Origin of the sequence: Bradyrhizobium sp. B117, assembly GCF_038969555.1 — a bacterium.
Classification (GTDB): Bacteria; Pseudomonadota; Alphaproteobacteria; order Rhizobiales; family Xanthobacteraceae; genus Bradyrhizobium.
Genome location: NZ_CP152414.1, coordinates 3505315 through 3736000 on the forward strand (window position 1 = coordinate 3505315; position 230686 = coordinate 3736000).

The window sequence follows — 230686 nt, forward strand, 5'->3', positions numbered from 1 at the left end:
TAAGGGCAGCGCCTTTAGGGACACCGCCACCGAAGATACACAAAGTCGGCCGCCGACGCCCGATGCACCCGAACCACGCGAAGAGTGAACCCGAGACGCCGGTGACAAACTTCGCCAATTTTCGAATCATGCAGCCGGAGACGAAGGACCTTGTCTTCGAGCTCATGCAAAATGCCGACCGCCAGCGGTCCGCGTTCATGTCATTCGTCAATATTTGGATGGCCTTCAACGGGTGGATGGCAGCGGTCACCGAGCGGGAGACCGATGCCGATATGATCCGCGACCTCTCGGCTAACAGTCGCTTGACTCATGCCTATGCTGGACTGATGGAGAACTCTCGCGCGTTCCATCGTCTTGTCTCTGATTTCGCAGCGATGTGGCCAATTCTAAATGTTCGCGACGTGCGCAAAAAGCTGGGCCGCGATGCGTTCTGGCGGCTTCAGCGCGATGAGCTCACCGCAGCTTGCGATGCAGCCAACGTCAAGCGTCAGCCCTTGGCATGGAGTGCCGACGATACGCCGTCCTGGGAACAGTTGTTGCGCACGATCTACCAAGTGCGGTGCAATCTGTTTCACGGCGAAAAGTCGCCGCAGAACCAGCGCGACCGCCAGCTAGTTCTCAAATCCGATCGCATCTTGCGGACCTTCATAGCCGAGACGGGCTGCTTCGAGTGGCACGCATGACCGCCGCTACTCTCGCCGTCTGGAGCGCCCAAAAAATCGTTCCGCTCACTGGTCATCGTCATCATAAGCATGCTCCCAATCCAGTCGCGCCGGACTTCCAAGCGCCGGCGCCCGCTGCTTCCATCTCATTCGGCCCGACGGCCCTTGCTGCGGCCATGGCGCGGACCGCAACCCTTCTGAATGCCCCGCCGGTACTTCTTTCCCGCCTGAAAGACAGCGCGCTCAACGACGCCGAGATCTTGATAGCTGACGGCCCTGTATTCGGACTCACTTCCTACATCGCATCGCTCGCAGATACCGAACGAACCCACTTCGCAGCGCGCGTAGGCGCTGGGATTACTGATCTCTATATGAACGGACTGGGTTACGTTTGGCGTGACAACGCAGTCTGTCTTGCATCAACGCTGAACCCCCACGCCGATTTCCTCTATGCTGGTGGCAACGCGTCCGGCTACGGCGTGGTGCTGGCGGAGGCTCATGGATCCTTCGCGGGCAGCGTCACTGACTCGAAGCTCGCTGCCCAGGCGCGAAACAAGTATCTGCGGCAGGTCCGCCCCTTCATCGCAAAGCCGTCACCCTATGGCGAGGTTATCCACGGCTATTCAGTCGCATTCGGATCGAGACCTGGGACCGTCGGCGCTTTCCTTCGTCTGTCGGAAACGCTGCGCCGGAAACCGCGACGGTCGCCACCGCCGCCCTCCCAGCGTCTTATGGGCGCTGGCGGCAGGCCCCCCACTCAGATTGCGCTTGCCTCGTACCGATCCAACTTCGTCCTCATGGACGCGCTCCCGGTCGCTGACTGGATCGACTGGACACGAGGCCTGCGCGAGCTGCCAGCTGATATCGAACCGCTCGCATTCTTCAGGTTGGAATATGCAGGAAGAGCCTTTCTCGCCTATGCACATTCGCTCTCGCTATTCCGGCCACCGTTCGTCTTGATGGATAATGTCGTTGATCACCCGCTCTGGCGACATCGGTGGCGGCGCCTCGCTGACCAGCCTCTATCGATACGGTGGTTTGTCATCGAAGAGAAAATTGGAGAGCGGTTCTTAAATGCGCTAAGCGCCTTGATTCGTCTGGAGGATCGGATTCTCCCCGAAACCCTTGACCTTCCGAGCGGTGACTTTGTCGGATCGTCCGCCGACGGAGCCGCCTCGATCACAAGGCGAGACGGTGTGCCCTACGAGTACGCGCTGTTCCGCGATGGACTGGCGCTGCTGGGCGGCCCATCGCCGCGTCACATCACAGGCCACCGCATCTGGCATCCAAAGCATGGCCTCGAGTAAGCGGAAATGCGTCGATCCTGGCATCCTGAATTCTAGCGTTACGCTTTTGAGGGGAAAGCCTTCCCCTACGCCCGAGCCTGAGGTCTCGGCCGACCCCTTCTGCGGGGAGAACCCCGCAACGCCCCCATCAGAGTGAGAGGGCGGACTGGCTTCGCCATGACGGGTTGAAGAACGGAGGAGAGGCCTCCGGCGCCTGTCGTGGAGATGAACCATGACCCAAGTCGAAGTTCTGAGTGCTGGCCGCGACCGCGTCGGCGGCTACAAGGTGGACGTGACCCGCGGCGAGCGCGTCGGCCGAGTATCGTCGGAGTGGTTCTCGAGGCCAGCGGACGAGCGCTATCTATCCCTGTCGGACCTCTATGCCGCGGTGCGTAGCCGGACCGAGCGAAGCCGGACCCGAACGGTCGAGAGCGCTGCGATCCGGGTTGAGGCCAGCCGCGACGATGCCGAGCGGCTGGCTCTGCTGCTGCCCGGTTCCGACGCGCCGATCACGCCGACTCACTGGAGCTTCGGTCAACTTGCCAGCTTGGTCGGAGCGCCGGCGGCTTACCTCCGTCAACTTCCGGCGCCGCTCGCTGGCATCAACCTACAGTTCGGCCTCAACTCTCATCGAGCCGAGCAGGTCAAGACGCTCGAGATAGAGGATGGTCGCGTCGAGCTTCGCGCCGCTACGGGTCCCGAATACGGGCGCATATTTGACCACGAACTTGTGGCGGCCGTTCAGCGCATTGCTGGCAATGGTACGGGCGACACGCGCTGGAAGATCCCGGGCGTGCTCGACTGGTCGACCGGCGTCTATAATCCGTATATCGACATCAGCCAGGATACGACGACGCTCTACGCGTCCGACCGCGACGTGTTCCTGTTCCTGGTCGACGACCTCAACCCGATCGAGGCCGGCAGGCTGCGCGATGGCTCGCCGGACCTCTACTTTCGCGGCTTCTACTGCTGGAATTCCGAGGTGGGCGCGAAGACGCTCGGGATGGCGAGCTTCTATCTTCGCGCCGTCTGCCAGAACCGCAATCTTTGGGGCGTCGAGGATTTCGAGGAGATCACCATCCGCCACTCCAAATACGCCGCCTCACGGTTTGCCCACGAGGCGGCCCCGGCGCTGGCCAGCTTTGCCAATTCCTCACCGATGCCCTTCGTCAACGGCATCAAGGCCGCACGGCAAAAGATCGTCGCCCGCACCGACGACGACCGCAACGAATTCCTGCGCAAGCGCGGGTTCTCGAAGACCGAGACAGCGAAGATCATCGAAAAGGTGCTATCCGAGGAAGGGCGCAAGCCTGAGAGCGTGTTTGATTTCGTGCAGGGCATCACAGCGGTTGCGCGCGGCAAGACCCATCAGGACGCACGACTCGATCTGGAGGCGCGCGCGAAGAAGCTGTTCGATCGCGCAGCCTGATACCGGAAACCCGGAGATGCGGAACGGCGTGTCTCCGGCTTCGTGCCTTTCCGTTTCTCCTGATCGTCGGTTTGCGGCGCGGCCCTTGAGAGGAAGAGGGCGGCGCTGCGCTTCGTGACGGGTTGGAGGACCAAAGAGAGTCTTTGGGCCGCCCGTCGCGGAGTATCACCCATGGCTACTGCCGTTCAGAAGATCACCCTGTCGTCCTCGCGCGACATTCCCTACAACAAGCTGGTGCTCAGCCAGTCGAACGTCCGACGCGTGAAGGCCGGCGTCTCCATCGAGGAGCTGGCTGAGGACATCGCCCGGCGTACTTTACTTCAAAGCCTCAACGTCCGCCCGGTCCTCGACGCGGAAGGCGCGGAGACCGGGATGTTCGAGATCCCGGCCGGCGGGCGTCGCTATCGTGCGCTGGAGCTGTTGGTGAAGCAGAAGCGCCTGGCCAAGACCGCGCCGGTGCCCTGCGTCGTACGCGATGCGGCAACCACCATTCTCGCCGAGGACGACTCGCTTGCGGAGAATATTCAGCGTGCGCCGCTGCATCCGCTCGACCAGTTCCGGGCATTCCTGGCTTTGCGGGAGAAGGGGCAGTCCGAGGAGGACATCGCCGCTGCCTTCTTCACGTCGGTTAATGTCGTGAAGCAGCGGCTGCGCCTCACCGCGGTGTCGCCAGCGCTGCTCGACATCTATGCCGACGATGGCATGTCGCTCGAGCAGTTGATGGCTTTCACCGTCAGCGCAGATCATGGACGCCAGGAGCAGGTCTGGCAGGCCATCTCCGGCTCTTGGCAGAAGGAGCCCTATCAGATCCGCCGCATGCTGACGGAGAAGACCGTGCGCGCCTCCGACCGGCGCGCCGTGTTCATCGGCCTCGACGCCTACGAGGCGGCCGGTGGCGTGGTGCTGCGCGACCTGTTCCAGTCCGACGACGGCGGTTGGCTCGAGGACGTTGCTCTGCTCGACCGTCTGGTCGCCGAGAAGCTGAAGGCGGAGGCGGATACGATCGCTGCTGAAGGCTGGAAGTGGATCGAGGTCGCGATCGACTTCCCTTACGGCCATACTCGTGACTTGCGCGAGCTGGACGGCGTATCCGCCGATCTCACCGCCGAAGAGCAAGCAACCATCGAGGCGCTCGAGGCCGAATATGCCAAGCTCGAAGCCGAGCACGATGGCGCGGATGAGCTTCCCGATGAGGTTGACCAGCGCCTTGGCGAAATTGAGACGGCTCTCGGCGCCTTCAACGATCGACCCGTCATCTATCAGCCGGCCGACATCGCCCGCGCGGGCGTGCTCGTCGGCATCGACGCCGAGGGCAAGCTCTTGGTCGATCGCGGCTACGTCCGGCCCGAGGACGAAGTGCCCGTGACCGAGCCAGAGCAGGGCAGGGGCGGCGAACCCGATGCCGCGGCCCTGGACGGCGCCGAACCATCAGCGCCGATTATCCAGCGCGCCGTCATCACCATCGGCGGCCAGGTTGCTGAGTCCGAGGACGAGGATGACGATGCGGTGAAGCCGCTGCCGGACCGTCTTCTGACCGAGCTCACGGCGGAGCGGACGCTGGCGCTGCGCGACAAGCTGGCGATCTCGCCTTCGGTCGCTTTCCAATCGGTGCTGCACAAATTCTGCCTCGACGTCTTCTGCCGCTATTTCTCCTACGGGACGGCGATGGAGATCTCCTTGCGCAGCGCCAGCTTCCCGGTGCAGGCGCAGGGGCTGAAGGACACGCCAGCGGCCAAGGCGATCGACGCGCGCCACAAGACGTGGGAGGAGCGCCTGCCCAAGGACAAAGCCGATCTATGGGACTGGCTCACCGGGCTGACCGGCGACGAGCAGGCGATGCTCTTTGCGCATTGCGCCTCATTCGGCATCAACGCGCTTTATGAGAAAGGCGACCGCTACGGCGGCGGTACCACGGCGCACGCCGTCGAGCAGCGGATCGCGGACGCCGATCGCATCGCCCAGGCCGTGGATCTCGATATGGTGGTGTCCGGTTGGCGACCGACCGTCGAAAACTATCTCGGCCGGGTGCCGAAACGCCGCATCCTCGAGGCGGTGCGCGAGGGCGCCGGCGAGCGGGCCGCCCAGCTCATCGACCATCTGAAGAAGGGCGACATGGCCAAGGAGGCTGAACGGCTGCTGGCCGAGAGCGGCTGGCTGCCCGAGCCCCTGCGAATGGCCGATGCCGACCAGGCGGCGCCTGTCGACGCCGCTGAGTCCGTGGGCGATGACGAAGCGCTGCCGGAATTCCTCGCCGGCGACGACGAGGAAACTCCAGCCGATCAAGCGGACGAGCCGCACATGATCGCTGCCGAATAGAGTCACTGGCTGGGGCGACGATCTTCGCCCCAGCCTATTTTTATGCGCTGCGAGCCACCCTTGGCTGCACCCGCAGGCCGTCGATCCAGATCGCGATCCTGCCGGCGGCGACGAGGCGGGACGTTTCCGCCACGAACCGCCGTACCGCCCGCGTGTTGCTGACTTCGAAGCGATGTCGATAGCCTTGGGCTACGGCGCGATCGGTAAAGCCTTTTAAAGCAGAAAACCCTGCCGCTTCCTGGATCTCGAACTGAACCCTCCACCGCGTGCGTCGCGGCCGAACATCATCGAGCACTTCGACGCTGATACGGTGCTTGCTCCCGCTGCGAACGGTTACCGGTTCGATCTTCTTGGTGGGAAACTTCAGAATTTGAGCCATCAAATCCTCCTTCATTGTGTGAAGCGGTTCGATGGTCTTGTCGGGGCTCGTGAACCGCATGCCGAGACCCGCCCCGCGTAAAAGCGGGGGCAGGTCAGCGGCAGCCTGTTGACCAGGCCGTTCAGCTCTTGAGGCTAGCACTACTTTGGCAGATTGAGTTGCAGCTTTTCACGGATTCGTTTTCGGCAGTATGGGCATCGCAGAGCTGGCGGTCGCAGGATGAGATCGACGATGGCGTGGCGTACCGCCGGCAAACTTGGCTGCGGCGGCGGTCCGTTGATTCTTTTTTTTCCGCCCCGCTTGTGCGAGGCGACGGTGTTGCAGGAAGGCGTAGGCGATCATTGTCATCAGCGCGTGACGATGAAGGCCTTGCCAGGATCGCCCCTCAAAGTGATCAAGCCCGAGCTCCTCTTTCAACTGCTGATGCGCCTGTTCACAAATCCATCGTGCCTTAATGGTGGCGGCTAGTGTGCGCAGATCCGTCGCGGCGGGCAGGTTGGCGAGATAGTACTTCTTTTCCCCTGACGTCCTGTGCTCGCCGATCAGCCAAGCCTCCTCGCCGGGAAGATGCTGCTGGCCCTTATCCTTGATCCGCTGGGGAGGTCCATCGGCGATCCGCACCCGAACCGCGGCAAACCGGGCTTTCAATCGGCCTTTGGTCCCGCTGCGCCAGCTCACATTTTGCCACTTGGAATCGGCGAGCATGTCTTCGGCAGGGCGCGACAGGATGTCCGGAATGGACCGCTTGCGGGGACGCCCGCGCATCGCAACCGGCCAGATCAGTTTGACGCCGACCGGGTAGACCTTGAGGTGACGCGGGATGCCAACGGCCCAGGCCAATCCGCGTGCTGTGAGCCCTTGTCGAAACGGCGCACTGAGGCCGTAGCCTGCATCCGCCAGCACACAACCGAAGCGCACGCCGGCTGCCATCGCGAGATCAATCTCCGCCAACGCGATCTCTGGCTTGGATCGTGGCGTTCGGTAGTCGACCGGTACGCCGGCGCGCTTCAACCGTGCGGCATCGCTGGTCCAGCTCTCGGGTAGGAAGAGACGCAATGCGATCATCACCGGCACTTCACCGCGCGCGAGCGTCAGCGACACCAATGTTTGGCAATTTGCCGTTTTGCCAAGCGCCGAGGCATATTGAGCCGCGACACCGACCGAGTGTTCGCCCTTCTTCGGCACCGCGGTGTCGTCGATAACCAGCACCGCATCATCGCCGCCAACGAGCCGGTCGGCCTCCTTGAGCAGCTCTGTCTCCAGCGGCGTCGCATCCCAGACGCCATCGGCGATGAAATGGTGCAGCTGATCGTAGTCGCCCGCTGCAAAGCGCTCCGCCATCGGTTGAATGCTCTTGCGCTCACCAGGGCCGATCAGCCCCGCAATGTAACGCGGACACATCCGCCGCCGGGCCTTGTGACCCAAGCGATCCAGGAATGGCTTCAGCCAACGCTCGAGCTGGTGTTCCCAATCCGACGCCGCGTTCCCCATGGTCGGCCCTCCAAAAGCCGACCCCCTATGAATCATCGAAAAATCGATTCGGGAATCCTGACGGGCTCACTAAACCGACAAATCTGCCAAAGTAGTGCTAGCGCCCTAAGCGGTTCTTGCTGCGCAACGCGCAGCGACCCTGACGCAGCGAAGATAATGTCCAGCCCGCAACGTTTCAAGGCATCGGGCAGAGAGTGAGAGCCGGGCCGGGAGGGGTTTGAGCCGGTCCGGTCCGAGAGAGCACCGGCCGGCTCGCTTCTTCCCGCTCTCCTTAAGGCTCCCCTCATGAACCAACTTTTCTCGACCGCGGCCGACGAGGCCGCCCCGACCTCGCCTGCGCGCGCCGCCGAGGGCGCCAGCGCCGTCATCGCTGCTGCGGGGGAGCTTCTCCCTCATCTTGAGCATGGTCGACGTATCGACGCTGCAATCCTCCGCGCCGCCATGGAAGTGGCCTTCAGCGCATCGGATGCGACGGGCGCCTGGGATTGGAAGATGGCCTATGACGCTTGCGAGGTCGCCACCGTCCTGTTGCTACGCAAATACGGAAAGACGCTTTTCCGCAAGGCCGATTCTGCGGCTTCACGACTGTCCGTCTTGGACAAGATCGCCAGGCTTCTGCCGACCCATACGCGCCGCTCTGCCGAGAGCGAGGCTTTCCAGCAATTCTCGACGCCGATCCCGCTCGGCCTGGCTGCGCTGACCGCGGCCGCCATTACTGCGGCGGATCGCGTGCTCGAGCCGTCCGCAGGCACCGGGCTGCTCGCCATCCTCGCCGAGATTGCCGGCAGCGGGCTTGTGCTGAACGAACTGGCCGAGACCCGGACCGTGTTACTTTCTTCTCTCTTTCCGACCGTTTCCGTCGCGCGCTTCGACGCGGCCCAAATCGACGACCACCTCGATCCCACGGTGGTCCCGAGTGTCGTACTGATGAACCCGCCGTTCTCGGCGATGGCGAACGTTTCGGGCCGGATGGCCGACACCGCGTACCGTCACATCGCCTCGGCCCTGGCGCGTCTCGCCGATGGCGGCCGGCTGGTCACGATCACCGGCGCAAACGTCTCACCTGAAGCCTTAGCCTGGCGTGACGCCTTCGCCCGATTGCAGGAACGCGGCCGCGTGGTGTTCACCGCGGCGATCGCCGGCGCGGTCTATGCCAAGCACGGCACCACGATCGAGACGCGCCTCACCGTCATCGACAAGGTGCCTGCCGAAGACCGGAACGCGTTCCTGGCGTCGCCGGGAATGGCGCCCGACGTCGCGACGCTGCTCCGGTGGATCGGCGAACACGTTCCACCTCGCCTGAGCGTCGCATCAACCGGCGCGCTTCCCATGTCAGCCTCGCCGGCGCCTCGCACCGTGCGCGGCTATCTCGCGCGGGCCGCCACACAGTCGGTCAATGCCTCGGTCACCGACCCTGAAGCGATTGACCTCGTCTATGAGACGACCGATTGGACGCCGCCCGAGGGCGCGCGCCTCAGCGACGCCATCTACGAGGAATACCGGCTGCAATCGATCCGGATCCCCGGCGCGCAGGCGCACCCGACCAGGCTGGTGCAGTCGGCCGCGATGGCCTCGGTCGCGCCGCCGAAGCCGAGCTACAGGCCCAGGCTGCCGGCCAACCTCGTCAGTGGCGGCGTCCTCTCAGACGCCCAGCTTGAGACGGTCATCTATGCCGGTGAGGCGCATGGTAACTATCTCGCCGGCTCCTGGACGGTTGACGAGACGTTCGACCTCGTCACGGCCGCCCGCGACGATGCACCGAAGGCCGTCCGTTTCCGTCGAGGCTTCATGCTCGGCGACGGGACCGGCGCCGGCAAGGGCCGCCAGTCCGCCGGCATCATTCTCGACAACTGGCTGCAGGGCCGGCGCAAGGCGGTCTGGATCTCGAAGTCCGACAAACTGCTCGAGGACGCGCAGCGCGACTGGTCGGCGCTCGGCATGGAGCGTCTGCTGGTCACGCCGATCTCGCGCTTCCCTCAGGGGCGTGAGATCCGGTTGACCGAAGGCGTCCTATTTTTAACCTACGCTACGCTGCGGTCCGACGACCGCGGCGAAAAGCTTTCGCGCGTCCGGCAGATTGTTCAATGGTTGGGCTCCGACTTCGACGGCGTTATCATTTTCGACGAGAGCCATGCCATGCAGAATGCCGGTGGCGGCAAGGGCGAGCGCGGCGATGTTGCGCCTTCGCAGCAAGGCCGTGCCGGTTTGCGCCTGCAGCATGCGCTGCCCAATGCCCGCGTCGTCTATCTCTCGGCGACCGGCGCCACCACGGTCCACAATCTCGCCTACGCCCAGCGCCTCGGGCTCTGGGGCGGCGAGGACTTCCCGTTCGCAACCCGCGCAGAATTCGTGGAGGCGATCGAGGAGGGCGGGGTCGCGGCGATGGAGGTGCTCTCTCGCGATCTTCGTTCGCTCGGTCTCTACACCGCCCGCTCGCTTTCCTACGACGGCGTCGAGTACGAGCTCGTCGAGCACCAGCTCACCAATGAGCAGCGGCGCATCTACGCCGCCTACGCCGGTGCTTTCAGCGTCATCCACAATCACCTCGACGCGGCAATGCAGGCCGCCAACATTACCGGCGAGACCGGCACGCTCAACCGCCAGGCGAAGTCGGCCGCGCGCTCGGCCTTCGAATCGGCCAAGCAGCGATTCTTCGGTCATCTGCTCACCAGCATGAAGACGCCGACCCTGGTCCGCTCCATCGAGCGGGATCTGGCCGAGGGCCATGCTTCGGTGATCCAGATCGTATCGACCGGCGAGGCGCTGATGGAGCGCCGGCTCGCCGAGATTCCACCTGAGGAATGGAACGACGTGCGCGTGGACATCACGCCGCGCGAATACGTGCTCGATTACCTCGCCCATTCCTTCCCGGTGCAGCTCTATGAGCCCTTCACCGATGCCGAAGGCAATCTCTCGTCGAGGCCGGTCTTCCGCGACGGTCAGCCGGTTGAGAGCCGCGAGGCGGTCGCCCGCCGCAATGAGCTGATCGAGCGGCTCGCTTCGCTTCCGCCCGTTCCCGGCGCGCTCGACCAGATCGTGCAGCGGTTCGGCACGGACCTCGTGGCGGAAGTAACGGGACGTTCGCGGCGCGTGGTGCGCAGGGGTGAACGCCTTGCCGTCGAGAACCGTGCCGCCTCGGCCAACCTCGCAGAGACCGCCGCCTTCATGGACGACCTGAAGCGCGTGCTTGTCTTCTCGGAGGCTGGCGGCACTGGCCGCAGCTACCACGCCGAACTCTCGGCGCGAAATCGCCGGCTTCGCGTCCATTATTTGCTCGAGCCGGGTTGGAAGGCCGATGCCGCGATCCAGGGTCTCGGTCGAACGAACCGCACCAACCAGGCGCAGCCGCCTCTGTTCCGTCCCATTGCGACCGACGTGAAGGCGGAGAAGCGCTTTCTCTCGACCATCGCGCGCCGGCTCGACACGCTGGGTGCCATCACCCGCGGCCAACGCCAGACTGGCGGCCAGGGCCTGTTCCGGCCCGAGGACAATCTTGAGAGCCACTACGCTCGCGATGAGCTGCGCCAGCTCTATCTGCTGCTCGTGCGCGGCAAGGTCGAAGGCTGCTCGCTCCAGATCTTCGAGGACGCCACGGGCCTGAAGCTCATGGACGCGAATGGCATCAAGGACGAACTGCCGCCAATCACGACGTTCCTGAACCGCTTGCTCGCGCTCACCATTGACCTGCAAGGTGTGCTGTTCACAGCCTTCGAGCAGTTGCTGAACGCCAAGGTTGAGGGCGCCATCGCCAGCGGTGTCTACGATGTCGGCCTGGAGACCCTGCAGGCTGAGAGCTTCATCGTCACCGATCGGCGCCCGATCTACACGCACCCTACCACCGGCGCGGAAACCCGGCTGCTCACGATCACCGAGCGCCGGCGCAATCGCCCCGTGACGCCGGATCAAGCGCTCGATTATCTTGCCGATCCTCTAGCGGTGCTGATGGTCAACGAGCGCTCGGGGCGTGCGGCGGTGCAGATTCCGGCACCGAGCCTCATGCTCGATGACGGCGAGATCGAACGCCGCGTGCGGCTGATCCGCCCCATGGAGCACCATCATGCTTCGATGAAGATGATGGACGAGAGCCACTGGCAGCCGGCGGATCGCGAGACGTTCGCCGCAGCATGGAACGGCGAAGTCGTCGACGTCCCCGAGTTCGCCGAGAGCACCCTCCACATCGTTGCAGGCTTGCTGTTGCCGATCTGGAAGCGACTTCCAAACGAGTCGACCCGGGTCTATCGGCTCCAGACCGACGAGGGCGAGCGCGTCATCGGTCGCAGGGTCTCGCCAGCCTGGGCGGCGAACGCTTGCGCGACCGTGACCTGCAGCTTGACCCCACACGAAGCTTTCTCGGTGCTGATGGAGGGGCGCGCCGTGCTCGACCTCGCCGAGGACCTGCAGCTCCGTCGTGTCCGCGTGATGGGCGCCCAACGCATCGAGCTGTCCGGCTTCACCGATGCGATGCGTGACCGGCTCCGCGCCTACGGCCTCTTCAGCGAGATCATCTCGTGGACGCTGCGCATGTTCGTGCCATCAGATGCGACCGGCGCCGGGGTATTGGCAAAGGTGCTCAACCACTATCCGCTCGCGCGCATCAGTGAGCGGGAGGCCGCCTGATGGCCCGCGACAACGCCTCCGAACTGGCCCGCCGTCTCGCGCGCGACGCCGAGGCGGTGTGCCGCCATTACCTGTCCAACGGGCGGCGCCAGGGCCGCTACTGGACAGTGGGCGACGTCCGCAATGCGCCCGGCCGCTCGATGTTCGTCCGCCTCAGCGGACCGGAATCCGGCCCTGGCGCCGTCGGGCATTGGCGAGATGCCGCCTCGGCCGAACATGGCGATCTCCTCGACGTGATCCGCGAGAGCTGCGGATTCGCTAACTTTCGAGATGTCGCCAATGAGGCACGTCGCTTTCTGAGTCTGCCGCGTCCAGAATTGGAGCATGAGCCAAATCGCCTCCGGTCGAGAACATCGCCCGTGCCCCTCGGATCGCCGGAGGCGGCGCGGCGGCTCTTCGGCATGTCGCGGTCGATCGTGGGCACACTCGTAGAAGCGTATCTCCGCAATCGCGGCATTACGGCTTTGCGCGAAACCGGAAGTCTGCGCTTTCACCCACGGTGCTACTACCGGCCCGACGAGCACAGCCCGACCGAGACCTGGCCGGCGATGATCGCAGCCGTCACCGATCTCTCCGGCCACCTGACCGGCGCGCATCGCACCTGGCTTGACCCCGAAGGCTTCAGCGAGACGACGCTTGGCAAGGCGCTGATCGATACGCCGAAACGGGCGATGGGTGACCTGCTTGGTCACGCCGTTCGATTCGGCGTAGCTGGCGAAGTCATGGCGGCCGGCGAGGGCATCGAGACGATGCTGTCGCTCCGCTGCGCCCTGCCGATGATGCCGATGGTCGCAGCCCTCTCGGCGGCGCATCTCTCTGCCATCCTTCTCCCGGACACGCTCCGCCGGCTCTACATCGCCCGCGACGACGATCCTGCCGGTGACGGCGCGATGGCGACCTTGATCGATCGGGCGCAGGAGGCCGGGATCGAGGCGATCGTGATCTCGCCACGGCTTGGCGACTTTAACGAGGATCTTCGCCTGCTCGGATTTGATGCCCTTCGGGCCGCGATCCGCGTGCAGATCGCGGCGCAGGACGTCGCGCGCTTTATGGAGCTGGCGGCATAACCGGAACGGGGATGACGGGCGACGTCGCTTCGTTACCGCGAGCCTGGTGATCGTGCTTTCCTCTCAGCGCCGGTGAGGACCGTACCCTCGGCCTTCTGAGAGGGCGATCGGGCGGCAAGCGGCCCGGACCGGCAACCTCGTGGGCCGACTATTTTCCGTCGGCGGCGGAGCCGCCTTTACATCGCGAGGCAAAATAGTCGGCCCCCTTCGGTCCTCCGCTAACGCTCCGGCCCTCCGCTGCGCTGCGGGTGCAAGTCCGTTCCGCCTGCCGCTTTCGTCGCCATGAAGGCCGCGATGGGCGCGGTCGATCCGACGAGGCAAAGCCGCAATGACCACCGACCACAACGACGATTTCGAGCCGCACGACAGCTCGTCCCCGACCGATCAGGTCCTCCAGGAACTCCAGCTCTACGGCTACCGTCCCTTCCACGATGAGCCCGATCCCCGGCAGCTCCCCGAAGCGCGAGTCCTAGCCGCCAGCATCGCCGACATCTTCGATGCCCTGGTAGTGGCGCTGTCCGATACCCGTCTTGAGCCCGACCTCGAAGACCTGCTCTGGTCGACAGTGAACGTCTTCCATCGTGCCATCGACAGGATCGAGCGCGAGCTCGACGACAACGAGCTGGCCCAGCGGCGCTCGCAGCGGGAGCAGGACGGCAGCGAGATCAAATCTGTCGAGCTGGAGCGACTGACGGCGGAAGGGCAGACGCTGATCGAGCGACGCAATGCCTTCGAGCTGATGCGCGACCAGGCAGCCGACGAGTTCGAACGCCACACCCAATCAATCTGGCGGCCGCGCAACGGGTCGAAGGTCAACCACCGCAATCTCAGCTCAGCGATGATCGACAGCCGCGACTTCCTCGACGCGAAGAAGCGCGCCGACAACCAGGTGCTCCTGCCGGCGGGACCGAAGGTGGCGCTCACAGGCGGACTCGACTTCAACGATCACCGGTTGGTCTGGGCAAAGCTCGACCAGGTGCACGCCAAGCATGCGGACATGGTGCTGCTGCACGGCGGATCGCCCAAGGGCGCCGAGTTGATCGCCGCCAAGTGGGCCGACAACCGCAAGGTCCCGCAGATCGCCTTCAAGCCCGACTGGACGAAGCATGCCAAGGCCGCTCCGTTCAAACGCAACGATGTGATGCTGGAGACGCTACCCATCGGCGTGATGCACTTCCCCGGCACCGGCATCCAGGACAACCTCGCCGACAAGGCTAAGAAGCTCGGGATTCCGGTCTGGAGGTTCGGCGGCGCGTGAGCGCCGCAAATTTCGACTACCCGATTTGAGCGGCGCGATCGTGCAACTTTCGCTCCGCTTCCTCCGCCGCCTTTTCTACGGCACGAAAGATCGTGGTCCACACTTCAGCCAACTCCGGAAACTCCATCCGTGCCTCGGCCGGGTTTGAACAATTCGCCAAGGCGCGGAGGAACGCAGCCTCTACCTCTTCCTTCCCCTCGATCTCGCCTTGATAGGCATCGGCGGCGGCATTGTAGCCGCTCCAGCGCACCCGCCGCAGCGCGCCCTCCTTCGTCAAAGCCGCTTGGCCGAGGTAAAGCTCGATGCTTGCGGCTTTGCCGTTGATGTCGACGACATGCTCCCCTTGAGGGCCGAAAGTCGGATACTGACACGCAAGCTCCGTGTCCGGGAGCACGACCACGATCATATTGTCCGGCAGCCCCAAGGCGCTGGCCTGCCGATACGCCTGACGTCCAGTCGTGTCATTGTCGAACACGGCGACGAGGCGCAACGGTGCCCGCGCTGCCGCAAATGCCTTCAGAAATTTCACAAGATACGCGGCGCCGCCGTCCACGCTCAGCTCAGCATGGTTGAAGAACGAGAAGTAATCTTTCCGCTCTGGAAACAGCGCCGTGAGCGAGCGCTGTAATATCCGGATGTCCGTACTACCCTCGGCAAGAATGACCGTCGTTGCCAGCGGACGGGGGGCAAGGGGAGCAGAAGCCCTCTTGTCGTCGCAAATGCTGGCATCCGACTCGATCCAACCACCGCCGATCAGCGCCGTGATGTCGAGAGAGACGTACCGCACGTCAACGCAGGCATCCAACAAAGCCCGGAGGCTCATCAGGGATCCATAGCCATCGAACCAAAGCCAGCCCTCGCCGTCGCGATCACGCATCCGGCGATCGATCTCGTCCGTCGCCTCCTCGCGCGTGTACATGGTCGCGAGCACATCGGGCGCCCGCCGATACCAATCCTCGACAGAGAATGAGCGCAGTGCGGCGGCCGTTTCCTCTGCCCAACCGCCATCGGCGCAGTATTCCTCCCACGTCTCGCGCGTTGTTGCGAGCCAAGCCTCCAGCCGTTCACGCGCCGTAGCGGCTGTGCAGCCCAAGAGATCCAGGCGGGACAAGACGACCGCTCGGGGCGCCTCGTAGACCACGTCAGAACTTTCCTCTTCATCAACCGACGGCCTGACGGCTCGGTCGCTTTCCTGGAATAGCGCGCAAAATTGATCGGGAACGACGGACTTTGCGCCACAGATCTCGGTCCTATCGAAATAGATTCCGCAGTAACTTCCCATCCATCGCTCCTACAGGCCAATCTCCAGCATGGTGGTGTGATCCAGCGAGCGGTTGGCGCGCCCTTTGAACTCCGCCAGGTCGGCCTCCCCAACCGCACATCGACTCACAATCCATTCTAGCCGATCACCTCCCGCACGGTGACGGCAACGATGTTCCAGCTGAGAGCCACGCAGCCCTGACAACCAGGCCCCTATCTGGCGGACACCGCCCCGCTGCCTCGGCGCTGATCCTTGATCCGGGCGCAGGCCTGACGCCATCAACCCGCAAGGGGTCGGCTTACGCTGAAGCGTGCCGCCGCTTCGTCTTCGCCTGCGCGGTGATCGCGGCCTACTGCCGGATTCATCGGGCGCCTGTCGCGCGGGGATGGTCCCCGCCTCAGAACAGGAGCCGGACCGATGTCTCAAAGCCTTGCCTTCGCCAACGCATGGAACCTCGCCACCACCCTCATGGTCTGCGTCGTTATCTTCCGCACCGGTATGGGTGGATACGGCGTCATGCCGACCGCCGAATACGACGGCGATCCGGCCGCCGTGATTTACGAATTCGATCCCTTCCAATGACGAAGGCGCGCTGCAGATCGCTGGCCGGTGAGCGGAGGTCCTTTCGGATTTCCGCTCCCCGTCTCCGCCGTTTTTGGCTATGCTGTCGATTGCGCCGTGGTGGTGGTGGAAGGCGCGACCGTCAGACCTTTATCTCACGGAGACCACCACCATGATCATCTTTGGACCACTGCTTGTCCTCGTTGGCATCGGCTTCTTCTGCTGGTTGCTGTTCACGCTCGCTGTTTTCGCACTGCCTTTCTTCGTTGGCCTGACGATCGGCACCTGGGCCTTCCACACCGGCGCCGGAGTGCTCGGTGGCGCAGCAGCAGGGCTCATGGCGGGCGGTGTGACCATTGGCATTGGCCAACTCGCGCTCGCCTTCGTGCCATGGACCTGGCTTAGACTCTTGATCATCCTCCTCTACGTCGCGCCCGCTACCGTCGCCGGTTACGGCGCGACGCATGGAATTGCCCAGATGACGATGTCTTCACCCGCCTGGCAGACGGTTTTCGCGGTCGTCGGGTCCGTTGCGGTCAGCATTACCGCCCTGGTTCGCTTCACCGGAATGGCCGCAGACGGACTAGCAAGACAGCGCTTGGCGCGGGGCTAACGTCAGTACTGGGCCACCCGGCAGGACCTAAGCAGGCCGGATATCACGACAGCTTCGAAGCTTTACCGGCGATCGATGTGGACGCAGATACAATCAGCATCATGGGGCGTTCGAGTTCTTCGGCCAATTGCGGCATCTGCTGGATCTGCTCGCGTGTTGGGGCAAACTCCTCGACCCGCCGAATTTGAAAACCCGCGCCGATCAGCGTGTTCAGGGTAGTGCCAAGCGTCCTGTGGTATTTCTGAACGCCCTTGGCGAACCAGTCCGTCCGACGTTCACCCTCGACGGAATATCGATTGACTGGCCAGGTTTTCCTCCTCATCGGAAATCCAGTGCGGATGTGCCGCGGCCATGAAGATCGGATGCTCAATCGTAAAGACGAAATGCCCGTCAGGAACCAGTGCCTTGCGGATCACCTGCACGAGGCGGCCAAAATCCTGAACATAGTGAAAGGTCAGTGCGCTGTAGGCGAGGTCGAAAGCCGCCTCAGGGAGGTCCAGTGTGTCGAGATCGGCGATGCGATACTCGATGGCGGTGTCCGCTGTGTCCGCCCTGGCACGCTCGATCATGTTCTGCGACAGATCCAGACCCAGAACCGAGGCCGCGCCCTGCTCGCGCATCCAGCGCGAGGCCCAGCCGAAGCCACATCCCAGATCGACGACACGTTTCCCACCCAAATCGGGCAGCATGGTCCGGATCGCGGGCCATTCAGGAGCGCCGTCCAGCCCTTGCACCTGCCGGGGCAACTGGCTGTAGCCAGCGAAGAAATCGGGATTGTCGTAGATATTCTGCGCCATGTTTGCCTGCTGTTCGGCTTTTCGCTCTGCCCGGACGGTTCTTCCTGATCCAACCAGAATTGTCGCGGTGGGCTGCGACGCGTCATGATCCTACTCAAATCAAGCTGCACAAAAGACATCTTGAATCGGGCGGACTTCTCGCGCCGAAAACGAAAAACCCCGGCATGAAGGCCGGGGCTCCCGTGATGCCACGGCGTACATCCGGCCGCGACAACCAGGCGACAGTTAGCACGCGGTTTTCGAAGAAAATGTGACCTTCGCGTCGTCGTTCTTGAATGTCGACCTTTCAAGGTGCTTGTACTTCGCACGACCATCACGTGGGGCCTTCTGTCCAAGACCTACTACCGAGCGAGATAACGGATCCCTCGCCACGTCGCGCAGAGACTTGCCGCCGGGTCGTTGATTGATTTAGATGAGAAGGTGGTTTTTCTTTTTGGAGCAAATGACGTGGCGTTAGGGACTGTTAAGTGGTTCAACCCGACGAAAGGCTATGGATTCATTGCGCCGGATGATGGTGGCAAAGATGTTTTCGTGCACATCTCTGCGGTAGAGAAGGCCGGCTATACCTCGCTCGTTGAAGGCGCGAAGGTCAGCTACGAGGTGGTGACGAACCGCAGCGGCAAACAAGCCGCAGAAAATCTCCGCCTAGGATAAGGCGCAGCTCGACGTCCCGGCATTCTTTGAGCTAGTCCGAATCTCACGCTTTCAAGACACGTGGGATATATCCCAGTTGGCGCTCAAGGGCGGCCAAAGTCAGGCGCGCTGACTCCAATCGTGCAGCCGCCTCGGTTAGGTTGGCCCACGCTTGGTCCTGCCGCGAGACAGCTGCCAAGCCAATCTCAATGCTATCCTTGAGAGACCGCGGGTCTTCGCTGCGTAAGGCGAGCCCCAATTCAGGCAGTATCCTGGTCAGCGCTCGATGCGCGGAACGTTCTTTTCGCTCCAGGCGGTCCACCACGGCGAGGGCCTCGCGATAATGCCGTATCGCTTCGATGGTTCTGTTTTCGAGGTTGCTATTGTCGCTCATCCGATTCTCTCTCTCCCCCGATCTCTTAACGGGCATCGTCCTGCACGAGATCCTGCTTTCGGGCTGCGCGGCTAGTCGTAATCGCTGCGGGACCGGAAGGCCTGGCGAGAGCTGACAGCGATTACATTGTAACTGACCGGATCAGGCATCCAGCGTGCTCGCGATTCTTGTCTTTGAGCTACACTCAGCAAAGCCTGAGCGTCGAGGCTCGACCGATCATCGCAGAGTGGCAGTTTCGTGGCAGTCGTTGTGCGGCATCGACCAAACGGCGACGGATCACACGGCCGGCGGCTCTCGTGAACGGGGCGTGTGCTGCCGACGCGCGATCGCGGAAGCGGAGATCCGTCCGTCTCCACTACAGAGAGCGAAGCAGCATTGGATTCACTGGGCCAGCTCTCTCGGTGGGCTCGCAAATCGCCACGTTCTCCTTGATGCCAGCTCTGTTCGGATCGAGCGCACCAAACGGCCTCTTCGATGGATGGATCTGGCCGAAGGACGGCTGAAGCCTCGACCGCCTATGGCGCAACAGCGGCGTCACAACTTTCTTCCCCTGCCGGCTGCGCCGTCATTCCTCGCGAAACAAGAAAGTTCCTCCTTTGCTGTCCAGCCCCTTCGGGGTGCGCCGTCGATCGCCTCCGGCCTGTCGATCACCATCGAGGCCGCAAGGTGCGGGCTCGGAGAACAGAGATCAAGGAGAACTACCATGGCGACCATCGGCACCTTCAAGAAGACCGGCAACAACGAATTCAACGGCGAAATCGTCACTCTCTCGCTCCAGGCGAGGAACGTCCGGATCGTCCCCGAAACCAACCGCTCGGGCGACAACGCCCCCAGCCACCGGGTCTACATCGGCCGTGTGCAGGTTGGAGCCGCCTGGTCCAAGCGCTCCAACGAGGGCCGCGACTATCTCGGCCTCAAGCTCGACGATCCGAGCTTCACCGCTCCGATCTTCGCCAACCTCTTCGACGACGAAGACGGTGAGGGCTTCAGCCTGATCTGGTCCCGCCCCAGCCGCCGCAACCGGGACTGATCCGAGCCACAATGCCTCGCCCGGCTGGCCCCGGGCGAGGCATAGCCTTGCTCAAGAGCCGGCCGTACAGAGCTTCGCGAGCCGGCGCGGACTGCGGACCGGTCTCCATCAGCGACCGCGGACCTGTCCCGCCTTGATCGGCCGTCTTTGATTGGCTTCCCACACGGTCTCGACGATGTCTTCCCAGTCGGGGCAAATTGCGACCAAACGATCCAGCGCCGTGGGATCCCGTTCGATCTGGCCGAGTGCCTGAGCGCGCCATTCGTCGTTGAAGCTGATGCTCATCAACCCCAAGCATTCGACAACGGAGCTGTCAGGCGGCAAATGTTCCAAGATCGCCGTCACTATGCCAGTCCATTGTTGAAGCAGGCGCCACTGCTCGGCGGCGGCCCCGGTCTCCAACTTCTCTTGAAGGAGATCAATCAACAACAGGAAGCGAATTCGCCAAGGTTGGGGCCTGAGGTCCGCGACGTAAGCGTCCACGACTTCGCGGATGTCGGATGGCAAGTGCTCGTACAGGGTCATAAAGCCCACTCCATCTCACTCAGTATGCCCTTCCGTCCCTGAAAGGTATGCGTCTCTGGAGACAAACCAGATTTACGTAAAGTCGCCTATCAACTTATGCGTGACGCAATGCCGAGTTGATTCATAATGTGCCAAAGGTGCAATGGAGCACGAATTCGTCGCGTCATCGAGACCGATGAGGATGAACCGCCGTTCGTTTGATCAGATCGGTTGCCTCGACCCCTAGCGCCTCGGCAATTCGGCCGAGCACGGTTACGCTGGCCGACACATCGGCGCGTTCAATTGCGCCGACGTAACGGACACTTAGTCCAGCGCCATCGGCCAACTCTTCCTGCGTCATCTCCTTCTTATGGCGTATCCGACGCAAATTGATCGCCATGACCTCCTTGAGATCCATGGCGACAAGGGAACTCACATCGGAACGATCGTTCCAGGAACGATCGTTCCGATTCGTACGGAGCCGTGCTACTCATATCGTCTGGCTGGGGCCTGGTGTGCCGCTTCCGGGGAGCGCCGCGATGCGATCTGCGCATCACGGCACAAATCGCGTGCGACGATTTCCCAGCTTGCAAAGTTCCGTACCTTAGATGAATTCTAATCGCTGCATCGATGCCGAGGGGCAATTGCAATGAACGAAGCGCCATTCCAGGACAGGCCGCCAATAACGGAGCGCGTCAACGCCTACGACGAGAAACATCTTACAATCTACGTTCGGTTGTTGATGGCCGAAGAGGAGGGCGCTGACTGGCGTGAGGTGGTCAGCGTGATCTTCGGCCTCGACCCTGCGCGCGAACCGGATCGTGCCAAAATCGTCCACGACAGCCATCTCACTCGCGCGCGATGGATGGTGGAAGCCGGATATCAGGACCTTTTGGAACCGCGGATGCAGTGAGTTTGCGCCCAATCACGCAAATTGCGATGTCGCGTGATGCAACCTCCGGGTCTAGTCTCTTGTAGCGTCTTTATGGAACGTGGTGCGGGGCACAGAACAAAAAGACGAGAAGACAGACCATGCCGACCCAGTACTGGCGCTCGCCGGAGACCGTCGAACGCCTGAATCGCCTTGAGCGTCCGGGCTTCGCCCTTGAGTTCCTGCGCCGCAATGCCGACTACCGCCGCGACTTCGCCCGCACTGAGCGCGAGATCGCGCGCCCCGGCGCTGATCCCGAAACCATCCGAACTAGTTTCGCACGTCGATGGAGGTTGCGGTGTCGCCCATGATCCCGCCTCTCCGGTTGGGCCCGAACCAGCCATTTGGCTGCCCGAGGCATCACCTGGAACTCTGATCCTGGAGTCCGCGCCGCCGGACTTCCAGACCGTTCATTCGATCGATCGCAATGCTTTCGGACTGCCGCTCATCGAACGGACAGACGCTGACGGTCGCGAGTTGGTTGTCGCCGACGGCTCAGGTGAGCTCCATGTCCGTTTGCGCGACGAGCAGGCCGCGCGCCGCCCCGCCGTGCTTGTGCCGCTCGACAGCATGGGCGAACTGCGGGCCGACATGGCGCTACACTTCGTGCGTCGCATTAGTGGCCAGCGCATCGGTCTTCTACCGGCGGCGCTGCGGCTGACGTCGTTCCAGAAGCGGCGACTGATTCAGCTCCTTCACGCCTTCGACGTCCATGACCTCGGCGGCGGCCCGCGAGAAGTGGCAGCGAAGGTGTTGGCCTCCGACCATGCGCAGCGTCGTTCGGTCGAGTGGAAGGATTCGCATGCCCGCCGCAAGGCGAACCGGCTCATTCATGATTCAATCGCTTTGGTCGAGCGCGGCTATCTGAAGCTTCTACGCGGCCTCTGATCGACTCCCTGATCCCTCCAAGCCATCCGCCGCCCTGATGAGTTAACCCGCGCCCCCGCGTAGCGCTCGGCTTCGCCTGGTTGCGACGATGGGGGGACACAAACCTACGTAGTTTTTCGTCCACCCCCAACGCCTGAACTCTCCGCCACTCTGGCCCGGACAAGCCGCGACTTGGCCGCGGCGCTTCGAGGCAAGACGGAGATCTCCCATGCTCGATAGGCCCGCGCAACTCGCCACCCGCTACGTGCGCACCCCCGAGGCCGCGCGCCTCCTCGGTATCTCCCCGCGGACGCTCGAAAAATATCGCTGCCATGGCAATGGCCCGACCTTCCGCAAGCTCGGTGGGCGTGTCGTTTACGCCATCGGCGATCTCGAGGCGTGGGCCGATCAGGCCGCCTGCAGCTCGACATCGGATCCTCGCTACGTCGAGGCCCGGGCCGCCGGCCACGCGCATCGCTAAGGCAACGCTCGCCCATGTCGTCGCGCCGTCTCATCACGCCCAGCGAGCGTAGCAAGCTCGATCCGTTCGTTGTCGCCACGGGCGATGCCAGCCCGCGCGATCAGCGCGACCTGATGGAGCGGCCGTTCTTTTCGCTCGCCAAGGCCAAGCGGACGACGCCGATCCTTTATGAGGCCGGCGAGATCCGCGTCGAGGTTTATGCGGTTCCCGAGCACGGCATGGCGACCATTTGGGACGCCGACGTGCTGATTTGGGCAGCCAGCCAGATTGTCGAGGCCGAGAACCTCGGTCTGAAGACCTCGCGCTTCCTGCGCTTCACACCCTATCAGCTTTTGACCGCAGTCGGCCGACAGACCGGGGCCCGGGACTACAAGCTCCTAAAGGGAGCATTGGCCCGCCTGCAGGCGACCGTAATCCGCACCAGCATCCGGCAGGGTGAGCATTGGCGACGCCACCAGTTCTCCTGGATCAACGAATGGGAGGAATGCGCGCGGCGCGACGGCCGCGTGGAAGGCATGGAATTCGTCCTTCCTGACTGGTTCTATCGCGGCGTCATCGATCGCTCGCTCGTTCTCACGATTGATCCGGCCTATTTCAGCCTGACCGGCGGGATCGAGCGCTGGCTCTACCGTGTCGCGCGCAAGCATGCCGGCCGCCAGCCAAAGGGTTGGCTGTTCGAGGTCGCACACCTCCATGAGAAGTCCGGCAGTCTCGCCAAGCCTGCAGACTTCGCCTTTGATCTCCGCCGGATCGCGGCACGTCAACCGCTGCCAGGCTACCGCCTGAGCATCGAACGCACGGAACGCCGAGAGCTACTGCGCATCCTGCCATCGAAGTCATTCACAGCTCCTGTGGACGGCGCTGTGAATCATCTCGGGACTTCGGGCGTTCACACTATCGGGACTCCGGGCGTGCCGGTATCGGGATTCCGGGAGTGCAAACCACAGCTAACGCTTTGGCCAGGAAAGACGATCGCTCGCCCTAACTTAGAGTCTAACTTAGAATCTAACTGTTGTAGTGGGGCCGCGCGTCCTGCGGATAACACCGACACCCGCGCTCAGCCGCCAACCGAGCACCCAAGCCTACCATCTCTGCCGCTTCCAGGTCGCAAGACGGGAGGCAAGCGATGATCGTCGCCGTGCTCAACCAGAAAGGCGGTGTCGGCAAGACGACGCTCGCCCTGCACCTCGCCGGTGAATGGGCGCTGCGCGGGAAGCGCGTGACGCTAATCGATGCTGATCCGCAGGGCTCGGCATTGGACTGGTCCCAACAGCGCGCGCGAGAGAACGTCCCGCGGCTGTTCGGGGTCGTTGGCCTCGCGCGCGATACACTCCACCGCGAGGCGCCGGAGATCGCACGCACCGCCGATCATGTCGTCATTAACGGGCCGCCGCGCGTCTCCGGATTGATGCGTTCGGCACTGCTGGCGGCTGATCTGGTCCTGATCCCGGTGCAGCCGTCGCCATTCGACGGCTGGGCCTCGGCCGAGATGCTCGCTCTGCTGCGAGAGGCCCGCATCTACCGGCCGCAGCTCGCCGCTCGCTTTGTGCTCAACCGCTGCGGCGCGCGCACGATCATCGCCCGCGAGACGGCTGAAACGCTCGCCGATCACGATCCGCCGGTGCTTGCCAGCACGATCGGCCAACGCGTCGTCTTCGCTGACGCCGCGCAGTCCGGCCGGCTTGTCTTCGAGTTCGTCGAGCAGAGCGCCGCAGCCCGCGAGATCGCTGCGCTTGCTGCTGAAGTCGCGAGGTTCGCGCCATGAGCGAGCGCCCCACCAAACGCGGTTTCGCCTCGCGCCCCGGCGATGCCGAGAGCTGGATCAAGGCGAGCGATGCGCCGCCACGCAGCGTCAATGACGCAGCCGCATTCATCGCGCGCCTGACCATCGACGTCACGCCGGCGCTGCGCGGCCGCATCAAGGTCGCCGCGTTCCAGCGCGGCGTCACCGTCGCAGACATGTTGCGCGAGCTGCTGGCGCGAGAGTTCCCCACTGACGCCGGAGAGCCGTCATGAATGACAACGAGGCCTTGCCGCCACGCGCTGTGCCGACTGCGCATCGACGTGCTGTTGCGCTCACCCATGTCGAGCTGACCTGGATCGAGAAGCGGATCGAGCACTGGCTGCGCTTCGGTCGCCGGGCCGAGGAGAAGATCCTCGACCGCCGCCGCAGCATATCGAGCTTTACACCCGGCAGCATCTTCGGCTTCGTTCGCTGGGCATCGAATGACTACGGCACTGTGGTATCGCGCATGGACATCGTGCGCGCCGTGGAGTCCGGCCAGCGCTATCAGACACTGCCATTCGTCCGTCCCGGCGGCGAAATCCTGCTGCGCGTCGATAGCTGGCCGAAGGTCGAGCGTGTGTTGCAGGCCGTCGACGCAATCGAAGCGCTCGCGATCGATCCAGCCGACGCCGCGCCCGAATACTGGCGACATCTCCACAACCGTCTTGCCGCCGACCACGTGCCGCGCGCCTACACGCGCGATCAGCATGTTGCCTGGCTCAAGCGCCGGAGCGTCACGCCATGACCCGCTTCGGCTATGTCATGTTGACCGACCTTGCGGCGCTGCTTGCTGGCGCCCTGGCGCTCGTTCATCCCGCGCCGCGGCTGATCTGGAACGCCACCGCGAGCACGCCAATAGGGCTCTACGCGCTACAGCCGCTTGGAGGGTTGCGCGACTTGGAACTGGTCGCGGTACGGCTACCAGAGCCGATCGCGAGCTTTCTCGCCGATGGCGGCTTTCTTCCGAACGGTGTGCCGCTGCTGAAGCACGTGATGGCGCTGCCCGGGCAGACTGTTTGCCGGTCAGGCGACACCGTTTCCGTCGATCATGTCGATGTCGGCGCCGCACACGACCGCGACCATCTCGGCCGTCCGCTGCCCCGTTGGAGCGGTTGCCACACCCTCGAGCCGGGCGAGGTCTTCCTCATGAACCCAACCGTTCCGGACAGCCTGGACGGTCGCTATTTCGGCGCGCTTCCCGTCACTTCGATCGTCGCGCGCGCAGTCCCGCTTTGGACCGACGAGGCCGGCGACGGCCGTTTCGTCTGGCGCGCCGCCACCCATTGACTCGCTTCCCAACCCGCCAACCCAGGAGCTTTCCCATGGTGCAAATCGGCCAGTTCACCCGCGACAAGTCCGGCTTCACCGGACGCGTTGAAACGCTGTTCTTCGAGCGGATTCTCACCCTCGTCCCGGCCGAATCCTCGGATGCCGAGAACGCGCCGGACTACCGTATCCGCCTCGGCGATGCCGACGGCCCGGAGATCGGAGCAGGCTGGAAGCGGACGGGCGAGAAGGCCGGCGATTACGTTTCGCTCATCATCGACGATCCAACGTTGCCGCGGCCGATCCGCGCCAATCTCTTCCAGTCGGGCGACGACAAATCGGCCTGGACCCTGAACTGGAATCGTCTGCCCCAGCGCGCCGAGCGGGACTGATCGCATGCAGGGCCCTGTCTCGCATGCCCGCAACCGCGCGCGTCAACGGTGCACCTCTTTGTTCGGGGGAAAGCCGTCTCATCCGTTGATCCCGCACGAACGTCCGTCGGCCACCGCGCGGACCAGAGATCAAGGGCAGGGCAGCCCGCCGCGCTTACTTCTGACGCACGTGAGCACGGCGGTTTGTTCGCGCGATGGCGGAGACACGGTGCGCTTCGCCATTCTCCTGCTCGCTGGTCTGCTGGTGATTGGTGGTCCAATGCCGGCGGTGTCGGCAGAGAAGGCGCCGACGCGAAGTCAAACGGCAGGCGACCACTATGTCACTTATGTAGCGCAAGCCGCGCAGCGCTTCGGCATTCCGGCGGCATGGATACGCGCCGTCATGCGAGTCGAGAGCAACGGTGACAGGCGCGCGGTCTCACCAAAAGGCGCGCTCGGTCTGATGCAACTCATGCCCAAGACCTGGGCGGACATGCGAGTTCGCTACGGTCTCGGACGCGATCCTTTCAATCCCCGTGACAACATCCTCGCGGGCGCCGCATTCCTTCGCGAACTGCACGACCGCTACGGCTCGCCGGGCTTTCTCGCGGCCTATAATGCGGGTCCCGGCCGCTACGAGGATTTTCGCGACAGGCATCGTCCACTCCCCGCCGAGACGACAGCCTATGTCGCAGCCATCGTCCCTTTTGTCGATGCGGAGAGGGCACCAGGACCTCTTCTCCTCGCGGCCTCTTCCCGTTCATCCTGGACGCGGGCGCCACTGTTTTTCGGCCACACTGATCGGCCGCCCACTGTCACGCCAGCAACACCCGATCGACGGGGGTTCGACAGACCCGCCGCAGTTCCCGTGCACGATCTCTCTGCAATCGCGCCGCAATCGGAAGGCTTGTTCGTCGCGCTCTCGACAACGGGACGATCGCAATGACTGCACGGCATCTTCAACATCAATGCGCGGATCGCGGTACGTCCGCACGCACTCTTGTTGCGGAGATCTGCGTATCCGCCACGCGACGGTGGCTTGCCAACGCCATCGATTGTAAATTCGCGCTGACGCTAAGACTTTCGGGTTTGCTACTAAAGGACCTTCGCTCACGCGGGCAAGAGTTCGCGGAGCAGTGCGATAATAACGTGCTGATGGTGTACGGGCGATGCCTTCGGCCCGCGCTCTACTCGTCGCTTCGCTCCTCACCGAGCCACCCTACGGGTGTCTCGGCCCTTCGGGTAACGATCGCTATCGCAAACGGTCGCAAACAGTGGGGGCTTCGCAAGTCGATTGCAAAGTCGCGGCGGCTCTTTCGTAATGAATCGGCCACCAGCCAACGTGTTCGGGCAGGCGCTATTGAAGGATCCACCGCAATCATCCGAACTTGTCGCAAATCGCCGCAAGTAGCAACCGCACGATGGCGAGATAAAAGGCCGCAATGTGCGGCTCGGTCGGTTCGTTGTTGTTGCTTCGTTTTTTTACTGATCCGGCAATGTGTGGCTTCGGCGCGCAACGTGCGCCTCACCAGCAACTCATTGCGGGGATTCTGCTTTTCACACATTGCCGGGGTGGGCAATGGCTGAGGAGAACGACTTTCAGCCTCGGCCAGGCCGCATCCGCTCCTCACGGAGCCAACGCGCCAAGCCCTTCATCGCCCAGGCGCTTGCGGCGGCTCAGCGCGCCGGCGGTGGCATCTCGCGCGCCGGCCATCTCGTGGGCTCCCGGCATTCGCGCTTCGGCCGAGGTCGGATTGCCAGCGTGCGGGCAAACCGTCTGCTCACCGGCCGCTCGCGCCTGGTGACGATCAAGACGCGCGTTGTCCGGCATAGAGCGAGATCGGCGCCGCTCGCCGCGCATCTTGGCTATCTCCGGCGGGAGGGCGTCACTCAGGACGGGGAGAAGGCCCTCCTGTTCGGCCCGGATACGGAGGATGCCGATCCCAAGACATTCGCCGAGCGCTGTCAGAATGACCGCCACCATTTCCGCTTCATCGTGTCGCCAGAAGACGCGGCCGATATGGCCGACCTCAAGGGCTTTGCCCGCGAGCTGGTCGGTCAGATGGAGGTGGACCTTGGCACCAAGCTCGACTGGGTGGGCGTCGACCACTGGAACACCCAGCACCCACACGTCCACATCATCGTGCGCGGCGTCGCCGAGGATGGCCAGGACCTCGTCATCTCCCGCGACTACATCAAGGAGGGGATGCGGGCTCGCGCGCAGGACCTGGTCACGCAGGAACTTGGACTCCGCTCCGATCTCGACATCCGCCGCTCGCTCGAGCATCAAGTCGATGCCGAGCGCTGGACCCAGCTCGACCGCCAGCTTGTTCGGGATGCAGACCGGCACGGTGTCATCGACCTTGCGCCCAATCCGGCGCAGCAGTCCGATCAGTTCCATGCATTGAAGGTGGGCCGGCTGCGGCGACTGGAGAGCCTTGGCCTGGCTCATCAACTCGGGTCCGGCCAATGGTCCATGGACGACGCCGCCGAGACGACCTTGCGCGAGCTCGGCGAACGTGGCGATATCATCAAGCGCATCCACCGCAGCCTGACCGAGCGCGGCATCGAGCGCGGCAGCTCCAGCTACGTGCTGGCAGGTGAAAGCCTCGATGTCCCCGTCATCGGACGCCTCGTCGATCGCGGTCTCGACGACGAACTGAAGGGGACAGCTTACGCCGTGGTCGACGGCGTCGATGGCCGCACCCACCACATCAGGCTGCCCGATCTCGACGCCGCCGGCGACAGCGCACCGGGGTCGATCGTCGAGCTCCGCAAATTCGATGACGCACAAGGCCGGCGTCGGGTGGCGCTCGCCATTCGCTCCGATCTGTCGATCGAAGCGCAGGTGACGGCAAGTGGTGCGACATGGCTCGACCGCCAAGCAGTCGCGCGCGATCCAGTGGCGCTCGGCCAAGCCGGCTTCGGCGCCGAGGTCCGCGACGCCATGGAGCGGCGGGCCGAGCAGCTCATCGGGCAAGGGCTCGCCGAGCGCCAGTCGCGCGGGCTGGTGTTCGCGAAGAATCTCATCGGCACGCTACGGCGCCGAGAATTGGAGGATCTCGGCAAGCAGCTCGCCGCCGAGACCGGTCAGCCGTTTAACCCGTCGGCTGCCGGCGAGTATGTGGCCGGCACCTATCGCCAGCGCTTTGCGCTCGCTTCCGGTCGCTTCGCCATGCTCGACGACGGTCTGGGCTTCCAGCTCGTGCCCTGGACGCCCTCTCTCGAAAAGCAGCTCGGCCGGCATGTTTCCGGCGTCACGCGCGCGGATGGCGGCATCGATTGGGGTTTTGGGCGCAACCGGGGGCTCGGCTTGTGAGCGATCCTTCCAATCACCGACATCAGGAGAGGGCGACCGCCATGTCCGCGACCAAGATTCTCTGGGGGCAGGTCATCACGGTCTTTGCGATCGTCGTGCTGACGATCTGGGCCGCGACTGAGTGGACAGCCTGGCGGCTCGGTTTCCAGCCGCAGCTGGGGCAGCCCTGGTTCGAGCTGCTCCATTTTCCCTTCTATCTCCCGCCGGCCTTTTTTTGGTGGTGGTACGCCTACGATGCTTATGCGCCCTCAATTTTCATTGAGGGTGGCTATATCGCCGCATCCGGCGGCATCATCGCCGCGACCGTTGCGATCGGCATGTCGGTCTGGCGCGCCCGCGAGGCAGAGAATGCGGAGACCTATGGCTCCGCGCGATGGGCGGAGGCAAAGGAGATCGAGCAGGCAGGCCTGCTCGGGCCTGATGGCGTCGTGCTCGGCCGGTTCGAGGGCTCCTATCTTCGCCATGATGGGCCGGAGCATGTCCTGTGCTTCGCGCCGACCCGGAGCGGAAAGGGCGTCGGCCTTGTCATCCCTTCGCTCCTGACGTGGCCGGGCTCGGCGATCGTTCACGACATCAAGGGCGAGAACTGGCAGCTCACCGCCGGCTTCCGCAGCCACCACGGCCGCGTCCTTCTGTTCGATCCGACCAACGCGAAGTCGTCGGCCTATAATCCGTTGCTGGAGGTCCGCCGTGGCGAGTGGGAGGTGCGCGACGTCCAGAACATCGCCGACATCCTCGTCGACCCCGAAGGCAGCCTCGAGAAGCGGAACCATTGGGAGAAAACCAGCCACGCACTGCTCGTCGGGGCGATTCTCCACGTCCTCTACGCCGAGGAGGACAAGACGCTCGCCGGCGTCGCAGCCTTCCTGTCCGATCCGAAACGGCCGATCGAGTCGACGCTCGCCGCGATGATGCGGACGGCGCATCTCGGCGAGGCCGGCGTCCATCCGGTCGTCGCATCCGCCGCCCGCGAGCTGCTGAACAAGTCCGGCAACGAACGCTCCGGCGTCCTGAGCACCGCGATGTCGTTCCTCGGCCTTTACCGAGACCCCATCGTGGCGGAGGTGACACGGCGCTGCGACTGGCGGATCACCGACATCGTCGGCTGGGACCGGCCCACCACGCTCTACCTTGTGGTGCCGCCCTCGGATATCAACCGCACCAAGCCGCTGATCCGTCTGATCCTCAACCAGATCGGCCGCCGTTTGACCGAGGATCTTCAGGCCAAGGCCGTCCGGCGCCGGCTCCTCCTGATGCTCGATGAGTTTCCGGCGCTCGGCCGGCTCGACTTCTTCGAATCGGCGCTAGCCTTCATGGCAGGTTACGGCATCAAGAGCTTCCTGATCGCCCAGTCGCTGAACCAGATCGAGAAGGCCTATGGGCCGAACAACTCGATCCTCGACAACTGTCACCTCCGCGTCAGTTTCGCGACTAACGACGAGCGGACCGCCAAACGGGTGAGCGACGCGCTCGGCACCGCGACCGAGATGAAGGCGATGAAGAACTATGCTGGCAGCCGGTTGGCCCCTTGGCTCGGTCACCTCATGGTGTCGCGGTCGGAGACCGCGCGTCCGCTGCTCACCCCCGGCGAGATGATGCAGCTGCCGCCATCAGATGAGATCGTGATGATGTCGGGTCTCCATCCGATCCGGGCGAAGAAAGCGCGCTATTATGAGGACGGCCGCTTCCAGGAGCGCATCATAGCGCCGCCAACGTTGACCAAGGCCGATAACAGGCGATCGGATGACTGGAGTTCGCAACCACTACCGCCGCGCCCAACGGCATTATCGGTGCCGGCTGACGATCAGACGGATGATCAAGATCCTAAGACCGCCGATCGGCGGCGGAATCCGGAACTAGATCAAGACACGGTGGATAAGAAGGAGCCGATCGACAACGAGTTCGCAACTGACGTCGCTGACGAGTTCGATGACGATGCCCCGCGGATCAGGCGCATGAACGACGTGATGCAGGGCGTCGCACGCCAAGCCTCGCTCGATCCTGGCGATGATCTCGGATTGTGAGGTAAACATGATCGCAACGAAGAAGAAGGCCCAAATCTCGGTCTATCTCGATCCTGATGTCATGAAGGCGCTGTCGGCCTATGCCGCCCGGCGCGAGCAATCGCTCTCGCTCATCGCCGAAGCCGCGATCGCGTCCTTTCTGTCGCCGGACGCTGACGAGAGGCGGGAGGCCGCTACCGCCAAGAGACTCGATCAGATCGACCGCCGGATCGCGCGGCTTGAGCGGGATGTCGGGATTTCAGTCGAAACGATCGCCCTCTTCATCCGCTTCTGGCTCACGACGACACCGCCACTCCCCGAACCGGCTGCCAAGGCCGCGAAAGCACAGGCCGGAGCGCGTTATGATAATTTCGTTGCGGCGCTCGGCCGACGGCTCAGTCAAGGGCCAAAGCTGCGACAGGAGATCCCGGAAGATATGCCGATGGACGGGTAACCGCTTAATCGTCCGATGATCTCTCGCCGCGTGGGCAAAGGCCGCGGTGGCGATTTATGAATGGAGGGCCGGTTCCGTCCTTTTACCGACGCCTTTGGCTTAGTCCGGGACAGCCGCTTCGGCCAAGCCGTCGCAGAGGGCTTGAGCTATGTAGTTGTAGCTCCAATCATTCTGGGTAGCCAATTTCCGTCGAAATTACTGATCATCTGGTCGATCTTATATCGCGTTTGACATGCCAGTAGCGCATGATTTCGAAACGGCGGAAAAGCGCGACATTCATGCTCGGCCGCGATGGTTTCAATGATGCGAAGCATTTCTTGCGTGGCGGCCGTCGGCGTCTCGTCTTTTTGAAGCAACGCCGGTGCATATTGAAGGTTCATCAAGACGACGTCGGCGTTGGTCTTTGACAGATGATCAATGCCACGGATAACGGCCGCTCAGTCATTGTCTAGAGAATAGTCCTTCCAAGCGGCATTGGTGCCGACCTGCCAAATCACCAAAGCTGGATTAAACGAGATAACCTCCTTCTTGAACCGTGCGGCTTCATTTGGCGCTTCATCGCCGTTTACGCCGGCGTTGTGCATATCGATCTTGCGCGTGGGAAAACGGCTAGCGAGTGCTGTTGCGAGCTTGTCTACGTACCCGTTGCCGGGCCTGCTCCCTCGCCGAAGGTCGAGGATGAACTGATGGCGAAGATACTGATGTCGCCTATTCCCTCCAAAGCTTCCGCGAGCCGGGGCAGCCGCTGTCCCAACGAAGTCTCAGGTCCGGTGGCGTATCGCAGTTAGCGGTTTCCGACATGCTGATGCCCGAAGCCAATTGCCCGCGGCGTCACTGGCGTAGCGTATAAGGGCATTGCGAAGAGCTGCAAGCCGTATGCCGGCGAAGCCGAGTTGTTGGCCAATAAGCGGAGTGACTCGATCATAGTAGGCCTGATCGAGAGTCGCACCAGCATCTACCCAGACGTTGAAGGCGATCGCCGCATTGTGGGCGCTGGCAAATTGCCCGACGCCGGAAACCCTCACAGGCTCTATGATATTGGCGATCTGTTGGTAGAGTATGATCCTAGCGACAAATTTGGCCTTCGTCAAGTCTTGGGATTTCGGTGCCTATCGCCGTTATGTTTCTGACGGTATTGCGACGCCCCGAACGCTCGACATCAGGCTCGCTGAAGCCGAACATGACGCACCTATCGCGGAGGCTTTAAAGACATTGTTGGCTCGCATGATGGAGCCTACGCTCGTTAGCGTGATGGGCGGGCATAGTCTTTCGCGACTGCACCCGGCCTATAAAGCCGTCCCTGAACTGGGGCGTTACCTCACGAAACGCGGCTTTCTGCTTGTCACGGGGGCGGGCCTGGCGCGATGGAAGCCACTCACGTTGGCCATTTTGGGCCGGGAGCCGTTGACCACTACCACAGCGCCGCGATCAAGCTGCTCGCTGATCGCACTCGGAATCCCGTAGAAAAGCCGTTCGCGTGCCAATGCAAAGCGAACATCCCGCCGCTCGCTCGGCGAATCGACAGATTCGTGATCCTCGCCGACAGAAGGAGGCCTGGTGATTACCGGGCGGACGAAACGGAACTAAGGATCGGACCTCAATTGCGCGCGGGCATAATCGATCAGGGTATCCTTACCTGCCTCGCTGGGCCCAACTAGGAGAACCAAGTGGCCGCCCCCAAAGGTCATCAGTTTAAACCGCTTCTTTGAGGAGGATAGGGGGCCTCAAGGCGAACTGTGATCGCACAACAAAATCAGCGCCCAAATGCTCCTGAACGAACAGGGAAAGCGCATCGACACTGTAATCTTCGAGGAGCAAGGGAGCGAAGACCGTATCCAACTCCTGCCGTACCTCGTCCAGACTACCAGCGGGAAGGCGATCGGTTAGGGTCATGTGGAAGCGGAAGCGATCGAAAACGTACGGGTAGCCCCATCGCACAAGATGAGTGGTCTCGATCTCGTCAAGCGGACCGCACAAACGTCGTTGAAACTCGTTTTGGCTCAGCGGTGCTCGAAAACTGTCGAACTCTTCGACGATGCACGAGGCAAAGCCTCGCAAGGTGAGAATCGGATTCGCGGGGACGAGCGCAAAGAAGCTGCCCAGCAGATCGATTTTCAGAGGGCCGATCGGGCACCAAGGCCAAGCTTTCACGAACTTCCGGAGCGCTCGCTCCAAATCCTCGACGGAATAACCCTCCTTTAGCCGGAATGGCGCCTTGAGCGTCGCGTGGAAGCCGTATCGGCGGGCAGTATTGGTGACAGAGTCCCGAACTTGGTTTTTAGTAGCGGCGGCGAGGCCGACCGGTACCGCGGCCAAGCCTCCAGCGAAAGCGTCGCGGCCAAGCCAAGTTCTCGCCGCCACCGTCAGCGGGTGCTCCGGAGCCGGCGTGTAGTAGATCGCGTAGCGGGGCGCGGAAGTCGCGGTCATCAGGCGACTACCTCCTCTGCAGCACCGATCTTGCTCTGGCGGATGGGCAGCTTGCCCATCTCGAACAGGCGGTCGGCAACAGCCTCGCGCGCCTCCTCATCAGCGCGAGCTGTTTCCGCAGCAACGTCGTTCGCAATCGCAGGCTCAGCGACGATGTACGCGGTCGATACTCGTGGAATGACGCGCAAGAACTGGCCGGCATAGCCGATGGCGTGACGTCGGATATCGAAGATCACCTGCCATGGCTCGAGGCGAGTAAGTCCACCATGACACGTCGGGCCAGTGAGTTGTAATTGATCGCGCAATTTGGTTCCTGGGACCTCTGATGAGGGCCTCGCCCCAGACACGGTTTTCATTAAAGCGATTCTATCAGCTCTTAAGGGTGCGTGAGAGACGATGCCGTGACAAATCGTGTCACTTTGTCGAACTTGTACTGATTCGGTATGCCGAATGCGAAGATCGACCTACGATAGGAGCTGCGCACGTTGCTGTGGCGAGTGCAGGCATTCGAATCAAGAACGCAAGCGTCCACCTGCCGACAAATGTGCAGCGGACACTCTTCTCGACGCCCAGCCCCGACGCACTGCCATCAGCCGGGTGACGGCGCGCCTGTTCAGCTAGCATCGAGTTCCAGTCAAAACTCTCCAGCCTGGTGCGGAACAAATCGCCTTCGTGGTCCTAGGCCGCTTCGCTCGCGCTGCTCTCCGCTGCTGGCGCGCCGAACAGGCGCTGGACGTCTCGATTGAAAGCCATTGGTACAAGTCGGCCAAAGTGACACGATTTGTCACGGCATCGTCTCTCACGCGCTGTTGATTGCTGCTAGAACCGAGGCGGGTTCAATGGCAGGAAAGAGGCGCGCTCCGATGGGGCAATCGGCAAGTTCTCAAATTCAAAGACGACCAGATATCGCTCAATCCAGCGAAATTGTCTTGACTAACGCGAGCATCGTGGCCCGGTCGGCGTGTTTCACCGGAACGGTTCAGATTGTCGACGGGATGATTGCGGACGTTTCGAGGGGTAAGACGACTGCGTCGGCGGCTCTCGACTTCGATGGCGATCACCTGCTGCCTGGGTTGATCGACGTCCATACCGACCATCTGGAAAAGCACATTTACCCTCGCGCTGGCATGACCTGGGATCCCCTCGGCGCCGCGATCGCGCACGATGTGCAGGTCTGCGCGGCAGGCACCACTACGGTGTTCGATTCCCTTGTTGTTGGTGCGGCGGGAGAGTCTGAACGCCGGCGGTTGCTGCCGTTGATGTTGGAGGGGCTTGACCAGGCACGTCGGCATGGGCTGCTCCGGGCTGATCACCTACTCCACTTGCGCTGCGATGCCCGGGAGCGTGATCTCCTCGATCTCTTCGTTCCTCATGCCGACCGATCCGAACTTCGGTTCGTGACGATCATGGATGACGGGCCGCGGCGGGACCCTGAGCGCTTCCGCCGTCTTGAGCGGCGCAGGAAAACGTCCGAGGAAAAGATCGAGGCAGCGATCCTCGCCGTCGCTACCACGGAGGACTGCACCGAAGATAACCGGCGTCGCCTCATTGCGCACTGTCTCGCACGCCGACTGCGCTTCGCCAGCCACGACGATACCACTGCAGCGCATATCGCAGAAGCAGTCGGGTTCGGACTCACCATTTCCGAATTCCCGATCACCTTGGAGGCGGCAAAGGCCGCCCGGACCGCCGGGATGACGATCATCGTCGGCGGACCCAACCTCGTCGCCGGGCGCTCCCACATCGGCAACGTCTCGGCGCGGGAGCTGGCCCGGGAGGGCCTCATCGATATCATCAGCTCGGACTACATCCCGGCAAGCATTCTACGCTCTATCTGGAGCCTGGCGAGTCAGTCCGATGGGCCAACGCTCGCCGAGGCGGTGGCATTCGGAACATTCCGTCCGGCGGAGACATTCGGGCTTGCAGATCGCGGCGAAGTCGCGGTGGGCAAGCGCGCTGATCTCATCCGCGTGGCCGACCGGTCCGGTCCGATAGTCCGCGCGGTCTGGACCGCCGGCCAGCGGGTGCTCTGAGACCAGAAAAGAGAATTGAATATGTCCGCAACGCAAATCGTTCCCGGCGATCAAACGACCCGTCGAGATTGGATGACCGTGCTTGCCAAGGCGCCTCTTGCCGAGCTGGAACGGCAATGGGCGGCTATAGCCCGTCCAAAATTCCAATGGATCCGCCGGCCTGAATATGGCGCCACCATGTTGAGGGGCGCGGTGGGGCGCACCGGCACGGTATTCAATCTCGGCGAGGCGACTGTGACGCGCTGCACCGTCCAGATCGAGACCGGCGAGATCGGGATTGCCTATGTGCTAGGCCGCAACAAACGTCACGCTGCGCTCGCCGCTCTGTTCGACGGCCTTTTGCAGCGGGATCAGTTGGCAGGAGCCGCGATCTTTGCCCCAATTATCGCGGCGCTCGATCGTTGCGTGAGAGAGGGCGAACAAGCTGTCCGCCATGAGACACAACAGAGCAAGGTCGATTTTTTTATGCTTGGACGGGAGGCCAATGGCGAATGACAGTTGATCTTATCCGGCCCGCATTCCGCGATCCCGTTCACGATGCGCAATCGTCATTCCGCCGTCTCCTAAAGGCCTTGTCGCGCCCCGGCACACCGGTCGTGCTTCCCGGTCCAGGCCAGCCCCCACCCCCCATGGGCGGCCCGCTCGCTGCGATCGCTCTAACGCTCGCTGACGTGGATTGCCCGATATGGCTTGATCCGGCACTTTCTACGGAGTCGGTCAGGCGCTACCTTCATTTCCACACCAACGCGCCGCAGGTCCCCAATCCGAAGGTCGCGACTATCGCGCTGATCAGCGATGCCGGCCAACTGCCGCCAATCGGCGGCTTTCATCCGGGCGAAGCCGCTTATCCAGATCGATCGACGACGCTCGTCATTCAGGTGCCCGCGTTAGTCGGCGGATCCGCCGTCCGGCTGTCGGGGCCAGGCATCGAGACTGCAACAATCCTCTCGGCCCGGGGGCTACCCGACTGGTTCTGGTCGGCTTGGCGTGAAAATGCCGCTCGATATCCTCTCGGCGTCGACGTCTTCCTCGTCGACGACCGCGCCGTCGTCGGCCTCCCGCGCTCAACGAAGGCCGACTAACCATGATTACCTCCATTAAAGGCGGTGAAGCCGCCATTGCCGCTTCACACCGTCTGCTGGCGAAGCGCCGGCGCGGCAATCCGATGTTTGCCGATCTTAGCGTTGACCAAATCCGCGAGCAATTGTCGCTCGCCGTCGATCGAGTAATGAGCGAGGGGTCGCTTTATGATCCTGCGCTCGCGGCGCTGGCGATCAAGCAGGCTGAGGGCGACCTCTCCGAGGCTATCTACCTCTTGCGCGCCGCGCGCACTACGCTCACTCGCTTCGGCTATACCGACCCGGTCGACACGGCAGCGATGGTGGTGCGCCGCCGGATCGTAACGACTCACAAAGACGTGCCGGGCGGTCAGCTCCTCGGGCCCACCTACGACTATACGCATCGCATACTTGACGAAGCTCTGATGGGCGAGGCGGGTAGCGATAACCTCTCCGATCTCGCCGGCCTTGGCGAGGCCGAAGAGGGGAGCCGGGACAACGGCACCGCGCACTTCAACGCGGACGCGGCGGCGCACTCCTTTGCGAAAGACTCCGGCGTGTTGGCGCGGGCTGATATCGTCGAGGACGTCCAGCCTGACGGAGGGGAGAGGGTCGGCGATATCACTCGGGACCCAGTGGTGTTTCCATCAAGACGGGACGAGCGTCTACAGACTCTAGCGCGCGGCGATGAGGGCTTCTTGATGGGGCTCTGCTATTCGACAATGCGCGGCTACGGCCAAAATCATCCATTCCTTGCGGAACTGCGCTACGGCGACGCGACTGTCACCCTGGCCATCCCCGAACTCGATATAGCGGTCGGCATTGGTATGGTCCGCCTGACCGAATGCCAAACGGTGCATCTGACCACTGGCGATGGGTCGCTGCCGCCACGCTACACGCGCGGCTACGGCCTTGTCTTCGGTCATGGCGAGCGCAAGTCGCTCTCCATGGCGATGCTCGACCGCGCGCTGCGGTCGACTGAACTGGGGGAGACGGTCGCCTACCCGGCCCAAGACGACGAATTTGTCCTGTCCCATTGCGACAGCGTGGCGGCGTCCGGCTTGGTGCAGCACTTGAAGCTGCCGCACTACGTTGACTTCCAAGCCCAGATACAGCTGCTCAACCAGATGCGGGCAGACTACGCGAAACGGCATCGGCAGTCCGGCCTCGAGGCTGCCCCCGGACCGGTTCCGCTCACGGAGGCCCTCCATGGACAATGACTTCTCCCTCGACGACGATGGTATCTACAGCTTCGCCTTTCTGGACGAGCTGACCAAACGGATGATCCGGCGGGCGATCCTGAAAGCGGTCGCGGTGCCCGGCTACCAAGTACCGTTTGGCAGCCGGGAGATGCCGCTTCTTCCTGGGTGGGGCACCGGCGGTCTTCAAGTGACCGCGAGCCTTCTCGGTCGCCAGGACGTGCTGAAGGTGATCGACCAGGGGGCAGATGACACCACGAATGCCGTCTCGATCCGGCATTTCTTCACTAAGGTTGCCGGCGTAACCACGACCGAGCGTACGGGTGAGGCTACGGTTATCCAGACCCGCCACCGCATCCCCGAGCGGGCACTCACTGACGATCAGATCCTCGTAGTCCAGGTGCCGACGCCCGAACCTTTGCGCCGGCTTATTCCTCAGGAGGCGGTCGCGCGGAAGATGCACGCCTTCGCGCGGTACGGCCTGATGTATGTACGTCTTTACGAGGATATTTCACGGCTTGGCCACGTGGCCCTGTCCTGCGACTATCCAGTCATCGTCAACGGCCGTTATCTCGCCTCGCCCTCGCCGATCCCGAAATTCGATAATCCAAAGCTTCACCGCAGCCGGGCACTCGCAATCTTCGGTGCGGGACGGGAACGGCGGATCCACGCCATCCCGCCCTTTACCGACGTCAAGAGTCTCGATTTTGCCGACCATCCCTTCACCGTGCAACGGTTCGAGGCATGTTGCTCGGTTTGCGGCGCGCAGAATAGCTATCTCGACGAAATCCTGCTCGACGATTGTGGTACACGAGCCTTTCTCTGCTCGGATACCGCCTATTGCGCTGAGCAGCGCGATGAAAGGGCCGACGCATGAAACCGAGAGCAAGAGAAATCCTTCGGGTGGAGCATCTATCCAAAAGATTCGGACGAGTTCTGGCTTGTGATGAAGTGTCGTTCTCGCTACGTCAGGGCGAGGTCCTCGGCATCGTGGGAGAGAGCGGCTCGGGTAAGTCCACTCTCCTCCGCTGCCTTGCCGGCCGTATCCAGCCGGATGATGGCAGGGTCCGGATTGCTTCCGATGACCACATCGTCGATCTCTGGGCGATGGATGAAGTTTCGCGCGAGCAATTCCTGCCGCCGACCGTCTCGCTCATCCACCAGAACCCGCGCGATGGATTGCGTCTCGATATCAGCGCCGGCGGAAATATCGCAGAGCCACTTATGGCTGCCGGCGGCCGCCACTACGGTTCCTTGCGCGCGACGGCGCTCCAATGGCTCGAGAAGGTCGATATAGAGGGGCAGCGCATAGACGACCTGCCCGAAGTCTTCTCCGGCGGCATGCAACAGCGGCTGCAGATCGCTCGCGGACTTGCCACCCACCCCCGCCTCGTGCTGATGGACGAGCCGACCGGCGGTCTCGATGTCTCGGTCCAGGCAAAGCTCCTCGACCTGCTGCGCGGGCTCGTCCGCCAACTCGGCATCGCCGTTGTTGTTGTCACCCACGATATCGGCGTGGCACGTCTACTCGCCGACCGGCTGATGGTGATGCAGCAGGGGCGGGTGATCGAGGAGGGGCTTACCGATCAAGTGCTCGATGATCCTCATCATCCCTATACGCAGCTCCTCGTTGCGTCCGTGCTGCAGGTTTAAGGAAAGGTACTCATCATGAGCATACTCGTCAGTGTCTGCGGTCTTTCCAAAGTCTTCACACTTCATACGCAAGGCGGCGCACAAATCGACGTCTTCAATGACATCTCTCTCGAGATCCGGGCAGGGGAGTGCGTCTGCCTGCACGGCCCCTCCGGCACGGGCAAGTCGACCTTGCTGCGCTCGCTTTATGCTAACTACAAGCCGGACGCCGGGCGCATCATCGTACAGCACGGCGGCGACTCCATCGACCTGGTCAGCGCCGAGCCCTGGGAAGTAGTCGAGGTGCGGCGTCGTACGATCGGCTATGTAAGTCAGTTCCTACGCGTCATCCCGCGCGTTGCTACCATTGACATTGTAACTGAACCGGCGATCGCCATCGGTGTCCCGGCAGAGGAAGCAAACGCGAAGGCAAAGGCACTGCTCGCTCGCCTCAACATCCCCAAGCGGCTCTGGTCGCTTGCACCTGCGACCTTTTCGGGCGGCGAGCAGCAGCGCGTCAACATCGCTCGCGGCTTCATGGTCGACTACCCCATCCTCTTGCTCGACGAGCCTACGGCCTCGCTTGACGCGTCAAACCGCAACGTCGTCACTGCTCTCATCAATGAGGCCAAGGCACGGGGCACAGCAATCGTCGGTATCTTCCATGACGAGGAGGTGAGAAGCAGTGTTACTGACAGGCTGTTCGAGGTTGGGAAAACGATCACGATGAGACGGTCTTTCGCGGCAGCCGCGTCTGAGGCTGTCGCTTGATGTTCAACGAGCAGCGTTACGAGGATCTACTACAGCACGCAGAGGCCCCAGCGCCGACCATTTTGATGGGACGAGACGGAACCCTGATCTTGTTATCGACCGGGTCGTCCTATCATGCGAGTGAGCGTCGAGTTTAGCATTGGGCGCGGACAACGATCGGCCTCATGCCAGCTTCGGAGAATTCGCACACGCCAGGCCGTGTCGTCTCTACAGCCGATAGTCTGGGTCGCGGCGCCGGCGTGAAAACTCCGACCCGGCGTAAGGACCGTATCGTCACGGTCTGCGGTCCAAGATCCAATCGCTCTAGGTATGACTGGCGAGATCGTACTAGTTCTGTCAGCACCACTTCATCAAGCCCCAGTAGAGAGGCCAAGTTCCCTCAGCAAGACGCCCATCGCGATGAAGGGCCGGCTCGGCCCTGGAAAGACGTTGGCATATGAGCGACATCCATCTTCATGACATCACTAAATCCTTCGGCCCAACATCCGTGCTTCGGGGCGTTTCGCTTGCGATCGAGGCTGGGGAGTTCGTGACGCTCTTGGGACCATCGGGATGCGGTAAGTCGACGCTTCTCAGGATCTTGGCGGGTTTAGAAGTGCAGGACAGCGGGTCGGTGACGATCGGAAAACGCTTAGTCGATGGCGTGCGACCAAAACTCCGCGACGTCGCCATGGTTTTTCAGTCCTACGCGCTATATCCACATATGACGGTCGCCGCCAATATGGCCCTGCCGCTTCGCATGCGACAATTGAAGGCATGGCAAAGGCTGCCAATTCTAGGTCGGATCACGCCGAGCACAAAACGAATCTCGGCGGAGATCGAGGCAGAAGTCACCCGCACGGCTAAGGCGCTCGGTATTGGTCATCTACTTTTCCGCAAGCCCGGCCAGCTATCCGGCGGTCAGCGCCAGCGCGTCGCGGTCGGCCGCGCTATGGTTCGCCATCCGGCTGTCTTCCTAATGGACGAGCCGCTGAGTAACCTTGATGCCAAGCTCCGCGTCCAGATGCGTGCCGAGATCAAGGACCTTCATCGCCGGCTCGGCGTCACGTTCGTCTATGTCACCCATGACCAGGCCGAGGCGATGACCCTCTCCGATAGGGTCGCGGTGATGCTCGATGGCGAATTAATCCAGGTTGCCCCACCCCAAGCGATCTACGCCGACCCCGACGACCGCCGCGTAGCGGAATTCGTTGGAAGTCCCAAGATCAACTTTCTCGATGCCGTGGTGCGCGAGCGAGGATCGGTCGAGGCCGTTGGTACCAGTTTCCAGTGTCTCTCCGATATGCAGCCTGGCGCGGCGGTCACGCTCGGCATTCGCCCGGAAGCCTTCCACCCGGCGGATTGCGGTGGCGCCAACACTCTGACCGGAACGGTCCGGCTTGTTGAGCACATGGGCTCCGACCTTTTCGTCCATCTCGACCTTGCCGGCCTCGATCATCCCCTCGTCGCCCGCCTCGCGGCTGAGCGGGCGCCGCAGGTGGCGCTCGGTCAAACACTGCATTTGTCTGTCGACCCCAACCGCATCCTGGTCTTCGACCAGCACGGAAAAAGGCTCAGGGTTACCGGGGCGGACATATACAACGTCACACCGATTCGTCAGTTTGCGCTATGAGCACGGTCAGCTTCCCCCAGGCGACGGAAGCACCGTCACAGCTTACGCGCAATCATTTGCGCCGACAGCGTCTCGCCGAAGGCATGGTCGCCTGCGCGTTGGCGGGGCCGGCCGTTTTGCTGCTTTTTTTGCTGTTTTTCGTGCCGACGATCGCGGTTTTCGTTATCGCGCTAACCGATTGGCAGTTCGGCGCGCGCACGCTCGCCTTCGTCGGAATAGCGAACTTCCGCGAGGTGCTTGGAGATGAGGGATTTCGCGCATCGCTATTCAACACTGTACTATACGTCCTCATCGTCGTGCCCGTAACCGTGGTCCTCGGCCTTGCTGTCGCGCTCCTGATCGAGGCGGGCCAAAGCTTCCGCGCCTTCTACCGCGCTGTTCACTTCCTGCCGTTCATGGCAACACTCGCCGCCATGGCGATCGCCTGGGAAGCGCTACTTCATCCCACAATCGGCCTCGTCAACCAGATATTCTCGACGGTGGGACTACCCACGGCCAACTGGTTACGAGACGAGACGACTGCTTTGCCAGTGCTTGCTGTCATCGGCATCTGGCAAAACCTTGGCTTTGCCATGGTGCTGTTCCTTGCCGGTCTAAAGTCCATCCCCCGGGACCTTTATGATGCTGCAGCGGTCGACGGCGCTGACCTCTGGCTCGACCGCTTAAGAACCGTCACGTTACCCATGATCAGCCCCGTAGCGATGTTCGTCGTCGTGGTCGTCGCGCTTCGTGCCTTCGAGGCTTTCGACACCATCAAGGTCCTCACGCAGGGCGGCCCAGGACACGCCTCGGAGGTATTGCTCTACACCCTCTATCGCGAAAGCTTCGAATATCTGCGCACCGGCTACGGCGCCGCCATCGCAGTGATCTTCCTCATCATCATCGTGGCATTGACGCTCATTCAAGCCCGCGTCATGGACAAGAGGGTGCACTACCAATGAGCGTCCACCTCTCGCCTCCTGCCGCTATCCTGCGCCACGCTGCGTTGCTAATGACGGCCGCCATCATCCTCGTGCCATTCGTCTGGATGGTTAGCCTGTCACTGAAGCCGCCGGGCGAAATCTTTCGCGAACACTTCTCGTTTCTGCCCGAGCAATGGTACGCGATCCAGAACTACGGGAAGGCGCTGACATCCGCGCCGTTACCGCGCTATATGGCGAACGGTGTACTGGTCTGTGCTGCGATCCTGGCGCTGCAGATCCTGATCTGCGCCCCTTGCGCCTATGCTCTCGCCAAGCTGCGCTTTCCTGGCCGCGACCTTATCTTTGGTCTCGTGCTAATCGGCCTCCTCTTGCCGCACCAGGTATTGTCACTGCCGCTGTTCATTCTCGGTTATGCGCTTGGTATCCTCAACACCTACGCAGCACTCATCTTTCCTTACGTGGTTTCGCCATTTGGCATCTTCCTCCTTCGCCAAGTGTTCAAAACGATCCCTGATGACGTAGTCTACGCCGCCCGGCTAGATGGGCTGTCGGAATTGGCCATCGTTTGGAAGGTCATGGTGCCGATGGCACTCCCGGCGGTGATCGCGTTTTCGATCTTCTCCATCGTCGGCCATTGGAATGACCTGTTCTGGCCTCTGATTGCGGTCCGCTCCGAGACTCTGATGCCTCCTCCGCTCGGAATTATTGCGTTCGCAAATGAGGAGGCCGGCAACGACTACGGTCCCCTTATGGCCGCCGCCACAATCGTTGTTTCGCCTCTCGTCATCGCCTTCCTTGTCGCCCAGAAATGGTTCGTCGAGGGAATGACGGGGGGAGCGGTCAAGTGAAAGCATCCCGTTTTGGAAAGGACAGTGAATGAACGGTGCGCAATCTAAGATGAATAGTACGCCTGCTGCTAGTTTTTGGACGGTGCCATCTCAATCGAGAACGTTGCGGGTTATCGGACATAGGGGCGCGCCGGAATACGCTCTGGAGAACACCGCCGCCTCCTTCCGCCACGCCTTGGCATCGGGCGCCGATGCCGTTGAGACCGATGTGCGCTTAACGGCCGACGGGACCATCGTCTGCCTTCATGATGAGGATCTGCTGCGCGTTGCCGGCTTTCCCGATGCAATTCGCGACCTTGATATCCAGGCAGCGCGCCGGCTCTTTCCGGCGCTGCTCGCCTTCGACGACTTTCTTGAGATAACCCGTGACAAGCCGGTCATCGTCGATCTAAAAGAGGCCACGACTGCTGAGGTGGACATCCACGTCGGACGCTGCCAGGCCCTCGGCGCCGTCGAGCGCATTCTCTTCAGTGCCCATACGCCCGAGATGGCAGAAGCGGTCCGGCGCCGGTCGGCTTCGGCGACGATCAGCACCCACTTTCTCGAGGGGGCCGCCAGCCTCGACGTCGCGCTTTCAGTCGGCGCCCGTTGGATTCGTGTTGTGCCCGCGGATTATGACCGCTCAATAATTGATCGCATCCGTCGGGCCGGTCTTGGGAGCATTGCGGTCGCCTCGCCGCGATCGATCCTCCCGACTGGGATGAACATCGAGGCACTTGTCGAGATCGCCCGTCTTGGGATAGATGCGGTCATAGCCGACCGGCCGGATCTTGCCGGCGAACCGCGTCTCACATCCGTCAGCGTGCCGGCTTGAAGAGCCAAGCGGCTGGATCTTCCCGGGCTGCTGGCGCAGACTTCCCTGCGACTGCAGGCCCGGGATCAAACGATGACCGTCCGGAATCGACCATCGACCCTTTACACTAGGCGTGGCGCGACCTCGCTATGGCGGATCGTGGTGGATTCGATCCGGAAGGATATCACCCGAGGGACATACAAGCCCGGCGAACGCTTGCCCACCGAGACTGAGCTGGCGGCGATCTTCGGCGTCCATCGCAATACCGTGCGCCGCGCCTTCGCAGTGCTCAAGGAACGCGACTATGTACGCATAGAGCAGGGTCGGGGCACCTTCGTCAAAGAACGGATCGTTCACTCCCGGTTGGGCCCTCGGACCCGTCTGACCGCAACCCTGCGCGACCTGCATCGGGTCGGTGAGCGCCGCTTCATTGGTTCTGCGAGGGTCCGCGCCGACAAGGACTTGGCGCGCGACCTCCATCTGTCCCAGGGCCATTTCGCACGCAGGGTCGATACGCTGATGGCTGTCGATGGCATTGCCGTCTTGGTCGCATCGAGCTATTTCCCGCTGCCTCGCTTTGAGGGAATCGAAACGTTTATCCAAGAGACCGGAAGTTTCAGCGAAGCTTGGAAAACCTTCGGCGTCCTCGACTATCGCCGGTTCGAAACGCGGATTTCCGCCGGTTTACTTTCGCAGGCCGATTCCTCTTTGCTTGACCTTCCGCGTCGCCAACCCGTGATCATCCTTACCAACATCAATGTGGACGCCGAGGGAATTCCAATCATGGTGTCAAGGAACCGACTTGCCCCACAGTATCAGGAACTGGTCATTCGCTATACTGAATGAACCACTGCCCGCCAAGGGCGAATACACGCTTCACTCGAAATGTACGTTTGTCGAATTCGTCTGGAAATTGTTAATCCCGCTTCAACGAGCTGACATAACCGGCATTGAATACCCGGTTCATCTTCGCTCCCTCAGGCATGCCGCTCCTTCCAAAATATAAAGGATCGGCAACTCGTTCGCCCTGGAGATGTTCTATGAAAAACGCTATCTGCATCGGCGCTATTGCCCTGATCCTGATGGGTCAGACCGCTGTTTATGCCGAGACAGTACTCGAGATTTCCTACGCACTGCCGAGCAACTACAAAACCACTCAGGAAGAGATCGCTAGGCGCTTCGAGGAAGCGCATCCCGGAGTCCGCGTGGAGCTGCGCGCGCCGCTTGCAACCTACGACGACGTCGTCAATGGGCTTCTGAAAGCTCGAATCGCCGGCGGCACACCCGACGTCGCCTTCGTCGGCATGAACCATATTGGACTGCTCGCCGAACGTGGACTCGCGGTGCCTCTAGACCGCTACGTTCAGAAACAAGGTGGATGGCAGGCGCTCGGCTATTACGATAAAATCTTGTCTCTCGGTGACGTTGACGGCAAGCAATATGGTGTGCCATTCGCGATCGCTCTCCCGGTGCTGCATGTCAATGTCGACCTGGTGCGCCGCGCTGGTGGATCCATGGAGACTTTTCCTTCCAGTTGGGAGGAGATCACTGAGCTCGGACGGAAGATCTCGGCGCTGGACCCAAAGCTAACCGGCTTCACTTTTCAGTACGACGCCTGGGCAAACTGGGGGCTCCAGACCCTCATTCGAGCTGCGGGAGGACGAATGGACGCACCCAACGGGTGCGGCATCGGCTTTGAAACTGCGGCGGGGCGCAGCGCGCTCGAAACACTCCAACTGTTTCATGATAAGGGCATGCCCGCGATGTCATGGCAGCAGGTGGTGCAAGCGTTTTCCTCCGGAACCATCGGCATTGCGGCCGCCTCCTCCTCCTCGACTGCGCGCAACCAAGCTCAAATCAAGACGGCATTTGAATACCGGACTTTGCCGTTTCCGATTACGTCAGCTAACGGCAAGCTGCCGTCCGGCGGGACCATGCTAGTTGTCACCACGCCCGATCCGCAGAAGCAGGAGCTGGCTTGGGAATACGCAAAGTTTGCCACCAGCCCGGCGGCCCAGACCATAATGGCACAGAATACGGGATATGCTCCAGTAAGCCAGCGCGCGGTCGATGATCCGGCATTGCTAGCGTCTTTCTACAAATCCCACCCCAATCAGGCGACAGCCCTCGCCCAAATGAGCAAGGTAACAAATTGGTATATGTGGCCCGGCCCAAACGGGCTGAAGATCCCTTCGGTCATTCAGGACTATGTCGACGCAATCATTGTCGGCAAGTCCAGTGCTGGAGAGACCATGCCGAGGCTTGCTCCCGCCGTCACCGCGCTATTGCCGCCCTGTTAGCCGAAGGACTGAGCGGCTGCTCGTCGCCGCAAAGCTCATCGAGCACCTGAGATGAGCGGATAATGTTCGGATTAACGTTATCTCTACATTTGCGCGCTTGTTCCTTAACGAAAACGTCACGGTCTCGCAGTTGACTCAACCTAACGACTGTAGACCGCTGTGACGGACGTGTCTTGAGATTGCTCTTTTCGTCTGCAAGATTGGCTTGCGGAGGGCTCCGCAACTGCGCTTGCGCCAGATTGCAATGGTCTCTGCTCCGCAAAGGCGTTAACATGGGCGTTGGGCACCGGCCGGTACCTTCTTAGGACAAGCATCGTCCTCGAACAATTGGGCGTCGGCTCACGTCCTCGACCGTTAAGCAGCCGGATTGAGCTGAGATGGACAGTTGAGCGTGCGGGGCCTTCGAGGTAGCACCAGCCGAGGTGCCCTTTTTTGAGGTATCCGACGATAGGCTCAAATGGCGGGCACCTCGCGGTTGATGGCGCAGAAGACGCCGCGCTTCCTGCCGGTGATGAGGACGCGGCGGAGATTTTGCGCGTCGCAGCCGCGGTAGCCCTCGCCGACATAAGCCCGCTCGATCGCACAGCCGGTGAGTGCCTCGGTGCGGTCAAGGACGTCGCGCAACGTGTGACCGTCATATGGATTGTCGGGCAGCGACCTGGCGTGCAGCACGAACGAGCCACCAGGAGGCCGGCGATTGTCGGTGACGACGGAGGCCTTCACCCCGAATTCGCAAGGTGCGGCGGCCTTGCCCCTCCCAATGCACTCCACCTCCGGGACAAGGAAGGAATAAAGCTCGAAGCGGCGCTGCCGCTGCGACCGGATCTGCGTGGCCCGGCCGAGCGGGAGAGCGAATGCCTCCTCCAGTGCGGCCTAGCCCTCGGTCTTTCGGCGGATGTCGCGGATGATCCGGCCCAGCTGACTGCCCAGGATGCGCAGCTGCCGCAGATGGCGGTTGAACTTGTGTGGATGCCAGCCGTTTTGCAAGGAAAACTTCGAACTTCAGGCGCGTGATCGAGTGCGGACTTGTGTCCGGCTTTTAGGGTGCGGCCATTCACATGCCGCGGTATGGTGATGCGCGGATCAGGTCCTAATCTGTTTGACGAGCTCCCGGGCTGTCGTCTGGGCAATGTGTTCCAGCAGACCACGGCAGATCTCGCGAACCAGATCCGGCAGCTCCGTGTTCTCGTTCTCGACGACCTCGGTCAGACTGCGCGGGTGGCCAATGCCTTGCGGAGCAATGTAGCCGAATTCGTACAAGTATGCGCACAATGCGTCGACCACTTCGGTGCGATGATCAACCATGAGCGTCATGCAGGGACCACGTACTGAGGGCTGATCTGGTCGGCTAGGAAGATCTCGCGGAATGGTTTGTCGCGAGGTCACAATGTCGAAGGATAGTCGTAAGGATACGCATACGCCTATCCTCGAACACGGCGCCGACACGCTGCAGCGTGTCGAGATCATCACCGGGACGGGCCGGCATCGGCGCTGGTCGACCGATGCGAAGGCGGCGATTGTCGCGGAGAGTTTTGCGCCGGGTGCAAGCGTGTCCGCGGTGGCGCGGCGACGCGACATCAGTCCAAGCCTGTTGTTTCTCTGGCGTCGCCAGGCCACGCGGGCGCTGGTCGCGGAGCGCGGGGACAGAGGCATGCCACCTGGCTTTGTGCCGGTCGCGATCACCGGCTGCGGGGGGCCATTGCCGAGTGAGGAGCAGGCGGCGATCGAGATCGAAGTCGGCGCGGTTCGCATCCGTGTCAGGGGGACAGTCGACCGGCGGGCACTGTGCGAGGTGCTGGCGGCAGTCGGGACGGTTGGTCGATGATCGGGCTTCGACCTGGGTTGTCGATCTGGATTGCGACGCAGCCGGTCGATTTCCGCCGCGGCATGGACTCGCTGGCGATGCTGGTGAGCGAGGCCTTTGGAGCCGATCCGTTCTTATGTGTCGGACGAGATTATGTGGCGGAGGCGCCCTAACGCCAGCCAGGGCCGGCCACCCAGGGTTTCTCCGCCACATAATAATCAGATGCTGGCCAGCAGCTGCAGGATGGTGTCGTTCGGCCGGAAGCGCGCGCTGCGGTCGCCTGAGACGCCCGCCTTCTCGAGTCCCCGGCGCATCATCTCGACATCCGCAGCGGCGTATCGGTGGGTTGTGGCGACCTGAGCATGGCCAAGCCAAGCCTGGATCGTCAGGAGGTCCACGCCTGACCGGAGAAGCTTCATGGCGAGGGAATGCCGGAAGATGTGCGGCGATATCGGCTTGCCCTCCAAGCTTGGCCTCGTGGACCCGGCCTGGGAGGCGGCACGCCGCACGATGTGCGTCGCGCCGAAACGCGTCAGGCGCTCGTTGTGGACCCCGACGAAGATCGGCCGCGGTTCATGATTGGCGAGGCCGCGTTCGCTCAATAGGTCCGTCAGCGATCGCACCAGATCCTTAGGAATAGGAATGACGCGATCTCGGCGTCCCTTGCCGTGAAGCAGCACCTGCGGGCGTCCTCGCTCCAACTGAAGGTCGTTCGCGTTGACGCCGGTCGCTTCGGACACGCGAGCGCCGGTTCTCGCCAAGAAGAGCAGAAAGGCCCGGTCGCGCCGGCCGCGGGGCGTCGTCTGATCAGGGGCTGCGATGATGGCCTCCACCTCGGCGTTGGTGAGATGATGCGTCACCTCGATGTGGGCCCGTTTGGTGGGGATCGTCAGAACCCGTTGGGCGACGCCGAACGAGGCGGGATCGGCGGCAGCGACGTGATGGAAGAAGGATCGGATCGCGGCTAGTCGGGCGTTGCGCGTTGCGACGGAGTTGTTCCGCTTCTCCTCAAGCTCGTCAAGAAAGGCGAGAACAAGGTCCCGATCGAGATCCTCAAGGGCCAGCGCCGCCGGCTTCTTCCCCAAATGGGCGGCGGCAAAGAGGATCAGCATGCGCAAGGCATCGCGATAGCTGGCTAAGGCGCGGAGGTCGCGTTGCGCTGCTTGGTCAACCGGCGACGAAAGTACGACTCCAGGAGCGGCGCCAGCAGGAGGTGTTCGTTCATGCCGCGCCTCCGTCGAGGAAGGCGCGCTCAGCCGCGATGGCGAGGAGATCCGACGAGCCGGCGAGGTAGTAGGCTGTGTCGCTATAGTTGGCGTGGCCGAGGTAGGTGGCGAGTAAGGGCAGCAGCGCTTGGACGTCTGCGCGCTGTTGGTGCCACAGCCTGAGCCTGGTCACCGCGAACCGGTGCCGGAGATCGTGCGGTCGCAGAGGCTTGCCATTGTCAAGTCCCGCGAGCTTGCGGGCCTTAGCGAAGTTGCTTTGCAGGCCGGTCGCCGACAGACGGCAGCCTCGCGAGCTGAGGAAGAAGGCCTCGCCTTTGGGCCTGGGAAACACGGTGTCGCGCTCACGGGCGTATCGACGAAGGGCTGCCTGGGTCGTTGGGTGAACAGGAATCAGGCGGTCTTTACGGAACTTGGTTTTACGGACGAGGACGACCCCGTTGGTCAGATCGACGTCGCCGCGATCAAGGCTGACCACTTCGCCCGATCGTAATCCCGTGCTGGCCAACAATCCGATTAGCGTCGCCATCGTGCGGCCCCTGAGAGGGTTCCCTGGCGAAATGAAGCTGCATGCGTCGATAAGCGACGTCAGCTCAGCCTCACTTAGGATGCGCGGCGGCGGAATCGCCCTGGACCGCGGGAAAGCTTTGTGCTCCAAGACCTCGGTCTGGGGGTCGTAGACGACCAGGTACTCATAGAATCGGCGGAGCACGCCGTGACGGACCGCGCGGCTGTCGGCGGCGCCACCGAACGACAGGACGAACTCCAGCGCCATCGTCCGGGTGGCGGGCGCACCCAGCTGAGATCGCTCGACGTAGCGAACGAAAGCCCGCAGCGTGCCGGCTTGCTTGTTGAAGGCGTAGCCGAGGGAGCGGCGCAGCTCGATGTAGCGCTCGACCTTGTCGCCGAGGAATGCGGCGAAGGCGGTCATGCGGCGCCTCCCGGAAAGGGGAGCGCGACCTCAGCGAGCTGCGAGGCCGCGACCTTCACGTACAGCGCCGTTGTGTTGATGCTTCGGTGCCCTAGAAGATCGGCGACCTCGTTGATCGGCCTTCGTCGCCCCACGAGCTGGGTGGCTAGACTGTGGCGCAGGAGATGTGCGCCTCCGACGCGACCGAGCTCGATCCCACCATGCTGCAATCGCTTCCGCACGATCCTCGAAACAGACGACGCGTACTTGAATGGTCCCACGGGCGGCGTGAAGGACAGGAACAGATGCTGACTATCGACCTTCGGTCGAGCCCGCAGGATGTAGTCGGCGAGCGCGGCGCCGGTCTCCTCGATGAGCGGGGCCACTCGGTCACGCTTGCCCTTGGTGCGCCGGACAAAAACCTCGCCAGCTCGCCAGTCGATATCCCGGAGCTGAAGAGCGCGTAGCTCGCCGTTGCGAATGCCTGTGGTGGCGAGCAACAACAGGACAGCTCGATCGCGAAGGTCGATCGGCGTCGCCTTGCCGATCGCATCGATGGCGCGGCGAACATCATCCCACGAAAGCCGGGGCGGTAAATGGGCCAGTCGCCAATATGGCGTTCTTGGAACGACGGGAGCCAGATCCTGCTCGTGGTGGCCACCCCAATGCAGAAAGCGGAGAAACGTTCGCATGTGAGAGATCGCCGCCGTGCGAGTGCCGGAGGTCGCCGAGAGCGACAGCCGATACTCGACAGCGGCAAGGACATGCTCTGCCGTCAACGCCTCGAGGTCTTGGCCAGGATGGCGATGGCGGAGCCAATCCAGAAAGCGCCGTGCGCCCAAGAGAACGCCATCGCGGGACCTTGGCTCAAGGCCTCGTACCCTGCTCAGATAGTCAGAAAAGGCGCGCAAAAGCGGGGCGTCCGGATCATCGACTACAATGGGCGTCGAAGCAATGAATCGTTCGGGCGCCACCCGTCGCGCGTGTTGGAGCGCAGACACTGCCGCAATCCGCGGTGACTCCGTGGTGAATGTGCATAGATAGCTATCGACGATAGCTTCGCCGATCGGCCGTGAACCGCAATGTGCTGCAGCAAAACGGCCGAACCGCGCGATCCGGCTCAGATAAAGCTTAGCGGATGCTTGCTTGTAACCGAGCGAGAAAAAGTGCCCCGCGATGCGATCCATCTCGGCGCCGAGCGCCCCGTCACGAAGGCGTTTAAGCACCCCGCGGTACGAAAAATAGAACTCGAGCATTGTGCCCCTCCGGCGTTACGGCGCAGGGGGATCCCGCGTCCGCACGAGGGGCACGAAATATTATGTGGCGGAAGAATCCAGCCGTGGCCGGCCCTGGCTGGCGTTAGCGCGCCTCCGCCACATAATCTCGTCCGACACATAAGAACGGTTATGTTGCACGCAACATAACCGTTCGACGGCGGACTTTATGTCTTCCGCTCCAAGCGCCGAGATCGCGTGAAGATCCTGACCTGGGATGGAAGCGGCCTTATCCTTTACTACAAAAGAATCGAGGGGCAGTTCACCTGGCCGCCGATCAAGGGCGGCGTCATGCCGCTATCTCATGCTCAGCTCTCGGTGCTGCTCGATGGCTCGGACTGGAAGCGTGTGCCGATGCGAGTTGTGGATCAGCCAGTACGAGCTGGTTGATCATTATCAAGAGCCGTTCGTCACTCATGCGGAGTTGTTGTAGAATTACTCTGCATGAGTGATTTGCCTTCCGATCCAGCATTGCTCCATCAAACCGTGATAGCGCTATCGTCACGGCTTGCGACGTTGTCGGCGGAATGCAGCACGCTTTCGGCCGAGCGTGATGCGGTGATCGCCCACGCTGCGATCCAGGAGAACGACAAACTCCTGGTGATCCTGTCTCAGTACAAGCGTGCGATCTTCGGTCCCCGCTCCGAGACACAGACGCCAGGACAGCTGTCTCTCTTTGTGCAGGCGGTTCGTGCCGCCGCCAACGACGACATGATCGAAGGCAGGCTGCCTGACGGAGCGGAAGGCCGTGGAAAGCGACCGGCGCGACGCAACCGGGGAAGCTTCCGGAGCATTCGCCGCGCATCGATGTCGTGATCGATATCCAGAGCCGCATCTGCCCCTGCTGCGGCGAGCAGCTGCACAAGATCGGAGACCGTTAAGGAAGCCTTCGACGTCATTCCGATGCAGTACCGTGTAAGCGCATTGTGCGTCCACGGTACGGCTGCCGAGGATGCCGCCAGGGTGTGCTGCAGGCACCCGCGCCGGTCCAGGCGATCGACGGTGGAATGGTGACAGAAGCCTTGCTGGCCCACATCGCGGTGATGAAATACGGGTACCAGCTGCCGCTGTATCGCCAGGGACAGATGTTTGCCGCCCAAGGCATCACGCTCGACCGGCAAACGCTGGCCTCGTGGATGGGCCGCGTCGCCTGGTGGCTGAAGCCGCTTCACGCGCTGTTGCGCCGCGCAGTGATGTCCTACCCGCGGCTGTTTGCCGACGAGACGCCGCTGCCAGTTCTCGATCCCGGCCGTGGCAGAACCAAAGTCTGCCAGTTCTGGGCGGTCGCCACCGACGACCGCCCGTGGGGCGGCCCGGCGCCGCCGGCAGTGGTCTACGTGTTCGCTGAGGATCGCAAGGCAATCCGCGCCAGGGAGCTGTTTGGAGATTACGACGGCATCCTGCAGGTCGACGGCTATGCCGCCTACAAGGGGCTGATCAAGAACGGCGGTCGTCTGGTACAACTGGCGTTCTGCTTCGCGCATGCGCGGCGGAAGTTCTGGGACGTCCACGTTGCGACGAAATCGCCGATTGCCGCGGAAGCGCTGCAGCGGATCGCGATGTTCTACGCCGTTGAGGATCGCATTCGCGGTTTGCCGGCGACGCAGCGAGCGGCGGCGCGACAATCCGACACCAGACCGCTGATCGAGGACTTCAAGCCCTGGCTCGAGGCGCGACTGCTGGAAGTCTCGAAGAAATCCGGCCTTGGCAAGGCGATCCGCCGTGATCCTCTCGTGACGCTCACGATCAACCAATTGTTCCCGGGTGCGAAAGACGATAGCGCGGGACTGCTGTCCCTCGGTCTTCGGCGCGACAAAGCGCATGGCGGGACGTAGCGCCGCTTCGACGATCGCCTCTGCACGAACGCCCTGACATAGCCAGGCGCAATCAATTTCGGCTGGTGGCCGAGCCGAAGCATCTCGCGAGCCCAGTAAATAGGAGCTGCCGCAAGCCTCCATCGCCATGACACAGGTGGAATGACCCGCCATGAAGTTGCGAAACTGCAGACGAGTCAGCTTTCTCCGAAACACGACAGATCCATCGGCCGCCGCCCCATGCAGTTGAAAAACGTTCTTTGCCAGATCGACTCCGGCGATGGTAACTTCTTTCATGGATGCTGCCTTTCCTTGCCGGGCTGTCTCACCACAAGCTTGGCACATTGCGATGCCGTCGGGGAAGGCCGGCATCCACCCCATCTGTTTGGCTGAGCGTAACAGCCTGCCATCATCGCGGCGGCCTTCGCCACACGAGAATAGGACTGCCGCAGCAAGAGCCCGTGCTTCGTCGCCAGGCGGTTCACCCCCGATCGCTGCATGCAGCAGTTCGGCGTCGGTCGGGAAGCTGATGGCGTTCAGCTGCACTGTGGTGTCAACCTGACCCGCTTAAGCTCTTGGCTGCGCTACGCACCGGCCTCGTGCGTCACCCGAAGGCTCTCGGCTAACAATCGCTCCAGCATGTCGCCGAGCCGCTTGCGCCAATGGCTCAGGTCCGAGCGCTCGTGCGGGAAAACGTGGTGCAAAGCTCTTCGCCGGTGAAGAACTGGAGTGCGGGTCGTGGACCCCACCGCTCGCACACCTCCCATCGGACAGCCCGCAATGTACTTGACCAACAACAGCCCGATCATGAAACGGGTCTCGATCCCCGGCCTGCCGTTCTCGTTGTAAGCGCGATCTTCCCGTCGATCCAGTCCCAATCGATCTTGCCGGCAAGCAGAACCAGCTCGTGGTTCATGTTGATGATCTGGTCCAGCCCAATTACATCCGTCATTGCGGGTGCAATCCGCTTTGATCACAACTCGCTGTAACGGCTTGCAACTCGGGCGCGCGCCATGCGTCAGCCGTGATCGAGGAGTTCGCAAATTGATTGCTTCGAAGCATGTTTCTCATCCCGACAGACAAAAGCAAGACATTCGATGTGCGCCGGCGCAGTCTTACTTCTTTCTCCTTGCTCTGCCGCGTCGACAACCGACAATAGAAAACAAGTCATGAAGGTGCATGTCGAGGGCGGTCTCTAGCGTCCAATTGGCTGCCTGCACACGGAGCTCATCCCTCGCTTGAGCGACCGCTCTGCCGAGCGGCTGCAGCCGAAGTTCGCGCCAGGAAGGTGCCTTTGTCAGATTCGTCCGTAAACTGTCAGAGCCATTTAAGCGAACTGACATTGATGCATCAGATGTTCGGTTCATCTTCCCACCCCGAGGCGGGCCCTTTGTATCCGGAATGAAACATCGGTCCTCATTCATGCCACGGCATTCACTGTTGGGGCTGAGGGTGGTTGGTATCTTTGCGAACTGAGCTGCCACTACTGAGTGAAACAATTTGGAGAGCTGTTATGACGATCGTGAAGAGTATTTTGCTTGGTTCGGTGGCCGGTTTCACGGTCGTGTCTGGAGGCCAGGCAGCCGATCTCCCGCTTAAGGCTAAGGCAGTCGAATATGTAAAGGTCTGCTCCCTATATGGTGCGGGATTCTACTATGTCCCAGGCAGTGATACCTGTATCAAGCTAGGTGGCTACCTGCGCATGGACGTAGCAGCGAACACGAACTCGAACAGTGGTAACACATCCGGTGCCGGAGGAGCACAAAACCGCTTCTCAAACGGCTACAATTGGAGGGCTCGTCAAGACCTGAGCATCGACACCCGCACCGCAACCGCGTACGGCGTGCTTCGCACTTACGGTGAGGTCGGATTCACGTGGACGGATGATACCTACGCAGGGAACGGGACAGGAGCTACGGTTTACTCTCCGATCGGACCTTCTCCGTACAGTTCTGCGCCAGCCAACGCAAGCACCGGTGCTCAGGGTTACGGTACGCTTGGTGTGTATAGCGTGTTCATTCAGTTCGCTGGTTTCACGATTGGCAAAGCCGTCTCGCAGTTCAGCACCCCTTGGACGGTCTATCCCGGTAACATCTTTGACGGCCTTGTCGGCGGCGGTGGAGCGGTCAATGGCGTAAACCAACTCACGTACACCGCGGAGTTCGGTAACGGCGTCTCGGCCGCGATTTCGGCGCAGGATCCAACTCAGTATACTCAGGCGGGAGTCAATAACGTCAGCGCTGGCGGAGCTTTTGGTACGGGCGACTACGCTGGAACGCTTGCTCCCGACATCATCGGTTCGGTCTCTGTCGATCAGCCTTGGGGGTTCTTCAAAGCTTCGGTGGCGGCGCATGACAACCATGCCGCCTATTACGGTGCGACTGAAATTACTGGCCATCCCGATGACAAATGGGGTTGGGCGGGGCAGTTGGCTTTGTCGATCAAGAACCTCCCAACCGGACCTGGCGATTCCATCAACGTGCAAGCTGTGTACACCGATGGTGCGACCCGGTTTAACATCCAGGAGCAGAGCCAAGCGACCGCGATGACGATCTATGGTGGCACAAGTCTGCCTGGAGCTTACCAGAGCGTTGGCTTCGGATTTGCTCCTGACACGGTGTTCGCCGCCGGCACCCAGCAACAGTTGACCAAGACGTGGGGTGGACGCGGTGCGTACAATCACAATTGGGATCCTTTCTGGTCAACGAGCATCTACGGCGCCTACGCCACAGTTAGTTACAACAGTACAGCAAAAGGTTTGATCTGCCATAATGCCACCTGGGTCGTTCCCACCGTGACCAGCTGCAATCCTGATTATAATATTGCACAGGCTGGTATCGTAACTCGGTGGACCCCGGTTAAGAACCTGACCTTCTCGGCCGATCTTACGTACACCCATCTGGATCAGAACATGGTCGGCACCATCAGTGCGGCGAGCGCGGCGATCGGTAAGCCGGCGGCGGTCTATCAGCTCAAGAATCAGGACACGGTAATGGTTCTGTTCCGAGCTCAGCGCAACTTCTAGGTATTGAATTGAAAGGGAGGAACCAACAGCAGCTCTCTTAACCTCCAAGAAAGGCCTTCGATATGCCCATCGGAGGCCTTTTCTATCCAAGCGAAGCCAAACTGAATAGAATAGCGATGGCAAGGTGCACCACAACGGGCTTCGACGTGCTGCGCGCTGCCTTCCAGCCATGCCGCCGGTGATCACAGACCGCGCGCGAAGTGGCGCTTAGTTTTGGCAATGTGCAAATCGATGCACTCTGTGAGATTGAAGTAATATCGGTAATTGCACCTCTCTGCTTTGACGCTGACCTGCAAGCGCTCGCGGAGCGCGAGCGAGCCCGCTGGGAGCGGAAGCAGCAACACTGAGCTGGGCGCTGGAGCGGGCGCTGTGACGTGGCATGCGGTTGATCCAGAAAGCGGTCTAATCGCTGGAGATGCTGAAACGGTAAAATGAACGGCTTGCGGAGGTGGCGCCGCTCGATGATCATCTTCACGCGACAAACAGCTGCGCGCCCGAACCGACGCAGAGCGCGCAGAGAGCGCAGAGAGCCATCCAGCAGACTCGGTCACAACACGAAAGTGGATATACAGAGCGGTTCTCGAAAGAAAGCACCGCCACTGCGGAGCCAAGAGTATTACGCGTCAAATTTCACTGGAGGGCGCGTGGTGCGCTTGAGTGGTGGCGAACCGGGCCGGACAGTCTTCGGTGGGAAGACCAATGTTTCAACCGAGCTCACCACGCACGTCGGATTGCGCGGTCCCAAAGTGACTGGCCCGATCGGGGCGACGTCGCGGCGAATGCGCTCGATTGTCCAGCCGGCACAGCGTAGATGACTGGAGGCCATATGCTCGGGAACCGTGGTGTGCTTGTGATTGTTGTTCATGCGATGGTGAGCGGCAACCGTTCGCTCTTGTGGAAGATCTCGAGTGCGGGCCATGAGCCGTACTCCACTTCTGCACGGGCAAACCGATCCGGGGCGTAGTAGTGAACCTTAGACTCGACTTGGTCGTCGGTGCTCACGCAACGGGGCGCGATCATTCCGGAATAACACCGACCGGATCCGCACGAAGGGGGTCCATCAAACGAATTTTGCACGATTTACGGCGCTCAGAGCTTCAAATCTCTGCAATCTCAAACGCGCCCAAATTCTAAGTACTAATCGACGCTTTTTTCGAGTAACGGCGTGGTGCGGATTGCGTTGCTCGCTCCCCCTTTCCATATAGTAGAGGGAAGTTACGACGAAGTTTGGATCCAGTATGAGTATTGATCTTGCGGAGATATCAAGTTTTCATATAGGTGGACACGTGGCGACTGTTTCGGGCCGTGCAACGCGAAGTGTCTTCCTCCCCCAGCAGCCGGTTCCCTATCTTATCGATCCGAACGGCGAATTCGATGTCGGTCAGATCTATGTCCAGACTCTTAAGCTGGCGCGGCCCAAGCACTCTCTGCCTTTGCTACTTTGGCATGGCGGTGGGCTGACCGGGGCCATATGGGAGGCGCAAGCTGACGGTGGACCGGGTTGGGTGAGCCACTTTCTGAGGGCCGGCTTCAATGTCTATGTTAGCGACGCCGTAGGAATGGGCCGCGCCTCGTGGGCTCACCAGCCTGAACTTTTCCCCAGCGAGCCGTTATTTCGTTCGAAACGTGAGGTTTGGGAACATTTCCGGATCGGGCCAGCTGGCTCCTACGACACGATCCCCGAAAAACGGCTCTCGTTCGAAGGCACCCAATTTCCTTGCTTTCGGTTTGACCAATTCACCAAAAAGATCACGCCACGCTGGCCCGGCATGGAGAAGGTCTCCATGGAGGCCTACTGCGCCTTCGTCGTGAGCGTCGGGCCTTGCATTATAGTCGCTCATAGCTCTGCCGCCGATTTTGCGTACGAAGCGGCCCGACGCTGGCCAAAGTACGTCCGAGGGCTGTGCCTGGTTGAACCAGGCGTTCCTCCTCCTTGGCAAATTTCGACAAGCATCAAGGTCTTCCGGGAACGACGTTTGCTTCTGGTCTTTGGAGATTTCTTTGAACAGAGTCACTATTGGAGCACCCTCCGAAAGCAGCTGCATGATTGGGCTCAACAGGTTGGTGAACCGCCACTTGTCGAATGGATCAATTTGCCGCAACGCGGGATCGTCGGCAACAGCCACTGCCCAATGGCAGACAGCAACAGCGAAGCCGTCGCAAATCTTGTCATAGACTGGGCCGCCCAATCGTGCGGGAAACCTTAATGCTCGCTCTACGGGAGCGGTCATCTTCTTATGGTAGCTTGCAGGCTTACGTGAATAGCTCGGCCCATTCACAGACTAGTCGTTTGACCAGGAAAAAGCTACGGAGGACCCACGATATTCCGGACGAACGGCTGACTTGAGCTGGTTGTTCATGGTCGAGACGATCCGGAGCGGCCTTCGGCTTTCATCAGACAATGCTACAACCACGTACGCGAGCCCCTGCTCTGTCGACCGCTGCGGCCCAGTGCCCACGAGCAAACAAGGGCGCGATTGACTGTTGGAGGAGCTAAACCAGACGCACGCCGACAGTTTTCCTTCGTGTATTAGCTAGCGCACTTAATTTATCGCCGGCTGCCGAAAATGGCGATGTCGGATTTCTGACGTATGTCGCAATTGCCTCCATCGCCGCGCCGCACTCGTTAGCGCGGATCCTCTCAAGAGCATCCGGTGACGGTATCCTCGCGAGCGCCGCAACTGGTACGATACTTGCTCTGCTCATTTCAGGTCACCAGAAGTCCTGGAGTGGTGCATGAGCGCCAAGACGAGCAAATCGGAGTTGCTACGTCATGTTCGGAAGTTCGACAAACCGGCGATGCGTACGCAAATCGAGACCGCGGATTGAGTACGGGACAGGACGCCGAGCCACGATCGGTCTTAGCCGGGCCGGCGTTCAACTCCGGCCGTCAAGGCCTGCGGATTCCATGTATCTGGTCGACGCGGCTGACGGGCCGCTGCTTACGAGCAGTTGGGTGTTTGATTTCCCGGCCGACTGTCTGCCGGACAACTTCCATTATCTCAAACCACTGCTTGGCATACCGATAGCGCCAGACGTGATAGGGGCCATTGTCTGTGCAGTAGATCATTTCTCCAACCAAGATCGCCTGCCGCACGGACGCGCAAGGTCTGCATGGATTGGTATTAACGCGCAATAGGTACGGCCGTAATGGCCAAGACCGATGCAGTATGCACGACAATTTTTCGCGGCGATGCGGTGGTAAGTGCGATGGCATCGGTATTGATTGACGGCATCCGCAAGAATTACGGGCTGACGTCGGTGTTGCGCGGTGTTTCGCTGTTGGTAGCCGATGGTGAATTCTTGACGCTGTTGGGGCCATCGGGGTGTGGGAAGTCGACGCTGTTACGGATCCTGGCGGGGCTTGAAGCGCAGGACGCAGGCTCGATTTCGATCGGCGGACGAGTAGTGGATGGGTTGCGACCGAAACGGCGTGACGTCGCCATGGTGTTTCAGTCCTACGCGCTCTATCCGCATATGACGGTCGCATCCAACATGGCGCTGCCGCTGAGGATGCGCCAGCTCTCAAGCTTTCAAAGGCTTCCACTTCTCGGCCGCCTCCTGCCGGGAACGGCGCAGACTGGTGCCGAAATCGACGCCGAAGTCAGCCGCACGGCCGACTCCCTCGGAATCCGCCACTTGCTGGCTCGCAAACCGGGACAGCTCTCCGGCGGCCAGCGTCAGCGCGTGGCTGTTGGCCGTGCAATGGTGCGCCAACCGGCCGCTTTCCTAATGGACGAGCCGCTGTCCAACCTTGATGCGACGCTACGTTTGCAGATGCGCGCCGAGATCAAGGAACTGCACCAGCGCTTGGGAGTCACCTTCGTCTATGTAACTCATGACCAAGCGGAGGCTATGACGCTATCCGATCGGGTGGCGATTATGCTTGACGGTGAGCTGCTGCAGATTGCCCCGCCGCGGGACATCTACGCTGATCCCGTTGATCGGCGCGTCGCTGAATTCATCGGCTTGCCCAAGATCAACATTCTTGACGGCATGGTGCGAGAAGGCGGCCTGATCGATGTGGGCGGATCGACGCTCAAGATCGCGGCCGGTGCGCCTGCAGGCGCGTCTCTCACTCTCGGCATTCGCCCCGAGGCTTTTTATCTCAGCGACCATGGAAGTCAGGGGGCCCTGACAGGTTCGGTGCGCATGATCGAACATATGGGTTCCGACCTGTTCGTCTACCTCGATCTACCAGCGGCCGATGACCTGGTGATCGCAAGGCTGCCCGCCGAACTAGCTCTTCATATCGCGCCTGGCCAGCCCCTGCATCTCGGCGTCAAACTGGATCACGTGCTTCTCTTTACCCGTGATGGGCGGCGCTTGTGCCGGGAAGTGGAATCCGGCGGGGCATCGATTACGCGGATCGGGGAGATCGACCATGGGTGAGCCTCTTGGTCTTTACAGCGCCTTCGACGAGCCGCCCGTGACCGGCCGCCCTGGGACTTTCCAATTGCCCGCCGCCTCATCGGCTCGCAGGTGCGCCTTTACGGAAGCGGTGGCGGCCTGGATGCTTGCCGGACCGGCACTTTTCTTACTACTCGCCCTGTTCTTTCTACCGGTGATTTCGGTCTTCGTCATAGCGCTCACTGACTGGCATTTTGGCGCGCGGACACTCTCGTTCGTCGGTTCCGCGAACTTCCGCGAAGTCGTTGCCGACCAGGTTTTCAGAACGTCGCTCCTCAACACCGTCGTCTACGTCATGATCGTCGTGCCGAGCACTGTTGTCCTCGGCCTTATCATCGCGCTTCTGATAGAGAGTCGAAGGTCCTGTCGTGCTTTCTACCGTGCCATCCACTTCCTGCCCTTCATGGCGACGCTCGGCGCCATGGCAATCGCTTGGGAAGCACTGCTCCATCCTACGATCGGTCTCGTCAACCAGACGCTCGCCGCGATCGGACTGCCGACCGTCAACTGGCTGCGCGATGAAAATACAGCTCTGCCAGTGCTCGCGATGATCGGCATCTGGCAGAACCTCGGCTACACCATGGTGTTGTTTATCGCCGGTCTTAAGGGTATCCCGCAGGATCTCTACGATGCTGCCGATGTCGACGGTGCTGACCTTTGGTTCGACCGGCTGCCCACCGTCACACTGCCTATGCTCGGGCCGGTCTCTATGTTCGTTGTCATCATCATGGCGCTGAGGGCATTCGAATCATTCGATACCGTGAAAGTCCTAACCCAAGGCGGGCCGGGACACGCCTCCGAGGTCCTACTCTACACGCTTTATCGCGAGAGCTTCGAGTATCTGCACACTGGATATGGCGCTGCCATTGCCGTCGTCTTCCTCGCCATCGTGGTAACGCTTACCCTCCTCCAGGTGCGCATAATGGACAGAAAGGTGCATTACCAATGACCGGCACCATCTACGCCAGACGTTTGTCGGTGCCCGCCGGGATTCTTCGCCATGCCGTGCTGCTCGTCACCGGCGCGCTGGTTCTCGTCCCCTTCGCTTGGATGATCTCGCTCTCGATCAAGCCGCCGGGAGAGATCTTTCGCGCCTCCTTCTCCTTCTGGCCCGCGCAATTCTATGGCGTCGAAAACTATACCAAGGCACTGACCGAAGCGCCGCTGCCTCGGTACATGGGCAACGGTCTGATCATATGCACTCTGATTCTCGCCCTTCAAACCCTCGTCTGCGCCCCTTGTGCCTATGCCCTCGCCAAGCTCACATTTCCCGGACGTGACCTGCTCTTCCGGCTCGTCTTGATCGGTCTGCTCCTGCCGCATCAGGTCCTCTCGCTCCCGCTCTTCGTCTTCGGCTACGAGCTTGGTATCCTCGACACCTACGCGGCGCTCATCTTTCCTTATGTCGTCTCGCCCTTCGGCATCTTCTTGTTCCGTCAGTTCTTCAAGACCATTCCTGATGACGTGGTCCACGCGGCGCGGCTCGACGGATTATCGGAAATCGCTATTGTTTGGAAGATCGTGATGCCCATGGCGCTGCCGGCCGTGATCGCATTCTCGATCTTCTCGGTCGTCTCGCACTGGAACGATCTGTTCTGGCCGCTGATTGCAGTTCGGGATCAATCCCTGATGCCGCCCTCGATCGGCATCATGGCATTCAAAAACGAGGAGGCTGGCAACGACTACGGTCCCCTTATGGCCGCATCCACACTCGTTGTACTACCTCTCGTTATCGCCTTCCTTTCCGCTCATAAATGGTTTGTCGAAGGAACCATTTGGGGAGCTGCCAAATGATTTGGAACGCTGTTCCTGATTCTGGATCTGAATGTTGTTGGTTACTTTGGTTGAAGCTCGGCTAACGTTGTGAGCTTCGTCGCCGCCACGAGGTGCAGATAACGCGTCGCTGTTTACGCAGGCTAGCGATAGTGGCCCGTGGCGCCAGCAGACGATCCTGGCCGCGTGCAGCGGAATGCCGCCGCGCTGCGTGGCATTGTACGTGCGCAGGACGATGAGCATGCGTCTGGTCATCGATGAGATCGGCTTTTTGAACAGCGCATGGCCTCGTGCGGGGTCGCTCGTCAGCACATCGGCTCGGCCAACCGGATCACAACTGCGAGGTCGAAGTGTTCGCCTCCTATGTAGATGACGTGATGATGATTGCGTCAATGACGGTGCACAGTATGGCTTCGCTGATTTTGAATGTCGCGGAGCGTTAATCAAGCGTAAGCGTCGTTCTCAGGCCACGGCTTTGAGGGCTTGAGCTCGGCAGGCCCAGGGCAGTAGCTGGTCGATGTCTCGGTTTGGATGCCCGTTGACGATCCTGGTCAGGACGTCAGTGAGATAGGCGAGCGGATCGACGTCGTTGATCTTGCAAGTCTCGACCAAGGTTGCGACGACGGCCCAATGTTCGGCGCCCCCGTCGGATCCGGCAAACAGCGCGTTCTTGCGACTGAGCTTGATGCCACGGATTGATCGTTCGACCGTATTGTTGTCGAGTTCGATGCGGCCGTCATCGATGAAGCGCGTTAAGCCTTGCCAGCGCGAGAGGGCGTAGCGGATGGCCTCGGCGAGCTTGATCTTCTGGCTGATGAGAGCCAGCTTGGCGCGCAGCCATACCTCGAAGGCATCGGCCAGTGGTCGGCTCTTCTGCTGCCGCACGAGGCGACGCTCCTCCGCGCTGCGGCCGCGGATCTCCTTCTCGATCGCGTAGAATGCGGCGATGTGCTTCAGCGCCTCGCTCGCGATCGGCGCGGGGCCGGCGGTGGCGAGTTCGTAGAAGTTGCGCCGCATGTGCACCCAGCAGAAGGCGAGCTCGACCTCTCCGCGATCGGCAAGCTTTGGGTAGGCGTTGTAGCCATCGACCTGCAGGACGCCCTTGAAGCCGGCAAGATGGCTGAACAGCCGCTCGGCTTTGCGGTCGGGTGCATAGACATAGGCGATGCCGGGCGGATCGAGGCCGCCCCAGGGCCTGTCGTCGGCGGCATAGGCCCAGAGCTGGCCGGTCTTGGTGCGCCCGCGACCGGGATCGAGCACCGGCACCGTCGTCTCGTCGGCGAACAGCTTGGACCTCGCGCGAAGCACCGTGAGAAGGCGCTGATGCAGCGGACGCAGATGGAAGGCGGCATGCCCAACCCAGTCTGCCAGCGTCGATCGATCGAGAGCGATGCCCTGGCGGCCATAGATCTGGGCTTGCCGATAGAGCGGCAGGTGATCGGCATATTTGGACACCAGAACCTGCGCGACGGTTGCCTCCGTCGGCAGTCCGCCCTCGATCAGCCGGGCCGGAGCCTCGGCCTGCATGACGCCATCCTCACAGGCTCGGCAGGCGTATTTGGGACGTCGGGTGACCACAACGCGGAACTGGGCCGGCACCATGTCCAGCCGCTCGCTCTTGTCTTCGCCGATCTGGTGTAGGTCGCCATTGCAGCAGGGGCAGGTCTTGTCATCGAGGTCGACCACGACCTCGATCCGCGGCAGATGCGCCGGTAGTGCTCCGCGATTGTTGCGGCGCTTGCGTGCGCGCTCCGCCCGGCCTTCCGGAGCTGTCTCGTCCTGGCTCGCTTCCGTACAGGCCGCAACCTGTTGGACGTCCTCGAGACCGAGCAGCATCTGCTCTTCGGGAAGCGACTCTGCCTTCCGGCCAAAGCGATGACGCTGCAGCTCTTTGATGATCTGGCGCAGCCGCTCGCTCTCGTGCCGCTCGGCCAGCAGCATCGCCTTCAGCGTCTCGGGATCATCAGGAAGGTTATCGCTCACACGCAAATCAGAGCATATTCGCGCCCGCCTGACGACGTGCTCGATGCCCCTGATTCACTTCGCCGCAGCGCGGCCCCACAATTATCCGGCCTGCGTCGGGACGACCGTCTCCCGTGCCGCGTGGACACGCCGCCAATCAAGCCCTTCGAGCAGCGCCGACAATTCTGCCGCTGACAAACGCATCACGCCATCCTCGATCTTCGGCCAGCGGAAGACGCCTTCCTCGAGCCGCTTGGCGAACAGGCACAAACCCGTACCATCCCAGAAGATCAGCTTGATCCGGTCCGCCCGCTTGGCACGGAACACATAAACAGCGCCTGAGAACGGTTATGTTGCGTGCAACATAACCGTTCTTATGTGTCGGACGAGATTATGTGGCGGAGGCGCCCTAACGCCAGCCAGGGCCGGCCACCCAGGGTTTCTCCGCCACATAATAATCAGATGCTGGCCAGCAGCTGCAGGATGGTGTCGTTCGGCCGGAAGCGCGCGCTGCGGTCGCCTGAGACGCCCGCCTTCTCGAGTCCCCGGCGCATCATCTCGACATCCGCAGCGGCGTATCGGTGGGTTGTGGCGACCTGAGCATGGCCAAGCCAAGCCTGGATCGTCAGGAGGTCCACGCCTGACCGGAGAAGCTTCATGGCGAGGGAATGCCGGAAGATGTGCGGCGATATCGGCTTGCCCTCCAAGCTTGGCCTCGTGGACCCGGCCTGGGAGGCGGCACGCCGCACGATGTGCGTCGCGCCGAAACGCGTCAGGCGCTCGTTGTGGACCCCGACGAAGATCGGCCGCGGTTCATGATTGGCGAGGCCGCGTTCGCTCAATAGGTCCGTCAGCGATCGCACCAGATCCTTAGGAATAGGAATGACGCGATCTCGGCGTCCCTTGCCGTGAAGCAGCACCTGCGGGCGTCCTCGCTCCAACTGAAGGTCGTTCGCGTTGACGCCGGTCGCTTCGGACACGCGAGCGCCGGTTCTCGCCAAGAAGAGCAGAAAGGCCCGGTCGCGCCGGCCGCGGGGCGTCGTCTGATCAGGGGCTGCGATGATGGCCTCCACCTCGGCGTTGGTGAGATGATGCGTCACCTCGATGTGGGCCCGTTTGGTGGGGATCGTCAGAACCCGTTGGGCGACGCCGAACGAGGCGGGATCGGCGGCAGCGACGTGATGGAAGAAGGATCGGATCGCGGCTAGTCGGGCGTTGCGCGTTGCGACGGAGTTGTTCCGCTTCTCCTCAAGCTCGTCAAGAAAGGCGAGAACAAGGTCCCGATCGAGATCCTCAAGGGCCAGCGCCGCCGGCTTCTTCCCCAAATGGGCGGCGGCAAAGAGGATCAGCATGCGCAAGGCATCGCGATAGCTGGCTAAGGTCGCGGAGGTCGCGTTGCGCTGCTTGGTCAACCGGCGACGAAAGTACGACTCCAGGAGCGGCGCCAGCAGGAGGTGTTCGTTCATGCCGCGCCTCCGTCGAGGAAGGCGCGCTCAGCCGCGATGGCGAGGAGATCCGACGAGCCGGCGAGGTAGTAGGCTGTGTCGCTATAGTTGGCGTGGCCGAGGTAGGTGGCGAGTAAGGGCAGCAGCGCTTGGACGTCTGCGCGCTGTTGGTGCCACAGCCTGAGCCTGGTCACCGCGAACCGGTGCCGGAGATCGTGCGGTCGCAGAGGCTTGCCATTGTCAAGTCCCGCGAGCTTGCGGGCCTTAGCGAAGTTGCTTTGCAGGCCGGTCGCCGACAGACGGCAGCCTCGCGAGCTGAGGAAGAAGGCCTCGCCTTTGGGCCTGGGAAACACGGTGTCGCGCTCACGGGCGTATCGACGAAGGGCTGCCTGGGTCGTTGGGTGAACAGGAATCAGGCGGTCTTTACGGAACTTGGTTTTACGGACGAGGACGACCCCGTTGGTCAGATCGACGTCGCCGCGATCAAGGCTGACCACTTCGCCCGATCGTAATCCCGTGCTGGCCAACAATCCGATTAGCGTCGCCATCGTGCGGCCCCTGAGAGGGTTCCCTGGCGAAATGAAGCTGCATGCGTCGATAAGCGACGTCAGCTCAGCCTCACTTAGGATGCGCGGCGGCGGAATCGCCCTGGACCGCGGGAAAGCTTTGTGCTCCAAGACCTCGGTCTGGGGGTCGTAGACGACCAGGTACTCATAGAATCGGCGGAGCACGCCGTGACGGACCGCGCGGCTGTCGGCGGCGCCACCGAACGACAGGACGAACTCCAGCGCCATCGTCCGGGTGGCGGGCGCACCCAGCTGAGATCGCTCGACGTAGCGAACGAAAGCCCGCAGCGTGCCGGCTTGCTTGTTGAAGGCGTAGCCGAGGGAGCGGCGCAGCTCGATGTAGCGCTCGACCTTGTCGCCGAGGAATGCGGCGAAGGCGGTCATGCGGCGCCTCCCGGAAAGGGGAGCGCGACCTCAGCGAGCTGCGAGGCCGCGACCTTCACGTACAGCGCCGTTGTGTTGATGCTTCGGTGCCCTAGAAGATCGGCGACCTCGTTGATCGGCCTTCGTCGCCCCACGAGCTGGGTGGCTAGACTGTGGCGCAGGAGATGTGCGCCTCCGACGCGACCGAGCTCGATCCCACCATGCTGCAATCGCTTCCGCACGATCCTCGAAACAGACGACGCGTACTTGAATGGTCCCACGGGCGGCGTGAAGGACAGGAACAGATGCTGACTATCGACCTTCGGTCGAGCCCGCAGGATGTAGTCGGCGAGCGCGGCGCCGGTCTCCTCGATGAGCGGGGCCACTCGGTCACGCTTGCCCTTGGTGCGCCGGACAAAAACCTCGCCAGCTCGCCAGTCGATATCCCGGAGCTGAAGAGCGCGTAGCTCGCCGTTGCGAATGCCTGTGGTGGCGAGCAACAACAGGACAGCTCGATCGCGAAGGTCGATCGGCGTCGCCTTGCCGATCGCATCGATGGCGCGGCGAACATCATCCCACGAAAGCCGGGGCGGTAAATGGGCCAGTCGCCAATATGGCGTTCTTGGAACGACGGGAGCCAGATCCTGCTCGTGGTGGCCACCCCAATGCAGAAAGCGGAGAAACGTTCGCATGTGAGAGATCGCCGCCGTGCGAGTGCCGGAGGTCGCCGAGAGCGACAGCCGATACTCGACAGCGGCAAGGACATGCTCTGCCGTCAACGCCTCGAGGTCTTGGCCAGGATGGCGATGGCGGAGCCAATCCAGAAAGCGCCGTGCGCCCAAGAGAACGCCATCGCGGGACCTTGGCTCAAGGCCTCGTACCCTGCTCAGATAGTCAGAAAAGGCGCGCAAAAGCGGGGCGTCCGGATCATCGACTACAATGGGCGTCGAAGCAATGAATCGTTCGGGCGCCACCCGTCGCGCGTGTTGGAGCGCAGACACTGCCGCAATCCGCGGTGACTCCGTGGTGAATGTGCATAGATAGCTATCGACGATAGCTTCGCCGATCGGCCGTGAACCGCAATGTGCTGCAGCAAAACGGCCGAACCGCGCGATCCGGCTCAGATAAAGCTTAGCGGATGCTTGCTTGTAACCGAGCGAGAAAAAGTGCCCCGCGATGCGATCCATCTCGGCGCCGAGCGCCCCGTCACGAAGGCGTTTAAGCACCCCGCGGTACGAAAAATAGAACTCGAGCATTGTGCCCCTCCGGCGTTACGGCGCAGGGGGATCCCGCGTCCGCACGAGGGGCACGAAATATTATGTGGCGGAAGAATCCAGCCGTGGCCGGCCCTGGCTGGCGTTAGCGCGCCTCCGCCACATAATCTCGTCCGACACATAAGAACGGATCGGCCTTCATGTGCTCGCGTGCCAACATAGCAAGCCCCTCCATTCCCTTGCGGAAGTCGACCGGCTTGGTTGCCACCATCACCCGGACATTTCCGGACGGGCCGATCACCGGCTTGCCTTCAGCGCATGGACGATGGCCGCAATCATCGTCACGTCCGCGCCTCGGCCGACCCGGATAGTGACGCCTTCGGCTTCGATCTCGATGCCCCCGACATCCGGCTTGGCCTTGCGTCGCGCTGTCTTGCGCTCATGGCCAACAGCCACGGCCGGTACCATGGCGTCTACCACCGCAGGCACAAACTGCGGATCGTCAGCCATCGGCGTCGGCGGCCGGCGTGCTTGCCGGCGCCAGGTGAACACTTGTTGGGGGGTCAGCCCGTGTCGCCGGGCAATCTCGGAAACGACCGCGCCTGGTACCAGCGTCTCCTCGACGATCCGGGCCTTGTCGTCCTTGGAGAACCAACGACGTCGTCCCGTCTCCGTGATCACTTCCAGCCGACGCGGCGTTACGTCCGACTTAAGCGTATGGTCAAGCATAGACACAAGCCGATCCCTTCAAAGAGATCGTGAAACTCGCCTATCCCATGCGCCGCGAGAAGGTGGGAGCAGAACGACGCTTACAATCAAGCGTTGTTTGGGGCGCGTGAATCGCTTGTTCCGGGAGCCGACGTATTCCCGCACGCCCACACCCCAGCGAAGCGCGGCAACAACGATGATGGAACCACGTGTGGACATGCGCATTGGATCGCCGTCAAAGACGTATCAGGCTGCCCTTTGGGCCCTTGCCAGAGGAGCGCAGCGCCCATGAAATGCGCATACACTTTCAAGTTTCAGCGTTAGGTTCGGGCTGGCGTAACAAGCATGACTAGCGCGTGCCCCTGAGCATTCTCGCCGAGAGCTACGCACTTCTGGATCCCGATCGTCCGACGACCCCCGAGGGTTCAGAAGCGTGCGCGTGCCACGTGCGTCTGTCGTAGCTGCGACAACACAGCATGACAATTTGCAACACTCGCTACGCTACCGGCAATTTCCGTCGGCGATGAAGGCTTGACCTCCAGTGTTCGCGATTGGCACGGTGCTTGCTCGCGATCAACCAGCAACACGAGGCCCGATATGAACGTCAGCGCCATCACCCACCATCCATCCGCCAGCACTCAGGCGCTTCGCACCATCGCAACCAAGATTGCCTTCACTATTATCGCGACGAGGCTTATCGAGGCAACGTACAGTCTTGCGCCGAGCTGCAACGATTGATCCAAGCGGACGCGACGTTTGGAGGGCGTGGAGCAGGGGTCAGGTCCCAGTAGGCCCGGAATTGGTCTGGCATCGCGACGCTGAAACGAGCGGATCGGACGAACGTAGCTTATGACCGAATGGAGCGTTCCCATGAAGCCCGTCGAGGTTGACGCCTGTCAGATCATCCGGCCTTATTCAATGCAGATATAGCAAGGCGCACCGGCAGGGTGCTTGATCGTTCTCACCCGTCGCCGGTTTATTGTTTGATTTGCCGAGGCTCCGCAAGCTTGGAGAATATCCCTATGACTGAAACGGCCATGATCGATAATATCATCCCGTGTGCGGACATCGTTAAACGCACGGCTCGCATTGGCGCTGAAGTCAGGAATATCAAGCTGTCGGGCGACTTGCCGGACCAGATGATCACTGCGATCAACAAGGTACTCCTCGAGCACAAGGTCATCTTCTTCCGTGACCAGAAACATTTAGATGACTCCGAACAGGAGCGGTTTGCTCTTCGCTTCGGAAAGCTCACCCCGCATCCGACGCGCGATGTTGCTAAGGGAACCGCATCCATCCTCGAGATTGATTCCGCCCGTCCAGCTAACCGGCCCGACATTTGGCACGTCGATGTGTCCTTCGTTGATGCCTACCCCAAGGCTTCGGTGCTGCGGGGCGTCGTAATTCCACCATTCGGCGGCGATACGGTCTGGTCAAATACCGCAGCAGCCTATCTCGACCTGCCGCCGCCGTTACAACGGCTCGCCGAAAACCTCTGGGCTGTTCACAGCAACGCTTACGACTACTACGCCATGAGGTCTCACGCCACGGAAGCCGACAAGAAGCATTTTGACGAGATTGACACCAGAACGATCTATGAGACGGAGCATCCCGTCGTGCGCGTGCACCCCGAGACTGGCGAGCGCAGCTTAGTCCTCGGCGATTTGGTGCAGCGTTTTATCGGTATCCCGAAATATGACGGGCAGAGGTTGTTGGATCTATTCCAATCTCATATCACGGCACCAGAGAATACAGTGCGCTGGAGCTGGAAGGAAGGCGATGTCGTAATGTGGGACAACCGGGCCACACAACATTATGCGGTGAACGATTACGGCGACCAACGTCGCGTCGTTCGTCGCGCCACCATCGATGGTGAGGTGCCTATTAGCATCGATGGCCGGTGCAGCGTAACGCGCGTCAAGGCCACCAAACATCCACCCGCGAAGCTCGCCTAGCGAGCTTGCACAATCATCCACGCATGTAGCCGGTCAACGGCCCATGCGGCGTGACGATTGTTAAGGGGCCTTCGCGGCGGCCAGTCTCGTCATCGTAGCCCGCCCTCGGAGAAGAGCCAATCGCGGCTATATTCGAGCGGCCACGAGGCGAGCTTATCCCAGCCGACGGGGAAATTTCATAATAAATTCAATCAACCGTTGACGATCATCGATTAAGTCGGCACTAGGAGATCGCTCGATGCGCACTGCACGTAGAACGTTCCTTCTTAAAGGGGGGGCGGCCATTGGGGCATTCGCGATCCCAGCAATTAGCCACGCTGTCAATAAAAGCAGATTGACAATCAGCTATGGCGCTCCGCGCTTTGCGAAGATGCTGGCCGATCTGGGCCAGAAGTTCGTCGGCAAGCATCCGGAGACGGAGGTTCAGTTCATCGCAAGCGGCGACAACTGGGACCTTCTCTTGCAGGACACGTTTCGTGGAGCGCTTGTCGGCGATTTGCCGGACGGTACCTGGCAGTCACTTACCTATGCCCAGATACTTGCCAAACGCGGAATCTCGCAACCAATCGACACGTTTTCCGGAGGGGCCGAAAAGCTTGCAATGACGGGGCTATCCCGCCCGTTGATCGATGCGACAATGGTAAATGGCAGGAGCTACTCGCTGCCGTTCGGAACAACGATTCCGGTCGCTTACTACAATATGGACGTTTTGAAGCGGGCGGGGTTGTTAGTCGCCGAGCTGCCGAAAACGTGGGAGGAGATCATTAAGATCAGCAAGAACGTGACTTACCTCGGTGGATCCCTCAACGGCGGATATATTGAGTATACGTCCACAAACGCTTGGATATTTCAGAACATTCTTGCGACGCTTGGCGGACGCATGATGAATCCCGCACAGACCGATATTGCCTTCAACGGACCTGAAGGACTGCAAACCCTCGAGATCCTAGCCAAGTTCGGTCAGGCCAACAAGTTCGATATGACGCTGGAGCAAGCCAGACAGGCATTCAACTCCGGAATCACCGGCGTGCATATCGGAACGGCCAGTTCCATCAACTCAGTTGCGAAAGCGGCCTCAGCCCATTTTGAATTGCAGGTCGGTCAATTGCCTGTTCCGAATTCCAGCGGATGGCTGGTCGGAGCGGGACACGGCTTCTTTATTTTAGCCAAAGATCCGGAGCGGCAGAAGCGTGTCTGGGACTTCATTAGTTTCGCGGCCACTGCTGATGGTCAGGCAATCTTAGCCAAGCACACTGGATACCTTCCGACCAACATGATCGTTCTGAATGAGCCACAATTCCTTCAGCAGTACCTCACTGCAAATCCATATCATCGCTCCATTGTAGATCGGCTGTCCATCACTGGCGATCAGTTTTCTTTCCCTACAGACAATGCAGTGAAGATAACAGACATGATGGCCGAAAATATGCGCAAGGTGCTGACCCAACAGTCGGAGCCCAAACGAGCATTGGCGGAAATGGCCGACCAGAGTCGAAAGCTGCTATAGCTGGTTGGCCGGGTCATCGGGGCAGCGATCAAATGACCCGTGACGAACCCTTCGCGCGGGTGCGCTTTAAACGTGAAAACGGCGCTGCATAGGCGACGCGGAGACTCGGACACGTCCGCAGTACACAGCAGCCCGACCAGGGACGGTCGCTTCTGTCATCGCCAAAAGCCTGTAACGCTGAAGCTGAACGAAGGAGTGCCCATGAATACTCACCTGACATGGCGGGTCTACGATGGCTGTGCGGTTGACTACGATGAGTATAGACCTCGGTATCCTGGGGATGTCTTTATCATCTTGTCACGCTATCATGTGATGCTCGCTCCGCTTCGGTCAGCCGCAGATGTAGGGGCTGGGACCGGCATTTTCAGTCGACAACTCATAGAGTCGCTACCGAGCATTGAGGTGTTGACCTGCATCGAAGCGAACTCGGAAATGGCGGCGATTGCGAAAAAACGTTCGGCGAACATTCGTGGACTCGACGTGGTGGTCGGGTTTGCAGAGAACCTTCCGCTGCCGGATCGTTCATGCGATCTCGTGACGGCAGCGACGTCGGCCAACTGGTTCGATAGGCCGCGATTTTATGAGGAGGCCGCGCGGGTGTTGAAGCCTTTCGGAACACTGCTGCTACTACAGAACAATCACCGGTACTGGGAGAGCGCATTCCTCGATGACTTCTACAGCTTTCAAGAGCGTCACATCCCTGGATATTCTCGGGGCCACTACTCGAATTTTACCGGCGGTTATGGAAAAGCTGACTTTGAGGCGGAACTCCGTTCGCGGCCCGACCTAGCGGCTGTCGAGCGTCATAAAGTAGAATGGAGTCAAACGGTCACCGCAAATCAATTTCGCGGCTATTGTTACTCCATGGCCCACATGAAAACGGCGATCGACCGGTCTGGCGCTGCCGCAATCTCTAAGGAGGTCGATGCGCTCCTGGGGCGGCACCAGGATGCTTCAGGCCATATCGCGATTGAATGGCTCACTGACATCGTCTTGAGCAGAGTCACGTCTTAGGCGCCAGCGCTGCAAGGCCGTCTAGTAGATGATCGATGCGTACCGAGCACACCGTCCGACCATCTGGACGTACGCATGTGCAACAGTAGGCCACTAAACTGTTGCCGCCTTAACTCCCTTCACGATAGTTTGGTAGTAGCCCGTTTTGTTCGGCGGCAGAATTTCGATGTTTTTGAAACCCGACTGGTCGAGCAAGGCGACGAGCTCCCCGGTTCGGAGAGCTCGGTAGTGCCCAACGAAATGATGGGCTCGCCACTCACCATCGTTTTGCAAGGTCAGATAGACGTGAAACCTGTAGGATCGATCATCAATCCAGTCCCAGACATGGTGAACTATCCGCCGGTTTGCACCATCGGAAAAGAATGATGGCTTGGTCGATGTCTGTCGTTCGTCGAGCACCATATCATAGTCACGGATGCTGAACATAACCAAACCGCCGTCAACCAATTTCTTGTTCATGTTCTCAATCGCTTGGCGAACCTCAACGTCACTCTCCAAATGTGGAATAGAATTTCCCATGCAAAGCACCACGCCGAAATGCTTGCACGGCACCGCGGACAAGTCCCGCATGTCGTCAACGCGAAATTCAATGTCGTATCCACGCGCCAGCGCTTCGGAGCGAGCGCGGCGGACTGCGAGCGGTGAAAGATCGCTCCCCGAGATGTCGTAATTGAGTCCAGCCAAACCCAATGCTTGCGTTCCGATACCACAAGAGCAATCAAGTATCCGACCTGCTTGGCTTGGAGGAGGCAAGAGCTGGCCAAGGCATTCGGCCTGTTTCTTTATCGTTTTGTCCCAACTTTCAAATAACAAGTGGTACACTGAGGCGAGATCATCATAGAAGCCCGAAAGCATCGACTGCTCCGCTTGTATGCGTTGGTCCACTGCAGATCCAATCGAAGCATCAGGTTCTGCATTCGCGTCGAAATGAGCTGCCCGGTCTGAGACCACGCTTCCTTCACGTCCCTGATTGTCTAGATGTGAAGACGACACTTCATGATCCGCTGAACGGAGAGCGGAGAGCCGTCTCTTAAGGCGTATTAGAAAGCTAGAGCACAGGGAATCAAGGGCCTGGTCGCACCCTTCGAATGGAACGACCCAGACCTGCCGATCCGGAACGGTGGTTTGGGCGGAACGGGAGGGATCAAGTTCTCCGATGGCGGCTAATCTGGCGTTTGCGCCCCCATTGCAGACCTGCCTGATCGTCTTCCAATCAGGGTTTTCAGTGCTGAACGATCTTTTGTCTGCCTCTTCCGGAGACCTCCCCTCGTTTTCACGATGAAAGTAGTCAAAGGCATGCGCTGTGGCCAGACTTGCGTTGAAGAGATCGTCAATGCCTTGACTTGAAGAAAATCGGCCCACGGCTCGTTCGGCGAGTTCAATGTATTCACGCGCAGTTTCCGGAAACTTCTGCATCCTGGACCTCCACAATCGCACTCCTGGGGGATTCGCACGGGCAACAACCTTTGCGTACTCAACGCTTTGCACTCCATTCGGCGTTGCCAAATTGCCTACAAAGCGACGGGCTGCGTAGCTCCGGCGGCGCAGCTCCTAACCAAGCAATCCCTTCAATGCCGCCCTCGCGGAGGCGGCCTTCAAAGCAATAATAGATCTCCATGTTATCGGATTGGTGCTTTGCAACGAGGTGAAGCTCATTGCCTAAGGCGACTCCAGTAATCGAGCCGTCAAATACATCGCCTCGGTAGACGCCTGAAATAGCGGACCCCTGCTGCCTTAACTCCATGGCATGTTCCTCCATTCGACCGGCGAAACTTACGATACTAGTCCAGAGTCCCGGGAAGTCTTCGCTAGCTTTCGGACGCATCAGCTCAGAGTCGCTCGCATGCGCAGATTGCACAGTGCGAAATGCACTATTAAGAGATCTGGCAACCAGGCGAGCCTGCTCATCATCGATGATGTTGAACGGATCAATCGTCACGGCATTCTCGACCGAGTAGAAGTCCGGAAGCTGAATCCGAAAATCACGAAGCATCCTGGCGACGATTTCGTCGGCGGGTATCCTCTCATCGGCCCAATACACCTTCAGGCGTGGCGTGAGCACCGCCGAACTTGAGGGCTCAATTGAAACACGGAAAAGATCGGGCGAAATGTTTGAGGCGACCGTCCTTAGTAGCCTCGACCATTTTTCTTCATCTTTCGCACGTAAAGACGGGGTAAGCCAAGCCTGCAGGGCAACAACGGCGCCTACGATCTCCTCTTTCCCAACTTTCATCGCCCGGCCAAACGAAAGGTGTGGTGGCCCGTTTGCCCAGGCTGCCCGCGCCAGTTGTTCTGATCCGATCAATAGGCCGGTTGACTGTGGGCCGCGCATATACTTTCCACCGGAGTAGATAGACAATGTTGCGCCCCGGGATAGCCACGGGTCGGGCTTGCCGGGGGACAGTCCGGCTGCATCCACTACAATTGGCACGTGCCCAAGGCGCTCACGAATGGCCTCCACGGACATCTTTCCAGTCTCTTCCGCCCTTCCGAGGAAACAGACCATGCAAGCAGACTCAGCTAAGCCGGCGAGCGCTTCGACACTATCGAATGGAAACAGTTCAGCTCCGACAGCGCCTATGACCGAGTCATAGGGAAAACGGTGCGCACGCGGAATGAGGACTCTATTTTTCAACTCACCGGTTTTGGGCAACCGGGTCATTGCAATCGGTTCGTTGCGGGCGATGCATGCGGCGGTTGCCAGCGCAAGGGCAGCGACGCTGCCGGCCGTCACTACACCCCATTCCGCCCCAGTGAGTTGAGCGATGTATCTACCGACTCCTTCAGCGAGTTCATCCATGTCGACGAATGCTTCGCTGGCAACTTTCATGGCCTGCTCCACCATTGGACTCGGGTTACTGCCGCCAAAGCTCGACCTGGTCCCAGCGCAATTGATGATCGGCTGAACACCCAAAGCGTCATAGATCCAGCCACGATGGCGCTTCTCGTTCGACCTAAGCTGATCGCCTAACGAACGCAATTGAGGGCGTGAAGTCATGAATTTGCTGTCCTGGGACTCAATCGTGCTATTCGGGGCTCCATGTTCTCCCGACATTAAACAGACAATCACCGAGGGTTGCCCGCGCCAGAAAACGCCGGCACAAAACAATGCCACCCACCCCAAAGTGAACTGAAGCAGGTTTCCGCCAAGGCTCTTCAGTAAAGTGAATGCGCCCCGCCTCCTGGCCATCGCTGACCGTGTCGCCAAGATTTACAAACGGCTCGAATAGGCCGCTTGCCGGGGAATAGACGAAGTCATTTGGTCGAACACGATAGAGGAGTTGGATGGAGCAAGAAATGGGCTCCTTCGGAGCTTGGTTCAGGACACCGATATGATGCAGCACGCGCGCAAGACCATCCTCTGCAGCGCGTAGCAGATTGCGTGAGGCGGTGCCGCCACCGCCTAATTCGGTCGAAAGACAAGGGATGCTACCAAGGCGATCGCAAGCACCGGTCAAGCTGCGATCTCCGCCTGTCGATGCGTCTGTCGCGAACCCGACGGGTAAGCCGAACACTCGAAGAAGATCCACGCTTTTGCGCAGTTGTGAAGCGGACTTCTGAGCAATAATCACGGTAGAAGGCAAATACTCAAGGGAGCTACCTCCCGAATGAAAATCGCAAACCAGATCACAGCCCGGTAACAGGGTTGTTTCAATGAAATGCGCGATCATCATCGTTGGGGGGCCATTCGGATCTCCCGGAAAGCTTCGATTCAGGTTTCCGTTATCCAAGGGAGAGACCCTTTGGCCAGCCTCAACCGCAGGCGCATTCGCCCCGGGGAGGATTATTAAATGTCCCCGAATGTCCTTTATCTGTAACGACTGGATCAGCTTTATCAGCATGATCTGGCCCTCCCACTCGTCGCCGTGGTTACCTGCTATCAACAAGACCCGAGGCCCAAATCCATTCTTGAGGCTCGCAATCGGAACTGGGATCCATCCATATGCTGACGCATTGGTAGACGTCGGAACGCGAAGATAACCGGTGATCTTGCCTTCCTTCTGAAAATCGACTTCCGACCAGATTCTTGACGGCTGCATAGTGTTTCCGCCTCACGTAGGGGCTAATTTCCAACGATCGGCACAGTCGTTGTGAGTTCGGTTCTGTAGGTCACACTAATATTGCCAACAGCGTCGCAGTGGTCAGACATGATTGACCGTAGCTCTTTCATAATGATGTCGTGGCCGTGCGCTGTGCGAGCCATTTTGAGTTGGATCGTCGACAGCGCGAACGCCTCAAAACTGTCGAGACTAAACGTTCTTGGCCAGTCCCACTTTTGGACCATGATGTTCGAAAATCGATCGTCTGAGGCAAGCTCAGTCTTGAAGTTGGCGACCGAATGTCCGCCTTGCGCATTCGCGTATGTGCCTGTTCGATAGCCGGGAACGAACTTCTCGAGGAATCGCTCAAAGGACTGGAAGAAGCCAGTTTCATGACAGCGCTTGTTCTGCAATATCGCGAGGACACCGTTATCCACCAGGAGGCGGTGCGCTTCCGCGTAGAAACGCACACGGTTGAACAGTTGTGCGGCACCAGCGGCCGTTATTGCCACAACCGTTCGATCGCTAAACGGCAGTTGCTCTGCTGGCGATTGGACGAACCGAATTTGCCAGCTCGTCTCTGTTGCTTCAATCGCCCGCCGGATCATCATCTCACTTGGGTCCACACCCCGGACTTCAAATGACGCGCCGAGAGCATCGGACAACATTCGCGTGAAAATACCCGTACCGCAGCCTACGTCGACTATTTGGCGGGAGGAGCGAGCCAAAGACCGCGCCCGCTTCGCAATCTCATGCACTGGTCCGATCGGATATCCCGGTCGTTCCTTGTCGTAGTGCTCACCAAGGGTCTGATAATGTTCCCATCCTAACGATTTCACGGAACTTTGTGTCGACACGACATTCTCCGAAGAAAACTTCGATGCGTTGAGCCTTATGAAGACCAGAACGGACATTGGGTATTGGAGCTACGCTTGAAAGCGAGCAGGCTTCGAAGCAGGCGGGCGAAAGGGTTGCTCGCGTTCAGGCCTAAGAACAATGCGACTGTCCTATAGCTCTCGTGAAGCGGTAATGAGATGGAAGGCCAGGCACGTGCCGTTCATTGCCAATCTGTTCGAATCCGTGATGTCGGTAAAACGAGCTGGCCGTTGTTCGCCCGTTGCACCAAATTAGAAGCCCTCCACGCCTACGGATCTCGCGTAAACCATGATCAAGCACGGCGCTGGCAAAGCCAAGGCGACGGAATTCTTGGGCCGTTGCCATTCCATGAATTCTCCAACTGCGCCCTAACGACTGACATTCTTGATCCGCTTCCATGTCTTCGAGAACAAAACTGCCGACGGACGCCAGCGCCGATCCACAGTAAGCGCCGACGTGAAATAGGACCTCGGCGCAAGGGTAGGCTGGCACTGGTTTCGGAGGTGCGGGTGCTAATGCCAGGGTCCGAAGCTCGACGCCCGCTTCTTCGGAAATGAGGCGAACATGCAGATCAGTATCGCAGGTCTGGAACTGATCTCTTCCTGCAGCCTCCGGTGACTGGCCGTTCATCGTGTGACCCCAGATCTGCCGCCTGAATCAAGAATGGATGCAACTGCTTTTAACCCCCGCACAAGTTCATCTTGATCCGACGGCACGCCCAAGCCTATCCGAAACTTCCGAGCGCCCTGCTGAGTATTAACGGCAAAGGAATTGCCTGGTCCAACAACCACTCCAGCATCAAGGGCCGCCTTGACAAAGGCGTCAAGCTGCCATGCCTCCGGCAAGTCGATCCAAAGATGATAGTTGAATTCGCTTGGGAATCGCTTCATGCGGGGGAGGATCGACGAAGCAAGGGCCCGGCGCCTCAAGGTTTCGGCTCGCACCGATTGCAGTATTTCTGAGCCGATCCCATTTGTGAGCCAATGTGATGCGACCTCTGCCACTAAGGGTGCGACCATCCAATTCGTGGTCCGCACTCCAGGCCAAAACACATTCTGCGAGATGTCGGAATTCGGACCCACGACATACGCGAGCCGAAGCTGCGCGGCGAGGGATTTGCTAAGTCCCAAAATGTACCAGCTGCGCTCGGGCGCATAGAGAGAAAGTGGGGGAGGCGCCTTTTCCGGCAGCACGCCGTATATATCGTCTTCAAAGAGCCAAAGATCGTGTCGACGAGCCACCGTCGCGATGTCTGCGCGTCTTGCCTCAGACATCGTTGCAGACGTTGGGTTATGCAGTGTGGGCATGCAATAGAGGGCCCGAGCATTGTCGCCCAGCTCGACGCACACTTCCTCAAGACTTACCGGATCAACCCCCTCAGCATCCATCGATACAGCGCGGAGCTCGATGCCGAATAAAGAAGAAAGCGGCTTGATTGCTGGATAAGTCAGCTCTTCCGTTAGAAGGACACCGCCCGGTTTGACGAACCGAGCCATTAACATCGCCAGGACGCTCTGCGAGCCGTTTGCGAGCAGGACACGTTCCAAGCTCGGTTTCTGTCCCAGGCGTCGACTCAGCCACATTGCGCCCGCCTCTCGATCGCTCAGAGTTCCCATGAAGCGAGGAAAGCGAATGGCATCGGCGATATTTGCAGCTCCAAAGTCGGCGAATGTCTCCGTTAGAGCACGTTGAACCACAGGGCTGGGAGGCGGAAAATTCCGGCCAAAATCGATGGGGTTCGCGTTGTGAGATACAGGCAGTATTGGCCGCCCAGTCTTGCTCAAGTCATTCATTTCTCGCTCCCTAGCCTCAAGCTCTTGTATTGATCGCTGATCCTATCGCTGGAGCTGGATTGGGGGATCATCACCAAAGCAACGGATCCTGCGATCGCGAAGCCGGTCGCGATCGGCACTCCGATCCCCCGAATAGCCGGAACCCGGATCGCAGTCGTTATATGAAGCAGTGCAAGGACAATAAAGGCGATCGCCATGACCGTGGGAAAGACATCGTCGGGAAATTGTGATCGTGCAAGCAGCAGGATCGCAAGAAGTGGCGTATCATACGAGACGGGGATCCCCGTGAATCGTGCATTGTCTGTAAGACCCACATTCTCGAAATAGCTAAGTCTTATGGCACCCGCCAAAGTGAGAAGTGCACTAGCGAGGAGCGACAGGGTTGTGCCTCGGCCAACAAGAATAATGATTGCAGCCGGGAACACGACACCATGAATGAGGTCGACAAAGCCATCGAAGCTTTTTCCGAAGTTGGCAACGCCCGGACGGCGAAGATGGATAGTCTTGCGGGCAACATGCCCGTCCCAATGATCCAGAGACCAGGTAGAGAGCATTGCCGCAACGCCGAGCTCAATCTTGCCGTTGAGAGCCAGGAACAAGGCGATGACGGCGATCAAGCAGGCGAGGGCGGTTATGGCATTTGCATAGTCGCGTAGATATCCTATCATCGTCTACTCATGGCTGCATCGTCAGTCAGTTCGACTGCCGAAGGGTTCGTTGGCGCGTAGACCGCCGCAACGGGTGTCAGGCGCAGCTCGATCGGCAAATGGTTGAATTCTCTGTTCGGGGACTTCCCCCTTCCTGGAAGACATCCCGCGGGAACGGCGGTGTTGGTCGCTATTTCTGCATGAAGTGGTGAATACCTTCGATATCGGTTGCCGCAGATCTGCTCGGTGCCGCTTGCGGTGCACCGCCACGATGCTTGCGCCGTGTATTCGGAGCGCGAGCCGTTCAGCGCCTTGCGCTGCATTAGCCTTGCGTTCACGCCCTTCAAGGGGGCAGGGCCAAATGCCGTGTAGGGGGGCAATCTTGTTCCTGCGGCGAGAAGCACCGCCCGGGGCGCATTGAGCATCTCAAAATGTCCTTCGTGGGAGGTTCATGCGGCTACTTGCCTGTTCTTCAGGCTATTCAGAGTCTCGACCATTCGCTTCAGTCCGAGCTCCAGCAGGTCCGGGGGAGCTCCGAAGGAAAGACGCAGGCCGTTCACATCTCCAAACGTACGGCCAGCAACAGATGCGAGACCGGCTTCATCGAGGAGCAAGCGCGCAATGTCGTCGGTGGATCGAACGGGACTTTCTGCAGGCAGAAGGGAGATAAGCCTAGTCAGATCGAGATAGAAGAAGAAAGAGCCTCCTGCGCCGGGCGTGGCCACATCGTGCAGACCGGACAGAATTAGGAGACCAGTGTTGCGAGCCTGGCATAGGCGCTCATGCATCTCCCGTTCAAAACTGCCGTCACCCACTTGAAGGTGGTGCAAGATCGCGTGCTGCGCGATAACATTGGCATTCGAAGTCGTATGGCTCTGCAGCTTTTTTGCCGCGGCAATGATCTCCCGAGGAGCGGCGAAATAGCCTAATCGCCATCCGGTGATCGCCAGCTCCTTGGAGAAGGCGTTGATGAGGATTGTCCGAGAACGTACGCCGGGATGCGCCATGACGATCGACTCATGGCGGGTGCCGGTGAATACCAAGCTGGAGTAGCATTCATCGGAAATGATCCACATCTCGTAATTGATTGCGAGATCACCGATAGCTCGAAGGGTCGCTCGATCATAGACGGCGCCGGTAGGATTGTTTGGCGAGTTAACGATAATGGCTTTGGTATGCGACCCGACAACCGCGCGGATCGCATCGATGTCGGGAATATATGTCGGCGGCTGGGCATCAACGAATACGGGCTTTGCCCCTGCAAGAAGAACCTGGGATGGGAATGTTGGCCAGCATGGGCGAATGATGATGACCTCGTCGCCGGGATCGAGCACAGCCAACGCAGCGTCGAGCAGCCCTTGCTTTGCACCGGCGGTGACTACGATGTCCTCCGTATTCCAGGCGATGCCTGTTTCAGCGGACAGTTTTTCGGCTATTGCTTTGCGAAGCGGCGTGAGGCCGATGGAATCGGTATAGCGGTTCGTCCCAGCTTTGATCGCGGCAATTGCCCCTTCGCGCACGGATGATGGTGGTTCGATGACAACTTCGCCGGCTGCCAAATCGATGATCTGACGTCCGGTGGCGGCTGCTGCTCTGGCTGCCTCACGGGCGGCGGCAGTACCCGGACTTGACAGCAGAGATATCCGTTGCGCCAACATGAGGGTTCCTCCTGAGCTGATTGTTGCTTTTGCTAAGGCGACCCCAACCGCATGACCACCGGCGAGTGAATACTTCAAACGAGATCGGCTCTTCCGTTCGCCGAACGCCGTGCTAGGCAATGGACCTAAGGGTTATCGAGGTTAGCGACTTCTAAATCGCGTAAGGCAGGCCCCAGCACTTGCATGAGCAAGGAGATGGAGAGCAGATCTGGGCGCGGAGCATTGTGGAGCCGAATAGTCCGCGCGTCGATCACGGTTATCGACCAGAACAGACACTGAGTGAGTCTGCATGCTGAACTCCGTGCAGCTGATTTTTGCCCAACCCGATGCTCATCCGTAGAATATTGATGTGCTTCCGTCACACGATCAATCACCAAGGCTGGTAGTTGACCAGGACGCATACGTTGGTAAGTAAGTAGCGGATTAAAGCGGATTTGCCGCTCTTGCGGCGCCAAGTATGGACATGTCCATACTTGCTTCTGGCGACGACTTCCATCATCTGCAAGCCCGTCCATGAGCAAGCCGGATTTGAGACATGCTGCAGTCCGATTGCGATCTTGCTGCCTGCGCCCGTGACAAGCACTATTGGGACGCCGTTCGCGCGCTCTATGCCGTGACGCGGGATCTGGTCAACCTGGAGAACGGTTACTGGGGCATCTTGGCGGAGCCGGTGCGGCGTGAGTTCATCCGTCAAATCGATAAGGTCAACTACGAGAATACCTACTATGTGCGGCAGCGCTCGGGAGCTGATTTCGAGGATGTGCGCACTAAGGTGGCGGAGGCCGTAGGCGCGGCGGTCGAGGAGATCGCATTCACGCGTGGTGCAACGGAGGCGCTGCAGCTTCTCATTGGCGGCTACAACAGGTTGAAGCGCGGCGAGGCCGTGCTCTACGCAGATCTCGACTACGATGCGGCACAGTATGCGATGAACTCGCTCAAGGCGCGCCGCGGCGTCGAGGTCGTCAAGTTCAACGTGCCGGAGCCCGCGACCCGCCAGGCCGTGCTAGACGCCTACGCCCGCGCACTCGAGGCAAACCCGAAGACGCGGGTCCTGTTGCTCACCCATGTCAGCAACCGGACGGGCCTCGTCATGCCGGTCGCCGAGATTGTCCGCATGGCAAAGGCCAGGAACATCGACACCATCGTCGACGCGGCCCATTCGTGGGGGCAGCTTGATTTCAAGGTAGGTGAGCTTGGGGCCGATTTCGTCGGCTTCAACCTGCATAAGTGGATCGGCGCGCCGCTCGGGGTCGGCTTCCTCTACATCAGGAAGCACCGCCTCGCCGACATCGATCGCTACATGGGCGATGAGGACTTCCCCGAGATCGACATCCGCTCGCGGGTGCACACCGGCACGGTCAATTTCGCGACGGTGCTGACGGTGCCTGCGGCGCTTGCGCTCCACCAGGAGATTGGTGCGTCCAAAAAGCAGGCCCGCCTGCGCTATCTGCGTGACTACTGGGTGAGCCGTGTCCGAGCGTTCAAGGATATCGAAATCCTAACTCCGGATGAGACTGACCTCTACGGTGCCATTACGTCCTTCCGCCTTGCCGGCAAGACGGGCACGGCCGACAATGATGCCATCGTGGCGCAGCTCAGGGACGGCTACAAGGTGCTCACTGTGCGCCGGGCGGGCGTCGCCAAGGGGCAATGCATCCGTGTCACCCCTGGGCTCCATACCCAGGAACAGGATCTCGACCGCTTAGTGGAAGCGCTCGCCCTCGTCACAGGGACGAGAGCTGGCTGAGGCGCTCGTGCATGTGGCCCACGCGAAACACTCTGGCGTTCGGAAGCATCCGTCTGACCACTGGCGCGCTTGCCGATCAGCTCGGGCGCAAGCGCATTTTTCGGGGCGGTATCAGGCTTTTCGTCGCAAGGCCACCGCGGACCAGTAGGAGCCCGCAGGAAAGGCGACAACGCCGCAGCCTTTGTTCAATCCCGCTTCTACGAGGTCGCACTCACGGCAGAGCGTGCGGCTCCCGCACCGACCGTAACACGCCTAAGAGTACCGCTCAAATGCCTCCAACGATTGTGAGCGGGGACTACTGGAGTCTTGGCGCTCTATTTCGATCTTTCGGCTGATTGAAGCGCTCTGGTCGAAAGGCGCCAAGCACCTCACATGATCCGTCCTTTGCAATTTCCGTGGTGAGCAGTAACGCGACATATGGGGCAAGCGTGATACCTGCGTGCGTAACGGCAATGAATATCCGTTCTTGACCAGGTAGTCGCCCGACGATCGGGTAGCCGTCTTTGGGAGCGGGGCGGCTCCCTCTTCGCGCGGTAATGGACTCCCCAAAAGACGGTTCTTTGAGCTCGTCCCTTACTAGCGAGACATTCTCTCTGGCAGACCTAATCTCCAGACCCGTGTCGCAGAAAGCCGTGGGATCGTCGGCGTTGCCGACGATGAGAGAAGGCCCATTCGTCCGGAAATGTATATGATTGGCGAAGACAACGTGCTCGATCGGAGGACCAAAATATGGTATTTGTATAACCTCGTCGGGCAACTCATGAACCAATGGCGCACACCCGAGATCTTCGAGCAGGGTGTTAATTCCGATGCCGTTGGCCAGCACGACCATATCGACGAGATAGCAAGTACGATTAGTCCAGACCACAGCGCCTTGTTTGAGCGGCTCGATCCTTGTACATTTTTCAGAGACGCAGTGGGCAAGCCCGGTAGCGACGGCTACGTCGATCATACGTTTCGTGAAATGAACGGAATCGAGCCATCCCTCTTCAGGAATCCTCACGATAACTTCGGGAGCCCCCGGGATGCTTAGATTGGGCTCGAGGTTCAACGCATTATTTCGTGAAAGGTACTCAACGATCCTTCCTAGTCCCTCGGCCATACTCGCTGCCTGGAGCAATTTCTTATTTTGTGCGGGGTCGGTTGACCAATGCAATGTTCCTGTTGTTCTAATGGAGTCTGCCAGACCTATCGGACGTGCGACGTCCATGTGGTAGTTGAGCGCTTCGGAGCTGAATTGCATCAAGTTAGGCGTCGCCGCAGCGAAGAAGCTTAAGGACGCGAAACTCAATCCGGTCGCGCCAGAGCCAGGGGTTGCTCCATCAAACAACAGTACCGTCATTTCATTTGCGGCGAAGTGAAGCGCGAGTGACGCGCCCATGATCCCGGCTCCGACAACAGCGACCAACATTGAGTCCTCCGTCAACCAGTGGGGTGGTGCGCTTGTTGAGCAGAAGCTACTGGCAAAGAGGGGCTCCGCCACGACTGTACTTTTCGCTTTTTGTGTCCCGAGCCATTGCACGGCCAATGTAGTCGGACCGCTTCTCGCGCTTCCTCGGTTGAGACAGAGAGACTGGCACTCCGGAAAGTTATAACGGCTCTGGCCGAACTAGTTGTGGTTCCATGCCGAACATCTGAAGCCAAGGCTTGATCAGCGCGACGTTCATCGTCCAGTCAGTGACCTGCGTCTTTGATCGAATCAACTACTAACGTTGGTAGTGAACGCAAATTGTTGAATTTGGCAGTTACGTGCGGCAGGCCGAACAGGCGAGTTCCAGCGCCACGTGTACGGCGGGTTGTCGATACCAGCGGCGTTGTCGACTTAGCAGCGTACGACCGCTGTGGCCTGGCGGGCACAAGCCCCAACCGTGACGAGGTCGCCCCTTTGCCGGTAGCCGCGACGCCGACCGCGGCCACCACTGCGGTGGCGTTCAACGGTCCGATGCCGGGAATGCCGGTCTAGAGCCGTGTCATCGTGTACATCGAAGAGTTCGATCATGGCCGCGTGCCTCTCCCGCTTGCTAATCGCCGCTTCCACCTCACGGCGTCGGGGAGTTGCGGCATTTGCGAGATTTCAAGGTAGGCGCTTTAAAGTTTGGTTCTCCGCTCATTCGGAACGTCGGCGCGATCGAAGGCGGGCGCCCTGGTGAAAATGCGCTCGGCGATGAGCAGATCTTCGGTGCTGTCGATTTCGTACCACTTAAGATCATCGCAGCGTGCCGCCGCAAGCCGTAGGCCACGCCTCTCCACCAGATCAGCAAGAAGCTCCTCGGTGTAGGCCTGCCAAGCTCCGGATCCGATGATATCGTCCAATGTTGGAACGATCATTGTCCTGAGGGTCGCCGCTGAAAATCGTAGCAGGTTCATCGTTTTGAAGAGCCTCGGCCCATTTGCGACAAGGTTTGCCGCGGTCTGCTTCATCCGGAAACTCGTGATGAGGCCGCCATCAGATAACAAGACAGCCGAGCCCTCCATCGTTTCAGTAAAGGGAGCAACTGCAGCTACGTCGGTTGCCTGGCTGAGCATCAGGTGGTGCAACACATCCTCTTCAAAGAAGACGTCGCCTTCAAGAAGGAAGCAGTCTCCCGAAAGAAGCGCGTCGCGTGCCAGCCAAAGGGAGTAGGCGCTACCGGTGCGGTCGAAGACGGACGATTCGACATACTCGATCTCGAGCCCGCCGAAGTCCTTGCCGCAGGCATACTGAATAGCGTCCTTGCGGTAGCCGACAACAATTGTAACGTTTTCCACGCCGACCGCTTCCAAATTCCACAAGGCATTGTGGAGTATCGGCCTTCCATTGACCTCGACCAGCGGCTTGGGCCGCAGATCGGTCAACGGTCGCAAACGGGAGCCGAAGCCGGCCGCAAGAATGACAGCTTTCCTAGGCGCTTTGGTGGTCATTTTATTCCCTCGTCATTCTTCAATATCGTGTCCGCGCCCCCAAGCGTTAAGGACTGAGACGAGCTTGCTCCAACCGATGCAGGAACTCAGTTCCACCTGTACAGAGCCGGTCAGACTCCGCGGCACTCGGTTCGTGAGACTTGGCGGACCGAGCAAGTCGTCGAGCTCTGAACGGATCGAAAGCGCGAGCGCTCGCGCGTCGGCGACGTGAACGCTAGGCGACAATTTACTCCTGGGTACGAACCAGGCAGCATTGACCGGCGCCTGATTGGCGCCGAGTGACGTTCATCGGTGCAAGGTGACATGTTTCTGTCATCTCGGTAAATGACGAGAATTGGTAGTTGACCAAGCTTCACATTTGTCGCGTCTCGCTATGGATGAACTTACGGCCGTTGGTGGTGCAAGCTGGAAGAATGGCGGCCAATGCGTAGCTTGAGTGGCCCGCTGCATCGGTGACGATGCAACCCGGCGTGAGACGCAAAAACGTTAGCCGCCGTGAATTCCTTAGCTCGACGGCGCCTTTTGCGGTGTTTGCTGTGGCTGACTAGATTTTCGGCCTGGCGCCAGCCCTGGTCGGATCTGACCCCATGTCCGCCCTTGAGCTAGACTGTATGTCCCCTCCACAAATGAGGCGACTCACCCTCGATGTTGCCACGAGGGTTACCCGGCTGGACCGGGCAGAGCCTCAAACAAGGAGGGCGAGTCGTGGGTCATCATACCGAGGCCTTTGTCGGAATCGATACGTCAAAATTGCGTAATGCAGTAGCAATTGCCGATAGCGGCCGTGGCGGCGAGGTAAGATATCTCGGGGAGTTTCCTGCCACGGAGGCGGCGATCCAAAAGCTCGTAGCAAAGCTTGCGGCGAAATACCATTATCTGACGTTTTGCTATGAAGCAGGGCCGACAGGATACGGTCTCCATAGACTACTCAAGAGCCTCAGCCACGAGTGCCTGGTGGTAGCTCCCTCGCTGGTTCCGAAGAAGGCCGGTGATCGCGTGAAGACGAACCGCCGCGATGCAGTAAGTCTCGCCAAGCTGTTGCGCGCGGGCGAGCTCACCGCGGTTTGGGTGCCGGACGAGCGGCACGAAGCCATGCGCGATCTCTCACGCGCCCGTCAGGCCGTGAAGAAGGATCACCAGGGCAAGCGCCAACAGATCTCGTCATTGATGCTGCGGCTAGGACGCATTTATCCGGGCAAGACGACGTGGGGACCAGCCCATATGAGATGGCTGACATCGCAGAAACTCGAGCATCGCAAGCAGCGCATCGTATTTCGAAGAGTTACTGGAGGGGATACGCCAGGAAAGTGAACGAATGGAGCGTTTGGAAGATGCCATCCGCGAGGTAGTACCCGAGTGGTCGCTCGCCGAGGTTGTCGCGGCTCTGCAGGCGATGCGGGGGATTGATCTTATTGCAGCTGTGGGGGTGCTGGCTGAGATCGGTGATCTCTCCCGCTTTCAAAATCCGCGCGAGCTGATGGGCTATCTGGGTCTGGTGCCCACAGAAAGCTCGACTGGTGACAGGGTCAAACGAGGCAGCATCACCAAGGCCGGTAATGGGCGGGCGCGACGTATTGTTGTGGAGGCGGCCTGGAGTTATCGATATCCGCCGCGCGTGAGCCGAGATAAGCGGCCAAAGGTGGAGGCCGCACCGAGACGCGCGCGTGAGATTGCGTGGAAAGCGCAAACCAGACTATGCGCGCGCTTCCGCTCACTCGAGCGGAAGGGCAAGCGGCGAACTGTAATTGTCACGGCGATTGCCCGAGAGCTATCCGCCTTCATTTGGGCGACCAATCGCGAGCTCACACCACCTCAACAAGCGTAACGTCGTTGGGGGGCTGTCGACCGCTCCAGTCGTGAGGTGCGCTCGACCGGCCCACAGCCCCATTGCTGCAATCACAATCAGGAGGGCAGTTGCGGACATCAATCTTGCAGAGGTGAAGGTGGGACCACGGCAGGGGAAATCCTGAAACCCATTATGTGGCCGATCATCTGATCGACGCCCGACGCTAGACCACGGACGGCCCCAGAGAAAAAACGGAAATGCGGTATCCAACCCGCGCATCAGAGCCTGTTCACCGACGTCTTTGGGTCCCGCCTTCTCCTCTGCACGATACATCGGCGCAAGAACCTCACGATGAGTTCTCGTGGAGATGGGAAACCGTGTGCTGTGTGCTTGACTCGGGACATCAGAGTGGGTTGGCCCGCTTGGCGGCGTGCTCCTACGAGGGAGAGCCGGCGCGGAGCCTCAGGCATCGGAAGCGGGCCTGACGAACGTATCGCCTGCCTTGAGCAGCAAGCTTTCGATGCAGCAAGTATTTTTTCGCTGCTCTATGCCGGATCCCTACGCCGGCTGAATACTTGTTGAACTAACGCATTTCCTGCCTTTTCTATCCATCCCCGTTGCTGATCGCTTGCCGCGATTGGCTTTCGGGGGAAGATCGTGGCGGGCATTTCACTCCATTCGGAAGCGTTCTCGCGTGGTGCGCGCATGCTGCGCACCGCGCTTGGTCCCGCGATTGCGACCTTCCTTGAAGATACGTCGATCGTCGAGGTGATGCTCAACCCCGACGGCCGGCTCTGGATCGACCGGCTATCCGGCGGGCTGGAGGATAGCGGCCGGACGATGTCCGCAGCCGACGGCGAGCGGATCGTGCGCCTGGTCGCGCACCATGTCGGCGCTGAGGTGCATGCCGAGAAGCCGCGCGTCTCGGCTGAGCTTCCCGAGACAGGGGAGAGGTTCGAGGGGCTTCTTCCGCCCGTCGTTGTGGCGCCGGCCTTTGCGATCCGCAAGCCTGCGGTTGCTGTCTTCACCCTGGATGACTACGCAGCGGCGGGCATCATGACGGCCGGCCAGGCGGGCGTGCTCCGCAAAGCCGTGGCCGCCCGCAAGAACATCCTGGTCGCCGGCGGCACCTCGACCGGCAAGACCACGCTGACCAACGCACTGCTGGCCGAGATCGCCGGCACCACCGATCGCGTGGTCCTGATCGAGGATACCCGTGAGCTGCAGTGTCGCGCTCCGAATCTGGTCGCGCTGCGCACCAAGGACGGCGTCGCGTCTCTGTCTGACCTGGTTCGATCCTCGCTCCGCCTACGCCCCGACCGGATTCCGATCGGCGAGGTACGCGGTAGCGAAGCTTTGGAGCTCCTCAAAGCCTGGGGCACGGGCCATCCCGGTGGGATCGGCACGATTCACTCCGGCACGGCGCTCGGCGCGCTCCGCCGCCTCGAGCAGCTCATCCAGGAAGCCGTCCTGACCGTCCCCAAGGCGCTGATTGCTGAGACCATCGATCTCATCGCGGTATTGCGCGGCCGCGGCAGCGAACGCCGCCTCGCTGAACTCGCTCTCGTCGCCGGCCTCGATCCCGCCACCGGCGATTACCGCGTCCAGTCTGCCGAGGCGGGCGGCCAATCCTCGCTTTCCGGAGACCGATCATGATCCAATTGCCTGCCGCGATCCGTCGCGTTCGTCGCCGCTTCACCGACCTCGCGACGATTGCCGTCATCTCCATCGCCCTTGCCCCCGCTGCCTATGCTTCCGGCTCCTCGATGCCGTGGGAGACGCCGCTCAATCAGATCCTGGAGTCGGTCCAAGGGCCCGTCGCCAAGATCATGTCGGTCATCATCATCACCGTGACCGGCTTGACGTTAGCGTTCGGCGATACGTCCGGCGGCTTCCGCCGGCTGATCCAGATCGTATTTGGCCTGTCGATCGCCTTTGCCGCCTCGAGCTTCTTCCTGACCTTCTTCAGTTTTTCCGGCGGAGCGTTGGTGTGATGGCCGGCATCGTCGATCCAGAAGTGCCGGGCTTCTTCGCGCCGGTCCATCGCGCGCTCACAGATCCGATCCTGATGGGCGGCGCGCCCCGCACGGTTGCGATCGCCAACGGCACGTTAGCGGCAGCCATCGCGCTCGGCCTCCAGCTCTGGATTCCCGGAGCGCTGATTTGGGCTGTAGGCCACGCCGCGGCGGTCTGGGCCGCCAAGCGCGATCCGCTATTCGTGGACGTCGTCCGGCGTCACCTCCGCTATCCATCCTATCTCGGCGAGTGAGGCTTCCATGCTGAACCTCGCCGAATATCGCAGCCGGCCCCACAGCCTCGCCGACTTCCTGCCCTGGGCCGCTTTGGTCGAGAAGGGCGTCGTCCTCAACAAGGACGGCGCGTTCCAGCGCACGGCGCGCTTCCGTGGTCCGGATCTCGACAGCGCGACGCCTGCCGAACTCGTGGGCGTGACGGCCCGACTCAACAACGCACTCCGCCGTCTCGGCTCAGGCTGGGCGGTCTTCGTCGAAGCCCAGCGCATCGCCGCCCAGACTTATCCGCACAACACCTTTCCGGACGCCGCATCCGCGCTGGTCGATCTGGAGCGACGGGACGCTTTCGAGGAGGCCGGTGCGCATTTCGAGAGCCGTTATTTTCTGACCTTCGTCTGGATCCCGCCGGCCGAAGACGCTTCGCGTATCGAGGGCTTGCTCTATGAGGGCCGCGCACAGGGCGGCGTCGATCCTCACGAGCTGCTGCGCGGTTTCGGCGACCGGACCAACCGCGTCCTGCAGCTGGTCGAAGGGTTCATGCCCGAGGTGGCGTGGCTCGACGATGGCGAGACGCTGACCTACCTGCATTCGACCATCTCGACCCGGCAACAGCGCGTCCGCGTCCCCGAGACGCCGATGCATCTCGACGCGTTGCTCACGGACGAGCGGCTCGCCGGCGGCCTCGAGCCGCGGCTCGGCAACAACCATCTTCGCACGCTCACCGTGGTCGGCTTTCCGACCGCCACCCATCCCGGAATTCTCGACGAGTTGAACCGGCTTGCGTTCCCGTACCGTTGGTCAACGCGCGCGATCCTCCTCGACAAGACCGAGGCGGTGAAGCTGCTGACCAAGATTCGCCGACAGTGGTTCGCCAAGCGAAAGTCGATCGCTGCCATCGTCAAGGAGGTGATGACCAACGAGGCCTCGACACTGGTCGACAGCGATGCGGCGAACAAGGCCGTCGACGCCGACCTCGCTTTGCAGGAACTGGGCACTGACGACGTCGGCCAAGCCTACGTCACCGCGACCGTCACCGTCTGGGACGAGGATCCCGGCCTTGCCGCTGAGAAGCTTCGCCTCATCGAGAAGGTCATCCAGGGTCGCGACTTCACCTGCATGCCGGAAGGCGTCAACGCGCTCGAAGCCTGGCTCGGCTCTCTGCCGGGGCACGCCTACGCCAATGTCCGTCAGCCGCCGCTCTCCACATTGAACCTGGCCCACATGATTCCGCTTTCGGCGGTCTGGGCCGGGCCGGACCGGGATGAGCATTTCCGCAGCGCCCCGCTGTTCTTCGGCAAGACTGAGGGCTCGACGCCGTTCCGCTTCTCGCTGCATGTCGGCGACGTCGGTCACACCCTGATCGTCGGCCCGACCGGCGCCGGCAAATCCGTGCTGCTGGCGCTAATGGCGATCCAGTTCCGCCGCTACCGGAAGAGCCAGATCTTCGCCTTCGATTTCGGCGGCTCGATCCGCACAGCGGCGCTTGCCATGGGCGGCGACTGGCACGACCTCGGCGGCAGTCTGTCGAACAGCGCGGAGGACTCCGTCTCTCTTCAACCGCTGGCGCGTGTCGGCGATGCAGCGGAGCAAGCCTGGGCGGCCGAATGGGTGACCGCGATCCTCGCCAAGGAAGGCGTCACCATCGATCCGACCGTGAAGGAGCACGTCTGGTCGGCGTTGACGTCATTGGCATCCTCGCCGGTCGAGGAGCGCACGATCACCGGCCTGACCGTTCTCTTGCAATCGACCGCGCTCAAGCAAGCGCTGCAACCTTACTGCGTCGGCGGCTCCTCCGGCCGCCTGCTCGATGCGGAAGCCGAGCAGCTCGGCTTTGCGTCGGTGCAGGCGTTCGAGACCGAGGGCTTGATCGGCGCTGGAGCTGCGCCTGCCGTCCTCACCTATCTCTTCCATCGCATCGAGGGACGGCTCGACGGCCGGCCGACCCTCCTCATCATCGACGAGGGGTGGCTTGTCCTGGACGATCCGGCCTTTGCCCAACAGCTCAGGGAATGGCTGAAGACGCTACGGAAGAAGAATGCGTCCGTCGTCTTTGCCACCCAGTCGCTCTCCGACATCGACGGCAGCAATATCGCACCCGCAATCATCGAGAGCTGCCCGACGCGCATCTTTCTGCCGAACGAGCGCGCCATCGAACCGCAGATCACCGCCATCTATCAGCGGTTCGGCCTGAACGATCGCCAGATCGAGAGCATCGCGCGGGCGACGCCGAAGCGGGACTACTACTGCCAGTCCCGCCGCGGCAATCGGCTCTTTGAACTCGGCCTCGGGCCGGTCGCGCTCGCCTTCTGCGCTGCGTCCTCCAAGGCTGACCATGCCGCCATCGAACGGCTGCTCGCCGAGCACGGCCGCGACGACTTCACGGCCGCCTGGCTCACCGATCACGAGCTGCTCTGGGCCGCCGATCTCATCCCTGACCTGACAAACCTGGAGGTGCAATCATGACTCTTGACGTGCGGCGCGCTGGCTTGGCCGCTGCGACCGCTCTCTCGCTCACCTTGTCGATCTCGCCGCTTGTGACGGCGCCGGCCTCCGCGCAGTGGATCGTCTACGACCCCTCCAACTTCAGCCAGAACGTGCTGACCGCGGCGCGCGAGCTGCAGCAGATCAACAATCAGATCCAGATGCTGAACAACCAGGCCCAAAGCCTGGTGAACCAGGGAAAGAATCTCGCCAACCTACCGTTGTCGACGCTGACCCAGCTCCAGGCACAGGTCGCACGGACCCAGTCGCTGCTGAGTCAGGCCCAGAATATCGCCTTCAACGTTGAACGGATCCAGACCGCGTACTCCAGCACCTACGGCACGGCGGCGGCCACGGGCTCCAATGCGACAATGTTTGCCGCGGCTCAAAGTCGCTGGCAGAACTCGGTAGGCGCTTTCGAAGACTCGCTCAAGGTGCAGGCCGGCGTCGTCGGCAATATCTCGACCAACTCCAGCGCAATGAGCTCGCTGGTCACTGCCAGCCAATCGGCGAGTGGCGCCCTGCAGGCCGCTCAAGCCGGCAACCAGCTTCTCGCCCTGCAATCCCAGCAGCTTTCCGACCTTGTCGCCGTCCTCGCCGCAAAGGGGAGGGCAGACGCGCTCGAGCAGGCGCGCGTCACGGCGAGCGAATCGCAAGGCCAGCAACAATACAAGATCTTCTCGACGCGTAGCGGCTATCAGCCCGGCAACGTCACCATGTTCAGCGGCAAGTGAGGCTTGGGTCATGGAGCGCTCGGATATCCTTCGCGCAGGCGCGATGATCGTCGTGTTCGTGATTTTCCTCGCAGCGCTGCATGTCATCCATCGGCGTCAGGCCGAGCGGCCGGTATCCGACGTCCCCTCTGTCTCCGCTCCCGATGACCTTTCGGCCGAGCTGCTCCGCTGCGCTGAGCTTGGACCCCAGGATGCCGAAGATCCGCACTGCCAGGCGGTTTGGAAGGAGAACCGCGCGCGCTTCTTCGGCAGGCCGGCGCGGCCACTTCTGCCGCAGGCCGCGCCGGCCACACCGCCAACGACGGGCGCTCCGCAGGGAGGGAGGCCATGAACAACGTCGGCGTTATCGACACTTTCCTCAATACGTTCACGACCTACATTGATTCAGGTTTCGGCCTGATCAAGGGCGAGGTCACGTATTTGTCATCGACATTGATCGTCATCGACATCACGCTCGCCGGCCTGTTCTGGGCCTGGGACGCAGATGAGGACATCCTCCAAAGGCTGGTGAAGAAGACCCTCTACATCGGCTTCTTCGCCTTCATCATCACCAACTTCACCAAGCTCTCATCCATCATCTTCAATAGCTTCGCAGGCCTCGGCCTGAAGGCCGGCGGCTCGTCGATCTCGACCGCGGACTTCCTGCGGCCCGGCAGGCTTGCGCAGGTTGGGCTCGACGCCGGGCAGCCGCTGCTCGACGCAGCCAGCCAGATGATGGGCTTCACCAGCTTCTTTGCGAACTTCGTCCAGATCGCGGTGCTGATGGTGTCCTGGCTCTTGGTGCTGATCGCCTTCTTCATTCTGGCGGTGCAGCTCTTCGTCACGTTGATCGAGTTCAAGCTGACGACGCTTGCCGGTTTCATCCTCATTCCCTTCGCGCTTTTCAACAAGACCGCCTTCCTCGCGGAAAAGGTGCTGGGCAATGTCGTGGCCTCCGGCGTGAAGGTGATGGTGCTCGCTGTCATCGTCGGCATCGGCACCGGGCTCTTCTCCCAGTTCACAACTGCCTATGCCGGCGGGCAGCCGACCATCGAACAAGCGCTCTCTGTCGTACTGGCGGCACTCGCCATGCTCGGCCTCGGCATCTTCGGTCCCGGAATAGCGACGGGGCTTGTCTCCGGGGCGCCGCAGCTTGGTGCGGGTGCTGCCGTCGGCACGGGTCTGGCTGTTGCCGGTACGGCGATGGTCGGGGGCGCGGCGTTCGGTTCGGCCGGAAGGGGAGCGATGGCAGCAAGCTCCGGTGCTGCGGCCGCCGCACGTGGTGGTGCCGCGATGGCGGGCGGCATGTCCTCCGCCTACAGCCTCGCATCAGCTGGCCGGTCCGGCACTGGCGGTGTCGTGTCCGGTGTCGGTGGTGCGGGCCGCGCTGTTGCCGGTGCGGCGGCAGCTCCCGTCAGACGCGCCACTTCGCAAGCAGCGGGGGCAATGAGGGAGAGCTTCACCTCCGGTGCCCGTGCCGGCATCGCCAACACAGGCGGCTCCTCGACCATGGGGACCATTGGGAGTGGCGAGGCCGCAAGCGATGGAGCCGCCTCGCAAGCAGCGAGTGAAGGCGGCCCGCCCGCCTGGGCCCAGCGCGTCAAGCGCAATCAGGCCGTCATTCACGGCGCGCAGACCGCCGCGCAAGCCCTCAAATCCGGCGACAGCCACGGCGGCGGTCACTCCGTCGAGCTATCAGGGGGAGAATAAAAAATGTCAGTCTTTCGGCGGTCGTCGGTACGCTACGGCCGCACACCCGAACCCGAAACCCCGTACCAGCGCGCAGCGCAAGCTTGGGACGAACGCATTGGCTCCGCCCGCGTGCAGGCCAAGAACTGGCGGCTGATGGCCTTCGGTTCGCTGATCCTATCGTGCGGCCTCGCCGGCGGGCTCGTCTGGCAATCCACCCATGGCACCGTCGTTCCCTGGGTGGTGCAGGTCGACAAGGTCGGCGAGGCGCAAGCCGTGGCGCCCGCTACCGCCGACTACAGGCCGAACGACCCGCAGATTGCCTGGTATCTCGCCCACTTCATCCAGATGGTTCGCTCGCTTCCGGCCGACCCGATCATCGTGCGGCACAATTGGCTGCAAGCCTATGATTTCACCACCACGGCGGGCGCGGCGGCGCTGAACGACTACGCCCGCGCGAACGACCCCTTCGCCAATCTCGGCAAGCAGCAGGTCGCTATCGAAGTCTCCAGCGTCATCCGTGCCTCGCCCGACAGTTTTCGCGTGGCGTGGGTCGAGCACCGCTATCAGGACGGGGCGCTCGCCGGCACCACACGTTGGACAGCGATCCTCACTATCGCAATTCAGCCGCCCACTGATGCCGATCGGCTGCGCAAGAATCCACTCGGCATCTACGTCAACGCCATCAACTGGTCAAAGGAGCTGGGACAATGACCCCGCCGATTTTCTCGAAAGCCGGCGGTCCGGCTTCGCTTTTCTTCATCGTTCAGCAAAACCGGAAAGTCGGCGATACGTCTCTCCGTAAACCCGCCTTCGCGGCTTTGCTGATATTTGTCTCGGTGCTTGGTGGCTGCGCGCACAATTTCATCCCGCCCGACATCAACTACGATAGCGCCGAGCCGGCAGCGCTCACCACTGATCCGCCGCCGCCCGTCAAGATCGTGGAACTGCCAAAACCCCTGCCGCTGCCCGGACAGTTGAAGCCGCTCGCCGCTGGCAAGCGCGTCCCGGAAGCCGCTGATCCGAAGGTTCGCGTCAAGCAGGCCAACGCCGCGGCACGGGTGCAGCCGGTCCGCAACGGTTTTATCAACGCAGTACAGGTTTATCCCTTCTCCGGCGGAGCCCTGTACCAGGTCTATACGGCGCCCGGCCAGATTACCGATGTCGCCCTGCAGGAGGGCGAGCAACTCGTTGGCTCCGGACCGGTCGCTGCCGGCGACACTGTGCGCTGGATTATCGGCGATACCGAGAGCGGCGCGAGCGCGACCAGAAAGATCCACATCCTGGTCAAGCCGACGCGGCCGGAACTCGTCACCAATCTCGTGATCAACACCGACCGGCGGACCTACCTCCTCGAGCTGCGCTCGACGGAGAAGACCTACATGGCCTCGGTCTCCTGGCAGTATCCCGAGGACCAGCTGATTGCACTTCGCCGGGAGAATGCGGCGGCTGAAACCGCAGCCCCCATTGCGTCCGGCGTCGATCTTGCCGCGATCAACTTCCGCTATGCGATCGAGGGCGATGATCCAGCCTGGCGTCCGCTGCGCGCCTTCGACGACGGGAATAAGGTCTACATCGAATTCCCCAGCGGGATCGCACAAGGTGAAATGCCGCCGCTGTTCGTCATCGGTCCAGCCGGTGGCTCCGAGCTGGTGAACTACCGCGCGAACCGCAATTACTACATCGTCGACCGCCTGTTCGCCGCTGCCGAATTGCGTCTTGGCGACAAGGACAGCGAGCGGCACGTGCGCATTGTTCGCACCGACGGAAGGCCCCGGTTATGGCGATAGGCAGCGAAGACGAACGTCAGAGCGACATCCCGCCCGTGGCGCCGCCGGACCTTCGGCTCCGGGGCGAGCGGCCCCGTGTCACGCGGCTCTCGCGCAAGGTCCTTATCGGCCTCGGCGCGCTGTCCGCCCTCGCGGTCGCGGGCGCGCTCGGCTATGCGCTGCAGACCGGCAACAAGTCGCAGACCGGCCAAGAGCTGCTCAGCACCCAGAACAGGCCTTCGGCCGAAGGCCTCGCCGGGTTGCCGAAGGACTATACCGGCCTGCCACGTCAAGCGCCGCCGCTCGGGCCGCCGCTGCCCGGCGATCTCGGCAAGCCGATCCTCAACGCCGGAGCTGCGCCGAATACCATGGCCACGACGTCTGATCCGGAGATGCAGCACAGATCCCAAGAAATCGAGGCGGCACGGGTCAGTCGTCTCTTCGCCCAGACTGCTCAGCAACCGCAGAGCGCCGGCCAGCTCATCCCGACCGCCGCCACCGGCGCCGTGACGACCCCGGCCGCGACACCGCCTGTCGATGCCGGCTCCGCCCAGAACATGCAAGACCGCAAGACGGCCTTCCTCAATACGGCGACGGACAAGCGCACGGTCAGTCCGGATCGGCTCGAGGCCAAAGTCTCTCCTTATGTCGTGCAGGCCGGCACTGTGATCCCGGCTGCGCTCATCACGGGCATTCGGTCCGATCTGCCTGGCCAAGTCACGGCTCAAATCACGGAGGCGGTCTGGGATAGCCCGTCCGGAAAATATCTTCTCATCCCTCAGGGCGCGAAACTGATAGGTCAGTACGATAGTTCCGTCGCGTTCGGCCAGTCCCGCATACTCCTGGTCTGGACTCGCATCATCATGCCGGACGGCAACTCGATCGTGCTGGAGCGCCAGCCCGGCGCCGACACCGCTGGTTATGCCGGTCTCGAGGACGAGGTCGACAACCACTGGGGCATGCTGTTCAAGGCCGCCGTTCTCTCGACCATGCTCAGCGTCGGAGCCGAGGCGGGCACGAGCCAGAATGAGAACAACCTCGTTCAAGCAATCCGTAGCGGCGCGTCCAACAGCATCAGTCAGACCGGACAACAGATCGTGCAACGTCAGCTCAACATCCAGCCGACGCTGACTATTAGGCCGGGTTTCCCGGTCCGGGTCATCGTTACGCGGGATTTGGTGTTGGCTCCCTACCGCAAGGAGGCAAGCCGATGAGCAAGCTGAAGCTTGGAACCATCCTCGACGACAGGCCGGTGAAGATCGCCGTCGAGTTGCCGGCTGCCGTCCATCGCAATCTCCTCGCCTATGCCGAGGCGATCGCGCGCGAGAGCGGACAGCCGGCACCCGATCCCGCCAAGCTCATCGCGCCGATGATCCAAAGATTCATGGCGACAGACAAAGGGTTCTCAAAGGTGAAACGCGCGGCAACAAATCGATAGCGGGACGATCGTTCAGCGTTGCCTTGCAGAAACGGCCGGGACCAAAGCCCGTCAAGTTAAATCCGGTCATAGGCCAGAATTGTTGCTCACGTAGACGCGTTCAGGTGAAGAGAAAGTCAGATGCCATATATCGATGCCACGGGCGTGAAGCTTTATTTTGAGGAGGCCGGGGTAGGTCATCCGATCATTTTCCTGCACGAGCTCGGCTCAGATAGCCGTGGATGGGAAACCCAGGTTCGCTACTTTTCTCGTGGTTATCGCTGCATCACCTTCAACGCCCGCGGATATGCCCCCAGCGACATTCCTGACGATCCGACCCTATATGGCTGGGAGCTCGCTGTGAACGACATCGCCGCCGTCATGCGTGGCCTCGTCGTCGAACACGCACACCTCGTCGGATTGAGCATGGGCGGATATGCCGCCTTGCAGTTCGGATTACGCCATCCGGAGAGAGTCAGCGCGATTGTCGCGGCCGGTGTGGGATCCGGATCGGCTCCTTCCCAGCAGGACGCCTGGTCGAGAGAAACCTCCATTCTCGCGCGAGCTTTCATCGAGCGCGGGATGGACGCGATGGCCCAGAGAATGGCGAATGCTCAGACTCGTATCCAACTCAAATACAAGGACTTACGTAGCTGGGAAGAGTTCCAGGAACGCCTGCGTCACCACTCACCGCTAGGTATGTCGAATACGATGGCGCGCTGTCAGAGGTTACGACCGTCATTGCATGATTTGGCCGATCAGTTCTCAACGATGCGAACACCGGTATTGCTGGCCCTGGGCGATGAGGACGCGCCCTGCCTCGAGACCAACCTGATGCTGAAAACAGTGCTTCCCAACGCCGGTCTTTGGATCTGCCCCAACACCGGCCACACCATCAATCTGGAAGAGCCGACAGCATTCAATGCTCAGCTTGACAGCTTTCTAGCCGCCGTCGAGCGTGGGAGCTGGCGCCGCGGACATCCGGAGACTGAGGCTGAATCCAATCTGGAACTTGAGATGACGCGCGATACACGCACGAAGGCAGTGGCCCGTTGACTGCAACACTCCAGGCACTTCACAGTGAGTGGTCTCATGAAATCCCGGACTGGCGTTCATCTCAGCGAATCCATGTCAACGCGGTTGACCGCCGCGGCTATACGCACGGGAGTGACAAAGTCCGAACTTGTTGAGGCCGCGCTCGATCGCTTTCTCGAATCCGATAGCGCTGCTGAACATTTCGCGATTGTGGCAGAACGCCTCACTGAGCTGAACGATCAGATCGGGCGACTCGGTGCCGATCTCAAGATGGTGAATGAGGTCGTCGCCCTTCACGCGCGCTTTCACTTGGCTATTACGCCCTCGTTATCGGCTGCAGAGCAGCATATCGCGTCTGTGGTCGGCGCCAAACGCTTCGAGGAATTCGCCTCGCAGGTAGTACGAGGTGTTGGGCTGGGGACGTCTCTCATTCGGGAGACCATGAACCGGCGCGTCAGGAGAAATGAGAATCGCTACGAGAGGGATTTCGCGGCCGGCGAGGCGCACGGCTCAACTTCCAAGGCCTCTGAATCATCTTTTAACGCATCCGCCATGGTTGATGGCGCATCAGAGCCGAACGCTGCCGTGCGGGAGGACGGCAGCATTCGGAGCTTTCCAAAGCAGGCTCAAGGCTCACTTCAGCGAGGGGACCAGCGGCGATAAGACGACGTTTCCCGCACGGCGGCCTATGTCAACGGCATCTTCTGTGCCGCGCCGCGAGTTACGAAATGCGAATGGCCCCGCTCTTATTATGCGGGTGTTTCTACCTTTCGCTGTTGGTTATTATCTCTCGTACCTCTTCAGGACAATCAACGCCTTGATCGCCGCTCCCATGACGTTGGAGTTGGGGCTCAACGCCGGTGATCTTGGCTTGCTGACTTCGGTCTATTTTCTCACCTTCGCGGCAGTGCAGATACCGGTCGGCATTCTTCTGGACCGGTATGGTCCGCGGCTGATCCAGAGCGCGCTGCTGGGTGTTGCCGCGGTCGGCGCCGCCTTGTTTGCGACATCAGACAATTTGCTCATGCTGCTTCTAGGTCGGGCGCTACTCGGTCTCGGCGTCGCCGCGAGCCTAACAGCCGGATTGAAAGCCCTCGTTCTCTGGTTTCCGAAGGACCGTCTTCCGTTTCTCAACGGCCTGATGATCATGCTCGGTGCATTGGGAGCGGTCACCGCGACCTCGCCGGCGCAGTTGTTGCTGGGTTGGGTTGGGTGGAGGACGCTCTTCGCATTGTTAGCCGTCGTCACGGCCGGGTGTTCGGCGGTGATCTATCTCTTGGTGCCCGAGAGTGCATTGGTGATCCCGCTCATGCAGCGAACAGCCATGGCCAGCTTGAAGACGATATATACCGATCCGCGTTTCTGGCGTCTGGCGCCGCTTTCAGCAACTTCGGTCGGCACCGCCTGGGCGCTGCAGGGGCTTTGGGCAGCGCAGTGGTTCACTGATGTCGAGGGAATTGATCGCGCTGCCTTGGTGCAACATTTATTTGTCATGGCCGTCGCGCTCAGCCTAGGTGCGCTGCTGCTGGGCGTTCTGGCTGATCGGCTGCGTCGCTACGGCATTAGAACAGACTCGCTCCTCGCGGTCGTCGGCCTTCTGTTCATTGCGGTGCAACTCGCGATTATCCTGCGATGGCCGTTGCCATCATACGTCCTGTGGGCCGCTGTGGCTGCCGTCGGCGCAGCTACAGTCCTTAGCTATGCAATCCTGGCTAGTTATTTCCCGAAAGAATTTGCCGGGCAGGCTAATGCTGCGCTGAACGTGTTTCATATTGGTGGAGCGTTTGTCCTTCAATATGCCACCGGCTTAGTCCTTGAACATTGGACGCCTCAGGCGGGGCATTATCCGGAGATCGCGTACCAGATAGCCTTTACCCTCAATCTTGTCCCTCAGATCATCGCATGGGTCTGGTTCGCTTTCCCGTGGACGCTTCGGCCGTCGATCAGCGCTAGTTCCAGCGATTAGGAGCGCCAGCGTCGGAGGCGGCGGAGGTTCAGCCTTCCGGTACTGTGGGGCGATCACAGCAAGCACCGGCGCCATCCTATGCGACACCGCGGCTATGTCGGTCCGTCAGCCGATAATGCTGGACGCAACGTCTTCGTTCGCCGTTCCTGCCTAGTCGCGACCGTGAGAAAGTCGCAAAATATCGCACTCCTGTTGAAAGGTGAAGGGAGGAACACCGGGATGAAGCTCAAGCTTCGACCACTTCAAGACGACAGGGCCCGTCAAGCTCACGATCGGGCTGCCGGCGGCGGTCTTCATGGATCTCAAAAGCTACGCGGATTTTGATGCGTAGCGGAGCCACGACGACGCCGGCTGAGCCTGCCAAATTCATCGCGACGATGATCGAGCGTTTCATGGCAACCGGCCGCGCCTTCGCGAAGGCACGGCGAAATGCTGTTCACCTCGGTCCTGGATCGGCCGAGAGGTCCGGATATCCGAAATGCCATCGCCGTTGAAATCTTTTCGTCGGTCGGCACTTCACGGGAGATCCGGGTGATGGGATCGACGAGACGGATAAGTCCAGATGGAGTTCGTCCGCATCTGCAACCGGGGCGTGGTTCTTTCGCAGGGGTGCAAGGTCTTTGAAGGACGCGGCAAGGAAGCGGTCGAGTACTTTTCCATCACGAGTTCGGAACGCCCACTGGCCGTCGGGCGGCGCGGTCGATCGAGGGGCAAGAGCGGAGCCCCGGCTGACGACGGCACGACCGACTTCTCTGTTCTTCAGAATGAACTCAAAGGCCGTTCGACGAAGATCGTGATGGTGGCTTTTGACCTTCTATACCTGAACGGTCGCGATCTGCGCAGTGTGACGTTGTTCGAGCGCAAGACGCTGCTGCGTAAGATCATTTCTGGCACGGCGATCCAATTCAGCGAAAGCTTCGAGATCGACGGCCAGGATATGTTCAAGCATGCCCGCAAGACGGGCTGGAAGGCGTGGTCTCTATTCGCGTTGGTGCCGGTTTGATTGGGCGTGCGACAGGTATACCAGCTAACCCAGCCGAGCACGTCTCCGGTTAGCCACTGAGACTGATGGCAAACGACCGTCCTGAGCGCCTATTTTTCTGCCAGAGTCCCTTGCTCCCGCAAAAATCCTATCCTATCTCAGCTCGGCCCGTGACTAGCACTCACGGGCATCGATTGCTAGAATTCAAAAATCTCTAGCTCGTGCAAATGCTTAGGAGGGCTGCATGAAATTCCGTCCGCTTCACGACCGCGTCGTGGTCAAGCGTATCGACGCAGAAGAGAAGACCGCCGGCGGCATCATCATTCCGGATAGTGCCAAGGAAAAGCCCTCGCAGGGCGAAGTCGTCGCCGTCGGCCCCGGTGGCCGCGACGAGAGCGGCAAACTGACCCCGATCGACGTCCAGGTCGGCGACCGTGTCCTGTTCGGCAAGTGGTCGGGCACCGAGGTCAAGATCGACGGCCAGGACCTGTTGATCATGAAGGAAAGCGACATCATGGGCGTGCTCGAAGCTCCCGCTTCGAAGAAGAAGGCCGCCTAACCAACCGCTCGCACCGCTCACCCCTGAGGAGCGCCTGCCGGGCGTCTCGCCAAGGGTGAGATGAGACCAAGACAACTCAGGGAAACCAATATGTCAGCCAAAGAAGTGAAATTCGGCGTCGACGCCCGCGACCGCATGCTGCGCGGCGTCGATATCCTCGCTAACGCCGTGAAGGTCACGCTCGGCCCGAAGGGCCGCAACGTGGTGCTCGAGAAGTCGTTCGGCGCGCCGCGCATCACCAAGGACGGCGTCACCGTGGCCAAGGAGATCGAGCTCGACGACAAGTTCGAGAACATGGGCGCGCAGATGGTGCGCGAAGTCGCTTCGAAGTCCGCTGACGCGGCCGGCGACGGCACCACCACCGCGACCGTGCTCGCCGCAGCCATTGTGCGCGAAGGCGCCAAGGCGGTCGCCGCCGGCATGAACCCGATGGACCTGAAGCGCGGTATCGACCTCGCGGTCGAAGCCGTCGTCGCGGATCTCCAGAAGAACTCGAAGAAGGTCACCTCCAACGAGGAGATCGCCCAGGTCGGCACCATCTCGGCGAACGGCGACCAGGAGATCGGCAAGTTCCTCTCCGACGCCATGAAGAAGGTCGGCAACGAGGGTGTCATCACCGTCGAGGAAGCCAAGTCGCTCGAGACCGAGCTCGACGTCGTCGAGGGCATGCAGTTCGACCGCGGCTACATCTCGCCCTACTTCGTCACAAACGCCGACAAGATGCGCGTTGAGATGGACGACGCCTACATCCTGATCAACGAGAAGAAGCTCTCCTCGCTGAACGAGCTGCTCCCGCTGCTCGAGGCCGTGGTGCAGAGTGGCAAGGCGCTGGTCATCGTCGCTGAAGACGTCGAAGGCGAAGCCCTCGCCACGCTGGTCGTGAACCGTCTGCGCGGCGGCCTGAAGGTTGCGGCCGTCAAGGCTCCGGGCTTCGGCGATCGCCGCAAGGCCATGCTGCAGGACATCGCGATCCTGACCGGCGGCCAGGCGATCTCGGAAGACCTCGGCATCAAGCTCGAGAACGTCACGCTCAACATGCTCGGTCGCGCCAAGAAGGTGATGATCGACAAGGAGAACACCACGATCGTCAACGGCGCCGGCAAGAAGGCCGACATCGAGGCGCGCGTGGCCCAGATCAAGGCGCAGATCGAGGAGACCACCTCGGACTACGATCGTGAGAAGCTCCAGGAGCGTCTCGCCAAGCTCGCGGGCGGCGTGGCGGTGATCCGCGTCGGCGGCGCGACCGAGGTCGAGGTGAAGGAGCGCAAGGATCGCGTTGATGACGCGATGCATGCGACCCGTGCGGCTGTCGAGGAAGGCATCGTCCCGGGCGGCGGCGTCGCTCTTCTCCGTGCCTCCGAACAGCTCAAGGGTCTGCGCACCAAGAACGACGACCAGAAGACTGGCGTCGAGATCGTGCGCAAGGCACTATCCTGGCCGGCCCGCCAGATCGCGATCAACGCCGGCGAAGACGGTTCGGTCATCGTCGGCAAGATCCTCGAGAAGGATCAGTACGCCTACGGCTTCGACTCGCAGACCGGCGAGTACGGCAACCTCGTCTCCAAGGGCATCATCGACCCGACCAAGGTAGTGCGCACCGCTATCCAGAATGCCTCCTCCGTGGCGGCGCTGCTGATCACGACGGAAGCGATGGTCGCCGAGCTGCCGAAGAAGGCCGCAGCCGGCCCGGCCACGCCTCCGGGCGGCGGCATGGGAGGCATGGACTTCTGATCCAGCCGCGAAGAAAACGAGAATTACAGAACCCCGGCAACCAATGCCGGGGTTTTTCTTTGACGCCGTATTATGTCCCCTTGTTTTCGGGTGCGCTTAGCCCAAGCCCCAACTTCATAGGAAGTTGAAAAAGCCGGTGTAGAAGCTGCGCCATGGCCCGCGCCGATGGATCACTCCTCGGCCTTGTAGAGGCCGTTGATGGTCTCGGCGAGAGCGTTGTCATAGGAATCTCCGACACTGCCGACAGATGGCTCGACGCCAGCTTCAGCCAGGCGCTCGGTGTACTTGATGGATACGTATGGGCAGCCCCTGTCGCTGTAGTGCACGAGCCCGCCGCGATGGACCGGCCGTCGATCATGCAGTGCCTGCTCCAACGCATCGAGCACGAAGCCCGCATGCGCCGTGCGCGAGGCCCGCCAGCCGACGATCCTGCGGGCATAGGCATCGATGACGAAGGCGACGTAGACGAAGCCGGTCCAGGTCGCGACATAGGTGAAGTTGGAAAGCCAAAGGGCATTCGGTCGTGGCGCCTTGAACTGGCGGTTGACGTGATCCAGCGGGCATGGCTCCGCCTTGTCGCTGATCGTGGTCCTGACGGATTTGCCGCGGATGACCCCTCGCAAACCCATGTCCCGCATCAATCGCGACACCGTGCAACGGGCAACGTCAAAGCCTTCGCGCTTGAGCTGGCGCCAGACCTTGCGGACGCCGTAGACGGAGAAGTTCTGATCGAAGACGCGACGAGCCTCGATCGTCAGGCGGCGTCCTGCCTAGCGCGTGCCGACAGCTTGGCGGGATCGTGCCGCTTGGCCACATGGGCGTGGTAGGTCGAGGGGGCGATCGGCAAGACCTTGCAGATCGGCTCGACCCCATGCGCACCACGATGATCATCGATGAAGGCGATCATGGCTTGGACCGGCGGTCGAGCTCCGCCATCGCAAAATAGGCGCTTGCCTTGCGCTGGATCTCGTTGGCCTGCCGGAGCTCACGGTTCTCCCATTCCAGGGCCTTGCTTCTCGGCCATCTCGGTGGGAACGCCCGCCCGCTGCCCGCTGTCGATCTCGGCCTTCTTGACCCAGTCATGCACGTCTGCGGGGTGCAGCCGATCTTGGCCGCGGTTCAAATGGAACATAGTCTGGTGTGCTCTGGAACTACCTGACTTGGTAGCTGCCCAAGCCACGTAGCCGGTGTTAAGTAGCTTTGAGCGAGGGGGCCGATCGAGCTCCGTGGAGCCCTACAGAGCCTCCAGTTCGGTCCGAGGTCGACCGCCTTGTTTTTCACGCTCCCTAAAGCGGTCGGGGCGCAGCTTGGCAGGTGGAATGGATATGCAACAGCGGAGCCCGCCCCCGAATGGTGATCGACCGGCCGGCCATTTTCGGAACACCGCTTACTCACGCGGCCGGCCTCACGGTCGAGCGACGTTCCACGACAGACGGACCTTTGTTCTGGGTGCCGGTCCACTGTTCGACTTCGAAGGCAACTCCGAATCGTTAAGGAGAACGTCCTCGGCGTGCCCGCACGGTAGGATGAATATTCCTGGAGAGCGCACTGATGCCCGACTGGGATATGCACTCATTGTCGGTATCCAGAAAAATGCTTCAACGTCGTCGGTACATTGGTGCGACGGCTTGGCAACTTCGTCCACCAAGATGGTATTGCCGCCCGAACGGGCGAGCTTCATCAGGCGTCGGCCCGGATCGCCGCGCAGCGTCGAAGTGCTGGTCCCCTCCTGAGCAGCTACCCGTCTTGAAATCCAAAACCGATCAAACAAAATCTCAGTATCGAGGTACTAGGACAAAACTGAGGGGGAATAATGTCTGACGCTGCGTTAGATCGCACACCGAATGTCACGGGCGCCAAGACCTTTAGCATAAACTACGGATTGTTCGCGTTCGCGATCGTTGCGCTGACGATCCTCTACATCTGCGCGCGGCTGTATCAGCAGGCTTTTGGTTTCTCCATGGGACTGGATGCGAGTTCACCTGAATTTGGCGAATACTGGATGACGCTCTTCAAGATCGAATTGCCGGTCTTGTATGGCGCGGGCGCGCTCTGCTGGACCTATCTCTTCCTGACGCGTGACAAGAACATTGAGGCCATCACGCCCGAGGTCGAGTTGCGCCGTTACTTTTATCTGACCATGTGGCTCGTCGTGTACAGCTTCTGCATCTTCTGGACAGGCAGCTTCTTCGCCGATGGAGATGGAGTCTGGCATCAGACGACCCTCAGAGACACGCCGTTTACTCCCAGTCACATAATTCTGTTCTATGCGACCATTCCAATCTATCTCTTCTTTGGCGTAGGCAGCTTTGTTTACGCAATGACCAGCATTCCGGCCTTCTGCCGGGGGATCTCGCTCATGCATGTCTTCGCCGTAGTGGGGCCTTTCCTCATTTTGCCGAATCTCGGTTTCAACGAATGGGGACATGCTTACTGGCTCACTGAGGAAATCTTCTCGCATCCGCTGCATTGGGGTTTCGTGGTTCTCGGATGGTGCGCGCTCGCGCTGGCGGGCGTCCTGATGCAGATCGTCGGACGATTTAGAGAACTCGTTCCGATTGTATTCAAGCAGGATGCAGCGAGCGCGTGACGAACGCACGTCTGCTACACGTCGGAAAATCGCGGGGCGGGACGCCGCGCGACAACAATACAAGCCAACAGCCTTTGCCGGACAGCGATCCCAGTCCGGGGGAGCAGGTAAACCCTAGGGAGAGGAGTCACCTCAAATTACCGACATAGATGCAGTGGCGATTCCGAAAAGGAAAGCTGGCCCCAAGGGTGAGACGGTCATTTTTGTCTCCGGTCTAACCCCCAAGGCAGCAAGATACTCGCGCATATTCGACTTCTTGGTCGTGGCGGCGGTGGTGCCCCTCTTTGCGGGAGCATTCCATCTGCACGTGATGCTCACGGTCGGTGATTGGGACATGTATGTCGACTGGAAAGACCGGCAATATTGGCCCCTTGTCGCGCCCATCTCCATGATCATGTTTCCTGCTGCTCTGCAGGCGATCTTCTGGGTCAACTTCCGTTTACCCATCGGCGCGACGGTGGGCGCGACAGTGTTGCTGATCACCACGTGGCTCGGACGTTACGCGAATTGGTGGATATGGACAGGCTTCCCGTTCACGGAAGGTGTGCCGTCACAGGTGATTGCGGGCGCATTGTTGATGGATATGGCCTTAATCGTCTTTCGCAATAGCCTGTTCACATCCATCTTCGCGGGCTTTGCGTTCGGATTCGTATTCTGGCCATCGAATTATTCCGCTTTGGCTCCGTTCTATCTCCCAGTCGAGCACCAAGGAATGGTCGCATCGTTGGCCGACATGATCGGTTACACATTTCCGCGTTCGAACATGCCTGAGTATCTGCGTATCATCGAGCGCGGTACGCTCCGGACTTTTGGTAGCTCGGTTAGTTGGGTGTCGGCGGCGTTCGCGGGCTTCATCTGCATATTCATGCACCAACTTTGGTGGCAGCTGGGGCGTTTTGCGTCCCAGACGACGTTCCTCAAGAACGGTGATGTCGTCAAATCCTTCATGGGTATGAAAAGCAGGCCAGCGTCCTAAGCGAATAAGCACAGGGAAGACGGGTATGTTGGCGAAACTTATAAAACTCGCTGCCGGTTGGGTTGTTGCCTTCACTGCCGGAGTGTCTAGCGCAGCCGCTCATGGCGAACGTGCTCAGGAGCCATACTTGAGGACCCGGACGGTACAGTTCTACGATGTCCACTTCTCCAAAACTGACGTGAAGGTGAACGAGCGGTTCGAGCTAACGGGAAAATTCAGGCTGATGGAGGACTGGCCGGACGCAGTTACTCCGCCGGATATTGTTTTCGTATCGAGCGTATCGCCGGGGCCAACAATTGCCAGGGTGGAAACATACCTCAACGATGAGCCAGCGAGGCAGTCTTTCGCAAAGCTGGAACTTGGCCGCGACTACGATTTTCGAATGGTTCTTGAGGGGCGCACACCGGGCAGCAGCCACATCCATCCTTCGATCTCGATCAAGGGATCTGGCCCTCTGGTGGGACCGGGTCAGTGGATAAACATCTCGGGTGATGCGCATTCGTTCGTGTTTCCGATGAAGACTATGACTGGTCTGCAGATCGACGACTTGCAGACGTTCGGGCTGACTAACGCGGTCGGATGGCATGTGGCCTGGCTGGCCGTGGCTGCGGCTTGGTTGTTGTTCTGGTTGGTTCGTCCGCTGTTTTTGCCTCGATGGCTCGTTCTGCAGAAGGGCAGGGAGGATTTGTTGGTCTCGTTGAGGGACACCGGAGTCGGGATCATTGTGGCGGCGGTCGTTCTCGTCATGGTCTTCGGCGGCTACGTCCGAGCCAATCAGGAATATCCATATAATGTACCCCTCCAGAGCGGGTTGAATAGGGTCGCGCCGCGCCCGGCAAGCCCTGCTGACGCAGAGGTCAAGGTCATATTGGCCACCTATGACGTGCCGGGCCGTTCAATGAGGTTAGCGACCAGGATAACGAACAAAGGGTCAGAACCTCTTTCAATCGGCGAGCTTACGACCGCAAACATCCGCTTCCTCAATCAGGGGCTCCCAGCGGCAGTAGCCAATGTAGATCCAACCTACCCAAGGGATCTCGTCGCACGCACAGGGCTTGAGCTCAGTAGTGATACGCCGATAAATCCCGGTGAGACGAGAGAAGTGCTCGTCGAGGCAACGGACGCCGTGTGGGAATTGGAGCGCCTTGTCAGCTTCCTCACCGACGTCGACTCCAAGTTCGGTGGGTTGTTGCTCCTCTACACTCCGAATGGGAAACGCGTCATAGCGGAGATGGGGGGACCAATCGTGCCCGTATTCACCGAACTTAATTAAGCTTGAGTGGGCGAATGTTGCGGCGAGGTCAGTGGTGGACGACCGCGAGCGGAAGAGGGGCGTTCGCGGCCGTCCTTGTGATGGCGCTCGGCGCTCTCTTTGTTCTTGCCGCGGTCCGCGAAGGTCATGCGCACGGAGCTGTGTCCATGGAGGCTGACCAATGCAAGCTGAAAGTGGAGAGCTACTTCATGCATTTTACTGGCTATCAGCCGCAGAGCTCGAGAGCCGAATTTTGTGAGGACATACCGGAGGTCGGGCGAACGATCATTGTTCTCGATTTCGTCGACGAGTCCCTTCGAGACATCCCGATAAGCGTGAACCTGGCTAGAGATGACGGCGTACAAAGGATGGAAATGACCAACACACCATCCAGCATACTGTACATTCCACCAAGGAAGTATCCGAACGGAACGATCAAGATCGACGTCAATTTCGACAAAGCTGGCAGATACGTCGGCATGGTGGCGATCGAGGCTCGCGGGCAAAGCGTGGCAAACTTTCCATTCGACGTGGGGCGAGGCTGGAGTCTGATACGTCTTCTGGCGTGGTGCCTGGTCGTAGTGTCAGGCGCCGTGGGAACGTTTCTGTGGGCACGTCGACGATACTCGATCGGGCGGGAGCTATCCTCGGCGAACCACAGATAAAGGAGAGTTGTTTCGATGAAAAGGTTTGTGCTGTTCATGATGGTCGTGCTGATCGGAATTCCAGGCGCGGTACTCGCTCATGCGCATCTCATTCGATCGACGCCGCAAGATGGCAGCGAAATTTCAGTTCCGATCGACCCGATGGTCCTGTACTTCACTGAAGCGCTCGAACCGCGGCTCATCAATGTCGCCCTTTCTCGCGATGATAAAGCCGTATCAGGGCTTTCGCAGCCCGTGCTAAGCGGCAATGGGCGAATCGTGAATGTTTCGTTACCTCATTTATCTGCTGGCCTCTATACCGTCAGTTGGAGCGTTGTCTCGATTGATGGGCATCGCACGGAAGGCAAGTTTAATTTTCTCTACCGAGGGCCTTGATGGAAACGGTCCTCTCACTTGCGCGAGGGACTGCTTTCGCCTCCACGGCAGCTTTCGGCGGATTCTGCTGGGGTTTGGCACTGTGGCGCGAAGGTCTTGAAAGCGGCACTCGGTCGCGCTTCACGACGATAGCTTCCATGGCTGCGTCCGTAGGACTCGTCCTCGGTCTCTTGTATTTGACGGTTCGGATCGGCGCCGTCCTAGGCAAGCCGGTCTTAGCTGTCCGCACCAGCGACGTGCTCTTCATTATTTTGGAGACGCGGTTCGGGAGCGCTCAGGTCGCGGCGCTTGGGTTCTTGCTAGTCGGCTTTGCGAGCTTGCGACCTCTTCATAAGCCAAGTCTTGCCGCGAGTTCCGGCGGGCTGTCGCTGCTGGTGGGATTGTTCTCGAGTCACTCGGCGGCTGGCGGCACTATAGCCGACCTCGCGATCAATATGATCCATGTTGCTGTGGCGGCGCTCTGGTTCGGAGGACTGTCAACCCTCGTTGTCGCGATGGCTCGCCAGGCAGCGGAGAGGCCCGAAAGTAAATCTAGGCTCCTGAGCGGCTTTTCGACGGTCGCGCTGCCGCTCATGTTGCTCGTGGTCGCAACCGGAGTAGCTCTAGCAATCGAAAACGTGGGGACTTGGCCGGGCTTGGTGGCGACCGAATATGGCTGGCTCCTGACAGGAAAGTTCGCCTGCATCGGCACGGTCCTGATCTGCGCGGCGTTTATCAGACAGAGGCTATTGCCGTTGCTAAAGACCGAAGGGGCAACTCAGCCACTCGCGATGGTCTTGAAGATCGAGCTAGCCTTCGCATTTCTGGTCACGCTACTTGCAGGCTGCCTGTCTCAGGCCATTCCATCGAGGCACGTCGAGATAGTCTGGCCGCTTTCGTTCCGCCTGGATCCAGTCGTCGCTTTGGGGACCGTACCGGGAAGTAACGTTCTGGCTATTGGCGGCTGCATTGCTCTGTTAGTTGGGAGTATTGCCGCATTTGAGCTCGGCCGTATGGGAAGATGGCGGTGGGCGACTCTCGCGGCTGTTGCTGGACTTGGCATCGCAGGGGCTGTCGCACTGCCCGGGTTGTCAGTTCCCGCGTATCCTTCGACCTACTCAAAGGTTCCGGTGCCGTATGACGCGCAAGCGATTGCCCTGGGGCAGGACGTGTTCGCTGCTAATTGCGTAGCTTGCCATGGCCTGAGGGGTAGGGGAGACGGCCCGTTGGCAAAAGATTTGAAGCCGCCGCCCGCCGATCTCACTGCTCCGCACACGAGAGACCATACGATGGGAGACATGTACTGGTGGGTGAGCCATGGCTTCCCATCCTCGGCGATGCCGGGCTTTGCCGAAAGTCTGTCGGAGTTGGACAGGTGGCGAGTGGTCGAGTACGTGATGGCTCTATCGCTTGGCTATGAAGCAAGAGTTCTTGGTCCCGAAATATCGGCGGGGCAGCCGTGGCTTCACGCGATCGACGTTCCGACGTGCCGCGGCGTTGACCCGAGAGAGAAGTTGAAAGATAGGAGCGATGGGCGCTCAAAACTTGTGTTGATCTTCCGAGATGGCATCCGAACGCAGCGCCTGGATCAGTTGACGCAACACGCGCGCGCCATCGAGCAAGCAGGCGGAATGATCGTCGCGGTGATGCCGTCTCCCTCCGAGGAGTTCCCATCTCCAAGGGAGTCAGGAAATCTCTGCATCGTGTTCGACATCGACCATCGCATCGCCGCTGCGTGGAATCTCTATCGGCGCACAATGGCGAACCCCGGGTTCGATGACAACGATTCGCCTCCAGCAATAATCGAGTTTCTTATCGACAGATTCGGATTCGTGCGCGCACGCTGGCGTTCGGACGAGACGGAGGGATTGGCTTCGCCTTCGCGACTGATCGACGCAATTAGGCAGCTCCAAGCCGAACCGGAGATCAACAAGAGAGGCGTTCATGACCATTAGCGTCCGGGCCGCTCTTGCCTTCACTGCTGTCTGGCTCCCGCTGATCGCACTCGCGATCAATGCTCTCGCCGAGCGCAGTGCCTCCCGCGAGTTTCAATCGATCATTTGTCGCGGCGACAGGTCTAGTGCCAGCAAGATCGCAGGCCGGAACGAGCCATGATCATAGTAGCGAGCAGATTCTGCGTCGACAAGCAGGCGGTAGCTCTTTTGCGGCACTGGGATGGGGGATCGGTGGCAGGAGAAGCGGATCTCATCTCGCCATCCCGTATCAGCCTCCGAGTGATCGTGGCCAGCGCTGCCGGCATTCAGCGGAATGATTTTGATACAGCCCAGTTGAGCCCACCTCCAAAAGGGGCAGTTGCGGGAAACGTTCGCTGACCACCTTTCCAGCGAACATAACGTGGTAAGCACTAAAGCGCGGATTACAGAGGAGGCCATGATGCCTTGGAAACTCACGATGTTGATGGCGAGTGCAAGGGCATTGCTTTCGCCGATTGCCGGTGTTGCCGTCCTGGCTTTTTTTAACAGTACCGCCGTCAGCCACGAGTTTGAGGTCGGAACACTACTGATCCAGCATCCCTGGGTGGCTGCAAAGGATACGACCAATACCACGACGACTGCTTATGTGATCGAAATTCGGAACAGGGGCACAGGGCCAGATCGGTTGCTCGGGGCGTCGCTTTCGGGGGAGAAGGGAATCTTGCAGGAAGCCGATGCAGGCGCACGGCCAGCTAAGTTCGCCATCCATGAGCATGGCTTCCAAATAGAACCTGGTGGTTTCGTTCGTCTTCAACCCGGTGGCGCGCGGATCCTGTTTGAAGGACTTCACGGCGCGCTAAAGGAAGGAGAGATGGTCAAAGGGACGTTGGAATTCGAAAAAGCCGGCACGATAGCAATCGAATTCACGATCGAGCGGGCGGGCTTGGCTGAAGAGGATGATACGCCAATCCATCATCACACTCACCACTAAAGTGCCATGAGGGTGAAGCATGGACGCCATCTGAGGCAGGGGTGTGGGAGATCGAACCCTCTGCGCGACAGGCATTTGGGAACGCCCCAGATCTGGAAACATCGCGATCAAGCAGCCATGCTGAAGGGATGGTGGGATGGGATCATCCTATACCCAGCTTGAGGCAGGGCAATTCGAAGCTGAAGTTCAGTCAGCTCAACTTGCTCCCGATTGCTGGATTTTCCGGAAAACCACCAACAAGAAACTCTATAGACATTTGCTCCTCCAACGGACGGCTTTGCACATGGTGTCCCGGTCCGATCTGCCTGGCCAGATCACCGCCCAGATCACGGAGGCTGTCTATGACAGTCCGACCGGAAAATATCTTCTCATCCCCCAGGGTGCGAAGCTGATCGCGCAATATGATAGCTCCGTCGCGTTCGGCAGTCCTGCATCCTCCTGGTCTGGACCCGCATCATCATGCCGGACGGCAACTCGATCGTGCTGGAGCGCCAGCCTGGTGCCGACACCGGTGGTTATGCCGGCCCGAGGATGAAGTCGACAACCGTTGGGGCATGCTGTTCAAGGCTGCGTCCTCTCGACCATGCTCAGCGTCGGAGCGGAGGCGGGCACGAGCCAGAATGAGAACAATCTCGTTCAAGCGATCCGCAGCGGCGCGTCCAACAGCATCAGCCAGACCGGCCAGCAGATCGTGCAACGCCAGCTCAACATTCAGACGACGCTGACCATCCGGCCAGGATTCCCGGTCCGCGTCATTGTCACGCGCGATTTGGTACTGGCGCCCCTACGGCAAGGGAGGAAGACCGTGACGAAGCTCAAGCTTGGGCCACTTGAAGACGACAAGCCGGTCAAGCTCACCGTCGAGCTGCCGCCGGCGGTCTCCAGGGATCTCAAAAGCTACGCCGAGAGTCTGACGCGCAGCGGAGGTACGACGACGCCGGCCGAGCCTGCCAAATTGATCGCGCCGATGATGGAGCGTTTCATGGCGACCGACCGCGCCTTTGCGAAGGCCCGGCGAAGTGCTGCTCAACTCTCGCCCGTGTCGGCGGAAAGATCTGGATAGCGTTCACGAATCAAGTCGAGAAACGAGCGTACTAATGGATTGCCGTTGGACTGCCGCCAAAAGACGCGGAAGCTCAGCCGCGTCGGCCCCTCGGCATCATGCACCTCCCGGAAGGTGACACCGGGATAAGTCGCGCCAGTCGCACTTTCCAGGGCGAGGAGAATACCGAAGTCCATGCCCACCAGGGAGAGAAGCCGGTCGAGCCCCACGTCATGGCGAAGCAGCTTGCAAGGATCGGAAGATCCTAATTTGCTGATGAGAAGCTTGAGGAGTTCCGGTCCGGGGCCACGCTGTGACATCAAAAGCGGTTCGCGCCGCAGTTCGCCCCAGTGAACTACGTCATGACTTGCCAGAGGATGTTTCGCAGGGAGGGCTGCAATAACACGTTCGCTCCAGAGCACCAATGACTTGCCGCTCCAATTCGGATTGGGATCTGCCACGACAGCGACAGCGACATCGATGGCTGAGCTGGCGAGGTCCGAAATCAGATGCTCGCTCGCGCCGTCGACAAACTGTCTATCGGCATCGGGAAAGCGGTGCCGGTGCTCGAGGAGGGTGGCTCGGAGATTGCCGGCTGACAGGGAGGTGTGGATCCCGATGGTCAACCGACCACTCTCGCGACGCGAGCGGGTCTTGAGGCGAGCGGCCATTGCTTCGGCTTCGCCTACGATGCGCCGGGCATCCTCGAGAAATTCTCGACCTTCCATCGTTGGTCGCGTACCTCCGTTGGTGCGCTCGAATAGTTTGCTGCCCAACGTGTATTCGAGACTTTGCAGGCAGCGACTGAGCGTCGACTGCTTGATTCTAAGCGTCTCTGCCGCTTGACGGATGCTTCGATGCTGGGACGCAGCGATCGCCCAGCGTAGGTCTCGAAATTCCACAGCCACGCTCGAAGCCCTATGGTGAGTTGTGGGACCAAATGTTTTCTTGCCCCTCCATAAATTGTGTTGCGTCAGCTCCTCCGACTTCGGCCGGCATACGTATTTTTCACCGAGGTTATTTCAAACGTTAGGGTGCGTGATGGAAAAAGACAACTACAGGCTACTCACCGTCTGATGAATTCCGTTCTCTCTCTTCCGCTTTTGCGTCCGCTGGGTCAGAGGACAATCAAAGAGCACAGTGCGCAGGTGGCTGAAGGACGCGATCCGCGGCTTTCATTCGTACGCTCGGCAGATCTTGGGCCGATCAGCAAGGGCCCGTTTATCGCCCGGCCGATCGTTCCGGCAACGTTAGGCATGGGGACTGGGTTGGTAAGCGATACTAACAGGAGGGGTCCCCGATTCTGAACGCAAGGCATCTGCGACCTGGAAGGCAAAGGGTTGTCGCTGTGTTGCCCGGCTGCGCGAATTTTGCGATCGCTGACTGCGCATGCCTTCCCTCCCTAGAGCTTGCGCGAAGCCGCTTTGTTGGTCTGTTTGGCTTCTGTCTCCTGAAGGTGCCGAACCAGAAGCTCGCCTGAGGTCTTGTTGTGCTCGCGTGCGTAACGTTCGGAGGCGGCCGCATCGCCCCTGAGCAGCGCGTTGACCATTTTCTCGTGGTTCGCGATGACCATGTCGGGTCGTTCAAGGATTGCGTTTGAAGAGGCCATGTACATGCGAACCTGATGCTCGACCAGGCCGTAATGATCGGCGAGGCGGTTATGTCCCGAAAGGATGACAATCGCCTTGTGAAGCGCGAGATCACTATCGTTGATCCGCTTCTGGTTCCGGCTTTTTGCGGCGGCCTTCATATCATCGTAAGCCGCCTCAATTGGTTGCCTCCGATTCGGGTTGGCGGCAGCGAGCTGCGCGGCGAGACCCTCCAGGCTGGATCGAAGCGTGTACAGCTCCCACGCATCCTTGGATGTCAAACTCGCAACTTCCCAGCCTGAGTAAGGCTTCTGCTTCACGAGGCCCTCGCTCATCAGCCGCTGCAGCGCCGCCCTTATCGTGCCGCGCGACACGTTGAGCCCCGTGGACAGTTCGGTCTCTGTCAGGCGCTTTCCCGGCGCTAGGCCGCCACTGGTGATCGCCTGGCGGATAACATCGGCAGCCGCACGGTCCAAACTCCGCTTCTCGACCAATCCCGAGATGATCTTAGCAGCCATTTTTCCTCCAACCGCGTTTTGCGCGGAATGTTCGTTCTGAGGTCCCGGCAGATATTGGCGAACATTCGCCATTGACACCAGAGAAATCGTGCTGTTTGTTAATTGTCGACAATCAGCAGTTGAGCGGGGCCGTGCTTGCGCATTTCCGAAACCAAGGGCGTTAGCCTCACCGGTCTGCAGCGCCTCTCCTCGTCCGCCCCATCTCACAAGATCGTAAAGGCGGATGCGATCCTGTTATCGATTCCGTTCGAATCCGGCGGAGTGCCGCCTTGGAGCTTCGGCGGAGCGCCGAAACTGCAGTTCGACACGCTGTTGGTGAGACTGGAAACCGAACAGGGCGTCGTAGGGTGGGGCGAAGCCTTCTCGCGGTGCGAGGACAAGTCGCTGAAGGCGATGATCGAGACGCGCGTGTTACCGCTCGTGATCGGCAGGAGCGCCCTGGAAATCGGCAAGATCAAGTATGATTTGGAATTCCAGCTCCAGAATTTCGGCCGCGTGGGCCCTATCGTCTATGGCGTCTCGGCGGTCGACATCGCCCTGTGGGACATCCTCGGCAAGATTTCCGGACTGCCGCTCACCGCATTGCTAGGCGGTGCATTCGCCAGCGAAGTCGAGGTCTATGCCAGTCTGATGCGCTACGGCAATTGCGCCGATGTCGTCAGGGCCACTCGGCAGGCAATTGAGCGAGGATATCGTTACATCAAGTTGCACGAGGTCACCGAGGACGAAATCCGCGCCGCCGTCGAAGCCGCGGGGGCACAGGCCGCCGTCATGCTGGATACCAATTGCCCATGGCCGGTGGCGGAGGCGCTCAAATACGATCGGCTTCTCGAGCCTCTCAATCTGTACTGGCTGGAGGAGCCTGTCTGGCCTCCGGAAAACTATGCTGGGCTGGCCCGCATTCGTTCAACCGGCCGGCACCACATCGCCGCCGGTGAAAATGCCGGCAGCCTGCATGATTTTGTCGCGATGATCGCCGCAGGGGCCATCGACATTGCGCAGCCTGATGTCGCCAAAGCTGGCGGCATTTCCGAGCTCTTGAAGATCGCCGCGCTTTGTCAGGCTGAATCAATCGAATTTGTGCCGCATTGTGCAATCTTCGGCCCCGGCCAGGTCGCGACCATACACCTCAATGCGGCGCAGCGATCAGTCCCGATGCTCGAGCGGCTCTATTGCAATTTCGAGGCCGAGATCTACGGCGGCGCTACGCTTCCGGTCAATGGAAAGATCGCCGTGCCGACAGGGCCGGGGCTTGGCCTCGACCCTGATCCAGGCGTGATTGATCGCTACCGCGTTGCCTGAGAACGGAGGCGTTGTGACATGGACCGTAGCTACATTCGTCTCAAAGGCCTCATCGGCGGACCATTACCGAGCCGCGCCGCCGCGCGCAATTTTGCTCGTCGTTTACGCACGAACGTTGGCGCAAGCCTGCCTGATCAGCTCGCCGGCATCGCGCTGGAAAGCGTGGTCGTGGACTAATTTATTTGACGAGAGCGCTCATCAAGCGCGCTGTTTGCGCGTCTAACGCAAGAAGAGGGGACTCGAAATGGTAACGCGGAGAGAGTTGCTTGCAGGAGCCGGAGCAGTTGCCGTGGCTGGCGGAGCGGGTCTCAAATCGCTCCCGGCGAAGGCGGCGCAAAGTAAAACCGTCGTGCTGGCGTCGATGGGCCCGGTCACCGGCAACTGGGATCCAACCTCTCACACGACCCTGGGGCAGTTGAAGTTCGAGAAGTTCGTATTCAATCATCTGACACGTTGCGAAATGCGGGAGGGCAAGTCTGAAGAGCTGACCCCGGACCTCGCCACCAGTTGGAAGCTGATTGATGCGCACACCCTGGAGTTCAAGCTTCGGGACGGCGTCAAATTCCACGATGGCAAGGAGTTCGGTGCTGAAGATGTTAAGGCGACCATGGAGTATGCCTCCAATCCGGCGCGCCCGGCATCCGCCCTCTATCCGGGCCGCGTTGATGTCGAGGTCGTCGACAAACTGACGGTCCGGTTGAAGACCGAAAAACACGGCTACCCCGCGTCTGCCTTCTGGTTCATTTCGAGCTTCCTTCCAATCCTGTCGGCAAAGGATATTGCCGATCCCGCGCTCCTCCAAAAGCGCCCGAACGGCACGAACGCGTTCAAATATGCGGGCACGCAGGGAGACAAGAACAGCCTCGAAGCGAATGATGAATTCTACGGCGGACGTCCCAAGATCGATCGGATCGTCTATGCCTACGTTCCGGAAGCCAACACGCGCGTGCTGGGCCTGTTGAACGGCGAATATCACATTGCCGAACGGCTGGAGCCCGAGCAATACGCCTCGTTGTCAAGCAACCCGAAAGTCACCACCCACAGGGCGCTGACGACCGAAAACAAATATTTGCACTTCCGGTGCAACAAGCCTCCTTTCAACGACGCTCGCATCCGCCGCGCAGTTTGCCACGCCATCGACCGCGATCAAATCCTGTCCCTGATGGGCGAGGCGGCCACACCGTCTAACTGCTATATTTCGCCGACGAAGTTCGGCTTCACGGATATTCCCGATTATCCCAAGTTCGATCCGGATGCCTGCCAGAAGCTTCTCGCCGAGGCAGGGTTTCCAAAGGGAAGGGGGCTGCCGCAACTCGAATATATCACCTCGATCGGGTTCTATCCGAAGACGAAAGAGTATGGCGAGCTGATCACAGCGATGCTCGCCGAACAGGGGCTTGATGTTCGCCTGACCGTTCTTGAACCGGCCGCGTGGGAGCAGGCGATCTATCGACGCGCTGACGGCCAGGGTCAGGGCCACATGTGCGACGTCGGCTGGATGACGGGATCGCCGGAGCCGGACCTCGTGCTACGACCGAACTGGCATTCAAGCGCCGCGCTGATCACCGGGATCAACGACCGGGAAATTGACGCGGTGCTAGACAAGGAACGCGCCGCTACAAACCCGGAAGAGCGCCGCAGGATCTTCAAGAATGAGACGTTTCCCACTCTCGCAAACAAGGTTCCGAGCTTGTCCCTCTTTTCCGCCGTGACCTTCCATGGCGCGGCCAAAAATCTGACCGCCGCATACTATTTTCCTAACGGGCCGATTGACCTAAGCAAGGCGGACCTAAGCTAAAGGGGCCGCCGCAAAAGTCGTTGGCAGAAGACAGGAGCCGACATGTTGTTTGCGATCGACTTCTTCATTCGGCGCATTGCGCAAGGGTTGGTATTGGTCGTCCTCGTGGCCATGCTCATCTTTACGCTGCTGCGCGTCGTTCCCGGCGACCCGGTGCGTATGATGCTGGGGCCGATGGTGTCAGCATCTGTTGCAGAGCAGACCGCAAAAGATATGGGCCTGAGGGATCCAATCCCGGTTCAATTCGGCCGCTATGTCGCGCAAATCTTGACGGGGGATTTCGGGAGCTCTTTCGTCAGAAGCGCACAAGGCGGTAGCACTGGCGGCTCGCGAGGCGGCTCGACTTTCGATGCCGCCAACCGTGCATCGGTTTTGGGCCTCATCACAACCGCTCTGCCCTACAGTCTGCTCCTTGCTGGCCTTGCGTTGCTCTTTGCCTTGGGAATCGCGCTCCCGATCGGCATAGCCGCGGGCTTGAGATCGGGACGCTGGCCGGATCGGCTCGCACTGCATGTGGCTTCCGTCCTGGTCTCACTCCCCAATGTATGGTTAGCTCTTGTTCTCATCTTTCTCGTCTCTGCCAAGGCCGGATGGCTGCCGGCGATCGGCTATCAGGGGCCGAGCTACGCAATCTTGCCCGCCGTTGTTCTCGCGATCGAGCTTGCTCCGACCCTCATCCGGTCCATCTCGGTCGCCGTGAGCGGAAATCTGATCGAGCCATACGTGTCGCAGGGTGAGATTCGCGGTCTGTCGCGTAGCCGAATGATTGTGGCGCACGTGCTGCGCAATTCCAGCATCCCTGTCCTCAATGTGCTCGGCATACAGGCGATCGGGCTTTTGCTGGGCGGCCTATTCGTTGTCGAATACGTCTTCAACTATCCCGGCGTCGGCCTCTTGATGATCAACGCTGTCTTTCAACGGGATTTTCCTGTCATCCAGGCCATCGCGATCCTCGCTTGTGCTGCCTTGGTGATGGTCAATATTCTCGTCGACTTTGCAGCAATGGCGATCGACAGGAGGCTCCAATACTAGCGTCGACGGAAATTGCGGCCAAGACCGAGAGCCCGGCGGTAACACGAGGTCGGGGCATCGCGGCCAGCATCTTTGCCCAGGCATGGCGGACAACTGAATTCAAGATTGGATTTGCCCTGTTTTGCCTGCTGATCATCCTTTCTGTCTTGGGGCCCTACATTCTCGATCTGTCGCCCACCCAATTCAATGTCAGCAAGAAGTTCCTGCCGCCGGCACTGCTGGATCATTCGAGCTGGCCATATTTGTTTGGCACCGATCAACTCGGTCGTGATCTATTTACGCGCTCCCTCATCGGTCTTCGGAATGCCCTGCTGATCGGAATCACGAGCGTTGCAGGAATGTTCATCCTTGGCTCAGCCATTGGCATGATCTCAGGTTATTTCGGCGGATGGGTTGGCTTGCTCTTGATGCGGATCACAGACGCGCAGATGTCGGTTCCCGCGATTATTCTGGCGATCACAATTCTCGGCGTTTCGCGCCCCACTCCGCTAACCATCGTTCTTGTTCTGATTCTTGCCGGCTGGCCGGCGTATTCTCGCGTAGCGCGCAGCGTGACACTATCCGAGCGCCGCAAAGAGTATGTTCGAGCGATAAAGATTATCGGCGCCTCAGACGCGCGGATCCTACTCGTTCATATCGCACCCAATATCTTGCCTCCGATCGCCTTCGTGGCAATCCTGGACATTGCCCGCATGATGATTTTCGAGGCTGTGCTGGGCTTTATCGGGATCGGCATTCAGCCGCCCACCCCGACATTCGGCACCATCATCGCCGATGGCACGAAATACATTTTGAACGCCTGGTGGATCACCACGGTGCCAGGCCTCCTGCTCGCGATCACACTCTGTTGCATCAATATCATGGGAGGAGCTCTCGAGCGATCTCGCAACAAGATCTTGCTGGGATTCGGATGATATCGCCGGTCAACATTCTTGACGTCCGTAATCTGACCGTCACCCTTGATCTCGGGTCGCGCGGAATGCGCGCCGTGCTCACCGATGTCGATCTGAGCATCGATGAAAGCGAAGTGCTTGGCATAATCGGCGAGAGCGGCTCGGGAAAGACGGTATTGTCGCGGACGCTTGTCAGGTGGGTCACCAGCCCACTTAAAATCGAATCGGGCGCTATCAGCTATCGCGGCAATGATCTTCTGAGACTACCCCGGGCAAAAATGCAGGCGCTCCGCGGGCGCAAGATCGCCTACATAGGCTCCGATCCCGCCAGTGCTCTCGATCCAACCCTTCCGGTTGGCCGGCAAATCGTTGAAAAACTCAAATCCATAGAGCCAGGTATCTCCGATGGCGAAGCAAAGCGACGTGTCATACGCCTGCTCGACGCCGTAAAGATGCCGGGCGCAAAACAGCGGTTTGAGGAGTTTCCGTTCCAGTTCAGCGGTGGAATGATGCAGCGCGCTCTGATCGTTGATGCTCTCGTGACGAACCCGGACCTTCTGGTCGCTGACAACATAACGCAACCTCTTGACGTGACTGTCGCCGCTCAAATCCTTCGGCTACTGCGCGAGTTGCAGCGGGATTTCAAAACGGCGATCCTGTTCGTCTCGTCTTCTTTCGGAATCATCAACGAAATCGCACACCGCGTTCTTGTTCTCGCAGGCGGCCGCGTCGTTGAGACTCAAAGCGTTCAGCAGCTGCTCGCGGCTCCGCAACATGCCTATACAAAGCAGCTAATAGCGGACATCCCCCGCATATGGCAGAGCTCGACTGAGGCCGTTGCAGATGAGGTGTCACCTGCCGCCAAGGACGTCATCCTGTCGGTGCGAAACGTCAGCCGGATCTATCCCACGAGGGATAAAAACAAGATCTTTGCAAGCCAGTTCGTGCATGCGGTGCGGGATGCTTCGTTTGATGTCCGACGGGGTGACAATTTGGCGATCGTCGGCGAATCCGGATGCGGGAAGTCAACGCTTTCGCGTCTCCTGAGCCGCCTGGAGGTCCCGGATTCAGGGCAGATCTTGTTCATGGGCGAAGATATCGCGTCTATGAAGGCCAAGCGCCTATTGGCGCTCCGCAGGAAATTCCAGCTTCTCCTGCAAGATCCGTTTAGCTCCATTCCGCCTCATCTTTCGATCGGGCGAACCATCGCCGAACCTCTCTTCGTCCATGGAGGGATGTCGCGTTTCGAGATCCGCGATCACGTCGCGGCGACCATGCAGGAAGTTGGACTGTCTCTCGACCTGTTCGGCAAACTTCCGGTTGGACTCAGCGCCGGGCAGCGTCAACGTGTGAATATTGCCCGGGCCCTCGTTCTCGATCCCGAGTTGCTCATTCTTGATGAGACGCTATCGGCGCTCGACCAGGTCGAGCAGCGCAAGCTGCTCGCCCTTTTTCAGCGGCTTCAGGACCAACGCGGAATTACCTACATCTACATCTCACACGATCTTGGGATGGTGCGGCGAGCCTGCAATCGCATCGCCGTGATGTATCTGGGGCGCGTCGTGGAACTGGCTGACAATCGGACCACCTTCATCGAGCCGAGACACCCCTATACCCGTGCGCTCTTGAGCGCGGTACCGGCGGTTGAGGAACGTCCTTTCAAGGCTGAGACCTACCTCCTGGAAGGTGAGCCGCCCAACCCAATCCACATCCCAGCAGGCTGCAGTTTTAGACCACGCTGCCCGTTCGCGCTCGATAAGTGCGCCATTGATGATCCGCCGCTCGCGGCACGCGGACGCGATGAATTGGCTGCTTGCCATCTGACAGAAATAGACCCGCACCATCAATGACTTTGCAGGATTGCGCGGCCATCCAGTGGCGCTCCTATTCGAAGAGTGAACAGCATGGAGTTTGACTACATTGTCGTAGGATCCGGAAGTGCGGGATGTCCTCTGGCGGCGCGATTGGTTGAGCGAAACCAATCGGTCCTGTTGCTGGAAGCCGGGAAGAAGGAGCGTCTCAATCTGTCTCATATTCCGGGTGCCCTCGTCTATACGATCGGGAATAGACGGTACGATTGGGCTTACAAGACAGAGCCTGATCCGAGCAGAGGTGGTGTAGTCGAGGACTGGCCGCGTGGTAAGGTGCCGGGAGGGTCATCTGCGATAAATGGGATGATCTTCATCCGCGGCGCTGCGCGGGACTATGACGCTTGGGAAACGCTGGGCAATAGAGGATGGGGATGGAAGGATGTGTTGCCGTACTTCCGAAAAATGGAGACTGCCGATCAGGACAGAGACAGTCAATTTCGCGGAGGGCTCGGACCCCAACGGGTCTCGGCTTTACGTTGGCGTCACCCCATTTCACAGAAGTTTATCGACAGCTTTCAAGCCGTTGGCATTCCCTTCAATGAGGATTTGAATGGTGCCTCGCACGAGGGAGTTGCCTGGAACCAAGGATCGACGCGCGACGGGTGCAGGCTTTCGGCCTTCGAGGCTTTCATAAGGCCAAAGCTGTCAGCAACTAATCTGAAGTTCTTGGATGACACAATCGTTCGCCACATTCTGTTTGACAAGGCGCGCGCCACGGGCGTTGCCGCCACGCATCGCGGACAACACCTCGACGTCATCGCAAGAAAAGGTGTTATTCTTTCCGCGGGCTCGATCAATTCGCCCCACTTGTTGATGCTTTCCGGTGTCGGTGATCCCCGTCATCTCATAAGACATGGCATTATTCCCCGCGTGGAAAATCCTGAGGTTGGACGAAATTTGATGGAGCACCCGGGCCTGTATGTCCTTGCCGAACTCGATGTAGAGACCGCGAATGCACTGTCGCATCCCGTAAGGGGTACACTCGCCTTGGCGAATTGGGTCTTCAAACGGTCGGGGTTCATGAGCGTGCCTACGGCGCAAGTCCTCGCCTTTCTCAGATCGTCTCCTGAGCTTGCTGAACCGGATCTGCAATTTCACCTCTTCCCGTTCGGCCTCACCAAGGAGAATGGAAGGCTGAAAACCCCGAGAGCCAACCTAGTGACTATCCTGGTGAACGTGAATTATCCGAAAAGCACGGGGCATCTCGAGTTAAGATCGAACGATCCTCTCGCTCCAATCGCCATCTTTCCGCGCTTGATCGAACATCCTGATGACTTCGAGGGAGTTATGCGGGGACTGGAATGGGTCCGGAAGATCTGCTCTATGCCCCCGTTTGGCTCTCATGTCGTCAAGTTCAGGGACGCACCCGCACCGGGGGCCGGGCGGCAGGCAGACGAAGCCTATGTTCGGAAAGCGACTGTCCCCTTCTTCCATCCCGTCGGAACTTGCCGCATGGGAACAGACGATCGTGCGGTTCTCACGCCTTCTCTCAGAGTGAGAGGTGCTGAGAATTTGTGGGTTGCGGACGCCTCCATCTTTCCTCGTCATATCGCTGGGAATACCAACGCGACGTCTATTATGATCGGAGAGAGGGCAGCAGATCTCATCCATCCGTAAGTCGTGATTCCGTAGATCCAAATTGGAGGAAGTCCGTGGCGCGCTTCTATGTGCCAGATAGGAAGGATGGCCGCCCAGCTCATCGACCATCTGAAGAAGGGCGACATGGCCAAGGAGGCCGAACGCCTCCTGGCCGAAACCGGCTGGCTGCCCGAGCCTCTGCGGATGGCCAACATCGACCAGGCAGCGACCGTCGACGCCGTGGAGCCCGAGGGTGATGGCGAGGCGCTGCCGGAATTCCTCACCGGCGACGAGGAAGCCCCGGCGGATGAAGCGGACGATCCGCACATGATCGCGGCCGAATAGCGCGAGCTCGGGCCGGCTTCGGCCGTCCCGCGTCCCTTCACCGCCAATCCAACCCAAAGCCCGGCTCCTTCCGGGCTCTTTGCATTATTATGGAGGCTCTCGTGCCCCTCTTCACCACCGAGACGACCTACCGCCTGCCAATCTATCGACAGCGGACTTACGAAGCCGAAACGCTCGACCGAGCCTGCGATCTCGCGATCGCCGATGAGGGCTGGGACGACAAGAAGTCGGACGTTGAAGCATCCGGCGATACCTATGTCACTGGTGCCTGGGAAGGCCGCGACGCCGCCTATATCGGCCGGCTCCTGACGTTTCCCTCACGTTTTGACGAGCAGGTCCAGCGCAAGACCCACCATTTCGAGGTGCTGCTCGGTTTGCTCAAGATACTCACCCACGCTGCGGAGTGAGGCTCAGCGGATGTCGAGCTTTGGCGCCGGCGGCCGGACGCCGCCATCGCGAAGGCCGAGACGATTCTCGCGCGCGAAAACGATTCGATCGAGGGAGCTGCGTCATGAGCCAATACATCGTCGCCGTCGTCGAGCACGACGCGTGCTAGCTGTGAACTTTCAGGAGGTTGTCCATTCGGCCCAGGCCGTGAACGCTGATGTTGCCAAACAAGCAGTGATTCGCAGGGGGACCGAATGGACACTCATAAGAATGCGCCTCTGACGCCGAAAGGTCGAGAGGCGATGGTGCGCAGTGTTGTTGAAGGCGGGCTGAGCCAAGCCGCTGCCGCCCGCCGGTTCAACACCACGCCGAAGACTGTGGCCAAGTGGGTTAAGCGCTTCCGCACAGAAGGTGTGGATGGTTTGCGGGATCGGTCCTCACGGCCCCATTCATTGCCGGGCCAAACCCCAGCGGCCGCATGTGCCGCTGTCGAGGCTTTGCGCCGACAGCGTTACACCGGGAAGCAGATCGCCGCCGAAGTCGGGATAGCGCCCGCAACCGTCAGCCGGATCTTGCAGCGCTTGGGCCTCAACAAGCTCTCGGCCTTAGAGCCGGCCGAACCGGTGCGTCGCTATGAGCGGGAATGTCCTGGCGAACTGATCCACATCGACATCAAAAAGCTCGGACGCATTGGTTCCGTGGAACATCGCATCACCGGACGCTATCCGGGCGCAGTCAATCGCCATCATGGCATCGGTTGGGAGTTCGTCCACGTCTGCATTGATGACGCCTCGCGCGTTGCTTTCGTGCAGGTCATGGCGAACCTCCGCAAGAAAGGCGCCGTTGCTTTTCTGGAGACCGCTGTCGCTTACTATGCCAGGCTCGGTGTTCGCATCGAACGCGTGATGACCGACAACGGCTCTTGCTATCGGTCGAGGCTTTCCGGGCCGCCTGCAAGCGCCTCGGCCTGCGCCAAATCTTCACCAGTCCCCACCCACCAAGACCACTGATGTGATCGACAAGCCCTTTCTTCGTGGATTTGGGTTATTCTCTCCCGGCGGGCGACGGGGTGGCGAAGAGCAGGGCGAGAGGTGAGAGCTTGCCGCGCAGCCAACATCATCGTTCGTCAGTTGCGGCGCCCGCACGTACTCTCTTCGGTCCGCGCGGATTCCAGCCTGTCACAAAGGCGCATAAGCCGTTTCGGCCTGCTCGACCCAGCGGCGCTCCTCCTCACGCAAACTTTTGATGTTGTAAGCATGCGCCGGCCCCCTCTGGCCGTGTGGCCTTGTGGCCGGCCTTGAGTTCGAGATCGCGAAGCTTTTTTGCGTGGAGCAAGGGACGCGCCCACGCATAGCTCTCGCCCTTGGCCAGCAGGTGCCAGATCACGACAGCAAGTTTGCGGGCCGTCGCGACGGCTGCGACATGCTGACCGCGACGGGCCCTGACCCGGAGAAAGAAAGCCCGCAGCGGACCCGGTGTCCGTGCTGCGACCCAAGCCGCCTCGACCAGCATGCCACGGGCATGGCCGCGGCCCTGCTTGGTGATCTGTCCATGGTAGGCCGGACCTGGCCCGGATTGCCGAACGCTCGGGTTCAGGCCGAGGTAGCTGACGAGTTTCTGCGAATCGCTGAAACGGGCCACGTCGCCGATTGGCGCCATCATCGCAAGCGCGACGATCATGTCGACACCTGGGATCGTCATCAGCCGCTTGGCGCCGTCGTCCGCGAGTACCGAACGGGCGAGGTCGCGCTCGATCACGGTGAGATCTTCGTCAAGCCGATCGAACTCGCGCAAATGTCGTTCGATGGCGAGCCGTTCGTCCTCTGGCACGATCTGCTCGGCAAGCCATGCACGGCCCTTGCCGCCGCACAGGTCGGCATGTGGGCAAGACGGAATCAGATGCGCGTGCAGGATCGACTGGATGATGTTCTTCAGACCGCTGTCGCACGACCTGGTTGCGCCGTGTCACCTGCCGGCGCAGCGCCTGTGTCGGTTCGTCCGGAACCCAGACTTCCGGCAGAAACCCGCTGGCGTAAAGTTGGGCAGGAACGCCGGCGTTGAATCGTGTCGGTCTTGATCTTCGCATGCGCGATGATACGCACTTGCATTGGGTTTGCGATCACCACCTTCTTCACCTGCGGCCCGATGACCGCCGCGACCGCTGCGGCATTCCCGGTCGCCTCGACGACGACGACATCGTCCTTCGAAAGCCGTTTGGCGAACGTGGTCAACAGCGCACGTCGCATGTCCACGCGGCCGAGACGTCTGAGTTTGCCATCCTCCCAAGCCACCGCTTCCGCAAAGGCGCGGTGGATATCAAGTCCGATAATGCGCATGTCTGCTCCCTTTCCGGTCTGACGAAACGGGAGCTGGCGGGCAACACGACATCTACTGATCCGCGCTCGCTGCGCATCCGGGAAAGTCGCAAGGGGCGGCCATGTAACGAGCTCGGGCTCTCAGCCCACTGTCTATGTGGCCTGCCCGCACCTTCGTGCTCCCGGTGCCCCGCGTTCTCCCGGCCCAGCCGGCGGATCATGTGTCGCGACCGCCGGCTGCCGCCTGGTCGATCGCATCGGCGCCGCAGCGATCCGACGTCGAGTGCCGCTCAGTCTTCATTGCTGCCAATCGATTCCATGAAGGACACCAGCTGACGTAGCGCGGTCTGGTTCTTGATCTTGCTATAGGCGCGCAGCAACCGGAGGCTGGAGACGCTGTCGAGGAGCAGCAGGCTCTCGATCTCGCGCGCCTTGTTGTCGCCGTCGTAGAAGAAGGTAACCGGCACGTCGAGCGCGTTTGCGATCTGCTGAAGACGGGCAGCGCCGACGCGGTTGATGCCTTTCTCGTACTTCTGGACCTGCTGGAAGCTGACGCCGAGCTTGTCGCCCAGTTCGGTCTGAGAGATCCTCTGTTCCACACGCCGCAGGCGAATCCGCTTACCCAACTCGATGTCGGGTTTGCCAGCACTGCGCTGTTTCATCTGCTTTGTTGCTGATCGACTCATTCCGGTGACACGTCCTTCAAATCGCGAATCCCGGACCGCCGAGGTCAGGGAATTCGTGTACGATGTACCGCGTTACAGTTCGTTTGGATCGTCAGTTAGTCGTGTGAACCACGGTAACCTAAGAAGATCGCACGATGATCCAGACGCATTTGCGCGCTGGAAGCACCCTTGATGCCGACTACCTAAAGTCGCCCCGCCAAGGGCGTCTCTGACATCCTGCCTCCCACATTTGGCAAAATTGTAGACCTCACCACAACTACCACGGGCTTGGATCGTCACAGAGTTCTCGCCATGCTTGGATGCTGCGCGTCGATCCCCAGGCGTGGTCGCGCAAATGCCTAAAATCATCATTCGTTATTCCGCGCCGGCTGGATCGCGGGCCGGCACCTGACGTGGGCCTAACCGTTCGGACGGATCGCGACCAAGCTTCGGTTTCAACAGGGCTAGATCGATAAATTCGTCCGCCTGTCGCCGAAGTTCGTCGGCGATCATCGGCGGTTGGCTGGCGATGGTCGAGACCACGGTCACCCGGACGCCGCGCCGCCGCACCATCTCGACGAGCGAGCGGAAATCGCCGTCGCCGGAGAACAGCACCATCTGGTCGATATGCTGGGCGAGTTCCATCGCATCGACCGCGAGCTCGATGTCCATATTGCCCTTCACCTTGCGACGGCCGGTAGCGTCGATGAACTCTTTCGTGGCTTTGGTGACGACGGTGTAGCCGTTATAGTCGAGCCAGTCGACCAGCGGCCGGATCGACGAATACTCCTGATCTTCGATGATCGCCGTGTAGTAGAACGCGCGGAGCAGCGTGCCGCGGCTCTGAAACTCCCCGAGCAAGCGCCTGTAGTCGATGTCGAAGCCAAGCGCCTTGGCGGTTGCGTGGAGGTTGGGGCCATCGATAAAGAGCGCGAACTTGTCGAAGGGTGACATTGCTGCTCCATCTTTCAATATCGAGGCGCGGGGCCGCGCAGGTTAGAGGCTTCCGTTTTACCGCACCCGCCGCCGCCTGATGGGTCGAACCAGAGAACCAAGTCGTCTAAAAAGATTAACCTAAGACGCGAATCGGAACGCCTGGATTGCTAGCCCGCCTACTCTTTTGCTGCTTTCACGAATTCCGGCGAGACATAAGCGCCTGAAATGAGCTTGTAACAACAGCATGCCTTTTGGTGGAGGCACTCGTGTTGATCGATCTGCAAGACGCCGCACATCTTGCGGATTCGTCAGAATCGCATTTTTGACAGAGGGCCGCTTCTTAGAACGCACCGTAAGGGGACGGTAATGCATTGGCGGTGTGCCGGACACCCCCATGGGGGCTGCATCTCTGGAGCAGTCAAGCGCTTCGAGGACGGCGGGCACGCGCTTGGTCATTGTCCCTCTCCTGGCGGTGGCTTTTTGGTAAGCCTTTGAACCGATTCTACTCGCTCTCAAAAAGCCGAACCAATCGGATGATCGAGTTTTTTGAACGATATGATCGAATGTTGCGATATCTTAATGGGGCGCGTCGGATAAAACCTCTTTGGCGACGCGTGACCTAGCCGCAGAAGGAAAGGCGGAAGCATGGCGGCTAGGATCGACAGCATAGGCGCGGTGCTGCATCCGTGTGATTGGCAGCGGGTGAGGGCCCTGGGAGCAGGCCGCAGCCGAAGGCAAATTCGGAAGAAAGTCGATGTCATCACATGCATTACCCAGCAACTTTGTTCGGTACGCGGTGCCACTATCAAGTCGCAGCTGCCAGCGAAGCCATGTGTGGTTAGCTTCCCGCCGCGCTTTAAATGGTCGACGCATTTCTTGGAGCAAAGGGCTGTCCGCCAGCAGTAGTTAGGGGATCAGTCCGAACTGTCCTCCGCAGATCGCGCAGCACCTGATTGAGCCGTCGGGGGAATTATGAAAGCTACTGCGCATTCTCGCCTCCTGTCGGCGTTCCGTGGATTCTGGCAGCGCTGTTATGTGCACTTCCTGCGCAACATCAAATCTAATAGTGGAATTATAGCCAGTGATTTGACGCCCGAGCTCATGACATGCTTTGTACATGAAAACTCGTGCACTTCTGGCTTGGAATGCGCGTCGGATCCGGGTGAGCCGCGGTATTTCGCAAGAGAAATTGGCTCATGAGGCCCGCATTGACCGCTCCTACTTGTCGGGTCTTGAGCGGCAATCGAAAAACCCGACGATTGATCTGCTCGAGCGCATCGCTGAGGCCTTGGGCGTTCAGCTGTTTGAATTCTTCGTTCGGCCTCCAGACGCGTGAGTGCCAACACCTTTCTCAAAGTCGCAAGCTGGCGCTTTTGCGTCGTAGGAACGGATAGCTGTTTAAAAAATCTGGTTTTGAGCCTCAACTTTGCGCGATAATTTGGACTTCAGTCGATATCGGAAACCACTCTCCCGGTCGTGCCCCCTTGCGTGGCGTATCTGGCCGCGTTCGCGCTCACCGGCAGGAGCCGGGCAGATAGGCTAGAGATAGCCGACTCTGCCTCGCCGATCGGCAGGATGTGCGATGTCGAAGATCTCGCGCGCATTTATAACGAAGGCCAGTCCCGGTTCCATGTTTCGGTTTTTGAAAACGTGTGTTGGGATGGCTCACATTCACGGAGAGCTCACAGCCCTGAAAACACGTAGTCCACTTGCGGGCGCGGGATCCTTGCACACATGCGCAGGCGAATGTCGCCAAGCTGCTTTGCTTCTATGACGACCTGCTTGACGCCATCGGGCGCGAAAACGGCGACGGGCTAAAAAGGACAAGTAGTGGGGGGTGAGCCTGATGTCGAGAGCGTCGCCGGGGTACCGGCCGCCTGTTCGTACCCGATAATCCGTACGATGGTCACACCCTGAGCGAAGTCGTCGACCACACCGAGACACTCACCGGTTGCCCGACACCGCCGCCACGGCGCTCAAAAGTCACATAGCGGCTTGGCAGGACGTTTACTGCCTGCAGGGACGTACCTGGCGATATCCGAGCTATTGCTAGTTCTCGACCTATGACCACTTCATGGTTCTGGTACCGACTAAAGTCGTGGACCCAAGCCGAAGCACATAATGATAATCCGCCAATGATTCTCCTCGTGTTTGCACTCGCCGACACGAGCGAGGTTCTAGGGGGCAACGCGCATTAAACAACATCACTTCGACTTCGCTCGCAGAAAACGCCTGTTGCCTCGTGCCAACATCCGTCGGCTTGTCACCAGTCCGGCAATACGTTTCCACATTGATCGTAACTTTGGCGGATCTTGAGCAATCAAACGCCGGCCAGAGAGTAAACCATGAAGATCTGGATCTACGTGCTTTTACGGGCGCCCATTGGTTTGGCTCGCCACCGCAGGCATTTGACCTTCGCGCCAACGAATAGAACGCGATCGCGAGACAATCTTGTTGCCAGCAGCGCTGGGGATTGCTGGTGTCTGCATATTCGCGCGGCCACACTCTCCGAGTAACGAAGGCCATATCGCTAGGATATGCCTGTATCGCCATTGCACATCGTCACACACCAGCGGCTACGCAAAAAGCTGTGAAAGCGCGGGTTCTTCTACTGCCACGCCTGCCGAACTGTGACCCAGGTGGATACACTTCAGCTGAGGGCAAGCTCATCCTCGATCTTGCATGAAGGTGGATAGGCTTTCGTCGTGGTCAACTGCCAGACTTGGCAATTGTCCGCGGTGACCAGTTATGTCAAGTGACGGAAAACAAGCGTCGTACAGGTCAATCGTGGTCACGTTGTTATTGCGCAAGGCGCGAAGCAAGGCATCGATCTCAGGTTTCTGAGAACTTCTGCACGTGCCATCCGGTTCTACACTCTCTCATTCGCGCCCAACCCGAAAGGTCGGTCCGGCAAACAGGGCCGCTTCAGGAGAATGCCAGGTGATCAAGACGGCCTCAATCGACAGCACCATTCCTCAAGTCGATATCGCTAAGCGCGCCGCGCGCATCGGCGCTGAAATCAGCAACATCAAGCTGTCGAGTGATTTGCCGCCGGAGACGATTACCGCGATCAACAGACTGCTCCTCGAGCACAAGGTTCTCTTCTTTCGCGATCAGGGCCATCTCGATAACGCGGAACAGGAGCGCTTTGCCTTTCGCTTCGGAACGCTCATGACGTACCCGGTACTCGCTGCCATCCAGGGAACGGTATCGATGATTGAGATTGATTCCATGCGCCCCCCTCGCCGAGCCGACCTCTGGCACAGCGACGGGACGTTCTTCGAGGCCTATCCCAAGATCGCGGTCCTGCGAGGCGTTGTGATCCCACGATTTGGCGGCGACACGATCTGGTCAAGCACCGTGGCCGCCTATCTGGACCTTCCTGCGCCGTTGCAACGGCTCGCCGACCAACTCTGGGCGGTTCACAGCAATGCTTTCGACTTCTCCGTCATGGCTGACAGCGAGGCCGACAAAAAATATCTCGATGAGGTGTTCGCTGGTACAGTCTATGAGACAGAACATCCCGTCGTGCGTGTCCATCCCGAAACCGGAGAACGCGCGCTGGTGCTCGGCGACCTGGTGCAACGTTTGGTTGGCATTCAGAAATATGGCGGCCAGAGGCTATTCACCCTTTTCCAGTCTCATATCACCGCCCCCGAAAATACCGTGCGCTGGAGTTGGAAGGTGGGCGATGTGGTGATCTGGGACAACCGCGCCACGCAGCACTATGCGGTCAGGGATTATGGCGACCAGCGTCGCGTCGTTCGGCGTACCACCGTCGTTGGCGAGGTGCCCGTCAGCACGGACGGTCGATTGAGCTCAATGCGCATAAAGGCCGCCAAGGAGCCACCCTCGTAGGTCACTCAAGTCTCTCCATGACGCGGTTTCAGGCGCAGCAGCCCTTCGTGTTGCGGGTGGGCTCCGAGCCGATCTGGTCGGCGCGCACTTTAATCAGGGCCAGTCGAAACTTCCACGGCATGCAGGGGCGGCAATGACGGCTCGAGCACGCTCGGCCGCGGCGGCAGGATTCGGTGCCAGGTTGCAAACCTGGCTGGTCATCGCCGAATGCTTGGCGCCAGAATTGGCTGCCACACGGCTACGATCGGCGTCGATTTGGCGCGGTCAGTTCGAACTGAAAGATTATTGAAGAGTACGCCGTGATGCGCGGATCAATGTCGAAGACATTACGATTGCTAAAGAATGGAACATGAAAATTTACAGAGATTATCGTCGGGATGTTTTCGCTGGAGGTGCTGCGCCCGCGGGGCGCGGTGCCCATGCTTGGCGTGCTCCTGCGTGAATGCGGCGATCAGAATTCGAGCGCCGTTTCGTTCCTTTAATTTGCCTGACGGTCCGCAAACTGCAGGCGGCCTACTCTTGTTCGGCTTCAACGTTCGGATTTGCTCGACTAGCCAGCTCATCATTTCGTTTTGGGCTCGCGTAAGGCGTGCGCACCGACGGTGTCGTGGATCGTTAAGCGGAGGCCACAAGAGCCTTACTGATGCTGTGGATGCTTCGTCCAGCTCGGCTTGCCAGTGATATGCTTCGGTGCGTCGATGATTGATGCAGGGTTGTAGCCGGAATCCATCGGGAACGTATAATCCGCATGATTGCCATCGCTGATCCAGCCGTTGGCATAGAGTATTTCCAAATAAGGATTGTCGGACACCAGCACGTCGGCATAGGGCAGCAGCGCCCCGAACGTGGCGCGAAAATCCATGTCCGGACGGCCGGGCAGGGTGATCGGCACGCCTTCAGCGCTATAGTAAAACTTGTGGCCATTAACCGAGAACGCCTCGGAGATATAGGACAGTGCGAGTGGTGTACGGGCGAACTTCTAGCCTGCTGCCTGGAACGCCGTGGCTACCTGGTTCATCTCGTCGAAGGTGTTGGTTCCCTTGTAACGGCAGATTTCCACCATGGTGAGGTCGCCCAGCCGATCGAAGGAGGTCAGCCAATCGCCGGCCTGGGTCACCGGATCATCGTCGATGTAAGAGGATTGGACGTCTTCCGCCTTGATGAGGACCGGGATCAGATTGAGTCTGTTGTTCGGCTGGACCGTGGCATTGGCCTGCACCAACGCATCAAGTGCTTTGGTCGTCTTCTTTTCCCACCGGGCAACGACGCGATCCGTAATCGGCACATGGGTGGAGTAGATCTTTATGCCGAGATGGTTGCGCACATCCGCATTCTCGGGCGCCGAGAGCGACTTGACTGCCCCGATCGTCGATACCTCGTCCTTGGGGTCAATGATGACGTTGAATTCCTCGTCGTTTCTATTCTTCTCGCGAACGTAATCGATGACACTCTGCAGGTCTTCCATCTTTTGCGGATTACCGTTGCGGTCAAGTGCCGGCGTGCGCTCATTGGTGATCGGATTCCATATCGACAGGTTCATCTTCCTGATTTCATCCGTCGAGGTGTCTGAAATCGGGCAATTGCTCGGATCTCCGGTAACTCGCCCTAGTGTAGTGTATGCATAATCCAGACATGGCCGTTCTTATCAGCGCGAAGGTCGAGTTCAACGGCATGGAAACCGTGCTTGAGCGCGTTGTCTGCGGCTGAAATGGTGTTCTCGAGAATGCCCTTGGAATTATCGAACAAGCCGCGGTGCGGCAGTATCTGCTTTCGATGCGGATCGATGCCGCGGGCTTTGGCCTCGGTTAGGAAAAGATCCTTCCCGTAACTGGAGGCGTCGATTTCGGACTCTGCGTCGCCAAGTGCTGGCCTGTCCAGACCGAAGCTGGGTTTCCAATTGGCCTTATTGCCAGCCGCCAACCACTCCGTGATCGTCTTGTTGACGGTGCCATCGACTGGATCGTTCGGATCATTGGAGCCAAATTTGGGGGTTGTCTCGCCACACGCGGAAACGGGTAAAGTGATGGGCTTGTCGGCCGGTTGCACCTCGCCGATTTGGGTTTGCCTGCCCGCGTTCGGCTTTTCCACGGCAATAGCATTGGTGCCCCCGTCGACACGCATAGAATGGTCAGTGAACCCGCCAGCCACGGTTGAGGCGACAACCATGGCTCCAACGAAACCGAGCCGGGCCGGCTGCCTGCACCAGCGCCCCGCGCTGAAAGAGAACACGTTGCGAAAGACGCCGACACGCAGGCCTTTCATGTTAGCGGCGATGCTGGAAAAAATTGCGCATAGTTGTTCCCTGCCCCGACATGAGCGCTCTCCGTCGGTCCCAATGCCACTTGTGTTTGCTGTTGCGATGTGGGGTCTAAGGGCTTCTTGAAGAGGAGTACGGATCGACCTCCGTGTCGGCGTTTCTACGAGAGAGAAATGAGCTGGTAGCTCTTTGCCCGTTACTGGATGGTCGTTGAGATGGAGAGATCAGGCTGATCTGCAGCAGTGTGAACCGCGATTGCCTCAGCTCATCGCGGTGAATAGCGCGCTTCCGCGTTGGCAAGTTCGTCATACCTCAACAGTTCGAAGAGCTCGTCGAGCGTCGCAATATTGGGCTCGATACCGGCAACGCCTTCTTCAGCAATGATGCGACGGCAGGCCTCCCGCATCGCCGCTATTGCAGCTCGCACGGAGTGGTTGGCCCAGATCACTGTTGAGATGCGGGCATTACGATAAGCAGAGACCGGGGTTCGATAGTATTTCGTCGGCACGATCACAACGGGCAATCTGCTTTGCCAGGTGCGCATGAAGGAAAGGACCTCGTCCGCGGTACTCTTTCGCGAGTGAATGAGGACCGCATCGGCACCCGCGTCAGCGTAGGCGTGGGCGCGCAAAATTGCTTCGTCCATTCCATGCCCCGCGATCAACGCCTCGATCCGGGCCACGAGGACCAAGTCTTGCGCGACTGTATCCTTGACTGCCCGCAGGCGGCCGGAGAATTCGTCGATATCGGCAAGGGGATGACGATCGCCAATGAGCGAGTTCATTTTCGGAAAGCAGCTGTCCTCCAGTGCGACGCCCGCAGCGCCACGTTGACGGAGCTTGCGGGCGAGGAGGCGTGCATTGTTGAAATTCCCGAAGCCGCCATCACCGTCAACCAGAACAGGCAGATTGGTCGAGTCCACGATCCGCTCGACTGCGTCCCGGTCGAGCAGCCCGACTGAGAAGCCCGACCGACCTTCATTCGGCGAGAAGTGACCGTTTCTCTCTTTTAAATCAATTGGTAGGTTTGGTAGTTGACCGGGGCGACACTTCTTCCATCTCGGTGACGCAGAAGTTGCGGCTATCGCCCTTAGATCCGAAAAGTCCGATCGTTGTCGCAGAAAGTCAAAAAAACCTGGCCTTTCAAGTCTACGATATCGTGCTTGTACGAATGTTCTACGGACTGGGTCTCAGCATGGCGGGAGACATCTTCACCTCGATCCTTGATGACGAAACGAAATGGCGTTTTCACAGTGTGCGCCGGATGTCTCGTTGCTTCGATTGCAAGCACGAGCGTCGCGTCCGGCGCGCCGAAATCCGGGGGTGCCATAGCGTTGCCTTGGCTCAACGATCAACTCGCTGCCCTAAGGCCGAAAGCGGTCGACGACTTCTCCGGGACCATGGGGCGCAGCATGCGCTGGCGGATGCCGCCAATCCGCTGCGGCTCAACTTCTTTAGTACAGCTATGCGTATCCTGTTCGAGCATATGATGGGCACGCTCGCACCTGTCGATCAGGTAGTTCAAACGGAATGGTTCCCGAGCGTGAAGGTAACGTCCCTCACTGGGGCATCGCCTTGGGAAAGCGGCACTCCCTTCGCGGAGAACGCCAAGCCCATCGTGTTCCACGCGCAGATGCTGGCGAACTTCAATACGGTCGACGAACTTGCCCGCAAGATGCTCGACGAGCTCGCTAACCCCGCACTGATGAGGCGGCGGCGCATCGCGGCCTCTTAATGAACGTCATCTAATGCGAAACCCAAGGCGAGCGGTCCTCATCGCCGATGACGTGAATCTCGCCAAGTGGCAACAGGCTCACGGCTGCGCGCAGGTCATCTTCGATGCGCCTCCATCGCTCATTAGGCACGCTGAGCAACGGGGCTTCGATCAGCAGATCAAATTTGCGCAACTCTTTCGCGGATGACGGACGAAGAGCCGCAACTATCCTTATCGCGCGCGTCCACGAACGGCCGGAATCCTGAACGCGCATAAAAACATAATCGCAGCTTGATAATCGAACACACGTTGAGGCATGTTCATGTCACCGCCGAGAGGCCGGTCTCAAGCTTTTCTATGAATTGGTGATAGCTTCCTTACGCGCAGATCTTCGGCATCGTACTTTTCAATTGGCAACTGCATTTCTTTGGCTCGTTCGTCGCGGTCTTTCTTCCGAAAGTCGCGCTCGCGGCGCTCGAATTTGGTTAGCTCGTCATTTGCGGCTCGCATGAAATCAGCAAGCGAGGTACCGGCGCTTTGGGTGCGGGCGGGCATACTCGACTCCTGGCAACTCAGTTAAAAAGCGTAACCGACCGGCGAGCGGCCCTCGAGCCTATATCGTCTTGAGGACGCCGCTCCCAAATCGCAACGAACAGGGTGGAATCATCGTGAATAAACGTGTCGCAAACCCGGACGAAGAAGACAAATCAGTAGCTTACCGGCTGTTTCATCGTAATCTGGCGCCAGGCAATGGGGGCAGAACAGCTCCCGCTCGCCTCCGAAGTTGCGCGACGATGGATCCGCTAGAGATCTTGCGCCTTCGCCAAGGATGGAATTGTTCCAGCGCTTCATTTATTTCCTGGAGGGGACACCAAATTCGCACCATGCTATAAGCCACGGTTCGAGGCCTGGTTCGCTTTGGCGTAAGGGCGTCCAAGGCGGCATGATCGCCGTGCCGTAGGAACAGCTTCGTCACGTTGAGGCTTCGCGAATCTAACCCGATCAGGCCTCGAGGTCGTCCGTAGCCGTCTCTGCCCCAGGAGTTGATCGCCGGCACTTCTCGTGCGCCTTCACTGCGGGAAGGCGTGGTGCCAAGACGTCAATGGGGCTTCAGCGCTCTTGGCGGCAGCCGGCACCAGGTGCACGATCCGATACCCGTTCTGATGCAGGTAGCGCAGGAACGCAGGCAGCATGGCCGCCGTACGCGTCTGCGCATCATCAGCAGAATGATGCCCTTACGAGCGGCCTCGAGCCGCTCGATCAGGATTGTGAGCTCCTGCTCTGGAGTTATGTTCTCCCAATCGCTCGCCCAAAGGTCAGCTCCGAACACGACAATTCCGCGCGCCTGCAAGAGATCGAGCGTCGCAGGTGTCGCGTCGAAGTAGGGGAATCGGAAGAACGGCGTCGAGGGCATTTGGTAGACACGCCGTTGAGCGCCATTTCGACGGCGGCGATACCGCGCTCGATGTCCTCTTTCGCCTGCTCGAACGAGAGTTTCGACATCATCGGATGCAACCAGCTGTGGTGCGCTACGGTGTGGCCCTTGGTGGCCATACGCCGCACGAGCTCGGGAAATTCCGCCGAGGATCGGCCGACCAGAAAGAACGTGGCTCGCGCGCATTCCTGTGCGAGCGCAGCCAGCACCTTATCCGTGTTCGCCGGCCGCGGTCCGTCATCGAAGGTGAGGACTACTTCATAGTCCGACAGAGGAGGCGTCTCTGGAAAGCACGCGCGGGAAGAGCGCGGCAGCTCCTTCACCTTAGCAAACAACTCGGCCGCTCGCTGGATCATTTCCCGTTCACGCTCAGCAGCGACGTGCGTGCGGTCCAGCTTCGCGCTGATCTGCTCGGCAAGCCATACCAAATTGCTCGCGGAGAAAGGCAGAGAGACAGCCCCGACTCGCAGAAGCTTGGGGGGTATGGCCGGGGCCGCTCCACGCGTGCTGGACTGGGATCGACCACGTGCCCACGGATCTGGTCGCGTATTGGGACTTTGACGATTTAGCAATTCCAAATACGAGCCGGGATACCGCCGCCACTGCTATCGCCGCGGCAGCATCCTTGAGACTTGCGTCCGCACTGGGCGCCACTGCGGGCGCCAAGTACCGAGACTTCGCGGAGCGGACAGTCGCCAAATTGGTCTCGGCATACTGATCCTGTCTTTGCACCTGTGGTAATGAAGCTCCGTTCGGTGGTTCGCCTCTGCAAAACGTCTGCGATTCCGGGGCGCTTAACATCGCATTATGCGATCGGACCCCGTCAGAAATTCGAACAGCGGATTTGATTGCACGCGCCATCGGCGAAGAAATGGAGGCTGTCCAGCCTATGCGAGAAGAGGCGACGAATGCGCAACAGCTTCGATGGTTCTCACCAGGGTTCAGCAAAGGGCTGCGCGATGTGCGGCCGAAAGTTCGGGCTGATCCGCTACTATTGGTGGCGGACGGCCCTTTGCTCCAAGAAATGCGTCGACCGCTTCAAAGCGCGCCGAGAGGCGTACCAGAAGTGGGCTTCGCGCGTTGCAGACGGCTAACACAAGGGCGATGTGAGATTTGATAGTGCTCTACGACGGCGAGTCGGGCAACGTACTGTAATTCACTGTCGCTCGCCCGACGACTTTCCGTTCGGGGGGCTCTGGCTCGTCGTCCTACTTCACCGACGTCGGCAGATATTTAACGTTCTGCACTCGTGCGTCGAGTTCTTTGCAGAGACCTTCTCTAAACAGAAGCTTTGTCCTTCGGCGAAGTTGGACTGTTTTCGCACAGACAAGGCGGCGTTGCCCGCTCTCTCCTCTGCCGTGCAATCGAGGGTGGGTAAATGCGCTGCCTTTGTCTCCGAGCGGTTCCTGGCCTGACAGCGGCACTGCTGTGGAACGATTTCCTGCGCCGGGCGCATGGAATCGGGCGGTGAAATTCACCTCAAGGCGGGAGTGGATTATGCGATACGATCGGGTAGACGCGCGTATCCTCGAGATCGTGCAAAAGAACAACCGCCTAACGTCCGAGGCAATCGGTGAACTGGCGGGGCTTTCGGCCACGGCATGCCAACGAAGACTAAAGAGGCTCCGTTCGGAAGGCATCATCGAGGCCGATGTCTCAATCGTTTCGCCGAAGGCAGTTGGAAGACCAATACAAATGCTTGTGTTGGTTACACTGGAGCGGGAGCGTTCGGATATAATTGATAGGCTTAAGAAGGCCATCAAATCATCAACTGAAGTCGTCAACGGCTTCTACGTTACTGGCGATGCTGACTTTATCTTATACGTTACCGCACACAGCATGGAGGATTATGAGGAGTTCACTAGACGCTTCTTCCATAAGAACCCGGACATCAAAGGCTTCAAGACGATGGTTGTACTGGATCGGGTAAAAGCTGGCTTTGCTGTTCCAGTTGAGACGCGTCCCTGCAATAGACTAAGCAATCGGTGACGGGTGTCTCAATCCGTCAATTCCGCTGGCGCCCTGGCCCCATCGGCTTAATCCAGCTTGCAGTTCGCTCTGGCCCAGACGAGGACCAGAGTATCAAGTATAGTGAGGGCAGATCATCGGAATCTTGAAGGATCATGAGGCCGGCGTTTCGGTCGCCGATCTGGCCAAGCAGCGCGAGAGGTCAAAGAGCGCGACTACCTTAGACAAGCCGACTTGGATTATCGACCTAGTCCGGCCGCAGATCGGTCATCTTCAGATCGGCGCCATCACGTCATCAGACGTGCTGGCGGCGCTTCGCAAGGTGGAGGCAACTGGCCGGCATGGAAAGAGAACCGGTACGAAACGACAAAGCGATGCCGGGCGACCCTTAGCCACGTATTCTCGGACGCAGTCGCGAAGGACCTGCCCGAATTCGACTCGGCTGCGGCGTTTGCGAAGTCGGGCCACCTGATGCCGCCGAAACGGAGACTAGCGAAGGCTGGGGATAGTCAAATGGTGCCGCTGCGGGGATTGAAACTTGGATATAACTATCTGATTGCACGTATAATTGTCTAAAGTAACTCGACGCCATACCAACGTCAAACACCTCCCGGACGCTGGCGGAGTTTTGCCGGGGATAACGGCGCCGGGAGCATGCCCGGCCGATGGCCGCGCGTGTAGTGTCGCCCCCACAACCGGGGCAAAATCATGGCGCGGACTTGGTCCTTTGCGACGATGGCGCAGCCGCGTTTGAGTGCCGCCTCGAATACCGGCTTCAGTGCGGGACCGCGGTGCTTAGTCGGCGCGCCTCACAGCTCGCGGACGAAGCAGATCGCCACCCAATCCATGCAGCCGTCCGGATGGTTGTGGCGGGCGAAGACCCATTCGCCACGCATCTGCTAATCCAGTCGGCTGACAAGTTGCTGATCGACCTTGCCCAGTACAGCCCGCCTAAAGAACTGGCGATGGACTGGAGCAAGCTCATCAAACCCGACTACAAACAAGCGCTCCTTAAGGTCTTCCGCGAAACGTCCAATTTTTTGAAACATGCCGATCGCGATCACAGCGAAACGCCGCACGTCGGCGATATCGCTACGTCGAATGCTCTGCAGCTGGCCGCTTGCATCGCAAACTATTGGGCGCTTTTCTTCGTGCGGAGCCTGCCTGAGAAAGGCATCCATCATTTCGGCCTGGCGGACGGCGCTAACCAAAAGATCTACGTCGCGCCGCGGCACCATCATCACGTAGCGGCAGGCTTCGAGCCCCGTGTGCTCCCAGATGGCATGCACATTCCCGTCGACGTCGCCCAGTCCACGCTTGCAGGCAGGGTAAACCAACCGGCCTTCATCGGTTTCCTTGAGGTACAGCGGAAGCAGCCTGTTGAGGGCTGACAGGAGCGTCAGAGGTTCGAAGAGATCGCCTATAGCCTCTTCGGCAGAGGCCAGAACCGACTTCTTTGATCGTCCCCATCCGAACATTTTGGCCGCCCCAGGTCCATGCTGCGCTGAATGCCGATTACAATGGGGCTCGCCTGAAGACGCAAGTCCGCCCATTTCCGCCTTTGAATGATCCGGAGCCCGCCCGAATCGGTTAGTGGGTTATTAACCGCCGTTCGGCAGGCTTGCAGCCACTGTTATCGCTGCCTAATCAGCCCCCCAGCCCAAGGCAGCGTAAGATGGCCGGCGGTGGATGACCTCCGCCGGCCGTTTTGCTCGAGAGACTGTCCGCGCTCTGCCGTTACGGAGCCTTCGAAGGCCCGCCTCGCAGCAGTTGACGGTATCCGCTGTTGGCCATCCATAGCGCGCGCCCAAGATGGGTTTCAAACGCCTGCCGGGCCCGCTTGGGCTCGCGGTCTGGGTCGATACCAAGGACGATTCGCGATACCTCGCGCCAGTCAGCGCCTTCGGCATTGGCGTCGAGCAGGCGCCAATACGTGGTCATGTGCTCTTCATCGTACACGGTAAGGTCGGACCCAGAGGGCGCTAGATTGGCGAGAACTGGATTGAGCAGAGGCGGCATTGGCTTCCCCGCGACCATTGGTTGTGACACCGGGATATATTCCCCGGTGTTTGTGTCGGCGGCGTGACCGGTGCAGGATCACCCGAATAGCCGGCGGCTGACATTGATGATGAAACCGACCGGTGCGCCGATGATAGCGCCGACTAGCAGCCAATCAGTTCCTGTTGTACGCGCTCGCACGTCATGCATCCCAACGTAGCCGCCTTGCTACTATGGCGCTGCAGGCTTTGCCCGCGGTCCACAATCACTATTCCTCGGCCCGACCGATCGTCGCCTAGCAGCTCGCCAGAGGAGGATCGCTGGAGCGGCACTGCCGAGATATTCGACGCGGCCGGCGCCGGCATCCAGGCCGCTTGGGAGGAGCCGGCGGTCGCGCGACGGCCGACGATTACGAGGCGTGGCGCCGCCAGCGCGACTGGCCCGCTTGGAAGGCCGAATGCACGATCTGGCGCTGCCGCTAGCCCACACAGCGGCCGGAAGGCATTGCGCAATGCTTCTGCGGCGAGGTAGTCACCGAATGCTACCCGCCCACGTCCAAACTGCCCACCGGGCTAACCGTCGCATGAAGCATACCGCAGAACGTCCACGCGCCGATCCGGAAGCAGCGGCCCTCCGGACTAAACTGTTAAAGGTGGTTGCCGATGTTGAAGCCTGACTTTGGCTCTGTCGGTAGGCGGATCGAATGGAAAGACGACCGTATCGCGTGGGTCCGCCACCTTGCCGAAGCGAAGAAAATGACGGCGCGCGAAATCGCGCTCGACATCGGACTGTCGGCAAACCAAGCGCCGCGCATCTTCGAACTGTGCAAACGCTGCAATACCCAGCTGTTGGGGCAGGCTGGGCGCGACAGGAAGCAGCCAGGGTCCGCGTCTATCGTGTCGCGGTCCAGAATGCCGACCTTCTGACGCGCCTTGCGGCGCGACACTCGCTTAAACCCGGCCGCCTGGCGGAACTGATCCTGAACGCGGCGATCGAGAGCGGCGACACCTTTTGCGAAAACCTTCTGGATTTAGAAGCCGGGCAATGACGCAGTAAGCAAACGCCCAATGTCCGCCCGGCGAAGGTTGAAACCTTCTCAGCCGATGAATTCGATGCCCCCACGACAGACTAGGACCGTCTTCGGTTCGAGTGCTATCGTTTCTTCCTCACCTTTGTGTGTGTCGATATAATAAATGACTCAATACGTGTTATGCAAAACAATACAACTTAAACGTTGACATGGCCGAATACCATTTCCTATTGTCGCAATGAGGTCCAGAAAACCTCGTACGGCAGGCGTAATCGTTTTCCCCAAAGTCCTGAGTCCTCGCGCGTATGTCCAGTGGCGCAAGCCTAAAGGCTCCGAGGGAGCGCCTGTCGTTGCTTATTTCTGGCTCCGGACGACTATCTCGATCTCAGAAAGATCGACGGGGAAAACGACAGTGAAAGCGGTAACAAAACAGAAGGCAGACAGAGCTTGCGCCAAAGAGTTGAAGATTTTGGCACGGGTCGAAAAGGATCTCGAAAATGCACGCGGCTCCGAAGCGGTTGAAGACGTCTTCCTTGGGCTTGAGGAAATCTACTCGATGCACATGCGCACCGAGCATCAAAGCGTCCGAGCAAGATGCGAAGCCATCTTGCGCGCCGGCAGTTTGCCGAAGGCGTAACTGACGATCGTAGAGCGCCCCGTAGGGAGCGCTCTACGCATTTGAGCAACGCGGCCGGCAAAAGCCGGCATCTGATGGCCCCGGCACAAGGTGGTAATAACCCGTGCGAGACCTGATCATCGAAGCCTTTGACAGCATCATCCGCCGCGAGATCGCGGAAGCGGACGACGTTCGCAAGGAAATCGCCCAGCGCGGCGCCTATTGGGCCGGCGACGAGATATGGAAGCTGCGCCGCCAAGTCACCGCGCTGCGCAAGCGGATCGCCGAGCTTGAAGAAACCGACGCGTGATCTCAGCAGACCGCGAGTATCTCCTCGATGTCCTTTAGAAGTGGCTTCAATCGCTTCGCGCGGCGCCGTGCGCCGGTTATCACAGAGATCAGTTTCCTTCATGCGCGTGCAGATCTTTATCAGCAGTCATCCACTGCTCGCGCGGATTTTCGCGGCTGGTGCGCTTCCCGGTCTCCGGTATTTTGATGAACCTTTTGGCGGTTCTAGATGATGCCCGCCCGGCGTACAGCTCATTCTGAAGGATGCCGTTCAGGCGCTTGCGGCTACCGTCAATGGTCGAGGCGTTCCAGGCGCCGCCACGTGGCCCCGGGGCACGCCTTTCTTGAAGGCAGCTGCGATGTCGCGTGGCGAGTTGCCGCCTTCAGCGGCTTTTTCGACTGCGGTGTTAGACTCACGAAGGCTTTTCCTTGCCGACGCATTCGATGAGGAAGCGTGACAGCGCTTCGAACGTGTCAAATCGGTTTATGGTGCGGCCCCTATGGACTTCCTTGGAGAACCAGAACATGCGACGATTGAAGGTGAGCCACGCCGATGGCATCAAGACATAGTCGAAGATCGCTTCGTTCTTCTCGTCCAGCCGAACCGCGACAACCCATCCCTTCGGCCACCTCACGCGGTATTGCAGCGTCCAGCGCAAGGGCCGGTTTTCATAGTTCCGGCATCTCGCGACCCGAAAGACGACATTCACGGCATCATCGATTCGAAGACATTCAGTCGAAGCATTGAGGATGGCACGGCGACCAAGTCTCTCGAAGGCATCTCGAAGGCGAGCAGCATTGCTAAGCTGAAGGGCGGCCCATCGTTGGTGCGCGGCGTATTTGTCAAACCATCCTTGATAGCCGTTGTACCCGATGAGACGATAGATATTCCGCACGCGCCGAAGTGCAAAAGATACGAGGACATGGACGGCAGGCCTGGACTTGAATTGATGATCGTCTTACTAAGCCTGCCCTTCTTCATCAGGACCTTACGAAGCCGAAGCAACATTTCCTCTTCGGGAATGCTGACGCGCGCCTCACCCATAATCTTTTGCGCGCGCCGGAATGCGTCGCGATGGACGATAGGTTCGATGGCATTCTCTTTTCTGATCCAGAGCTCCCTCGGGTTGCGCGTGACCTTGGCGCCAAGTTTCCTGCTTTTGCGATTGTAGGTCAGAACGCCGATATAAGCTTCGTTCCGGAGGAGGTCACCGACAGCCTTTCCAAGCCACGGTCTTCCCTGGCTATTCAAGATCCCTCGCTCGTTGAGCTCTCGGGCAATGGCGGCCTGCGATTTGTGACGGAGATATTCGTGGAGAATCCAATTCACGATCTCGACTTGATTGGGCGCGCCGGGGATGAGCTTGACATGGTCGGTAAGCAAAGATTTGCGCTGGCCGATCGTTAAAATGCCCTTCGGCCTGCATTGATCGTCGACGAGACGTCGTTGCAACGCGTAAGCCGCAGGGCCGCCCATTTTGAAGCCGCGATGCGTCAGTCGGACTGACCCTGCGAAAACTTTGGCGGAGAGTTCCCGACTGAACTCAGCCGCCATCACTCTCTTAATATTCTTCATGATGCTGGCGAGAAGGCTTCCGTCATTCTCGAATTGCTCCGCGCAATAAGCAACCTTGACCCCCGCCTTGCGGCAGATGAACTCGTAGTGCGCGCTCTCGTCAACGTCCTGAAAGCGTCCCCACCGGCTCACGTCAAAGACAAGCAGATGAGCGAAGTCAGCGCGCCCCGATTGCACGTCTTCAACCAGTTCGGTAAGGCCCCCCGGTTTTCGATTTTGAGGCCGCTTTCTCCCTCGTCACGATAGGTGCGGACGATGGTTAGCTTGTGAAGTTCGGCGTAGGTCGCGATGACCACTGCCTGATTCTCAATCGAGTATTGCTGGTAATCCGTCGACATGCGGACATACTGCGCCGCCCGTAGCGCTTTTTGCGACTGAGGCAGACGTTTCGCGTGTACAACAAGGGCGTTCCCATGTTGCCTCCCCACGGCGATATCGCGCCGCACCGTATTGCGCATCGGAAACGATTTAGGCACATCATCAAGTCCGCGCGCCATCGGAAAGTGTTTTCAGAAAGAGTCAACTGCTATGTCGTATTTCTGGAGAGCACGTTGCGGCGTGCGAGGCGAGCTGCAGAGGAAAGCGGGCTTGCGCTTTTGGGCCGATTCTCTTGAAAAAGGCGGCTGTTGCGACGCAGAGATATCAGTGATTTAGTCTGTCTAATTGGCAGGACTGAAGATCATGATGGGGCATCGGCAAGTCGAACAGGCCACGTTGTTCTATGACTTCTCGCTCGAAAGACATATCCCGACTGATCACTTGCTGTGGTTGATTGACAGGTTTGTCGATCTTGAACAGGTCCGGCGGGACCTGGCGCCTTTCTACAGCAGCATCGGTCGACCTTCGATCGATCCCGAGCTGGTGATCCGGATGCTCCTGATCGGTTACTGCTTCGGCATCCGATCGGAGCGGCGCCTCACCTCAATTTGGCCTACCGGTGGTTTTGCAGGCTCGGTCTGGATGGGGCGGTGCCGGAGCATTCGACATTCTCCAAGAACAGGCACGGCCGCTTCCGGCAGAGCGACCTCTTCCGTCGCGTGTTCGAGAGCGTGTTGCGCCGCTGCATCGAAGAACGACTGGTCGGCGGTGAAGGATTTGCAGTCCATGCGAGCCTAATCAAGGCCGATGCCAATCGGCAGAAGGGAATCGAAGGCGACAAGGGACTTCCGCCGGAGGCTGCCGGCCGAGCAATCGATAAGTATCTGGCTGTTCTTGATGATGCCGCTTTCGGAGCTGAGACCGAGGTTACCCCGAAGTTCGTATCGCCTTCCGATCCGGCGGCGCGCTGGACGGGGGCGCACGGCGGCCAAGCGTTTTTCGCCTATTCGACGAACTATCTGGTCGACATCGAGAACGCGATCATCGTCGATGTTGAGGCAACGACGGCAATCCGGCAGGCGGAGGTATTAGCCGCCAAGCGCATGATTGAGCGCTCGCTGGAGCGGTTTGATCTCTATCCGAGCCGGCTCCTCGGTGACAGCGCCTATGGTTCGGCCGAGATGCTCGCCTGGCTGGTCTATGAGCACGGCATCGAGCCGCACGTTACAGTCTTCGACAAGTCGGCCCGCACAGACGGGCTCTTCTCGCGCGACGACTTCACCTATGACCATGCTGGGGACATCTATCGTTGCCCTGGTGGCAAAGTTCTTACCACGACCGGAACGCTGGTGAATGATGGTGCCACCATGCTTTACCTCGCCAGTAAGCGCGATTGTGATCGATGCGCATTGAAGGCTCGGTGTTGCCCCAAGCAGGCTTCACGGAGAGTGCCGCGCTCGATCTACGAGGGCGCTCGCGACATGGCGCGCCAGATCGCGAGATCGTGGGAGGGAGGCACCTCGCGCCGGCTCCGCAAGAAAATCGAGATGTTGTTCGCGCACCTCAAGCGCATTCTACGAGGTCCAAACGGCGCGCGCGACGAGTTCATCCTCGCAGCCACCGCCCAAAACCTTCGAAAGATGGCCAAGCTGATCCCGATGCCTACCCCGAGGCTCGCATAGGGTCGGTCGAGCAGTTCGGCCATGTCGCGACGGAGCTATTACGCCGAATACTACCGGCCTTTTTTCAACAGAATCGGCCCGTAGACGACATGTCCGGCGCAGCTCTTTCGTCCGCTTCTGACGAGGCAACCAGCAGGATATCGTCGTTGTCCTTGTCGATGATGTTGAACGCGTCATCCATCATGGCCGTGGTGATCGCCACGTCGACCTTCTTCTCATTGCTGGCATTCTTGTTGTAGACGCGGGTCTTGATGTCGGCCTTGTCGACCATCTTCCAGAATGAGTCGCCCGGAGGAGCTGAATCGATGAGCCCGCCATAAACAGATGTGCCCATAATACCGATGTTCGAGCCCGGCGAAATGCCGCGAAGCCCTCGCGCATTATCGCCTGCGGACAATTGTCTGCCGGCAGCGGTTCCTGGTCTTTGCGCAAGAGATAGAGCTCGGGCGGCCCAGCCAGATGCTCAATGACCCGGTTCATGCGCTTCTCAAAGACGTGGCCGATACCAGCCGGTGTCAGCCTCCCTCGTTCTTGCCGCAGGACCACCTCGTTGGCGAGAAGGTGAGTCTCTTTGAATACGAAGGAGACCACCTCGTCTAATACGGCCTCCAGGGAATTCTTAGCATGCGTGTTCATGTGCTAACTTGGGACAGTCTAGGCTGCCAGCGGCGCATATCGGTGAATTGAATTAAGGAGCCGTCGGGAAGCGATGCGCGCATACTTGTCGCGCCCGGGGCAAACCCAGATAGCCCGTATTGCGGTTGTAACGATTTAGGGCTCGGACTCAATTGATCCAATAGGCAACGATGGCGGCGAGATGGATGGCAGCCAAGAAGTTCCTGGCTAGTTTGTCGTAGCGAGTTGCGACACGCCTGAAATCCTTGAGGCGGCAGAAACAGCGCTCGATGACGTTGCGCCCCTTGTAGGCGCGTTTGCTGAAGCTGTGGAGAGTGACCCTGTTGGATTTGTTTGGAATGACGGGCTTGGCACCACGATCGACGATTTCGGCTCGAAAGCCGTCGCCGTCGTACCCTTTGTCGCCAATGAGGGCAGACATGGGTGGCGCGAGTTCCAAAAGGGCTGGCGCTGCGGCAATATCAGCGTCCTAGCCTGGAGTGAGATGAAATGCGCAAGGTCTGCAGTCAGGGTCGCTCAGCGCGTGGATTTTCGCGGTCCGCCCGCCGCGCGAGCGGCCGATCGCTTGCTCATGCTCCCCCCTTTTCCGCCGCTCGCCGAGCGATGCGCTTTGATCGTGGTGGAGTCGATGGACAAAGTCACGCCGTCTTTGCCGCAGCGGGCGAGCGCTTCAAAGATCGCCCGCCAATGTCCGCGCTTGGCCCAGCGATTGAAACGATTGTAGATCGTCGTGTAGGGACCATAGTCGGGCGGGCAATCGCGCCAGCGTGCGCCGCACTGAAGCATGTGAATGATACCGCTGATGACGCGTCGATCGTCGTCGCGCACCGGTCCGGTCTGGTTCGTTGGCAGATGCGGCTCTATCAGAGCCCATTGCTTGTCGTTGAGCCAGAACAGTCCTTTGCGCATCGAAGTCCCCCCGCGTGGAATCAACCCGCTGCGAGGGAATCAGAGTTCGCTAACTAGGTACAGACCCTAGTCTTGCTGCAACGCTCCAGTGATGAACATGTATCGGATCATAGCGATAGGGCGGCCGGGGAAATTCTCTGCGAATCTAAAATCTATTTCCTCGTCGGCCCGTCGTTGACACTGTTGATTCAGTTCATAATCATCGGGGCGCTGCAGATCACGGCAATGAAAGCCACCTGTTTTCAGCATCCAAATCAGATACAGGCATTCCCAGCCTATTCCCGATGATGTCGATCTTGTTCTCAGGATGTGCAGCTGATCCGTAAAATATTAGGAATAGAAAAGCGACCGACAACTGTCATCCATGCCTGTTCTGTCGAAAACTAGCACTTTGATTTCGGGTCTGATTCATTGCGGGGCTCACGTGACAAATGTCGCAAGCGATGTTTGGCGACATTCGCTCCAATGACTCGTTGTTGAGATCAATAAAGTAATCAGGACACTATATACCGTGGTTTGATATGCTGCTGGGTGGTTGCTTTGCTCTATGGAGGGGCGACAACTAGTGGCTTGGAAACTCCGTGTTCTGCGGAGCTTGTCCCAGGAAGCACTGGCTGCCGATGCGGAGGTCGACCGCAGCTACGTTGGACGGTTAGAGCGGGCAGAAGAGAACCCGACCGTTGGGGTCTTGGATCGGTTTGCGGCAGTGCTTGAGGTTCATGTCTCCGAGCTGCTACGCAAACCAGCGCCTGGCGAGCAACCGCCGAAGCCGTTAAGGAGTGGACGCCGTCCCCGGGAGCGTTCTAAGGTCGACGCCAAAAAGGCGCGTTGAATGACCTAGTATTCTTCGGCAAGTATAATGGTGATGATGCGTTTCGTAACAGATGGGTCCGATGGATCGGGCGAAGCCATCGTCATGCCCATGGAAGAGGACTTTCAGACTGGCGAAATCGTGCTCACGCCATGGATCGCAATCCTCGGAGAAGTTGTCGTGCAGAGTGATGGCATCAATAATACGCTCGGCCCGGCGCCGAGCCTCAGGCATGGGGAGCGGGCCTGATGAACGATAGGATGGTGCGTATGCTTGTGAATCACGACCTCGTACTCGAGCGCTACAGAGGATGAGGCGATGGCCAAGCTCAAGTTGGAAGCGATCGAGGACGACAAGCCGGTCAAAGTGACGCTCGAGTTGCCGGCAAGCGTGCGTCGGGATCTCTCTTTTTATTCCGAAATTTTGGCAGCCGAGACCGGACAACCGATCAGCGACCCGGTGAAACTAATTGCCCCGATGGTCGCCCGGTTCATGGCGACGGACAGAAACTTCTTGAAAGCTCGGCGCGCGCATCAGATTACCAGACGAGGGCACGAGGAGGACTCCAAAAAAGCAACGTGCCGATCTGATATGCTTTGATCTGTAGGATAGAAATGAGACGCGTGGTGGTTCAATGTACATGGTCATTCGCAAGTACACCAAGGTTCGATCGGTTGCGGATGCCGCCCGCCGCGCGAGAAGCGGCATCGGTCACATCCAAGGGGAATCGCAGGGATTCAAGTCATACTATGTCCTTGACGGAGTTGAAGGTGTCGGTGTCGCTGTGATGATATTCGAGGATCGCGAAAGCGCCAATGAAGCGAACAAAAAGCTCTTGGAGTTCGTTCAAGCGAGTCTGCATGATCTCCATCTTGGAGATCCCGAAATCGTGGCCGGCGAGATGTTGGTGAATATTCAATCCGACCAGTAGCGCGCCCCCTTTCCGAGGCGCGGAATGATAGGCTCCGTATTGAAAGCTCTTATCGAAAAAACGATCAATTTGGCCGCAGCTCGAATTCGTGCGGCTTTTGCCGTGCTCGGACAAACGTTGGAGAATCAACGTAATTTACGTATTTGAATGTTCTGCGCCTCTTAAAGGAATTTATCATGGCCAAGATGACCAAGAACCAGCTCATTGACGCGATTGCTCAAGGAACGCAGATTTCCAAGGCTGACGTAAAAGTCGTCATCGAGCAGTTGGCGACTGTAGGCTACAAGGAGTTGAACCAGTCCGGTGAGTTCGTCATTCCCGGCTTCGTCAAGATGTCAGTCGTGAACAAACCCGCTATTGAAGCCCGCAGCGGAATTAATCCCTTCACAAAGGAGCCGATGGAATTCGCGGCCAAGCCGGCGAGCAATCGGTAAAAGCGTCACCGCTCAAGGTCGCCAAGGACGCAGTCGCGGTATGACGAGATCGCCGCTCTCCGCGCAAATATTAGCTTGAAACGAACCGGCGACGCCATGCGTGCCATTGGTGTCGATGAGGTGGCGCGGAAACCGGCGATCGAGATCAAAACCAGTCAGGTTGCCCAAGGCCGCGGGAGTTAGACCCACCCCGGCGACTGCTTGAGATCAGTAGGCGCAGGCTTCACGCCAGAGACGCCTGATAAGACCAGCCGGCAATGGCCCGGCTGGTACTCCTTCGGTTTGTTAGCAATCGAAGTGTGCGCAAGGGTGCCCGGCGCAGCCGATCACTGCAGTCTCGCTCAATGGACGTTTTCTGACGAGTACGCATCGACCGGCTCGCCTTCGATCGAAGTGGATGGTTTTCCGTCGACCCCGACAGGCACCTCGCCGCGTAACGTGATCCGATAGAGCTGCCGGTCGAAGTCGAGGCTGATGATGTCGCGCGGCGCAAGGTGAGATGTCGTCCGATTGTCCCAGAAGGCGATGCTGTTGGGATGCCAGCGGAAGCGAACGGTAAATTCTGGGCGCGAGACGTGCTCGAACAGCAACTCGAGAAGATGCTGGCTCTCCCGCGGGCTGAGGCCGGAAATTGATTTAAGGAAGCTTGGGCTCACAAACAGAACCCGCTCGCCTGTTTCTGGAATCACCCGAACCAGCGGATGCTCGCTGACGAGCGGCCGTCGCTTGTTTTTCTCGATGAAATCGGCGGTCGCGGTCTGTCCTTCCGGAGCCCGAAAGGTACTGTCCAGAATCTTTCGCACTTTTGATCAGAACGTCAAGGCCGGTCCTGCAAGCCTCTGGAGCCAACGCGGCGCCCTGGAATCGTTACCGGCAACGATCTTTTCCTTGGTCGGATCGATCAGATCTATTCCGGCGTTTGGACCCCCGGATGGGTAAGGAGCCCCGCCGTAGGAATCGAGTGCGACGTGAGCTGCCCCGAGCGTAGTATCAGTCATCGTAAGCCGGATCTCTGTTTAAGACGCGTGCATCCGCAGCCGCGTAGGTTGATTCCGCGGGCAGCCGAGCCCAGTTCTATGTGTGTTCAGCTGAAGAGTTGCGGCTTTATGCGCATGCGCAGGTCATGGTCGTCATCGCATCTCACTCCATTTCGGGAGCCACCAATGTGTCGGGGCGCTTTTAGCTCTATTGAGGCCGTACGCGCTGCTCCAGCAAAGGCTGCGGTTTTAGTTTTGAGCGAACGATACATCGAAATAGTGATCGACCAGCGTCAACGGCGGGCGAAAAATAAGAATGCACCCGTCAATTCGTGTCGTTGAATGGTCAATTCTATGTCGGGAACAGCTAGGTGCACGAAACGATAAACTCCGTAACCGAGAGGCGTAATGAAAAGTCACACGAAGTAACGCTGCTCGCGAATGGGGAGGTGCTGTGTATTCTTCGCACAGTCGTTTCCAACTCCGACCGCCAATTTCGTTCAATTACTTATCGAACAATCAAATTGAAGATTCGAAGAGCTGGAAGGTGTTGGCTCGAATGAGCCTGCTCGAGTCAAGCGACATAGCAGGCCTTTTGAACCAGCAGACGTCTCCCGCACGAAGCGAAAAACCCCCATGAAGCCGGGGCTCGCGTGATGCCGCGGCGTACGTCCGGCCGCGACTATCAGGCGAAAGGCAGCACGGGGATTTAGAAGCAAATGCGACCTTCGCCGTCGCTCAATTGATCTCCTCAATCTTTTGGGGGGCGTGTTCGCTGCAGGCGAGTGCAATGACCATATTCTATAAAGTGGTCGAAATCGCAGTCTTAAGCAGAGTAAAGATGCTGGTGACAGGAAACGACTCCGACCTTGAAAGAGGCTCTTAGTGTCGACTCGATGGTTCGTCTGCGGCTGCACAGCAACAAAAGATGCGTGGGCCGCGAAATAAAAGGAAGCTGATTATCTCCGCGCGACGAAAAATAGTTCGTCTTGGACTCGCGCCGCCGAACAAACTCTGAGAGGATTGGTCATCAGGCAATGATGCCGGTCAGGAGCGCGGATAATGCGCAACAACATCTTCGACAAGTTGAGGCGTTCGATCATGCGCGAGCTTGTCGATCAGTTGTGTTGGTGTCGTTCCTGAGTAGCGTCTCAATTCGCAAGAGCGATCTGGCCTGAGATCGCTCTAGCCCTTCGAAATCAATAATACCACGGTGGCTGAACGGCAGCATCGGCACCCGCTCGTCCTGAGCGGCGTGGTCGCGCGGAGCTGCCTCGCTGAAGCCGTCGGGTGTTTCCCCGCCAAGCGTCATTCTCAAGGAGGCAGCATGTCTGTGAACAACGAGCCGGTCAAATTCGCCTACTGGGTACCGAACGTATCGGGCGGACTTGTGATCTCTTCGATCGAACAGCGCACCGGCTGGGACATCGACTATAATCGGAAGCTTGCCCAGATCGCCGAAAAGGCCGGCTTCGACTACGCGCTCAGTCAGATCCGCTTCACGGCCGGTTACGGCGCCGACAACCAACATGAGCCCGTCAGCTTTTCGCACGCGCTGCTGGCCGCGACCGAAAAGCTCAAGGTGATTGCTGCTCTCCTTCCCGGTCCTTGGAATCCGGCCGTAGCCGCCAAGCAGATTGCGTCGATCAGCCAGCTCACCAATGGGCGCGTTGCCGTCAACATCGTATCAGGCTGGTTCCGCGGCGAATTCCATGCCATCGGCGAGCCTTGGCTCGATCACGACGAGCGCTACCGCCGTTCGGAGGAATTCATCCGCGCCCTGCGCGGGATCTGGACGGAACAGAGCTTCACGTTCAAAGGAGACTTCTATCGGTTCAACGAGTATTCACTGAAGCCGAAGCCGCTCGATCCGTTGCCCGAGATCTTCCAGGGCGGCTCTTCGCGCGCGGCCCGCGATATGGCCGCTCGCGTGTCCGATTGGTATTTCACCAACGGGAATACGCCGGAGGGGCTGAAAGCGCAGGTCGAGGACATCAGGACCAAGGAGAAGACCTTCGGCAAGAGATGGCGGACCAAGATCGGCATCAATGCCTTCGGGATCGTCCGGCAGACCGAAAAGGAGGCCAAGGACGTGCTGCAGGAGATCCTCGACAAGGCGATCCCCGATGCAGTTCGCGGCTTCCACCATGAAGTCCAGAACGCCGGCAATGCCAGCCCCGAGCGTGAGGGCAACTGGGCCAAGTCCACCTTCCAGGATCTCGTTCAATACAACGATGGCTTCCGCTCGAACCTGATCGGCACGCCGCAGCAAGTCGCTGAACGGATCATCGAGCTCAAACATGCCGGCGCCGACCTGATCCTGCTCGGGTTCCTGCACTTCCAGGAAGAGGTCGAATATTTCGGCAAGCATGTGATCCCGCTGGTCCGCGAGCTCGAGGCAAGGACGCCTGTGCGCGTTCAGGCTGCCGAATAGGCGCAAGGCGAGAGGCAGTCACGTGACGACGATTGCGACAGCGACGGGAGCGTATCGGCTGGAGGAGATCCCTCCACGCCGCTACGCGGATGTACCGACCGAAAGACGCGAGGAGGCGCTGGACGGGGTCGCGGGCGAGTCTGCCAAGGCGCCCGTACGGCCAGCCCTCGGGCTTGTGAACATTTCGCTGGCGTTTGGTGGGGTCGCAGCGCTTCGCGAGATCGATCTGGAGGTCGATTCGGGCGAGATCCTTGCAGTCATCGGACCGAACGGCGCCGGCAAGAGCTCGCTCCTTAACATCGTCAGCGGGCTTTACCGGCCCGATCGCGGTGAGGTGTGGTTTGGCGAGCACTCCTTTCGAGAAGTGCCGACCTCGAAGCTGGCAACCCTTGGCGTCGCGCGGACGTTTCAAAATCTGGCGCTCTTCAAGGGACTTTCCGTTTTCGACAATGTGCTGATGGGGCTGGCGCATCGCGTGCGTGCGGGGTTTCTCCGGCAGATCGTCGGCTCGCCGCTGGCGAGACGGATCGAGGCGGAGAACCACGCGGCCACGGAAGAAGTGATCGGGTTTCTGCATCTTGGCGAGGTTCGTGACCGCCTTGTTGGAACGCTTCCGTATGGACTGCAGAAGCGGGTCGAGTTGGCGCGGGCCATCGTTATGCGGCCGAAGCTCCTGCTGCTGGACGAGCCGTTCGCAGGCGTGTCCCTCACCGAGAAGCGAGAGCTGTCGCAGCATGTGCGCAACGCTCGCGACAGTTTTGGCGCAGCAATCGTCCTGATCGAGCATGACATCGGCGTCGTGATGGGCCTGTCCGATCGCGTGGCCGTACTCGATTACGGGCGAAAGATCGCGGACGGCACGCCCGATCAGGTCCGCGCCGATCCTGCGGTGATCGACGCCTATCTCGGCGTCGCACATGAGGACGATAAGGAGCTTGCGATCTGATGCTCGATTACCACTTTCTGCTTGAGGTGCTGATCGGCGGCCTGCTCTCGGGTGTGATGTACTCGCTGGTCGCAATTGGGTTCGTGCTGATCTACAAGACCTCAGGCGTGCTCAACTTCGCGCAAGGCGCGATGCTGCTGTTCGCGGCGCTGACCTTCGTCAGTCTGATGATCGAGCGAGGCGCGCCATTCGTTGCCGCATTGGCCGCGACGCTGGTCATCATGGTCGGGCTGGGCATCGCCACCGAGCGGTTGGTGCTGCGGCCACTCGCCAACCAGCCGCCAATCACCCTGTTCATGGCTACCCTCGGGCTCTCCTACGTCATCGAGGGCGCAGCCCAGCTTCTTTGGGGCACGCAGGTGCATGGCCTCGACATTGGCATCAGCGACACGCCGTTCGAGGTGGCGGGTGTGTTGATCAGCCGGTTCGATCTGTTTGCGGCGGCGGTCGCCGGCAGCCTGGTCGCGCTGTTTGCGCTGTTCTTTCGCTACACCCGCACGGGGCTGTCGTTCCGCGCCGTTGCCGATGATCAATTTGCGGCGCTTGCGGTCGGCTTGCGGTTGCCGCGGGTCTGGGCCGCGGTCTGGACTGCGTCGGGGATCGTGGCCCTCGTCGGGGGACTCCTATGGGGCGCGCGGCTTGGCGTGCAGTTCTCGCTGTCGCTCGTCGTCCTGAAGGCGCTCCCGGTTTTGGTCCTCGGTGGATTCGATTCGATTACAGGGGCGATCGTCGGCGGTCTTTTGGTGGGCGCCATCGAAAAGCTGGCCGAGGTCTATGTTGGTCCATTCTTTGGCGGTGGCATCGAGGCCTGGGCCGCCTATGTCGCGGCCCTCGCGCTCCTGTTGATCCGGCCATCGGGCCTGTTCGGGCAGAAGCTGGTGGAGAGGGTGTAGGCCATGCCGGCTCTCTCTTCCGCCAAATCGACCTGGTTCTCCAGCGAGGCCCTGTGGATCGTCCTCGTGATCGCGGCCGCCTACGGCATCGTTCCGCTTGCGGGCACCGACTATCTGCTCGATGCCGTGCTCACGCCCTTCCTCGCGTTGTCGCTTGCGGCCGTCGGGCTCAATGTGCTGACCGGCTATGCCGGTCAGGTCTCGCTTGGCTCGGCCGCCTTCCTGGCGGTCGGCGCCTACGCCGCCTACAATCTTCACCTTCGCATCCCGGCATTGCCGCTGCTTATCGATCTGGTCATGGCCGGAGGCGTCGCGGCGGCCATCGGCATCGTATTCGGCCTGCCGAGCCTTCGGCTACGCGGATTCTATCTCGCCGTATCGACGCTCGCTGCGCAATTCTTCGTGCAGTGGGCGCTGACCAAGTTCAGCTGGTTCTCAAACGACAATCCATCAGGAGTAATCGATGCGCCGATTCTCAGTATCGGCGGCATAAGCTTCACGACCCCCGCCGAACGTTACGTCCTTTCGCTGACGATCGTGGTCGTTTTGACCATTCTGACGCTGCGATTACTGCGTTCCCAATCTGGCCGCAACTTCATCGCGGTACGCGATCACGAGATCGCGGCCAAGGTGATTGGTGTGCCGCTCTTGCGCACCAAGCTGCTCGCCTTCGCGATCTCGTCCTTCCTGATTGGTGTTGCCGGGGTGCTCTGGGCGTTCGCATATTTGCGCACGGTCGAGCCAGCCGGTTTCAATCTGGATCGCTCATTCCAGATCCTGTTCATCATCATCATTGGCGGCCTGGCCTCGCTGCGCGGCTCCTTCATCGGCGCTGCCTTCATCGTTGTCTTCCCGCTCCTGTTGTCCCGGATCGGCGCCGCGCTGCTCGGCAGCATGTTCGATTCGGGGGTTCTGGAGATGAGCCAGCGCATCGTGATCGGTGGCCTCATCATCGCTTTTCTGATCGCAGAGCCGCGCGGGCTGGTCGCGCTGTGGGACCGCGCCTGGGCCACCATCCGGCCCGCCAGGCGCTCAGCGCGTCCGATCTGAATTTTTGCTTAACCCAAAGGAGCTTGCAATGAACGTGATGAGACGTCTGAAGGTTACGATGGCTGCGGCACTCGCCGTAGGCCTTGCCACTACGTTGGCGGCGCACGCCGACGAACAGTTCTTTCCACTGCAAAGCTACCGTGTCGGTCCCTATGCCGCCGGAGGAACCGGATTTTTCGGGGGCTTCATCGACTACCTCAATCTGATCAACATCCGCGACGGCGGCGTCAACGGCGTCAAGCTCACCTGGGATGAGGGAGAGACCCAGTACGAAGTCGAGCGTGGCGTCGAGGTCTATGAGCGGCTGAAGAGCCGTCCCGGGATTGCGGCCTGGAACCCGCTGTCGGTCGGCATTGCCTATGCCATGATCGACCGGATCACCAAGGACAGGGTGCCGCTGATCACCATCAACCACGGCCGCACCGACTCGACGGATGGTCGCGTATTCCCTTACGTCTTTCCGCTGCTGCTCAATCCCTACAGCGAGACCTCCGGGATCGTGAATTACATTGCCTCCAGGGAAGGCGGCGCGGACAAGCTGAAGGGCAAGAAGATCGTCGTGCTCTATCATGGTTCACCCTATGGCAAGGAGACGATCCCGATCTACAAGCTGTTGGCGGACAAATATGGCTTTGAGCTGGAGCAGATCGAAGTCCCGCACCCCGGCAACGAGCAGCAATCACAATGGCTGTCGATCCGCAGAGCCAAGCCGGACTACGTGGTCCTGCGAGGGTGGGGCGTGATGAATCCGGTGGCGCTGAAGAGCGCTCAGAAGGTCGGCTTCCCTGCCGATCACATCATCGGCAACGTCTGGTCCAACTCCGAAGAAGATGTGATTCCCGCCGGTGACGCCGCCAAGGGCTACATCGCAATCACGACCCAGGCCTCCGGCGCCGAATATCCTGTGCTCCAGGAGGTGATCAAGACCGTATATGACGCGAACAAGGGCAATCTTGAGGACAAGAAGCGCATCGGCAGCGTCTATCACAACCTCGGAATCGTAAACGGCATCCTCAATGTCGAAGCTGTTCGGATTGCGCAGACAAAGTTCGGCAAGCGCGCCCTGACGGGCGACGAGGTCCGCTGGGGTTTTGAGCACCTCCAGCTCGACCCGGCACGGGTCGAGGCGCTGGGCGCCAAAGGCTTATTCCATTCGATCAACGTCACTTGGGACAATCACGAAGGGGACGGCCGCGTCACTTTCCAGCAGTGGGACGGCAGCAAATGGAAGGTCGTCTCGGACTGGATCGCGCCGGATTGGGCATCCCTGCGGCCCATCATCGAGAAGTCATCGGCCGCCTATGCAAAGGAGCACAATATCAAGATCCGTGCCTCCGGCGATGATCAGGTCGGCCAGTAGCGGAATGGCAGCACTTGGGTCACTGCGGGAGCCCCGGCTCCCGCAGCTTTCAGGCGGGGTGAATCGGGGCATGAGTGACGTTCTGCTTTCGATCGAAGGCTTGGCGGCAACCTACAACCACGCCATTCGCGCGGTAAACGACGTATCGTTTGCGGTTCGCCGCGGCGAAATCGTCGCCGTCCTCGGCGCAAACGGAGCCGGCAAGTCGACGACGCTCCAGGCAATCTCGGCGCTGCTGCCGGCTCGGCGCGGTCAAGTGGCGGCCGGGCGCATCATCTTCGACGGCCGCGACATTGTGTCCGCATCGTCCGCGAAGCTGGTCCGGGCCGGGATTGTTCCGGTGCTTGAGGGCCGGCATTGCTTCCCCTCGCTGACCGTCGAGGAGAACCTTATCACCGGCGCCATTGGCCGCGATGCAAAGTCCCGCCTGATCCGCGGCGACCTTGACGAGATCTACGAGCTTTTCCCGCGACTGAAGGATCACCGCAGGTCGATCTCGGGGCTCACATCGGGCGGCGAGCAGCAAATGACGGCGATAGGCCGTGCGCTGATGTCACGTCCACGTCTCTTGGTGCTGGACGAACCCTCGATGGGGCTTGCGCCGCTCGTCGTCGAAGGCATTTTCCGAGCGCTGAAGCAGCTCAACAGCGAGCAGGGGCTTTCAATCCTGGTCGCGGAACAGAATTCGACGGTTGCGCTGCGCTTTGCCGACCATGCTGTCGTGCTCGAGAGCGGCCGCAGCGTGCTGTCCGGCACATCAACCGAATTGCGCAGCCGCGACGACATCAAGGCCCTCTACCTCGGCGGTTCGCCGCAACCCGACGTCGCCGAGACACCGCTTATTCATGCCGTTGTCACAGTTTGACGAACACAGGGGAGAATGATCAATGGCTAACGACAATCTGGCGCGCAAGATTAATTCTGACATCTATTCCCGGCTAGATGCCGCGATTGATGCGACCGTAAAGGTCAATGCGGATCGCAATGATCTGGAAAGTCGCTTTCCAAGAGAAAATCTGAGCGCATTGGCGGACGCTGGCTGGACGGGCGTGTTGAACGAAACCCGTTTTGGTGGCCTTGGTCTTGGTCACGTTGATTTTGCGGAAGCCGCTTACCGCATCGGACAGGCCGATGCGTCGACCGGACTCGTCTACGTCATGCACGTCGGCGCGGTCCAGACGATCAGTCTGTTTGGCAACGACGACCAGAAGGAGCGCTGGCTCAAGGCGAACGACGGCGCCCTGCTCGGGACATACTCGACCAGCGAGCGCGCCACCGGTGGACACTGGTGGTATAATCTCTCCGAGGCATCGCGCGACGGTGACAACTATCTCCTCAACGCCGAAAAGTCGTTCACAACGAGCTCCGGCCAAGCCGATTTCTATGTCGTGCAGACGCGCAGCCCGGGCGCCAAGGACCAGACCGACATCGTCTTCTTCATCGTCGACGGCAAGTCTGAGGGCATCGAATCCAAGCCTTGGGATGCGCTTGGTGTCCGCGGCAATCACTCAGGTCCGATCCGCTACAAGAACGTACGGGTGCCGCAGCGTGACCGGCTCGGCGCTGAGGGGCAGGGCAAGCAGATCATTTACGATGGCGTATCTCCGGTCTACCTGATCGGGCTCGGCGCGGTCTGGGAAGGCGTCGCCCGCGGCGCGTTGAACACAGCGGTCAAGCACGCCACGAGTTTCGTTCACAAGGACCGAAACAAGAGCCTATCGGACTATCAGGCGATCCGGCAGGAGCTCGGTGCAGCCAAGGTGTTGGTCGAGACCTTGCGGCCGTGGCGCCTGGAGCTCGCGGCAAGGCTGGATGAGCTCTGGCGGGCGCGTAAGCCGCAGAGCGAAATCCTCATTCCTCTAACCGAGTTCAAAGTCCATGCCGCCGAAGTTGCCAACAAAGTTGCGGCAGCCGCGCTCACGGTGACGGGAGGTTATGGCTACCATCGCGGGCCCATCGAGCGCGCCTTCCGCGACGCGCGGGCAGCCATCGCCATGGGACCGTCAAACGTGATTGCTCGCGACTGGATCGGCAAGGCGCTGGTCGGGCTGCCGCTCGAGCTGTTCTACGAGGGCGGAGAATAGAACGAAATTCGCCGAGCCAGCGGGGCGCTGGGCCTCGCTTGCTCAGGAGCGGCACGCGTCGCTTCGAAGGTGCGACTTCGTACCCTCTGGAATCCTGCGCCCCACATGTGGGCTACGCTATTGGAAGTGCATTTGGACGCCGGAGCCCACTGAGCAGCGAGAGTTCGCTTTCCCCTGAAGAGTCGAAATCATCCGATGAGCAGATTGTCTGCGGAGACTTTGCCGCAGCGGTCTATCATGCTCTCTGCAAGCCCGCTCTAGCGGACCTTCTCAGCTAGACCCGGCAATATGCGCAAGGCGGCCAGTCCTCGGAAGAATAAATCTCAACCGCCTAGCGCGGCATTTCCAACACGCGAGACTAACTTGCTCGCTGTTCGCAGGCGTCCCTATCTGGGAAGAGGAACCAGGGTTTGATGCTGATCCCTTTGCGAAGCGAATACATGTAGAAAATTGGAAGGTTTGGCGGAAAAAGCCCTCGAAATTCGCTTCCATTGAAGGTGATGAAAATTGAGTCAGGAAATGCACGTTCGACCGCGCGTTTTTCGACCATGTTCATCCGGTAATATTCTATTGCGCCTTCTTCACAATTTCCATTTCCACGATACCATTTCATCGCGCTGGCAAGCAGCCGCTGGAAGGTCGGCTCCGGTACGATCTCATCGATTAAAGGACTTGTGTTATCCGCTTCTGCGGCCCTTGTGAGGTCGCCCAACCAACAGCTCTCGAAACCGCGTTCGCGGGCGCCATCCGCAACTTCATCAAAATATTGGCGTATGCTCTGTGTTGAATGTCCGTTCAATTCCGCATGGGTATCGGTGAAAATCAACTTCAGTGCCGCCCCCGGCGCATATGCTTTACTGATCCGACTGGTCAAGGCAGACAAATAGTTGAGACATTCCAAGTCTGGCTTATCGATGTTGGACCGCGGACCTTTTCCCCAATAGAGCACAAACGGAACGGGATTTCTGACCACAATTGATTTGGAAATGCTCTGCAACATTGCAATAGAGTTGTCAGGCTGCTCACGCTTAAAAGCCCAGGTATTAAAGGCTCGCAGGACCTTTTCTGCCGCAATCTCCTTGGCTCGAGGAGTGACAGGCACCGCAATTTCGCTTGGTCGTTCAAATGCTGCGTCAACAGCTTTGTGACGCGAACAAGCCCTTAATTCAGTGTGGGTTAATGCGTCTTCTTTCGAACCAACCGTATGGCAACCGGACATATGAACTCCGAAAGAAGATATTTTTATCGCGAGTTAATAATCGGTTATTTTTCTCAACGTCAACTCGGGAGAGAGATAGCCCATCTATTAAGGTTAACCTTACGCTCCGGTGGCCGATCAATGAAGGTTAAGTCGCCCGAAATATCCGACGAGTAAAGCCCTGCCGATAGGGGGCCTGTTCTCGGCATGAATTTGCAAATCCTAGAGTTGCCAAAGCTGATTGCTGAGCGTCGAAGCTCGGCAATTTTCGGCCTGGTGATCATCACCATGATGTGGGCAGGAGTCGTTGTAAAATACTTCGGCGATGTTCGGGGGGACGAAAGAGAGGCGCTACGGGACGCTCACAACTTTGCGCTGGTATTCGAAGAGAATGTTCTTCGATCAATTGGAGAAATTGATAAGGCGCTCTTATACCTGCGACGGAGCATCGAGACCCGGAAAAATTCGGTTAGTTTTAGCGCTATTGCCAACACGACCGACGTGCTGAGCGATATCATCGTCCAAGTCGCCATTATTGACGACAAGGGAATTATGCGCGCGTCGAACAGCGGGCCTCAACCCGCCCCTGCCCTTGATCTGAGCGATCGCGAGCACTTCAAGTTTCATTTGAACAACAGGGCGGATCAGCTTTTTATCAGCAAGCCGGTGGTTGGCCGTGCCAGCGGAAAATGGTCCGTGCAATTCACGCGGCGCTTCGTGAACGGTGAACAGACGTTCGGCGGAGTCGTCGTGGCCTCGCTCAATCCGGACCATTTGACGAAATTCTACAACAATATCAATTTTGGATCGGCGGCGGCGATCGCCCTGATCGGAAGTGATGGCGTGGTTCGTTCGAGTGGCGGGAGCGCGGTCGGTTACGCACTTGGAGACGATCTTAGCGGAACAGAACTGATCGACCAAATGCGAGCCGGGGTCGAAACTACATTTGAAAGCATTGATCCCGCCAACAACGAGGCGCGTTTCATTACTGTCCGCAAGGTCAAGGGCTATCCATTGTGGGTCAGCGTTAGCTTGAGCAAAAGCCAGATCATGGAAAGCTCTCGGAGCGCACTCAAGTTGAATTCGTTGGTGGGTACCGTACTTACCGTGCTGGTTCTCATTGCTCTTGAGCAGCTTCTACGGATAGACGCGAAGGCAAGGCAAAAAGCGAATCAGCTTGACCTTACGCTCGAGTATATGAACCAGGGAATTATGCTGGTTACCTATGATCAGCAGATTCCGATTATCAATCGTCGCTGCGGCGAGTTGCTGGATTTGCCCGTAGAGTTCATACAGAACCCACCCAGAGTCGATCAACTCGCCGAATACGAGACACCTACGGGCAAACTGACCGAGGCTTCTGTTCGAATCCTGGGAGATCTTGTCGCAGGAGAACTCGGCGTTAGCGAACGAACGATGCCGGATGGATCAATCATCGAGATTCGCAGGGAAAGTCTCCCTGATGGTGGATTCGTCCAAACCTTCACTGACGTCACAAAAAGATCGCGCGCTGAAGCAGATGCAGTCCGCCTTAGTTCCGAGGATTCACTCACCGGTCTGCCAAACCGGCGGATGTTCCGCTCCATGCTCGACCAGATGAGCCGCCGGCAACCATCGGCAGTAGACAACGGGCAGCCAGCGGCGGAATTCGCCGTCCTATTTCTTGACCTTGATCGTTTTAAAGCTATCAACGATACGCTTGGTCATCAGACCGGTGACTTGTTGCTGCAGGAGATGGCCCGGCGCTTAAAGAATACGCTCGGTGCAAATGAAGTGCTGGCACGCCTCGGCGGCGATGAATTCGCAGTTGTCGTGCCGACGGTCGGGTCTCGACCAGCGATCGCCGACCTGGCGAATAGCATGATCGACGCAGCACAGAAGCCCTTTGAGATTGCAGGCCACCGAATCCGCTCTGGAATCAGTGTAGGTATCGCCATTGGGCCGTGCGATGGAGTAAATTGCGACGACCTTCTGATTGCCGCCGATCTGGCACTATACGCAGTCAAAGCCCAAGGACGTGGCAGCTATAGATTCTATCATGCTGCAATGAACAGGGAGCTTAGGGAACGACGGCAGCTTGAGATCGATCTGCGCGAGGCGATCGAGCAAAATGAGATGGAACTATATTACCAGCCCATCCTCAATTTGCGGAGCAACATCATAACCGGCTTCGAAGCCTTGGTGCGATGGCGCCATCCTGTCAATGGCATGGTACCTCCGACAACATTCATCGCGGTAGCGGAGGATACTGGACTCATTCAACCTCTTGGTGAATGGGCTCTGAGAGAGGCGTGCCGCTGCGCCGCGCACTGGCCGAACAATCTTACGATAGCGGTCAATCTTTCCCCCATTCAGTTTTCGGCTTCCAATCTCTCCGAGGTCGTGAGACACGCCCTGGCGGAAACCGGACTTCAGCCGCATCGCCTTGAGCTTGAAATTACCGAGGGAGTATTCATGACCAATAATGAATCCACCCTATCTACCCTGCGTCAGTTGAAGCAACTCGGCGTCCGTATTTCGTTGGACGACTTCGGTACGGGGTATTCCTCTCTCAGTTATCTCCGCAGCTTCCCATTCGACAAAATCAAGATAGATAGGTCGTTTGTTTCTGACCTTGCTGAAGGCACCGAGCACGTCGTAATTGTGCAAGCCGTGGTGAGTATTGCTCGCGCTCTGGGAATGACGACGTTGGCAGAAGGCATCGAAACCGCCGGACAGTACGAGTTTCTCGCGGCGCTCGATTGCGACGAAGGGCAAGGCTATCTGTTCAGTCCGCCTGTTCCAATAGCGACAGTTCCTGAAATGATTGCCAAATGGTCGCCCGGGCGCAAATTTGTCGCCTAGAGTTCGGGACCCGCTCGCTTACCCAGCGACTTTCTGAAGGCCGGATTCTCCAGTTTGTCCACCGAGGATCGGCTTCTTCGTTGGTCGCCGAGCCTCGTGCACGAGCAGGAACAGGCCCGATGCAACAACAATGCCGGACCCGATCAGAAGAAGAAGCGTCGGTACGTCGCCCCAAACGAAAAATCCAATCGCAAGTGCCCAGACGAGCGTCAGGTAATAGAATGGCGAGACGGCGGCGGCCGGGGCTAGGTGGAGCGCTTGCGTCCAAAAATATTGTGCCGCGGCGTTTGTAACACCGCTCAGGGTCAACATGATTGCGTCAGCCGGCGCCGGCACCCGGAATCCAAACAGCAGTAAGAAGGAATGAAAGAAGGTTACCGTAAGCATCTGCCACATCAACAGCGTCTTTGCAGACTCAGTTGCGGTCATTCCGCGAACGGCAACCGTGACGCTGCCATACATAACCGCGTTTGCCAGCGCAAATAATGCGCCAATCTGCAACGAATCTGCACCTGGATTTACCACAACGATGACCCCCACGAATCCCGTTACCAGCGCGCTCCAACGCGCGATGCCGGCTCGCTCCTTAAGCCAGATTAATGACAGCAAGGCCGCCCACAATGATGCAGAAAAATTGATCGCGATCGCTCCTGCAAGAGGCATCAGACTAACGGCGATGACAGTGAACGTTTGCGAGATCGACTGCGACAGCCCGCGCGCAAGGTGGGCGCGGGGCCGCCGAGTGTTAAAGACCGACATGCCCGTTGCCGGGAGGATCAATGCAGCACAGAGGACAAACGCAGAAATGGAGCGAAAGAACATAACCTCGCCAACCGGATAGAGAGCGGCTTGCCATTTCGATAGTGCGCTCGATAGTGCGAACATCACGCTCGCGGCGATCATGCAATATATTCCGCGAACAACGTCATCCTTCCGTAAGCCGGGAATGGCCATCGGCTTCTGTGGATGGCCGACGGTGTCCGTAAGATCTCTCATCATGTTTTCCATGAAATGGGAAGATTGCGTCAGCGTTTGCCGCGCGACTATCGCTTGCGAGCCACTAGCAAAACTTAGGCTCGCTTAGCTTAAGTCTTAAGAAAGCGTTATGGGTAACAGAAACAATTCTTGGTTAATTTTGGAAACAGGGCGGGTCCGATTGCAGAATAGCCCAGCCAAACACGCCCTTGCCTGGCCGCGTGACCCAGGTAATTGCCGGGCAAATGCCTAAAAGTGTTCTTTTTCTTCCAACCAAATCTGGAGCCATTTCGGAATAGGTTGCCGACACCGAATCTGAATTGGGTGGGAGTGAAAAACGTGAAACTTGAGCTTAACGACCCGCGTTCTGGCAAGGAACGTAAAGGTCTCGTCTCTTCACCCTTGATATGCTTGGACGGAACGTGGTGGGCAATCGATGTCAACGATCCAGATCTAGAAGTTTATTTGGAGCGGTCGGCTCGCTGCGGCCTTGAGCCGGCAGCTGTGCGTGAACGGAAGACCATTAGTGGACCCGAACTGCCGCGCAAGGAGCGCCAAAGTCGAACGGCTCAAGGCCGCGGTGATCGAGGAGCAGAAGCTCGATGCGGCCGAGATCGTGCAACAGGCGTTGGTGGTGACGGTCGCCGCGCACCAGGCGAGCTCGGCGAACAGTCGCGGTAGGCCCTTATAGAGCATGAAACGATTGTCGCGGCAGGGCTTATTTGCCGAACCTGAGGTGAGCCGGTAGGACGCCGCCCGCCCTTCCGGCCTCTGGCACAGATGGCCCTCTTGACTGTGGCACGCATCGCGAGTCACGCGGCTCAGTCTACTCGACGAGGTTCAGAACTCGCGCCACGCCAGCTGTTGAAGCAGGTTGATGACGTTGATGCTGGTATTCGTACCCAAAATAACGCGCAATTATCATCTTGGAAGTGGTTCGCTATTTGCGATGTGCTGCTGCGGCAGCGCGGCGGCTTCGCGGCTGCGATAACCTCCGATAGACCCTTCGACCTGTTCGATCGATATCGGCCTTACCCTTGGCGCTGAACAACAAGACGGTATGAAGGACTTGGACGCCGTAGCCGTGATGTCGCAAGTCGATCACATACCTATCCTGTCATGGATTCCGCTAGCAATGTCAGCACCGCACGCGACGTTGCGGCATGATGGTCGCTCGGCTTGTACAAGGCGTTTCAGGCGGCAGGGGTGGACCATTGCTTATTTTGATCGAGCAGGGCGAAGATGCGGTCGGCTGATACCGGCCGACCGATGAGATATCCTTGGACTTCATCACAGCTCGTTTGGCGCAAACACCCGAGCTGCTCGGTGGTCTCGACGCCTTCCGCGACCACGCCAATGTGCAGATCCTGCGCCAGCGTGATTATTGATTTTACGATCGCCGCGCTATCCGGCCGTGTCAGCATGTCGCGTATAAATGACTGATCGATTTTGATGCGGGTGTAAGGCAATTTCAGCAAATAGGTCAGCGATGAAAATCCTGTTCCGAAATCGTCGAGCGCCACCGTCACCCCCAGTTGCAGGAGTGAATTCAGGATCGATGATGCCGGCCCGTATTTTGAAATCAGCATCGACTCCGTTATCCGATTTCCAGGCGGCTAGGGGCAACTCTGGCCTCCGCCAGGGCCTGCACGATTGTTTGTAGGATGCTGGTGTTATGGAATTGAGCTGCCGAGAGATTCACGGCGACCCTGAGATCAGAGGGCCAGTTCGACAGCGTCAAGCAGGCGCGTCGGACCACCCACTCACCAATCGGGTGGATCAAGCCGGTTTCTTCGGCAATTGGAATGAACTCAGCCGGCGAAATGACTCCCCAGACAGGATGTTGCCAGCGCAGCAAGGCCTCAAAGCCGGTTACTCGGTTCTCGCGAATATCAAAGAACGGTTGGTAGACGAGAAAAAGCTCGTCTTTCCCGATCGCCTCCTCCAGATCCCGTTGCAGCGTCCTGCGATCGCGCGCTGATTTGTCGTCGCTGACCTCAAAGAAGCGAACCGTTCCGGGACCCGCTTTTTTGGCGCGATAGAGCGCAAGGTCGACATTTTTCAGGAGCACATGAGACGTATTGCCGTCACGCGGGGCCAACGCGATCCCGACGCTCGTTGTGCCCGCGATCTCGCATCTTTCGATCAGGAATGGTTCGCCGAAAGCGCTGACGCAGCGCTCGGCGATTTCCAACGCGTCTTCGGCTTTGGCCAGATTGGTCACGATCAGCGCAAATTCGTCGCCGCCGATCCGCGCGACAGTATCGGTCTCACGCGCGCATCGTCGCAGTCTCGCCGCGGCCTGAACGAGGAACTCATCTCCTGCGGGATGGCCGAATTTGTCGTTCACTTCCTTAAAGCGATCGAGATCAATCAAAAAAACTGCGAATTCCTCGCCGGAGCGAGCCAATCGGTTGAGGGCAGCTTCGAGGCTTTCATTGAAGGCGAAACGGTTCGGCAAGTGGGTCAGGGGATCCCGCCGCACCCTCCGTTCGGCCTCCAATTGAGCAATGGTGCGTTTCGTGAATTCGAAAGAATGGGCGAAAACGCCTCGCAGAAGCACGAAGCCATAGGCCACAATAAGGATAGCGACGAGCAGATAGACGAAATCGCCATTTCTGGCGAGGCAGATTGCAGTACCCACAAAAATCGGAGCCGTGAATGCAACCGCCGCCACCGGAATCGTCGCGAACACGAATGCTCCGCCCGCGAGCATCCCGGAGCAAAGGCATGTGATCACGAGTTGGCCACCATTTGAGGCGTCGGCGAAGAAAGCTACCGGAACGACCGCCCAAGCGGTTCCAAGAACGAGCGCATTTCGCACAAGCCGATGCATGGCCTGTCGGGAGACGAACTGCGGCTTCGTAATCCGTCGTGATAAACGCGCCTTCAAGCCTATCGATAACGCGCCGCAAACCACGGCAGCTGCCCAGATCAGGGCATAGTTTCTGTCGGGCGAGTGCCAGAGGGCAATTGCAAGAACCGTCGCATTGCAGGCGTTGGCCAGCATTATGCCCAGGGAATACGGCCACCTGCATCGACGACTTTCTCTATCGATGACATCGGTAGGATGACGCAGCTTGTGCCGATCGTGGACGCCCGGCATCTCGCCGTCTTCCTGCGCCATATCCGATAGAACGAAGCAATGCTGCGGGTTCACCCCAAGAAACGCGCGATGCGAACGCAAGGCCAAGTCTAATGTCGCCCAGGCCAATAGAGGTGATGTGTGGGCACGACGATCTTCGCATCCCTCTAGGCGGTGTCCCATTCCCGAGATCTAGTACGAGCGCCGGCGGCAGAAGGCGCTCGTGGCGGTGGCTGGTGGTTTTCTCGTCGAGCCAAGGCGGGACTGCTGCCTTCGCTCCTACGGAGCAATCGTGGGTGTTTCATGCGCAATCGTGACCTTGTCTCCGACAGCTTCCTGACACTGACAGCGGTCGGTCTGGTGGTGCTCTGCTCGAGCCTGCTCGCCTTTGCGTTCACTTGAAGCGAACGCGCTCGCTGTGGCGCAACGCGCGGTCCGTTGGCCGGAGGATGGCGGGGAAGCCGATTAGGCCAAAGCCGATGGATTGGAAGGCGACGCGAGTGGCTGCTTAATTCGCAAGCCACGAGATGGCCGACTCGCGGCGGTCAGGGGGCCCCGGCCCGCAGAAATCGAGTCGGCTAGCCCCCGGCACACGCTACAACGACAGGTGCGGCTTGGAGGAAGGTGCAATTGACGTTTGCACCGAAAACTAGCAAGGTCCCCGCAGCAATTGGGGGGACTAGAATGAGCTTTCTCACAGACAATGAGATCGCTTCTCTTCGCATACGGCAGATGATTGTGCACGTTGTTGGTGGCAAGGAAGAATTCGAGCCACAGCCGGTCATGGATGGCGTTGAGCACATAGATTTCTTCTTGGCTAGAATTCAAGATGCGGCAGCTAGCGGCGTTCACCGGTTCGAGAGCAAGTCGACCACGAAAGCGCTGCTTCAGCAGATCGGAAGCCAGAAGATAAGCTTTGAGGAGGGGGCGCAGGAACTCTCTCGCCGATTTTCCAATGACCATGTTGGTAGTAGTCGAGACGGAGCGTTTTTCGTCTTTGAGCTGGAAACCGACGATCCCAGGGTGCTGTTTTACAGCCTCATAAAATATGACTATCGCCAAGCAATAGAGTTGTACGCTCATAAGGGGCGAAACGCACTCCGGCAGATTGTCCATGCTTTTGTGCGAGAAAAGCGAGCGATCCAGAAGTCTTGCTTGGTGCGTGTTAAGAATGGTGTCGTCGAAAGCGGCGTATCTGCCATTGATCGCATGGGTGACGCGCCAGACTTGACCGACTACTTCCAAAAATTTCTAGAGGTGGTCCGTGATCGCGACGCCAAAGAACTCAGTGAAAGATTGAACGAGGTGATCCGAGGCACACTTCAAAAATGTAAAATGCAACTTCCTGATCAGGATGTCCCTTCAGCGGTCTCCACGACCAAAGATTTTTTGCGAGGAAGGGAAAACGTAGATGACGAAAGCATCCGCGAGGCGCTGTTCGTTGCTGCTGGAAGACCTAACGAGGACGTTAGGGCAGAGATCGAAAAGGTTCTTTCGAGACAACTGAAGGACAAGAAGCTAGCTGGCGTCACTTTCAAGCCAGATCCAGAGTCTCTTCGTAGGGCCCCACGTCGTAAAGTGCAGACAAAGGAGGGCGTCTTGCTCATATACCCTGGGGAGCAGGAAAATCGCGCGGTTTCGCGCCAGCCAAATGGCTCCGGAGGGTGGACCATCACGATACGGACGTCTGAGCACTTGGTGGAAGATGGAACACTCCCTGAAAAGTCTCGCGCAGACGCTTGATGATTGGGCGGCACAAAAGCGCGCGTTTATAACAGAGACCGACGAACTGCTTGCTGTCGGAGGCCTGTCGGCGTCGGACGCAAAGTCTCTGGCGAAGAGTTCGGTCGACGTAGCTTGGAAATTTGTGATCGAGGACGCCACTGAAGCAGCGGTCGGTCTCAGCGATATAACATCAGATTTCAGTCCATTTAAGATCACCATCACTAAAGATGGCGTTCCGAACGAAGTCAGTTCCGTTGTGACCAACGTGGCACTGGCCGATTGGTTGTCGCGGCCACCAGAGCGAACGGTCGTGTGGGTAGCCCGCCTAGAGACCGCATTCGAAACCCATGATGTGCGGTATGCCCCTTGGGGCGACGCGACTGAGTTTACGCCTAAGCCTGTCGCCTGCAGCCCTCGAAAATTCGTTCGCGATAGTAGCACCGTCTCTCGCGTGCCTGATAGCTTGGGACGCTGGCTGCTGAAGGATGGCGCGCGCGCACCTTGGGACGAAGGTGCAGCACGCGTATGGATAAACTTGTCTGCCGCCTCGCTGTTCATCTCAATGGCGAATGAGATTGAACCCGATGGCGCCTTGATGTTTCGTGGGCCGCCGGTTTCTCGATACACGGTATCCCGCGACTCGGCCGCGACAATATCATCGAACGGCTTTGAGGCTGTGCAAGCGGCTGCTCGGTGGATTTACGAGTCTGAACGGGATGCCGAAACACGGCATGGCCTTCTTGCAGCTGAGCTAGCTAGGACCAGTGTGCCGAACAACAATGCGTCGCTCTTATTCGAAAGAGGTGCTTCACCCTCGCTAGAAGGGGCCAAGATTGCGCTTCAATTGGGGCTTCACAAGCTTAGCCTAGATTCACTTAAGGCCATGGCCGATTTGAGGAAGGCGGTTACTGACGAAACAACGAAGCTCTCTGATGCGACCCGTCAACTAGCTACCGCAGTCGCAGGCGCTCTTTTCGCCGGGGTGGGAGTCATCGCTGCGCGTTTAACTGTTTCAGTCAACAGCCCGGTTATTTTGACCGCTATTCTGATTCTCGGAATCGTGCTTTGTGCATACGTTGGTTCCGTGATTATAAGCGGATACCAGTTCGTGCGGATACAGCGCGAGTTGCGAGTGCAGTGGCGCGAGAGGCTTTACCGTTTTCTACCCGAGGCAGAGTATTCCATGATGGTTACGAAGCCCGCTGCTGAGGCAGAGGCCGGCTTCAACGTTGCAGCCCAGATAAGCGGTGTATTGGCGGTCCTGCTCTTGGCCGCCGTTATCGCAGTGTCCTTTATCCCGCTTCCCTCGAACCAGAGTGGTTCGGGAGCCCCAGCGACAGAGAAGGTCGGGCAGGGACCTGGAAACAAAGCGTCGTCACCCGTTAGAACGAAGTGATCATTTGCCCTACGTTTTTCGCCCGACTGGAGACGGAACTATCTCAATTCTAGGTCGGCCATCTGCTTGGTTCAACCCGCGTATGGTCCAGCGAGATGTGCTGCCAGCCATAAAAGAACGCGATCACTGCCGGCCAAAATCTGCCGCCCATCAGCTCGTTGATTTTTCGGTAAGCCCTCCTTGTCCTCCAGCACCTTTGCTGTGCGCTTCCAGTCTTTGGCGCGATCACCCAGCGCGCGATCTGAGCCTCCGATGGGTAGAGGGGCATTTCGTTAATGGTGTGCCGTTCTTTGCCGGGCTTCTTTTCGTCTTCTGTGGTCATGATCTTCGCCAGCCTCGCACGTCGATTGAGTGGCGGGGGTTCACTTAGAACGGAATGTCGTCGTCCAGATCGCGGTTTGGTTTCGGCAGCTGTTTGCGTGGCGCCTCCAGCTTTTTTCGTTCTCAGGGCGGCGGTAATTCCAGCAGCTCTGTGCTTTTTGCCTGAGCCAACAGTCGGGTTACCGAATCGACAAGGTCGATGATCGGCGATGTTCCTCTTTCGACGAGACCGACCATAGAAGGGGCTACATCCATAGCAGCATCATATCTTGTCCTCTCGCGATCCACCGTAAGCGTCGTTCTCAGGCCACGGCTTTGAGGGCTTGAGCTCGGCAGGCCCAGGGCAGTAGCTGGTCGATGTCTCGGTTTGGATGCCCGTTGACGATCCTGGTCAGGACGTCAGTGAGATAGGCGAGCGGATCGACGTCGTTGATCTTGCAAGTCTCGACCAAGGTTGCGACGACGGCCCAATGTTCGGCGCCCCCGTCGGATCCGGCAAACAGCGCGTTCTTGCGACTGAGCTTGATGCCACGGATTGATCGTTCGACCGTATTGTTGTCGAGTTCGATGCGGCCGTCATCGATGAAGCGCGTTAAGCCTTGCCAGCGCGAGAGGGCGTAGCGGATGGCCTCGGCGAGCTTGATCTTCTGGCTGATGAGAGCCAGCTTGGCGCGCAGCCATACCTCGAAGGCATCGGCCGGTGGTCGGCTCTTCTGCTGCCGCACGAGGCGACGCTCCTCCGCGCTGCGGCCGCGGATCTCCTTCTCGATCGCGTAGAATGCGGCGATGTGCTTCAGCGCCTCGCTCGCGATCGGCGCGGGGCCGGCGGTGGCGAGTTCGTAGAAGTTGCGCCGCATGTGCACCCAGCAGAAGGCGAGCTCGACCTCTCCGCGATCGGCAAGCTTTGGGTAGGCGTTGTAGCCATCGACCTGCAGGACGCCCTTGAAGCCGGCAAGATGGCTGAACAGCCGCTCGGCTTTGCGGTCGGGTGCATAGACATAGGCGATGCCGGGCGGATCGAGGCCGCCCCAGGGCCTGTCGTCGGCGGCATAGGCCCAGAGCTGGCCGGTCTTGGTGCGCCCGCGACCGGGATCGAGCACCGGCACCGTCGTCTCGTCGGCGAACAGCTTGGACCTCGCGCGAAGCACCGTGAGAAGGCGCTGATGCAGCGGACGCAGATGGAAGGCGGCATGCCCAACCCAGTCTGCCAGCGTCGATCGATCGAGGGCGATGCCCTGGCGGCCATAGATCTGGGCTTGCCGATATAGCGGCAGGTGATCGGCATATTTGGACACCAGAACCTGCGCGACGGTTGCCTCCGTCGGCAGTCCGCCCTCGATCAGCCGGGCCGGAGCCTCGGCCTGCATGACGCCATCCTCACAGGCTCGGCAGGCGTATTTGGGACGTCGGGTGACCACAACGCGGAACTGGGCCGGCACCATGTCCAGCCGCTCGCTCTTGTCTTCGCCGATCTGGTGTAGGTCGCCATTGCAGCAGGGGCAGGTCTTGTCATCGAGGTCGACCACGACCTCGATCCGCGGCAGATGCGCCGGTAGTGCTCCGCGATTGTTGCGGCGCTTGCGTGCGCGCTCCGCCCGGCCTTCCGGAGCTGTCTCGTCCTGGCTCGCTTCCGTACAGGCCGCAACCTGTTGGACGTCCTCGAGACCGAGCAGCATCTGCTCTTCGGGAAGCGACTCTGCCTTCCGGCCAAAGCGATGACGCTGCAGCTCTTTGATGATCTGGCGCAGCCGCTCGCTCTCGTGCCGCTCGGCCAGCAGCATCGCCTTCAGCGTCTCGGGATCATCAGGAAGGTTATCGCTCACACGCAAATCAGAGCATATTCGCGCCCGCCTGACGACGTGCTCGATGCCCCTGATTCACTTCGCCGCAGCGCGGCCCCACAATTATCCGGCCTGCGTCGGGACGACCGTCTCCCGTGCCGCGTGGACACGCCGCCAATCAAGCCCTTCGAGCAGCGCCGACAATTCTGCCGCTGACAAACGCATCACGCCATCCTCGATCTTCGGCCAGCGGAAGACGCCTTCCTCGAGCCGCTTGGCGAACAGGCACAAACCCGTACCATCCCAGAAGATCAGCTTGATCCGGTCCGCCCGCTTGGCACGGAACACATAAACAGCGCCGTCGAACGGTTATGTTGCGTGCAACATAACCGTTCTTATGTGTCGGACGAGATTATGTGGCGGAGGCGCGCTAACGCCAGCCAGGGCCGGCCACGGCTGGATTCTTCCGCCACATAATATTTCGTGCCCCTCGTGCGGACGCGGGATCCCCCTGCGCCGTAACGCCGGAGGGGCACAATGCTCGAGTTCTATTTTTCGTACCGCGGGGTGCTTAAACGCCTTCGTGACGGGGCGCTCGGCGCCGAGATGGATCGCATCGCGGGGCACTTTTTCTCGCTCGGTTACAAGCAAGCATCCGCTAAGCTTTATCTGAGCCGGATCGCGCGGTTCGGCCGTTTTGCTGCAGCACATTGCGGTTCACGGCCGATCGGCGAAGCTATCGTCGATAGCTATCTATGCACATTCACCACGGAGTCACCGCGGATTGCGGCAGTGTCTGCGCTCCAACACGCGCGACGGGTGGCGCCCGAACGATTCATTGCTTCGACGCTCATTGTAGTCGATGATCCGGACGCCCCGCTTTTGCGCGCCTTTTCTGACTATCTGAGCAGGGTACGAGGCCTTGAGCCAAGGTCCCGCGATGGCGTTCTCTTGGGCGCACGGCGCTTTCTGGATTGGCTCCGCCATCGCCATCCTGGCCAAGACCTCGAGGCGTTGACGGCAGAGCATGTCCTTGCCGCTGTCGAGTATCGGCTGTCGCTCTCGGCGACCTCCGGCACTCGCACGGCGGCGATCTCTCACATGCGAACGTTTCTCCGCTTTCTGCATTGGGGTGGCCACCACGAGCAGGATCTGGCTCCCGTCGTTCCAAGAACGCCATATTGGCGACTGGCCCATTTACCGCCCCGGCTTTCGTGGGATGATGTTCGCCGCGCCATCGATGCGATCGGCAAGGCGACGCCGATCGACCTTCGCGATCGAGCTGTCCTGTTGTTGCTCGCCACCACAGGCATTCGCAACGGCGAGCTACGCGCTCTTCAGCTCCGGGATATCGACTGGCGAGCTGGCGAGGTTTTTGTCCGGCGCACCAAGGGCAAGCGTGACCGAGTGGCCCCGCTCATCGAGGAGACCGGCGCCGCGCTCGCCGACTACATCCTGCGGGCTCGACCGAAGGTCGATAGTCAGCATCTGTTCCTGTCCTTCACGCCGCCCGTGGGACCATTCAAGTACGCGTCGTCTGTTTCGAGGATCGTGCGGAAGCGATTGCAGCATGGTGGGATCGAGCTCGGTCGCGTCGGAGGCGCACATCTCCTGCGCCACAGTCTAGCCACCCAGCTCGTGGGGCGACGAAGGCCGATCAACGAGGTCGCCGATCTTCTAGGGCACCGAAGCATCAACACAACGGCGCTGTACGTGAAGGTCGCGGCCTCGCAGCTCGCTGGGGTCGCGCTCCCCTTTCCGGGAGGCGCCGCATGACCGCCTTCGCCGCATTCCTCGGCGACAAGGTCGAGCGCTACATCGAGCTGCGCCGCTCCCTCGGCTACGCCTTCAACAAGCAAGCCGGCACGCTGCGGGCTTTCGTTCGCTACGTCGAGCGATCTCAGCTGGGTGCGCCCGCCACCCGGACGATGGCGCTGGAGTTCGTCCTGTCGTTCGGTGGCGCCGCCGACAGCCGCGCGGTCCGTCACGGCGTGCTCCGCCGATTCTATGAGTACCTGGTCGTCTACGACCCCCAGACCGAGGTCTTGGAGCACAAAGCTTTCCCGCGGTCCAGGGCGATTCCGCCGCCGCGCATCCTAAGTGAGGCTGAGCTGACGTCGCTTATCGACGCATGCAGCTTCATTTCGCCAGGGAACCCTCTCAGGGGCCGCACGATGGCGACGCTAATCGGATTGTTGGCCAGCACGGGATTACGATCGGGCGAAGTGGTCAGCCTTGATCGCGGCGACGTCGATCTGACCAACGGGGTCGTCCTCGTCCGTAAAACCAAGTTCCGTAAAGACCGCCTGATTCCTGTTCACCCAACGACCCAGGCAGCCCTTCGTCGATACGCCCGTGAGCGCGACACCGTGTTTCCCAGGCCCAAAGGCGAGGCCTTCTTCCTCAGCTCGCGAGGCTGCCGTCTGTCGGCGACCGGCCTGCAAAGCAACTTCGCTAAGGCCCGCAAGCTCGCGGGACTTGACAATGGCAAGCCTCTGCGACCGCACGATCTCCGGCACCGGTTCGCGGTGACCAGGCTCAGGCTGTGGCACCAACAGCGCGCAGACGTCCAAGCGCTGCTGCCCTTACTCGCCACCTACCTCGGCCACGCCAACTATAGCGACACAGCCTACTACCTCGCCGGCTCGTCGGATCTCCTCGCCATCGCGGCTGAGCGCGCCTTCCTCGACGGAGGCGCGGCATGAACGAACACCTCCTGCTGGCGCCGCTCCTGGAGTCGTACTTTCGTCGCCGGTTGACCAAGCAGCGCAACGCGACCTCCGCGACCTTAGCCAGCTATCGCGATGCCTTGCGCATGCTGATCCTCTTTGCCGCCGCCCATTTGGGGAAGAAGCCGGCGGCGCTGGCCCTTGAGGATCTCGATCGGGACCTTGTTCTCGCCTTTCTTGACGAGCTTGAGGAGAAGCGGAACAACTCCGTCGCAACGCGCAACGCCCGACTAGCCGCGATCCGATCCTTCTTCCATCACGTCGCTGCCGCCGATCCCGCCTCGTTCGGCGTCGCCCAACGGGTTCTGACGATCCCCACCAAACGGGCCCACATCGAGGTGACGCATCATCTCACCAACGCCGAGGTGGAGGCCATCATCGCAGCCCCTGATCAGACGACGCCCCGCGGCCGGCGCGACCGGGCCTTTCTGCTCTTCTTGGCGAGAACCGGCGCTCGCGTGTCCGAAGCGACCGGCGTCAACGCGAACGACCTTCAGTTGGAGCGAGGACGCCCGCAGGTGCTGCTTCACGGCAAGGGACGCCGAGATCGCGTCATTCCTATTCCTAAGGATCTGGTGCGATCGCTGACGGACCTATTGAGCGAACGCGGCCTCGCCAATCATGAACCGCGGCCGATCTTCGTCGGGGTCCACAACGAGCGCCTGACGCGTTTCGGCGCGACGCACATCGTGCGGCGTGCCGCCTCCCAGGCCGGGTCCACGAGGCCAAGCTTGGAGGGCAAGCCGATATCGCCGCACATCTTCCGGCATTCCCTCGCCATGAAGCTTCTCCGGTCAGGCGTGGACCTCCTGACGATCCAGGCTTGGCTTGGCCATGCTCAGGTCGCCACAACCCACCGATACGCCGCTGCGGATGTCGAGATGATGCGCCGGGGACTCGAGAAGGCGGGCGTCTCAGGCGACCGCAGCGCGCGCTTCCGGCCGAACGACACCATCCTGCAGCTGCTGGCCAGCATCTGATTATTATGTGGCGGAGAAACCCTGGGTGGCCGGCCCTGGCTGGCGTTAGGGCGCCTCCGCCACATAATCTCGTCCGACACATAAGAACGGATCGGCCTTCATGTGCTCGCGTACCAACATAGCAAGCCCCTCCATTCCCTTGCGGAAGTCGACCGGCTTGGTTGCCACCATCACCCGGACATTTCCGGACGGGCCGATCACCGGCTTGCCTTCAGCGCATGGACGATGGCCGCAATCATCGTCACGTCCGCGCCTCGGCCGACCCGGATAGTGACGCCTTCGGCTTCGATCTCGATGCCCCCGACATCCGGCTTGGCCTTGCGTCGCGCTGTCTTGCGCTCATGGCCAACAGCCACGGCCGGTACCATGGCGTCTACCACCGCAGGCACAAACTGCGGATCGTCAGCCATCGGCGTCGGCGGCCGGCGTGCTTGCCGGCGCCAGGTGAACACTTGTTGGGGGGTCAGCCCGTGTCGCCGGGCAATCTCGGAAACGACCGCGCCTGGTACCAGCGTCTCCTCGACGATCCGGGCCTTGTCGTCCTTGGAGAACCAACGACGTCGTCCCGTCTCCGTGATCACTTCCAGCCGACGCGGCGTTACGTCCGACTTAAGCGTATGGTCAAGCATAGACACAAGCCGATCCCTTCAAAGAGATCGTGAAACTCGCCTATCCCATGCGCCGCGAGAAGGTGGGAGCAGAACGACGCTTACGATCCACCTCCTCCAGAAACTTGTTCAACTTACCATGGAGCGCATTTCGCTTACGCTCATCGAGGTCGAGAGCATCCAAGTGTTGCTTGATCTGCTCCACAAGGTTTCTAATTCTCGCTTTCGTTGCCGGGTTCAAGCCTACAGAATAGTGCTTTCCCTGAATTTACGGACTGTTGACCCCGGGGCCTTTGCTTCCCGTTCATAGCGTCGGCGATCTTGCCAGCGGGTGATGACGAGCGATGGAGAGCGATAGCGGTGCGAAAATTGGCGATCCCGGCAGGACTCGAACCTGCAACCCACGGAGTAGAAATCCGCTACTCGGCCAAGACGCGCCCCACCTCAGTCTAACCGCCGATTGACCACTGAAATCCCGTGAACAAGCCGCGCAACAGGACGTCAAACAAGCGAACTCTTTTGTTTTTGTTGGTCTTTTCGATTGCTACTTGCATTCGGGACGCAAAGAATCTTTCATGCAACAAGCCGGGGGATTTCCTGTTCGAGCAATCGCAATAATCGGGTGTTGCGTGTCCCCGCAGCTATCGATTCTTGCGATCTCGGCGCAGCTCACCAAGAGTTGCCCTTCGAGTTTCAGCGATCATTTGGCAGGTGTCGGGGGTTGCGCCTCCCTGTACGTAGTAACAGCGTATCACGGCTAGACTGAGCAGCCTGGGGAATATCAGGGCAGCGTCGCTATTGCCGCCTGTCCGCGTCCATATCGAATATCAGGGCTCTACAACATTCGGCGTGGAAGACACTCGGTTAACTGATCACTTACACGATATTTCCAGCTCGTCCGGATCGCGAATCGATTCATCTTTTTCGGCGGCCTTCGCGCCAACAAACTTCATGTTCACCCGTGGCGGCACGGCAAAATCTACATCGAGGTACGCAGTCCCAAGCCGCATCGTGCTTTGGATACGCTTCGCCGTTACTGCGCTTGTGACGAGTGCAGAAATCAAGACGCCTCCGCTCGTTGCTTTTGCTGCAATGGCGTTTAGCTTCGAGAGATCGGTGTTACCCGTTGACCTCAGACGTAAGCGAGCTTTTGGCGGAAGTCCCCAAGTTACCTTAAATGTCGTGACTTCATACCCCATTTGTTCGAGTATCGGCAGAGCATCGCCAACCTGTTGGGTAAAGGTGTTGAACTCCGTCATTGCCCGCCCGGTCGCATCGGAGAAGTCGGGTAAGGAGAGGTCGGGCATCGACGGCAGCGATACAGAGGGCAGGGCTGGTATGGTGGGCATCAAATCCCGGGCTGACTTCGTGATGCTATCGATCCGACTCGGAGCGGAAGCGTCCTCGCAGCGGGCTACGGACGGGATGACGATCAACGACAACAATATCAACAGCGATCTCATATCGATTTCCAGGCTAAAGCGTCGGGAGGCACTATAAAGCGCCTACGACCTTAGGAAGCAACTATGTTGAATGCAATTACAGAAGGCATTAGAAAGTGGCTGGTCGCGCGGTTTGCCTCAGCCATAAGGCATACGACGCGGGCGGAAGATCGGGTAGTCGCCATACGATGGCTTAGCGAATCTCGTGATGTCATCGCGAGTGAGCTGCCCCCTATGGAGAAGTTCAAGAACTTGAATGCGCTCGTCAATTCGAGAACAGCAATCGTCGCTATTGCAAAGAGCGTTTCGGAAGCAGTTTCAAACTACCGGAGCTCTGATCTTCCGCTGCCGATGAAGATCGCACTTCCTGCAACGCTTGCCGCTATTCCATTGGTCGGGGGACATGCCGCGGGTATCGCAGCATTTGGCGGCGCTCTCGGCGTGCCGGTGTTGTTGCTGATCTTTCTCGGCACAGCGGGCATCACGTCGATCATCGAAGCAGTTGTAACCAATCCAGAGGCGCGACCCCAGATTGCCGAAATCATCGACGCCATAGTCCAGGACGAGCGCTTGCGCCGCACCAGCGCGCAGATGAAGGCTGCAATGAAAGAGCAGCCGATGGACCCGACGCGCTTCGCGGTTCCGCCAGAAGAGATGGCACTTCGCGCTTATCTCCTCAACATGGACCCGTTTCAGTTCGAACGCCACACGATGAGCTTTTTCGACGCAGCGGGCTACGAAGCTTGGGCGACGCGCAAATCAAACGACTTCGGAGTCGACGGCTTTGCCATTCATCCCGACGGTTTGATTATTGTTCAATGCAAACGCAACGCGTCAGAGAACAGGGTGGGTCGGCCGACTATCCAACAGTTCAAGGGCGTGATTGAAGAGCAGAGCGCCCATCGCGGATACGTGGTCACGACATCCACGTTCACTGACGACGCAATCGAGTCGGCCGGATGTTCTGAGAAGGTAGTGCTGATAGACATGGACACCCTTGTGCGATGGCACACGGACGCGCCGACGTTTTGAGAGAACCGGGAGGGGTAGGTGCATTGGCTGTTGTTGCGCTTGGCGCTTCATCCAACCGTCAGTGACATCGATCTCAGTACGGTGTGAAAGTGCCGCCCGCATCGGCCACTCAAGAAACTCCGTACAAGTAATCTCGCAGTCGTCGCCGGGCGAGCGCATTTCGTTGCTGCAGGACCGCTCAGCTGTCCAAAGAATATCGTCTCTCCCGCTTTTGGAAAGCTGCCGCTCCGCCCTCAAGTATCCGACAGACCTGCTGCCGCGTACTTTGTGTATCCGTGCAGTCTTCCAGAGCGCCAGCGGAATACGAAAATGAGGGCAAGCCGCCGTTCTCCTTCACGCACTGGGCAACAATGACCTGCTCGGCATCGGTATTGACGACCAGGTTGGGGTTGTGCGTGATGAGAAGGATTTGTCGCCGGAGCTTGGCTCTACGGAAGTAACTCGCCAGTAGACTGTAGATGGATTCGTTGTCGAGGTTCTCTTCTGGTTGATCAATCAGGAGCGGCCGGGTGTCCTTCTTGTCCATCGCTAGATAAAGGGTACGCATACGACGAAGACCGCCTGATTGACGCATGCGCGCGGGCACGGCGAGTTCTATGATGGCGATGCGTGAAGGTCAGGCGGCTTGCTGATCGGTGGGGTTGTCGGCCTGACGCAGGAGCTTCCATTCCCAGGGCAGCAGCTCGTGCAGACGCGATGCGGGAAGATCGGCGATACGGGCGAGGATGTCGGCGAGCCAGGCTTTGGGATCGACGTCGTTCAGGCGACAGGTCGTGATCATCGTCAGCATGATGGCGGCGCGGTCAGCGCCACGTAGGCTGCCGGCGAAGGTCCAGTTGCGCCTCCCCAAGGCGATGCCGCGCAACGCTCTTTCAGCGGCGTTGTTGCTAAGGCAGATCCTGCCATCGTCGAGGAAGCGGGCAAAATCGTCCCAGCGCCTGAGCATGTAGTTCATGGGCTTCAGGACCTCGGAGGAGCGCGAGAGGGTTTCTCGTTCACGGAGTAGCCAGGCGTGCATGTCGTCGAGAAGCGGCTTGCTTCTCTCCTGGCGCGCGGCACGCCGCTCGTCGGCGCTGCGGCCGTTGATGGCGCGCTCGATCTCGAACAACGCATCGAGGCGCCTGACAGCCTCCAGCGCGATCGGGGAGACCGGTTTGCCCTTGCGGCCGTCTCTGGCATTCTTCTCGATGTCAGCCAGTTCGAAGAAGCCCCGCCGCGCATGGGCTAGGCAAAATGCCGGCGTGATCGGTATCGCTTTCCTTTGTGGGTCGAACAACGGCTCGAAGCCGCTGTAGCAGTCCGCCTGCAGGATCCCGGCGAAGGCGGCCAGATGCTTCTGGGGATGCTCGCCCCGTCGGTCGCTCGAGGCGTAATAGACCGCCGCCGGCGGCGCAGGCCCACCGTAGGGCCGATCGTCGCGCACATAGGTCCAGATCCGCCCGGTCGTGCACTTGCCCTTGGCCAGGATGCGGATGGTGGTGTCGTCGCCATGAAGGCGCTCGGCCGACAGCACATGCCGCTCGATCAGTTGGAACAGCGGCATGACGGCGAAGGTCCCGTGGCCGACCTGGTCGGCCAGCGTCGACAACGGCAGGTCGATCCTCTCGGCCCTAAAGCGCACACTCTGGCGGTTGAGCGGGATATGCATGCCGAACTTGTCGAACAGGATTGTCGCCAGCAATTGCGGACCGATGAAGCCGCGCGGCGTGGCATGGAACGGTGCCGGCGGCTGGCTGATCTTCTCGCAATCGCGGCAGGTGAACTTTTCCCGCACCGTCTCGATCAGCTTGAACCGGCGCGGGATCCCCTCCAGCGTCTCGGTCACATCCTCGCCCAGCTTCGCCAGGCGCGATCCGCCGCAGCAGGCACAGCTCGTCGGGGCCTCGATGACGACGCGCTCGCGTTCGATGTCGTCCGGCCACGGCTTGCGCACCGGCCGCTTGCGTGTGAAGGCGCGCACGGCCTGGGTTTTCGCCGCGGCGGTACGTGCGGCAAGCTCATCCTCGCTCGCCGTGGTGACGAGTTCTTCGAGCTCCAATTCCAATTGCTCGATCAGCCGCGCCGTGCGCTCGGAGCGCTGCCCGTACAGTTCGCGCTTGAGCTTCTCGATCCGCAGCTCAAGGTGCACGATCAGCGCCTCGTTGGCCGACAGCTCCGCCCGCGCACTGGCAGCTACCGCCTCGGCTTGCAGCCGCGCCTCACGCTCGGCCTGCAGCGCCGCCAGGGCACTCACGAGGTCCAATGGAAGGTCGTCCGGCTTCGATATCATGAAGCCATTGAATCAGATCACGTTGCAGATTCAAACCGTAAAACGGCTATCCGACCCGCGTTGGTCGCAGCGTTTCTTGAGGGTTTCGCCAATCGATTCCGGACAACAGGTAGCTCATCTGCGCCGGTGAGATCGTCACCGCTTCGCCCGCAACCGATGGCCAGATGAACCTTCCTCTCTCGAGTCTTTTGGTGAACAGGCATGCTCCCTGGCCATCGTGCCAGATCACCTTCACAAGATCGCTTCGGCGACCGCGGAACACGAACAGATGACCGCTGAGCGGGTCCTTGCGCAGCACCTCCTGCACTTGGAGTGCCAACGACGGAAAGCCTCGGCGCATGTCCGTGTAGCCTGTCGCCAGCCACACTCGCGCGCCCGTCGGAACCGGGATCATCGGCGTACCAGAGCATCGAGAACGCGACGTAGCGCGTCTCCATCAACGTCGCCATCGACCCGGATGCGGTGCCCGCTACCAAGATCAATCTCGATGATGCCCTGGCTCTTCCGTCGACGCGCCGCCGTCGTCAATGGCGCTTCGGCCACCTCCCGCGGCGGCACAGACGGCCCAATCTCGACCGGCACGAACGGCGCTATACTCGCTTCACCGTGCTTGCAAAGCTCTTTGCGCCACCTGAACAGCTGGCTCACATGAAGGCCGGCCATGCGAGCCACCTCGGAAACACTGGCTCCGGGCTCGAGCGATGCTGCAACAAGCCGTTCCTTCTCATCCTGCGACCACCGGCGCCGCCGCTCGACCGATGTGATCACCTCTGCCCGCGAAATCGTCATAGCGCTTCTCCTAGGATTACCCCTAGGACCTGCAGCCCTCGCGTCCCTCAAACAAGACGGCCTTTGGCGGAGGGATACGATAAAGGATAAGCAAAACGATACCCTTTGTGCCGGGCGAGAGATCTTCTAACCGGGTACCATTGTAGCTTAGTCCGTACGTGAGGCTGATGTGATCGGTGGAGTATAGCCAATCAAAGAATTCCACCACGGTGTGGCTCGGCTTGAGGTAGTCGCCCACGGTAGCGCCCGCTTCGCCATACGGTTCTAAAAATTTGTTCAAGCCTTCGGCTAGCTCAGAATGATTGCCCGAACTCCAGGCTCCGACCAAATGCTCACTGGCAGCAGCAGTCATATCATCGGGTGTAGAATACGGCAGCTTCTTTCTTTGATTGAACAGTCTCACTCCTTCCTCTATCCAGCCCTCCAGATCGACCCTTAGACGAATGGCGAAATCAAGATGCCTTTCCTGCTGCTCGCCTAGACTCAGGTGTTGTTGGAGCGGTTCATACAGCTTGGCCAGGATTGCACGCTCTTTTTCCAGCGTGTCAAAATAGGAGTAATAGGTAGCGCGCCGCTGTGCTCTGAGCGAATCTAGTTGGTCGCCCTCGGGCCCTTCGATCGTCTCGATTTCACTCCGTACACGACGCAGCTCCGTATCAAGGGCCGCGATTCGGGTCTGAAGATCGACGATCCGAGTACGTTTTGCCTCATCGGCGGTTGTCAGTGCGCTGAGCGCGTGCACCTTTGCCTGGTGTGCGTGAAGCGTTCCTGGTGCTGGATTTGTTGGGTCGCCTTCCGTCTGGCCGATTGCCGCCAGCAGGTCAGCCTTCCGCCGGCCGATAGGAGCTGCGGTGTCGCCCGAGAAACTTGGTCTAAATGCGCTCCAGTCTTCTTCCGGTAAGAGAGCCTTCAGTTCGACCGCTATCCCGTTCCAGAACCGGTCTATATTCGCTTGAAATGCAGTGACCTTTTCCGCCAATTGATCAAGCCTGAGCAACTTCTCCCTTTCAGTCGCAACTAAATCTACCAGCTTGGCCAATGCATCCCGTTCAATCTGGAGCTCGGCGGCAATTTTCGCCTCCTGATCGGAAGCGGTGGGAGGAATTTGCGCAGTTACTCCTTCTCGCTCCTTCAAGAGGGAGGCCTCTTTGGCTCTGCGCTCTGGAATGCTTAGGCGTCGACTGTAAAGGTCACTGATTTGCCGATGCAAGCTGCGCAATTCCTCCTGAAGTCGACGCTGTTCAGCAACGACTCCCGCTGTGCGCTTCTCCCGCAGATCATGAAAGTTGGAGGAGTTCAGAGTTTCTGTCGGATTGAGATACGAAAAAATGACAGCCTCAATTTCTCTGGTGAGTTCTCCACTGGCTGCATGGTCAGCGCACAACCTTTCAACGAACTTCTGGGAGAGATACCGGACCTCCTTCTTCTCGGATACTGCGCCCTTTGCCGAAAGATTGATCGTTGCCTCTCGCCCATCTCCCCAGAGAAGCCCGATTGACATCCCCTTAATATGCGGACGGGCGCGATCGATAAAGGAATCCTTATCCACGTCTCGCCAACTGCCCGCTGCGTAAGCAATGAGGTCGTTAACTGCAGACTTCCCCATGCCTTTTTGTCCAATGATGGCAACAAGGCCGGGATTCAGCAAATAGGTCGCTGTTCCAAACCAATCAGCACCGGACAGCTTCACCGCAGCGAGGGTGCGGGACTTGTCATGCAACGTCGGTGGCTCTTCGCCAATCCAAACACGGTCTTCTGGCTCATAAATGACCTGCCGAAGCCCTTCAAATGTGACGTCTGCCTTGATCCAGCAAAACCGGTTCTGGTCCGGCTTAAACAGTTTCTCGATGCTGTGGGCGTCCGAACCGTGGATGCAGGGTTTGGCGCTGCCGTACACGTTGACAGCTTCATTTCCATGGGTCTTCCCTAGCCAGTATTCCCTGTCGTTAGGATTTCCGGTGAAAATCATATCAGAAAAGCGGTGAAGCTCTTCCCTGAATGCCCTGAATCCGTCGTCATGCCGAATGCCGCTGGCGCCGTCGCCGCTACCGCCCGCGATCACAACAATGGCGTTTCGACGTAGCCAACCTTCACTCTTGAGCCAGGCCCTGAACGTGTCGAACTCGATCTTGAACTGATTGGCTCCTTCGCGTAACGCTGCTGCATCGCTGACTATCTCTGGTTTGACCGCCTTTCCTAACGCCATCAGCTGCGCGTGCTGGCAGGAGTAAGTTCGGCTATTGAATTCAATCGACAGCCGGCCGAGTGCGTTATCGATTTCGTCCTCGTGGTTCGAGTCGTCCGGCGATACCAGGAGGTGAATGTTGATCGCGCGCCCGTCACGGGTTTTGGGAGTAATCCGAAACTCAATGTTCGGAAACATCAACGTTATGTTGGAAAGCCGCCCTTCCGCTTTCAATTTGCGCATGCGGCGATAGTTCGCGATACTCATGTAATCGGTTATCCCGAGTGCATGAACATCATTTTGCCCTTCAACTGTAGCTAAATAGGGGTCCCAGCCTCCGACGAAGTTGTCAGCGAGGATACTCCCTGGAGTATGAATGTGAGGATCCCATCTTCTCCAGATCGAGCCGATTTCGAAAGTCAAATTGCACCCCCAGGTCGCGGGGACAATTTGCAGAAGCCGTATCAGGCGTCCGCTTTCCAAATGTCCCGCAAATAAATAGAAGAACGGACTCGCTGCTTGTTTGCCCAAATAGTGTGAAAAATGATTGTACGTCTGCCGGTCTCGATTAGAAATCTAGTTCGACACGCTAACTTCAGCTGGCCTGCCGTTTCGCATCGCTAGAGGCTTCTAACAGGGGCATATCGAGACTTGGAATGTCGGGCATCGCCTTACCTGCGATAGCCTGGAGTTCTCCCACCATGCCGACAGTTGACTCGACAACCGCAACGATTTGAGCTTCGCGTTTCGCCCATTGCCGACTTATGAATTTCCGCTCTTTGTCGAGATCGTCGCGCATATCATTGAATTTCTCGACGACAGCTTCCACCCTTTGCCGAAACTTCATGCCAGTCAGATATTGATAAACCTGTTCCATCTTGCTCTGCTGTCCCTGCTGCGCCAGGCGCGACCCGCTGACCTCAATGAGGGTCTGACGCAGCGCCACAGCAACCGGGAGAGCATAGCGCGGGTGGGCGACCCATACGCCGTCCAGAAGATCGAAATGCTCGATGTGCTTTGGCAGGGTCTGCGAGATGATGAGAGCGATATCGGCCCCACAACGCCGCTGATCGTCGCGCAACTTTCCCAACCAGCCGTCGTTCCACGCTTTGGTGCGTTTGGACTCCCAAAGGATGATCCCAGCAGCTTGACCCATCGAGCCATTGACTTGCTGCACAACATCGGCTCCCAGCTCGCCTTTGCCAACCGGCTCGATGAGATCCGCTGGAAACCGCACGCGAAGAAGCTCCTCAAGCTCGAGCTCAAGAGCCTCGCCCTGGGACTGCTGGGAACCAAGTTCAGCCTTGCGCTTCAGCTCCTCAATCGTCCGTGCCATGGACTCGATGGTGTGATCTTTTTCCAGAACGCGTAATCTTGCCGCTTCATCAGCTTCCTGCCGCGCCTTGGCCTGAATATCGCCAATCGAGGCCTGAACGCGTTTCTCAATCGTGAGCTCAAGTTCGCGCTTCTCATCATCGAGCGCGCGTTGCTTGCGGATCAGCTCGGCCTGGGCTTGTTGAGCCTCGGCGAGCTTGGCGTTGTTAGCTTCTAATGTGCGGCGAAGGTCAGTGGTTTCAGCCTCTTTTGCCCGCAATTCAGCTGCAGCAGCAGCCCGCGCCTTATTGCCTTCGGCTTCAACAAGCTGGCTGCGCTCTGCCTCCAGTCGGTGCGCTACCTGGTCCTCTATTTGCTCGCGCTGCTTTGCCAGCTGCTCACGCTCCTGGCGCAACACCTCGGCCTTACGGGCTACCTCCGCATCTTTGTTGGCGAGCTGTTCCTGAAAGCGCCGGCGCGTTTCCTCTAGGAGCGGAGCTGCGAGCGATTCCGTGAGCTTAATCTCATTCCTGCAGTGCGGGCATTGAAGAGTAGGCTCAGGTGCGGCGCCGACTACAGTTGCTGCGAAATTCATGACCCCTCCTGCCGGTGCCACTGGCGTCAAAATGCCTCGCAGCGCTTACGCTGCATCATTACCGCAAATTCCGCGTTTCGGGCGAAACTAGGAGCGCTGGCATCTGCTTTTTCCACTAAAACCATCTCCGCACATGCGGGGGATACGCCTGTAGGGATATTCTTAGAGGAACACTCCAGCGGTCTCTTTGACCGATGCGCAAAAAGGAGCTGTGACTCTCAGCGAGCCGCTGCCACAGCTGCTTCAAAGCGTTCGCGCGTGGATGATGCGAGGCGTCCTAGGCTGAAGTGGTCTTGCATGCCGCGGATGATGTCCTCCTCCTCCACGAGGCCGCTCGCCCGCAGCATCGCAGCGAGACCAGCCAATTCGGGAAGCGGAATGTCGCCATGGTCGCGTCCGCCAGCGCCTCTGTAAGGAGCGCTGTCGCGAGCCGTTGCATCCTGCGGCCAGATAATCTGCCGCTCGCCGTCTTTCGTTGTCGGGTAGCGGTTGCGGCCCAGCGACGCAGCGACAATCTTTTGTACCGTCTCGCCCGAACGCATAAAGCCGTGGGCCCGGGCTATCCGCTCGACAAGGATATCGAAATAGAGTGGCCCCTCAACCTCAATGATGTGATCGACCATGCTACGCAATGTTCCGCGGTAGCCGGCGTCGTAGAAGCGCTCTCGATCGGGTGTAGCCACCCTAGCAGGGTCGGCCCTGACATACGCCGCTGCTGGCGTTGCTGCGTCGCGCGCTTCCTTCGCCGGTCCGCGTGCGTAGACCTTCGCTTCCTCGATCGGCTCTTCGTCCTCGTTTGTCAATTCAGCCGTACGTTCGGCTTTCCTCTCTTTGGTTTGCATCTCCGCGCCGAAGAGTTCGACATCAGCCGACCGCTCGGACTCGCTCGTGGATGGTATCGCGTCCGGTGGAGGCGCAGGCTCTACTCTAGTTTCGGCAATCGGACGAGAGGCGCGGTCCGCATCAAGATCAGCCACAACTCTTGCGTGAAGCTTTTCCGCTGCGGCCGATGAATCCATCCACCATTCGGTGCTCCAGATCCGCCGGATTTGCCAACCAAGGTCGGTGAGGACCATTTCTCGGAGGCGGTCGCGATCTCGCGCGGTCGCCGAGCTGTGATAGGCGGCGCCGTCGCATTCGACGCCGGCGAGATAGCGTCCCGGAAAATCCGGATGCACGATACCGAGGTCTATCCGAAAGAACGAGATGCCGACCTGCGGATGGACCGTCCACCCCCTGTCCTGAAGGGCCCGCATGACGGCTTCCTCGAACGGCGATTCAGTGCCCCGTCCGGTCGGCGAGAAGGCTTCGGCGATGGCGCGGGCACCGTTTTCGGCGAACTCAAGGAAGTGCTTGAAATCGATCACACCCTTGGCACTCGTTCGTCCCAGGTCGATCTGTTCGGGCCGCAATGTCGCGAACACCAGAAGCTCGCGGCGTGCGCGGGTAATTGCGACGTTGAGCCGGCGGTGTCCGCCCTCGCTGTTCAGCGACGAGATTTGGGCCGTGACCCGTCCGGTCTTGTCGGGCCCGACCGCGACGGAGAAGATGATCACGTCGCGCTCGTCGCCCTGGACGTTCTCGATATTCTTGACGAGGATCGGCTCGCTGGTCCGGTTGCGGTCGAAATGCGTTTCCAGCGAGGGATCAGCTCGCCTGGCCTGATCGAGCAGGTTTTCGATCAGCCGCTGCTGCTCGCCGTTGAATGTGACGACACCGATCGAATGGGAGGATGTCCTCATACGCCTGACAACCTCACCCACGACGGCCTCAGCCTCTTTTCGGTTTACCTTGGCGCCACCGCGCTCGTAGACGCCGCCCTCGACATGAACGTAGCGCACCGCGGTATCTCGCGTGACCGGAGATGGGAAGGTCGTCAATTCGCCGCGATAATATTTGACGTTCGAGAATGCGATGAGGCTCTCGTGGCGGCTGCGGTAATGCCAAGACAACCGCATGCTCGGGATGTTCGAAGCCAGACACTCGTCGAGTATGCTCTGCTGGCTCTGGACAACTGAGCCATCATCGTCTTCGTCGTCGCCGCCGCGCTGTCCCACATTGGTCGGAGGCAGCTGTTCCGGGTCACCGACGATCACGACCTGACTGCCGCGCGCGATCGCTCCGATCGCGTCCCAGACCGGGATCTGAGAGGCTTCGTCGAAAATCACCACATCGAAAGGCCTAGCCTCCGCCGGCAAGTATTGTGCGATGGAGAGCGGGCTCATCATCACGCACGGAGCAAGTTGGGTCAGCACAGTCGGAATTCGGCCGAACAATTGCCGGAGCGGCATGTGTCGAGCCTTCTTATTGATCTCCCGCGCCAGCGTGCCCCATTCCGGATCCTTGCCGAAATTGGTCTGCGTCGGCACCGCCGCTCCTATGCGCGCTTTCACGATGTCTCTGGCGAGCTCTGCAACTCTCCGGTCCGCGGCGACAAACGCCTCGATCGCAGCCTCGTGCTTCACCGCCAGAAAACTACTGAGAATCTCGTCCTCATTCACGATGGTTTCCGCGACCCAGCGCGCATAAGCGTAGTCGAAGATGTTGGTAATGGCGTCGCCATCTACGGTTCCGCTTTCGACGGCATCGAGGAGAGGGGAAAGTCCGGCCGTCCGCGCCGCCCGTGCGGACCAACGCCAAGTCGCCCACTGTGGGGCCTTGATGACATTAGCCTTCCAGCTCGCTGTTCGTGCGAGAAGGGCTTCAATCCAGCCGGTCTCGATCTTGACGATGTCCTCTGGATCGTCAAGGCCAATACATACACCGAGCTCCTTCGCCGTCCGATGCATTGTGGGAAATGCGTTGTACATTTTCTCGAAGGCGTGTCGCACTTGCCCGCTCGGCCGGAATCGCGAGACATCGCGCAGCAATAGGTCTGCAACATGGGCGAGTAGCCGATCGGGCGAGATTTCGATCCGATAGGCCTTGACCGCGTCGCGCACGTTTGTGGCCCAGTCGATCAGTCCCTGGAAGCGCGATACCTCGCTCTGCGGCCCGCGCCATAAGCGCTCAATGCCTGTGAAGCGGACCTTCATGTTCTCGATTTCACGCAGCAGGACGGCGAGATCCTGCAGGAGTACAATATCCCGGCCGAGGTCCTCGGGTACCTCATCGGAGCAGTATGGTTTCAGTGCCGCTCTGACCTTCTTTTTCCGGCCGCTTCGCACCAGGATGTTGGACGTGCACGCGTCCATCCACTCCCGCTCGAGCGATTGCAGGTCAAGCAGCGCTGCCCTGAGATCGTACCGTATAGAAAGTTCCGAGGTCTTTTCGTTCAATCGGCCCACTGCGTCAGCAAGATCGTAAAGCGCGCTGATGCGTTCTGGTGCGTCGGGCGAGAGCAAAAGTGCGCCGTCTGCGGCATCGGCGTGCAGCATCAGCGATACTAGCTTGATCAGTTGTGGCAGCAGGCCATCGTCGCTTGCGCCACGGTCAAGTCCGATCGATAAGACCAGATCGTCCGCGGCGGCCCTTACTTCGTGCAGCGCCAGATGGAGCCGCTCCACCAGCTGCTGAAGCGACTGCACCCAGGCCGGACTCCATCTGGTCTGTTCGATGCCCCTGAGCGGATGGTTGACGGGATCTCCGATGGCTTCAAGAGCCGTCCGGATATCCGCGCAAGTCCCGCGCATCCGCGCAAGGTCTTCAGGGGTATGTACCGTGCCCGGGGGCCATGTCAGTCCGACATCTGGGAACCGTTCACGATCGGCAATGACACGCCCGAAGGCCTCGTAGGCCGTCATCCCGTTGCCGCGGCGTCGGTGTAGCGCGGAAACCAGCTTGTTCAGTTGGTCACGCCGCCGCTTCAGTTCGCTGGCGGCAGTCGACCAATGTTCCTCGGTGACAAGATTGCGTTCGCGCCAGGCAGTGGCAAGCTGCTCAATTACGATAGACTTTTGAGCCTTCGTCGAATGGACCTCGAGGCAGTAGTTGCCGAGGCCGATCGCATGCATGCGCTGCCTCACGACCTCCAGCGCCGCCGTCTTCTGCGACACGAACAGCACCGTCTTCTGGTGGGCGAGGCAGTTGGTGATCATATTGGCGATTGTCTGGCTCTTGCCCGTACCTGGCGGGCCGAACAGCACGAAATCACCCCCGCGCTGCGCGGCCAGGACGGCCGCGACCTGAGAGGAATCGGCCGACAGCGGCGTGAAGAGCTCGGCCGGATCGACGATTTCGTCGATGGTGTTCTGTGTGACGAAGGCGGCGCCGCCCCCATCGTAGGTATGGGTCGGGGTGTCGATCAGATGGCGGACAACCGAATTGCGTTTCAATATCTCGGTGCGGTCAACGAGATCTTTCCACATCAGGTATTTCGTGAACGACAGTGTCGCGAGTACGACCTGCTCAGTGACCTCCCAGCCCTTGATGTTCTTGACATGACGTCTGATCGTCTTCCAAATGCCGCCGACGTCGATACCCGCATCGTCTTGCGGGAGTTCGTCATCGAATTCTGGCATCGACAAGTCGAAATCCTGCTTCAACATCTGCAGCAGCGTCGGATTGAACCGCGCTTCATCCTCGTGGAGCGCTAGCCGGAAACCAGAGCGCACACTCTTGCGCTCGAGCTGGACCGGAACGAGGATCAATGGCGCGCGGTAGGGGCCGGCACCGTCCTGTGGCGTCCATTTCAGAAAGCCGAGGCACAGGTACAAGACATTTGCGCCGCTTTCCTCGAAGGCGAGCCGGGAGGCCCGGTAGAGCTCGGTCAAGCGCCCTTCAAGTTCGGTTTCCAGAGCGGTCGTATGCAGATCGCCACGCACCATCGCGTCTTTGATGAAATCTCTGCGCGCGTCATCATCTCGGCGCTGCGCTAGCAGCGCGGTGTCGCGCCCGTCGCTGCCGTCCAGGACGCTCGCCCTGCCTAGCAGCTTGAACCGCTCTCCTTCGGCCAGCCGGTCCTCCAGCATCGCAGCATCGGGGCATTCGATCGCGATAGTGGATTTTGTGTCCTTGAAATTGAGCAGCCGATTCTTTAGCGTGAGATCGAGAAGGCTGCGCTTCCAGATCTCTAAACGATCCAGATTCCGCTCGGAAACGGGCTCGCGTTGCTTGCCGAGATCCTCTTCGAACTGCGGAATGTCACCGACTTCTTGCGCAATGGGAGCTGCGGCCGCCGGCGTGATGGTTGGCTCGCCGGAGCCGGATAGATCGAGCGGCCGGATCTTGGCGCTCCGTGCCCGCCTGACGTCGATGGCGAGTTCGAATGACGATGGCGCGTCCTCTGCGATCAGCTTTTTGCCGGCATCTACGGCCTGCTTGAAGCGTGCCGGATGCGCGCCCGTGAGGAGAGTGGTCTCCACCATCACCATTTCTTCAAGCTGGACGCGCTTGCGCAGCATCTGTGGGTCATCGATCACGAGGCTCGAGAAGTCTTCATCCACGAGCCACACGCCAACGAAGGCGTGCCCTTCAGTCAGAACGAGCACAGGGTTGAGGCCGGCCTGTTCGAGGCAGGACGCATAGAGAAGCGTAAGGTCCAAGCAGGTGCCAACCTGACGAGAGAGGATGTCGCTCGGTCCGCGGATCTGCTGGCCGGAGCGCTCAAAACTCTTCGGTGGAAGGACGTATGCGATGGAGTGGGAAACTAGCGCCGCCCAGATCGCGTCGGCGATCTCCCAAGCTCTCGCCTTGGTCTTCTTGCGATAACCGTCCATCGCTTCGTCGCGTTCCGCCGTGGCAAGCTTACCCGAAGCTTCCCGAAGGATGACATCAACGCTGGGATCGGTGGGCCTAACGAATGCGGCCAACAATTCTGGCGCCGCACTAACACCGCCCCAGTGCGAGGGCGGCAGCAGGTTCACCTCGACGCTCTTCTCGGCGAGCTTATCGCCGGCTGCTTCAACGCGGATGCGCAACTCCGCCCGTCTCGACGCATTGAGGCCCGCCAGGAACGCCGGATCCAGCTTGAGATCCAAGCTGCGGATGTGATGGGTTGCTCCGTCCTCAACCCGTTCAATACGCCAGACCCCCGGCGTCACGAACGCGGGTTCCGATGTGAGGCGTACCGAAAGCTCCCTCAGGTCGCGGCCTGCGCCATTTTCAAGCGCAAGCTCGCGGACTATCGGAACCGCGTTCTGATAGAAGGCAACATTGATGTTGTCCGCGGCGGTGCAGACTACTTTGAGCGTTCCCGCCGCCGATTCCCCAGCCCGTGTCTGCTCCAACCTGCTCTGCCCCAAAAGAATTTTGTTAAGGAAACGTCTTCGAATCGACAAATGTGCGCGAAGCTGAGCCGCGTCAGCTTTTTGACGGAACTGCCGCACGCAAATGCTATTTGCTTCGCGCAGTTAGCCAATTATACGCCAAATCCCCTCTGCAATTCGAGATTATTCCGGCCTTATGCATTGGAAAATGGAATAACTTGCGCGCTCGTCGGTGGATTATCGTCCATTGAAGCGCTGCTTTGGCAAACTGTGCAGCCGCGCTTCGATGAGCAGACCATGACCCTTTATATTTCGGGTGTTTTTTCTTGCGAAGGCAATCTTTGATACCGTTCCCGATGACCTTCAACGTGCCTTCCGAACTGTACATTATGCGCGCGCGCGCCAAGCTTTCGTTGAAAGCCGTTTCTGAAGCATCGTCGGCTAAGCCGAGAAATCCGGGGATAACTCCCTTTTCATTCATCTCCTGGCCGAGCCGATGTTGCTCGCGCGACTGTGCGACAGTGACCACAAGCCCCGCGGCGGTTCGGTTGTCCGCAACCAGCAATAGGGAACAGCGTCATTCAGTTCAAAACGGATGTTGCGCTTTGCTTTGACAAATTTGACGTGATGCTGCTTCATCTCGAAGCTCTTTGACCGTGCCGCGCTTGGCACGATAATCTGCAAGCTCCGCGTTCCAAGGTGGCCGTGGAAGTAATCCGACAGCGCTTGCTCGAATTCGTCAAGGGAGATCCAGTCGCTCAGACGAGCAAACAAACGTCCGACAGCCGTATCGGGGTTCGGCAACATGAATGCATCCTGGAGTGCGACACCACGGACACGAAGCCGGAAGGTGCCGCGATTCTCGCCCGACAGCAACTCATTAGACAACGCCTCGCCAAGGCTTCGGGTCAATCAACGAACGACGGTGATCGTGGACGCGTGACGGAACGGTCGCCATACTAGCTAGACCGCAACTTTCCTAAGATAATCGGCCAGCATGCTGAGCGTGCCCATCGCTGTCGCGAAATCAGGCTTGTCGCCATAAACCATATCACGCTGAAAATTCGCGTAGCCGTCCATAAACACTTTATCCTTGGGAATGCCCCCGATTGCGCGGAGCGTTTCGCCGAGAGGATCCTTCTTCCACGCGGGAAAACTGTCGCCGCGCGTCGCGGCATCCGCGAGCATCACTTCATGGGCCAGCGTGGCAGCGGCCTTCACATCGTACTCGCCGCGGATCATATGAAGATCGTAGATATGCCGGACCAGCGTCGGATCGCGCTCCTCGCGCAAGCCCGCCAGTTCGGAGCCTGCGCGCCACGCCAACGCCACGAATTTCTCGGCGGCGGTTTCGAGAACCGATGAACAGGCGATCTTCGTCAACTCCGCATCGCGGCCATAGGCCTCGGCGATGAAGGAGGTCACGGATTTATCCACGGTATCGCGCCGCAGCGGCCAAACGGAAGTTTCAATCTGGACATCAGGCCGCAAGATGCCCTTGCCCTCGGCTAGGGCTTTGTAGGGCAACTGGTATTTGGTGTAACGCCCTTCGTACATCGTGACGCGATGGTCTCTGTTCTCGGGATCGAAGACGAAGCCCGCGCCCAGTAGCGCATCGGTAATTGTCTTGCGCAACTTCCGGAGCTCGCCGCGCGTCGGAGCCTTATCGCGGACGATCTTGAGGTCGACATCTTCCGACATACGCTTGGTGAGCTTGTAGGCGCGGCTTAACGCGGTGCCGCCCCCGAACACGAGGCGAAAGTCGCCGGTATCGACGGTGGCAATCGCGGCCAGCGCCTTGACGACATACCAGTCCTTCTCGACAAGCGCCGGGCCCGGCAGCCCAAGATGCTCCTGGACTTCCAGCAGCTGTTCGAGGGTTGGGCTATCGCTCAAGAACAAGCTCCGCGTTGCGGTACCGTAGATGACGCGAGAAGCGGCCCTTGACCCGGACCACCGGGTTCACCGGCACCTGTGTGGAGCGGCCCTCATTATATGCGCGTTCGGCTTCAGTCGGCTCCCATTCAACGCCGAGCTTGTCGAGCGCCTGACGCGCTACGCCAGCAAAGCCGTCGCGGCTATAGAGCATCGGCTTGCCGCTGAGGCTCGAAACAGTTGCGCGGCCGTAGACACCATAACCGAGTCGCACCAAGCGGCCCTCGTCCACCAGCTTGCGCAAGGCGCGCAGTACCTGATCCTCGCCGCCGAGCGTCTTGAACTCGCGCGTCAGGAACACGTCCTCGCCCTTCTTACGCGCAATCCGCTGTTCTATCTTTTCGCGCAATGTGTGCTTGCGAGGCATGATCGGTCTCCTTGCAAAAACCCGACATTATATATAAGCAAAAACCCGACATTATTCAAGAAATAAGCCAACAAAGTCAGTAATATGATTGATATCAATGATTTGTGGATCTAGTGGAACGAGGCGCCGCCCAAGCTGCCGCCCGGTTTTATCCGGCGCTTGCGGCACTGGCTTTGCACTCGAATGAAAACGGTCTCCAAGTTTCCAGCAGAACTATACGGCTCGCGCCGAAGCCAACCAATCGTGGCCAAAGGCCCCAAGGTAATAGTGCAACAACCTGTTGCGCAAATTCGCCAACGGGCCACGCTGCGGCGAAGGCGCGCGTGTAGTCGGCACGCAACTTGGCGATGGCCAACAATTCCGTCTGGACATCGTGAACCAAAACCAGAAGCTCCGCCTCGAAGGCATATGCAATCCGACGTCCCAATTCATATAGCTTCCGGCCTATGTCCAGCCAATGGTCTCTTGCGGCTGGCTCAGCCTGCGCTGTGGCCGCGCTGGCAATTGTCGCGAGAAAGGGATGAGGGGGCGGACGATTATGCAGCTTCTTGCAGCACGGTCATCTTCCGCTTCTTCTTGGCCAGCAACTCGCGGACGAACTTATCCCACCTTATCATGGCGGTGCGCTTCTCGGGCATATAATTCCAGCGATCATAGCTCTTGGAACTGACGTCTTGAAGGGTGTGGTTCTGCAATCGGTCTCGGATCTCTTTCGACAAGCCGGCCTTGCCAGCGAGCGTCTTCCATGTCCGTCGAAGGTCGCGGTTCGTCACCACGGGAATAACTTCGCGGTCGCGTTGGCGCCACATGAATGAATAAAGCGTGCCATGGCTGACCGGTTTGGACGGATCTGTCGCCGACGGGAAAAACCATCCATATTCATTCGGCTTGATCGATTCGATGAGCTCGGCCGCGACTTTTGGCACTGGGATCGCGTGCGGCTTGCCGTTTTTTGTCTTCGACCAGTCGATGATGCGCTCCGCGGAATCCCATTGGTCAACATGCAATCGAGCAATTTCCTCAACGCGCTGACCGGTCAGCATTAGAATCCTGACTGCGCGCGTGTAAGGCGGATGAACTGGAGCATCGGGACATTCTAGCCAGCGATAGAGGCGTACGAATTCCTCTTCGTCCAGCCAGCGTGTGCCGACGTTTTTGGGTTCGGTCGGAATGCCTGCAGCCGGATTGTGAACGAGACGAAAGCGGCGGGGTGACGTGGTGCGGTAGTCGTGTTCGGACTTCAAGCCCCAGCTGTAAGCCGATCGGATGTAGCTGCGAACGTGATCGGCCATGGAGCGTTTGCCGCGCTCATAGATCGGGCGGATGACCTCTTTGATTTCGTCAGGCTCGATGTCGCGGGCAGCGCGGCTGCGGCCGAGAATATCGGCGATCTTGTTCAAGCCCTTTTCCGCCTCCTTCCAGGAAGGCTTTCCTTCAGCCTTGAGCGAAGCGACGTAGGCTTCGAATAGATCCGCAACGGTACCGGCCCGCGTGTCGCCCGCAATTTTGATGCTACGGCCCTTCTGGATCATGTCGGCGTAGTCGCGCTTAAATACTTCGCGCGCTTGGCTCAGGCTCATCGAGGGATAGGAGCCGAGCTTTTTCTTGAGGCGCTTCTGGTCACGCCACTGCTGCGCCATCCAATCCGCCGTGACGCGGGTTGGCATCGGCTTCATCACAAGGATGAGCCGGCCCGTTCCGTGGCCCTCGCCATCCACAAGGCTCAGCTGCTTTCCGGCCTCTTCGACCTGCTTAAGAGCGCGGCGTATTTCGCCATCTGTAAGGCTCGGCACTGGGCTCTCCCGTGGACTTTCGAGTGGGATCTGCAGACGGGTTGCAGGGGTCTACGACTGGGGTCAAAAAGGGCTTCGATCCCCCTTAATACCGACCCCAATATGCCATAGCGCGCGACTCTACGACAAGCCAAAAAATCTTGGTTATTCAGTATGATGTGGCGTGATCAAGTGTGATCTAAAAGGCGTGAGTGGGATGGTTGATTCTGAGCGTCTCTGCCGCTTGGCGGAGGCTTCGGTGCTGGGACGCGACGATCGCCCAGCGCAGATCTCGAAATTCCACTGGCACGGTCGAAGACCTATGGCGAGTTGCCGGTGACCAAGGTTTCTCTTGAAGGGAGCTTTGCTTGCACTGCTTCAGCGCCTCCTCGTCCGCCAGTTACTATTCCGATGGCCCCGATGGGGACGGTCACTTCGCAACCCTGCTGCCGCTTGCTGGAATCGTCGGCACATAAACCGCCATTTGGTCACACTCCGCCGGACCAAAAGCCTCGGGGCTTGGGCAACTGACGGCATCGTGTGGAGAGCTTCCGGCGGTCGCGTTCCGCCTCGCGGCCACGGCGTCTGCCGTTCCGGCTGACAAGGCCCAACGCAGATAACCATGGGCCGAAGATCAAGATTATCATTGAATCCTACCGCGAGTCGTGATTGTTATATGTCAATCTTATAAGAATGATGCTCAATGTACTATGGCAATCGTAAGGCAGAGAGCATCTCTGCGATGATCGAGGCGCAGCCGGCGTCGGTCGCGACTTTGCGCGAACAGGAGATGTTGCATGGCTGAATCGCGTACTGTCGCGGTTATTGGCGGGGGCGTAGTCGGCGTGAGTTGCGCTCTCATGCTGGCGCGGGAAGGGCACAGCGTCACCGTGGTCGAGGAGGGGCGCGTCGGCCATGGCTGCTCTTGGGGCAACGGTGCCCAATACAACGCGGGATCGGCGCTGCCCATGGCTCATCCCGGTGTCATGTGGCGTGCGCTGCGCTGGTTCGCTGACGCTAACGGCCCGGTGCGCCTCGCCCCGCGCGAGTTACCGCGCACCTTGCCATGGCTGGTCCGCTTCCTTCGTACTGGACGTCCCCGGGCGTGGGAGGCGGCGTATGCGGCGTTGCACGATCTCAACCATCCGTGTGCCGCGCTGTATCGCGATATGCTCGGCGACACCGATTGGAAACGATTGTTCCGGCCGAACGGTGCGCTTCATGTGTGGCGCGACGTATCACTCAGCGCGTTGGATGAGCGTGTGGACAGTCTGCGGACGAAGCATGGCGTGACTTTTGAGAGGCTGAGTGCCGAGCAACTGCGCGAATTGGAGCCAGCTTTGTCCCACGACTACAAGCGTGGGATATACTTTCCAAACAGTGGTCATGTGACGTCACCTCCGGCGCTGGTGGAAGGCCTGATGGAGCGAGCCGCTGCGCTTGGCGTCTCAATTCGGACCGCGCGGGTTGAGGCCATAGAGCCAGGCACAGAAGGTATAACGCTGCAGACGAGTACGGGGTCTCACCGCTGCGACACAGTGGTTATCGCAGCAGGTATCGCTAGCCGCGATCTGGCGCGCTCCCTGGGAGTTTCCCTGTCGCTGGCCAGCGAGCGTGGCTATCACATCACTATGCCCGGTACGTCCGGTGCCATCAGCCGTCCCGTCACCGACGCGGCCTCGGCCTTCGTTGCTACGCCGCTCAACGAGGGGCTGCGCATCGTAGGCATCGCCGAATTCGATGCGCCCGATGCGCCGCGCGACGCGAAGCAGAACAAAAAGCTGCAGGGATACGCCCGGGCAATGCTGCCGGACATATCCATCAGCCAGGTGACTGACTGGATGGGCGTAAGGCCATCGACGCCAGATAGCCTCCCGATCATTGGTCACCATCCGAGGCACGCCGCTATCCTATTCGCCACGGGCCATGGTCACATGGGCATCAGCGGAGCCCCCATGACCGCGGCAATTATCTCGGATCTCGTCGCGGGCCGCGCGCCCCGGATTTCAAACGCGCCTTATCGGCTGCGATAAGGCTGCCCGGCAGCAAGTTTATTCTTGCGCGGCGATCTGAATATTGATATGTGACAATTGTAAATTGACATAGTTCAATATGAGGAGACTTCGATGAGCCGTTGGATAAGTGCGATCGTTGCTGCTGCTATTGGTGCGGCCATGCTGTTCGGGCCGGCCTCCGCGCCGGCTCGAGCCGAGGATCCGTCCTTGGTGCTCAACCGCATCAAGGCGAGCGGCAAGTTGAAATTCCCAGTGATGGTTGCGGAAGAGCCTGGCTACATCAAGGACCCGCGCACCGGTGAATGGTCGGGATTCTTCGTCGACTGGGGCAAGGATATCGCCAGTCTGCTCGGCGTTCAGATCGAATATTACGAGACAACCTGGGGCAATCTTGCGGCCGATTTCCAGGCCGGCAAGGTGGATCTCGCGGTGGCGCTGAACCCCAATCCTCGCCGCGGGCTCGTGATCGATTATGTGCCAGGCTCCATCGTCGAGGGCATCTGGGCGCTCGTCGCACGTCCCGGATTCGCGCCCAAGACCTGGCGCGAGATGGACAAGAAGGAAGTGCGCGTCGCCGTGCAGAAGGGCGGCACCATGCAGGTGATCGCCGAATCCGTGATCCCCAACTCCACCATCGTCGTAGTGCCATCGCGCGACCAAGCAGTTCTGGAATTGCAGTCAGGTAAGGTCGACGCGATCATCATCGCCGACCAGGACGCCGCGCTCCTCGACTCCAAGGGCGTCGGCAAGGCCGTGGTGCCCACACCGGTCTTGCGCAACCCGGCGACGATCGGTATCCGCCGCGAAGCTGGCAACGAGGGGTTCTCCAACTTCTTGGCCAACTGGATGTCGCAGCAGAATTCTCTCGGCCTCGCCTGCTCGCGCATCACTCGCTACATGCTCGAACGCGGCATCGACATGAAAGTGGTTCCTCAGTCCGGCAAGTATTGCTGACGCCATGCGAACGAGCGGTCTCTTCACTGTCATCGACAGCCACACCGCGGGGCATCCCACCCGAACGGTCATGGCGGGCATCCCTCCGCTGCGCGGGCGGAGCGTGCGCGAGCAGCGGGATGATTTCCGCAACACCCATGACGGCTTGAGAACGCTACTGCTTCATGAGCCGCGCGGGCATGCCGCCATGGCGGCGGCGGTGCCCGTGCCCTCTCGCGAGGCGGACCAGGGGCTGTTCTTCATCTTCTCTTACGTCTACGCCGACATGTGTGGTCATGCCACGATCGGTTACATCGCCAGTCTTGCTGCCATGGGAGCTCTCCCGCAGGGCTTTGAGCAAAACGGCATGTCCATCGAAACCCCGGCAGGTATCGTCCATGTGACCGGCACATTCGAAGCCGGCCAGCTGACTTCTGTCCTGTTACGTAATGTGCCCTCCTTTGTGCTCGCCTCCGACGTTGTTTCGGAGATCGAAGGCCTCGGCAGGGTGACATGTGACATCGCCTATAGCGGTATCACATACGCGCTAGTCGACGCGGACCAAGTCGATCTCCCGTTCGACATCGACCACGCCAGCCGGTGGTGCCGCGCGGGCGTTGCTATCAAGGAGGCGCTAAATGCCCGCAGCGGAGCGCCGCAGGTCGGCAGCGTGCTCTTCTATCATTCCATCGAGGGCGGCGCCCGCCATCTTGTCGTTTTGGCCGGCAACAAGTTCGACCGTTCGCCCTGCGGCACGGGGACCTCAGCTCGTCTGGCCCAGCTTCACGCCCGCGGGCATTTAGCAGTAGGGGTACCCTACCGAGCGGAAAACATTCTCGGGGTGCCCTTCACGGCCAAGGTCGCCGAATTGGCCCGAGGCAAGGACGGCCAGCCCGCCGTGATCCCCGAGGTGCGTGGCATGGCTCACATCAGCGCATTCTCCACCCTCGTGCTGGAAGCGGACGATCCGCTGCCGGCCGGCTTTCTTCCCAACTGACGGAGATCGCCATGAAATTCGATCCGTCCATCGTCTTCGCGAACTGGGACATCCTCGCCTACGGCCTGCTCGTTACTCTAAAATACACGATTTATACCTGCGCCATTGGGCTCGCGATCGGTCTCGTTGTCGCGCTGCTTCAGCTCACTCCGTGGGGGCCATTGCGCTGGCTCGGTCGAACATGGGTGGAGTTCTTCCGCAACATCCCGCTGCTGGTGTTGCTCATGTGGACCTATTATGCGCTGCCGATCTTCCTTCAGATCCAGATAGGGAAGGAAACGGCGGGCATTCTCGGTCTCGGGTTCTATGCCAGCGGCTTCTATGCCGAGATCCTACGCGCCGGAGTCCAATCTATCGACCGTGGCCAGACTGACGCCGCCGTTGCGCTGGGCATGGGATACTTTCAGCGCATGAAGCGGATCATCTTGCCGCAGGCGCTGCGCCGCATGGTGCCGCCGCTGATGGGGCAGACCATCATGCAGCTCAAGAACACGACCCTTCTCTCCGTGCTGACCATTCCTGATCTGCTTTATCAGGCGGGCTATATTGCCAGCTTCACTTACCGGCCGATGGAGGTCTACACCGTCATCGGTGCCGTGTTCATCCTCCTGCTTTTCCCCCTCAGCGCTCTTTCGCGCCGGTTCGAACGCAAGGAGGCCGCGTGATGACCGCAACTTCCGCCGAAGTGGTACTGAGCGTGCGCGGCATCGAGAAGTCCTACGGGAAGAATCACGTTTTGCGTGGCGTCGATCTTGACGTGCATCGCGGAGAGGTGGTCTGCCTGATCGGCGCAAGCGGCTCGGGCAAGACCTCGCTACTACGTTGCATGAACCTGTTGATGGAGCCAGACCGGGGCGAGATCGTCATCGAGGGTGCGCCCCTTTTCCGCAGCACGGGGGCCGAGCGGCTGAATCTCTCCGGCAGGCAGGTCAGCGCCGCGCGTGTTAAGACTGGCATGGTGTTCCAGAGCTTCAACCTGTTTCCCCACCGCACGGCGCTGGAGAACATTATCGAAGCCCCATTGGTCGTGAAGAAAGTGCCGCGCGCCGAAGCAGAGGCTCGGGCACGCGAACTCCTCACCCGCATGGGCCTTCCCGACGCCGGGCATAAATACCCTTCGCAACTGTCGGGTGGCCAGCAGCAACGCGTCGCCATCGCCCGGGCGCTCGCCATGCAGCCTACCATCATGCTGTTCGACGAGCCGACCTCGGCGCTGGACCCGGAGCTGGTGGGCGAAGTGCTCGCCGCTATCCGCCAGCTCGCCGCCGAGGGAATGACCATGGTCATCGTCACTCACGAGATCGGCTTCGCCTACGAGCTGGCCGATCGGGTGGTCTTCATGGACCAGGGAGTCGTCGCTGCGAGTGGTCCTCCTCGTGAGCTTCTGCTGTCGAAAGCTAATCCGAGGCTCGCCGCTTTCGTCGGACGCTTCACCGAACAAGCTCGTCTTCTGGGTCCGCTGACGGCACCGGCGGCCGCACCTTTAACCACATCTTCAAACTAGGGATAACACATCATGGTCGATACAAACTGGGGCGGCATCTTCCCCGTTCTCGTCACTCCGTTCGGTTCGGATGGCTCCATCAACGAGTCTCGATATAAGGCGCTCATCGATGAGGCCATCGTCAATAGGGCTCAGGGCGTCGTAGCCGCCGGCAGCACCGGCGAATTCTATGCGCTCTCAAGGGCCGAGCGTGCGCGCCTCTACAAGTTGACGGTTGACCACGTCGCTGGCCGGGTGCCCGTTCTCGCCGGGGTCGCCGACCTGCGTGTCGAAGATGTCCTGGAAGCGTGCCAGTCGGCCGTCGCGGCAGGGTGCGCCGGCGGCATGATTCTTCCGCCCATCTACGCCATGCCGAGCCCGCGCGAGATCGTGGCCTTCTTCGAGTACATTTCGCGCAATACGTCGCTGCCCCTGATGCTCTACAACAGCCCGCGCCGCGCGGGCGTCGACATCACGCCCGCTCTCGTGGAGCAGCTCTCCGCCCTCCCGACGGTAGTCGCCATCAAGGACAGCTCCGGACTCATCACTCAGGTAAGCGAGCTTGTGCAGCGCGTGGGCAATAAAATCCGTGTTTTCGTCGGTTACGAAACCATGATCGTTCCGGCCCGCGCCGTTGGCGCCCACGGAGTCGTCGCTATGGCACACCAGATCGCCGGGCCTCTGATTCGCGACTACTGGGACAAGGCGCTCACTGGCGATAAAGCGTTGGACGCCCTCGGCCGCGACGTCTTTGCCTTCTATCGTTGCTTCCAGTCCGGGGCCTACTACGCCGCCATCAAAGAGACCATGAGCCAGCTTGGCCGCGACGTCGGTGGGCCACGTCTTCCGTTGCTGCCGTTGGCGGCCGAGCAGAAAGGGGCCATTACGAAGATCATCGCCGAGGCTGGTCTTACTCGCTGGGCCAAGGCCTAAGGAGACCACGTCGACTCGAGAATTCGGTCCATCGAGCTCGCGCCTACAGGCGTCTGAACGCATCTTACCCTGTTCAAGGAATAGACTATGTATACGAAATTGGCACTCCTCATCGATGGCGAATGGATCGAGGAAACCAGTACGGGAAGCGAAGCCGTTCTCAATCCGGCCACAGAACAGCCTCTCGGTACGCTGCCGCACGCCGGAACGGTAGAACTCGACCGCGCACTCGCGGCGGCAAGCCGCTCCTTTGAGGGCTGGAAGCGAACCTCGCCGTACGAGCGCGGCCAGATCTTGCGCCGAGCCGCTGACCTGATGCGCGAGCGTTTGGAGCACATCGCTACGGTGCTGACCTTAGAGGAAGGTAAGACCCTGGCGGAAGCGAAAGGTGAGATCACAGCGGCGGCAGAGTTCTTTGACTGGTTCGCAGAGGAAGGACGGCGTAGCTATGGCCGTGTCATCCCGGCGCGACAGCCCGATATGCGCCAGACCGTCACACAGGAACCGGTCGGTCCCGTCGCTTGCTTCACGCCGTGGAACTTCCCCGCCGTAACGCCGGCGCGTAAGATTGCTCCTGCTCTCGCCGCAGGTTGCACCTGTATCATCAAGCCGGCCGAGGAAACGCCGGGCACCACGCTAGAAATGGCGCGCGCGCTTGTCGATGCAGGATTGCCCAAAGGCGTGCTGAACGTGGTCTTCGGCGTGCCCGCTGACGTGTCCGAGTATCTCATTCGTTCGCCGGTGATCCGAAAGATTTCCTTTACGGGATCGACGCCGGTCGGACGTCACCTTGCTCGTCTGGCTGGAGAGACTCTGACTGTCGCCACCATGGAATTGGGTGGCCATGCGCCGGTGATTGTCGCAAAGGACGCTGACGTCCAGCGGGCCGCGGAGCTCTCCATGGCCATCAAGCTGCGCAACACTGGACAAGTTTGCACCTCGCCGACGCGTTTCTTCGTCGAACGCTCCGCGTACGAAGAGTACCTCGAACACGCTCGCGGATTCATCGAAAAGCAGGTGGTAGGCGACGGCCTGCAAAAGGGCACCACGGTCGGCCCTGTCGCCAACGTCCGCCGCGTCGCTGCTATGGATGACCTGATCTCCGACGCGTTGTCGCGATCTGCTCGCCTGGTGGTCGGCGGTGAACGGCTGAAGGGGAAAGGCTTGATGTACCGGCCCACCATCTTGGCGGAAATGCCCGACAAGGCGAGGGCCATGACAGAGGAACCATTCGGTCCACTTGCGCTGGTACAACCTGTTGATGACCTCGAACAGGCCATCGCTCGGGCAAACGCATTGCCTTACGGTCTGGCAGGCTATGCCTTCACCCGCTCCGCCGCAACAGCCAACCGTATAGCGGAGAAGCTGGAAGTCGGCGTTATCGGCATCAATCAGATGGTGGTGACGATACCCGAAACCCCCTTCGGCGGAATCGGTGACAGCGGCTGGGGTCGCGAGGGCGGCATCGAGGGTTTGGAATCCTATACTGTAAGAAAGTATGTTGGCCACCTTCATGTCTAATAGGCGATGAGACCGAAAGGAAAAGGAGCGCGGGACTTGAGCTTGGATGGGACATTTACGAGTTGGCGACCCCGGCGACTCGCCTCCGAGGGGCCGCGTTACCTTGCCTTGGTCAATGCTCTGGAGCAGGACATCGCCGACGGCCGGCTGTCCGATGGCGATCGCCTGCCGCCGCACCGCGACCTAGCTCGGCAGCTTAGTCTGTCCGTCGGCACCGTCAGCAAAGCCTATCAGGAGGCCGAACAGCGCGGTATCGTCAGCGGCCATGTCGGGCAGGGCACCTTCGTCCGCCGCCGTTCCGCCGCCCGAGCCGAGACGATGGCGAGACAAGAACCCGTCAATTTAGCGCTGAATGTACCGGTCGAAGGAAGCGAGACGCAGATCCTGTCCGCGTTGTTTGGTGAGGTAGTGCGCGAGCGTGATCTTGCACCGTTGCTGCGCTACCATCCGCACGGGGGCATCTGGAAGCACCGCGAAATCATCGCCGCCTCCTTGTCGGATAGTAGCTTCGCGATCAAGCCGGCTCAGTTGTTTCTGTGCAACGGCGCTCAGCACGCCATCGACATCGCCCTCCGCCTGGTGGCAAAGCCAGGCGACAGTATCTTAGTCGACACCTTCACCTATTCCGGCTTCAAGGCTATCGCTGCCGCCAGCCACCTCAACTTGGTATCGGTCGAGATGGACGACGAGGGAATAAAGCCGGACGCCTTGAAAAGGGCCTCCCGCACGTCCGGAGCGCGGGTGCTTTATTGCATGCCAACCTTACACAGTCCCACTGCTCGCACCATGAGTCTTGCTCGCCGGCAGCGCATCGCTGAACTCGCCGAGGAACTCGATCTCACCGTCATAGAGGATGACGTCTACGGTTTTTTCTTCACCGAGCGTCCTGTGCCAATCGCCTCGTTGGCACCAACCCGCACCTTCTACGTCACATCCTACTCCAAATGCCTTGCGCCAGCCTTTCGTCTCGGCACATTGACTGTCCCGGTATCCTACACCGCTCAAACTGAGCTCCTCCTGCACGCCTCTGCCTGGTTCGTGGCTCCGATGCTGAGTGAGATAGTGGTGCGGCTGGTCGAGAGCGGTAAGCTTGAAGAGCTTCTGCGCGAGCGGCGCCTGCAGGCGCTTGAGCGTTACCGGGTATTCCTGGACGTCTTTCCCAAAGCCGCAAAACTTCAGTTCCCGGCTTTCTACGGATGGTTGCCATTGCCTCCCGAGTGGTCCGCAGACCAATTTGCCGCCGCCGCCCGAGGCCGCGGCATACTTGTGACCCCGCGCATCGCATCCGCAGTTGGCGACGGAGACCCCGGCGCAACGCGTATCTGCCTTGGCGCGCCAAGAGATATTGTCGCACTCTCTGATGTGCTCCAGACTCTGCGAGATATCCTGGCTCGCCATCCAATAAACGTCGTTTCTGTCGCCTAACCACCGCTCGCTCGGCTTTCGGTGCGCTCAGCCTTGGCCGCCACCAAACACAGCGTTTTTTAAGAAGATGCGCTTTGCGTGCGCGCAATGTGGCTCATGAAATTAAATTCTTCCGAGCTAGACCGGCTATCAATCAGGGGCGGCAATGGACTCTGCATTGGCTGGTCATTTGATGTCATTAGCCTGCCTGCCAGGTTCGCAACACGCCGCTCATTGGAGAGATGGCGACTTGAGGCCCAAACACTCTTAGCCGTCAAAAAGGAATCGACGGTGCATGCGAACTCACCACGACGGGTTCGAGTAGGTGAAGCGAGCTACCAGAAGACATCGCTGCGCGTAGGCGCTGTTACAACAATGAGAGATGCGTGATGCAGGCCAACTCTGCTGGCTTTCTTGAAAGCGTCGACCAGAACTTCCGTCATTCCATGACGTTTCTCGATCTCCCTGAAGGATTGGCCGAGCGGATCATTCAATGCAACTCGACCTATACGGTCCGCTTCGGCGTGAGACTACGCGGCCGCATGTATAGCTTCATCGGCTGGCGATCAGTCCACAGCGAGCACTCTGAACCCGTAAAAGGCGGTATTCGCTACGCGCCAAACGCCGATGCCGAAGAGGTGGAGGCGCTTGCTGCGCTTATGACGCTCAAATGCTCGCTTGTCGATGTACCATTTGGCGGCTCGAAGGGGGCCCTCAAGATTGACCCGCGCGAATGGACCCCGCAGGAGCTCGAGCGCATCACCCGCCGCTTCACCCAGGAACTTAACAAGCGCGGCCTGATCGGCTCCGGTGTCAACGTTCCGGCCCCGGACATCGGCACAAGCGAGCGGGAAATGGCTTGGATGATGGACGAATTCCGCCGCGCCAACCCGACTGATGTCGTCAATGCGCGCGCCTGCGTAACTGGCAAGCCTTTGTCGAAGGGCGGTATTGCCGGTCGCGTCGAGGCAACGGGCAGGGGCGTGCAGTTTGCGATCCAGAGCTATCTTCGCGATCCGCGCACCTGCTATCACGTCGCAAAGTTCCTGTCCGAAGAGGACGGCGCCCGCGTAATCGACATTGCGGAGCGGGACGGCTATGTCGCCAATCCGAAGGGCCTCCCCATTGAGCTGCTAAAGCAGCATCAGCTCCTAACGGGCAGCATTCTTGGCTTTCCTGGCGCAACGTCCGTCGCTGGCGATATGACGGGCATCGAATTGCCCTGTGACGTCCTCATTCCTGCGGCGATGGAGAACGCCATTCATCCGGAAAACGCGGGCCGCATAAGGGCTCATCTTGTGGTAGAAGCTGCCAACGGCCCTGTCTCTTTCGAGGCTGACAAGATGCTCCGTTCCCGAGGAGTAACTATCCTGCCGGATCTCTATGTGAATGCCGGCGGCGTGGTCGTTAGCTATTTCGAGTGGGCGAAAAATCTGACGCGCATCCCCTTCGGCTTGATGGAACGGCGGCGCCGAGAAAGGCGAAACCAGACGATCGCCGCGGCGCTTGAACAGATGACCGGCAAGGAGTTCCCTGCCGATATGCGCGATGAGTTTCTTGAAGGAGGCGCAGAAATCGACCTCGTTCGATCCGGCCTTGAGGACGTCATGCGGAGCACCTGGGCACGTATTGCAGATCTCATGGAAGAACAGCCCCAACTCGGCGATTACAGGACCGCGGCCTATGTCGCCTCCATCCGACAAATCGCCGAAGCCTATGAAGCGATCGGGATCTGAGGAACGGAGACAATGGCGAGTCCTTATCCTTAAGTATGCTCGAGTGTTTCGTCCTCACTGTCCGTCTGAAGGATGGTTTGCGACAGGAGCACGGCGGCTCTTTGAAGTGGAGGAATGAAGCGGTCAAGCTCTGCAAAACTTACTCGCGCCACGGGCACCGATACACCGAGGCAAGCTATCAGCTCTCCGTCAGGGGAAACGATGGGAACAGCGCACCCGACGACGCCCTTTACATATTCCTCATTGGTCTTGGCCCAACCGTGATGACGTGTCTCCGCGAGAAGCCTCAGGAGCGTATCGCAGTCCACGATGGTGTTGTCAGTGTACTGCGTCAGAGTGAGGGAGCGACACAACTTCTCGCGGGCTCTCTCGGGTAACCGGCTCATGTAGATCTTTCCGGTCGAGGTGCAGTGAAGTGGAGCAGCCTCGCCGGGATTGAATTGAAGGCCCTGTGGCTGAGAGACGCGTACGCTGTCGACGTAGGCGACGACATTGTCGCGTACGACTCCGATCTCGCACTGCTCGCCGATTTCACCGGCAACCGCGCGGAGCACCGCATGCCGCCGCGCCGTGCGAAAGGCCGCGCCGATGACTTTGGCGGATAGCGTGACCAACTGATTGCCTACCACGTAGCGCTTCGATCCCAGCGCCTTCTGAAGCAGGCCGCGTTCTTCCAGATTTCCAACAAGCCGATGGGCCGTCGGGATCGGCAATGCCAGCGCATTTGCGATTTCCGCAACCGAGACGGCCTTCGTCTGATTGGCGACGTAACCCACGATGGCGAAGGCCCGGTCTAGAGGCCCAACCGCCTTTTCTTGATCCGCCATGCGAATCTCCTCGAATAGCGGAGTCCATAATTATCATTTTCCGGAGTAATTCATACTAAAATATGACAATACTGTTTGAATGCACCTCCCCGTTGCTCATATCGTTGGCGTTGTCGCCATCTGATTGGTTTTTGTGCAATAGCACGGGCCGGGGTGGGGGAGCGGCTGAGTCCTGGATTCGGCTGGTTCGGGACCTGTTCGAAGAGGAGATGGAATGTCCCGTCATTACGACGTGGAAGCTGTGCGCAAGGAGTTCCCGGCAGCCGATAGGATGGTCTATCTCGACTCCGGCTTTCAGACGCCGCTGGCGCGTCCCGTAATGGCGGCGATCGAAACCTTCCTTCGTGAAGGCCTGGAGACGGCCGGACCGAAAAGCGTATGGCTCGACCGGGTCGAGCAAACGCGCGCCAAAGTCGCCCGTTTCCTTGGGGTGTCGGCTGACGAAATTGCCTTCACGAAGAACACGTCGGAAAGCATGAACATCGCGGCGAACGCGTTGCCTCTGTGTGCTGGCGACAATGCTTTGATGATCCATGGGGATCATCCGAACAACGCCTATGCCTTTCTCAATTTGAAGAAGAAGGGCGTCCAGATCAACTTCCTTCCGATGACGGACGTCGTAAACGCCGACACTTTCCTTCCTCACATCAACGAGAAGACCCGCGCGATCTCCCTGTCGTACGTCACCTTCCACGCCGGACATCGCTTCGATATCGAGAGCATCGGCGCTCTGTGCGCGGCCAAGAAGCTCTACTTCGTCGTCGACGTCATGCAAGCGATCGGGGTCGTTCCGATCGACGCGAAAGCCATCCAGGCAACCTTCGTTGGCTCCGGGAGTCACAAGGGGTTGCTCGTCCCTCAAGGTCTCGGGCTGCTCTATTGGGACAAGACCCGGAAGGAGCTTGAGCCCGCCTACCTCGCCGCTGCCAGTCTCGCCGAGAGTCCTGAAGATCTCATCGCTCGCCCTGACCGCTTGGCGCCGTCTCCCACCGCGCGGCGTTTTGAACTAGGAAACTTCAATCTTCCGGCAATTCACGCGCTCGGAGCCTCGCTCGACATGATCGAGCAGATCGGCGTCCAGAACATCCAGAACCATTGCTTCGACTTGGGCGATCATCTCATTGCCCAGCTGGACGAGCTCGACCTCAGTCTCGTCGGTCCCCGCCAGCGGCAATATCGATCGCCCCACATCTACGTCGTTGGCTTGCCCGCGACAGAATGGCTCGGTTACTTCGAGGAGAATGGCGTACGTGTTTCCCCCGAGCGCGACGGCATCCGTGTGTCGTTCGGCATGTTCAACACGATCACCGATGTGGATCGTCTGGTTCATCTCATCCGTGGACGCCGATCAAAAAAGTCATCCAGGGCCGCTTAGAATTTGGCATGGGAGCTGTTCGAGACAACGCGCGCGAGGCAGCGGCCAGATCCCGCCGAAGAGCGAAGGTCATGCCCTCCCGCTTACCGGCGCGTCAAAGGAGAGGATCGCGCATTGAAGTAATGCGGTCGATGAGTGCCGGCACAAAGCGCACGACGACCCGCCATGCGGAGCATGGTCGTCGAGCACGCTTGCAATCGTGAGGTTCGCGATGTTCGGAGTTCTTCTTGAAAAGACCATGGATGGCCAGCGATACATCGATTGGCTTCTTTCGGGTCTTGGTTGGACGTTGGCGATTGCCTTCCTCGGTTGGTGGATTGCGTTCGCGATCGGAGTTGTCGTCGGCATAGGTCGAACCGTACGAAGCCCCTTCTACGGGGCCTTGGCGCGATTGTACGTGGAGATCTTCCGGAACATCCCCGTCCTCGTGCAGATGTTCCTCTGGTACTTCGTCCTGCCCGAGCTTCTTCCGAGTGCCATGGGTGATTGGATAAAGCAGATACCCCCGCCCTGGGGATCTTTCTTTCCGGCTTTGTGGTGCTTGAGCCTTTACACCGCCGCGCGCATCGCAGAACAGGTTCGCGCAGGCATCGAAGCTTTGCCTAACGGGCAAACCGAAGCGGCTGCCGCGCTCGGCCTAAGCGGATATCTGACCTATCGCCACATCATCCTGCCGCAGGCACTCCGCCTCATCGTGCCAAGTCTGACAAGCGAGGTGATGGGCATCTACAAGAATACGTCTGTTGCGCTGACCATTGGCTTGATGGAGCTGACCGCTCAGGCGCGCCAAATCAGCGATGCTACGTTCCAGACCTTCGCTGCATTTGGGGCCGCCACGCTCATCTATCTCGCTTTGGCTCTGATCGCCTACCAGACGATGATGCTCATCGACAAAGCTGTGCGCATTCCCGGTACCGCACCGGGCAGGGAAGCCGTAGGGGCAGATGTCGACGACGCGATGCTCGAAAGTCCTTTGCCTGGCGACATGGAGGTCGTGAAATGAACAGCCTCGATTTAGCGATTGTCGCGCAGGCATGGCCCTATCTATGGTCAGGATTGCTGTTCTCGCTTTCCTTGACGGCAGCCGCCTTCCTGATCGGAATGCTTCTTGGAACGCTCTTCGCCCTCGTGCAGCACTTTGAGCTCCGCATTCTGAGCCAGCTCGTCCGCAGCTACGTCGCCCTGATGCGATCGATTCCGCTCATCCTCGTCTTGTTCTGGTTTTTCTTCCTGGTGCCCATCGTTTTGGGGCACCTTTCAGGCAATGGTCGTCCGATTCCGGTCGGTGCCACCTATACGGCGTTCATCACGTTCGGCTTGTTCGAGGCCGCCTACTATTCGGAAATCATCCGCGTCGGGTTGCGCGCGGTAAACAAAGGACAATTCGAAGCTTGCCATGCTCTCGCCTTGTCGACATTCGACACCTATCGCCACATCGTCTTGCCGCAGGTGTTCCGGGTCGCCAGTCCGATCATACTCAGTCAGACGATCATTCTGTTTCAGGATACCTCCCTCGTCTACGTCCTGTCGCTCACTGATCTCCTTGGTGCGGCTTCGAAGATTGCGCAGCTCAACGGTCGTCTCGTCGAGATGTATCTGGCGGTGGCCGTTGTCTATCTCATCATAAGCTCCGCCGCGTCCCAATTCGTCGCCTCGCTCCGCAAGCGATACGCGGTCGCGGGCGCGCACCGATAGTCAATGCAACGGCCTGTCGTTCCCTTGGGCTATACAACACGGAGACCAGCATGCAGCAAGAGCGAGCAGTTAGCCCGGGCGACCAGTTTCCGATGGTCGTTGTAGAGCGCCTCGTCAAGCGGTTCGGCAGCTTCAACGCCCTCAGCGATGTCAGTCTCACCGTCGCAAAAGGAGAAAAGATTGTGCTCTGCGGCCCGTCGGGTTCGGGCAAGTCGACTCTGATCCGCTGCATCAACCATATCGAAAAGCACGATTCCGGCCGGATCGTCGTCGATGGAGTTGAACTGACAGATCGGATTCGGGACATCAACAGCGTTCGCTGCGAGGTCGGAATGGTCTTTCAGAGCTTCAACCTGTTTCCGCATCTCTCGGTGGTCGAAAATTGCATGCTGGCTCCGATGAAAGTCAGGGGGCTTGCTCAGTCTGAGGCACATGACCGGGCGATGGTGCTGTTGAGGAAGGTCCGGATCCACGATCAGGCCAAGAAGTATCCCGCGCAATTGTCGGGCGGTCAGCAGCAGCGTGTCGCTATAGCTCGCGCGTTGTGCATGCAGCCCAAGATCATGCTGTTCGACGAACCGACCTCTGCCCTCGACCCGGAAATGGTCAAAGAGGTGCTCGAAACCATGGTTGAGCTCGCGCAGGACGGGATGACGATGGTCTGTGTCACGCACGAAATGGGTTTTGCGCGCGACGTTGCGGATCGTGTGGTCTTTATGGATCGCGGCACAATCGTGGAAGAGGGGGATCCCGAAACTTTCTTCCGCGCACCGAACACGGAGCGAGCCAAGATCTTCCTCAACCAAATTATTCACTGAGGCCGCGCTCTGCGCGATCCTCATCGTCTCAACCAACAAGACGCAAAGACGCGTCTCACTCGAACAGAGGGGTTCCATGTCTAGAATGCCTGCACTGCCTTCCGCGATTGCGATCGCGGTATTCTCGGTCTCCGCGGCTCTGGCGGGGCCAACGCTCGACAACATCAGGTCAAAAAAAGCGATCACCATCGGTTATCGCGAAACTTCGATTCCCTTTTCCTATCTCGGTGCTGACCAGAAGCCCGTCGGGTTTTCCCTGGACTTATGCACGCACGTCGTCGATCGTCTGAAGGCCGATCTCGGCACCCCAGATCTTCAGGTCAAGCTCACGCCGGTCAACTCGTCCAACCGCATCCCGCTGATCCAGAACGGCACGATCGATCTCGAGTGCGGCGGCACTGCCAGCAGCAAGCAGCGTCTGGAACAGGTCTCATTCAGCGTTTCAACCTTCGCCAGCCAAACGGCTTGGCTCACAAAGGTGTCGAGCGGGCTCAAGACACCGAAAGACCTAAGGGGAAAGACCGTTGTCGTCACACAGGGGTCCGATGCTCTCGGCATTGCCAAAGGCATTTCGCAGGACGACGATCTCAATCTGACCATCGCGCAAGCTAAGGACCATGCGGAATCATTACTGTTGCTGACCACCGGGCGTGCAGCCGCGTGGGTCGAAGCCGACATTCTCTTGGCCGGTATGAGGGCGGACTATTCCAAACCCGCTGACCTCACCTTCCTGAAAGCCAACTACGGCACGATCTACTATTATGGCCTGATGTTCTCGAAGGATGATCCCGACTTCAAGAAGGTGGTCGACGACGTTCTCTCCAAGCTCATGGCGTCCGGCGAGTTCACTAAGATCTACGACAAATGGTTCATGGCTGCGATCCCTCCGAAGAACATCAATCTCGGCTTCCCAATGACCGACGCCCTTAAAGAGCGCGTTGCCCATCCCAGTGATGTGGTCAACAACTGATCTTGCCCGCGGCGGTCCCGAAGGGCCCGGTGGCTGCCGCCAGACCTGCACCATGGTCTAACGCTTGCGCGATCACACATGAGAACGCAGGCGACTGTCTTACCTGAAGGGAGTCCAAAATGCGTAAAGTGGCGGTCGGCTGGGAGACAACGACGGACTTCGATCGACGGATCGCACGATGGGTCGAGGAGACGCCCTTTGTGGATACCCATGAGCATCTGATTGAGGAAAGTCAGCGCCTGTCCGGAGCGATCCATCCACGAACATTGCCGTGCAACGACTGGGCCTATCTATTCAGATCTTATGCCGCTGAGGATCTGGTGGTTGCCGGTCTGCCGGCAGCTGACCTGCGCAGGTTTCTCGGGCCGGATCTTCCGAGCCAGGAAAAGTATCGGCTGATCGCCCCCTACTGGGACCGCATCCGCCACACGGGCTATGCCCAAGCCCTGCGTCATACGTTTCGCGGCATTTACGGTGAAGAGGACCTGACCGCCGAGAGCCTGCCCCGCATCGCCGAGAAATACCGTGAAACCGTTCAGCCCGGATTCTACGCACGCATCCTGGGCCTAGCAAACATCAAGGGCTGCCACGTCAACTCGTTACAACGCATCTTTATGGAGACCGAGCAGCCCGGCTTGCTCGATCACGACATAAGCATCCTTCAATTGTGCCGGTGCAGTGCTGCGGACTTCGCGTGGGTGGAGGCGGAGACAGGCAGGTGCCCAACGACGCTCGATGAGTGGCTCGACGTCATCGACTTCTATTTCGCAACATACGGCGCCAAGGCCGTCGCTGTAAAATCGCAAATTGCCTATTCGCGTGCTCTGAATTTTGAGCCAGTCACCAAGGCGCATGCGGCCAGGCTATTTCCCCACCATGCCGACAGAGTCGGCGCATTGCACGCGCTCGGTCCTGAGGACCTCAAGGCGCTGCAAGACTATCTATTCCGCTATTGCGTCGGCAAGGCTGGCGAGTGCGGCTTGCCGGTTAAACTGCATACCGGCGTTTTGGCCGGCTACGGCGTGATGCAACTCGGCCGTACCCACAACAATGCGGCAGACGTCTGCCGTCTGCTCCAAGACTTTCCGGAGACCCGTTTCGTCCTGATGCATATCGGCTACCCATATGAGCACGAGTTTATCGCGCTGGCCAAACATTATCCTAACGCCGCGATCGACATGTGCTGGGCGTGGATTATCAATCCGGTGGCGGGCGTTCGCTTTCTGAAGGAGTTTCTGATGGCGGTTCCGTCCAACAAGCTCTTTACCTTCGGTGGCGACTATGTCGCTGTCGAGCCAATATATGGCCATGCGGTCGTCGCGCGCCGTGGAATCGCGCAGGCACTCTCTCAACTCGTCGCGGAAGGGTGGATAGCGCTTGAGGACACCCGTGGCCTGATCGAGCGAATCATGCGCGGCAACGCGCTCCAGTATTTTCGGAAGGGGCATCGAGAGGATGCGACACAGCCGTGAACGGCGGACTATCGCTTTGAAAGTTTGCCGATCTTCATGAGCGTCAATTCGGCGTCGGGCGACCACTCAGGGCAACTGTGCAAAATCACTGTCTCGTCTAGGCGGTAAGATCGTGGTCGGGGAACCGGGCTATGATAGCCTTCCACACTTCTGAAGCCTGTTTGAAATCGCCGCTATTCCAATACGCGCCACCGAGTGCAAACCTGGCCATCATGGCGCAGGCCTTCAAAAATCCCAACTCACGGCGAACCCCGTTCTCGGAGAGAAAGGCCGCGACGAATTCACAACAAATTGGGTGAAATGATCGTGAACAAAACGTGTGGAAACATACGCCATGGCAAGAAAAATCAATAGCTTAGAAGATATCCGCGGCGTCGAGAAAACAGGGCTGCCAACTCGGGATTGTTCATGCCACGAGCCTGGGAATTTCCTGTTCTACCAATCGCAACAATCGGGTGTTGCGCCTCCCTGATTTGAACCTACTCGCTGAAATTTTTGGCGGCGACGGATCGCGCGCGAACGGTGGTTTTTGGCCGGCTGTCGAGACCCGACGTTCCGAGTTAGGCTGCTCTCCGCTAAGAAGACAGGACTTCCGAAGTAGCGGGTTTCGCGGTGTAGCGGACTAGGGGCTCGAATCCCCGACCAAGCCTGCTGAGAGACCATCTCTCGATGCATAGCAAGGCACAGGCTTCCAGTAGCGCGGAGGCTACCCCGCGTTGGCCTTCAGCCCCGCCGCCTGGATGCCCGCGACCGCACAGGCCTCGTCATTGTCGGAGGTATCACCGGACACGCCCACCGCGCCCAGAAGGGTCGCGCCGTCCATGATCAGCACGCCACCAGGGACCGGCACCAGCGCGCCCTTGGCGATCGTGTTGACGGCATCGATGAAATAGGCCTGCTCCTGGGCGCGCTGGAACAGGGCGCGCGAGCCCATGCCCATTGCGAGTGCGCCATAGGCCTTGCCGTGCGCGATCTCGGCGCGCATCAGGCTGGTGCCGTCCTGCGCGGCGGCGATCTTGAGTACGCCGCGCGCGTCCAGGATGGTGACGACCAGCGGCTTCAGCTTCAGCTCGACGGATTTTGCGAAGGCGGCGTCGAGGATCTTGCGGGCGGTGTCGAGGGTGAGGTCAGCCATGGCTGGTTTCCTTTGCAGCGGTTGAGGTGGAATTGGTTCCGGCACGATCGAGGCTCATTGCCAGGACGCGTGCGACGTGAAGCGCCTCGCGCTGGGCGCCGTCATGGATCTGGTGCCGGCACGAGGTGCCGTCGGCGACGACCAGCGTGCTCTCGTCAGCGCGCCGCACCGCCGGCAGCAGCGACAGCTCGGCCATCTCGATTGAGGCATCATAGGTGTCGGCACCATAGCCGAAGGCGCCGGCCATGCCGCAGCAGCTGGACTCGATTGTTTCGACCTTCAGGCCGGGCACGAGCCGCAGCACCTGTTCGACCGGCTTGAAGGCGCCGAAGGATTTTTGGTGGCAATGGCCGTGCACGACGGCTTTTTCGGCGACGTGGCCGAGCGGCAATTGCAGCCGGCCGGCCTCGGCCTCGCGCACCAGAAACTCCTCGAAGGTGAGCGCATGGGCGCCGACGGCCTTGGCGTCCTTGTCCTTGCGCAGTGAGGCGAGTTCGTCGCGCAGTGTCAACAGGCAGCTCGGCTCGAGGCCGACGATCGGCACGCCGCGCGCGGCAAACGGCGCGAAGGCGGCGACGAGACGATCAAGCTGGGACCTCGCTTCATCGACGAGACCAGCCGACAGGAACGTGCGACCGCAGCAGAGCGGGCGACTGCCGCTCGCAGGCTTGGGCATGTGCACGCGATAGCCACCCGCCGTTAGCACGCGGAGCGCAGCGTCGAGATTCTCGCGCTCATAGATGCGGTTGAACGTATCGGCGAACAGCACGACCTCACGGCCGCCCTCTGGCCCAACGCTGTCGGCCGGTGGCACGAACACGTCGCTGCGGAAGGCGGGGAGCGCCCGGCGCGCGCTGATGCCGGCAAACCGCTCGAACAGCTTTCGCAGCAGCGGGCTGCTGTTGCGCAAATTGGCGAGCGGAGCGAAGCGCGAGGCAAGGCCGGCGTAACGCGGGAGATAGCCGACCAGGCGGTCCCGCAGCGTCAGGCCGTGCGAGGCGGTGCGCGCGGCCAGCACCTCGATCTTCATCTTGGCCATATCCACGCCGGTCGGGCACTCATGGCGGCAGGCCTTGCAGGACACGCAGAGCTTTAGGGTCTCCATCATCTCGTCGGAGGCGAGCGCATCGGGGCCGAGCTGACCGGAGATCGCGAGCCGCAAGGTGTTGGCACGACCTCGCGTGACATCCTTCTCGTTGCGCGTGGCGCGATAGGACGGGCACATCACGCCGCCCTCGAGCTTGCGGCAGGCGCCGTTGTTGTTGCACATCTCGACCGCGCCCTGGAAACCGCCGCCGGCGCCGGGCCAGGCGGACCAGTCGAGCTTCGTCTTCAGTTCGCCAACGCGATAGTCCGGCTTGAAGCGGAACAGCGAGCGATCGTCCATTTTCGGCGCGTCGACGATCTTGCCGGGATTGAGGACGCCAGCGGGATCGAAGCGCTGCTTCACCTCCCTGAAGTCGGCGACGAGACGCCCGCCGAACATTGTCTCGTGGAATTCCGAGCGCACCAGGCCATCGCCATGCTCGCCAGAATGCGAGCCCTTGTATTCGCGCACCAATGCAAACGCCTCTTCGGCGATGGCGCGCATCGCCTTGACGTCCTTCTCCAGCTTCAGATTCAGCACGGGCCGCACATGCAGGCAGCCCTCGGAAGCGTGGGCGTACATCGTGCCGCTGGTGCCGTGCGTCGCGAATACCTCGTTCAGCCGGGCGGTGTAGTCGGCGAGATGCGGCAGCGGCACGGCGCAGTCCTCGACGAAGGAGACGGGCTTGCCCTCCTGCTTCATCGACATCATGACGTTGAGGCCGGCGGCGCGGAAATCGGCGATGCCGCTCTGCAGCGCCGGTTCGGTGATCTCGACCACGCCGCCCCATTTGCGCGTGTCGTTATTCCAGCCGAAGCCGAGATCGCCCATCAGTTCGGTGAGCTGCTTCAGGCGTTGCAGATTGTCCGCCTGGTCTTCCTCTGCGAACTCGACCACCAGCACCGCATCCGGATCGCCCTTGATCGCGGCGGAGATGATCGGGCGGAACATCGCGATGTCGCGGCCGAGCGCGATCATGGTGCGGTCGACCAGCTCGACCGCGATCGGCTTGAGCTTGACCAGGTGCTGGGCCGCGTCCATGGCCTCGTAAAAGCTACCGAAATGGCAGACGCCGAGCGCCTTGTTGCGGATCACGGGCCAGAGCTTCAGCTCGACCTTGGTGGTGAAGGCGAGGGTGCCTTCGGAGCCGACCAGCAGATGCGCCATGTTGTTCGGCGCGTTGCGCGGCACCAGCGCATCGAGATTGTAGCCGCCGACCCGGCGCTGCACTTTTGGAAAGCGCGCCGCGATCTCGTTGGCTTCGCGGCTGCCGAGATCGAGCATGTCGCGGAATAGCGCCCGTGCGCTGTCACTGGCATCGATGTCGGAGAGATCGCGCGACACCTCGCCAAAGCGGCTCAGCGTGCCGTCGGCGAGGGCGGCCTCCATCGACAGCGTATTGTCGCGCATGGTGCCGTAGCGGAGCGAGCGGCCGCCGCAGGAATTGTTGCCGGCCATGCCGCCGATGGTGGCGCGCGAGGCGGTGGAGACGTCGACCGGAAACCACAAGCCGTGCTTTTTGAGCTGGCGGTTGAGGTCGTCGAGCACGATGCCGGGCTCGACGACGCAGGTGCGGCCCTCGACGTCGAGCGACAGGATACGGTTGAGGTGCTTGGAGAGATCGACCACCAGCCCGTCGTTGACGGTCTGGCCGCATTGCGAGGTGCCGCCACCGCGCGGGGTGACCTTGCGGCCCTCATCGCGGGCGATCGCCAGCGCCCGCAGCGCCTCGTCCATGGTCCTGGGGACTACCACGCCAGCCGGCATGATCTGGTAGAACGAGGCGTCGGTGGCGTAGCGGCCGCGGCTGAAGGGGTCGAACAGGACGTCGCCGGTCACTTCCGACCGCAGGCGCCGTTCGAGCGAGGAAGCGTTTGTCATCCCTGATCCCGGACTGCCCCAGCGAGGCCTAGGCCTTGTGAGTCATTCATTATGGTTCCCGATCGATTATATTATGAATTCAAAATGAGCAAGCCGGCTGCCCTCATGGCGAAGCCGGCGCGTGCTCTTGGGGCTCGGTCAGGTGCTCGATCGCAGCGGTCCGCTTGTTGCGCAAGTGCTGGAACAGGATGTCGCTGAGCTCGCTGGCGGCTCTGCGGCGCAGCGCATCGAGGATGGCCTCGTGCTCGCGCATCGCCTCCGCCCAGCGCTGCCGCTTGCGGGCGAAGTTGGCGGAGTAGCGGACGCGCCGAATGCGGCCGGCGAAGTTGGCGTAGGCGGTTTTCAGCGTCTCGTTGCGCGCGGCCGCGACGATGCTCTCGTGGATGCGCTGGTTGGTCTGGAAGTAGCCGTGCATGTCGCGGTGCAGGTAGTGGCCGTACATCTCGTAATGCAGCTGCTCGATCGCGGTGATTTCCGCGTCCGTAATCGCCTCGCAGGCGAGGCGCCCGGCAAGGCTCTCCAGTCCCGCCATCACGTCGAACAGTTCTTCCAGGTCGCGCTGGCTGAGCTGGCGGACGCGCGCGCCACGGTTGGGCAGAAGCTCGATCAGGCCCTCGGCGGCGAGCACCTTCAAGGCCTCGCGCAGCGGTGTGCGGGAGATGCCGAGCATCTCGCAGAGCTGCCGTTCCGGTACGCGCGCGCCTTCGGGGATGTTGCCCTCGACCACGTAGTCGCGCAGCCGCAGCAGAATCTCGCCGTGAAGCGAGGCTTCGTGACGGTTTTCCTGGCGATCGCCGCCATTGCTGGCGGGCGGAGGGGCGATCGGAACCCCGGTGTCGGGAATCGTGGATTTCATTTCCTGCACAGTAGTTTGCCCGCTCGGGCGCGTCGACGCCAACAATCGAATACCAAATTTCGATTGAAAGTACAAAAAATGAATGCAAAATAGCCTCCAGAACCGGCCAGAATTCGCCGACAGGAGGTTTTTATGCATCAGGGACGTCATTTCCTTCAGATTCCGGGCCCCAGCCCGGTCCCCGAGCGCGTCCTGCGCGCCATGGACATGCCTGTGATCGACCACCGCAGCGCCGAGTTCGGCGAGCTCGGCCGCAGCGTGCTCGAAGGCAGCCAGAAGATCTTCCAGACCAAGGGCCCGGTCGTGATCTTCCCCTCCTCGGGGACGGGCGCCTGGGAAGCCGCGATCGTCAACACGCTGTCGCCGGGCGATAAGGTGCTGATGGTCGAGACCGGCCATTTCGCCACGCTGTGGCGGCAGATGGCGGGTCGCTTCGGCATCGAGGTCGATTTCGTTCCCGGCGACTGGCGCCGTGGCGCCGATCCCGCCGTGATCGAAGCAAAACTCACCGAGGACAAGGCGCGCGCAATCAAGGCCGTGATGGTCGTGCACAACGAGACCTCGACCGGTGCGACCAGCCGCATCGCAGAGATCCGCGCCGCGATCGACCGCGCCTCGCATCCGGCGCTGCTGATGGTCGACACCATCTCCTCGCTCGGCTCGGTCGACTACCGCCACGACGAGTGGAAGGTCGACGTCAGCGTCAGCTGCTCGCAGAAAGGTTTCATGCTGCCGCCCGGCCTCGGCTTCAACGCGATCTCGGAGAAGGCGCTGGCTGCGTCCAAGACCAACAAGATGCCGCGCTCCTATTTCGACTGGGAGGAGATGCTCAAGCCCAATGCCAAGGGCTTCTTCCCCTACACACCGGCGACCAATTTGCTCTACGGGCTGCGCGAGGCGATCGCGATGCTGCTCGAGGAGGGGCTCGACAACGTCTTCGCGCGGCATCAGCGGCTGGCGGCTGCGACGCGCGCCGCAGTCAATCATTGGGGTCTCGAGATCCTCTGCCAGGAGCCGTCGGAATTTTCGCCGGTGCTGACCGCAGTGCTGATGCCGCCCGGCCATGACGCCGACCAGTTCCGCAAAGTTGTGCTCGAGAACTACAACATGTCGCTCGGCTCAGGCTTGTCGAAGGTCGCCGGAAAGGTCTTCCGCATCGGCCATCTCGGCGAATGCAATGCGCTGACGCTGCTCGGCGCGCTTACCGGCGTCGAGATGGGCCTGTCGGTCGCAGGCGTGCCGCATCGCTCCGGCGGCGTCGATGTCGCGATGAAGCTCTTGGAGCAGCGCCCGCAAGGCAATGCATCGCCACACCTGAAAGTGGTCGCCACTTAAGCCGCGCGGGACACGCGGCTGAAAATCATAACAAGCAATCAGGGAGGGTGGAGATGAAGATTCGGTTCAAGGCCACGCATGTCGTGCTGGCGATGCTCTGCGCGATGTATTTCATCACCTATGTCGACCGGGTGAACATCGGCACCGCCGCGAGCGAGATCCAGAAGGAGCTGGGTCTGTCGAACACCCAGCTCGGCCTCGTCTTCTCCGCCTTCGCCTATCCTTATCTGCTGTTCCAGGTGATCGGAGGCTGGGTCGGCGATCATTTCGGCCCGCGCAAGACGCTGTTCTGGTGCGGCATGATCTGGGCGGCCGCTACCATCATGACCGGCTTCGTCACCGGCCTCGCGGCACTGTTCATCGCACGCTTCGCGCTCGGCTTCGGCGAGGGCGCGACGTTCCCGACGGCCACGCGCGCGATGCAATATTGGACGCCGGCGAACCGCCGCGGCTTCGCGCAAGGGCTGACCCATTCCTTCGCCCGGTTCGGCAACGCGGTGACGCCGCCGGTGGTGGCCCTCTTGATCCTGTGGCTGACCTGGCGCGGCGCCTTCGTCGTGCTCGGCTTCGTGAGCCTGATCTGGGGCGTGATCTGGGTCTGGTATTTCCGCAACGAGCCGAAGGACCACGCCTCGATCACCGAGGCCGAGCTCGCGGCGCTGCCGCCGCGCCCGACCGGCGAGCGGCCGCGCGTGCCGTGGGGCCCGCTGCTCGGGCGGATGTGGCCGGTGACGCTGACCTATTTCTGCTACGGCTGGTGCCTGTGGCTGTACCTGAACTGGCTGCCGCTGTTCTTCAAGAACAACTACAATCTCGACATCAAGAACTCGGCGCTGTTCGCCTCCGGCGTGTTCTTCGCCGGCGTGGTCGGCGACAGCGTCGGCGGCGTGCTCTCGGACAAGATCCTCGACCGCACCGGCAATGTCCGCCTGGCGCGGCTCAGCGTTACTGTTGCGGGATTTACGGGGGCGCTGCTCTCGCTGTTTCCGATCCTGTTCGTCCACGACATCACGATCGTCGCACTGTGCCTGTCGGCGGGCTTCTTCTGCGCCGAGCTCGTGATCGGCCCGATGTGGTCGATCCCGATGGACATTGCCCCGAAATATTCCGGCACCGCGTCGGGACTCATGAACACCGGCTCGGCCTTCGCGGCCATCGTCTCGCCGCTGGTCGCGGGCTTCGTGATCGACTCGACCGGCAACTGGTACCTGCCGTTCCTGATGTCGATGGGCCTGCTGCTGCTCGGCGGATTTTCGGCCTTCCTGATGCATCCGGAACGCCCGTTCACCGTGGCCGAGGGCCACCTGCCCTCAGGCCGGGTGGTGGCTGCGGAGTAGGGGCGTTCACAATTGCCCGTCATGCCCGGGCTTGTCCCGCCTGCGCGGCCGAAGCCGCTTCGGCGCGCATCCACGTTCTTCGCGCTGCGGGGCAAGGCGTGGATGGCTGGGACAAGCCCGGCCATGTGGAAATAGGGGCGGCGGGGGGCCCGCCGGTTATGCATGGGAGACGCCTTTAGGAGACGGGACAAGCCGGTCAAATGGTGCTATTCGGCGGCCACCAAAATCAAGGCTAGACCGGGAAGGACGCCGATGACCGTGCATACTGGAAGGCATTTCTTACAGATTCCAGGACCGACCAATGTGCCCGACCGCGTGCTGCGGGCGATGGACATGCCGACGCTGGACCATCGCGGTCCGGAGTTCGCCGAACTCGGTTTCGCCGTCCTCGCCGCGATGCAGCGCGTGTTCCGCACCAAGCAGCCCGTGATCATCTTCCCCTCGTCGGGCACCGGCGCCTGGGAAGCGGCGATGGTCAACGTGTTCGCGCCCGGCGACAAGGTCTTGATGTGCGAGACAGGCCAGTTCGCCGTGCTGTGGCGCGGCATCGCCGACAAGTTCAAGCTCGACGTCGACTTCATCCCGAGCGACTGGCGCCATGGCGCCGACCTCGCCGAGATCGAGCAGCGCCTTGCCGCCGACCAGCAGCACAAGATCAAGGCGGTCTGCGTCGTCCACAACGAGACCTCGACCGGCTGCCTGACGCCGCCCCTGGAGGTGCGCAAGATCCTCGATCGCGTGAAGCACCCGGCGCTGCTGATGGTCGACACCATCTCCGGCCTCGGCTCGATGGAATACGAGCACGACGCCTGGGGCATCGACGTCTCGGTTGCGGGCTCGCAGAAGGGCCTGATGCTGCCGCCGGGCCTCGGCTTCAACGCCGTGTCGGAGAAGGCGCTCAACGTCGCCAAGACCAATCCGGGCATGCGCTCCTATTGGGACTGGCAGGAGGTCATCTCCTTCAACAAGCTCGGCACCTTCCCCTATACGCCGGCGACCAATCTGCTCTACGGCCTGCGCGAAGCGGTGAAGATGCTGGAGGAGGAGGGCCTCGAGAACGTCTGGGCCCGCCACAAGCGCCACAGCGCGGCGACGCGCGCCGCGGTCAAGGTCTGGGGCCTCGAGACGCAGTGCGCCGATCCCGCCGCGCATTCGCCGGCGCTGACCGGCGTGCGCGTCCCGGAAGGGTTTGACGCCGACGCCTTCCGCAAGGTGGTGCTGGAGAATTTCGACATGTCGCTCGGCACCGGCCTGAACAAGGTCAAGGGCAAGGTGTTCCGCATCGGCCACATCGGCCATTTCAACGATCTGATGCTGATGGGCACGCTTGCCGGCGTCGAGATGGGCCTCGATCTTGCAAAAATCCCGCACCGGAGCGGCGGCGTGCTGGCGGCCATGGACGTCCTGAAGGGACGCGACGTGGTGCCGATGACCAAGGCCCAGGTGGCGTAAGGTTCAGGCGGCCTGAACCAACCTAAGAAAGTGAGCGCGCGATGAACGCACCGACGACTGCCAACGAAGACCTGCTCTACTCCGTCACGGACGGCATCGCGCGGATCACCTTCAACCGCCCGCAGGCGCGCAACGCCATGACCTTCGCCATGTATGACCGCATGGCGGAGATCTGCCAGGAGATCAACGCCGACCGATCGATCAAGGCGCTGATCCTCACCGGCGCCGGCGACAAGGCCTTCGCCTCCGGCACCGACATTTCGCAATTCCGCGCGTTCAAGACCGCGCAGGACGCGCTCGACTACGAGGCCCGTATCGACCGCGTGCTCGGCACGCTCGAGCAGTGCCGCGTGCCGGTGATCGCGGCGATCGCGGGCGCATGCACCGGCGGCGGCGCCGGCATTGCGGCCTGCTGCGACTTGCGCATCGGGACCGAAACGACGCGCATGGGCTTTCCGATCGCGCGCACGCTCGGAAATTGCCTGTCGATGTCCAACATCAGCCGCGTCGTCGCGCTGGTGGGGCCTGCCCGCACCAAGGATATGATCTTCAAGGCGCGCCTCGTCGAGGCGCCGGAAGCGCTTGCGCTCGGCCTGCTCAACGAGGTGGTGCCCGACGTCGAGACGCTCCAGCGCCGCGCCGACGAGACCGCAAAGCTTGTCGCCAGCCACGCGCCGCTGACGCTCGAAGCCACCAAGGAAGCGGTGCGCCGCATCCGCCGCACGCTGTCGCGCGAGGAAGGCGAGGATCTGATCCTCAAGGCCTATATGAGCGAGGATTTTCGCGAAGGCATGGACGCTTTCCTCAACAAGCGTACCCCTGTCTGGAAGGGCAAGTAGCGCGCGTCCCGCGCTATCTTGCGCCGCGCGATGTGCGGCGTCATGACGATCGGCATCACCGTATCACAGGCAAGATGCAGCATTGCATCGCGAGGCGTATGATTCTGTCATGTGTTCGGAATAGCCTGCTGCCGCGTGATAGGCGGGGATGCTGCATGATGAGGAAGATTGGGCTCGATCAGGCTGCGAGCCACGGGGGGCGGCCGCTGCGACACATGCTCATGTTGCTCGGCGTCGCCGGCTGGATGCTTGTGGGTGCCACCGGTGCCCACGCCCAGTCGTTCCGCCAGGGTGTCGCCGCGTTCCAGCGCCAGGACTATGTGACGGCTTCCCGCATCTTCATTCCGCTCGCCGAGCACGGCAATGCGCCAGCGCAGACCTATCTCGGCTTCCTGTTCGAGACTGGCCGCGGCGTGCCGATGAACTACACGGAAGCCGCGATGTGGTACCGCCGCGCGGCGGAGCAGGGCGACAGCCGCGCGCAATATTCGCTGGGCCTGCTCTATGACCGCGGCCAGGGCGTGCCGCAGGACATCGTCGAGGCCTCCAAATGGCTCAACCTGTCGACGGCCGCCGCACCGCCGCCGGTACGGGAGTCGCGGGCCCGGATCCGCGATGCCGTCACCACCAAGATGACACGCGGGGAGATCGCGCAGGCCCGTCTGCGGGCGCTGGAATGGGCGCCGAGCCGCGAGCATTGATCGCGAATATTCCGGCTGGCGCGCCGCGGCCATGGTGACATCGTGCCAGTGTTTTGCCCGACGTGTCAAATGGATTCCGTAAAATCCGAAATTGCCCCGCGTCGGCTGACAAGTCATTGATAAAGCTGTCCCCGTCTACTGTGCATGGGGTTGTTTTCGAGCTTTTGTACGGGGCGGGCTGCCAATCACGGCCAGTGGCGGTATGAGGCCTTAGCCCGGCCAGCCGCTGAGCCAGTTCACATACCAGGTCTCGCCCAGCCAGCCGATCCAGATCGCCGGCGCCAGGAACAGCCCGAACGGCAGGAAGGCGGTCGCGCGCAGCCGCTTCCTTTGCAGCACCGCGTTGCCGACATAGGCGCCGATCGCGAGCAGCGCGGCAAGCTCGATCACCGCAACCACAGTGGCAAGATCGAGCCAGGCCCCGCACACCGCGGCCAGCTTGACGTCGCCGAGCCCGAGCCCGTCGCGGCCGCGCCAGTAGCGGTAGACCAGCATCAGCAGCAGCAGTGGTAGCGCGACTGCCACCGCGCGGGCCAGCGGCCAGAGCAGCGCCTCGATGCCGATGTCGGGTACGAACGCGCCGGCGCGGAGCAGGGCGAGGGCGAAAGCTGCGCCCGTCAGTTCGTTCGGGATGAGGTAGTGGCGCGCGTCATTCGCCGCGATCGCCAGCATCAGCGCAGCCAGGAATGCGCCGTAGAGGCCTTCCGCGCCGGGCGCGATGACGAGGCTCGCGAACACGCCCAGCAGCAGGGCGATGCCGAGCGCCAGTGAAGGGGCC

The 230686-nt window shown here is 60.1% G+C and carries 205 protein-coding genes, 17 pseudogenes and 1 other annotated feature (2 of these 223 running past the window's edge); of the genes and pseudogenes, 144 read left to right on the forward strand and 78 right to left on the reverse strand.

Annotated elements, in window-relative coordinates:
- From AAFG16_RS17215 to AAFG16_RS17235, 5 genes are all read left to right on the forward strand, one after another.
- A protein-coding gene (locus tag AAFG16_RS17215; protein WP_225129070.1) for a hypothetical protein crosses the window boundary here: on the forward strand, nt 1–88 show its 3' end. Its footprint begins 383 nt before the window's first position; only the last 88 of its 471 coding nucleotides appear in the window; the start codon falls outside the window, past its left edge; its stop codon occupies nt 86–88.
- Between the two features lie 13 nt (nt 89–101).
- Nucleotides 102–683: a hypothetical protein gene (locus tag AAFG16_RS17220; protein WP_342739909.1), complete on the forward strand. Its 582-nt coding sequence runs from the start codon at nt 102–104 to the stop codon at nt 681–683.
- The gene (locus tag AAFG16_RS17225; RefSeq protein ID WP_342739910.1) at nt 680–1969 is read left to right on the forward strand and encodes a hypothetical protein; all 1290 of its coding nucleotides are present in this window, start codon (nt 680–682) and stop codon (nt 1967–1969) included. Before AAFG16_RS17220 ends, AAFG16_RS17225 begins: the two co-directional genes overlap by 4 nt.
- 211 nt (nt 1970–2180) lie before the next feature.
- Nucleotides 2181–3377 carry a DUF932 domain-containing protein gene (locus AAFG16_RS17230; protein ID WP_342739911.1) on the forward strand — a complete coding sequence of 399 codons (1197 nt, stop codon included), beginning with the start codon at nt 2181–2183 and terminating at the stop codon, nt 3375–3377.
- Nucleotides 3378–3548: 171 nt separating this feature from the next.
- Nucleotides 3549–5693, forward strand: a complete 2145-nt coding sequence (locus tag AAFG16_RS17235) for a ParB N-terminal domain-containing protein (RefSeq protein ID WP_342739912.1) — start codon at nt 3549–3551, stop codon at nt 5691–5693.
- A gap of 40 nt (nt 5694–5733) precedes the next feature.
- On the opposite strand, the gene AAFG16_RS17240 is transcribed toward AAFG16_RS17235, so the two are convergent.
- Nucleotides 5734–6072 carry a hypothetical protein gene (locus tag AAFG16_RS17240; RefSeq protein WP_342739913.1) on the reverse strand — a complete coding sequence of 113 codons (339 nt, stop codon included), beginning with the start codon at nt 6070–6072 and terminating at the stop codon, nt 5734–5736.
- A gap of 168 nt (nt 6073–6240) precedes the next feature.
- Nucleotides 6241–7563, reverse strand: coding sequence for an IS701 family transposase (locus AAFG16_RS17245; protein ID WP_342739914.1), 1323 nt, complete (start codon nt 7561–7563; stop codon nt 6241–6243).
- A 285-nt stretch (nt 7564–7848) separates the two neighbouring features.
- Between AAFG16_RS17245 and AAFG16_RS17250 the strand changes: the two genes are divergently transcribed.
- From AAFG16_RS17250 to AAFG16_RS17260, 3 genes are all read left to right on the forward strand, one after another.
- Nucleotides 7849–12180, forward strand: a complete 4332-nt coding sequence (locus AAFG16_RS17250) for a strawberry notch-like NTP hydrolase domain-containing protein (protein ID WP_342739915.1) — start codon at nt 7849–7851, stop codon at nt 12178–12180.
- On the forward strand, nt 12180–13247 hold the full coding sequence (locus tag AAFG16_RS17255) for a toprim domain-containing protein (RefSeq protein WP_342739916.1): 1068 nt from the start codon (nt 12180–12182) through the stop codon (nt 13245–13247). Before AAFG16_RS17250 ends, AAFG16_RS17255 begins: the two co-directional genes overlap by 1 nt.
- A 328-nt stretch (nt 13248–13575) precedes the next feature.
- A complete protein-coding gene (locus tag AAFG16_RS17260; RefSeq protein WP_342739918.1) occupies nt 13576–14505 on the forward strand; it encodes a DUF2493 domain-containing protein in 930 nt (309 codons plus the stop codon).
- A 16-nt stretch (nt 14506–14521) separates the two neighbouring features.
- Here the strand turns inward: AAFG16_RS17260 and AAFG16_RS17265 are convergent, their stop codons facing one another.
- Nucleotides 14522–15787: a HEPN/Toprim-associated domain-containing protein gene (locus AAFG16_RS17265; RefSeq protein ID WP_342739919.1), complete on the reverse strand. Its 1266-nt coding sequence runs from the start codon at nt 15785–15787 to the stop codon at nt 14522–14524.
- Nucleotides 15788–16183: 396 nt separating this feature from the next.
- On the opposite strand from AAFG16_RS17265, the gene AAFG16_RS17270 reads away from it, so the two are divergent.
- Nucleotides 16184–16348: a hypothetical protein gene (locus AAFG16_RS17270; protein ID WP_284273146.1), complete on the forward strand. Its 165-nt coding sequence runs from the start codon at nt 16184–16186 to the stop codon at nt 16346–16348.
- 151 nt (nt 16349–16499) lie between these two features.
- Nucleotides 16500–16940, forward strand: a complete 441-nt coding sequence (locus AAFG16_RS17275) for a hypothetical protein (RefSeq protein WP_304486524.1) — start codon at nt 16500–16502, stop codon at nt 16938–16940.
- Nucleotides 16941–16967: 27 nt separating this feature from the next.
- Here AAFG16_RS17275 and AAFG16_RS17280 read toward each other — a convergent pair.
- Nucleotides 16968–17737: pseudogene (locus AAFG16_RS17280) on the reverse strand (class I SAM-dependent methyltransferase).
- Nucleotides 17738–18184: 447 nt separating this feature from the next.
- Between AAFG16_RS17280 and AAFG16_RS17285 the strand changes: the two are divergent.
- On the forward strand, nt 18185–18391 hold the full coding sequence (locus AAFG16_RS17285) for a cold-shock protein (protein WP_284273169.1): 207 nt from the start codon (nt 18185–18187) through the stop codon (nt 18389–18391).
- Nucleotides 18392–18434: 43 nt separating this feature from the next.
- On the opposite strand, the gene AAFG16_RS17290 is transcribed toward AAFG16_RS17285, so the two are convergent.
- Nucleotides 18435–18764, reverse strand: coding sequence for a hypothetical protein (locus AAFG16_RS17290; protein WP_342739920.1), 330 nt, complete (start codon nt 18762–18764; stop codon nt 18435–18437).
- 703 nt (nt 18765–19467) lie between these two features.
- On the opposite strand from AAFG16_RS17290, the gene AAFG16_RS17295 reads away from it, so the two are divergent.
- The gene (locus AAFG16_RS17295) at nt 19468–19794 is read left to right on the forward strand and encodes a DUF736 domain-containing protein (RefSeq protein WP_284273137.1); all 327 of its coding nucleotides are present in this window, start codon (nt 19468–19470) and stop codon (nt 19792–19794) included.
- A 108-nt stretch (nt 19795–19902) separates the two neighbouring features.
- On the opposite strand, the gene AAFG16_RS17300 is transcribed toward AAFG16_RS17295, so the two are convergent.
- Nucleotides 19903–20319, reverse strand: a complete 417-nt coding sequence (locus tag AAFG16_RS17300) for a hypothetical protein (RefSeq protein WP_342739921.1) — start codon at nt 20317–20319, stop codon at nt 19903–19905.
- 163 nt (nt 20320–20482) lie between these two features.
- Entirely contained in the window at nt 20483–20716 is a 234-nt protein-coding gene (locus AAFG16_RS17305) for a helix-turn-helix transcriptional regulator (RefSeq protein ID WP_342739922.1), read from the reverse strand.
- 231 nt (nt 20717–20947) lie between these two features.
- On the opposite strand from AAFG16_RS17305, the gene AAFG16_RS17310 reads away from it, so the two are divergent.
- The 14 genes from AAFG16_RS17310 (at nt 20948) to AAFG16_RS17375 (ending at nt 31776) form a co-directional block, all read left to right on the forward strand.
- On the forward strand, nt 20948–21211 hold the full coding sequence (locus AAFG16_RS17310) for a DUF2285 domain-containing protein (protein WP_342739923.1): 264 nt from the start codon (nt 20948–20950) through the stop codon (nt 21209–21211).
- Nucleotides 21212–21330: 119 nt separating this feature from the next.
- On the forward strand, nt 21331–21540 hold the full coding sequence (locus AAFG16_RS17315) for a DUF6499 domain-containing protein (protein ID WP_171901222.1): 210 nt from the start codon (nt 21331–21333) through the stop codon (nt 21538–21540).
- Nucleotides 21482–22117, forward strand: coding sequence for a DUF2285 domain-containing protein (locus AAFG16_RS17320; protein WP_342740924.1), 636 nt, complete (start codon nt 21482–21484; stop codon nt 22115–22117). Before AAFG16_RS17315 ends, AAFG16_RS17320 begins: the two co-directional genes overlap by 59 nt.
- 208 nt (nt 22118–22325) lie before the next feature.
- Nucleotides 22326–22577 (forward strand): helix-turn-helix domain-containing protein, encoded by a 252-nt coding sequence (locus AAFG16_RS17325; protein ID WP_342739924.1) that lies wholly within the window; start codon nt 22326–22328, stop codon nt 22575–22577.
- 14 nt (nt 22578–22591) lie between these two features.
- On the forward strand, nt 22592–23707 hold the full coding sequence (locus AAFG16_RS17330) for a replication initiator protein A (RefSeq protein ID WP_342739925.1): 1116 nt from the start codon (nt 22592–22594) through the stop codon (nt 23705–23707).
- Nucleotides 23704–24342: a ParA family partition ATPase gene (gene parA / locus AAFG16_RS17335; RefSeq protein WP_342739927.1), complete on the forward strand. Its 639-nt coding sequence runs from the start codon at nt 23704–23706 to the stop codon at nt 24340–24342. The genes AAFG16_RS17330 and parA overlap by 4 nt, the downstream gene beginning before the upstream one ends.
- Nucleotides 24339–24593, forward strand: coding sequence for a hypothetical protein (locus AAFG16_RS17340; protein ID WP_342739929.1), 255 nt, complete (start codon nt 24339–24341; stop codon nt 24591–24593). The genes parA and AAFG16_RS17340 overlap by 4 nt, the downstream gene beginning before the upstream one ends.
- Complete coding sequence (locus AAFG16_RS17345) at nt 24590–25108, forward strand: DUF2840 domain-containing protein (RefSeq protein WP_342739930.1); 519 nt, start codon at nt 24590–24592, stop codon at nt 25106–25108. The genes AAFG16_RS17340 and AAFG16_RS17345 overlap by 4 nt, the downstream gene beginning before the upstream one ends.
- The gene (locus tag AAFG16_RS17350; RefSeq protein ID WP_342739931.1) at nt 25105–25650 is read left to right on the forward strand and encodes a S26 family signal peptidase; all 546 of its coding nucleotides are present in this window, start codon (nt 25105–25107) and stop codon (nt 25648–25650) included. The genes AAFG16_RS17345 and AAFG16_RS17350 overlap by 4 nt, the downstream gene beginning before the upstream one ends.
- Nucleotides 25651–25685: 35 nt before the next feature.
- Nucleotides 25686–26021 (forward strand): DUF736 domain-containing protein, encoded by a 336-nt coding sequence (locus AAFG16_RS17355; RefSeq protein WP_342739932.1) that lies wholly within the window; start codon nt 25686–25688, stop codon nt 26019–26021.
- Nucleotides 26022–26229: 208 nt separating this feature from the next.
- On the forward strand, nt 26230–26946 hold the full coding sequence (locus AAFG16_RS17360; protein ID WP_342739933.1) for a lytic transglycosylase domain-containing protein: 717 nt from the start codon (nt 26230–26232) through the stop codon (nt 26944–26946).
- 633 nt (nt 26947–27579) lie between these two features.
- The gene (locus AAFG16_RS17365) at nt 27580–29319 is read left to right on the forward strand and encodes a DUF3363 domain-containing protein (protein ID WP_342739934.1); all 1740 of its coding nucleotides are present in this window, start codon (nt 27580–27582) and stop codon (nt 29317–29319) included.
- A gap of 41 nt (nt 29320–29360) precedes the next feature.
- A complete protein-coding gene (locus AAFG16_RS17370) occupies nt 29361–31343 on the forward strand; it encodes a conjugal transfer protein TraG (RefSeq protein ID WP_342739935.1) in 1983 nt (660 codons plus the stop codon).
- 7 nt (nt 31344–31350) lie between these two features.
- Nucleotides 31351–31776: a CopG family transcriptional regulator gene (locus AAFG16_RS17375; protein ID WP_342739936.1), complete on the forward strand. Its 426-nt coding sequence runs from the start codon at nt 31351–31353 to the stop codon at nt 31774–31776.
- A gap of 437 nt (nt 31777–32213) precedes the next feature.
- Here the strand turns inward: AAFG16_RS17375 and AAFG16_RS17380 are convergent, their stop codons facing one another.
- From AAFG16_RS17380 to AAFG16_RS17390, 3 genes are all read right to left on the reverse strand, one after another.
- Complete coding sequence (locus AAFG16_RS17380) at nt 32214–32360, reverse strand: hypothetical protein (RefSeq protein WP_342739937.1); 147 nt, start codon at nt 32358–32360, stop codon at nt 32214–32216.
- Nucleotides 32361–33468: 1108 nt separating this feature from the next.
- Entirely contained in the window at nt 33469–34203 is a 735-nt protein-coding gene (locus AAFG16_RS17385; RefSeq protein ID WP_342739938.1) for a DUF1045 domain-containing protein, read from the reverse strand.
- On the reverse strand, nt 34203–34508 hold the full coding sequence (locus AAFG16_RS17390; protein WP_342739939.1) for a hypothetical protein: 306 nt from the start codon (nt 34506–34508) through the stop codon (nt 34203–34205). Before AAFG16_RS17390 ends, AAFG16_RS17385 begins: the two co-directional genes overlap by 1 nt.
- A gap of 624 nt (nt 34509–35132) precedes the next feature.
- On the opposite strand from AAFG16_RS17390, the gene AAFG16_RS17395 reads away from it, so the two are divergent.
- The 13 genes from AAFG16_RS17395 to AAFG16_RS17455 all read left to right on the forward strand — a co-directional run bounded on the left by AAFG16_RS17395 (nt 35133) and on the right by AAFG16_RS17455 (nt 47372).
- Nucleotides 35133–36236 (forward strand): alpha-D-ribose 1-methylphosphonate 5-triphosphate diphosphatase, encoded by a 1104-nt coding sequence (locus AAFG16_RS17395; RefSeq protein WP_342739940.1) that lies wholly within the window; start codon nt 35133–35135, stop codon nt 36234–36236.
- Nucleotides 36237–36257: 21 nt separating this feature from the next.
- Nucleotides 36258–36731, forward strand: a complete 474-nt coding sequence (phnG, locus tag AAFG16_RS17400; protein WP_342739941.1) for a phosphonate C-P lyase system protein PhnG — start codon at nt 36258–36260, stop codon at nt 36729–36731.
- On the forward strand, nt 36728–37318 hold the full coding sequence (gene phnH, locus AAFG16_RS17405; RefSeq protein ID WP_342739942.1) for a phosphonate C-P lyase system protein PhnH: 591 nt from the start codon (nt 36728–36730) through the stop codon (nt 37316–37318). Before phnG ends, phnH begins: the two co-directional genes overlap by 4 nt.
- Before the next feature lie 2 nt (nt 37319–37320).
- Nucleotides 37321–38514: a carbon-phosphorus lyase complex subunit PhnI gene (locus AAFG16_RS17410; protein ID WP_342739943.1), complete on the forward strand. Its 1194-nt coding sequence runs from the start codon at nt 37321–37323 to the stop codon at nt 38512–38514.
- Entirely contained in the window at nt 38504–39370 is an 867-nt protein-coding gene (locus tag AAFG16_RS17415; protein WP_342739944.1) for an alpha-D-ribose 1-methylphosphonate 5-phosphate C-P-lyase PhnJ, read from the forward strand. The genes AAFG16_RS17410 and AAFG16_RS17415 overlap by 11 nt, the downstream gene beginning before the upstream one ends.
- Entirely contained in the window at nt 39367–40146 is a 780-nt protein-coding gene (gene phnK / locus AAFG16_RS17420) for a phosphonate C-P lyase system protein PhnK (RefSeq protein WP_342739945.1), read from the forward strand. Before AAFG16_RS17415 ends, phnK begins: the two co-directional genes overlap by 4 nt.
- Before the next feature lie 15 nt (nt 40147–40161).
- Nucleotides 40162–40896: a phosphonate C-P lyase system protein PhnL gene (gene phnL, locus AAFG16_RS17425; protein ID WP_342739946.1), complete on the forward strand. Its 735-nt coding sequence runs from the start codon at nt 40162–40164 to the stop codon at nt 40894–40896.
- Between the two features lie 436 nt (nt 40897–41332).
- Complete coding sequence (locus AAFG16_RS17430; protein WP_342739947.1) at nt 41333–42508, forward strand: ABC transporter ATP-binding protein; 1176 nt, start codon at nt 41333–41335, stop codon at nt 42506–42508.
- Nucleotides 42509–42591: 83 nt separating this feature from the next.
- Nucleotides 42592–43449 carry a sugar ABC transporter permease gene (locus tag AAFG16_RS17435; protein WP_342740925.1) on the forward strand — a complete coding sequence of 286 codons (858 nt, stop codon included), beginning with the start codon at nt 42592–42594 and terminating at the stop codon, nt 43447–43449.
- Entirely contained in the window at nt 43446–44279 is an 834-nt protein-coding gene (locus tag AAFG16_RS17440) for a carbohydrate ABC transporter permease (RefSeq protein WP_342739948.1), read from the forward strand. The genes AAFG16_RS17435 and AAFG16_RS17440 overlap by 4 nt, the downstream gene beginning before the upstream one ends.
- Before the next feature lie 28 nt (nt 44280–44307).
- Nucleotides 44308–45093 (forward strand): glycerophosphodiester phosphodiesterase, encoded by a 786-nt coding sequence (locus AAFG16_RS17445; protein WP_342739949.1) that lies wholly within the window; start codon nt 44308–44310, stop codon nt 45091–45093.
- Between the two features lie 72 nt (nt 45094–45165).
- A complete protein-coding gene (gene phnF / locus AAFG16_RS17450) occupies nt 45166–45918 on the forward strand; it encodes a phosphonate metabolism transcriptional regulator PhnF (protein ID WP_342739950.1) in 753 nt (250 codons plus the stop codon).
- Nucleotides 45919–46112: 194 nt separating this feature from the next.
- Nucleotides 46113–47372, forward strand: coding sequence for an extracellular solute-binding protein (locus AAFG16_RS17455; RefSeq protein ID WP_342739951.1), 1260 nt, complete (start codon nt 46113–46115; stop codon nt 47370–47372).
- A gap of 365 nt (nt 47373–47737) precedes the next feature.
- On the opposite strand, the pseudogene AAFG16_RS17460 reads toward AAFG16_RS17455, so the two are convergent.
- Both AAFG16_RS17460 and AAFG16_RS17465 read right to left on the reverse strand, forming a co-directional pair.
- A pseudogene (locus tag AAFG16_RS17460) lies at nt 47738–48335 on the reverse strand (IS5/IS1182 family transposase); the annotation flags it as partial.
- Nucleotides 48336–48455: 120 nt separating this feature from the next.
- The gene (locus AAFG16_RS17465; RefSeq protein ID WP_342739952.1) at nt 48456–48686 is read right to left on the reverse strand and encodes a hypothetical protein; all 231 of its coding nucleotides are present in this window, start codon (nt 48684–48686) and stop codon (nt 48456–48458) included.
- A 109-nt stretch (nt 48687–48795) separates the two neighbouring features.
- On the opposite strand from AAFG16_RS17465, the pseudogene AAFG16_RS17470 reads away from it, so the two are divergent.
- Nucleotides 48796–48984, forward strand: a pseudogene (locus tag AAFG16_RS17470) (transposase); the annotation flags it as partial.
- 209 nt (nt 48985–49193) lie between these two features.
- On the forward strand, nt 49194–49349 hold the full coding sequence (gene tnpB / locus AAFG16_RS17475; RefSeq protein ID WP_342739953.1) for an IS66 family insertion sequence element accessory protein TnpB: 156 nt from the start codon (nt 49194–49196) through the stop codon (nt 49347–49349).
- 45 nt (nt 49350–49394) lie between these two features.
- Here tnpB (AAFG16_RS17475) and AAFG16_RS17480 read toward each other — a convergent pair whose 3' ends face one another.
- The 3 genes from AAFG16_RS17480 to AAFG16_RS17490 form a co-directional block, all read right to left on the reverse strand.
- Nucleotides 49395–50288: a tyrosine-type recombinase/integrase gene (locus tag AAFG16_RS17480; protein WP_342739954.1), complete on the reverse strand. Its 894-nt coding sequence runs from the start codon at nt 50286–50288 to the stop codon at nt 49395–49397.
- Nucleotides 50289–50397: 109 nt separating this feature from the next.
- Nucleotides 50398–51330, reverse strand: a complete 933-nt coding sequence (locus AAFG16_RS17485) for a tyrosine-type recombinase/integrase (protein WP_342739955.1) — start codon at nt 51328–51330, stop codon at nt 50398–50400.
- Nucleotides 51327–52565 carry a site-specific integrase gene (locus tag AAFG16_RS17490; RefSeq protein WP_342739956.1) on the reverse strand — a complete coding sequence of 413 codons (1239 nt, stop codon included), beginning with the start codon at nt 52563–52565 and terminating at the stop codon, nt 51327–51329. Before AAFG16_RS17490 ends, AAFG16_RS17485 begins: the two co-directional genes overlap by 4 nt.
- A 216-nt stretch (nt 52566–52781) precedes the next feature.
- Between AAFG16_RS17490 and tnpB (AAFG16_RS17495) the strand changes: the two genes are divergently transcribed.
- The 3 genes from tnpB (AAFG16_RS17495) (at nt 52782) to AAFG16_RS17505 (ending at nt 54418) form a co-directional block, all read left to right on the forward strand.
- A complete protein-coding gene (tnpB, locus tag AAFG16_RS17495) occupies nt 52782–52973 on the forward strand; it encodes an IS66 family insertion sequence element accessory protein TnpB (RefSeq protein ID WP_342739957.1) in 192 nt (63 codons plus the stop codon).
- Nucleotides 52974–53099: 126 nt separating this feature from the next.
- Complete coding sequence (locus tag AAFG16_RS17500; RefSeq protein WP_342739958.1) at nt 53100–53399, forward strand: transposase; 300 nt, start codon at nt 53100–53102, stop codon at nt 53397–53399.
- Nucleotides 53400–53548: 149 nt separating this feature from the next.
- Nucleotides 53549–54418 (forward strand): IS66 family transposase, encoded by an 870-nt coding sequence (locus tag AAFG16_RS17505; RefSeq protein ID WP_342739959.1) that lies wholly within the window; start codon nt 53549–53551, stop codon nt 54416–54418.
- 371 nt (nt 54419–54789) lie between these two features.
- On the opposite strand, the pseudogene AAFG16_RS17510 reads toward AAFG16_RS17505, so the two are convergent.
- Nucleotides 54790–55349 (reverse strand): annotated as a pseudogene (locus AAFG16_RS17510) (transposase); the annotation flags it as partial.
- A 561-nt stretch (nt 55350–55910) separates the two neighbouring features.
- On the opposite strand from AAFG16_RS17510, the gene AAFG16_RS17515 reads away from it, so the two are divergent.
- The 6 genes from AAFG16_RS17515 to AAFG16_RS17540 all read left to right on the forward strand — a co-directional run bounded on the left by AAFG16_RS17515 (nt 55911) and on the right by AAFG16_RS17540 (nt 63626).
- Nucleotides 55911–57422, forward strand: coding sequence for a porin (locus AAFG16_RS17515; protein WP_342739960.1), 1512 nt, complete (start codon nt 55911–55913; stop codon nt 57420–57422).
- 1238 nt (nt 57423–58660) lie between these two features.
- Nucleotides 58661–59629, forward strand: a complete 969-nt coding sequence (locus AAFG16_RS17520; RefSeq protein WP_342739962.1) for an esterase — start codon at nt 58661–58663, stop codon at nt 59627–59629.
- 701 nt (nt 59630–60330) lie between these two features.
- The gene (locus AAFG16_RS17525) at nt 60331–60561 is read left to right on the forward strand and encodes a hypothetical protein (RefSeq protein ID WP_342739963.1); all 231 of its coding nucleotides are present in this window, start codon (nt 60331–60333) and stop codon (nt 60559–60561) included.
- A gap of 11 nt (nt 60562–60572) precedes the next feature.
- Nucleotides 60573–61814 (forward strand): ABC transporter ATP-binding protein, encoded by a 1242-nt coding sequence (locus tag AAFG16_RS17530; RefSeq protein WP_342739964.1) that lies wholly within the window; start codon nt 60573–60575, stop codon nt 61812–61814.
- A gap of 121 nt (nt 61815–61935) precedes the next feature.
- Entirely contained in the window at nt 61936–62781 is an 846-nt protein-coding gene (locus tag AAFG16_RS17535) for a sugar ABC transporter permease (protein ID WP_342740926.1), read from the forward strand.
- The gene (locus tag AAFG16_RS17540; RefSeq protein ID WP_342739965.1) at nt 62778–63626 is read left to right on the forward strand and encodes a carbohydrate ABC transporter permease; all 849 of its coding nucleotides are present in this window, start codon (nt 62778–62780) and stop codon (nt 63624–63626) included. Before AAFG16_RS17535 ends, AAFG16_RS17540 begins: the two co-directional genes overlap by 4 nt.
- 441 nt (nt 63627–64067) lie before the next feature.
- Here the strand turns inward: AAFG16_RS17540 and AAFG16_RS17545 are convergent, their stop codons facing one another.
- From AAFG16_RS17545 to AAFG16_RS17575, 7 genes are all read right to left on the reverse strand, one after another.
- Complete coding sequence (locus AAFG16_RS17545) at nt 64068–65546, reverse strand: IS66 family transposase (protein ID WP_342740927.1); 1479 nt, start codon at nt 65544–65546, stop codon at nt 64068–64070.
- 123 nt (nt 65547–65669) lie between these two features.
- Nucleotides 65670–65894 (reverse strand): IS66 family insertion sequence element accessory protein TnpB, encoded by a 225-nt coding sequence (tnpB, locus tag AAFG16_RS17550; RefSeq protein WP_342739966.1) that lies wholly within the window; start codon nt 65892–65894, stop codon nt 65670–65672.
- 131 nt (nt 65895–66025) lie between these two features.
- A complete protein-coding gene (locus AAFG16_RS17555; protein WP_342739967.1) occupies nt 66026–67033 on the reverse strand; it encodes a tyrosine-type recombinase/integrase in 1008 nt (335 codons plus the stop codon).
- The gene (locus AAFG16_RS17560; protein WP_342739955.1) at nt 67030–67962 is read right to left on the reverse strand and encodes a tyrosine-type recombinase/integrase; all 933 of its coding nucleotides are present in this window, start codon (nt 67960–67962) and stop codon (nt 67030–67032) included. The genes AAFG16_RS17555 and AAFG16_RS17560 overlap by 4 nt, the downstream gene beginning before the upstream one ends.
- A complete protein-coding gene (locus AAFG16_RS17565; protein WP_342739956.1) occupies nt 67959–69197 on the reverse strand; it encodes a site-specific integrase in 1239 nt (412 codons plus the stop codon). Before AAFG16_RS17565 ends, AAFG16_RS17560 begins: the two co-directional genes overlap by 4 nt.
- A gap of 103 nt (nt 69198–69300) precedes the next feature.
- Nucleotides 69301–69456, reverse strand: a complete 156-nt coding sequence (tnpB, locus tag AAFG16_RS17570) for an IS66 family insertion sequence element accessory protein TnpB (protein ID WP_342739968.1) — start codon at nt 69454–69456, stop codon at nt 69301–69303.
- Complete coding sequence (locus tag AAFG16_RS17575) at nt 69453–69884, reverse strand: transposase (protein ID WP_342734297.1); 432 nt, start codon at nt 69882–69884, stop codon at nt 69453–69455. The genes tnpB (AAFG16_RS17570) and AAFG16_RS17575 overlap by 4 nt, the downstream gene beginning before the upstream one ends.
- A gap of 576 nt (nt 69885–70460) precedes the next feature.
- Between AAFG16_RS17575 and AAFG16_RS17580 the strand changes: the two genes are divergently transcribed.
- From AAFG16_RS17580 to AAFG16_RS17595, 4 genes are all read left to right on the forward strand, one after another.
- The gene (locus tag AAFG16_RS17580; protein WP_342739969.1) at nt 70461–70601 is read left to right on the forward strand and encodes a hypothetical protein; all 141 of its coding nucleotides are present in this window, start codon (nt 70461–70463) and stop codon (nt 70599–70601) included.
- Nucleotides 70602–70885: 284 nt separating this feature from the next.
- On the forward strand, nt 70886–71818 hold the full coding sequence (locus AAFG16_RS17585; protein ID WP_342739970.1) for a TauD/TfdA family dioxygenase: 933 nt from the start codon (nt 70886–70888) through the stop codon (nt 71816–71818).
- A gap of 238 nt (nt 71819–72056) precedes the next feature.
- A complete protein-coding gene (locus tag AAFG16_RS17590) occupies nt 72057–73325 on the forward strand; it encodes an extracellular solute-binding protein (protein WP_342739971.1) in 1269 nt (422 codons plus the stop codon).
- Between the two features lie 201 nt (nt 73326–73526).
- On the forward strand, nt 73527–74339 hold the full coding sequence (locus tag AAFG16_RS17595) for a class I SAM-dependent methyltransferase (RefSeq protein ID WP_342739972.1): 813 nt from the start codon (nt 73527–73529) through the stop codon (nt 74337–74339).
- A gap of 93 nt (nt 74340–74432) precedes the next feature.
- On the opposite strand, the gene AAFG16_RS17600 is transcribed toward AAFG16_RS17595, so the two are convergent.
- The 7 genes from AAFG16_RS17600 to AAFG16_RS17630 form a co-directional block, all read right to left on the reverse strand.
- Nucleotides 74433–75755 (reverse strand): class I SAM-dependent methyltransferase, encoded by a 1323-nt coding sequence (locus tag AAFG16_RS17600; RefSeq protein WP_342739973.1) that lies wholly within the window; start codon nt 75753–75755, stop codon nt 74433–74435.
- Nucleotides 75756–75813: 58 nt separating this feature from the next.
- The gene (locus AAFG16_RS17605) at nt 75814–77169 is read right to left on the reverse strand and encodes a hypothetical protein (protein WP_342739974.1); all 1356 of its coding nucleotides are present in this window, start codon (nt 77167–77169) and stop codon (nt 75814–75816) included.
- A 196-nt stretch (nt 77170–77365) separates the two neighbouring features.
- Complete coding sequence (locus tag AAFG16_RS17610) at nt 77366–78379, reverse strand: succinylglutamate desuccinylase/aspartoacylase family protein (RefSeq protein ID WP_342739975.1); 1014 nt, start codon at nt 78377–78379, stop codon at nt 77366–77368.
- Between the two features lie 23 nt (nt 78380–78402).
- Nucleotides 78403–79293, reverse strand: coding sequence for a class I SAM-dependent methyltransferase (locus tag AAFG16_RS17615; protein ID WP_342739976.1), 891 nt, complete (start codon nt 79291–79293; stop codon nt 78403–78405).
- 588 nt (nt 79294–79881) lie between these two features.
- Nucleotides 79882–81048, reverse strand: coding sequence for a PLP-dependent aminotransferase family protein (locus AAFG16_RS17620; RefSeq protein ID WP_342739977.1), 1167 nt, complete (start codon nt 81046–81048; stop codon nt 79882–79884).
- Nucleotides 81045–81716 carry a CDP-alcohol phosphatidyltransferase family protein gene (locus AAFG16_RS17625; RefSeq protein ID WP_342739978.1) on the reverse strand — a complete coding sequence of 224 codons (672 nt, stop codon included), beginning with the start codon at nt 81714–81716 and terminating at the stop codon, nt 81045–81047. Before AAFG16_RS17625 ends, AAFG16_RS17620 begins: the two co-directional genes overlap by 4 nt.
- A gap of 428 nt (nt 81717–82144) precedes the next feature.
- Nucleotides 82145–83353, reverse strand: coding sequence for an aminotransferase class I/II-fold pyridoxal phosphate-dependent enzyme (locus AAFG16_RS17630; RefSeq protein ID WP_342739979.1), 1209 nt, complete (start codon nt 83351–83353; stop codon nt 82145–82147).
- Nucleotides 83354–83888: 535 nt separating this feature from the next.
- Here AAFG16_RS17630 and AAFG16_RS17635 point away from each other — a divergent pair.
- Nucleotides 83889–85100, forward strand: coding sequence for an aminotransferase class V-fold PLP-dependent enzyme (locus AAFG16_RS17635; protein WP_342739980.1), 1212 nt, complete (start codon nt 83889–83891; stop codon nt 85098–85100).
- Nucleotides 85101–85395: 295 nt separating this feature from the next.
- Here the strand turns inward: AAFG16_RS17635 and AAFG16_RS17640 are convergent, their stop codons facing one another.
- Nucleotides 85396–86511, reverse strand: coding sequence for an FAD-dependent oxidoreductase (locus tag AAFG16_RS17640; protein ID WP_342739981.1), 1116 nt, complete (start codon nt 86509–86511; stop codon nt 85396–85398).
- A 677-nt stretch (nt 86512–87188) separates the two neighbouring features.
- Nucleotides 87189–88001, reverse strand: coding sequence for a phosphocholine cytidylyltransferase family protein (locus AAFG16_RS17645; RefSeq protein ID WP_342739982.1), 813 nt, complete (start codon nt 87999–88001; stop codon nt 87189–87191).
- A gap of 705 nt (nt 88002–88706) precedes the next feature.
- Between AAFG16_RS17645 and AAFG16_RS17650 the strand changes: the two are divergent.
- From AAFG16_RS17650 to groL, 20 genes and pseudogenes are all read left to right on the forward strand, one after another.
- Nucleotides 88707–89826, forward strand: a pseudogene (locus AAFG16_RS17650) (IS110 family transposase).
- A 618-nt stretch (nt 89827–90444) separates the two neighbouring features.
- On the forward strand, nt 90445–91443 hold the full coding sequence (gene trbB / locus AAFG16_RS17655; RefSeq protein ID WP_342739983.1) for a P-type conjugative transfer ATPase TrbB: 999 nt from the start codon (nt 90445–90447) through the stop codon (nt 91441–91443).
- Entirely contained in the window at nt 91440–91781 is a 342-nt protein-coding gene (locus tag AAFG16_RS17660; protein WP_342739984.1) for a TrbC/VirB2 family protein, read from the forward strand. Before trbB ends, AAFG16_RS17660 begins: the two co-directional genes overlap by 4 nt.
- Nucleotides 91781–92056: a VirB3 family type IV secretion system protein gene (locus AAFG16_RS17665; RefSeq protein ID WP_342739985.1), complete on the forward strand. Its 276-nt coding sequence runs from the start codon at nt 91781–91783 to the stop codon at nt 92054–92056. The genes AAFG16_RS17660 and AAFG16_RS17665 overlap by 1 nt, the downstream gene beginning before the upstream one ends.
- 7 nt (nt 92057–92063) lie before the next feature.
- Nucleotides 92064–94502: a conjugal transfer protein TrbE gene (gene trbE, locus AAFG16_RS17670; RefSeq protein ID WP_342739986.1), complete on the forward strand. Its 2439-nt coding sequence runs from the start codon at nt 92064–92066 to the stop codon at nt 94500–94502.
- Nucleotides 94499–95254, forward strand: coding sequence for a P-type conjugative transfer protein TrbJ (trbJ, locus tag AAFG16_RS17675; RefSeq protein WP_342739987.1), 756 nt, complete (start codon nt 94499–94501; stop codon nt 95252–95254). The genes trbE and trbJ overlap by 4 nt, the downstream gene beginning before the upstream one ends.
- 43 nt (nt 95255–95297) lie before the next feature.
- Complete coding sequence (gene trbK-alt / locus AAFG16_RS17680) at nt 95298–95585, forward strand: putative entry exclusion protein TrbK-alt (protein WP_342739988.1); 288 nt, start codon at nt 95298–95300, stop codon at nt 95583–95585.
- A complete protein-coding gene (gene trbL, locus AAFG16_RS17685) occupies nt 95582–96943 on the forward strand; it encodes a P-type conjugative transfer protein TrbL (RefSeq protein ID WP_342739989.1) in 1362 nt (453 codons plus the stop codon). Before trbK-alt ends, trbL begins: the two co-directional genes overlap by 4 nt.
- A 3-nt stretch (nt 96944–96946) precedes the next feature.
- Nucleotides 96947–97636, forward strand: coding sequence for a conjugal transfer protein TrbF (gene trbF / locus AAFG16_RS17690; protein ID WP_342739990.1), 690 nt, complete (start codon nt 96947–96949; stop codon nt 97634–97636).
- Nucleotides 97633–98712 (forward strand): P-type conjugative transfer protein TrbG, encoded by a 1080-nt coding sequence (gene trbG, locus AAFG16_RS17695; RefSeq protein ID WP_342739991.1) that lies wholly within the window; start codon nt 97633–97635, stop codon nt 98710–98712. Before trbF ends, trbG begins: the two co-directional genes overlap by 4 nt.
- Entirely contained in the window at nt 98703–99905 is a 1203-nt protein-coding gene (locus AAFG16_RS17700; protein ID WP_342739992.1) for a TrbI/VirB10 family protein, read from the forward strand. The genes trbG and AAFG16_RS17700 overlap by 10 nt, the downstream gene beginning before the upstream one ends.
- Nucleotides 99902–100129: a DUF2274 domain-containing protein gene (locus tag AAFG16_RS17705; protein ID WP_342739993.1), complete on the forward strand. Its 228-nt coding sequence runs from the start codon at nt 99902–99904 to the stop codon at nt 100127–100129. The genes AAFG16_RS17700 and AAFG16_RS17705 overlap by 4 nt, the downstream gene beginning before the upstream one ends.
- Nucleotides 100130–100249: 120 nt before the next feature.
- Nucleotides 100250–101164 carry an alpha/beta hydrolase gene (locus AAFG16_RS17710; RefSeq protein WP_342739994.1) on the forward strand — a complete coding sequence of 305 codons (915 nt, stop codon included), beginning with the start codon at nt 100250–100252 and terminating at the stop codon, nt 101162–101164.
- 36 nt (nt 101165–101200) lie between these two features.
- Nucleotides 101201–101806 carry a ribbon-helix-helix domain-containing protein gene (locus tag AAFG16_RS17715; RefSeq protein ID WP_342739995.1) on the forward strand — a complete coding sequence of 202 codons (606 nt, stop codon included), beginning with the start codon at nt 101201–101203 and terminating at the stop codon, nt 101804–101806.
- Nucleotides 101807–101960: 154 nt separating this feature from the next.
- Nucleotides 101961–103109, forward strand: coding sequence for an MFS transporter (locus tag AAFG16_RS17720; RefSeq protein ID WP_342739996.1), 1149 nt, complete (start codon nt 101961–101963; stop codon nt 103107–103109).
- A 277-nt stretch (nt 103110–103386) separates the two neighbouring features.
- Entirely contained in the window at nt 103387–103440 is a 54-nt protein-coding gene (locus AAFG16_RS17725) for a hypothetical protein (protein WP_259260828.1), read from the forward strand.
- A 46-nt stretch (nt 103441–103486) separates the two neighbouring features.
- Nucleotides 103487–103603: a hypothetical protein gene (locus AAFG16_RS17730; RefSeq protein ID WP_312007639.1), complete on the forward strand. Its 117-nt coding sequence runs from the start codon at nt 103487–103489 to the stop codon at nt 103601–103603.
- A gap of 230 nt (nt 103604–103833) precedes the next feature.
- Nucleotides 103834–104090, forward strand: a pseudogene (locus AAFG16_RS17735) (DNA ligase); the annotation flags it as partial.
- Nucleotides 104091–104335: 245 nt separating this feature from the next.
- A complete protein-coding gene (gene groES, locus AAFG16_RS17740) occupies nt 104336–104650 on the forward strand; it encodes a co-chaperone GroES (RefSeq protein ID WP_342739997.1) in 315 nt (104 codons plus the stop codon).
- Between the two features lie 90 nt (nt 104651–104740).
- Complete coding sequence (gene groL, locus AAFG16_RS17745; protein ID WP_342739998.1) at nt 104741–106381, forward strand: chaperonin GroEL; 1641 nt, start codon at nt 104741–104743, stop codon at nt 106379–106381.
- Nucleotides 106382–106525: 144 nt separating this feature from the next.
- Here groL and AAFG16_RS17750 read toward each other — a convergent pair.
- Nucleotides 106526–107488 (reverse strand): annotated as a pseudogene (locus AAFG16_RS17750) (IS3 family transposase); the annotation flags it as partial.
- Nucleotides 107214–107330: a sequence feature (AL1L pseudoknot), on the reverse strand. (Overlaps the previous pseudogene by 117 nt.)
- A gap of 706 nt (nt 107489–108194) precedes the next feature.
- Between AAFG16_RS17750 and amoC the strand changes: the two are divergent.
- From amoC to AAFG16_RS17795, 9 genes and pseudogenes are all read left to right on the forward strand, one after another.
- Nucleotides 108195–108971 (forward strand): bacterial ammonia monooxygenase, subunit AmoC, encoded by a 777-nt coding sequence (gene amoC / locus AAFG16_RS17755; RefSeq protein ID WP_342739999.1) that lies wholly within the window; start codon nt 108195–108197, stop codon nt 108969–108971.
- A gap of 154 nt (nt 108972–109125) precedes the next feature.
- Nucleotides 109126–109947, forward strand: coding sequence for a methane monooxygenase/ammonia monooxygenase subunit A (locus AAFG16_RS17760; RefSeq protein WP_342740000.1), 822 nt, complete (start codon nt 109126–109128; stop codon nt 109945–109947).
- Nucleotides 109948–109972: 25 nt separating this feature from the next.
- Nucleotides 109973–111220 carry a bacterial ammonia monooxygenase, subunit AmoB gene (gene amoB, locus AAFG16_RS17765; RefSeq protein ID WP_342740001.1) on the forward strand — a complete coding sequence of 416 codons (1248 nt, stop codon included), beginning with the start codon at nt 109973–109975 and terminating at the stop codon, nt 111218–111220.
- Between the two features lie 146 nt (nt 111221–111366).
- Nucleotides 111367–111864, forward strand: coding sequence for a hypothetical protein (locus tag AAFG16_RS17770; protein ID WP_342740002.1), 498 nt, complete (start codon nt 111367–111369; stop codon nt 111862–111864).
- Between the two features lie 15 nt (nt 111865–111879).
- The gene (locus tag AAFG16_RS17775; protein WP_342740003.1) at nt 111880–112239 is read left to right on the forward strand and encodes a copper resistance protein CopC; all 360 of its coding nucleotides are present in this window, start codon (nt 111880–111882) and stop codon (nt 112237–112239) included.
- Nucleotides 112239–114173, forward strand: a complete 1935-nt coding sequence (locus tag AAFG16_RS17780) for a CopD family protein (protein ID WP_342740004.1) — start codon at nt 112239–112241, stop codon at nt 114171–114173. Before AAFG16_RS17775 ends, AAFG16_RS17780 begins: the two co-directional genes overlap by 1 nt.
- 439 nt (nt 114174–114612) lie before the next feature.
- Nucleotides 114613–115143, forward strand: a complete 531-nt coding sequence (locus tag AAFG16_RS17785; RefSeq protein WP_342740005.1) for a copper chaperone PCu(A)C — start codon at nt 114613–114615, stop codon at nt 115141–115143.
- A 283-nt stretch (nt 115144–115426) separates the two neighbouring features.
- Nucleotides 115427–115861 (forward strand): annotated as a pseudogene (locus AAFG16_RS17790) (TrbI/VirB10 family protein); the annotation flags it as partial.
- Nucleotides 115862–115948: 87 nt separating this feature from the next.
- Nucleotides 115949–116206, forward strand: a complete 258-nt coding sequence (locus AAFG16_RS17795) for a DUF2274 domain-containing protein (protein ID WP_342740928.1) — start codon at nt 115949–115951, stop codon at nt 116204–116206.
- Here the strand turns inward: AAFG16_RS17795 and AAFG16_RS17800 are convergent.
- Together AAFG16_RS17800 and AAFG16_RS17805 are read right to left on the reverse strand one after the other, a co-directional pair.
- Nucleotides 116170–117087, reverse strand: a complete 918-nt coding sequence (locus AAFG16_RS17800) for a LysR family transcriptional regulator (protein ID WP_342740006.1) — start codon at nt 117085–117087, stop codon at nt 116170–116172. The genes AAFG16_RS17795 and AAFG16_RS17800 overlap by 37 nt on opposite strands.
- A 500-nt stretch (nt 117088–117587) precedes the next feature.
- On the reverse strand, nt 117588–118292 hold the full coding sequence (locus AAFG16_RS17805; protein ID WP_342740007.1) for a GntR family transcriptional regulator: 705 nt from the start codon (nt 118290–118292) through the stop codon (nt 117588–117590).
- 135 nt (nt 118293–118427) lie between these two features.
- On the opposite strand from AAFG16_RS17805, the gene AAFG16_RS17810 reads away from it, so the two are divergent.
- From AAFG16_RS17810 to AAFG16_RS17855, 10 genes and pseudogenes are all read left to right on the forward strand, one after another.
- A complete protein-coding gene (locus AAFG16_RS17810; RefSeq protein WP_342740008.1) occupies nt 118428–119594 on the forward strand; it encodes a mandelate racemase/muconate lactonizing enzyme family protein in 1167 nt (388 codons plus the stop codon).
- A gap of 18 nt (nt 119595–119612) precedes the next feature.
- Nucleotides 119613–119771 carry a hypothetical protein gene (locus tag AAFG16_RS17815; protein ID WP_342740009.1) on the forward strand — a complete coding sequence of 53 codons (159 nt, stop codon included), beginning with the start codon at nt 119613–119615 and terminating at the stop codon, nt 119769–119771.
- Between the two features lie 112 nt (nt 119772–119883).
- The gene (locus AAFG16_RS17820) at nt 119884–121392 is read left to right on the forward strand and encodes an ABC transporter substrate-binding protein (RefSeq protein WP_342740010.1); all 1509 of its coding nucleotides are present in this window, start codon (nt 119884–119886) and stop codon (nt 121390–121392) included.
- Nucleotides 121393–121437: 45 nt separating this feature from the next.
- Nucleotides 121438–122424, forward strand: a complete 987-nt coding sequence (locus AAFG16_RS17825) for an ABC transporter permease (RefSeq protein WP_342740929.1) — start codon at nt 121438–121440, stop codon at nt 122422–122424.
- Nucleotides 122349–123338 carry an ABC transporter permease gene (locus AAFG16_RS17830; RefSeq protein WP_342740011.1) on the forward strand — a complete coding sequence of 330 codons (990 nt, stop codon included), beginning with the start codon at nt 122349–122351 and terminating at the stop codon, nt 123336–123338. Before AAFG16_RS17825 ends, AAFG16_RS17830 begins: the two co-directional genes overlap by 76 nt.
- Nucleotides 123335–125167: an ABC transporter ATP-binding protein gene (locus tag AAFG16_RS17835; protein ID WP_342740012.1), complete on the forward strand. Its 1833-nt coding sequence runs from the start codon at nt 123335–123337 to the stop codon at nt 125165–125167. Before AAFG16_RS17830 ends, AAFG16_RS17835 begins: the two co-directional genes overlap by 4 nt.
- Nucleotides 125168–125221: 54 nt before the next feature.
- Entirely contained in the window at nt 125222–126805 is a 1584-nt protein-coding gene (locus AAFG16_RS17840; RefSeq protein WP_342740013.1) for a GMC family oxidoreductase N-terminal domain-containing protein, read from the forward strand.
- A 69-nt stretch (nt 126806–126874) separates the two neighbouring features.
- Nucleotides 126875–127111: pseudogene (locus AAFG16_RS17845) on the forward strand (DNA-binding protein); the annotation flags it as partial.
- Nucleotides 127112–127212: 101 nt separating this feature from the next.
- Nucleotides 127213–127518, forward strand: coding sequence for a hypothetical protein (locus AAFG16_RS17850; RefSeq protein WP_342740014.1), 306 nt, complete (start codon nt 127213–127215; stop codon nt 127516–127518).
- 234 nt (nt 127519–127752) lie between these two features.
- A complete protein-coding gene (locus AAFG16_RS17855; RefSeq protein WP_342740015.1) occupies nt 127753–128508 on the forward strand; it encodes an IS481 family transposase in 756 nt (251 codons plus the stop codon).
- Nucleotides 128509–128614: 106 nt separating this feature from the next.
- Here the strand turns inward: AAFG16_RS17855 and AAFG16_RS17860 are convergent.
- The 3 genes and pseudogenes from AAFG16_RS17860 to AAFG16_RS17870 all read right to left on the reverse strand — a co-directional run bounded on the left by AAFG16_RS17860 (nt 128615) and on the right by AAFG16_RS17870 (nt 131432).
- Nucleotides 128615–129834 (reverse strand): annotated as a pseudogene (locus tag AAFG16_RS17860) (IS110 family transposase).
- A 269-nt stretch (nt 129835–130103) separates the two neighbouring features.
- The gene (locus tag AAFG16_RS17865; RefSeq protein ID WP_342740016.1) at nt 130104–130499 is read right to left on the reverse strand and encodes a helix-turn-helix transcriptional regulator; all 396 of its coding nucleotides are present in this window, start codon (nt 130497–130499) and stop codon (nt 130104–130106) included.
- A 354-nt stretch (nt 130500–130853) separates the two neighbouring features.
- Nucleotides 130854–131432, reverse strand: a complete 579-nt coding sequence (locus tag AAFG16_RS17870; protein ID WP_342740017.1) for an NYN domain-containing protein — start codon at nt 131430–131432, stop codon at nt 130854–130856.
- Nucleotides 131433–132531: 1099 nt separating this feature from the next.
- Here AAFG16_RS17870 and AAFG16_RS17875 point away from each other — a divergent pair.
- Both AAFG16_RS17875 and AAFG16_RS17880 read left to right on the forward strand, forming a co-directional pair.
- Nucleotides 132532–132750 (forward strand): helix-turn-helix transcriptional regulator, encoded by a 219-nt coding sequence (locus AAFG16_RS17875; RefSeq protein ID WP_342740018.1) that lies wholly within the window; start codon nt 132532–132534, stop codon nt 132748–132750.
- Between the two features lie 1604 nt (nt 132751–134354).
- On the forward strand, nt 134355–135272 hold the full coding sequence (locus AAFG16_RS17880) for a TauD/TfdA family dioxygenase (protein WP_342740019.1): 918 nt from the start codon (nt 134355–134357) through the stop codon (nt 135270–135272).
- 637 nt (nt 135273–135909) lie between these two features.
- On the opposite strand, the gene AAFG16_RS17885 is transcribed toward AAFG16_RS17880, so the two are convergent.
- The 4 genes and pseudogenes from AAFG16_RS17885 to AAFG16_RS17900 all read right to left on the reverse strand — a co-directional run.
- Nucleotides 135910–136164: a hypothetical protein gene (locus AAFG16_RS17885; RefSeq protein ID WP_342740020.1), complete on the reverse strand. Its 255-nt coding sequence runs from the start codon at nt 136162–136164 to the stop codon at nt 135910–135912.
- Between the two features lie 87 nt (nt 136165–136251).
- Entirely contained in the window at nt 136252–136812 is a 561-nt protein-coding gene (locus AAFG16_RS17890; RefSeq protein ID WP_342740021.1) for a hypothetical protein, read from the reverse strand.
- A 65-nt stretch (nt 136813–136877) separates the two neighbouring features.
- Nucleotides 136878–137534, reverse strand: coding sequence for a glycerophosphodiester phosphodiesterase family protein (locus AAFG16_RS17895; protein WP_342740022.1), 657 nt, complete (start codon nt 137532–137534; stop codon nt 136878–136880).
- A 260-nt stretch (nt 137535–137794) separates the two neighbouring features.
- Nucleotides 137795–138463, reverse strand: a pseudogene (locus AAFG16_RS17900) (isocitrate lyase/phosphoenolpyruvate mutase family protein); the annotation flags it as partial.
- Nucleotides 138464–138591: 128 nt separating this feature from the next.
- Here AAFG16_RS17900 and AAFG16_RS17905 point away from each other — a divergent pair.
- On the forward strand, nt 138592–139263 hold the full coding sequence (locus AAFG16_RS17905) for a hypothetical protein (RefSeq protein WP_342740023.1): 672 nt from the start codon (nt 138592–138594) through the stop codon (nt 139261–139263).
- 10 nt (nt 139264–139273) lie between these two features.
- Here AAFG16_RS17905 and AAFG16_RS17910 read toward each other — a convergent pair whose 3' ends face one another.
- From AAFG16_RS17910 to AAFG16_RS17920, 3 genes and pseudogenes are all read right to left on the reverse strand, one after another.
- Entirely contained in the window at nt 139274–139516 is a 243-nt protein-coding gene (locus tag AAFG16_RS17910; protein ID WP_342740024.1) for a hypothetical protein, read from the reverse strand.
- 71 nt (nt 139517–139587) lie between these two features.
- Nucleotides 139588–139797 carry a hypothetical protein gene (locus AAFG16_RS17915; RefSeq protein ID WP_342740025.1) on the reverse strand — a complete coding sequence of 70 codons (210 nt, stop codon included), beginning with the start codon at nt 139795–139797 and terminating at the stop codon, nt 139588–139590.
- A gap of 515 nt (nt 139798–140312) precedes the next feature.
- Nucleotides 140313–140967, reverse strand: a pseudogene (locus tag AAFG16_RS17920) (polysaccharide deacetylase family protein); the annotation flags it as partial.
- Nucleotides 140968–142174: 1207 nt separating this feature from the next.
- On the opposite strand from AAFG16_RS17920, the gene AAFG16_RS17925 reads away from it, so the two are divergent.
- Complete coding sequence (locus tag AAFG16_RS17925) at nt 142175–142666, forward strand: Lrp/AsnC family transcriptional regulator (RefSeq protein WP_342740930.1); 492 nt, start codon at nt 142175–142177, stop codon at nt 142664–142666.
- A gap of 644 nt (nt 142667–143310) precedes the next feature.
- Nucleotides 143311–144036, forward strand: coding sequence for a hypothetical protein (locus tag AAFG16_RS17930; protein ID WP_342740026.1), 726 nt, complete (start codon nt 143311–143313; stop codon nt 144034–144036).
- Between the two features lie 346 nt (nt 144037–144382).
- Here AAFG16_RS17930 and AAFG16_RS17935 read toward each other — a convergent pair whose 3' ends face one another.
- Nucleotides 144383–144664 (reverse strand): DUF2285 domain-containing protein, encoded by a 282-nt coding sequence (locus AAFG16_RS17935; protein WP_342740027.1) that lies wholly within the window; start codon nt 144662–144664, stop codon nt 144383–144385.
- Nucleotides 144665–145305: 641 nt separating this feature from the next.
- On the opposite strand from AAFG16_RS17935, the gene AAFG16_RS17940 reads away from it, so the two are divergent.
- From AAFG16_RS17940 to AAFG16_RS17950, 3 genes are all read left to right on the forward strand, one after another.
- Nucleotides 145306–145569: a hypothetical protein gene (locus AAFG16_RS17940; protein WP_342740028.1), complete on the forward strand. Its 264-nt coding sequence runs from the start codon at nt 145306–145308 to the stop codon at nt 145567–145569.
- A 516-nt stretch (nt 145570–146085) separates the two neighbouring features.
- The gene (locus AAFG16_RS17945; RefSeq protein ID WP_342740029.1) at nt 146086–146310 is read left to right on the forward strand and encodes a hypothetical protein; all 225 of its coding nucleotides are present in this window, start codon (nt 146086–146088) and stop codon (nt 146308–146310) included.
- Nucleotides 146311–146413: 103 nt separating this feature from the next.
- Nucleotides 146414–146599: a hypothetical protein gene (locus AAFG16_RS17950; protein WP_342740031.1), complete on the forward strand. Its 186-nt coding sequence runs from the start codon at nt 146414–146416 to the stop codon at nt 146597–146599.
- Between the two features lie 88 nt (nt 146600–146687).
- Here AAFG16_RS17950 and AAFG16_RS17955 read toward each other — a convergent pair whose 3' ends face one another.
- From AAFG16_RS17955 to AAFG16_RS17970, 4 genes are all read right to left on the reverse strand, one after another.
- Nucleotides 146688–146873: a hypothetical protein gene (locus AAFG16_RS17955; protein ID WP_342740931.1), complete on the reverse strand. Its 186-nt coding sequence runs from the start codon at nt 146871–146873 to the stop codon at nt 146688–146690.
- 117 nt (nt 146874–146990) lie between these two features.
- Nucleotides 146991–147236, reverse strand: coding sequence for a hypothetical protein (locus AAFG16_RS17960; RefSeq protein WP_342740032.1), 246 nt, complete (start codon nt 147234–147236; stop codon nt 146991–146993).
- 47 nt (nt 147237–147283) lie between these two features.
- Nucleotides 147284–148330: a recombinase family protein gene (locus AAFG16_RS17965; RefSeq protein ID WP_342740033.1), complete on the reverse strand. Its 1047-nt coding sequence runs from the start codon at nt 148328–148330 to the stop codon at nt 147284–147286.
- A complete protein-coding gene (locus AAFG16_RS17970; protein WP_342740034.1) occupies nt 148282–148650 on the reverse strand; it encodes a recombinase family protein in 369 nt (122 codons plus the stop codon). Before AAFG16_RS17970 ends, AAFG16_RS17965 begins: the two co-directional genes overlap by 49 nt.
- Nucleotides 148651–148834: 184 nt before the next feature.
- On the opposite strand from AAFG16_RS17970, the pseudogene AAFG16_RS17975 reads away from it, so the two are divergent.
- A pseudogene (locus tag AAFG16_RS17975) lies at nt 148835–150153 on the forward strand (IS1182 family transposase).
- A gap of 64 nt (nt 150154–150217) precedes the next feature.
- Here AAFG16_RS17975 and AAFG16_RS17980 read toward each other — a convergent pair.
- Both AAFG16_RS17980 and AAFG16_RS17985 read right to left on the reverse strand, forming a co-directional pair.
- Nucleotides 150218–150550 (reverse strand): hypothetical protein, encoded by a 333-nt coding sequence (locus tag AAFG16_RS17980; RefSeq protein ID WP_342740035.1) that lies wholly within the window; start codon nt 150548–150550, stop codon nt 150218–150220.
- Nucleotides 150551–150937: 387 nt separating this feature from the next.
- A pseudogene (locus tag AAFG16_RS17985) lies at nt 150938–151698 on the reverse strand (IS5 family transposase).
- A gap of 547 nt (nt 151699–152245) precedes the next feature.
- On the opposite strand from AAFG16_RS17985, the gene AAFG16_RS17990 reads away from it, so the two are divergent.
- From AAFG16_RS17990 to AAFG16_RS18010, 5 genes and pseudogenes are all read left to right on the forward strand, one after another.
- A complete protein-coding gene (locus AAFG16_RS17990; RefSeq protein WP_342740036.1) occupies nt 152246–152530 on the forward strand; it encodes a helix-turn-helix transcriptional regulator in 285 nt (94 codons plus the stop codon).
- Between the two features lie 27 nt (nt 152531–152557).
- Nucleotides 152558–152758 carry a hypothetical protein gene (locus AAFG16_RS17995; RefSeq protein WP_342740037.1) on the forward strand — a complete coding sequence of 67 codons (201 nt, stop codon included), beginning with the start codon at nt 152558–152560 and terminating at the stop codon, nt 152756–152758.
- A gap of 69 nt (nt 152759–152827) precedes the next feature.
- The gene (locus AAFG16_RS18000) at nt 152828–153109 is read left to right on the forward strand and encodes a DUF2274 domain-containing protein (protein WP_342740038.1); all 282 of its coding nucleotides are present in this window, start codon (nt 152828–152830) and stop codon (nt 153107–153109) included.
- Nucleotides 153110–153143: 34 nt separating this feature from the next.
- On the forward strand, nt 153144–153440 hold the full coding sequence (locus AAFG16_RS18005) for a hypothetical protein (protein ID WP_342740039.1): 297 nt from the start codon (nt 153144–153146) through the stop codon (nt 153438–153440).
- Nucleotides 153441–153616: 176 nt separating this feature from the next.
- Nucleotides 153617–153918, forward strand: a pseudogene (locus AAFG16_RS18010) (HU family DNA-binding protein).
- 297 nt (nt 153919–154215) lie between these two features.
- On the opposite strand, the gene AAFG16_RS18015 reads toward AAFG16_RS18010, so the two are convergent.
- Nucleotides 154216–154677 (reverse strand): TauD/TfdA family dioxygenase, encoded by a 462-nt coding sequence (locus AAFG16_RS18015; RefSeq protein WP_342740040.1) that lies wholly within the window; start codon nt 154675–154677, stop codon nt 154216–154218.
- A 1501-nt stretch (nt 154678–156178) separates the two neighbouring features.
- Between AAFG16_RS18015 and sfnG the strand changes: the two genes are divergently transcribed.
- From sfnG to AAFG16_RS18050, 7 genes are all read left to right on the forward strand, one after another.
- Nucleotides 156179–157285 (forward strand): dimethylsulfone monooxygenase SfnG, encoded by a 1107-nt coding sequence (sfnG, locus tag AAFG16_RS18020; RefSeq protein ID WP_342740041.1) that lies wholly within the window; start codon nt 156179–156181, stop codon nt 157283–157285.
- Nucleotides 157286–157403: 118 nt separating this feature from the next.
- Nucleotides 157404–158231 carry an ABC transporter ATP-binding protein gene (locus tag AAFG16_RS18025; protein WP_342740932.1) on the forward strand — a complete coding sequence of 276 codons (828 nt, stop codon included), beginning with the start codon at nt 157404–157406 and terminating at the stop codon, nt 158229–158231.
- Nucleotides 158231–159124: a branched-chain amino acid ABC transporter permease gene (locus tag AAFG16_RS18030; protein WP_342740042.1), complete on the forward strand. Its 894-nt coding sequence runs from the start codon at nt 158231–158233 to the stop codon at nt 159122–159124. Before AAFG16_RS18025 ends, AAFG16_RS18030 begins: the two co-directional genes overlap by 1 nt.
- Nucleotides 159125–159127: 3 nt before the next feature.
- On the forward strand, nt 159128–160174 hold the full coding sequence (locus AAFG16_RS18035) for a branched-chain amino acid ABC transporter permease (protein ID WP_342740043.1): 1047 nt from the start codon (nt 159128–159130) through the stop codon (nt 160172–160174).
- A 28-nt stretch (nt 160175–160202) separates the two neighbouring features.
- Nucleotides 160203–161534, forward strand: a complete 1332-nt coding sequence (locus AAFG16_RS18040; RefSeq protein WP_342740044.1) for an ABC transporter substrate-binding protein — start codon at nt 160203–160205, stop codon at nt 161532–161534.
- A 70-nt stretch (nt 161535–161604) separates the two neighbouring features.
- Complete coding sequence (locus AAFG16_RS18045) at nt 161605–162399, forward strand: ABC transporter ATP-binding protein (RefSeq protein WP_342740933.1); 795 nt, start codon at nt 161605–161607, stop codon at nt 162397–162399.
- 22 nt (nt 162400–162421) lie between these two features.
- A complete protein-coding gene (locus AAFG16_RS18050) occupies nt 162422–163618 on the forward strand; it encodes an acyl-CoA dehydrogenase family protein (protein ID WP_342740045.1) in 1197 nt (398 codons plus the stop codon).
- 358 nt (nt 163619–163976) lie between these two features.
- Here the strand turns inward: AAFG16_RS18050 and AAFG16_RS18055 are convergent, their stop codons facing one another.
- Nucleotides 163977–164837, reverse strand: a complete 861-nt coding sequence (locus tag AAFG16_RS18055; protein WP_342740046.1) for a hypothetical protein — start codon at nt 164835–164837, stop codon at nt 163977–163979.
- Nucleotides 164838–165023: 186 nt separating this feature from the next.
- On the opposite strand from AAFG16_RS18055, the gene AAFG16_RS18060 reads away from it, so the two are divergent.
- A complete protein-coding gene (locus AAFG16_RS18060) occupies nt 165024–167660 on the forward strand; it encodes an EAL domain-containing protein (protein ID WP_342740047.1) in 2637 nt (878 codons plus the stop codon).
- Between the two features lie 18 nt (nt 167661–167678).
- Here AAFG16_RS18060 and AAFG16_RS18065 read toward each other — a convergent pair whose 3' ends face one another.
- Nucleotides 167679–168563 carry a DMT family transporter gene (locus AAFG16_RS18065; protein ID WP_342740048.1) on the reverse strand — a complete coding sequence of 295 codons (885 nt, stop codon included), beginning with the start codon at nt 168561–168563 and terminating at the stop codon, nt 167679–167681.
- Nucleotides 168564–169161: 598 nt separating this feature from the next.
- Here AAFG16_RS18065 and AAFG16_RS18070 point away from each other — a divergent pair.
- On the forward strand, nt 169162–169326 hold the full coding sequence (locus tag AAFG16_RS18070) for a hypothetical protein (RefSeq protein ID WP_342740049.1): 165 nt from the start codon (nt 169162–169164) through the stop codon (nt 169324–169326).
- Nucleotides 169327–169828: 502 nt separating this feature from the next.
- Here the strand turns inward: AAFG16_RS18070 and AAFG16_RS18075 are convergent.
- Nucleotides 169829–171660, reverse strand: a pseudogene (locus AAFG16_RS18075) (EAL domain-containing protein); the annotation flags it as partial.
- A 744-nt stretch (nt 171661–172404) separates the two neighbouring features.
- Here AAFG16_RS18075 and AAFG16_RS18080 point away from each other — a divergent pair.
- Both AAFG16_RS18080 and AAFG16_RS18085 read left to right on the forward strand, forming a co-directional pair.
- The gene (locus AAFG16_RS18080) at nt 172405–173463 is read left to right on the forward strand and encodes a nucleoid-associated protein (RefSeq protein WP_342740050.1); all 1059 of its coding nucleotides are present in this window, start codon (nt 172405–172407) and stop codon (nt 173461–173463) included.
- On the forward strand, nt 173426–174841 hold the full coding sequence (locus AAFG16_RS18085) for a hypothetical protein (protein WP_342740052.1): 1416 nt from the start codon (nt 173426–173428) through the stop codon (nt 174839–174841). The genes AAFG16_RS18080 and AAFG16_RS18085 overlap by 38 nt, the downstream gene beginning before the upstream one ends.
- A 49-nt stretch (nt 174842–174890) precedes the next feature.
- Here the strand turns inward: AAFG16_RS18085 and AAFG16_RS18090 are convergent, their stop codons facing one another.
- The 3 genes from AAFG16_RS18090 to tnpB (AAFG16_RS18100) form a co-directional block, all read right to left on the reverse strand.
- Nucleotides 174891–175163, reverse strand: a complete 273-nt coding sequence (locus tag AAFG16_RS18090) for a hypothetical protein (RefSeq protein ID WP_342740053.1) — start codon at nt 175161–175163, stop codon at nt 174891–174893.
- Nucleotides 175164–175464: 301 nt separating this feature from the next.
- Nucleotides 175465–176943: an IS66 family transposase gene (locus AAFG16_RS18095; protein ID WP_342740934.1), complete on the reverse strand. Its 1479-nt coding sequence runs from the start codon at nt 176941–176943 to the stop codon at nt 175465–175467.
- Nucleotides 176944–177066: 123 nt separating this feature from the next.
- A complete protein-coding gene (tnpB, locus tag AAFG16_RS18100; protein ID WP_342739966.1) occupies nt 177067–177291 on the reverse strand; it encodes an IS66 family insertion sequence element accessory protein TnpB in 225 nt (74 codons plus the stop codon).
- Between the two features lie 189 nt (nt 177292–177480).
- On the opposite strand from tnpB (AAFG16_RS18100), the gene AAFG16_RS18105 reads away from it, so the two are divergent.
- From AAFG16_RS18105 to AAFG16_RS18115, 3 genes are read left to right on the forward strand one after another with little or no spacing between them, the layout of a single operon-like run.
- Nucleotides 177481–178719, forward strand: a complete 1239-nt coding sequence (locus tag AAFG16_RS18105) for a site-specific integrase (protein WP_342740054.1) — start codon at nt 177481–177483, stop codon at nt 178717–178719.
- Nucleotides 178716–179648, forward strand: coding sequence for a tyrosine-type recombinase/integrase (locus AAFG16_RS18110; protein ID WP_342739955.1), 933 nt, complete (start codon nt 178716–178718; stop codon nt 179646–179648). The genes AAFG16_RS18105 and AAFG16_RS18110 overlap by 4 nt, the downstream gene beginning before the upstream one ends.
- A complete protein-coding gene (locus AAFG16_RS18115; protein WP_342739967.1) occupies nt 179645–180652 on the forward strand; it encodes a tyrosine-type recombinase/integrase in 1008 nt (335 codons plus the stop codon). Before AAFG16_RS18110 ends, AAFG16_RS18115 begins: the two co-directional genes overlap by 4 nt.
- An 84-nt stretch (nt 180653–180736) precedes the next feature.
- On the opposite strand, the pseudogene tnpB (AAFG16_RS18120) reads toward AAFG16_RS18115, so the two are convergent.
- The 3 genes and pseudogenes from tnpB (AAFG16_RS18120) to AAFG16_RS18130 all read right to left on the reverse strand — a co-directional run.
- A pseudogene (tnpB, locus tag AAFG16_RS18120) lies at nt 180737–180853 on the reverse strand (IS66 family insertion sequence element accessory protein TnpB); the annotation flags it as partial.
- On the reverse strand, nt 180850–181281 hold the full coding sequence (locus AAFG16_RS18125; protein WP_342734297.1) for a transposase: 432 nt from the start codon (nt 181279–181281) through the stop codon (nt 180850–180852). The pseudogene tnpB (AAFG16_RS18120) and the gene AAFG16_RS18125, both read right to left, overlap by 4 nt.
- A gap of 851 nt (nt 181282–182132) precedes the next feature.
- On the reverse strand, nt 182133–182723 hold the full coding sequence (locus AAFG16_RS18130) for a hypothetical protein (RefSeq protein WP_342740055.1): 591 nt from the start codon (nt 182721–182723) through the stop codon (nt 182133–182135).
- A gap of 63 nt (nt 182724–182786) precedes the next feature.
- Between AAFG16_RS18130 and AAFG16_RS18135 the strand changes: the two genes are divergently transcribed.
- Nucleotides 182787–183734, forward strand: a complete 948-nt coding sequence (locus AAFG16_RS18135) for a restriction endonuclease (RefSeq protein WP_342740056.1) — start codon at nt 182787–182789, stop codon at nt 183732–183734.
- A 178-nt stretch (nt 183735–183912) separates the two neighbouring features.
- Here AAFG16_RS18135 and AAFG16_RS18140 read toward each other — a convergent pair whose 3' ends face one another.
- The 7 genes from AAFG16_RS18140 to AAFG16_RS18170 form a co-directional block, all read right to left on the reverse strand.
- Complete coding sequence (locus AAFG16_RS18140) at nt 183913–184281, reverse strand: hypothetical protein (RefSeq protein WP_342740057.1); 369 nt, start codon at nt 184279–184281, stop codon at nt 183913–183915.
- A 69-nt stretch (nt 184282–184350) separates the two neighbouring features.
- Nucleotides 184351–186003 carry an IS66 family transposase gene (locus tag AAFG16_RS18145; protein ID WP_342733845.1) on the reverse strand — a complete coding sequence of 551 codons (1653 nt, stop codon included), beginning with the start codon at nt 186001–186003 and terminating at the stop codon, nt 184351–184353.
- Nucleotides 186004–186049: 46 nt separating this feature from the next.
- Nucleotides 186050–186397 carry an IS66 family insertion sequence element accessory protein TnpB gene (tnpB, locus tag AAFG16_RS18150; protein WP_271608648.1) on the reverse strand — a complete coding sequence of 116 codons (348 nt, stop codon included), beginning with the start codon at nt 186395–186397 and terminating at the stop codon, nt 186050–186052.
- Nucleotides 186394–186792, reverse strand: coding sequence for a transposase (locus AAFG16_RS18155; protein WP_271608649.1), 399 nt, complete (start codon nt 186790–186792; stop codon nt 186394–186396). Before AAFG16_RS18155 ends, tnpB (AAFG16_RS18150) begins: the two co-directional genes overlap by 4 nt.
- Nucleotides 186793–186814: 22 nt before the next feature.
- On the reverse strand, nt 186815–189508 hold the full coding sequence (locus AAFG16_RS18160) for a TrlF family AAA-like ATPase (RefSeq protein ID WP_342740058.1): 2694 nt from the start codon (nt 189506–189508) through the stop codon (nt 186815–186817).
- Between the two features lie 64 nt (nt 189509–189572).
- A complete protein-coding gene (locus AAFG16_RS18165; RefSeq protein ID WP_342740059.1) occupies nt 189573–190886 on the reverse strand; it encodes a DUF2130 domain-containing protein in 1314 nt (437 codons plus the stop codon).
- Between the two features lie 218 nt (nt 190887–191104).
- Entirely contained in the window at nt 191105–197053 is a 5949-nt protein-coding gene (locus AAFG16_RS18170) for a DUF3320 domain-containing protein (protein WP_342740060.1), read from the reverse strand.
- A gap of 51 nt (nt 197054–197104) precedes the next feature.
- On the opposite strand from AAFG16_RS18170, the gene AAFG16_RS18175 reads away from it, so the two are divergent.
- Nucleotides 197105–197377 carry a hypothetical protein gene (locus AAFG16_RS18175; protein WP_342740061.1) on the forward strand — a complete coding sequence of 91 codons (273 nt, stop codon included), beginning with the start codon at nt 197105–197107 and terminating at the stop codon, nt 197375–197377.
- A gap of 132 nt (nt 197378–197509) precedes the next feature.
- On the opposite strand, the gene AAFG16_RS18180 is transcribed toward AAFG16_RS18175, so the two are convergent.
- The 4 genes from AAFG16_RS18180 to AAFG16_RS18195 form a co-directional block, all read right to left on the reverse strand.
- Nucleotides 197510–197944 carry a hypothetical protein gene (locus tag AAFG16_RS18180; protein WP_342740062.1) on the reverse strand — a complete coding sequence of 145 codons (435 nt, stop codon included), beginning with the start codon at nt 197942–197944 and terminating at the stop codon, nt 197510–197512.
- Between the two features lie 51 nt (nt 197945–197995).
- A complete protein-coding gene (locus AAFG16_RS18185; RefSeq protein WP_342740063.1) occupies nt 197996–198928 on the reverse strand; it encodes a nucleotidyl transferase AbiEii/AbiGii toxin family protein in 933 nt (310 codons plus the stop codon).
- Nucleotides 198918–199334, reverse strand: a complete 417-nt coding sequence (locus AAFG16_RS18190; protein WP_271565784.1) for a DUF6088 family protein — start codon at nt 199332–199334, stop codon at nt 198918–198920. Before AAFG16_RS18190 ends, AAFG16_RS18185 begins: the two co-directional genes overlap by 11 nt.
- A 536-nt stretch (nt 199335–199870) precedes the next feature.
- A complete protein-coding gene (locus AAFG16_RS18195) occupies nt 199871–201127 on the reverse strand; it encodes a site-specific integrase (RefSeq protein ID WP_342740064.1) in 1257 nt (418 codons plus the stop codon).
- Between the two features lie 776 nt (nt 201128–201903).
- Here AAFG16_RS18195 and AAFG16_RS18200 point away from each other — a divergent pair.
- The 9 genes from AAFG16_RS18200 (at nt 201904) to AAFG16_RS18240 (ending at nt 212128) form a co-directional block, all read left to right on the forward strand.
- Nucleotides 201904–203139, forward strand: coding sequence for an FAD-dependent oxidoreductase (locus AAFG16_RS18200; RefSeq protein ID WP_342740065.1), 1236 nt, complete (start codon nt 201904–201906; stop codon nt 203137–203139).
- A 93-nt stretch (nt 203140–203232) separates the two neighbouring features.
- Nucleotides 203233–204075, forward strand: a complete 843-nt coding sequence (locus tag AAFG16_RS18205; RefSeq protein ID WP_342740066.1) for a transporter substrate-binding domain-containing protein — start codon at nt 203233–203235, stop codon at nt 204073–204075.
- Between the two features lie 70 nt (nt 204076–204145).
- A complete protein-coding gene (locus AAFG16_RS18210; protein WP_342740067.1) occupies nt 204146–205051 on the forward strand; it encodes a proline racemase family protein in 906 nt (301 codons plus the stop codon).
- Nucleotides 205052–205062: 11 nt separating this feature from the next.
- Complete coding sequence (locus tag AAFG16_RS18215) at nt 205063–205716, forward strand: amino acid ABC transporter permease (RefSeq protein ID WP_342740068.1); 654 nt, start codon at nt 205063–205065, stop codon at nt 205714–205716.
- Nucleotides 205716–206555, forward strand: coding sequence for an amino acid ABC transporter ATP-binding protein (locus tag AAFG16_RS18220; protein ID WP_342740069.1), 840 nt, complete (start codon nt 205716–205718; stop codon nt 206553–206555). Before AAFG16_RS18215 ends, AAFG16_RS18220 begins: the two co-directional genes overlap by 1 nt.
- A 12-nt stretch (nt 206556–206567) precedes the next feature.
- Nucleotides 206568–207467, forward strand: a complete 900-nt coding sequence (locus AAFG16_RS18225; protein WP_342740070.1) for a dihydrodipicolinate synthase family protein — start codon at nt 206568–206570, stop codon at nt 207465–207467.
- An 87-nt stretch (nt 207468–207554) separates the two neighbouring features.
- Entirely contained in the window at nt 207555–208988 is a 1434-nt protein-coding gene (locus tag AAFG16_RS18230) for an NAD-dependent succinate-semialdehyde dehydrogenase (RefSeq protein WP_342740071.1), read from the forward strand.
- A 36-nt stretch (nt 208989–209024) separates the two neighbouring features.
- A complete protein-coding gene (locus tag AAFG16_RS18235; RefSeq protein ID WP_342740072.1) occupies nt 209025–210413 on the forward strand; it encodes a PLP-dependent aminotransferase family protein in 1389 nt (462 codons plus the stop codon).
- A gap of 425 nt (nt 210414–210838) precedes the next feature.
- Nucleotides 210839–212128: a Glu/Leu/Phe/Val dehydrogenase gene (locus AAFG16_RS18240; protein ID WP_342740935.1), complete on the forward strand. Its 1290-nt coding sequence runs from the start codon at nt 210839–210841 to the stop codon at nt 212126–212128.
- A gap of 29 nt (nt 212129–212157) precedes the next feature.
- On the opposite strand, the gene AAFG16_RS18245 is transcribed toward AAFG16_RS18240, so the two are convergent.
- Entirely contained in the window at nt 212158–212955 is a 798-nt protein-coding gene (locus AAFG16_RS18245) for an IclR family transcriptional regulator (RefSeq protein ID WP_342740073.1), read from the reverse strand.
- A gap of 214 nt (nt 212956–213169) precedes the next feature.
- Here AAFG16_RS18245 and AAFG16_RS18250 point away from each other — a divergent pair, with 214 nt between their 5' ends.
- The 6 genes from AAFG16_RS18250 (at nt 213170) to AAFG16_RS18275 (ending at nt 219285) form a co-directional block, all read left to right on the forward strand.
- Entirely contained in the window at nt 213170–214330 is a 1161-nt protein-coding gene (locus AAFG16_RS18250; protein WP_342740074.1) for an aminotransferase class V-fold PLP-dependent enzyme, read from the forward strand.
- 211 nt (nt 214331–214541) lie between these two features.
- The gene (locus AAFG16_RS18255) at nt 214542–215333 is read left to right on the forward strand and encodes an amino acid ABC transporter permease (protein ID WP_342740075.1); all 792 of its coding nucleotides are present in this window, start codon (nt 214542–214544) and stop codon (nt 215331–215333) included.
- On the forward strand, nt 215330–216025 hold the full coding sequence (locus tag AAFG16_RS18260) for an amino acid ABC transporter permease (protein WP_342740076.1): 696 nt from the start codon (nt 215330–215332) through the stop codon (nt 216023–216025). The genes AAFG16_RS18255 and AAFG16_RS18260 overlap by 4 nt, the downstream gene beginning before the upstream one ends.
- 50 nt (nt 216026–216075) lie before the next feature.
- A complete protein-coding gene (locus AAFG16_RS18265; RefSeq protein ID WP_342740077.1) occupies nt 216076–216843 on the forward strand; it encodes an amino acid ABC transporter ATP-binding protein in 768 nt (255 codons plus the stop codon).
- Nucleotides 216844–216919: 76 nt separating this feature from the next.
- Entirely contained in the window at nt 216920–217813 is an 894-nt protein-coding gene (locus AAFG16_RS18270; RefSeq protein WP_342740078.1) for an amino acid ABC transporter substrate-binding protein, read from the forward strand.
- A gap of 119 nt (nt 217814–217932) precedes the next feature.
- On the forward strand, nt 217933–219285 hold the full coding sequence (locus tag AAFG16_RS18275) for an amidohydrolase family protein (RefSeq protein ID WP_342740079.1): 1353 nt from the start codon (nt 217933–217935) through the stop codon (nt 219283–219285).
- Nucleotides 219286–219991: 706 nt separating this feature from the next.
- Here the strand turns inward: AAFG16_RS18275 and AAFG16_RS18280 are convergent.
- The 3 genes from AAFG16_RS18280 to AAFG16_RS18290 all read right to left on the reverse strand — a co-directional run bounded on the left by AAFG16_RS18280 (nt 219992) and on the right by AAFG16_RS18290 (nt 224244).
- Nucleotides 219992–220420 carry a heme-binding protein gene (locus AAFG16_RS18280; protein ID WP_283085711.1) on the reverse strand — a complete coding sequence of 143 codons (429 nt, stop codon included), beginning with the start codon at nt 220418–220420 and terminating at the stop codon, nt 219992–219994.
- On the reverse strand, nt 220413–223388 hold the full coding sequence (locus tag AAFG16_RS18285) for an FAD-linked oxidase C-terminal domain-containing protein (protein WP_342740080.1): 2976 nt from the start codon (nt 223386–223388) through the stop codon (nt 220413–220415). Before AAFG16_RS18285 ends, AAFG16_RS18280 begins: the two co-directional genes overlap by 8 nt.
- 103 nt (nt 223389–223491) lie before the next feature.
- Complete coding sequence (locus tag AAFG16_RS18290; protein ID WP_283085713.1) at nt 223492–224244, reverse strand: GntR family transcriptional regulator; 753 nt, start codon at nt 224242–224244, stop codon at nt 223492–223494.
- A 132-nt stretch (nt 224245–224376) separates the two neighbouring features.
- Here AAFG16_RS18290 and AAFG16_RS18295 point away from each other — a divergent pair, with 132 nt between their 5' ends.
- The 5 genes from AAFG16_RS18295 to AAFG16_RS18315 all read left to right on the forward strand — a co-directional run bounded on the left by AAFG16_RS18295 (nt 224377) and on the right by AAFG16_RS18315 (nt 229908).
- Nucleotides 224377–225579, forward strand: coding sequence for an alanine--glyoxylate aminotransferase family protein (locus AAFG16_RS18295; RefSeq protein WP_342740081.1), 1203 nt, complete (start codon nt 224377–224379; stop codon nt 225577–225579).
- Nucleotides 225580–225632: 53 nt separating this feature from the next.
- The gene (locus AAFG16_RS18300) at nt 225633–226916 is read left to right on the forward strand and encodes an MFS transporter (RefSeq protein WP_342740082.1); all 1284 of its coding nucleotides are present in this window, start codon (nt 225633–225635) and stop codon (nt 226914–226916) included.
- A 252-nt stretch (nt 226917–227168) separates the two neighbouring features.
- Entirely contained in the window at nt 227169–228368 is a 1200-nt protein-coding gene (locus tag AAFG16_RS18305; protein ID WP_342740083.1) for an aminotransferase class V-fold PLP-dependent enzyme, read from the forward strand.
- Between the two features lie 41 nt (nt 228369–228409).
- Complete coding sequence (locus AAFG16_RS18310; protein WP_094972568.1) at nt 228410–229207, forward strand: enoyl-CoA hydratase/isomerase family protein; 798 nt, start codon at nt 228410–228412, stop codon at nt 229205–229207.
- Nucleotides 229208–229422: 215 nt separating this feature from the next.
- A complete protein-coding gene (locus AAFG16_RS18315) occupies nt 229423–229908 on the forward strand; it encodes a tetratricopeptide repeat protein (protein ID WP_342740936.1) in 486 nt (161 codons plus the stop codon).
- A gap of 210 nt (nt 229909–230118) precedes the next feature.
- Here the strand turns inward: AAFG16_RS18315 and AAFG16_RS18320 are convergent, their stop codons facing one another.
- Nucleotides 230119–230686, reverse strand: the 3' portion of a protein-coding gene (locus AAFG16_RS18320; RefSeq protein WP_342740084.1) for an A24 family peptidase. The gene runs 29 nt beyond the window's last position; 568 of the gene's 597 nt are visible here — the last part of the coding sequence; its start codon lies beyond the right edge, outside the window — the gene reads right to left on this strand; the stop codon is at nt 230119–230121.

Excerpts from the sequence above, each read along its gene's own strand:
- AAFG16_RS17225 (WP_342739910.1), top strand. The coding sequence starts at position 680 with ATGACCGCCGCTACTCTCGCCGTCTGGAGCGCCCAAAAAATCGTTCCG.
- AAFG16_RS17230 (WP_342739911.1), top strand. The coding sequence starts at position 2,181 with ATGACCCAAGTCGAAGTTCTGAGTGCTGGCCGCGACCGCGTCGGCGGC.
- AAFG16_RS17235 (WP_342739912.1), top strand. The coding sequence starts at position 3,549 with ATGGCTACTGCCGTTCAGAAGATCACCCTGTCGTCCTCGCGCGACATT.
- AAFG16_RS17240 (WP_342739913.1), bottom strand. The coding sequence starts at position 6,072 with ATGGCTCAAATTCTGAAGTTTCCCACCAAGAAGATCGAACCGGTAACC.
- AAFG16_RS17245 (WP_342739914.1), bottom strand. The coding sequence starts at position 7,563 with ATGGGGAACGCGGCGTCGGATTGGGAACACCAGCTCGAGCGTTGGCTG.
- AAFG16_RS17250 (WP_342739915.1), top strand. The coding sequence starts at position 7,849 with ATGAACCAACTTTTCTCGACCGCGGCCGACGAGGCCGCCCCGACCTCG.
- AAFG16_RS17255 (WP_342739916.1), top strand. The coding sequence starts at position 12,180 with ATGGCCCGCGACAACGCCTCCGAACTGGCCCGCCGTCTCGCGCGCGAC.
- AAFG16_RS17260 (WP_342739918.1), top strand. The coding sequence starts at position 13,576 with ATGACCACCGACCACAACGACGATTTCGAGCCGCACGACAGCTCGTCC.
- AAFG16_RS17265 (WP_342739919.1), bottom strand. The coding sequence starts at position 15,787 with ATGGGAAGTTACTGCGGAATCTATTTCGATAGGACCGAGATCTGTGGC.
- AAFG16_RS17270 (WP_284273146.1), top strand. The coding sequence starts at position 16,184 with ATGTCTCAAAGCCTTGCCTTCGCCAACGCATGGAACCTCGCCACCACC.
- AAFG16_RS17275 (WP_304486524.1), top strand. The coding sequence starts at position 16,500 with ATGATCATCTTTGGACCACTGCTTGTCCTCGTTGGCATCGGCTTCTTC.
- AAFG16_RS17290 (WP_342739920.1), bottom strand. The coding sequence starts at position 18,764 with ATGAGCGACAATAGCAACCTCGAAAACAGAACCATCGAAGCGATACGG.
- AAFG16_RS17295 (WP_284273137.1), top strand. The coding sequence starts at position 19,468 with ATGGCGACCATCGGCACCTTCAAGAAGACCGGCAACAACGAATTCAAC.
- AAFG16_RS17300 (WP_342739921.1), bottom strand. The coding sequence starts at position 20,319 with ATGACCCTGTACGAGCACTTGCCATCCGACATCCGCGAAGTCGTGGAC.
- AAFG16_RS17305 (WP_342739922.1), bottom strand. The coding sequence starts at position 20,716 with ATGGATCTCAAGGAGGTCATGGCGATCAATTTGCGTCGGATACGCCAT.
- AAFG16_RS17310 (WP_342739923.1), top strand. The coding sequence starts at position 20,948 with ATGAACGAAGCGCCATTCCAGGACAGGCCGCCAATAACGGAGCGCGTC.
- AAFG16_RS17315 (WP_171901222.1), top strand. The coding sequence starts at position 21,331 with ATGCCGACCCAGTACTGGCGCTCGCCGGAGACCGTCGAACGCCTGAAT.
- AAFG16_RS17325 (WP_342739924.1), top strand. The coding sequence starts at position 22,326 with ATGCTCGATAGGCCCGCGCAACTCGCCACCCGCTACGTGCGCACCCCC.
- AAFG16_RS17330 (WP_342739925.1), top strand. The coding sequence starts at position 22,592 with ATGTCGTCGCGCCGTCTCATCACGCCCAGCGAGCGTAGCAAGCTCGAT.
- parA (WP_342739927.1), top strand. The coding sequence starts at position 23,704 with ATGATCGTCGCCGTGCTCAACCAGAAAGGCGGTGTCGGCAAGACGACG.
- AAFG16_RS17340 (WP_342739929.1), top strand. The coding sequence starts at position 24,339 with ATGAGCGAGCGCCCCACCAAACGCGGTTTCGCCTCGCGCCCCGGCGAT.
- AAFG16_RS17345 (WP_342739930.1), top strand. The coding sequence starts at position 24,590 with ATGAATGACAACGAGGCCTTGCCGCCACGCGCTGTGCCGACTGCGCAT.
- AAFG16_RS17350 (WP_342739931.1), top strand. The coding sequence starts at position 25,105 with ATGACCCGCTTCGGCTATGTCATGTTGACCGACCTTGCGGCGCTGCTT.
- AAFG16_RS17355 (WP_342739932.1), top strand. The coding sequence starts at position 25,686 with ATGGTGCAAATCGGCCAGTTCACCCGCGACAAGTCCGGCTTCACCGGA.
- AAFG16_RS17365 (WP_342739934.1), top strand. The coding sequence starts at position 27,580 with ATGGCTGAGGAGAACGACTTTCAGCCTCGGCCAGGCCGCATCCGCTCC.
- AAFG16_RS17370 (WP_342739935.1), top strand. The coding sequence starts at position 29,361 with ATGTCCGCGACCAAGATTCTCTGGGGGCAGGTCATCACGGTCTTTGCG.
- AAFG16_RS17375 (WP_342739936.1), top strand. The coding sequence starts at position 31,351 with ATGATCGCAACGAAGAAGAAGGCCCAAATCTCGGTCTATCTCGATCCT.
- AAFG16_RS17380 (WP_342739937.1), bottom strand. The coding sequence starts at position 32,360 with ATGCACAACGCCGGCGTAAACGGCGATGAAGCGCCAAATGAAGCCGCA.
- AAFG16_RS17385 (WP_342739938.1), bottom strand. The coding sequence starts at position 34,203 with ATGACCGCGACTTCCGCGCCCCGCTACGCGATCTACTACACGCCGGCT.
- phnG (WP_342739941.1), top strand. The coding sequence starts at position 36,258 with ATGTCCGCAACGCAAATCGTTCCCGGCGATCAAACGACCCGTCGAGAT.
- phnH (WP_342739942.1), top strand. The coding sequence starts at position 36,728 with ATGACAGTTGATCTTATCCGGCCCGCATTCCGCGATCCCGTTCACGAT.
- AAFG16_RS17410 (WP_342739943.1), top strand. The coding sequence starts at position 37,321 with ATGATTACCTCCATTAAAGGCGGTGAAGCCGCCATTGCCGCTTCACAC.
- AAFG16_RS17415 (WP_342739944.1), top strand. The coding sequence starts at position 38,504 with ATGGACAATGACTTCTCCCTCGACGACGATGGTATCTACAGCTTCGCC.
- phnK (WP_342739945.1), top strand. The coding sequence starts at position 39,367 with ATGAAACCGAGAGCAAGAGAAATCCTTCGGGTGGAGCATCTATCCAAA.
- phnL (WP_342739946.1), top strand. The coding sequence starts at position 40,162 with ATGAGCATACTCGTCAGTGTCTGCGGTCTTTCCAAAGTCTTCACACTT.
- AAFG16_RS17430 (WP_342739947.1), top strand. The coding sequence starts at position 41,333 with ATGAGCGACATCCATCTTCATGACATCACTAAATCCTTCGGCCCAACA.
- AAFG16_RS17435 (WP_342740925.1), top strand. The coding sequence starts at position 42,592 with ATGGTCGCCTGCGCGTTGGCGGGGCCGGCCGTTTTGCTGCTTTTTTTG.
- AAFG16_RS17440 (WP_342739948.1), top strand. The coding sequence starts at position 43,446 with ATGAGCGTCCACCTCTCGCCTCCTGCCGCTATCCTGCGCCACGCTGCG.
- AAFG16_RS17445 (WP_342739949.1), top strand. The coding sequence starts at position 44,308 with ATGAACGGTGCGCAATCTAAGATGAATAGTACGCCTGCTGCTAGTTTT.
- phnF (WP_342739950.1), top strand. The coding sequence starts at position 45,166 with ATGACCGTCCGGAATCGACCATCGACCCTTTACACTAGGCGTGGCGCG.
- AAFG16_RS17455 (WP_342739951.1), top strand. The coding sequence starts at position 46,113 with ATGAAAAACGCTATCTGCATCGGCGCTATTGCCCTGATCCTGATGGGT.
- AAFG16_RS17465 (WP_342739952.1), bottom strand. The coding sequence starts at position 48,686 with ATGACGCTCATGGTTGATCATCGCACCGAAGTGGTCGACGCATTGTGC.
- tnpB (WP_342739953.1), top strand. The coding sequence starts at position 49,194 with ATGATCGGGCTTCGACCTGGGTTGTCGATCTGGATTGCGACGCAGCCG.
- AAFG16_RS17480 (WP_342739954.1), bottom strand. The coding sequence starts at position 50,288 with ATGCTGATCCTCTTTGCCGCCGCCCATTTGGGGAAGAAGCCGGCGGCG.
- AAFG16_RS17485 (WP_342739955.1), bottom strand. The coding sequence starts at position 51,330 with ATGACCGCCTTCGCCGCATTCCTCGGCGACAAGGTCGAGCGCTACATC.
- AAFG16_RS17490 (WP_342739956.1), bottom strand. The coding sequence starts at position 52,565 with ATGCTCGAGTTCTATTTTTCGTACCGCGGGGTGCTTAAACGCCTTCGT.
- AAFG16_RS17515 (WP_342739960.1), top strand. The coding sequence starts at position 55,911 with ATGACGATCGTGAAGAGTATTTTGCTTGGTTCGGTGGCCGGTTTCACG.
- AAFG16_RS17520 (WP_342739962.1), top strand. The coding sequence starts at position 58,661 with ATGAGTATTGATCTTGCGGAGATATCAAGTTTTCATATAGGTGGACAC.
- AAFG16_RS17525 (WP_342739963.1), top strand. The coding sequence starts at position 60,331 with ATGTATCTGGTCGACGCGGCTGACGGGCCGCTGCTTACGAGCAGTTGG.
- AAFG16_RS17530 (WP_342739964.1), top strand. The coding sequence starts at position 60,573 with ATGGCCAAGACCGATGCAGTATGCACGACAATTTTTCGCGGCGATGCG.
- AAFG16_RS17535 (WP_342740926.1), top strand. The coding sequence starts at position 61,936 with ATGCTTGCCGGACCGGCACTTTTCTTACTACTCGCCCTGTTCTTTCTA.
- AAFG16_RS17540 (WP_342739965.1), top strand. The coding sequence starts at position 62,778 with ATGACCGGCACCATCTACGCCAGACGTTTGTCGGTGCCCGCCGGGATT.
- AAFG16_RS17545 (WP_342740927.1), bottom strand. The coding sequence starts at position 65,546 with ATGCTGCTGGCCGAGCGGCACGAGAGCGAGCGGCTGCGCCAGATCATC.
- AAFG16_RS17555 (WP_342739967.1), bottom strand. The coding sequence starts at position 67,033 with ATGAACGAACACCTCCTGCTGGCGCCGCTCCTGGAGTCGTACTTTCGT.
- AAFG16_RS17560 (WP_342739955.1), bottom strand. The coding sequence starts at position 67,962 with ATGACCGCCTTCGCCGCATTCCTCGGCGACAAGGTCGAGCGCTACATC.
- AAFG16_RS17565 (WP_342739956.1), bottom strand. The coding sequence starts at position 69,197 with ATGCTCGAGTTCTATTTTTCGTACCGCGGGGTGCTTAAACGCCTTCGT.
- AAFG16_RS17575 (WP_342734297.1), bottom strand. The coding sequence starts at position 69,884 with ATGCTTGACCATACGCTTAAGTCGGACGTAACGCCGCGTCGGCTGGAA.
- AAFG16_RS17580 (WP_342739969.1), top strand. The coding sequence starts at position 70,461 with ATGAACGTCAGCGCCATCACCCACCATCCATCCGCCAGCACTCAGGCG.
- AAFG16_RS17585 (WP_342739970.1), top strand. The coding sequence starts at position 70,886 with ATGACTGAAACGGCCATGATCGATAATATCATCCCGTGTGCGGACATC.
- AAFG16_RS17590 (WP_342739971.1), top strand. The coding sequence starts at position 72,057 with ATGCGCACTGCACGTAGAACGTTCCTTCTTAAAGGGGGGGCGGCCATT.
- AAFG16_RS17595 (WP_342739972.1), top strand. The coding sequence starts at position 73,527 with ATGAATACTCACCTGACATGGCGGGTCTACGATGGCTGTGCGGTTGAC.
- AAFG16_RS17600 (WP_342739973.1), bottom strand. The coding sequence starts at position 75,755 with ATGCAGAAGTTTCCGGAAACTGCGCGTGAATACATTGAACTCGCCGAA.
- AAFG16_RS17605 (WP_342739974.1), bottom strand. The coding sequence starts at position 77,169 with ATGAAAGTTGCCAGCGAAGCATTCGTCGACATGGATGAACTCGCTGAA.
- AAFG16_RS17610 (WP_342739975.1), bottom strand. The coding sequence starts at position 78,379 with ATGCAGCCGTCAAGAATCTGGTCGGAAGTCGATTTTCAGAAGGAAGGC.
- AAFG16_RS17615 (WP_342739976.1), bottom strand. The coding sequence starts at position 79,293 with ATGTCCGTTCTGGTCTTCATAAGGCTCAACGCATCGAAGTTTTCTTCG.
- AAFG16_RS17620 (WP_342739977.1), bottom strand. The coding sequence starts at position 81,048 with ATGAATGACTTGAGCAAGACTGGGCGGCCAATACTGCCTGTATCTCAC.
- AAFG16_RS17625 (WP_342739978.1), bottom strand. The coding sequence starts at position 81,716 with ATGATAGGATATCTACGCGACTATGCAAATGCCATAACCGCCCTCGCC.
- AAFG16_RS17630 (WP_342739979.1), bottom strand. The coding sequence starts at position 83,353 with ATGTTGGCGCAACGGATATCTCTGCTGTCAAGTCCGGGTACTGCCGCC.
- AAFG16_RS17635 (WP_342739980.1), top strand. The coding sequence starts at position 83,889 with ATGCTGCAGTCCGATTGCGATCTTGCTGCCTGCGCCCGTGACAAGCAC.
- AAFG16_RS17640 (WP_342739981.1), bottom strand. The coding sequence starts at position 86,511 with ATGTTGGTCGCTGTTGTCGGAGCCGGGATCATGGGCGCGTCACTCGCG.
- AAFG16_RS17645 (WP_342739982.1), bottom strand. The coding sequence starts at position 88,001 with ATGACCACCAAAGCGCCTAGGAAAGCTGTCATTCTTGCGGCCGGCTTC.
- AAFG16_RS17660 (WP_342739984.1), top strand. The coding sequence starts at position 91,440 with ATGATCCAATTGCCTGCCGCGATCCGTCGCGTTCGTCGCCGCTTCACC.
- AAFG16_RS17665 (WP_342739985.1), top strand. The coding sequence starts at position 91,781 with ATGGCCGGCATCGTCGATCCAGAAGTGCCGGGCTTCTTCGCGCCGGTC.
- trbE (WP_342739986.1), top strand. The coding sequence starts at position 92,064 with ATGCTGAACCTCGCCGAATATCGCAGCCGGCCCCACAGCCTCGCCGAC.
- trbJ (WP_342739987.1), top strand. The coding sequence starts at position 94,499 with ATGACTCTTGACGTGCGGCGCGCTGGCTTGGCCGCTGCGACCGCTCTC.
- trbK-alt (WP_342739988.1), top strand. The coding sequence starts at position 95,298 with ATGATCGTCGTGTTCGTGATTTTCCTCGCAGCGCTGCATGTCATCCAT.
- trbL (WP_342739989.1), top strand. The coding sequence starts at position 95,582 with ATGAACAACGTCGGCGTTATCGACACTTTCCTCAATACGTTCACGACC.
- trbF (WP_342739990.1), top strand. The coding sequence starts at position 96,947 with ATGTCAGTCTTTCGGCGGTCGTCGGTACGCTACGGCCGCACACCCGAA.
- trbG (WP_342739991.1), top strand. The coding sequence starts at position 97,633 with ATGACCCCGCCGATTTTCTCGAAAGCCGGCGGTCCGGCTTCGCTTTTC.
- AAFG16_RS17700 (WP_342739992.1), top strand. The coding sequence starts at position 98,703 with ATGGCGATAGGCAGCGAAGACGAACGTCAGAGCGACATCCCGCCCGTG.
- AAFG16_RS17705 (WP_342739993.1), top strand. The coding sequence starts at position 99,902 with ATGAGCAAGCTGAAGCTTGGAACCATCCTCGACGACAGGCCGGTGAAG.
- AAFG16_RS17710 (WP_342739994.1), top strand. The coding sequence starts at position 100,250 with ATGCCATATATCGATGCCACGGGCGTGAAGCTTTATTTTGAGGAGGCC.
- AAFG16_RS17715 (WP_342739995.1), top strand. The coding sequence starts at position 101,201 with ATGAAATCCCGGACTGGCGTTCATCTCAGCGAATCCATGTCAACGCGG.
- AAFG16_RS17730 (WP_312007639.1), top strand. The coding sequence starts at position 103,487 with ATGATCGAGCGTTTCATGGCAACCGGCCGCGCCTTCGCGAAGGCACGG.
- groES (WP_342739997.1), top strand. The coding sequence starts at position 104,336 with ATGAAATTCCGTCCGCTTCACGACCGCGTCGTGGTCAAGCGTATCGAC.
- groL (WP_342739998.1), top strand. The coding sequence starts at position 104,741 with ATGTCAGCCAAAGAAGTGAAATTCGGCGTCGACGCCCGCGACCGCATG.
- amoC (WP_342739999.1), top strand. The coding sequence starts at position 108,195 with ATGTCTGACGCTGCGTTAGATCGCACACCGAATGTCACGGGCGCCAAG.
- amoB (WP_342740001.1), top strand. The coding sequence starts at position 109,973 with ATGTTGGCGAAACTTATAAAACTCGCTGCCGGTTGGGTTGTTGCCTTC.
- AAFG16_RS17770 (WP_342740002.1), top strand. The coding sequence starts at position 111,367 with ATGGAGGCTGACCAATGCAAGCTGAAAGTGGAGAGCTACTTCATGCAT.
- AAFG16_RS17775 (WP_342740003.1), top strand. The coding sequence starts at position 111,880 with ATGAAAAGGTTTGTGCTGTTCATGATGGTCGTGCTGATCGGAATTCCA.
- AAFG16_RS17780 (WP_342740004.1), top strand. The coding sequence starts at position 112,239 with ATGGAAACGGTCCTCTCACTTGCGCGAGGGACTGCTTTCGCCTCCACG.
- AAFG16_RS17785 (WP_342740005.1), top strand. The coding sequence starts at position 114,613 with ATGCCTTGGAAACTCACGATGTTGATGGCGAGTGCAAGGGCATTGCTT.
- AAFG16_RS17805 (WP_342740007.1), bottom strand. The coding sequence starts at position 118,292 with ATGGCTGCTAAGATCATCTCGGGATTGGTCGAGAAGCGGAGTTTGGAC.
- AAFG16_RS17815 (WP_342740009.1), top strand. The coding sequence starts at position 119,613 with ATGGACCGTAGCTACATTCGTCTCAAAGGCCTCATCGGCGGACCATTA.
- AAFG16_RS17835 (WP_342740012.1), top strand. The coding sequence starts at position 123,335 with ATGATATCGCCGGTCAACATTCTTGACGTCCGTAATCTGACCGTCACC.
- AAFG16_RS17840 (WP_342740013.1), top strand. The coding sequence starts at position 125,222 with ATGGAGTTTGACTACATTGTCGTAGGATCCGGAAGTGCGGGATGTCCT.
- AAFG16_RS17855 (WP_342740015.1), top strand. The coding sequence starts at position 127,753 with ATGGACACTCATAAGAATGCGCCTCTGACGCCGAAAGGTCGAGAGGCG.
- AAFG16_RS17865 (WP_342740016.1), bottom strand. The coding sequence starts at position 130,499 with ATGAGTCGATCAGCAACAAAGCAGATGAAACAGCGCAGTGCTGGCAAA.
- AAFG16_RS17870 (WP_342740017.1), bottom strand. The coding sequence starts at position 131,432 with ATGTCACCCTTCGACAAGTTCGCGCTCTTTATCGATGGCCCCAACCTC.
- AAFG16_RS17875 (WP_342740018.1), top strand. The coding sequence starts at position 132,532 with ATGAAAACTCGTGCACTTCTGGCTTGGAATGCGCGTCGGATCCGGGTG.
- AAFG16_RS17890 (WP_342740021.1), bottom strand. The coding sequence starts at position 136,812 with ATGAACCTGTCGATATGGAATCCGATCACCAATGAGCGCACGCCGGCA.
- AAFG16_RS17895 (WP_342740022.1), bottom strand. The coding sequence starts at position 137,534 with ATGAAAGGCCTGCGTGTCGGCGTCTTTCGCAACGTGTTCTCTTTCAGC.
- AAFG16_RS17910 (WP_342740024.1), bottom strand. The coding sequence starts at position 139,516 with ATGCGCGTTCAGGATTCCGGCCGTTCGTGGACGCGCGCGATAAGGATA.
- AAFG16_RS17915 (WP_342740025.1), bottom strand. The coding sequence starts at position 139,797 with ATGCCCGCCCGCACCCAAAGCGCCGGTACCTCGCTTGCTGATTTCATG.
- AAFG16_RS17925 (WP_342740930.1), top strand. The coding sequence starts at position 142,175 with ATGCGATACGATCGGGTAGACGCGCGTATCCTCGAGATCGTGCAAAAG.
- AAFG16_RS17930 (WP_342740026.1), top strand. The coding sequence starts at position 143,311 with ATGGCCGCGCGTGTAGTGTCGCCCCCACAACCGGGGCAAAATCATGGC.
- AAFG16_RS17935 (WP_342740027.1), bottom strand. The coding sequence starts at position 144,664 with ATGCCGCCTCTGCTCAATCCAGTTCTCGCCAATCTAGCGCCCTCTGGG.
- AAFG16_RS17940 (WP_342740028.1), top strand. The coding sequence starts at position 145,306 with ATGTTGAAGCCTGACTTTGGCTCTGTCGGTAGGCGGATCGAATGGAAA.
- AAFG16_RS17970 (WP_342740034.1), bottom strand. The coding sequence starts at position 148,650 with ATGGCGCGCGGACTTGATGATGTGCCTAAATCGTTTCCGATGCGCAAT.
- AAFG16_RS17990 (WP_342740036.1), top strand. The coding sequence starts at position 152,246 with ATGGAGGGGCGACAACTAGTGGCTTGGAAACTCCGTGTTCTGCGGAGC.
- AAFG16_RS17995 (WP_342740037.1), top strand. The coding sequence starts at position 152,558 with ATGGTGATGATGCGTTTCGTAACAGATGGGTCCGATGGATCGGGCGAA.
- AAFG16_RS18000 (WP_342740038.1), top strand. The coding sequence starts at position 152,828 with ATGGCCAAGCTCAAGTTGGAAGCGATCGAGGACGACAAGCCGGTCAAA.
- AAFG16_RS18005 (WP_342740039.1), top strand. The coding sequence starts at position 153,144 with ATGTACATGGTCATTCGCAAGTACACCAAGGTTCGATCGGTTGCGGAT.
- sfnG (WP_342740041.1), top strand. The coding sequence starts at position 156,179 with ATGTCTGTGAACAACGAGCCGGTCAAATTCGCCTACTGGGTACCGAAC.
- AAFG16_RS18030 (WP_342740042.1), top strand. The coding sequence starts at position 158,231 with ATGCTCGATTACCACTTTCTGCTTGAGGTGCTGATCGGCGGCCTGCTC.
- AAFG16_RS18035 (WP_342740043.1), top strand. The coding sequence starts at position 159,128 with ATGCCGGCTCTCTCTTCCGCCAAATCGACCTGGTTCTCCAGCGAGGCC.
- AAFG16_RS18040 (WP_342740044.1), top strand. The coding sequence starts at position 160,203 with ATGAACGTGATGAGACGTCTGAAGGTTACGATGGCTGCGGCACTCGCC.
- AAFG16_RS18045 (WP_342740933.1), top strand. The coding sequence starts at position 161,605 with ATGAGTGACGTTCTGCTTTCGATCGAAGGCTTGGCGGCAACCTACAAC.
- AAFG16_RS18050 (WP_342740045.1), top strand. The coding sequence starts at position 162,422 with ATGGCTAACGACAATCTGGCGCGCAAGATTAATTCTGACATCTATTCC.
- AAFG16_RS18055 (WP_342740046.1), bottom strand. The coding sequence starts at position 164,837 with ATGTCCGGTTGCCATACGGTTGGTTCGAAAGAAGACGCATTAACCCAC.
- AAFG16_RS18060 (WP_342740047.1), top strand. The coding sequence starts at position 165,024 with ATGAATTTGCAAATCCTAGAGTTGCCAAAGCTGATTGCTGAGCGTCGA.
- AAFG16_RS18065 (WP_342740048.1), bottom strand. The coding sequence starts at position 168,563 with ATGATCGCCGCGAGCGTGATGTTCGCACTATCGAGCGCACTATCGAAA.
- AAFG16_RS18080 (WP_342740050.1), top strand. The coding sequence starts at position 172,405 with ATGAGCTTTCTCACAGACAATGAGATCGCTTCTCTTCGCATACGGCAG.
- AAFG16_RS18085 (WP_342740052.1), top strand. The coding sequence starts at position 173,426 with ATGGAACACTCCCTGAAAAGTCTCGCGCAGACGCTTGATGATTGGGCG.
- AAFG16_RS18090 (WP_342740053.1), bottom strand. The coding sequence starts at position 175,163 with ATGACCACAGAAGACGAAAAGAAGCCCGGCAAAGAACGGCACACCATT.
- AAFG16_RS18095 (WP_342740934.1), bottom strand. The coding sequence starts at position 176,943 with ATGCTGCTGGCCGAGCGGCACGAGAGCGAGCGGCTGCGCCAGATCATC.
- AAFG16_RS18105 (WP_342740054.1), top strand. The coding sequence starts at position 177,481 with ATGCTCGAGTTCTATTTTTCGTACCGCGGGGTGCTTAAACGCCTTCGT.
- AAFG16_RS18110 (WP_342739955.1), top strand. The coding sequence starts at position 178,716 with ATGACCGCCTTCGCCGCATTCCTCGGCGACAAGGTCGAGCGCTACATC.
- AAFG16_RS18115 (WP_342739967.1), top strand. The coding sequence starts at position 179,645 with ATGAACGAACACCTCCTGCTGGCGCCGCTCCTGGAGTCGTACTTTCGT.
- AAFG16_RS18125 (WP_342734297.1), bottom strand. The coding sequence starts at position 181,281 with ATGCTTGACCATACGCTTAAGTCGGACGTAACGCCGCGTCGGCTGGAA.
- AAFG16_RS18130 (WP_342740055.1), bottom strand. The coding sequence starts at position 182,723 with ATGAGATCGCTGTTGATATTGTTGTCGTTGATCGTCATCCCGTCCGTA.
- AAFG16_RS18135 (WP_342740056.1), top strand. The coding sequence starts at position 182,787 with ATGTTGAATGCAATTACAGAAGGCATTAGAAAGTGGCTGGTCGCGCGG.
- AAFG16_RS18140 (WP_342740057.1), bottom strand. The coding sequence starts at position 184,281 with ATGCGTACCCTTTATCTAGCGATGGACAAGAAGGACACCCGGCCGCTC.
- AAFG16_RS18145 (WP_342733845.1), bottom strand. The coding sequence starts at position 186,003 with ATGATATCGAAGCCGGACGACCTTCCATTGGACCTCGTGAGTGCCCTG.
- tnpB (WP_271608648.1), bottom strand. The coding sequence starts at position 186,397 with ATGATCCCGGTTCCGACGGGCGCGCGAGTGTGGCTGGCGACAGGCTAC.
- AAFG16_RS18155 (WP_271608649.1), bottom strand. The coding sequence starts at position 186,792 with ATGACGATTTCGCGGGCAGAGGTGATCACATCGGTCGAGCGGCGGCGC.
- AAFG16_RS18165 (WP_342740059.1), bottom strand. The coding sequence starts at position 190,886 with ATGAATTTCGCAGCAACTGTAGTCGGCGCCGCACCTGAGCCTACTCTT.
- AAFG16_RS18175 (WP_342740061.1), top strand. The coding sequence starts at position 197,105 with ATGTGCGCGAAGCTGAGCCGCGTCAGCTTTTTGACGGAACTGCCGCAC.
- AAFG16_RS18190 (WP_271565784.1), bottom strand. The coding sequence starts at position 199,334 with ATGCCTCGCAAGCACACATTGCGCGAAAAGATAGAACAGCGGATTGCG.
- AAFG16_RS18200 (WP_342740065.1), top strand. The coding sequence starts at position 201,904 with ATGGCTGAATCGCGTACTGTCGCGGTTATTGGCGGGGGCGTAGTCGGC.
- AAFG16_RS18205 (WP_342740066.1), top strand. The coding sequence starts at position 203,233 with ATGAGCCGTTGGATAAGTGCGATCGTTGCTGCTGCTATTGGTGCGGCC.
- AAFG16_RS18210 (WP_342740067.1), top strand. The coding sequence starts at position 204,146 with ATGGCGGGCATCCCTCCGCTGCGCGGGCGGAGCGTGCGCGAGCAGCGG.
- AAFG16_RS18215 (WP_342740068.1), top strand. The coding sequence starts at position 205,063 with ATGAAATTCGATCCGTCCATCGTCTTCGCGAACTGGGACATCCTCGCC.
- AAFG16_RS18220 (WP_342740069.1), top strand. The coding sequence starts at position 205,716 with ATGACCGCAACTTCCGCCGAAGTGGTACTGAGCGTGCGCGGCATCGAG.
- AAFG16_RS18225 (WP_342740070.1), top strand. The coding sequence starts at position 206,568 with ATGGTCGATACAAACTGGGGCGGCATCTTCCCCGTTCTCGTCACTCCG.
- AAFG16_RS18230 (WP_342740071.1), top strand. The coding sequence starts at position 207,555 with ATGTATACGAAATTGGCACTCCTCATCGATGGCGAATGGATCGAGGAA.
- AAFG16_RS18240 (WP_342740935.1), top strand. The coding sequence starts at position 210,839 with ATGACGTTTCTCGATCTCCCTGAAGGATTGGCCGAGCGGATCATTCAA.
- AAFG16_RS18245 (WP_342740073.1), bottom strand. The coding sequence starts at position 212,955 with ATGGCGGATCAAGAAAAGGCGGTTGGGCCTCTAGACCGGGCCTTCGCC.
- AAFG16_RS18250 (WP_342740074.1), top strand. The coding sequence starts at position 213,170 with ATGTCCCGTCATTACGACGTGGAAGCTGTGCGCAAGGAGTTCCCGGCA.
- AAFG16_RS18255 (WP_342740075.1), top strand. The coding sequence starts at position 214,542 with ATGTTCGGAGTTCTTCTTGAAAAGACCATGGATGGCCAGCGATACATC.
- AAFG16_RS18260 (WP_342740076.1), top strand. The coding sequence starts at position 215,330 with ATGAACAGCCTCGATTTAGCGATTGTCGCGCAGGCATGGCCCTATCTA.
- AAFG16_RS18265 (WP_342740077.1), top strand. The coding sequence starts at position 216,076 with ATGCAGCAAGAGCGAGCAGTTAGCCCGGGCGACCAGTTTCCGATGGTC.
- AAFG16_RS18270 (WP_342740078.1), top strand. The coding sequence starts at position 216,920 with ATGTCTAGAATGCCTGCACTGCCTTCCGCGATTGCGATCGCGGTATTC.
- AAFG16_RS18275 (WP_342740079.1), top strand. The coding sequence starts at position 217,933 with ATGCGTAAAGTGGCGGTCGGCTGGGAGACAACGACGGACTTCGATCGA.
- AAFG16_RS18280 (WP_283085711.1), bottom strand. The coding sequence starts at position 220,420 with ATGGCTGACCTCACCCTCGACACCGCCCGCAAGATCCTCGACGCCGCC.
- AAFG16_RS18285 (WP_342740080.1), bottom strand. The coding sequence starts at position 223,388 with ATGACAAACGCTTCCTCGCTCGAACGGCGCCTGCGGTCGGAAGTGACC.
- AAFG16_RS18290 (WP_283085713.1), bottom strand. The coding sequence starts at position 224,244 with ATGAAATCCACGATTCCCGACACCGGGGTTCCGATCGCCCCTCCGCCC.
- AAFG16_RS18295 (WP_342740081.1), top strand. The coding sequence starts at position 224,377 with ATGCATCAGGGACGTCATTTCCTTCAGATTCCGGGCCCCAGCCCGGTC.
- AAFG16_RS18300 (WP_342740082.1), top strand. The coding sequence starts at position 225,633 with ATGAAGATTCGGTTCAAGGCCACGCATGTCGTGCTGGCGATGCTCTGC.
- AAFG16_RS18305 (WP_342740083.1), top strand. The coding sequence starts at position 227,169 with ATGACCGTGCATACTGGAAGGCATTTCTTACAGATTCCAGGACCGACC.
- AAFG16_RS18310 (WP_094972568.1), top strand. The coding sequence starts at position 228,410 with ATGAACGCACCGACGACTGCCAACGAAGACCTGCTCTACTCCGTCACG.
- AAFG16_RS18315 (WP_342740936.1), top strand. The coding sequence starts at position 229,423 with ATGCTCATGTTGCTCGGCGTCGCCGGCTGGATGCTTGTGGGTGCCACC.